Below are 230,686 nucleotides of genomic sequence, written 5' to 3' on the forward strand. Positions count from 1 at the left end.
TAAGCAGGTGGAGCCAAACCCCAATATGCGCTTTCTAAAATCTGGTAAAGGGTTGATCGGCGTCGATATTACCTCGGCGACCGTCAAACTGCTTGAGCTAAAACAGTGCCACGATAATTACCAAGTAGAAAGCTATGCCGTGCGGCCTCTGCGTGAAGGGGCGGTCGTTGAGCGGCGTATCCGTGATATTGATGATGTCGCCAGTGTGCTTAGTCGTGCCGTGGAACATGCCAAACCCTCTACCCGCAAAGCGGCGGTGGCTGTTCCCGCCAGCGCCGCGATCACCAAAACGCTGAGCTTCCCTGTCGGGCTAAGTGAAGAGGAGATCGAGGAGCGGATCGTGGCTGAATCCGACCGCCATATTCCGTTTCCGTTCAACGAAGTGGCGTTTGATTTTGAGTGCCTTGGTCCCGCGCCCTTTGACGATGATCAGCAGCAGGTGGTGCTGGTCGCCTGTCGGCAGCAGGATGTAACGCAGCTCACCGACACACTAGAGCGGGCAGGCTTAGAGCCCGCGGCAGTAGACGTGGAAACCTTTGCGATGGAGCGTTCGCTTGCCGAATTGCGCCGCCAGCTAAAGGTGGAGAATGATCCCACCGCCTGCGTTGGGCTGGTGGATATTGGCGCCAATATGAATGCCTTCCACGTCGTCCGTGGTGGGCATATTGTCTATACCCGCGATACGGTGTTTGGTGGCCGCCAGCTCACCGATGCGATTCGCGACCGCTACGACCTGAGCATGGAGGAGGCCGGTTTCGCTAAAAAGCGTGGCGGACTTCCCGATGATTACCATGAGCGTGTGCTCAACCCTTTTCTGGAAACCGTGGTGCAGCAGGTGGGGCGCTCTCTGCAGCTCTACTACACCGCCGGACGCCAGCAAGAAGTGCAACACATCGTATTAGCGGGCGGTTCGAGCGTGATTCCAGGGCTTGCTGAACGCATTGCTGAAGATAGCGGCATGTCGGTGACCATTGCCAACCCCTTTCAGCGCATGCGGGTCAACAAGCGCTTGAACCTTCAGGCGTTGACCAACGATGCCCCGGCGATGCTCACTGCGGGTGGCTTGGCGATGAGAGTTAGCCAATGAGAGTTAGCCAATGAGCATGACGATTAATCTTCTGCCCTGGCGGGAAGCGCAGCGTGAACGGCAAACCCGCAAATTCTATGCCGTAGTGGCGGGCATGCTGGTGCTTGGCGTCGTGCTTGGCCTGCTGATTTCACAATTTTACCAGCTCAAGCTGGCGGCCCAGCAGCAGCGTAATGCCTACATTAGTGACCACATTGAGCGTCTTGAGGCCGATATCGACGGCGTCTCACGCTACGCCAGCGACGCCGAACGCTTAGGCGAGCAGATCGCGGTGTTCCAGGCGCTGCAGGCCGAACGAACGGATGCTGTGCAGCTGTTTAATGACGTAGCGGAGAGCGTGGCCAATGGCGTCATTTATCAACGCTTGGCGAAAAACGGCAACAGCATCAGTGTCACTGCGGTGGCTGGCAGCGAGCGCCAGGTTTCCGAGCAGCTGCGCCGTATTGCCGCGCTGCCGGGGTTAGCTGTGCCCTCGCTCTCGGCGGTTGAGAGTGAGCAAAACGGCTCAGGCCGCGTATTTCGTTTTGATGTGGAGCAAACCACCGCAGCGCTGCCGCAAGAGATCGAGGAGGCGCTTCCATGACGCTTAATCGCGAGCAGTGGGCTATCGAGTGGCAGCGCCTGCGCGATGTTGACTGGCGAGACCTAGACGTTAAAGAGGCCGGCGGCTGGCCGTGGCTATTAAAAGTGTTGAGCTGCTGCTTGGCACTGATGGCGGCATTGTGTTTGATGATGTGGTTCGTGATTAGTGATCAACGCGGGGCCTTAATGGCCGCCCAGCGCCAAGAAGTCAGGCTGCTGAGTGAATACCGCAGTAAAGCCTCGGAAGCGGCTTTTTTGCCGGAAATGCGCGAGCAGTTAGCGACTCTGGAAGGGCAGTTGGGGCGTATGCGCACCATGCTCCCCACCGATGCGGAAATTCCCTCGCTGCTGGATAGCATTAGCGATGCCGCCGTCGATAACCGCCTGACCATTGAAACGATTCGGCTGCGTCCAACGCAAACCCAGGCCCACTATGTCGAGCAACCGCTGGATATCCAGGTGCGGGGCGGCTATCACCAATTGGCGCGCTTTAGTGCCGACATCGCCTCGCTGCCCCGCATGGTGACCCAGCATGACTTTAGCCTGGAGCCCGTTGACAGCCGCGGCGACACGCTGCGCCTTTCGCTGTTGGCCCGCACCTATCGCTATTTAGAGGCGAGCGACCAACCCTCCTCAGAGGGGGCAGATTCGCCATGAGCGCTAAACAAGCAACGCCTCTAGCGGTAAGGGTAACTTCGGCCATCACTCTGGCGCTCTCTGTGGCGGTGCTTGGGGGCTGTGCGGACGCCGATTTAGCGCAGCTTGAGGGCGCGCTGGCTAATATTCGTCAGTCCCCAGGCGGGCAGCCGCCGGTTATGGCTGTCGCGCTGCCCGAAAGCCAAGATTTGGCCTACTTGTATAGCGACGGACGTAGCCCCTTTTTACCTCCCGACGAGATTGCCCAGGGTGGCGCTGATCGAAGCGAAGGTGCGCTCGCCCCTGACCAGCAGCGCGAGCCAGAGCCGCTGGAGCGCTTCTCACTGCAAGAGCTGCGATTGGTCGGTACCATGCGTATGGCGGGGCGGCAGGTAGCGTTGATTGCATCACCAGATGGCAATGTGACCAGCGTGAAAGAGGGCAACTATATGGGCACCGATTATGGGCGTGTTGCCCAGATCAACGCGCAAGAAATAAGCGTTACCGAGCGGGTGTTCACCCAGCGTGAAGGGTGGCAGGAGCGGCAAGTGTCGCTAGTCATCAACGAAAACAACGAGTAAGCGGATAATAGCTCATGGCAGTTACAGCTTGGCGAATCACTCTCTACATGGCCATGGCCGCACTATTGTTACTATTGCCCTCATTGGCCGCCGCTTCGGTGTTGACCGATATTGAAGTCCAGCCTGCCGAAAACGGTGGCGCCCACCTTGATCTGCGCTTCACCGGCGGCGTGCCTGAGCTACGCAGCTATCGCCTGGACTCCCCGCCCCGAGTGACGCTGGATTTGGCAGCAACCCAGAGCGGTCTCGCTGATCGGCGCATCAACGTTAATCGCCACGGTATCGAGCAGATTACCGCTCTGGAGGGCAATGGTCGCACGCGCTTGGTGGTCAATCTCAGCGAGTTGCAGGCGTTTACGTCTAGCGTGCTGGATGATCGTCTGCGTATTAGCTTTGATGCCGACGCTAGCCGCTCTTCTACGCCATCGCCCGGCATCGCTTCAGCGGGGCTTGAAACCGACGAAGGGCCGCAGATTGAAAATATTGACTTCCGACGCGGCCCAGATGGTGCCGGACGGCTGATGGTCACCTTTGATCGCGATGGAGTCGAGGCAAACGTACGGGAAGGCGGCCCCGATCAAGTGATGGTGGATCTGCGCGATGTGGTGATCTCTGATTCGCTTAATCAAGTCTACGATGTCACCGACTTTGCAACTCCCATCACCCGGATTACGCCCCGCGCTAGCCAGGGCGACACCCAGCTAGCCATCGCCACGCAGGGCCCCTATGCGATGATCTCCTCGCAAAGTGGCCGCACGCTGACGGTGGAAGTTCAGCCCGCCAGTCAGGAGGCCCAGCCCTCTCAGGCGACCGGTGAACGCTTCACCGGCGAGCGCTTGAGCCTTGAATTTCAGGATATCGAAGTGCGCTCGGTGCTAGCAACGCTGGCCGAATTTACCGGACTAAATTTAGTCGCCAGCGATAGTGTGACGGGGCGCGTGACGCTCAACTTAAACGATGTGCCCTGGGATCAGGCGCTTGAGCTGATTCTGCAAAGCCAAGGGCTATCGAGTCGCGAGCAAGGCAATGTAATTGTGGTAGCGCCCGCCAGTGAACTGGCTGATTTAGAGCGCCAGGAGCTAGAGGCGCGCAACCAGCGTGAGACGCTATCGCCGTTGGTCACCGAGTTTATCGAGATCAAGTATGCCCGAGCCGAGGATTTGGCCCAGCTACTGCGCGGAGGCGACGGTGACGGTTTTGGGCTGCTCACCGAGCGGGGGCGCGTCAGTATTGATAACCGCACCAATACGCTGCTGGTGCAGGATACCGCCGATCAGGTGAGCGATATCGTACGTACCATAGACCGTTTGGATGTCGCCGTCCGCCAGGTGCAAATAGAGGCGCGTATTGTTATCGCCCGGGACACCGCTTCCCGTGAGCTAGGCATTAACTGGGGTATGTCGAGTACCCGCGGCTTTCAAGAAGGTGATAACGGCGCCTTCAGCCGACGCGATATCAACCCCGATGGCATCAATCGGGCCCAGGGTGGCTTGGCTGTGGATCTAGGCGCTGCCACAGGGCCGGGCACCGGCTTCAGTTTCGGCTACTTATCCGGCGATATTTTATTGGATTTGGAGCTGCGCGCGCTGGAGAGCGAAGGTAAAAGCCAAACCATTTCTCAGCCTAGAATTATTACCGCCAACCAGCGCACTGCCCGCATCAGCCAGGGTGAAGAGCGCGCCTTCCAAAGCGTGGATGGCAACGACAATCCGGATACCGAGTTCAAAGAAGCCGAGCTGTCGTTGGAAGTCACCCCGCAGATTACTCCGGATAACCGTATTATTATGGATCTGGTAATCAAGAATGACAGCTTCCGTGAATCGGAGTTTGGCGGTGAGCCGCCGATTGATACCAACCAGATCGAGACCCAAGTGCTGGTGGATAACGGCCAAACGGTGGTGTTAGGCGGTATTTTAACCACTGAAGAGCTGCGCCAAATCGCCAAAACACCGCTTTTGGGTGATATTCCTTTGCTTGGTAGACTGTTTCGCTATACCGAAGAGAGCAATGAAAAGGTAGAGTTGTTAGTCTTTATTACTCCACGACTTCTAGACGACGGCTTAACGGTTCGCTGATGCAGGATTTACCCAATTTATTTCTCATAGGTCCCATGGGGGCTGGCAAAAGCACCATCGGTCGCCTGTTGGCGGCAGAGCTCGCGCGTCCGTTTTATGACAGTGACCACGCCATTCAAGACCGCTGCGGGGCCGATATTCCGTGGATTTTTGATGTCGAGGGTGAGCAGGGCTTTCGCCTGCGGGAAATTCATATGATTGATGAGTTAACCCAGCTCTCTCCGGTGGTGGTCGCCACCGGTGGCGGTGCGGTGCTACGCGAAGAGAATCGACGCGCACTGCGCGAGCGCGGCACGGTGGTGTATCTGTTGACCACCGTCGACCAGCAGCTCAAACGGACAGCGAAAGATCGCAACCGGCCGCTTTTGCAGTGCGCCAACCGCGAACAGGTGCTCAACGATATGTTTGCCCAGCGCGACCCGCTTTATCGCGCCACCTCTGATATTGCCGTGCGCACCGACCGGCGCAGCCCGCGGGCGGTGGTCAATGAGATTCTACGCCGGGTGCACCGGCTGGTGGACCCCCTCGAGCCCTCATCACCGACGGCTGGAACGCTTAACCATAAGGTATCGCAATGATCTCGACAGCCAGCGCGCAACGCACGCTTCATGTTGCTTTAGGCGAGCGCAGCTACCCGATTCATATTGGCACCGGGCTGATTGAGAATGCCGATATGCTAACGCCTTACCTGGCCGGCCAGCAGGTGATGGTGGTGACCAACGAGACCATCGCGCCGCTCTACCTGGAAAAGCTCTGCGCTAACTTGCCGGATCATCTGGAGGTGCGCACGGTCGTGCTCCCCGATGGCGAGCAGTATAAAACCATCGAGCAGGTCAGCCGTATTTGGGACGCGCTGCTAGAGGCGGGTTTTAACCGCCGCTGCACCCTGATCGCCTTAGGCGGTGGGGTAATTGGCGATATGGTCGGCTACGCCGCCGCTTCCTATCAGCGCGGCGTGGCGTTTATCCAAGTGCCCACCACGCTGCTTTCCCAGGTGGATTCGTCGGTAGGCGGTAAAACCGGCGTTAACCATCCGCTGGGTAAAAACATGATTGGCGCTTTCTGGCAGCCCAAAGCCGTGCTGGTGGATATTGATACGCTTAAGAGCCTGCCGCGTCGCGAGCTCTCCGCTGGCCTCGCCGAGGTCATCAAGTACGGACTAATCCGCGACGAAGCGTTTTTAAGCTGGCTGGAAGCCAATATGCCCGCACTACTCAACGTGGACCCTGAGGTCGTCGCCGAAGCGATTGCGCAAAGCTGCCAAATCAAAGCGGATATTGTTGCCGAAGATGAAACCGAGCAGGGCGTGCGTGCGCTGCTCAACCTGGGCCACACCTTTGGCCACGCCATTGAGGCGCACCAGGGCTACGGCAACTGGCTACACGGGGAGGCAGTGGGTGCTGGTATGGCCATGGCGGCAACGCTTTCCCAGCGCTTGGGCTGGATCGACGACGCAGAGCTAGCACGTAGCCTAGCGGTGATTGAGAGCGCAGAACTGCCGTTGTCGGCACCGGCGAATATGTCCAGCGATGACTTTTTAACCCGTATGCGGCTGGACAAGAAAAACATCGATTCGCGGCTGCGGTTAGTGCTGCTTAACGCCCTGGGCGATGCCTGCGTTAGCGATGCAACGCCCGTTGATGTCCTCCGCACCCTGCTGGACGATTACCCGCGCTGCTGAGTGGCAACGTAATCCTTTCAAAAACCCAGTCATTTCATAACCTAGCCAGCTATAGCCGCCCAATGGATCGCTCCTTACATAGAGTGGTTTCACTGGGCGGTTTTGTATTCGCTTGGCTACGCCATAAGCCGATTAGTCGAACGCTGTTTTGTATAATCCGTATGCCTTATGCGCTATCGGCATGGGTATTTGGTCGCTATTTAGACTAAAGTTTAATGGAAAATAATAAGCGTTAAAATAGCGTTTTAACTGACTACAAGTGTTTGAAGTATATGTATTTTTTCCTTGGATGAGAATGCAAATACAGGATTTGAAAAGAGTTTCCCTAACGATGTGGGCGCCAAGAGATTGCGCACAACGTGTGCCAATCGCTATGCTGACCGGCCATTTTGTTGCGGCAGCGAATGTGGGAAATACACCATTCTGGCCAGGTTATAAGCACCATAAAAAAAGCAAAACCTGCCTTTATACCATAAGCACGCTGCTAAAAAAATACGCTGACTAGTAGAGGCACGCCCATGAATAGAGGTCTTCACCAGCCTGGCGAGTTCCGCGATAACTGTGGTTTTGGCCTGATTGCCCATATGGAAGGCCAGGCTAGCCACGATTTGCTGAAAACTGCCATTGAATCCCTGACCTGCATGACTCACCGGGGTGGTATCGCTGCCGACGGCAAAACCGGCGACGGCTGTGGTCTGCTGCTTAAAATGCCGACCCCCTTTATGCAGGCGCTGGCCAAAGAGGCGTTTGATGCTGAGCTGGGCGAACGCTTTGCCGTGGGCGTGGTATTTCTACCCGACGATGACGCTCGTGAAACGCATGCCCGTGACACCCTGACCTTTGAACTTGAAGCACGCGGGCTCAATGTAGTGGGTTGGCGCGATGTGCCGACTGACTCCAGCGTTTGCGGCCCCATGGCGCTAGACTGCCTGCCACGTATTCGTCAGCTGTTTGTGCAGCCAGGCCAGGGCGAGCACTTCGATGTCGATCTGTTTATGGCGCGCCGCCGCGCTGAACAAGTGCTGCGTGACGAAGAGGACTTCTACGTCGCATCGCTGTCGTCAGAAGTCATCTCCTATAAAGGCTTGATGATGCCGGAGGATCTACCGGCGTTTTATAAAGACTTGAATGACCCGCGCCTGGAAACCGCCATTTGCGTTTTCCACCAGCGCTTCTCGACTAACACCGCGCCGCGCTGGCCGCTGGCGCAGCCGTTCCGTCTATTGGCCCACAACGGTGAAATCAACACCATTGAGGCCAACCGCGGCTGGGCGAACTCGCGTAAAGCCAACTTCGTTAACGAGCGTCTGCCGGATATCGCCGAGCTGGACGAAATCGTCAATACTACCGGCTCCGACTCCTCCAGTATGGATAACATGCTGGAAGTGCTCCTGACCGGCGGGATGGAGCTGCATCGTGCGGTACGCATGATGGTGCCGCCCGCCTGGCAGAACGTCGAAACCATGGACGCCGAGCTGCGTGCCTTCTACGAATACAACTCCATGCACATGGAGCCGTGGGATGGCCCAGCAGGCGTGGTGATGACCGACGGCCGTCAAGCGGTGTGTATGCTTGACCGTAACGGCCTGCGCCCGGCGCGCTGGGTGATTACCAAGAATGGCTATATCACCCTGGCGTCGGAAATCGGCACCTACGGCTATAAGCCGGAAGACGTGGTCGCCAAGGGTCGCGTTGGTCCTGGGCAAATGCTCGCCGTGGATACCGAAACCGGCGAAGTACTGCACACCTCCGATATCGATGAGCGGTTGAAATCTGCCTACCCTTATAAGCGTTGGTTAAAGCAGGAAGCCAGCTATTTAGAGTCGGCGTTGACCGAGCTGGCGCGTTTCCAATCCATGGATACCGACGCGCTCAACGTTCAACAGAAGATGTTCCAGGTAAGTTTCGAAGAGCGCGACCAGGTGCTGCGCCCGCTAGCGGAGAGCGGCCAGGAAGCCGTTGGCTCAATGGGCGACGACACCCCCATGGCGGTGCTGTCGAGCCGTCCGCGTCTGCTGACCGACTACTTCCGCCAGAAGTTCGCCCAGGTCACTAACCCGGCGATTGACCCGCTGCGCGAAGCGATCGTGATGTCACTGGAAACCTGCTGTGGTGCGGAGCTGAACGTCTTTAAAGCGACGCCTGAGCACGCTCACCGCTTGATCTTGACTACCCCAGTGTTGTCGCCGCGCAAGTTTACCGCGCTGGTTAGCCAGGACGATCCGGCGTTTGCCAGCCACACCATGTCACTGGGTTACGACCCCGAACAGCAAAGCTTGCACCAAGCGCTTAAGGCCCTGTGTGAAGATGCCGAAGCGAAAGTGCGCGCCGGTAAAGTTATTCTGGTGCTCACCGATGCGGAGCTGTCGAAAGGGCTGATTCCCATTCAGGCCGCCCTGGCCGTGGGGGCCGTGCACTCTCACTTAGGTCGTTTAGCGCTACGCCCCAACGCCAACATCGTGGTGGAAACCGGCTATGCCCGGGATGCACACCAAATGGCGGTGCTGTTTGGTGTGGGTGCTACGGCGGTTTATCCGTGGCTCGCCTATCAGGTCATGGCGGATATGCACCGCACGGGCGAGCTGACTGGTAACCCGGCTGACGGCCGCGAAAACTACCGTAAAGGGCTGCAGAAAGGCCTGTTCAAGATACTGTCTAAAATGGGTATCTCGACGCTGGCTTCCTACCGTGGCTCGATGCTGTTCGAAGCCGTGGGTCTGGCGGACGAAGTGATGGATATGTGCTTTGTCGGCATGGCGTCGCGCATCCAAGGCACTGGCTTCGCCGAGCTGCAGATGCAGCAGGCGCTGCTGGCCAAAGATGCCTGGATTCCCCGCAAAGGCATCTCCCAGGGCGGCATGTTCAAGTATGTCCACGGCCACGAGTACCACGCCTATAACCCCGATGTAGTGATGTCGCTGCAGGCGGCGGTTCAGGAGGGCAGCTACACCAAGTGGAAGAAGTTCGCCCAGCTGGTGAACGAGCGCCCGGTAGCTACCATCCGTGATTTGCTCAAACTCAAGACTGTTGAAACGCCGATTGCGCTGGATGAAGTGGAGCCGGTTGAAGAACTGTTGCCGCGTTTTGATAGCGCCGGTATGTCGCTGGGCGCGCTCTCGCCGGAAGCCCACGAAGCGCTGGCACAGGCCATGAACGAAGCGGGCGGTCGTTCCAACTCTGGCGAAGGCGGCGAAGACCCGTCACGCTATGGCACTATCCGTAGCTCGAAAATCAAGCAGATCGCCTCTGGGCGTTTTGGTGTTACCCCGGCGTACCTGGTCAATGCGGAAGTGCTGCAGATTAAGGTTGCCCAGGGTGCTAAGCCCGGCGAAGGTGGTCAGCTGCCCGGCGGTAAGGTAAACCAGCTGATTGCTCGGCTGCGCTACGCGGTGCCTGGTGTGACGCTGATTTCACCCCCGCCGCACCACGATATTTACTCCATCGAGGATTTGGCCCAGCTGATTTTTGACCTTAAGCAGGTCAATCCAGATGCCCAGGTGTCGGTGAAACTGGTTTCCGAGCCGGGGATTGGCACGATCGCCACCGGTGTGGCCAAGGCCTACGCGGATCTGATTACCGTGTCTGGCTACGACGGCGGCACGGCGGCAAGCCCGCTGACCTCGATCAAGCATGCCGGTTCACCCTGGGAATTGGGGCTGCCGGAAGTGCATCAGGCACTGCGTATCAACGGCCTGCGCGACAAGATTCGCCTGCAGACCGACGGCGGTCTGAAAACCGGCCTGGATGTAGTGAAAGCGGCGATTCTCGGCGCCGAGAGCTTCGGCTTCGGTACCGCGCCCATGGTAGCGTTGGGCTGTAAATACCTGCGTATCTGTCACCTCAATAACTGTGCCACCGGTGTCGCCACCCAGGACGACTTCCTGCGCGGCGAGCATTTCCGCGGCACCGTGGACATGGTCAAAAACTACTTCCGCTTTATTGCCGAAGAAGTGCGTGAGCTGATGGCGGCGCTGGGCGTGCGCAAGCTCACTGACCTGATCGGGCGTACCGATCTGCTGGAAGTGCTGGAAGGCAATACGGCCTCCCAGCGTAAGCTCGATCTAACGCCGCTGCTGGCCAATGATTTTGTACCCAAAGACGCGCCGCAGTTCTGCACCGTTAGCCGTAACGTGCCTCACGATCCGGGTGCTAAAAACCAGGAAGTGCTGGCGGCGCTGAAAGACGCTATCGAAAGCCAGTCGGGCGGTGAGTTTGATTTCACCATCACCAACTGTGACCGCAGCGTGGGCGCGCTTAGTTCCGGTGCGATTGCCAAGCGCTACGGCGAAGAAGGGTTGGAAGCGGCACCGGTTACGGCTAATTTCGTCGGCGTGGCAGGGCAGAGCTTCGGGGTGTGGAACGCTCGTGGTCTGAACCTCTTCCTGGAAGGCGACGCCAACGACTACGTCGGCAAGGGCATGAACGGCGGCAGTATCGTGATTGTGCCGCCCAAAGTCAGCCAGTTTGAGAGCCATAAAACGGCCATTATCGGCAACACCTGCCTGTACGGCGCCACCGGCGGCACGCTGTTCGCGGCCGGTACTGCGGGAGAGCGCTTTGCCGTGCGTAACTCAGGCGCTTCCGCGGTGATTGAAGGCGCAGGGGATCATTGCTGCGAATACATGACCGGCGGTTTGGTCTGCGTACTCGGTGAGACCGGCGTGAACTTCGGTGCGGGCATGACCGGTGGGTTTGCCTATGTGCTGGATGAAGAGCGCACTTTCGTGGATAAGTACAACCACGAGCTGGTCGAAATTCACCGCGTTAACACAGAGGCGATGGAGGCGTATCGTCGTCACCTGCGTGAAATGATTGAAGCCTACGTGGCCGCGACGGGTTCCGCGCGTGGGGCGGCTATTTTGGAAGACTTCAGCGACTATGCGCGCCACTTCTGGCTGGTTAAGCCAAAAGCGGCAAGCCTTGGTAGTTTGCTGGATCAGTCTCGGCGTCAGCCGCAATAACTCGCTTATGCCCCTCACGCTGACAGGAGAGAGATCATGGCTAACCGTTTAAATAACGATTTTCAGTTTGTCGATGTGGGTCGTAAGGACCCACAAAAGAAAGATGCCCGCGCCCGTGCCAAAGAGTTCGCGGAAATTTACGAACCGTTCAAGCCCACCGATGCGGCGAGCCAAGCGCATCGCTGCCTGCACTGCGGTAACCCGTACTGCGAGTGGAAGTGCCCGGTGCACAACTACATTCCCAACTGGCTACAGCTGGTGGTGGAAGGCAACATCATTGAAGCTGCTGAGCTTTCGCACAAAACCAACTCGCTGCCCGAAGTATGTGGCCGCGTGTGCCCACAGGATCGCTTGTGCGAAGGCGACTGCACGCTGAACGACGGCTTTGGTGCGGTCACCATCGGCTCGGTGGAGAAGTACATCACCGATACGGCGTTTGCCATGGGCTGGCGTCCGGATATGTCCCACGTTACCTGGACCGACAAGAAAGTCGCCATTATTGGTGCGGGCCCTGCGGGCTTGGGCTGTGCCGATATTCTGGCGCGCAACGGCGTCAAGCCGGTGGTGTTCGACAAGTACCCGGAAATTGGTGGCCTGCTGACCTTTGGTATTCCTGAGTTCAAGTTGGAAAAAAGCGTGATGGAGCGCCGCCGCGCGGTCTTTGAGGAGATGGGCGTCGAGTTCCGTCTGAATACCGAAATCGGTACCGATATCGAGTTTGAAACCCTGATGCAGGAGTACGACGCGGTCTTCCTGGGCATGGGGACTTATAAGTACATGGAAGGCGGCTTCCCTGGCGAAGATCTGCCGGGCGTTTACAAAGCTCTCGACTTCCTGATTGCCAACGTCAATCGCTGCTTGGGTTTTGAAAAAGACCCCGACGACTATATCTCCATGGAAGGCAAGCGCGTGGTCGTGCTGGGCGGCGGTGATACGGCGATGGACTGTAACCGTACCTCGATTCGTCAAAATGCCACCAGCGTGACCTGTGCGTACCGTCGTGACGAAGGCAACATGCCAGGGTCGCGCCGTGAGGTCTCCAATGCCCGTGAAGAGGGCGTTGAGTTTCTGTTCAATCGTCAGCCGGTCGCGGTCGTCGGTGAAGAGAAGGTCGAAGGGGTGAAGGTTGTACGCACGCGTTTGGGCGAACCGGACGAAAACGGCCGTCAGCGCCCTGAAGTGGTGCCCGGCTCTGAAGAGATCATTGCGGCGGATGCCGTGGTTATCGCCTTCGGTTTCCAGGCAAGCCCGGCGCCCTGGTTCGATAGCTCTAATATCCAAGTTGACGAGCGCGACCGCGTCACCGCCCCGGAGCATGGTCAGTACGCTTTCCAAACCAGCAACGAAAAAATCTTTGCCGGTGGCGACATGGTGCGCGGCTCTGATTTGGTGGTCACGGCGATTTACGAAGGCCGTCAGGCAGCCGAAGGCATTCTGGACTACCTGGGCGTGTAAAAGCGCTGCCTTTATAGGCTTCATGTCATCGCGAGCGAAGCGTGGCGATCTGGGGTTAGATTGCCGCGTCGCTGCGCTCCTCGCAATGACAGGACGCGATGCTTCCGAATGTCAGCGCGTACTAAAGCAGTGCAGTTCAAATTGAGCCTTAGGTCGTAATCTGCTAGTCTGTCGACCCATCCTGGCGTGGCTTTCTGCCGTGCCTTCTGATCACGTTTCGACAGGTTATCCATGACACGATATATCTTCGTGACCGGCGGCGTTGTGTCCTCTCTTGGCAAGGGCATCGCCTCCGCCTCGCTTGCGGCGATTTTAGAGGCCCGCGGCCTTAAGGTCACCATGCTCAAGCTCGACCCGTACATCAACGTGGATCCGGGCACCATGAGCCCCTTCCAGCACGGTGAGGTGTTCGTCACAGAAGATGGCGCCGAAACCGATCTTGATCTCGGGCATTACGAGCGCTTTATTCGCACCAAGATGACCCAGCGCAACAACTTTACGACCGGGCGTGTTTATGAACACGTACTGCGTAAAGAGCGCCGTGGCGACTATCTAGGTGGCACCGTTCAGGTCATTCCGCATATCACCGACGAGATTAAAGAGCGTGTTTACGCGGGCGGTGAAGGGTTTGATGTGGCGCTGGTAGAGATCGGCGGCACGGTCGGTGATATCGAATCACTGCCGTTCCTGGAATCGATCCGCCAAATCCGTAGTGAGCAGGGCGCCAATCGCGCGCTGTTTATGCACCTGACTCTGGTGCCCTACATTAAAACGGCGGGTGAGACCAAAACCAAACCGACCCAGCACAGCGTTAAAGAGCTGCGCTCCATCGGTATCCAGCCGGATATTCTGATTTGCCGCAGCGAAGTTGAGCTGGAAGAGAGCGAGCGCCGCAAAATCGCCCTGTTCACCAACGTCGAAGAGCGTGCCGTGGTGCCGCTTCAGGATGCCGATACGATTTATCGCATTCCGCTAATGCTCCACGAACACGGCCTGGACGAGATCGTTTGCGATAAGCTGCGCCTGGAAGCGCCGGAAGCGGATTTGTCTGAATGGGTGAAGGTGCTCGACGCCAAGCTCAACCCGCTCAAATCCGTCAGCATCGCCATGGTTGGTAAATACATGGAGCTGCTGGATGCCTACAAGTCGCTCAACGAAGCGCTGATTCACGCCGGTATCCAGGGTCGCATTAAGGTCAACGTCGACTATATTGATTCCGAAGATATCGAGCGTCACGGCACCGAGCGCTTGGCGGGTAAAGACGCCATTCTGGTGCCCGGTGGCTTTGGCGAACGCGGCGTAGAAGGCAAGATTATGGCCGCTCAATTCGCCCGCGAAAACAGCGTACCGTATCTGGGTATTTGCCTGGGTATGCAGGTCGCGGTGATTGAGTTTGCCCGTAACGTGGCAGGCTGGAACGACGCCAACTCTACCGAGTTTACCCACGATACCCAGCACCCGGTAGTCGGTTTGATCACCGAGTGGCTAAGCCCAGAAGGCAAAGTCGAGCTGCGCGATGCGGCCTCTGATTTAGGCGGCACCATGCGTTTAGGTGGCCAGGTGTGTCATTTGACATCAGGCACCAAAGCGCGCGACGCCTACGGCTCGGATGAAATTGTCGAGCGCCACCGTCACCGCTTCGAGGTCAATAACCAGTTTATTGATGAACTTGAGAAGGCGGGGCTGGTTATTTCGGGTAAGAGCGTCGACCAATCACTGGTTGAAGTGATTGAGCTGGCTGACCACCCTTGGTATGTGGCCTGTCAGTTCCACCCGGAGTTCACCTCCACGCCGCGTGATGGCCATCCGCTCTTCTCAGGCTTTGTGAATGCCGCATTGGAGCACAAGACAGCGCGCAGCCGCGCCCATGCGAATGCGCAGGAATAAGAGGGCAAAAGCATGGCTTCTCAAGAACGATCTCAAGAGCGTCACATTAATGTTGTCGGCTTAACCGCCGGCAATTCATTGCCGCTAATGCTGCTGGGCGGCATGAACGTGCTGGAGTCTGCCGAGCTTGCCGACGAAGTCGCCCAAGCCTACGTCACGGTAACTCAAAAGCTGGGCATGCCTTACGTTTTCAAGGCCAGCTTTGATAAAGCCAACCGCAGTTCGATTCACTCCTACCGCGGCCCGGGACTTGAGAAAGGCCTGCAGATCCTGGCCGATATCAAAGCTCGCCACAACGTGCCGATCATCACCGACGTGCATGAGCCCTGGCAGGCGGAAGCGGCCGCTGAAGTCGCCGACATTATCCAGCTGCCGGCCTTTTTGGCTCGCCAAACCGATTTGGTGGTCGCCATGGCCAAAACCGGCGCGGTCATCAATATCAAGAAGCCGCAGTTTTTGGCGCCCCATGAAATGCGTCATATCCTCAGCAAATTCCAGGAAGCGGGTAACGATCAGCTGATGCTCTGCGAGCGCGGCTCAAGCTTTGGTTACAACAATCTGATTGTTGATATGCTGGGCTTTGGTGATATGAAGCAAACCGGCTACCCGGTGTTTTTCGATGTGACCCATGCGCTGCAGCGCCCCGGCGGGCGTGCCGACAGCGCGGACGGTCGTCGTGCCCAGGTGGCCGAATTGGCCCGAGCGGGGGTGGCTGTGGGCCTTGCAGGGCTGTTTTTAGAAGCCCACCCTGACCCTGATAACGCCAAGTGCGATGGGCCCTGTGCATTACCGCTGGATCAGCTAGAGCCGTTCTTAACTCAGCTTGCGCAGCTGGATGCGCTGGTTAAGGGGTTTGAGCCGCTAACGATTCGCTGATCAGGGCGTTATATTAATAATTTTATCTGACTAACAGGAAAGGATACTGCCATGACCAAAATTGTTGCTATCAGTGCGTTGGAAGTGCTCGATTCCCGTGGTAACCCGACCGTACAGGCGCACGTACGTCTTGCTAGTGGTGCTGTTGGTGAAGCTTGTGCTCCTAGCGGTGCTTCCACCGGTTCCCGGGAAGCGTTAGAGCTGCGCGATGGCGATAAGTCGCGCTACCTGGGTAAGGGCGTGCTGAAAGCAGTCGATGCGGTTAATGGCAAAATTCGTGATGCACTGCTGGGTATCGATGCACGTGATCAGCGCGGCCTGGACGATGCCATGCTGGCGCTGGACGGCACCGAGAACAAAGCCAACCTGGGCGCTAATGCCATTCTAGCGGTATCCCTGGCAGCCGCTAAAGCTGCTGCTAACGCCAAAGGTGTACCGCTGTACGCCCACATTGCCGAACTCTACGGTCAACCTGGCCAGTACAGCATGCCGGTACCCATGATGAACATCATCAACGGCGGCGAGCACGCGGATAACAACGTCGATATCCAAGAATTTATGGTGCAACCAGTGGGTGCGCCTAACTTCCGTGAAGGGCTGCGCATGGGCGCGGAAATTTTCCACGCGCTGAAGAAAGTGCTCTCAGCGAAAGGCCTTTCGACGTCAGTTGGCGACGAAGGCGGTTTTGCGCCTAACCTAGCGTCTAACGCTGATGCCTTGGCGGTGATCAAACAAGCCGTGGCTGATGCAGGTTACGCTCTGGGTAAAGACGTTACCCTGGCACTGGACTGTGCTTCTTCTGAATTCTATAAAGACGGTCAGTACAACCTTTCCGGTGAAGGCAAAAGCTACGACGCCCAAGGCTTTACTGATTACTTAGCAGGCCTATGCGCCGATTACCCGATCGTGTCTATCGAAGACGGCATGGACGAATCGGATTGGGCGGGCTGGAAAGCGCTAACCGACAAGCTGGGCGATAAAGTGCAGCTGGTGGGCGATGACCTGTTCGTGACCAATACCAAAATTCTCAAGCGCGGTATCGATGAGCAAATTGGTAACTCTATCCTGATCAAGTTCAACCAGATCGGCTCGCTCTCCGAGACTTTGGACGCGATTAAGATGGCGCAGGATGCAGGCTTTACGGCGGTGATTTCGCACCGTTCCGGTGAAACCGAAGACACCACCATTGCCGATTTGGCGGTGGGCACCTGTGCAGGTCAAATTAAAACAGGCTCACTGTGCCGCTCTGATCGGGTTGCCAAGTACAACCGTTTGCTGGTGATTGAAGCAGAACTAGGTGATGTGACCTACCCAGGCTTGAAAGCCATTAAAGGGCAGTAAAACGCCAATACCGAGCGAGCTTTTAGTCTGGCTTGTAAGAGATATCTCAAGATTTTGTAAGAGATGTCTTACAAATGCCGACGAGAATCGCTCGGGTTAAAGTAAAAATAGCGATTTCCATCACTAATTTAAATTTAAATAATTGTTTTTTAAGTGGTTTTTGTTAAAAGGCGAGTCATAGTGACTCGCCTTTTTGCATTTTGACCTTGTTGAGAAGCCGCCGTGATCTGACACAATGGACACAGGACAAGGGGAGGCAGGGACGCTTTAGTCAGGATGCAGCGGGATGTAAGGTCAGATGCGCCGGGTGATACAGTGAGGTGAGCCCCGGCAAGGAAGTCATCTGAGGAGGTTGATCCAGGGAGTGGTCAGAGGAAGTGCTTGGAGCGGGCGGCCTACGGGCCGCCTTTTTTTTTTGCCCGCGATTTGAGAACGCATTTTTGACGACGCACTTTCGACGACACAATAAAAAACCAGCGCTAATTTAAAAATAAGCGCTGGTTTTAAAGAGAGGCACTGATTAGCGCGATGTCTAGCGCTCTAGTTTCTCCAGCTTACCTGGCTTACCGTCCCACTCTTCGGCATCCGGCAGCGGCTCTTTTCGCTCGGCAATGTTAGGCCATACTTCGGCCATTTCAGCGTTAATCTCAATAAAGGCCTCCTGCCCATCCGGCAGCTCATCCTCGGAGAATATCGCCTCGGCGGGGCACTCGGGTTCACACAGCGCGCAGTCGATACACTCGTCAGGATGAATGACCAGGAAGTTTGGGCCCTCGTAAAAACAGTCGACCGGGCAGACTTCCACACAGTCGGTGTATTTGCACTGGATGCAGTTCTCGGTAACGACAAACGTCATCTTGCTATCCCTCTTGCAGGGCTGGGACACTCCCAGCCATGGTCAATCGTGAATGGTTATAAATCAGCCGTTTTTTATAAGCTAAAAGTTTGAGCGACATTCTAGAGGTGCGCCTACCTGGCGGCAAGCGCCATATGATTCCAGTTGGTAGCAATGCCAGTACAGGTTTCCGCGAGGGCGCTGTGAACCCGTCCGTGGGCGCTACTTTCGACATCCCTGTCGAAAGACCCTCGCTTCAACCTGTCCTGACACCTGAATCTCACTTATAGACTTTCATTCTATAAGCACCATTAGATCAGGTCTCGCCACTGATACAACAGCGATAGTGCTTCCCGCGGCGTTAAGTCATCCATATCGACGTTTTCCAATGCCTCGACCACTGGATGCGGTGCAGCGGCGAACAGGTCGTTTTGCTGGGGCGTGGTCCGCGGCGCCTGCGTCGTGTTATCCACATCGCGCTGCTCCAGGCTCATCAGCTTTTCACGAGCCCGCTTAATTACATGACTTGGGACACCCGCCAACTGCGCCACCTGTAAGCCGTAGCTTTGACTGGCCGGGCCCGCCTCAATGCGGTGCATAAACACAATGCTATCGCCATGTTCGGTCGCCGTGAGGTGGATATTGGCCACCCCTTCCATATGCTCAGGCAGCGCCGTCATTTCAAAGTAGTGGGTTGCAAACAGCGTTAGCGCGCGCCCTTTCGCCAAATACTCTGCGCTTGCCCAGGCGAGTGACAGACCGTCAAAGGTGCTGGTGCCGCGGCCAATTTCATCCATCAGGATCAAGCTTTGCTGGGTGGCATTGTGGAGAATGTTCGCGGTTTCAGTCATCTCGACCATAAAAGTAGAGCGCCCGCCAGCCAAATCATCCGATGAGCCAATGCGGGTAAAGATCCGATCCAGCGGGCCGATCTCGGCGGCATCGGCGGGCACAAAGCTGCCGCAGTGGGCGAGAAGGGCGATTAGCGCCGTCTGACGCATATAGGTCGATTTACCGCCCATATTAGGGCCGGTGATAATCAACATGTGCTGGTCAGGATTGAGCGTTACGTCGTTGGGTACAAAAGGTGTTTCGCTCACCTGCTCAACCACCGGATGCCGTCCAGCGTCAATTTGAATACCGGTGGTTTCGCTAAGCGTTGGGCGTACCCAGTTCAGCGCCTCGGCGCGCTCGGCAAAGGCGCAAAGCACATCCAGTTCCGCCAGCGCTTGCGAGGTGCTCTGCAGCGCGTGAAGACTTTCGTTGAGATCGCCTAGCAAGCGGTCGTAAAGCCATTTTTCACGAGTCAGCGCGCGAGATTTAGCAGAGAGCGCCTTATCTTCAAACTCTTTGAGCTCGGGAATAATAAACCGCTCGGCGTTTTTAAGCGTCTGGCGGCGGATATAGTCGGCGGGCGCCTGCTGGGCCTGGGAACGGGGCAGTTCGATAAAGTAGCCGTGCACCCGGTTGTAACCCACTTTGAGATTGGCAAGCCCCGTGCGCTCGCGCTCGCGAATCTCTAGCTGAATAAGATAGTCACCCGCATTTTCGGCCATGCCGCGGTGCTCATCGAGCTCTGAGTCAAAGCCGTCGGCAATTACGCCGCCGTCGCGGATAACCACCGGTGGGTTCTCGACCAGCGCGCGGCTGAGCATATCGGCCATTTCTGGGTAAGGTCGAATATGCGGGCGCAGGTTGTCCAAGGCGCTGCCGCTTTCTACTTCACTGAGTTGCTGCTCCAGTTCAGGGAGCGTTACCAGTGCATCGCGCAGGCGCGCCAAATCGCGCGGGCGTGCGCTATACAGCGCCACCCGGGCTAGAATGCGCTCCACGTCGCCCACTGCGCTCAACGTTTCGCGCAGTGGCATATAGGCAGCATCCAGGCTTAATAGCGCTACTCCCGCATGGCGGGCCTGGACAATCTCGCGTTGACGTAGCGGACGATTGAGCCAGCGCTTGAGCAGCCTTGAACCCATGGCGGTGGTACAGGTATCCAGCACGCTGGCCAGGGTGTTGTCGCTGCTGCCGCCAAGGTTGATATCAATTTCCAGATTACGGCGGCTGGCGGCATCGATGACCACCGCGTCGTCGCGGTTCTCAACGCTGATCGCGGTCACGTGGGGCAGGCGCGAGCGCTGGGTGTCCCGGGCGTAATCGATCAATACCCCCGCGGCAATTAGCGCGGTGGTTAAATGCGCGCAGCCAAAACCGCGTAAATCCTGCACTTCAAACTGGTCGCACAGGCTGCGGGTGGCGCTCTCCAGGTCAAACAGCCACTCGCCCTGGCGGCGCAGGCTACGTTTTTGCGACCAGGCATCGGGTAGCGTTAGGCTTTCAGGCACTAGTAATTCGGCCGGGGAGAGGCGCGTCAGCTCGGCGAGCATTTCGGCCTCGCTTTCTACTTCCAGTACGTTGAAGCGGCCGCTTGAGAGCTCTAGCCAGGCAAGGCCCCAGCTCTCTTTTCCGGGTGAAACGGATACCAGTACGTTGTCGCGGCGCGCATCGAGCAGCGCTTCATCGTGGAGCGTGCCGGGGGTGACGATGCGCACCACCTGGCGGTCAACGGGCCCTTTGCTGGTCGCGGGGTCGCCAATTTGTTCACAAATAGCCACCGACTCCCCACCGGCGACGAGGCGGGCCAGATAGCCTTCAGCACTATGATAAGGTACGCCCGCCATCGGGATCGGCTTGCCGCCTGACTGGCCGCGCTGGGTGAGGGTAATATCTAGCAGCGCGGCGGCGCGCTTGGCGTCGTCGAAGAACAGTTCGTAAAAATCCCCCATGCGGTAGAACAACAGTACCTCGGGGTGCTCACGTTTGATCTTTAGATACTGCGTGATCATTGGCGTGTTAGGGGGAATGGCCTGTGACATGGGCGTCCTGATTGAGCAATTTCTTTGAGAAAGCTAAACGCAGTATTCTACGCTGAACAGACGACTTACTTGAAGGAGCGACGATAGTGCCCAGCGAAACTAGTCTAAAGAATCTTGATTTAACCTTGTTGGCTCAGCGGCTGGGGCGACTGTGTAAGCAGTTGGATGTAGAGGTGACCGCCGCTGAATCATGTACGGGGGGCGGCATTGCCAGCGCAATTACCGGGGTGGCGGGGAGCTCTGACTACTTTACGACTGGCTATGTGACCTATGCGAATGCCGCTAAAACGCGCTTACTGGGGGTGCCGGAGGCCACGCTGGCCGAACACGGTGCAGTAAGCAAAGAGGTGGTTAATGCCATGGTGGTAGGCGCCTGCCGAGAAAGTGGTGCGGGTTTAGCCGTTGCCGTTAGCGGTGTGGCCGGGCCTGATGGTGGCAGTGATACGAAACCGGTGGGTACCGTTTGGTTGGCCTGGGGCGATACCGCTGACCAGGAGGCCGAATGCTTCCACTTTCCTGGTGACCGCCAAGCAGTGCGAGAGCAGGCCGTGCGTCAGGCCTTGGTGGGGCTGGTGGCGCGCCTGAATGAGCGCGAGAAGTTGAGCAAGACAAAACAGCCGTAAGAAAATAGTTGTGAGAAAGCGCGATCAATGATTTGTTTACGGCACAATCTTTGGCATACTACTGGCTAATTATACAGCTTGTTATGAGGAATCTCTGAATGGCTCAGGATGACAACCGCACTAAAGCGCTAAACGCAGCACTCACCCAAATCGACCGTCAGTTCGGCAAGGGCACCGTTATGCGTCTAGGCGACGCGCCGCGTGTAGTCATGCCGTCGGTTTCCACCGGTTCATTGGGTCTGGATATCGCTCTCGGCATCGGCGGCCTGCCGTTTGGTCGTGTGTGCGAAATCTTTGGCCCAGAATCGTCGGGTAAAACGACCCTGACCCTTTCGGTGATTGCTCAGGCGCAAAAGCAGGGCAAAGTGTGTGCCTTCGTAGATGCCGAGCACGCCCTTGACCCCAGCTACGCAGAAAAGCTGGGCGTTAACCTGGATGACCTGCTGGTTTCCCAGCCAGACACCGGCGAGCAGGCACTGGAAATTACCGACATGCTGGTACGCTCCGGCGGTGTTGATGTGATTGTTATTGACTCGGTCGCAGCTCTAACGCCCCGCGCTGAAATCGAAGGCGAAATGGGCGACTCTCACGTCGGCCTACAGGCGCGTTTGATGTCCCAGGCGCTGCGTAAAATCACCGGTAATATCAAAAACGCCAACTGTCTGGTGATCTTTATCAACCAGATCCGCATGAAGATCGGCGTCATGTTTGGTTCGCCAGAAACCACTACGGGCGGTAACGCGCTTAAGTTTTACGCGAGTGTGCGCCTGGATATTCGACGTACCGGCTCGGTTAAAGTCGGCGACGAAGTGACCGGTAACGAAACCCGCGTGAAAGTGGTCAAAAATAAGGTGGCACCGCCATTCCGTCAGGCTGAATTCCAGATTCTTTACGGCAAGGGTATCTACCACGCCGGTGAGGTCATCGACCTGGGCGTGCAGTGCAACCTGGTCGACAAAGCCGGTGCCTGGTACAGCTATAAAGGTAAGAAAATCGGCCAGGGTAAAGCCAATTCAGCGCTGTATCTGGAAGAGCACCCGGACATTATGCTCGAAATCGAAACGCAGATTCGTGAGCAGCTCCTGGCCAAGCCCGATCCTAAGAAGGAGAAGGATGACGCGCCTGCCGAGGCAGCAGCAGAGTTGGATGCGGGTGATGACGATCTGCTTTAAGACGATTTTAGCTAAGCCGATTCTGTCTAAGCTGATTTTGTCTAAAGCAAGCTGATGGCATTCACCTCCCAGCGTGATGCCACGCCCCGTGATATCGCCATTGGCTTGCTGGCTCGGCGCGAATACTCCCGCGCCGAGCTTGCCCAGCGACTGAAGAAAAAAGCCTTCGACGATGCCGCTATTGATGAGTGCTTGGACGCCTTGGTTGAACAAGGGCTGCAGTCCGACGCTCGCTTTGCGGCCAGTTTCGTGCGCTCGCGCATTCTGCGTGGCCAAGGCGTGATTCGTATTAAAGGCGAGTTGCGCCAACGCGGCGTTGACCAGGAAACCCTTAATACCGCTTTTGAAGAGGTGGAGGAGGGCGAGCAGGTCGACTGGTTTGAGCTAGCCCGGGAAACCCTGGCGCGGCGTTTTGATAGCCCCGGTGAGACACCCAAGGAGCGCGCTCGTCGCGAACGCTTTCTCGCCAGTCGCGGCTTCGATTTTGAACAAATTCGCTACGCGCTCTCTTGTCTTTGATGCTTTTTTTCCAACCTGTAAAACTCCCCCTCTTACATTTCTAATTGCGCTCTAATACGCTTGTTTATCTGGTTGTTCACATAGCGGTTTGCCTCTCTGCCACTAAGTGCGGCTTTAGTCGTTTGACAACTGCGCTATAATGGCTGCTTTGCGACCCCTGAGGGTAGCGGTGACAGCGCCCTGGGACATCACGCTTTCTTGTTACGGATACCCTATGAAAAGCGCAGAGATTAGACAGGCCTTTCTCTCTTTCTTCGAAGAGCAGGGGCATACCATTGTACCCACTAGCTCCTTAGTGCCGGGCAACGACCCGACGCTACTGTTTACCAATGCCGGCATGGTGCCGTTTAAAGATGTGTTTCTGGGCCGCGACCCGCGCCCTTACGTGCGCGCCACCTCTGCGCAGCGCTGCGTTCGTGCGGGCGGAAAGCATAACGACTTAGACAACGTCGGCTATACCGCACGTCACCACACTTTCTTTGAAATGCTGGGTAACTTCAGCTTTGGTGACTACTTCAAGCGCGACGCCATTCGCTTTGCCTGGGTGTTTTTAACTGAAACGCTGGGACTCCCCAAAGACAAGCTGTGGGTAACGGTTCATATCAGCGATGATGAAGCTGAGCGCATCTGGAAAGATGAAATCGGCATCGACCCTGAACGCTTCTCCAAGCTGGATGAAGATAACTTCTGGCAGATGGGCGACACAGGACCCTGTGGTCCCAGCTCGGAAATCTTCTTCGACCACGGTCCCGAGGTATGGGGTGGCCCGCCGGGCAGCCCGGAAGAGGATGGCGATCGCTATATCGAAATCTGGAATTTGGTGTTCATGCAGTTTGATCGCGATGCCCAGGGCACGCTCAATCCGCTGCCCAAGCCCTCCATCGATACCGGTATGGGGCTGGAGCGTGTCGCTGCCGTCATGCAGGGCGTGCACTCCAACTACGAAATCGACCTGTTCCAGAACCTGTTGCAAGCCGCTGCTAAAGCCACTGGTCACCCTGATACCGCCACGCCTTCGCTGCGCGTAATTGCCGACCATATCCGTTCCTGCGCCTTCCTGATTGCCGATGGCGTGCTGCCTTCCAACGAAGGGCGCGGCTATGTACTGCGTCGGATCATTCGCCGCGCGATTCGGCACGGCCATAAGCTGGGCGCAGTAGAGCCGTTCTTCCACAAGCTGGTTGAGGCGCTGGATGCAGAGATGGGCGATGCCTATGCGGAATTGCGTGAAGCGAGCGATCAAATCGCCCGTGTACTGCTGAAAGAAGAAGAGCAGTTCGCGCGCACCTTAGACCACGGTATGGGGCTCTTGAATGCGGCCCTGGCCGAACTCGATGGCAAGGTGCTGCCGGGTGAGACGGTGTTTAAGCTTTACGACACCTACGGCTTTCCCTTCGATCTCACCGCCGACGTCTGTCGTGAACGCGGCGTTACCCTGGACGAAGATGGCTTTCAGCAGGCGTTAGAGGCCCAGCGTGAACGCGCACGGGCGGCCAGCCAGTTCGGCGCCGACTACAGCGCCTCCATTGAATTGGAGGGTGAGACGGCCTTCACTGGCTACGACCGCTTGGAAGATCAGGCCAAGGTAACGGCGCTGGTCGACAGTGAAGGCAATGCACTGGCCGCGCTGGAAGCGGGGCAGAAGGGCGTCGTGGTACTAGACCGCACGCCGTTTTACGGCGAGTCGGGCGGCCAGGTGGGCGATACCGGTTACCTGTATGTCGACGGCGGCCGTTTCCAGGTCACCGATACCCAAAAGCAGAGCGGGCATCACCTTCACCAGGGCATGATGGTCGAAGGCTCGCTAAGCGTCGGTGCCAGCGTGCGCGGCGAAGTGGATGCCAGTCTACGCACAGCCACTATCCGCAATCACTCGGCCACCCACCTGCTGCATAAAGCGCTACGCATGGTGTTGGGTGATCACGTGCAGCAGAAAGGCTCGTTGGTTAACGCCGAGCGCCTGCGCTTCGACTTTAGCCACTTTGAGCCGATGACCGCCGAACAGCTGGCGGAAGTCGAGCGGCTGGTCAACGAACAGATTCTGGCTAATGCGCCGACCAAGATCGAGCAGATGAGCCTGGATCAAGCCAAGGCCAAGGGCGCAGCGGCGCTGTTTGAGGCCAAGTACGCCGAGAACGTGCGCGTGCTGACCATTGGTGCTGACGACTTCTCCATCGAGTTGTGTGGTGGTACCCACGTGGCACGCAGTGGCGATATTGGTTGCTGTCATGTGATGAGCGAAGTGGGCATTGCTTCCGGCGTGCGCCGTATCGAAGCGATCACCGGCGAAAATGCGCTGGCCTACTTCCGCGAGCAGGAAGCCCGCCTTGAGCGCTTGGGCGAGCGTTTGAAGACCAAGCCCGAGCAGGTCGAAGCACGGGTAGAATCACTGGTTGAGCGTAACCGTAGCCTGGAAAAAGAGCTTGAGCAGATGAAGGCTAAGCTGGCCAGCGCGGCGGGTAGCGATATGCTCAGTCAGGTGCAGGAGATTAACGGCGTTAAGCTGCTGGCGACGCAGCTGGATGGCGTGTCTGGCAAAGATCTGCGCGGCGTGCTTGATCAGCTTAAGAACAAGCTAAACTCTGGGGTGATTATCCTCGGCGTTGCCGACCAGGCGGCGGGCAAAGTGAGTCTGATCGCCGGGGTAACCCAAGATCTGACCGGCCGAGTGAAAGCCGGTGAACTGGTTAACCATGTTGCCTCCCAGGTGGGAGGGAAGGGCGGCGGCCGCCCCGATATGGCCCAGGCGGGAGGTAGTCAACCCGACGCCCTGCCGGATGCGTTGAACAGCGTCCCAGCATGGTTGGAAAACGCGCTTAGCTAAACCATAAGGCCGGTGGCATTATTGTCACCGGCCTTATTTGTGACAATTTCACCCTCCATTCCCGAACGCATAGGAAAAACGGCATATGGCACTATACGTACAGAAGTTCGGCGGCACTTCGGTGGGCTCTGTCGAGCGTATCAAGGCCGTAGCGGAAAAGGTTAAGGGCTTCCGCGATCAAGGCCACCAGGTAGTGGTCGTGGTCTCCGCCATGAGCGGCGAAACTAATCGACTTACCGATATGGCGCAGGCGCTTAACGAAGACCCCGCGCCGCGCGAGATGGATATGCTGCTGTCGACCGGTGAGCAGGTGACTATTTCACTGCTTGCTATGGCGCTTCAGCAAATCGGTGTGCCAGCCACTTCGCACACTGGCGCCCAGGTAGGCATCCACACCGATAGCGCCTATACCAAGGCGCGTATCCAGCGCATTGAAACCGAAGACCTGAAGGCCGACCTGGAAGCTGGGCAGGTAGTGGTCGTGGCCGGGTTCCAAGGGGTTGATGATGACGGCAATATCACTACCCTGGGCCGCGGCGGTTCCGACACCACGGGTGTGGCGCTAGCCGCCGCGCTGGGTGCCGATGAGTGCCAGATTTATACCGATGTTGACGGGGTATACACCACCGACCCCCGCGTATGCTCCAAAGCTCAGCGCTTAACGAGCATCACCGTCGAAGAGATGCTGGAACTGGCCAGTCTCGGCTCTAAAGTGCTGCAGATCCGCGCGGTAGAGTTTGCCGGTAAGTACAACGTACCCCTGCGGGTGCTGTCGAGCTTTGAAGATGGCCCCGGTACCCTAATTGTTGCAGAAGCCGACCAAGACGAGGACGCTATGGAAGAACCACTGATCTCCGGTATCGCCTTTACCAAGAATGAAGCAAAATTAACCCTGCTTAATACGCCGGATGTGCCGGGCGTGGCATCGCGTATTCTGGGCCCGATTGCCGATGCCAATATCGAAGTCGATATGATCGTGCAGAACGTGGCGCCAGCCGGTGACTATACCGACTTTACCTTTACGGTTGCCAAGGGCGATTACAAAGCTACTAAGAAACTGCTTGAAGAGACGGTGATCCCTGATCTGGGCGGCGGTGAGCTGCGTGGCGATGACAATATCGCTAAGGTTTCTTTAGTGGGTGTTGGCATGCGTTCTCACGCGGGTGTAGCGTCAAAAATGTTCCGCGTACTAGCCGATGAAAACGTCAATATCCGTATGGTTTCCACCTCTGAGATCAAAATTTCGGTCGTTATTGATGAGAAACATATGGAACTTGCCGTTAACGCATTACACAAAGCTTTTGGTTTAGATAAGGCAGATATCGAATCTGAATAACATTTATGCCTTAAACCTTCTACGCTGAGGGGGTACTTGCTGCCGTGTGGTGGTGAGCTTTCTTTCAACGGGAGGTATAAGGTGTCATGGAGCCGGAGTGATTGGTGACAGGCAGCACTATGCCGCATAATGGCTTGGTGTTGCCTCCGGCTGACATATCCCGTTGCATAAAACGACTGAAAAGGAGATCAGCCATGCTCATCCTAACTCGCCGTGTTGGCGAAACCCTGATGATCGGTGATGAAATCACCGTCACCGTGCTAGGTGTGAAAGGCAATCAAGTACGTATTGGCGTAAATGCGCCTAAAGACGTAGCAGTTCATCGTGAAGAGATTTACCAGCGTATTCAGCGTGAACGAAACAGTGAAAACGAAGTGGAATAAGACTTGCGGGCTCGCACGATGAAACGATGCTTAAAGCGTAAGCTTAGTTGTAAGATATGGCCGGTGCGAAAAAAAATCCGTAGAAGACTAGACACAAGAAGGCTAAATCGGTAATATTCGCGCCGTGCCGTTGAGGAGAGGTGGCCGAGTGGCTGAAGGCGCTCCCCTGCTAAGGGAGTATAGGGTTTATAGCCCTATCGAGGGTTCGAATCCCTCTCTCTCCGCCAATCGCATGGCCAGTACTTAGTTAGTAAGTATGCGGTCACAAGGTATGCGCCCGTAGCTCAGCTGGATAGAGTACCTGACTACGAATCAGGGGGTCGGAGGTTCGAATCCTCCCGGGCGCGCCACCTTCTTGATACTTGTTAGTAATCTAGTAGCAGCCGATGTGGTTGCAAAGTGTCAGGATCAGTAAAAGTTAGCCGCAACATCACGCGCCCGTAGCTCAGCTGGATAGAGTACCTGACTACGAATCAGGGGGTCGGAGGTTCGAATCCTCCCGGGCGCGCCAGATTCCAAAACCCGCTCTCTTATTTAGAGCGGGTTTTCTGTTTCCAGCCTGACCACCAGTTTCCAGCCTGACCGGAAGTAGCTCGCGCCCCGGTCTTGCGATCGTGTGTAGCGCCCCCGCTTTGCGGTAGGGCGCTTTTTTTTGCCTGTTAAATGGGTGGCTGCGACAGAGGGGTTAAACCAGTACGGCGTGCTGTTCGTCGACGACGAGGCTGTCGAGCAGTTGATCTAGCTCGGTGAGGCGCTTTACGCGCTGAAAATTCTGCTCAGCTTCACTGCTGCCTTGGCGCATTTGCGCGAGCCACTGCTTTACCAGCGAGACCACGACGCGGTCTGGTAGTTTTTGGCGCTGTAGAGCGGCGTACTCTTTGAGCACATTGGCGCGCATCGCCCAGTTGCTTTCAGGCAGCCGCTCGCCGGTTCGCAGCCAATGGCGAATGCGTGGTGCCAACCAAGGGTCGGCCAGTGCGCTGCGCCCCAGCATTACGTCGCGACATCCTGACAGGGTGCGGGCCTTCCAGTAATCTTCCAGCGTCCAGATATCGCCATTGGCGACAACCGGAATGCTCACCTGGCGGCGAATTTTGCCGATCCACTCCCAGTGCGCTGGAGGGCGGTAGCCCTCGTCTCGGGTGCGCGCATGCACCACCAGCTGTGCGGCACCACCTGCTTCGGTGGCTTGGGCGCAGGCCACCGCTAAGCGGCGGTTAGCGAAGCCCAGGCGAATCTTGGCGGTCACGGGGATTTCCCCGTCTAAAGCGTCGTGAACGGCTTTAACCGCGTTATAGACGCGATCAGGCTGGCGTAGCAAAGAAGCTCCGCCATCGTGCCGGTTAACAAGTTTGGCAGGGCAGCCGAAATTAAGGTCGACGCTTACCGCGCCTAAACTAAGCGCCTGGCGCGCGTTGGCCGCCAGGGCGGCTGGGTCAGAGCCCAGCAGCTGTAAATGCACCGGAATACCGCTCGGCGTGGCCACAGGCGGTTGCGTCAGTTCGGGGCAGTGCTTATAAAACACTCTGGGTGGCAGGCGGGCATCAACCACGCGGACAAACTCGGTGACCGTCCAGTCGAACCCGGCATGACGGGTTAACAGATCACGAGTCAGAGCGTCGATTACACCTTCCATCGGGGCTAGGCCGATTCTGCCGTTATGTAGTAAATTAACAACCATGACTTCCACTATCGCGCCATTGCATTCTATTCTAGGTGTGGCAGGTTAGTGTATTCCCCTTACTGCGCCAAGCGCCTTTCACCGTATTGGCCTAATCATGTGCGTATAAAAGTACTTGAACTGTAATTGAAAAGCAGGAGAGCGCCTTATGCAGGATCTAGGACTATTGCAAGATGGGTTGGCATTGATGGCGCTCGGCATGGGCGTAGTGTTTGTTTTTCTTACTATTTTGGTTATTAGCGTTACGCTGATGTCGAAGCTTATAGGGCGTTTTCAACCCGTTCCCGTCGCGGTTGATACGGGTAAGAAATCGTCGCAAGCTTCGGCCCCTTCTGCTCAAAGTGACGAGGTCATGGCAGTGATCAGTGCTGCAGTGCACCGTTACCGCTCAACGCGGCGTCGCTAACTTTCTCAATTTTTTTCATTTCAGCCCTCTTTTGGCTATTTTTTTGTTATTTTTACTACAAACTTACAACTCTACTACTGTGAGCCAAGACCATGAACGAAATAAAACGCCCTCTAGGCATTACTGATGTCGTGCTGCGCGATGCCCATCAATCGCTATTTGCCACGCGTATGCGCCTGGACGATATGCTGCCGATCGCAGAAAAGCTTGATCGCGTTGGCTACTGGTCACTGGAAACCTGGGGTGGGGCCACTTATGACGCCTGCATTCGTTATTTGGGCGAAGATCCGTGGGAGCGCATTCGTGCTTTAAAAGAGGCCATGCCCAATACGCCTCAAGCCATGCTGCTACGCGGCCAGAACCTGCTGGGTTACCGTCACTACGCCGATGACGTTGTCGATAAGTTCGTTGAGCGGGCGAAAACTAATGGCGTTGACGTCTTCCGTGTCTTTGATGCCATGAATGATCCACGCAATCTCGAACGCGCCATTCAGGCAGTGCGTAACGTGGAAGGCCATGCCCAGGGCACTATTTCTTACACTGTAAGCCCGGTACATACCCTGGATAGCTGGGTCGATCTCGCTAAAACCATTGCCGGTTTAGGCGCGGATTCATTGGCTATCAAGGATATGGCGGGGCTATTAACGCCCTATACGGCGTTCGACTTGGTCACGCGGCTCAAGAAAGAACTATCGATACCGGTGCACCTGCACTGCCACGCCACTACCGGCCTCTCTACATCGACTATTTTGAAAGCGGTAGAGGCGGGTATCGATAACGTCGATACCTCGATCTCATCCATGTCGATGACCTATGGCCACAGCCCCACCGAATCAGTGGTGGCGATGCTCAAAGACACCGGTCGCGATACAGGGTTGGATCTTGAGCTGCTGGAAGATATTGCCGGATACTTCCGCGAAGTACGTAAGAAGTACGCCGCCTTTGAAGGCTCGCTGCGTGGTATTGATTCGCGCATCCTGATTGCTCAGGTGCCTGGCGGCATGCTGACCAATATGGAAGGCCAGCTGAAAGAGCAGGGCGCGGGCGATAAGCTGGATGACGTACTAAGCGAAATTCCCCGCGTGCGCGAAGATCTTGGCTTTATTCCGCTGGTGACGCCGACCTCGCAAATCGTTGGCACCCAGGCGGTGATGAACGTGATGATGGGCGAGCGCTACAAGTCGATCTCTAAGGAAGTCCAGGCGCTACTCAAAGGCGAATATGGCGCTGCTCCTGCGCCCTTTAACGCCGAGCTCCAAAAGCGCGTGTTGGAAGGCGGTGAGCCAATTACCTGCCGCCCGGCGGATAACCTCTCACCGGAAATGGATAGACTGGCCACCGAGCTGAAAGAGAAAGCCAGCGATGAAGGCATCCGTTTGGCCGAAGGCAAGCGCGAAGTCGATGATGTGCTGACCTATGCGCTGTTTCCCCAGATTGGTTTGAAGTTTCTTAAGAACCGCGATAATCCCGACGCCTTTGAGCCCGTACCCCAGGCAGCAGAAGCCAACGCTGAAAAGGCGCCCGCCAAGGAGGAAAGCAAAGCACCGGTGGCTAGTAGTGGCCCGGAAACCTACACGGTTAAACTCAACGGCAAAGCTTTCGTGGTGGAAGTTTCTGAAGGCGGTGAGCTAGGGGAGGTGCAAGAGCAAACTGCTGCAGCCAGTGCTAACGCACCCGCAGAAGAAGCGCCTGCTCCCAGTGGAGAAAGCATTGATGCACCGCTGGCGGGCAATATTTTCAAGGTCAATGTGCGCCCCGGCGATAAAGTCGCTGAAGGTGATGTCGTCATCATCCTCGAAGCAATGAAAATGGAAACCGAAGTGCGTGCTAGCAGCGCAGGCACTGTGTCTAAGGTTAACGTCAGCGAGGGCGACAGCGTAGCCGTAGGCGACACGTTGATCGAGCTCTAAGGGCCCAGTAATGGATAAATTAGTAACGTTATGGGAAGGCTCTGGGCTGTATAACCTCGAACTGGGTCAAGCCGTTATGATCCTGGTCGGGCTTGGACTGCTCTACCTGGCCATTTATAAGAAGTTTGAGCCACTGCTGCTGGTGCCGATTGGCTTTGGCGGCATTCTGGCTAACATCCCTGAAGCGGGGCTAGCGATTTCAGCGCTAGACCAAGCGATTGAGGTGGCAAAGCCGGCGGTGCTGCAGCAGATGGCGGTAGCGTTGGGCGCTACCCTTGATCCATTGGCAAACGCAGAGGCATGGAGGGAATCGCTAAAAGTGATTGCCCAAGATCCCGCTGCGCCGGATCAGGTGCGAGCCGCGAAAGATATCGCCATGAATGTGGGTTACGGCGACGGCATGCTCTACAGCTTCTATAGCGTAGCGATTGCCTCGGGTATTGCCCCGCTGATTATCTTTATGGGCGTGGGCGCCATGACCGATTTCGGCCCCTTGCTGGCCAACCCACGCACGCTATTTTTAGGCGCGGCCGCTCAGTTTGGTATTTTTGCCACCCTGTTTGGCGCTGTAGTGCTCAGCTCGATGGGGATTATGGACTTCTCACTTAATCAGGCCGCCGCCATTGGTATTATTGGCGGTGCTGATGGCCCGACCTCCATCTATGTCGCCAGCGTGTTGGCGCCGGAGCTGCTGGGGGCTATCGCCGTGGCCGCCTACGCCTATATGGCGCTGGTACCGCTGATTCAGCCGCCGATTATGCGTCTTTTGACCACCCAAAAAGAGCGTCAAATCAAGATGACGCAGCTGCGGCCGGTCTCCAAGCTGGAAAAAGTGGTCTTCCCGCTGGTGCTGTTGATATTGGTCGCGCTGTTTCTACCCGATGCAGCACCGCTACTAGGCATGTTCTGTTTCGGTAATTTGATGCGCGAATGTGGCGTGGTCGAGCGCCTGTCGGATACTGCGCAGAATGCCCTGATCAATATCGTCACCATCATCCTCGGTCTGTCGGTGGGTTCCAAGCTGATGGCCGAGAGCTTCCTGTCGTTTGAGACGCTGGGGATCATAGGCTTGGGTATTGTCGCCTTCGGAATCGGCACGGCCGCGGGGGTGTTGATGGCCAAGCTGATGAACCTGATGAGCAAAATGCCCATCAACCCATTGATCGGTGCCGCAGGGGTTTCCGCAGTACCTATGGCAGCACGGGTGGCTAACAAGGTGGGGCTTGAATCCAACCCGCATAACTTCTTGCTGATGCACGCCATGGGCCCCAATGTGGCCGGGGTCATTGGTTCGGCAGTAGCCGCTGGGGTAATGATTAAATACTTGGGTTAACTAGTCCTCTGCCGTCAACGACATAGGGATGTCATTGCGAACGTAGTGAAGCAATCTGGGGTTGGTTCTCAGTGTAGGCTTGAGATTGCTTCGTCGCAGGCTCCTCGCAATGACCGGTGAGTGTCATCGCGAGCGAAGTGCGGCGATCTCGGTTTTGTTTGCCACCGCAGGACGAGATTGCCGCGTCGCAAGCTCCTCGCAATGACATATGGGGTCCTTTCGCTCTGCTGCGTCATGCCTTTGGTGCAGCGAGAACCTCAATAGCATTTTTTAAGCGGTTTTCTAGTGGGGCAAGGTCGAGCGGGCAGTCCCGTGGCCAGCCAATGGTCAGGCGCACGCCATCGCCATCGTAGTCGGCTTGCTCAATCGGAATGTCGCGTTCTTCGCACCAGGCGCGGGCAATCGCTTCGTTGGCAAAGGTGAGTCGCAGAGTATAGATATCGCGCTCAATCACTTCCCTGGTAGGCAGCGTCTCAAGGGAATGGCTAACTGCCTGGGCATAGGCGCGGGCTAATCCGCCGGTGCCAAGCTTGGTGCCGCCAAAATAACGAATGACCACACAGCCGATCTGGCCCAGTTGGCTACCCTGGAGAACCTGATACATGGGACGGCCAGCGGTGCCGCCAGGCTCGCCATCATCGGAAAAGCCAATCAAGTTTTGCTCGCCGGGTGGCCCGGCAATATAGGCAGTGCAGTGGTGGCTGGCATTAGGGTGCGCGGTTCTCGCCGCATTCAGCAGGTTAGTGAATGCGTTGATATCGGGGGCGTGGCAGACCCAGGTGATAAATTGGCTCTTTTCTACTTCAATGTCAGCCGTATGCCATGACGCAGGGGATAGCTCGGGAACCCAATAGCGCATTAATGCTCCGTGAAGGTATGCTTACTTTTCTGACAAGCTCTTGGATGTGGTTCGACACCCATTACCATACCGAGCACCTGAATATCCCGGTTGTGCAAAAATAGCGCTGGCTGCAATGCATCCTCTGGCCATAGCTCCACGCCGAAGCGGCTGATAGAGAGCTGTCTCAAGGCGACTGTTTGTTGGTTAATTTCGGCAACGGCAGTTTCTGTCTGGGTATCGTGTTGATAGCGACGGATAATAATGACATCGCCATCGAACAAGTTGCAATCACACAGTGCGTTGCCGCGCACTTTGAGCGCATAGGTGTTGTGTCGGGTTACGCTAGGCGCCATCGCGTATGGACGCGGTGCAGGTTGTCTACGGCCGAACGTAGCGCTAGGTGCTGCCATCGATAGGGTCATTAGGGAATCTCCATTGCATGTTCTTTCATACAGTGGTTTTCATTGTAGACCTGTTTTTGCATACAGTGCTAGAGATAATTAGTCTTACGCCATATTGATGGAGATCATGCTGCGACCCAGCGCCGCATTGTGTGAGTGGCGAGAAAGGGGCTTTACGTGTAGAGTTCGACGCGAAATCAATATGCCTGGAGAGACGCTTGAGCCTGTGTCTACAAGCCCGACAGCTTGCCTGTGAACGCGACGATCGTTGGCTGTTTCAAGGCTTGGATCTTGATATTCGCAGCGGCGAAATTGTGCGTATTGAAGGGCCCAATGGCAGTGGTAAAACCAGCCTGCTGAAGATTCTCTCCGGGCAGCTCAGCGACTATCAGGGCGAGCTGTTCTGGAATGGCGCTGCGATGAACGAGGCGCGTGAACATTTTCTGGCAAATTTGCTCTATTTAGGACACGCCCCAGGCATTAAATCAGGGCTTTCCCCGTTAGAAAATTTAGCCTGGTATCAGGCGTTAAGCGGTGAGAGCGGTAATGAAGAGCAGCGCCTGGATGCCCTTGAAGGGGTTGGTTTGGCAGGCTTTGAAGACGTACCCGCCGGGCAACTCTCGGCAGGTCAGCAGCGCCGTGTAGCGCTGGCGCGCTTAACGCTAACACCGCGCGCGCTCTGGGTGCTGGATGAACCTTTCACTGCGATTGATCGCTACGGCGTCGCCGATCTAGAAAAACAGCTTGTTGCCCACGCTCAGGCGGGCGGCTGCGTGCTAGTAACGACACATCACGAGTTAACCGCTTCACCGTTGTTGAGACGGATATCCCTAGGGTAGAAGGAGAAAGGGTTGCACAGCTCTTTACACGACGCTTCACAAAGCTCTTTACACGGTTCAGACACCACCCAACAGGTTTCAGCAGTGCTACTGCGTGAGCATAAGGGTGGGTTAATGACCGCTGTGAAAGCCACGCTAGAGCGTGACTTAACGCTGTTGCTGAGACGCCGTGGCGAAGTGCTCAACCCGCTGGTGTTTTTTGCCCTGGTGATCACTCTGTTTCCGATCGCTATTTCGCCTGACCCAGAGCTGTTAGCGGTGATTGCGCCAGGTTTGCTGTGGGTGGCAGCCTTGTTAGCTGCGCTGCTTTCACTGGATAGCCTGTTTCGTAGCGATTATGACGACGGCAGTCTGGAGCAACTGCTGTTGGCGCCGCAGCCGTTAGTCGCGCTTAGTTTGGCCAAAGTGGCCGTGCACTGGCTGCTGACGGGCTTACCGTTGGCGCTGATGGCGCCGATGTTGGGTATTATGCTGGCGCTGCCTGCGGGTAGCTACGCCATATTGGCGCTGTCGCTTGCCCTGGGTACGGCAAGCTTGAGTTTGATTGGCGCGATTGGCGCGGCGCTAACCGTCGGCTTGGCGCGGGGCGGGGTGCTGCTCTCGCTGCTGGTGCTGCCTCTGTATATTCCGGTACTTATTTTTGGCGCAGGTGCGGTGCAGGCGGCCATTTTCGGAGACGGTGTCTCCGCACATTTGGCTATCCTGGGCGCGCTGCTCGCCGCCTCACTTATGTTAGCGCCGTGGGCGATTGCCGCATCGCTGCGTATCAGTATTAACGGTTAAGGACAGGACACGCTATGTGGGCCTTTATACACAAACTGGGATCACCCAAGTGGTTCTACGCCATTAGTGCCAAATTACAGCCCTGGTTTTGGGCCGCGGCGGTGCTATTGCTGGTCACTGGCTCGCTATGGGGGCTGGCGTTTGCCCCGGCGGATTATCAGCAGGGCAACAGCTTCCGGATCATTTATGTTCACGTGCCGGCGGCATTTTTAGCCCAGTCCATTTTTATCGCCATGGCGGTGTCTGGGCTGGTGTTTATGGTCTGGAAAATTAAAGTCGCCGATATGGCGGCGGCGGTGATGGCACCTCTTGGTGCGGCCATGACCTTTGTCGCGCTGTTTTCCGGCGCAGTATGGGGCGTGCCCACCTGGGGAACCTGGTGGATGTGGGATGCACGGCTAACTTCCATGCTGATCCTGCTGTTTTTGTACTTGGGTGTCATTGCCTTGCGCGGCGCTTTTACCAGCCGTGATAGCGCCTCACGGGCAGCCTCGGTGTTGGCTATGGTGGGAGTGATCAATATTCCCATCATCAAATACTCGGTGGACTGGTGGTACACCCTTCACCAGCCGGCTTCATTTACGCTGACCTCGCGCCCGACCATGCCTACCGAAATGTGGCTGCCTCTGGTGATTATGGTGCTGGGTTTCTACAGCTTTTTTATTGCCTTGACGCTGATGCGCACACGCAGCGAAATTTTGCGCCGCGAAGCTAACAAACGCTGGGTACAGGATCTGGTTAAAGGCCAGGTAGTGAACGCACAGGCGGAGGAGGCCCGCTAATGGCATTTGACTCATTTTCCGAATTTCTCGCCATGGGTGGTCACGCGCCTTATGTATGGTCTGCCTGGGGTGTGACAGCGCTACTGCTGCTCGCCACCGTATGGCATGCGCGTGCTGAACAGCGACAACTGCTCAAAGGCTTGAAACGCCGCGCAAGACGCGCAAACAGCGCAAGGGGGAACGTCCAATGACGCCTAAACGTAAACAGAAGCTCTTTATTATTCTGGGCCTTGTGTCGCTGGCAGCGATTGCCGTGGGGCTAACCCTGTACGCGCTGCGCGCTAACATTAATCTGTTTTTTAGCCCGGTGCAGATCGCCCAGGGCGATGCACCCATGGAGCGGCAAATTCGCGCCGGTGGCATGGTTAAAGAGGGCTCTGTCTCCCGAGACCCCGAAAGCCTGGACGTCGAATTTACCGTCACCGATTACGTAGATGACCTGGAGGTCTACTACAGCGGCATCCTGCCCGACCTGTTCCGCGAAGGCCAAGGCGTGGTGGTAGTCGGTGAGCTTCAGGCCGATGGACGCTTGTATGCCGACAAGGTGCTTGCACGCCACGACGAGAACTATATGCCCCCCGAAGTCGCTCAGGCGCTCGAAGAAGCGGGCTACTCGCCCGCCGACTACCAGGCCAAAGCCGCCGAAGTGGGTAAACGCCTGGACGAAGAAGGCGTTCCCCAGGCAAGCGAATACTAGGGTAGAAAGCCCAATTTGGAGTACGCATGCTTATCAAACTGATTCCTGAAATTGGCCACTTTGCTCTTATTATCGCGCTGCTGATGGCGACGGTGCAGGCCGTAATGCCCCTGGCTGGTGCTGCCACCAGGCGCCCTCTGTGGATGGCCTACGGTCAGCCTATGGCGGTGGGGCAGTTTGTGTTTATTGCCATTGCCTACGCCTGTTTGACCGCCAGCTATATGCTGGACGACTTTAGTGTGGCGAACGTGGCCAACAACTCCAACTCGCTGCTGCCCTGGTATTACAAGTTCAGCGCGGTGTGGGGTAACCACGAAGGGTCGGTGCTGCTGTGGAGCTTTATGCTCGCGGGCTGGGGGTTTGCGGCCAGCCTATTCACCGGCAACCTACCGCGGGATATGGTCGCCCGGGTAATGGGCGTGATGGGCATGGTCTGCGTCGGCTTCTTACTGTTTATCTTGATGACATCGAACCCCTTCGAACGACTGCTGCCCGATATGCCCCAGGACGGCGCCGACCTTAACCCACTGCTGCAAGACTTCGGGTTGATCGTGCATCCGCCGATGCTCTACATGGGCTATGTGGGTTTTTCCGTGGTTTTTGCGTTTGCCATTGCGGCGCTGATGGGCGGGCGTTTAGACGCGGCCTGGACGCGCTGGGCAAGGCCTTGGACGAATCTGGCCTGGGCGTTTCTGACCGTAGGGATTGCGTTAGGTAGCTGGTGGGCTTATTACGAGCTTGGCTGGGGCGGCTGGTGGTTCTGGGATCCGGTCGAAAATGCTTCACTGCTGCCCTGGCTGACGGGAACCGCGCTGGTGCACTCGCTGGCGGTCACCGAGAAACGCGGCTCGTTTAAAAGCTGGACCGTGCTGCTGGCGATCTCGACCTTCTCGCTGTCGCTGATGGGCACTTTCCTGGTGCGCTCTGGGGTGCTGACCTCGGTGCATGCGTTTGCCAACGACCCGGCCCGCGGCTTCTTTATCCTGATGCTGCTGGCCATTACGGTAACGCTGTCGTTGCTGGTGTTTGCCCTACGCGCTCCGCGGGTGAGTCATAAAGTTGGTTTTAACTGGCTCTCCCGGGATGCGCTGCTGTTGGTCAATAATATCTTTCTGGTGATTATGACCGTCACCGTACTGCTGGGTACCGTCTATCCGCTGATTCTGGATTCTCTGGGGCTGGGGAAAATCAGCGTGGGCCCGCCTTACTTTAATGCCCTGTTTGTGCCGCTTACCGTGATGATGTGCATCTTTATGGGGTTAGGCTCGGTAACGCGCTGGAAAAGCATGGCGGCAAGGGATCTGACCCGTAAACTGTGGTTGGCAGGCGTTGCCGCGCTGGTGCTAGGCATATTAATGCCGCTGCTGTATCGCGGCGAGTGGAACCTGTTTGTCTCCCTGGGTATCGTCTCCGCACTCTGGATTGTGCTGCCGATGGTGCGCGATGTATTCGATAAAACCCGCCATGCCAGTTCGTTTGTAGCCGGTGTCCGCAAACTCTCCCTGGCTTACTGGGGCATGGTGCTGGGGCACGTAGGCGTTGCCGTTACCATTGTTGGTGTTGCGGTAGTCTCCAACTACAACATTGAGCGCAATGTACGCATGTCCCCGGGCACCACGGTCGAAGTAGCGGGCTATCAGTTCACCATGACCGAGCTAACCGAGCGTCGCGGGGCCAACTTCCTGGCGGACACTGCCATTCTGCAAGTGCAGCGCGGCGAATCGGGGAGCAGCTTTACCATGCGGCCCGAAAAGCGTCTCTATCTGGCCACCGGTATGCCGATGACCCAGGTGGCCCTACGCCCAGGGCTGTTCCGCGATCTCTATGTGGCCATGGGTGAAAACCTTGACGATGGCAGTTGGGCGATGAGGGTACAGTATAAGCCGTTCGTCCGCTGGCTCTGGCTAGGCGCACTGCTAATGGCGTTCGGCGGTTTATTGGCGGTGCTCGACAAGCGCTACCGCCGCACCGCAGCCACCCGTGAAGCGCCCAAAGTGGCCAGCCAAGGCGATGGTACTCAAAATAGCGCGCGGGAGGCCACGGCATGAAGCGACGGCTACTGCTCTTACTGCTGCCAGTGTGCTTTTTAGGTCTGGCGCTGTTCTTTTACCAAGGCCTCTCGTTGGATCCCTCCCAGCGCGATTCAGCGCTGATGGCGCGGGAGTTCCCGTCCTTTGAAGCCACCACGCTGCGTGATGTGAATCGGCAGGTCGACCAAACGCTGTTAGAGGGTGAAGTGACCCTGGTTAACGTTTGGGGCGAGTGGTGCCCCGCGTGTAAGCAGGAGATGCCGCAACTGCTGGAGCTGGCTGATAACGGCATTCGCATGGTCGGCGTCAACTACCGCGATACCCGCGAAAAAGGCATGCAGTTTCTCAGCGAATTTGGCGATCCGTTTGAAGTTAATATTTTTGATCCAGAAGGCGAGCTAGGTTTTGATCTCGGCGTTTACGGTGCTCCAGAAACCTTTCTAGTCGATGCTGACGGCGTCATTCGCTATCACCATAAAGGCTACGTATCACCGCAAGACGTGCGCGAGCGAATTCTGCCGGAGGTGGAAAAATGGCGCTAATGCGAACTATGGCAACGCTACTACTGCTGGTACTAGCGTTTGGCGCAGGGGCGGGTGGTATCGAACTGCGCGAATTTGACGACCCAGTCGTGGAGAAGCGCTATAACGATTTGACCGCCTCCATGCGCTGCCCGCTGTGTGAAAATCAGGCCATTGACGATTCCGATGCTCCCATTTCAGGAGACATGCGTGAGCGGGTTTATCAGCTGCTGCAAGATGGGCAGTCGGATATCGAAATTATCAACCATATGGTGCAGCGGTTTGGCGAATATATTCTCTACAACCCGCGTTTAGAGAGCCGTACTTACCTGCTTTGGGGCTTGCCCATCGCCCTGGTGTTGCTAGGCGTTATTGTGGTCGTACTTATGGTGCGCGCCCGCCGCAACGCCTCTGCTAAAGCGTTGAGCGCCGAAGAGCGCCAGCGTATAGACGCGCTGACTAACCGTAAGAGGTCTTCATGACGCTGCTCTGGATTGCAATTGCCGTTCTACTGCTCCCCGCGCTGTGGCTGCTGGTTTCGCCGCTAAGAAAGGCGCGTGCACTGCATGACCAGCAGCGTGATTTTGAAGCCAACGACACCTCCGCCGAGCAGAACGTGGCGATTTTCAAGCGCCGCTTGGCATCACTGGAAGCGGCGCGGGAGCGCGGCGATATTGATACCGCCCGCTTTGAGGAAGACCGCCTGGAGCTTGAGCGCAGCCTGCTGGAAGATACCGCTTTTCGCGAGCGTCGGCCGCTAAAGAGAGCCAATGCTGGTCGTATTGTTGTTCCAGTGATAATGCTGGCTGTGGTTGCTGTTAGCGTTATTTGGTACCAGCAAAAGGGCGCTGAGGGCGATCTGGTGCTGCTGGCCGTGCAGCAGGAAGTACAGAACGACCCTGAGGGATCGCTCACCATGTATATAGAACGCATGGAGGAGCAGGCCGAACGCCAGCCGGATAATCCCAATGTGTGGAGCGAGCTGTTTCCGCTCTACCGTGAAACCGGACAAATGTCCAAGGCCGTAGACGCCCTGGAGCGTCTGATCGAGATTGAAGGCCGCATTCCACCTCTGCTTGCTCAACTAGCGCAAATTCGTTTCTTTATGGCCGAGCGCGAGCTTACCGACGAAGTCCAGGCGTTGGTCGATGAGACGTTGGAGCAGGATCCCCGCCAGCCCACCGTGCTGGGCTTACTGGGCATTAATGCCTTTGACAGCGGCAATTACGAGCAGGCCATTGATCACTGGCGTCGGGCGATTGCTAATATCGAAGATCCCAATACCGTGTCTTCGCTGCGCGACGGTATCCGCGTGGCTCAGGAGCGCTTGGGCGTTGAACCTGAAGAAGTCGTCGCCGAGGGCACAGGCATTCGTGTAAGTGTCTCGCTGGATGAAGAGCTCGTCGGACGCGTAGATGGCGATGCCAGCGTCTTTATCACCGCCCGCGATATTGAGGGCGAGTTACCACCCCTGGCTGTGGTGCGTGCGCAGGTATCCGAGCTGCCCATGACCGTGACGCTAGATAACACTGCCGCGATGTCGCCCCAGGCGCAAATCTCCCAGGTACAGGAAGCCCGTTTAGTCGTGCGTGTTTCGCCCTCCGGCCAAGCAACGCCCCAGCCGGGGGATCTGTTCGGTGACCTTGAGAGCGTCAGCGTCGGGTCTATTGATGATGCGGAGGCGGTCGAAGTGGTGATTAACCGTGTCTTTGAATAATCGCAACGGGAACGCCGTCTAGGTATGCGCTTAACGTCGATTCGCTTAGTCGGGTTTAAGTCCTTTGTGGATCCCGTCACGGTGCCTTTCGATGGCAATATGACCGCCATCGTAGGCCCCAACGGCTGCGGTAAATCCAACATTATTGACGCCGTGCGCTGGGTGATGGGGGAGTCATCCGCCAAAACCCTGCGCGGCGAATCCATGGCCGACGTTATCTTTAACGGCTCCACCGGCCGTAAACCGATCAGCCAAGCGTCCATAGAACTCAAATTCGACAACCGCGACGGCGGCATGGGCGGCGTTTACGCCCAGTACGCGGAAATTGCCGTTAAGCGCTTAGTTACCCGCGATGGACAATCCAACTACTTCTTTAACGGCCAGAAGTGCCGTCGCCGCGATATCGCCGACCTGTTTATGGGTACCGGCCTGGGGCCGCGCTCCTACGCGATTATCGGCCAGGGCATGATTTCGCGGCTGATCGAAGCCCGCCCCGACGACCTGCGCTCGACGCTTGAAGAGGCCGCGGGTATCTCCAAGTACAAGGAGCGCCGCCGGGAAACCGAAAACCGCATGCGGCGAACCCAGGAGAACCTGGAGCGTCTGGACGATATTCGCGAAGAGCTGGATAAACAGCTCGAGCGTCTCAAGCGTCAGGCCGAAGCCGCCAAGCGCTACCAAGATCTGAAAGAGCAAGAGTACCGGCTCAAGGGCGAGCTGGCGCTGCTGCGGGGGCGCACCTTGCGTGCCGAGCAGTCGCATCAAGAGAGCCGTGTCCGCGAGTTGGAAATTGCGGTAGAAAAAGATGTCTTCGGCGTCCGCCAGTGTGAAACCCGCCTGGAACAGGCCCGGGAGCAGCACGACGAACTCTCTGAGGTGCTCGACCGCCACCAGCAGCAGTTCTTCGAAACCACCACGCGCATCGCACGTTTAGAGCAGGATCAGGCTCACCGACGCAGCCGTGAAACCCAGCTGGCCAGCGATATCGCCACGGCTCGGCGCGAGCTGGACGAACAGCGCCGCGTTAGCGAAGGCGATCATGAACGTTTAGCCGCGATTGACGAGCGCTTTGACGACCTGCTCCCCGAACACGAAGCGCTGGAGGAGCAGCTCGAAAGCCTGGAGCAGGCGTTAACCGACGCTTCGCCCGCGCTGGAAACCGCCGAGCAGCAGTGGGCCGATGCTGAAACCCGCTGGCGCGATGCCAGCCGCGATGCGGATCGCAGCCAAGATCAGTTGCGCGACCTTGAACAGCGTATCCAGCGCCTCCAGGCGGAAAATCAGCGCCGCCGTCAGCAGCGCAGAGAGGTGGCCGATCTCACTGTACTGCGCGAAGAGCACGCCGTGTGCCAGGCGCAGTTGACGGAAGCAGAGGAGCAGGCAGAAGGCTTTCAAACCCAGCGCGATCAATGGCAGCAGCGCTACGGCGATGCCAAAGCGGCCTACCAGCAGACCACGCAGGCGCGGGACAATCAGCGCGCTGAACTCAGTCAGTGCCAGGGTGAGTTGGCCTCACTTCAAGCATTGATTGACGCTGCCCTGGTGGATCACGATCCTGCTATTGGCACGACCTTAGAAAGGCATGGCTTGGCGGATGCCCCTCAACTGGGTGAAGTGCTGCAGGTCGAGCCCGGCTGGGAAACGCTGGTTTCCTGGCTGCTTGCACCCTGGCTCAATGCCCGCCTGGTGGATCGCCACCAGTTGGCCGCTCTACCTGAGGCCTTAGCCACGGAGTGGCGGTTGATTGATAAGACACCGCCAGCCGCTTCAATCTCTGGCCAACGATTAGACAGTTTGGTCAAAGGCGCCGGGGCGTTGGGCGAATGGTTAGCAAGCATTCACTATACGCAAACGGCAGAAGATGCGGAGGCGCAGGTCGCACACCTGGCGCCCGGTGAAAGCGTGGTAAGCCAGGATGGCGTTTGGCTGGGCCGCGGCTGGCTGAACCAGCAGGCCAACGGCGAAGGTATCGACGGGCTGCTATTAACGCGCCGCCGCTACGCCGAACTGACCGCCCAGCGCGAAAGTGAAGAAGAAGCGCTGGCGCTGGCCGAAGAGCAGTGTGAAGCAGCCAGTGAGAGTATTGAAACGCTGGAGCAGGCCCGTGAGCAGCAGGCCGAGCAGGAGCGTGCTCACGCCGCCACCCTGCAGCAGCTGGCGGTGAAAGAGCGCAGCCTGGCCCAGCGCTTGGAACATCTGGAGAGTCGCGCCACTGAACTCGACGAAGAGCTTGCCCAGTTGCAAGAGGATGAAGCGGAGTTAGCGCTCACCATCGACGAGCAGCGCGCCCGCTGGCATGTGGCGATGGAACAGCTTGAAAGTGCGGCGCAAACGCGGGAAGCCAGCGCCGAGCAGCGCAGTCGTCAGCGTGAAGCACGTGACCAGTTGACCCAGCAGCACGCCCCTCTCAAAGCGCAGCAACAGGCGTTGGCGCTGGAGCGCGAGCGCTTAAGTGCCGAGCGCGATAGCCTGCGCTCCCAGCAGGCGCGTTCAAGTGATTCTGAAGAGCGTCTCTCGCTGCGCATTGCCGAGCTGGAAGAGTCACGAGAAATGCTGATCGAGCCCGACGAGCTGGCCGGTGAAGAGCTTGAAGAACTGCTGCATCAGCGCGAGCAGCAGGAAGGGCGCTTAAACGCCACTCGTCAGCAGGCCCAGGCACTGGCAGAACAGCTGCGCAATGACGAACTTGCCCGCCAGCAGCACGAACGCAACCTGGAGCAGAGTCGCGAGCAGCTCCAACAGCGGCGTATGGACGTACAGGCGCTGGCGCTCAAAGCCGCTACTCAAGATGAGCAGCTAGCGGAGCTTGGCCATAACGTCGAAACCCTCGCCGAACAGTTGCCCGAGGAAGCGACCGAAACCCGTTGGCAGGAGCGCCTTGAAAGCACCACGGATAAAATTCGCCGCTTGGGGGCGATCAACCTCGCCGCCATTGAGGAGTACGACCAGCAGGCCGAGCGGCGAAATTATCTGGAGGCGCAGCACGCTGAACTGACCGAAGCGCTGGAAACCCTCGAAAGGGCGATTAAGCGTATTGACCAGGAAACCCGCGTGCGCTTCCGCGAGACCTTTGATCAAGTCAATGCCGGGTTACAGGCGCTATTCCCCCGTGTATTCGGCGGCGGTGCGGCATGGTTAACGCTAACCGGCGATGACCTGTTGGAAACCGGCGTGGCGATTATGGCCCGCCCGCCAGGTAAGAAGAACAGCACCATTCATCTGCTATCGGGCGGCGAGAAGGCGCTGACCGCGCTGTCGCTGGTATTTGCGATCTTTCAGCTCAATCCCGCGCCGTTTTGTATGCTGGATGAAGTGGATGCGCCGCTGGATGACGCCAACGTGGGCCGTTACGCCAGGTTAGTGAAAGAGATGTCTGAAAACGTTCAGTTTATCTATATCACTCACAACAAGATTGCCATGGAAGCCGCCGAGCGCTTGATGGGGGTTACCATGCAAGAGCCCGGCGTATCGCGGTTAGTCTCGGTGGGAATTGAAGAAGCGGCGGCGCTGGTTGATTAAGCGCCTTCGCCCTTAACCTTCACCCTTAACTTTCACCAAGTTCACGCATGACGGCATGAAGCTTCGATTTCGCCTCAAAGCCCACGCCGGGAATGTCCGGCAGCGCCACATAGCCATTTTCAACCTGGATACCGTCCGCAAAACCGCCAAATGGCTGGAAAACGTCTGGGTAGGATTCGTTGCCGCCTAGCTGTAACCCTGCGGCGATATTCAGCGACATCTGGTGGCCGCCATGGGGAACTACACGGCGCGATGACCAGCCCAGATCGTCCATTACTTTTAACGTGCGCATATACTCGACCAAACCATAGGAGAGCGCACAGTCAAACTGCAGATAGTCACGGTCGGCGCGCATTCCGCCATGGCGAAGCAAGTTTCTTGCATCCTGATGGGAGAACAGATTTTCGCCCGTGGCCATGGGTAGCTCATAGTGGTTGGCAAGTTCTGCTTGCAAAGCGTAGTCGAGCGGGTCGCCGGCCTCTTCATACCAGAATAAATTGTAAGGCTTCAGCGCTTCGGCATAGGCGATAGCCGTTTCCTGGTCAAAGCGACCATTGGCATCCACGGCTAAACGGCTGCCGTCACCAACGACTTTAATCACAGCTTCTATCCGGTGCAGGTCTTCATCTAACGGGGCCGCACCAATTTTCATTTTGACCACGTTATAGCCGCGGTCCAAATAGCTACGCATTTCATCTTGAAGCTTGCTGTGATCTTTACCGGGATAGTAGTAGCCACCCGCCGCATAGACCCAGACTTTATCGTCCGCCTGCCCGTTACGGTATCGATCGGCCAGCAGCCGGTAGAGTGGCTTGCCTTCGATTTTTGCCACAGCATCCCAAACGGCCATGTCGATTGTGCCTACCGCCACGGAGCGTTCGCCGTGGCCGCCGGGTTTTTCGTTGGTCATTAAGGTTTTCCAGATCGCAAAGGGATCAAGGTTGTTATGTTCTTGATCAATAAGGCTTTCGGGATCAGCTTCGTTAATACGGTCAAAAAAACGGTCGCGCATCAGCGCTCCCTGACCATAGCGGCCGTTAGAGTTAAACCCGTAACCGATCACAGGCTTACCGTCACGAACAACATCGGTGACCACAGCGACCACCGAACAAGTCATCTTGGAAAAGTCGATATAGGCATTGGCGATGGGGGACGCAATAGAAACGGTTTTCTCGCGAATTTCAACGATACGCATGGCGTGCTCCTTAGCAGTAGGTACCACTACATTAAGCGTGGTAATCCAGCGTCACCAATGCTATTACTTTGCCACCCCATGCTTAAACGGCATTGCTCATGGAACTTGTTTGGCTCGAAGACTTTATCGCTCTGGCAGAACACGGCAGTTTTGTGCGTGCAGCAGAAGCGCGTCACATCACCCAGCCGGCGTTTAGCCGCCGCATTCGCTCGCTCGAGCAGTGGATGGGCGTAACGCTGTTTGTACGCACGCCGCAAGGTACCAAGCTGACCGAAGCTGGCCGTCATATTCAAGCCAGGGCGTTTGAAGCGATTGGCCGACTTTATCGGCTGCGCGCGGAAGCGCGAGAGGTGGCAGGTAAAGCGGAAAAAACTCTCCAGTTTGCCGCTACTCATTCGCTCTCGTTTAACTTTTTTCCGCGTTGGATTCGCCACGTCGAGAACGGCGCGCCGATTGAAGCTATTCAGCTCCACTCAGACAGCATGCTCGGCTGCGAGAAGCTGTTAGTAAATGGTGAGGTGCCGTTCTTGCTCTGTCACCGTCACCCTGAGGTGCCTTCGCCGCTGACCCAGGAGCAGTTTATTAGTCAAAAAGTAGGGGGCGATACCCTTATAGTACTAGTGGCCAGCTCTCTACTGAATAGTAACTCGCCCAATCAGTTACCTTATTTGGCCTATACAGAAGCGTCGGGTCTTGGGCGTATTGTGGCGCACCGCTTATATGGCAGTAGAGAAGTTTTAGCGCTTAACGCTCAGTTTAGTAGCCACTTGGCAGCGGTGTTAATGTCGATGGCATTAGAGGGGAAAGGCGTAGCTTGGTTGCCAAAAAGCCTTGCAGAGCAAGAGATTAGCAATGGCCGTTTAGTGCGTGTGCTTGATTCCTGTTGGGATATTGACGTGCAAATACATCTTGTGCGGCCAATAGTTTCTTTAAGCGCAGCTGCCGAAAGCTTTTGGGCTCGCGTCTCGGATCAGAGTGCAGACGTTTAACAAGGAGCGATTAATGATAGGCTGAAGGCATAAAAAAATGTCCTATTGCGTACATCTTAACTATATTACCCCCTACTTATAGCGCGCTTGAGATGGTTAAACTGCTTATAGAGGGATGACGCTATGACGTGTCTCGGTTGTCAATATGGCTTTTCTTGCTTCTAGGAATCCTTTATAAAGCTATTTATAGTTGTTATATCTCATGATCGTGGCACTTTTGTTCCAAGTTAGGGTCAGACTTTTTCGGTTTAAAGAGTGGTGAAATTTTTGCCAAGGTGTGAAAAATGCGTTAAATGCAGCAAAAATTGGCCATTTTCATAGTAATCGCGCTATGCTTGGTCTCATTGAAAGCAGTTAATTATTCAATAGCCGTTACCCATATTCAGGCATGACTTTTAGACACCGTGCCTTAGCAACCGGCAAGACGACCATGGAACGTTCGACATGGAACTAAGAGAGTGGCTAATTATTTTAGGACTGGCGTTGGTATCGCTCATCGTTATTGACGGTGCGCGGAGGCTTCAACGTCAGCGTCGTGTACCCCGCCTGGATCAGGCGGAGAAAGATCTTTCTGGCAGTTCGCTAGATGATCCCGATGAGGCTGCTAAAGCCGCGGAGATCAATTGGGAACTTCCTAATGGCGGTGCTCGAGTTGTTAAGCCCGCTGACTATAGCGGCTTAGGCAATAAACCAAAATTAGAACGTCAAGAGCATCCTGGGCCCTCCAGGGTGCTTTCTGAGTTTAGGCGTTCAGTCTCTGCTAAAGCGGCCAAGCGCAAATCAGATAAGGCAAATAAAGAAGATAAAGCGGCATCAATTGCCAAACCATCGCCAAGCGTAGCGGTTAAGCCCGACTTAGAGGTCAAGAGTGCGCAGCCAGTTACTTCTGCCGCGGCTACTTCTACAAGCTATTTTACCAACAATGCGAATGCGCCGACTGAACATGAGCGCCGTGAGCCAAGTATCTCAATCGCCGACTCTCCGCAAACTGAGACCTCGCAGGTCACAGCAGCGCCTCAGCAGCCTGAAACATATACCGAGCAGCCAGCGTATTCTTCTGAGTTGCCCCGAGCATCGGTAGCTGAAACTGATGTTGAAACCACTCAGCCTGCTGCTTCTGATGCCATATCGCTTACTGCCAATGAAACAGTTGCCAGTGAAGCCGCTGCCAGTGAAAAAGATGGCGAAATGGCGGCACAGCCACGCACTCAGCAAGAACATACGCCAGAACGTGAGCCAGAACCGGTACTGCGGGCAGAGCCAGAAGACGCCGTATTTGCCAAACATGCCAATGAACACTCGCCGAAACGGCGTCAGTTACGTTCTGATACTGCGGGCGAATACGACGAGTTGGATGATGACGAAGTTGATGAGTATCGCTTAGTCGACTTTGAAGGCATGGGGCGCTCGCTGAAGCGTCGTTTGATCGCACGGCGTAAAGAGAAGCAGCGTAAAAAAGCTGAGAAGGCGGTGCGTGATAAAGCCTTGGCCAAGCAGAAGGCTGAGCGCAAAGCGCTAGAAGCAGAGCAACGGCGAGAAGCCAAAGAAGCCGCGGATGCTGAGCGTGCACGCATTGCTCAAGAGCAGGCCCAAGCTCGTGAAGAAGAAGCAGCGGCCCATGCGGCAGCCGCAGAAAGGCTTGCTGCTCAGCAGCGTGCTGCTGACGAAGAGTCGCGACGCTACGAAAGCACAGAGTATGCAGCTCACGAAGAGGGTTTTGAAGAAAGTTTCGAGGCTGACGCTTATGAAAGCGCAGCTGTCGACGAGCGTGGGGTGGATGAGCGAGTCCGTGTGCACCCAACGTTAGAAAAAGCCCTGCGCCACGATGTGAGCGGTGAACATGCCAAAGAAACGCTGACTAATGCCGAAGAAGTCGTGGTGATTAGCGTTCTCTCCAGGGACCCCGAAGGTTTCGATGGCACTAAGCTGCTTGATCTGATGATGGTATGCGGTTTGCGCTATAGCAGCGCGATGGGCGTTTTCCACCGCTTTGAAACCGAAAGTGACGATAGCGAGCTGCAGTTTTCGATGTTGAATGTGGTTAAGCCGGGTACTTTCCCCATCGAAGAGATGGGTGAGTTTATGACCCCCGGTATCACGCTGCTGATGCCGCTGCCTGGCGCCATCGATAGCGCCGCTGCCTTTGAGGCGATGGTAGAAACCGCTATGGTAGTGGTACGCCATATGGGCGGTGAGCTAAAAGATGAAAACCGCAGCGTGATGACCGCACAAACGATCGAATTTGCCCGTCAGCGGGTACGTGAGTTTGAGCGTCGCCACCGTTTGCATCGCCAACTGCAAGCACGCTAATCGTCGCCCACTAACCGTCGAAGCGGCACTTGCTGAAACACCCGCCTTCTTGCCAGAAGGCGGGTGTTTCTGTTCAATACGCTCTACTTTTAGACACGTTCACTTTTATTTTTTAGGCTCTGCATTTTCGCTGCCGCTTTTAGCTAGTACTGGAACCCACTCTAATGAGTCAACCTCTGGAAGAGATTACCCAACTGCGGGCCGCCCTGGACGAGGCCAACTACCGTTACTACGTGCTGGATGAACCGACGCTGACGGATGCCGACTACGATCGTAAATTTCAGCGCTTGCAGCAGTTGGAGAGCGAGCATCCGGAATTGATTACCCCCGATTCACCATCCCAACGCGTTGGTGCTGCCCCTGCGGATGGCTTTCCGTCGGTTGCTCACGCTATTCCCATGCTGTCGCTGGATAACGCCTTTAGCCGTGAAGATATCCACGCCTTCGCTGAACGGGTGGCCGAGCGCCTTGAATGCACAGCAGACGATATTGAGTTTACCTGCGAGCCAAAATTGGATGGCGCGGCCGTCTCGTTAGTCTATGAGCAGGGCATGCTGGTGAGCGGTGCGACTCGAGGCGATGGCCGCACCGGTGAAGGCATTACCTCTAACCTGCGCACGCTGCGCTCGGTGCCGCTCAAGCTGATGGGCAAAAACATGCCTGCGCTGTTGGAAGTGCGGGGCGAGGTAATAATGCGCCATGCAGGTTTTGAGGCGCTGAACGAGCGCGCACGTGAAGAGGGGAGCAAGGTATTTGCCAACCCGCGCAACGCGGCGGCAGGCAGCCTTCGCCAGTTGGATCCACGCATTACTGCAAAACGCCCGCTAGAGTTTCACGCCTATCAGGCTGCGCGCTTGGAGCCGGACCTAGGTGACACTGCTCACAGCGAATTAATGCAGCGTTTGTCCACGTTAGGTTTTCGCGCCAGTTCAGAGCTGAAAGTGGTCAAAGGCCCCCAGGCCGTTGCTGATTACTGTGAGCAGTTGGGCGAGAGGCGCGACGGCTTAGGTTTCGATATCGACGGCGTGGTCATCAAGGTAAACGATCTACGCCACCAGCGTGAACTTGGCTTTGTTGCCCGCGCGCCGCGCTGGGCGGTGGCGTTTAAGTATCCGGCTCAGGAAGAGGTCACCACCCTTAACGATGTGGAGTTCCAGGTTGGCCGTACCGGCGCCATTACCCCCGTGGCGCGTCTTGAACCAGTCACCGTGGCCGGAGTGACGGTTTCCAACGCGACGCTGCACAACGCCGATGAAATTACCCGTTTAGACGTAATGATCGGCGACACGGTGTCGATTCGTCGGGCCGGTGATGTGATCCCCCAAGTGGTGAGTGTGCATACCGAGCTGCGGCCAGTTGATGCAAGGGCGATCGTTTTCCCCGAACACTGCCCGGTGTGTGGTTCGGATATTGAGCGCCTTGAAGGCGAAGCGGTGGCGCGCTGTTCGGGTGGTCTTTACTGCGCGGCGCAGCGCAAAGAAGCGCTGAAGCACTTCGCCAGCCGCAAAGCGCTGGATATTGACGGCCTGGGCGAAAAGTTGATTGTGCAGTTAGTTGATTTGGACTGGGTGGAATCCCCTGCGGCGCTGTTTCATTTGACCGTCGAGCAGCTTAAAAGCCTGCCGCGTATGGGCGAGAAGTCAGCCACCAACTTGGTCAATGCGCTGGAAATCGCTAAGTCGACCACCCTGGCACGGTTTATTTACGCCTTAGGTATTCGCGAAGTTGGTGAAGCTACCGCCGCCAACCTTGCCAATCACTTTGGTACCCTCGAAGCTATTCAAGCCGCTGAGTTGGAGGCGCTGGAAGCCGTCAACGATGTCGGCCCGATTGTGGCGGCCCATGTGCATACCTTCTTCCGCCAACCGCACAACCAAGAAACCATTGCCGCACTCATTGAAGCCGGCCTTACCTGGCAAGAGGCGGAGGTTACTCAAGGCCCCACGCCGTTAGAAGGTCAGACCTGGGTACTCACCGGTTCGCTGGAGAGCATGACCCGCGATGAGGGCAAGGCGCGCTTGCAGGCGCTGGGCGCGAAAGTCGCGGGTAGCGTATCGAAGAAGACTACCTGCCTGGTCGCTGGCGAAGCGGCGGGCAGCAAACTTACCAAAGCCGAACAGATGGGCGTGGAAGTCGTGGACGAAGCCACCTTTATTGAACGTTTGGCAGAGTGGGAGCAGAGTTAATGAGCCGTTTTATTGAAGTGCCTGCCAGAATGCTGCCAGCGGAGACCCTCAATGCACTACTGGAGGCGTTTGTGACCCGCCAGGGCTACGACACCACCGATACCACCGGCGAGGGCATGCATGGCTGGGTAGCCGAGCTGAAAAAGCAGCTTGAGCGCAATGAGCTGATCATCGCCCACGACCTTGAGCTAGAAATGACCGAAGTGATGACCCTAGCCCAGTGGCGCTCGTTTGGTCGCGATGTCGCTGACGACGAAGAAGAGGGTGATATTTAGTTTCTTCGCGTTGTTATGTTTATGACTATTTTTGTCATTGCGAGGAGCCTGCGACGAAGCAATCTCTGTCTAGCGTGGCAGCCAAACCCAGATTGCTTCACTCCGTTCGCAATGGCACCTCATATGTCATTGCGAGGAGCCTGCGACGAAGCAATCTCTATCTAGCGTGGCAGCCAAACCCAGATTGCTTCACTCCGTTCGCAATGGCACCTCATATGTCATTGCGAGGAGCCTGCGACGAAGCAATCTCTATCTAGCGTGGCAGCCAAACCCAGATTGCTTCACTCCGTTCGCAATGACACCTCATATCTCATTGCAAGGAGCCTGCGACGAAGCAATCTCTGTCTAGCGTGGCAACCAAACCCAGATTGCTTCACTCCGTTCACAATGACACCTCATATCTCATTGCGAGGAGCCTGCGATGAAGCAATCTCTGTCTAGCGTGGCAGCCAAACCCAGATTGCTTCACTCCGTTCGCAATGACACCTCTGTCATTGCGAGGAGCCTGCGACGAAGCAATCTCTGTCTCGCGTGGCACCCACCCCAGATTGCTTCACTTCGTTCGCAATGACTCCCCATATAATGAGGCGGAGTACTTCGCAGTGACAAGAGAGAACCGTTGCCATTTTTTCTATTAAGCATTCTCGCCCCGAATAATCCCACTAATAATCCGTCGCCCTGGGTGTAAGTGGTCGACCAGCGGCGCTTCCAGCGGCATTGGTTCATCGCAGATCCGCGAGGCGATTACCTCGGCACAGAGCGGGGCGCTGGCGAATCCTCGCGAGCCGTGGGCGGTGGATATCCACAGACCGGGATAGTGCCTGCCAGGTATCTCCGCCACGCGGGTGGCATCCTTGCTCAGCAGCGAGTAGTCCGCCCGCCACGCTTCTGCTACCGGCACCGGCCCTGCGTAAGGGGTTTTGTCGGGGCTTGCAGCACGCACGGCGGCACGGCCCTGAAGGTTCTCAGGGCTCAGCTCAATCCCTGCCTGTTCTAATTCGGCTACCAACGCGGGCAGCGTCTGGCGCAGCTCATCGATATTGCGCTGGTGGTCGTCAGCCGTGACATCGGTCGTCGCGTTATTGGGTACAAAGCTAGCGCCGAAGGTCAGAACAGCATCTAAAGCAGGTGCCACATAGCCGCCAGCACATATAACGCGTTTAGGTCCTTCCACCTCATCGGGTAGCGTTAGCTCGCTAATCTGGCCACGCACCGACTGCAACGGTAATTCCGCCGTTTGCGCAAAGCGGTTAGCCAGATGCGCGCTGGCAATCACCACTTGATCCGCTTCCAGTGTGCTGCCATCGGCCAAATTGAGCTGCCAGCCGTTCTCTCGCTGGGTAAGGGAGCTAACCTCGCCTTGCTGCATGCTAACGCCTGGTTGGCTGAGCAAGTGCTCACACAACGCCTTAGGCCTTACCCAGCCCGCCTGTGGATAATAAAGCCCGTGGGAAGCGTTAATGGTGATTGCCGCCGTCTCGGTTAACGCCGGGTTCTCCATTGCCGTGACGACCTCGCCGGGCAGCGGGTGCTGCTCGATAAAGCGTTGCTGGCGGCGCGCCTCTTTATCGCTGCTCGCCAACTGCACAACGCCGCAGGGCTGCCATAAGCTTTGGTTAGCGTGTTGTTGCGCCAGCCAGCGCTGGCTATACAGCAGCCCAGCGAGATAAACCCGGCTTTGGTGGTTGGTCTCAGCGGCCAACTTTACATACAGAGCGCCCTGGCGGTTACCCGAACCGCCCGCGCCGGGCGCTTCTCGCTCAACGACTGTCACCTTGATGCCACGCCGCGAAAGCGCTGCCGCCACGCTACTGCCAGCCAACCCGGCGCCGACTATCACAACGTGCTTGGCCGGTGCCGCAGGCGGTGGGGTAAACCAGGGTGTGGCCTGACGACGCTGATCCGCTGGCGGGGTTTCGATACTGCCCGCGAGCATTTCCCGCTTGCGGCCATAGCCCGGCACTTTCTTCCAGTTAAAACCCGCGGCTTTCAAGCCGCGCTTAACGATACCTGCGCAGGTAAATGTGGCGAAAGTCGCGCCGGGGCGTGAACGGGCGGCCATGGCGTTAAACAGCTCGGGCTGCCACATATCGGGGTTTTTAGACGGCGCAAAACCGTCTAAAAACCAGGCATCGACCTGGCCATCCAACTGCTCCAGGCGCTCAGTGGTATCGCCAAAATGCAGATCAAGAGTGACCCGCTCGGTTAAGTGCAGGCGGTGAATGCCGCTAACGGCAGCGGGCCACTGGGCACACAGCGCCTGTGCATAAGTGGCCAGCGAGGGCCAGCTCGCTAATGCTTGTTCAAGGGCTCCTAGCGCAAGGGGAAACTTCTCTGTGGATAACAGATGCAGTCGCGCAGAAGAAGGGGCATGTTGTTCAAAACAGGCCCAGGCGCAGAGCATATTGAGTCCGGTGCCAAAGCCGGTTTCACCAATCAAAAAGGGCCGCGTGGCTTCCCAGGCGGCAAAGCGTTCGGGTAGGTGGTTGGCACCCAGAAAGACATGCTCGGTCTCTGCGCGCCCATCGCCACGGGTGAAATAGATGTCATCAAACGCTGTTGCGTGGGGGGCTCCATCGTTCCAGGTAAGGGTTGGCGTCGTTAGTGCCGCAAGCGGTGGCAAAGCGTTTGAACGTTGGGTCACGCAGGTATCCGTATTGATGAACAGGTGGTTAAAAAATGATCAATTTGTCGGCGCGGGCGTTATCTCTGGCTTAGCGCAAAGCGTCCGCCGGGTTTGCACAGAGTTTTCCACAGGCTCTGTGAAAAAGCCGACGGACCCTCCACACTCGCCTATTGGCGTCAAGGCATAACTTTCTTGAACGGCTTAACAATTACCTTGGCATAGACCCCGGCAATCATGTAGGGGTCGGCGTCCGCCCACGCCTTGGCGTCTTCCAAACTCTCGAATTCCGCCACTACCAAGCTGCCGGAAAAACCTGCATCGCCAGGATTTTCAGCGTCGATGGCAGGGTGCGGGCCCGCCAGTACCATGCGGCCTTCATCGCGCAGCGCTTCCAGGCGCGCCAAATGGTCGGGCCGAGCCGCTAAGCGACGCTCTAAGCTATTGGGTACGTCTTCACTCATAATGGCATACAGCATTTGGGTATAACTCCTTGATAAGACGAGGATGCAAAGTGACCGTTAATTGACCGCACTGGCATAAGCGCGCACCATATCTTACCCATTGCGAAGGGTTCATTCACAGCTGAAAAGCGCATTCTGACAAACTGGCCACACGGCGTCATGCTTATGCCTCGACTTCCTTATACCTTTGATGCCGATCAGCGCTACCCAGTTGATTTGCACATGCACTCAACCGCTTCCGATGGTGCGTTAACGCCCACCGAGCTGGTAACACTGTGTGCCGAACGCGGGCTGACGCACATGTCGCTCACTGATCACGATACCATGGACGGCATTGAAGAAGCGGGCCGCGCGGCGGAGCAAGCCGGGCTGTGTTTTATCCCCGGCTGTGAGTTATCCACACGCTGGCAGGGCGTCAATATCCATGTGGTGGCGCTAATGCCCGGCGGCTTACAAGGGCCAATGGTGGAAGGCCTGATTGAGCAGCGTGAAGCGCGGATTCAGCGTGCTGAAGTGATCGCCGAAAGGCTGGAAAAAGTCGGTTTATCCAACGCGCTGGAAAAAGCCCGCCTGCACGCAGGCAGCGACCGCCCGCTAGGCCGCCCGGATTTTGCCCGCGCGTTAGTGGCGGAAGGCGTGGTGCCTGACTGGGCCAGCGCCTTTAAGCGCTATTTAGGCAGCGGCAAAAAGGGCGATGTTAAAGCCCACTGGCCGGAAATCAGCGAAGCGGTGGGCTGGATTGTCGATTCCGGCGGGGTGGCCGTGATTGCCCATCCGCTGCGCCACGGCTTAACCCGGCGCAAGCGAGGCCTGTTGATGGATACCTTCCAGGCCGCGGGCGGCCAAGCGGTTGAACTGGTCAGCGGCCAGCAGAATCCGGATAGCACCCGCGACCTGGCGCGTCAGCTAGTGGAGCGTGAGTTGTACGCCTCCATGGGCAGCGATTTTCACTTCCCCGGCAGCCATGCGGCCCCCGGTAGCATGAGTTTAGTGCCGCGAACGGCAGCGCCGCCCATATGGCAGCACCCGCGATTGGTACACCTGCGCGATGCACCTGCAGGAAAGCTAGCTGCAGAGTAGCTCGCTAAGCGCTTACACTGTGTTTGTTATGTGAGTTATACGAGTGCTGTATGAGAAGAGTCTATGGATAGGAGTCACGTATGAGCCAATATTTTCAGATTCACCCGGAAAACCCCCAAAAGCGCCTCATCGATCAGGCGATTGCGATCATTCGGAAAGGTGGTGTGGTCGCGTACCCCACTGATTCGGGCTACGCCCTTGGCTGCCACTTGGGCGAGAAGAAAGCCATCGAGAAGATCAAATGGCTGCGTTCACTGGACGATAAACACAACTTCACCTTGGTGTGCTCCGATCTCTCGGAAATTGGCACCTACGCCAAGGTGGATAACGACGTATTTCGGCTGCTGAAAGCTCACACCCCAGGGCCTTACACCTATATTCTGGATGCCACCTCCGAGGTGCCGCGCCTGCTGCTGCACCCCAAACGTCGCTCCATTGGCGTGCGGGTGCCGGATCACCGCATTACCCACGCGTTACTGGCTGCACTAGGCGAACCGTTGATGAGCGTGACGCTAATCCCGGTAGGCGATGACCTGCCCATGAACGACCCGGAAGAGATTCGCGAGCGTTTTGGCGCCCACCTGGATGCGATTATCGACGGCGGTGCCTGCCATTTAGACCCCACCAGCGTCATCGACCTGCGCGAACTACCGCCCAAAATCATCCGCGAAGGGCGCGGCGATATTTCACCTTTCGTAGCCTAACAGCACTCTTCAAGGCAAATACAGCGCGCTAAATTAACGCTGCGCGCCCCTGGCTTAGCCTTCCTGGGGCGCGTTTGGGTCTTCTTCTTTCTTGCGCGGATCCTCGCTGTTTTCATCTAACCAGGTGCCGCAGCGCAGGCAGTAATTGGCACGCTTCTCATGGCGATCGTGTCCGCAGCCAGGGCAGGCTTCCTCTGAGTAGCGGTCCTCGCGTATCGAGCGAATTACCTGTGCAGAGAATACCCCGGTAGGCACAGCGATAATGGAGTAACCCAGCAGCATCAGGATCATGGTGATCGCTTTACCCAACGCAGTAGCGGGGACGATGTCGCCGTAGCCTACGGTGGTCATACTAACGATGGCCCAGTACATCGACATGGGAATACTGGTAAAGCCCGCTTCCGGTGACTCAATGGTATACATCAACGCCGCGAACAGCGTGACCACCATGAAAATGGCAGAGAAAAATAGCAGTATTTGACGCAGGCTGCGTTTTAACGCGTCGAGTAGCAGACTGGCTTCGCCGACAAACTCCATCAGGCGCAAAATACGGAAAATACGCAGCACTCGCAGCAAGCGAACAATCACCAGCCCATGAGCGCCAGGGACCAGTAGCACTAGCCAAGTGGGCAACACGGCAATCAAGTCGACGATCCCGTAAAAGCTTCTTAAATAGAGAGTCGGCTTCTCCAGGCAGTAAATGCGCACTAGCAACTCTAAGCTGAACAGTATCGTTAATGCCCACTCGATGTAGAAGAAAATGGGGCCGTAGCGTTCGGCGTAAATCTCGATACTACCCAACAGGATGACCGCGACGCTGATCAAAATAGCCACGATCAAGGCAATATCAAAGGCTTTAGCGCCCGGTGTGTCGGATTCGAAAATGATATGAAACAGTTGCGCGCGTAGGCCTTCCGCGCCAGGGGTTAAGTTTAAATTCATTGCATCATCCTGAAGTGGGCCTCAATACTGTCCTGGAATAGCGTTAAGACGCTAGCGTAGCGCGGTTTGGTACGCCAAGCGATGCGCGAGTGCCAACGCAGCTTGACCATAGGCCGTATTGGGCTGGCCGTTCTTATCGATTGCGCCGGGAAGCACCTGGGCATAGCGGCGAGCGGTGGTATCCAGTTCGGGGTGACCGGCGAGGGTGGCCAACGCCTGCTGGGCATCGCTTAGAAAGCTGGCTTGTTGGCTGTCGTGGTAGGCATCCAGCGCCAGTGTGGCACGGTGCAGCCACTCCGCCGGGGAGTGCGCTTCGGTTAGCGGCCAGTGTTGGGTGCTAAGCGCGTTGCCCCGGGACGCCTTGCTACTGTCCGAGGGCCGCAGCGGTACCAGCTCGGCAAGAGTTAATGCTAGCGCCCACAGTGCTTCCGGCTCGCCGCCTTTTAATTCCAGCTCGGCTTCACGAATTGGCGTGCGGTAGCCACCGCTAATAATTTCGCCCTCATCCAAAACCAGCTCGATATGACTCTCCTGGCCTTGTACGCCCTCCTTTAGCTGCCAGCTACGCCGCGTGAAATCGGTGCTAAGCTGCGGGGCGAGGGCGTCTAGTACACCGCTTAGCTCACCTTGAAAAGGGGGGAGCTTGGCGATGGAGGCGAGGTCCAACTCCGGACCGGAAACCTGCCATTCCCACTCTTCTCGTTGCGAGAGCCCGCCACCGCCCTGACCTGCGGTTTTCACCGTTTGCAGCACTTGGCCGTCTACCTGGCGTAGGCGCAGCGCAATGCGTGCCTTGGCCAGATCACCCTGGGGGGTATCAAAATAGGTGTTGGTCAGCGTTTGCTTACGCGGGGGGTGTGAAGCGAGATGCGGGTGTTGAGTAAGCGCCGCAGGCCCTGAAGGAGCAAGGGCCAGTTTAAGTTCCACTTCCATGGGGATTAGACTTTTCATGACGCTAGCCACCTCGTTATCATGACATTTAGATGAATATTTGATTACATTTGTGAACTTTTCATGACGGCGGCGGGCGCACTCTTTATACTGGCGCCGCCATTTCCCGGCTCCCCGAAAATAGGCTAAAAGGCATTATGGTTACCTCCAACCCTTTTTCTTCGATGTTTGGCCGCTCGCCATTCCAGCCGCTATTGGCCCATATCGTCAAGGCGAATGAGTGCGCCGATCAGCTGCTGCCGTTCTTTGAAGCAACCCTTGCCAATGACTGGGACAAAGCGGCTGAACTGCGCGAAAACGTCACCCGTTTAGAGCATGACGCCGATACGCTGAAAACAGAGCTGCGGCTGAACCTGCCCAACACCATGTTCCTACCGGTATCGCGTTCTGATCTGCTCGACCTGATCAGTGTGCAGGACAAAATCGCCAATAAGGTGCGCGACATTACCGGCATTATGCTGGGGCGTAAAATGCGCGTGCCGGACGAGTTGGCGGAGCCAATGCGTGATTACATCCTCACCAGCGTTGCTTGTGTTGCCCAGGCGCGTCAGGCACTGGAAGAGCTCAAGGATCTGCTCGAATCCGGCTTTGGAAAAAACGTCTCCGATGTCATGCAGAAGATGATCCGTGAACTGCACACCCTCGAGCACCAAGCTGACGATCAGCAGGTGACGATCCGTCGCCAGCTATTCGCGCTTGAGAGCCAACTGCCCCCGGTGGATGTGATCTTTCTCTACAAGATCATTGACTGGGTTGGTGAGCTATCTGACCGCGCCGAGCGTGTGGGTAGCCGCTTACAGATCCTGACAGCCCGCTAAGGGGAACTTCATGCAGATTATTGCCCAGCACGGTGAAATCTTCATTATTCTGGCCTGCTTATTCGGCTTTTTTATGGCCTGGGGCGTTGGTGCTAATGATGTAGCCAATGCTATGGGGACCTCGGTGGGGTCAAAAGCGATCACCATCAAACAAGCGATCATAATCGCCGTTGTTTTTGAATTTCTCGGCGCTTGGCTTGCCGGTGGCGAAGTTACCAACACGATCCGTAAAGGGATTATCGACCCTGAGTTGTTGCAGGACGACCCGCAACTGCTGGTATATGGCATGTTGGCAGCGCTGCTGGCTGCTGGTACATGGCTGCTGGTAGCGTCTATGAAAGGCTGGCCAGTTTCCACTACTCACTCGATTGTCGGCGCGATTGTCGGCTTCGCGGTCGCTGGACTAGGCCCCGCAATGGTCGACTGGGGTGCGGTGGGCACGATTGCCGCTAGCTGGGTAGTTTCTCCCTTATTGGCGGGTACGATCGGTTTTGTGCTGTTTAAATCGGTGCATCATTTGATTTTTGAAGATGCTAACCCATTTTCTGCCGCTAAACGCTACGTACCGGGCTATGTGTTTCTGGTGGGCTTTATCGTTTCGATGGTGACGCTGACCAAAGGGTTGACCCATGTGGGTCTTGAGTTGACCTTTAATCAAAGCCTGCTGCTATCGATTTTGCTGGGGCTGGTGATTATGGGAATCGGCTTGATTATGCAGCGTCGTATCAAGTTCGAGCACAACGTGAACGATCACTTTGGCTATGCCAATGTTGAGCGGGTGTTTGGCGTGCTGATGATCTTTACCGCCTGTGCCATGGCGTTTGCCCACGGCTCTAACGATGTAGCGAATGCGGTTGGCCCTCTGGCGGCAGTGATTAGCGTGGTACAAACCGGCGGTGAAATTGGCGGCTCTGCGCTGGTACCCTGGTGGGTGCTGGTACTCGGCGGCGGCGGCATTGTGGTAGGCCTTGTTACCTACGGCCATAAAGTAATCGCCACGGTAGGTACGGGCATTACCGAGCTTACGCCCAGTCGCGGCTTTGCAGCTACGCTAGCGGCGGCCACTACGGTAGTGCTGGCTTCGGGAACCGGCCTGCCTATTTCCACGACCCATACGCTGGTGGGGGCTATTTTAGGCGTTGGTCTCGCGCGCGGGATGGCTGCACTCAACCTGCGGGTTATCGGCACTATCGCGATGTCGTGGCTAATCACCTTGCCAGCAGGCGCAGGCCTTGCGATCCTGTTCTTCTTTATGTTCAAAGGCATGTTCGGCTCATAAATAAGCTAGCAACCAAGCAGTACGCCAACGCTCGAACGCATTAAGAACGACCCAAGCGATAAAATAACAGCGGCATCTTCATGTTTATCTGCATTAGATTGAGCAGATTTGCATTAGAAGGTGCCGCTGTTTTTGGTGCTCTGGTAAAGTAACCGGATTGGATACGATAAACGTCTGATGTTTCTTTCACCTGCTGCCGGAGAGCGGCCCTTGGATACGCGCTTCCCCTTTGTTGATTGGTTTCGTAATGCCTCCCCCTACATTAATGCTCACCGGGGGCGAACCTTTGTCATCTTAATTGAAGGCGAAGCCATGGCGTCTGGCCGCGGGGAACAGTTGATTCAGGATTTAGCCCTGCTGCATACGTTGGGTGTTCGCCTGGTGGTGGTCTTTGGCATTCGCCCCCAGGTGCATGAAGCGCTGACTTCTGCTGGCGTTGAACCTAAACGAGTCGATGGCCGTTGGGTGGCCGACCGCGCCGTGATGGCCCATGTAGAGCAGGTGGCCGCCCACCAGCGGCTGTGGCTGGAAGCGCGGCTCTCCCTTGGCCTGCCCAGCACGCCGTTGCATGGTGTAGAGCTAAGCGTGATCTCTGGCAATCTCGTCACCGCCAAGCCGCTGGGCGTGCGCGAAGGAGTTGATTTCGACCATAGCGGTGAAGTGCGCCGGGTACGCGCCAGCGCCATTGAAGGCCTGTTGGAGAAAGGCTCGCTAGTGTTGCTGCCACCGCTGGGCTTCTCCAGTACCGGCGAAGTGTTCGATCTGGATGCCTCTGAAGTCGCCCAGCACGCTGCCGTGGCGCTGAAAGCCGACAAGCTGATTCTGCTGGGTGAGTCGGAAGGGTTGGAAGATGAGCACGGTGCGCTGCTGCGCCAGCTCTCGCCAGCAGAAGCTGAGCCGCGTTTAAGCGCCGCAGTGCCAGGCAGTGAGTTAGCCCGCCACTTGCAGGCCGCCTGCACCGCGGCACGGGAAGGTGTAGCACGCACGCACCTGCTCTCCTGGCGCAACCATGATGCCCTGCTGGGTGAGCTGTTCACCCGGGACGGCGTTGGCACCATGATTACCCAGCACCGCTACGAACAGCTGCGCCCAGCCACGCTCAACGATGTAGCGGGCCTGCTGGAGCTGCTGGAACCGTTAGAGCGCCGGGGTATGCTGGTCGCGCGCTCCCGGGAGCGCCTGGAACACGAAATAGATGACTATATGGTGATCGAGCGCGACGGCATGGTGATAGGCTGCGCCGCGCTGCACGTATTCACCGATACTCGCATTGCCGAACTCGCCTGTGTGGCAGTTCACGACAGCTACCGTGGCGGCGAGCGCGGTGAGCGCTTGGTAGAAGCCATGGAACGCCGTGCCCGCCAGCGCGGTTTAAATGAAATGTTCGTGTTGACGACCCACACCGCACACTGGTTTGTCGAGCACGGCTTTCACACCGCCAGCTTGGAAGACCTACCTCCGCTGAAACGCGAAACCTACAACCACGCCCGTAAATCGAAGGTATTGGTCAAGCAATTGGGGTAATTCGCTTAGCTGGTTGAGCTAGGCACTAGCGAAAACAGCGACGGCTTTTTTTGCGCTTCTTGTTGAATAGCGTCGTCAATCGGTGTGTCATAGGTTTTGAGCAGATAGCCCAGCACCGAATAAAAACCCACCATGGCGATCAGGTCGATCACTGCCTTACGCCCGATCGCATCGGCAAGTTCTGCTTCCTGCTCCTTGCCCAGCATGCGCTCGTCGAATAACGCATCCACGGCGTTGACGATAAGACCGTCAATGCCTTCGGGAGTACCGCGAATAGCAGTGATCCGGTGTTCGGAGAATCCCAGCGCGAGTGCACGACTAACATGATGGGCCCACTCGTAGGCTGAGCCCATACGAAGACCCGCGCGTAAAATCACCACTTCGGTCAGCTCCGGGCCTAACGCATTCTCCTTAACAACGTGTTGGCGCAAGGGCGCCCACGCTCTAAGCAAGGCCGGGTGATGGGCCATGGTGCGATAAACGTTGAGTGCGCCAGCAAAGCTCTCGCGTAAATCAGTGATCTCCTCAGGCCAATCGGCGTCGGAAATAGGCGGGCAGGGAGAAGAGGGCATAGGTGGTCTCCTTTCAAATCATTGTTGAGTGTGTCATCACTCTGCGATGGCAGCGTCTACGGCTTCGGCAATACGCTCAATGATCAAATCGACTTCGCCAGGCTCAATGATATAGGGCGGTGCCAGCAAGATATGGTCACCGTTAATACCATCAATAGTGCCGCCCATCGGGTAGCTGATCAGGCCACGCGCCATGGCCTGCCGCTTGATCTTGGCGTAAATCTTTCTAGTCGGATCGAAAGGTGTTTTGCTTTCCCTGTCCGCGACAATCTCGATACCGCGAAACAACCCCCTGCCACGAATATCGCCCACATGGGGCGATGCGCCGAGCGCCGCTTCAAGGCCGCTTTGCAGTCTTTTCCCCATGGCATTAACGTTCGCCAGTGTCTCCGGCCGTGCAATGATCTCAACCACTTTGTTAGCGGCCGCGGCGGCCACAGGGTGGCCCAAATAGGTATGTCCATGCTGAAACAGCCCAGACCCATTGGCAAAACTGGCGTAGATGTTGGCCGACAGCATCACCGCGCCAATAGGCTGATAGCCGCCACCCAAACCCTTGGCGATCGTAACGATATCCGGCGTTACCCCATCTTGTTCGCAGGCGAAGACGGTGCCGGTTCTTCCCATGCCGCACATCACTTCGTCCAGAATCAGCAGTACGCCGTACTTATCGCAAATAGCCCGAACGCGTTTGAAGTAATCCGCCTCAGAGGCAACTGCCCCTAAGGTGGCGCCGACGACGGGCTCGGCAACGAAGGCCATGACTTCTTCAGGGCCAAGTTCCAGAATCTTTGCCTCAAGCTCCTCGGCAAGCCGTGCAGCATAGGCCTCAGGCGTCTCATCGGTGGCCTTGTCGCGATACGCATAGCAGGGCGATACGTGGTGGGTTTCGGGCAGGATGGGCTGAAACTGCTGGCGCCGCATGGCATTGCCACCGGTTGCCAACGCGCCAATGGTATTGCCGTGGTAGCTCTGGCGTCTGGCGATGATATGTCGCCGCTGGGGCTGATTAATCTCGACAAAGTACTGCCGGGCCATTTTCAGCGCCGCTTCAACGGCTTCTGAACCACCCGACACCAAGTAGACGTAATCCAGCCCCGCAGGGGCTAAATCCACGAGCTTTTCGGCAAGCGCTTCGGCGGCATCGGTAGTGAAAAATGAGGTGTGGGCGTAACAGAGGCTATCGATCTGCGAGCGCATGGCGGCCAGCACTTCCGGGTGGGCGTGCCCTACGCTGGTGACCGCAGCGCCACCCGACCCATCCAGATAGCGACGCCCGGTGGTATCCGTGATATAGACGCCCTGTGCCGACGCCGCATGAGGTAACTGCGCGCCGATACCGCGGTGAAGAATACGCGTCATAGCCTCTTATCCTCATTATTAAACGGTGAGCCATTCATATGACAATGAGATTGGCACACTCATAAAGATGTTTGCAACAAATAAATCATTTAAATATAGTGTGAAACATATAGATCATTTCTTCACCGAGCCAACCACTATGCAGCCAAGCGATTCGCTAAGAGAGCAGATTATTGCCCAGTACGATGCCATGTCTGCGCAGCTGCAACAGGCCGCTCGCTACGTGCTTGAGCATCCGGAGGAAGTGGCGCTGGTGTCCATGCGCGAGGTGGCGCGCCTAGCGGGTGTGCAACCCGCCACCATGACACGGCTTGCCAAGTTCTTGGGATTGCCAGGCTACGACGAACTTCGGGCGCAGCATGCGGCGGCGTTACGTCAGGGGAGCGATGGCTTTGCCGCCAAGGTTCGCCAGCGGGTAGATGAAGGTAGTGAAAGGGGAGTAAGCGATACCGCCTCGCACATGCTTCAAGGGCTGAGTGCCCAGCTTGCGAAGCTCTGTGAGCCCGATTCGCTGCGGCGACTGGAAGCCACCGCCACCAGGCTAAGGTCAGCGAGAAAGGTGTACGTGCTGGGGTTACGTTCCAGCCATGCCGTTGCCTGGCACTTCCATTATGTGATGACCCTACTGGGCGAGCGTTCGGTTCACCTGGATGGGCCTGGAGGAACCGGCGGAGACGCGTTAATTCGCGCTACCCCTGAGGATGTCATGCTCGTTATCTCCATCAAGCCTTATGCAACAGGAACGCTGGAACTTGCCCAGCTGGCAAAAGATAAGGGGGTAGGCATTGTTTCTATTACTGATAGTGAAGTGTCGCCACTGGTAGCGCTGTCAGAGCAGACTTTTTTTTGCCCCACGGAAAGCGATAGCTTTTTCCATACGCTAACCCCGGCATTAGCCGTCTCCGAAGTGTTGTGCAGCTTATTGGCGGAATTCGACCGGTCCAAGACGTTAGAAGCCTTACAGCAAGCGGATGAACACCTCTCACATCTCAATACCTATTCGACGGCTATCCCTCGGCGGGATTGAGAAGCGAGGCCAGTCAGTCATATTGATCTGAGTAGATCATTACTTAAGCCGACCAGCGTTTTGTCATTTTTTGGCAGTTTTGTTTAATGCGCCGAGACAGGCGCTCTAACAATAGATGCTCTGTACCTGGCGTTGCGACCTTCTGTAGGGCCTCTATCACAGCGGGTAAAACGCTGAGTATCTCATCGGCGAGACGTGCGCCTAAACTCATGAAGTAAGCAGGTTTAAATCCCAACGCCTGGGCGAGAGAAGCAAGGTGTGAGCGTTCGATACTGCCGGGTTGATCAATGCCTGACACTCGAAATGCAAAGCGGTTCGAGAGACCGCTATAGAGCGTCGTGCACATGAGATCGTAAAACGGGGCTAGTTGAATGCCCTGCGGCGTTTGCAATATAGAGAGGTTTTTGGCGTGGCTGTCATTGTTACCAATAAACAGGTTGAAAAAAAACCACTGCGAAAAACGCAACAGGTCTTTTGCGGGAACCCCCGCCGCCTGAAGTAACTGCCGACACTCAATGAGACCAGGCCCTCCGTCGCTTTCGTATTTGAGGGTGGAAGGTGTCCCTGCTAACTGGCAAATATCTAGCTGGTGATAACGCTGTAAGTTGCCGTGCTCATCATAAAAACGGTCATAGCGCTTAACTAAACAGGCGCGTGTTTGAGGCTGGAAGGTAGTTTCAGCTACCCCTAGCGCTAATGCGGCGGCTAGTTGCATACAGAGCGTTTCATTAAGCGCAGAACTCCAAACGCCTTTCAAACCACGGATATCCGGTTTCAAAATATGGCTTGAAGGAGCGGCCCCTTCAGGCAGCGCCGGGCTGCCATCAGCGAGTACCATTAGCAGCAGTTTATTTTGAGCGCCCGCTAATGAAATTCGCGCTTGGGGAGCAAGCTGCCCAGTTAATTCACCCTGGGTTTCATTATGCAGAAAGTCGTTTATAGCTTCCCAGTCCGTCTTGCGATAGCTGGCTGGTTGAGGCGTTTCACCTTGCGGGAGTAGGGTGTAGCCACTCGCCGTATCACCGCCAATCGACCTTAAAAGACCAAAAACAGTGGTTGTGTGGTGGCGTAGCTCAATATAGCGACGTAGTTCGCCCTCAGGCAGTAGGTTTTCGAAGTATGCCAGCACACTATCGCCGCAATGCCGTTGTTGAGTCAGCGGTAGCTGGGGCGAAAGACTATTCTCTTGGTTATTGGCTAGCCATTCCTGGGTATAGTCAAACCGCAACGGCTGAGTGTTATGCAAACGCCCGACATGCCGTTCCCCCCAGAACAGATCAAGCGCTTCGCTAAGGGCGACCATGGTGATTCCCTTTGCGCTGTATAATCACTTCCAATCCCATTAGATCCAAAACATCGAGTACTTTTTGTAGCTGCAGGGTTGGCTTGCCGCGCTCAAGATCGACGATAAAGCGGTTGCCTGTACCCGCAAGCCCGGCAATATCACTTTGCAGCAGTGATTGATCACGCCGGGTTTGTTGAACTAGTTTGCCCAGCTCTTCACTGCTGCGAATACGTTTTGCACTCTCTATTTGGGAGGTCATAGCGACTGTCCGATAAAATTACCGTACGGTAATGATAGACCATATTAGTGATCAAAGCGCTATGATTATTCCCGATCGGTAATTTACAGTGATTAGAGACGCTTTCTGGAAGGGGATATTCCCGAGCGGGAATATTTTAGTGGTGCAGTGCTTTTATGCACTGTGTTCTAACAAAAGGGTGGCTCAAAGCCACCCCGGGAATGCGCGCTATATCTTATATAAGAAGCGTTTAAGTATTTAAGATAACGCCGCCATTCAAGTGCAGCGTTTGGCCGCTCATGTAGGACGACTCCTCGCAGGCCAGGTAAACATAAGCAGGCCCCATCTCGCTTGGCTGCCCGGCGCGCTTCATAGGCACCTGGCCGCCAAATGATGCCACCTTCTCATCATCAAAACTGGCCGGAATCAGCGGCGTCCACACCGGCCCCGGTGCTACGGCGTTAACACGTATACCGCGATCCATCAGCGACATTGCCAGCGAACGCACCAAGCCCTGAATGGCGCCCTTGGTGGCGGTGTAATCGATCAGTGTGTCGTTGCCCTTAAAGGCATTGATCGATGAGGTGGCAATAATGGTGTCACCTGCACTGAGGTGCGGCAGGGCTGATTTGGTGAGATAGAAGTGGCTGAAGATATTGGTTTGGAAGGTGCGTAGCAGTTGATCATCGGGGATCTCGGTAATGTCGTCCCAATCATACTGTTCAGCGGCGTTATTAATCACAATATTGATTTTGCCTAAGTGATCCAGGGTGTGCTTAACAATATCGCGGCAAAACTCTGGTTCAGCCACATCGCCTTTTAACACTAAGCAGCGGCGGCCTTCTGCTTCTACTAATCGTTTGGTCTCTTCGGCATCTTTATCTTCTTCTAAATAGGCAATCGTGCAGTCCGCGCCCTCGCGGGCGTAATGAACTGCCACGGAACGGCCAATGCCGCTGTCGCCGCCGGTAATAATTGCGACTTTATCCAGCAACTTGTCAGTACCACGGTAGCTTTCGCGAATGTACTCAGGCTCCGGGCGCATCGCGTGTTCATCGCCTGGCTGCTTATCTTGATGCTGGGGAGGTTGCTTTTGATCACTCATGTGCGGTCACTCCTTTGTTTGCACAGAAATCGTTAGCACGTAAATATCGCCACACGCTGTGGCATTAAAACCGGGGATGCTGATTGAGGGCATCCGACGTGACCCCACTCCTCGGGCCAGCGTCACCCTTCAACGTAGACCAAAGGCGTATGAATAAGCAAACCCCATGCCGAGAGATATTTTTTCCGATAACTTTTCAGGTGTTTCGTTTTATTTCCATAACCAAGGCTATTTAATTAATTTAAAAATTTATTTTTTAACATATGTTAATAAAATAAATAACTGCTGAAAAATAAATAGCCATAAATTGACAATAAAGTAATGCCCGCTATGTTTTATGTGTGGCATATCTATTAAATAAAATAGCGCAATTAGCTAAGTATTAGTGCTTGTTTTCTTTAAGTTTATAATTGTACTAACTAATTGTCCCTAATAGATTTCCGCTGACGTTGATTTTGTTTCACCACGGATGCTGACAAGTGAGACGACAAGGAGGAAGTGACAGATGATCGATCAAGGAAAGCAGCCTAACTCAGGTGCTCCCAGCCAGAAGAATCCCTCAACGGAGTCGCTCAAGAAGCAAGGACGCGACACTGCCCATGAGGTAGGAGAAGCGGCCCAACATCAAGCTGAAGGCTATTTTAACCAACAGCGCGATAATGCTGCGGAACAGTCGCATAAACTAACCGGCGTTCTGCAAAAAATGGCCGACGAGTTTGATAACCAGCAGCAGCCCTTTTTCTCAAAACAAGCGAGAAAGTTTGCTGATACTACCGAGCGGTTTTCGCATAACTTGCGTGATAAAGATTTACGCAGCGTTTGCGATGAAGCGCAAAGTTTTAGTCGCCGCGAACCTGCCCTGTTTGTTGGTGGCGTGATTGCCGCTGGCTTCCTGGTCTCTCGTTTTCTGCGTAGCTCTGCACAGCACAGTCCTGCACAACATAGCTCTGCACAAAACAGTCCTGCACAACACAGCTCTGCACCGCACAGCTCAAACCAGCAACCCCCAGGCGCTGGTAACCACACCAGTCCTTTAACCAGTTCCGCAGCGGGAAGCATGGATAGACGTTCAACACCAGGTAGTGAACCGCTCTAACTTGAGAGCAGGGAGGCAAATAATGGATTCGGAAAACAAACCTACGTCGCAAAGCTCATCGGTCGGGTCGCTACTTTCAACAGTGATGCAAGAAATTAGCTCACTGGTGCGTAACGAAGCTGAGCTCGCCAAGACAGAGATGTCAGAAAAAACCCACGAGGCCATGGCGGGCATCGCTTCGATCGCCATTGCCGGTGCGGTGCTGTTAGGCGGGTTTTTAACTCTGCTCGCCGCGATGGTTTTTCTGCTTAATGAAGTGCTTCCGCCCGAGACCACGCCTTGGCTGTCGGCATTGATTGTCGGTGGTGTGGTGACGGTTATCGGCATCGTTATGCTCAAAGCGGGCCAAAAGAAACTGCAGGCACGCAACCTGATGCCTAATCGCACGATGAATAGTCTGCAAAGTGACAAGGCGGTTGCGCAGAAGCATCAGCACAACATCAAGGAGGAGTTGAAATGACGGACCATGATAAGACTGACCATGATAAACAGCGCAATTCCGAAGAGATTGAGAAGGATATCCATCAGTCGCGCGAGCGCCTCGATTCCACGCTGAACGAGATCGAAGAGCGCTTCTCCCCCCAGCAGCTGCTGAATACATCCTACGAGTATCTGCGCCATGGCGGTGCCAACGAGTTTATGGCTAATTTGGGCACCACTATTAAGCAAAACCCACTGCCGTTTCTGGTTACCACGGCGGGATTGGGCTGGATGATGCTGTCACAGCGTCAGCCTAATCGAGGCCAGCATCAGTACGCTTCTGATACTGACCAGCGTTTTTACACCGGTGGGCAGTATTCATCGAACACCAGTAATACCCACGGTTCGACGGGTATTCCTGTTCATGAGGGCACCCACCCCAATGCCGCTATGCATGCACAGCCAGCTGGCATGGCCGGTGGAAATGAGCACTCAAGCGATGGCCAAGGCCGTATGAGCGAGATGTCCCATAAAGCCAAAGACTCAGCTCAACACCTGGGCCAGAAAGCCAAGCAAACGGCGCAGCAGTGGGGCGATAAGGCTCACCACCTGGGGGATAATATGCGAGATTCCACATCTCACCTGCAGCATGGCGCTCACGACAGCCTGCACAATATGGGACATCGCGCTCGCCAGGCAGAGAGCCAGGCCTCCGATTTTATTCAGGAGCACCCGCTGGTAGTCGGCGCGCTGGGGTTTGCGCTTGGCGCCGCTTTAGGCGGTATTTTCCCCGCCACCAAGAAAGAAGACGAGTATATGGGCGAGTATCGTGACCGCGTTCTCCATAAAGCCGCTGAAACAGGGCAAGAGCAAATGGATAAAGCTCAGCACTCTATTCACGAAAAAGCCGAGTCGTACAAGGACGAATCGCAGAAGGGTAAAGACACGCAGACAGCCGACAGTAGTGTCAGCGGCACTAATGTAAACACGCCGCAGGATAGGGAGACGGGGCTTAAGGGCTCACCCACTCCTTTTGCTGAAGGTACAGGGGCGAAGCAGCCCGATTCTGAGAAAAATAGCCCTGAAAGGCATAGCCCAGGGTTAACGGGTTCGAGTACCCCCTCTGGCAACACACAAGGGTCGGGCACTAACCGCACGCCTTAGCAATGCACAGTGGCCGCCCAAGTGCGGCCACTGTTTTATTGGCCTATTAAACTGAGAAATACCAAGCTCATAGCGGCAGACCATTGGCGGTATTGTTATTGCTAATATACCTCTTCACACCTAATGTTTGCCCTTCAACTAAATGTTTTTATTGGCTTTTATTGAAATTCTACTGTTTTTGTAAGCGACTGTGGTGGATTGAAAATAGCAAGAGAAGGGCTACAGTAAAGGCAGCTTAAAGAACGAGTGGTGTGCATTCACTCGCTCTCACGCTCACTGCGCTATTCAGGGAATCCAAGTGGCCGTTGCGCCACGGGATTGAAGAAATCAAGACCACCTACTGAAAGGAAGAAGCGATGACTCAAGTTCCTGATAAAGACAAGAAAGCCCCTAAAGATCGTGACGATCACCACGACGATGCCAACCCGATGCCGGATACCCATCATGTGAACCCAGAGTCCGATGACGATAAAAAGTCAGGCAAAGATTCCAAGAAATAATGGTTATGCAACATTGCTTAGACTTGGTCTAAACAGATAAGGCGCTACTACTTGTAGCGCCTTTTCACTTCCACACTCAGCCTACCTTCGCCTAATTGCAGCTTGAGCTTCTGACCTGGCTGGGTATCTTCCGCGCGGCGAATCACCTGACCCTGCTCATCCTGAGCAATCGCATAGCCCCGCCCTAAAACCGCCAGCGGGCTGACCGCATTGAGCTCCCGCGCTGCGGCTTTCAAGCGTGCCTGTCGGCTCTCTAGCTGGCGTTGCATGGCAGAAGCCAAGCGACGCTGTAACTGGCTCACGCGTTCACTTTCCGTACGATGCAACCGCCCCATATCCTGGCTGGCTAAACGCCTGTTCAGCTGCGCCACCTGGGCTTTTTGCTGGGTGAGGGTGTGCTGCATGGCGCGATTCAAGCGTTGGTCGAGAGCGGTTAAGTGCTGGCGCTGGCGGTTGAGCTGTTCGCCGGGGTGGCGCAGCTTGGCACGCAGGGTATCCAGCCGCTGGCTGTCGCGCTCAAGGCGCGCCTGCATGGACCGCTGCATGCGGCTGTGTTGATGCTCAAGCTGGCGCTTGAGCGTGTTTTGGTCGGGTACCAAGCGCTCGGCGGCAGCAGAAGGCGTAGGCGCGCGCATATCCGCGGCAAAATCCGCCAGGGTAAAATCCACCTCATGACCCACTGCCGACATCACCGGTAGCCGGGAGTGAAAAATCGCCCGAGCCAAGTGTTCATTATTAAACGCCCAGAGGTCTTCCAGGCTACCGCCGCCGCGGGTGATCAAAATCACATCGCGCTCCGGGTCTAGTCGTGCCTGACGGTTGAGCAACGCCAGCGCCGATATCATCGCAGATGCCGCCTCGGCGCCTTGAACGGGCACGGGAATCAGCGTCACATCCGCCAGTGGCCAGCGGGCTTCCAACACCGCCAGCACATCGCGAATCGCTGCCCCGGTGGCGGAGCTCAAAATCAACAGCTTGCGGGGCGGGAAGGGTAGCGGCCGGGCGTTGGCAAACACGCCTTCGCCCTCTAACTGCGCTTTTAAGCGCTCAAACGCTGCCAACAGTTCACCCAGGCCCGCCGCTTGAACGGCGTCGGCAATTAGCTGGTAATCGCCGCGGGGTTCGAACAGCGACACCCGCCCGCGCAGCTTGACCTGATCGCCATCGCGCATAGGGGCGGAGACAAACCGCGCCCGCTGACGAAACAGCGCACAGCGAATCTGCGCACGGTCATCCTTCAACGTGAAATAAACATGCCCAGAGGCCGGGCGGGAAACGTTAGAGAGTTCGCCCTCCACCCACACTTCGCCCATATCGCGCTCAAGGGTTTGCTTGGCGCGCTGGTTAAGTTGGCTGACAGAAAGCGTTTGAGGAGTGGGGGAGGCCATAAGGTTAAGCCCGCTCGATTAGAAAACGTTTGAGGGCTGCAGGGTCGGGTACGCCCTGAATCACTTCGCCATCGATGACCAAGGTAGGCACCGACTGAATCATCGCCTCTTCTACCGCATGCCGCTGGGCTGCCTGATGCTGCTCGCGGTAGCTGCCCTGGGCCAGCGCATCGAGTACCGCCTGGCGCTCCAGACCCACCGACTCGCCAATATCCGCCAACACCTCTGGGTCGCCAATATCGCGCTCCTGCTGGAAAAACGCTTTTAAAGCTGCCATGGAGTAGGCGTGGCCCAAGCCCTGCTCTTCGGCCATGGCGAATACTTCAAAGGCTTTATCGGTACGCGGCTGGGGAGAAACATTGGGCAGCTTAATCGGCACACCGAGCTTTTCCGCCATGGGATAAACCGCTTCACGCCATATTTTAGGCAAATAAGGGTCTTCCACTTTCAGAGTGGGCACCGGGGCTGGGCGCAGCTCAAAGGGTCGCCAGCGGATTTCGACGTCTAGGCCCTTGGTCGCCTGGGCAATGGCCTCTTCAGCCAGCAGGCAGAAGGGGCAAACGTAATCGGTATATACAATGATTTGCTGAGGCAAGCGAACGCCCTCCACGCCGTAAAATGTCTAATCCTCAGCCTATCATTAAACGTCATTAGCATTTGGTATAAGCACAACAGCGTGACTGCATTGCTGGGATGGCCCTCAAAACGCTATAATAGGCGATTAACCTTTCACGCCCCACTTCCTCTCAATCAGGGTGTTGCCGCTATGCTACGTATGGCCCAAGAAGCACTAACGTTCGATGACGTACTCCTCGTTCCCGGCTTCTCCGATGTCCTTCCCAAGGATGTCAGCCTCAAAACCCGCCTGACTCGCACTCTTTCGCTCAACATTCCGCTACTTTCTGCTGCGATGGACACCGTTACCGAAGCGCGTCTAGCGATTGCGATGGCCCAGGAAGGCGGCATCGGCATCATCCATAAGAGCATGGCCATGACCCAGCAAGCCGCTGAGGTGCGCAAGGTCAAAAAACACGAGAGCGTGATCGTCAAAGACCCGGTCACCGTTAGCCCTAAAGCCAAGCTCGAAGACCTGCTCGCCATGGCCCGTGAATACGGCTTCTCCGGTTTCCCCGTGGTAGAAGGCGAGACCCTGGTGGGTATCGTGACTGAACGCGACATGCGCTTCCAGCCTAACCACGGTGACAGCGTTGAAGCGATCATGACTCCCCGCGAGCGGCTGATTACCGTTAAAGAAGGCACCGATTTAGAAACCAGCAAAGCCAAGATGCGCGAACACCGCATCGAGAAAATGCTGATTGTGGATGACGAGTTCCATCTGCGCGGTCTGGTCACCTTCCAGGATATCGAAAAAGCCCGCACCTACCCGATGGCCGCCAAAGACAGCGACGGCCGTTTGTTAGTCGGCGCGGCGGTAGGTACCGGCCCGGAAACCCCGGACCGCGTCGCGGCGCTAGCTGAAGCAGGCGTGGACGTGATCATTGTCGATACCGCTCACGGTCACTCTCAGGGCGTTCTCGACCGCGTTCGCTGGATCAAAGAAAACTTCCCCAACATTCAGGTGATTGGCGGCAACATCGCCACCGCCGGTGCTGCCCGGGCGCTGGCCGAAGCGGGTGCGGATGCCGTTAAAGTCGGTATCGGCCCTGGCTCGATCTGTACCACGCGTATTGTAGCCGGCGTTGGCGTACCGCAAATTACTGCGGTTTCCAACGTGGCCGAAGCGCTCAAAGAGTACGACATTCCGCTGATTGCCGACGGTGGCATTCGCTACTCTGGTGATTTGGCCAAGGCGATTGCCGCTGGCGCCAGTGCCGTGATGGTCGGTGGCCTGCTGGCAGGTACCGAAGAAGCGCCGGGCGAAGTCGAGCTTTACCAGGGCCGTACCTACAAAGCCTACCGGGGCATGGGCTCCATGGGCGCCATGTCGCAAAACCAGGGCAGCGCCGACCGCTACTTCCAGGATAAGAGCGAAGGCGCTGAGAAGCTGGTGCCGGAAGGCATTGAAGGCCGCGTTCCCTATAAAGGCATGATGGGCGCTATCGTCCACCAGCTGATGGGCGGGCTGCGCGCTTCCATGGGCTACACCGGCTGCCGCGATATTCAGGAAATGCGCACCAAGCCGGAGTTTGTACAAATTACCGGCGCTGGCTTTAACGAATCCCACGTCCACAACGTGCAGATCACTAAAGAAGCTCCCAACTATCGGGTGAGCTAACCAGCGTATTTAGTTAAAACGGCGGCGGGCACAACAGCTCGCCGCTTGCTTTTTGGCCTTACCAGCGGCACCCACACCGCTTAACCGAGACCCCGCCATGAGTGACATTCACGCCCATAAGATTTTGATTCTCGACTTCGGCTCGCAGTACACCCAACTGATCGCCCGCCGCGTACGCGAGATCGGCGTTTATTCCGAAGTCCGCGCGTTTGATATCACCGAAGAAGAGATCCGCGAGTACAACCCCAACGGCATTATCATGGCCGGTGGCCCGGAATCCGTGACGGAACTGGACTCCCCGCGTGCGCCCCAGTGTGTGTTTGAAATGGGCCTGCCGGTGTTTGGTATCTGCTACGGCATGCAAACCATGGCCGAGCAGTTGGGCGGTAAGGTAGAGGGCTCCAACCAGCGTGAATTCGGCTACGCGCAGATTCAGATCGACGAAGATAACGCGCTGTTCAAAGACATCAAAGACCATGTGGATGCTAAAAGCGGCAAGGCCCTGCTGGACGTATGGATGAGCCACGGCGACAAGGTGGCCGAAGCGCCCGCCGAATTCACCGTGACCGCTTCCACACCGAGCTGCCCGATTGCCGCCATGGCCTGGGAAGAGAAGCAGTTTTACGGCGTTCAGTTCCACCCGGAAGTCACCCACACCCTGCAGGGCCAGCGCATTCTCGAGCACTTCGTGCTGGATATCTGTAAAGCCGAAAAACTCTGGACGCCCGCACAAATCATCGAAGACCAGGTTCAGCGCGTACGCGAGCAAGTGGGCGACCGTCACGTCCTGCTCGGCCTTTCCGGCGGTGTGGATTCCTCTGTGGTTGCTGCGTTGCTGCACAAAGCGATTGGCACCCAGCTGACTTGCGTCTTCGTTGACAACGGCCTGCTGCGTAAAGCGGAAGGCGACCAGGTAATGGAAACCTTCGCCAAGCACATGGGTGTGAAGGTGATCCGCGTAGATGCCGAAGACCTGTTCCTCGGCAAGCTGAAGGGAGAGAAAGACCCGGAAGCCAAACGCAAAATCATCGGTAACACCTTCATCGACGTATTCGATGACGAAGCCAGCAAAATCGACGGCGTCGAGTTCCTGGCCCAGGGCACCATCTACCCGGACGTGATCGAATCCGCCGCCTCCAAGACCGGCAAAGCGCACGTGATCAAATCCCACCACAACGTAGGTGGCCTGCCGGAAACCATGAAGCTCAAGCTGGTCGAGCCGCTGCGCGAACTGTTCAAGGACGAAGTGCGCAAACTCGGCCTGGAACTCGGCTTGCCCTACGATATGGTCTACCGCCACCCGTTCCCCGGCCCCGGCCTGGGCGTGCGTATTCTGGGCGAAGTGAAGAAGGACTACGCCGACATCCTCCGCGATGCCGACGCCATCTTCATTGAAGAGCTACGCGCCTCTGGCTGGTACGAAAAAACCAGCCAGGCATTCGCCGTGTTCCTGCCGGTGAAATCCGTAGGCGTAGTAGGCGACGGCCGCCGCTATGAATGGGTCATCGCGCTACGCGCGGTAGAAACCATCGACTTCATGACCGCCCGCTGGGCGCACCTTCCCTATGAGCTGCTGGAGAAGGTTTCCAACCGGATTATCAATGAGTTGGAAGGGGTTTCGCGGGTTACTTATGATGTCTCCAGCAAGCCGCCTGCTACTATTGAGTGGGAGTAGTTATTATATAGTAAGCCATTGATTTAATTGAATTTAAAAGTTGCACAAAAGTGGCGCGCAAGGAATTCACTCATTGATTTCCTTGCGTTTTTTTTATAGCGTTGCACAAAATGTCGCACAGAACTGTGACTACTGCGGACAGTAGTACTTCGAGACTTGGCAATGACTATAAAGAAGAAGAACTTTTCAGAAGACGAAATAAAGATTTTTGACGAAGCCATAATATATAAGCGAGGCGAATACTGGCATTTTCGCATGTGGCTGGAGAATGAGAAAAAGTATGCTAGGAAAAGCTTGCGTACTCGCAGCCAATCGACTGCTATGGAGAAGGGGAAAGAGCTCTACTTAGAGTTGTATGCTAATCAAAGAATGGGCAAGACATACTTTTCCCTAACCACTAAAGGTGGCGTAAGCAAGTATCTTGCCCAGCGCCAGAAAGACGTAGAGAGCAAGTTGATAGTAAGTGGCAGGTTCGTGACTATTAAAACGCATCTCCAGCACTGGCTAGACTTCATAGGTAAAGAAACTAGGCTTAAAGAACTATCGCGGACTGATTGTGAAGGATACTTCCATCATAGAATGAAAGCGTCTAAGGGTAATGTAAAGCAGGTTACGCTTAAAAACGAGCAAAGCACTATCAATGGCTGCATGCGCTATCTATTCAAGCAGCATGATACACACATAGACTCGTTTGATTTTCCAAAGCTCCCCAAAGTAGACGGGAATAACGAGGCTGTGAGAAGGGCGACTTTTACAAGCGAAGAATACGATAAGCTTGTTAAGGTGATGAGAGCATACTGCGCCAAGTCCAATAAGAAAATCGATGCTGATGAACTGATTATGCGACAGCTTGTAAGGCACTATATTTTGATTGCCGCAAATAGCGGATTGAGGGTTGGTGAGCAACGTCAGCTTAGATGGAATGATGTTGAAATCGATATTGTAAAAAGCCAAGGCATAGAAAAAAAGCTGGCGAAAATCAGAGTTCGTGCAGAGACTAGTAAAGTTAGAACCAGCAGAATTATATATTGCCGAGGTGGGCAGTACTTTGAAAGGTTGAAGAAGATTGCAAAGCCATTGTCAACTAATTCCCTAGTGTTTAGTGTTGATGGAGAAAACGAGATAAGTAAGCGTGCACTGCTCTACCACTTTCATAAGATTGTAGAATTGGCAGAGATTGAAGACAAAGAGAACAGAAACCTGGTTCCCTACAGTCTTCGTCATTTTATGATAACGCAGCGAATTATGAGTGGGTTGAGCTTCAGGCAGATTGCCGACATGTGTGGTACTAGTGTTGCTCAAATAGAGAAAACATACTATCATCTGAACGATGAAATTCGCTTGACAAACGCGTTAGCAGACTATCGCCGAAATGAAGATGGCACTATTGTAACGATTTAAGAGATAATAAAAATGCAAAAGTATTTGATTCGTGAGTCCTGTACTGGTGGACTAATATTCTATGACTCATATGAAAGAATTGTGGGCGGGGAAAAAGTTGTTGCCAGGAGGGAAGAAAATACTGGCGGTGCTGAAATCACTATTGTCTTTCCGAGCTCGAACGCCCTTCCGGACGATGACGAAGAACTAAACCTCAATGACTACAAGTATGATATTGTCAGCATAACCGGCGATATACAAGTTTGGTGGTATATTGAAGGTGATTTAAGCGAGCGAAAAGAAGACGAACTACTAGAAGAGCTTTATGAAGGTGGCAATGAAGAAGAGAAGTGGAGTAATATTGAAGGCTGCCATGTAGCATTTCTCCAAGGTGGCTATGATATAATTAAAAAGCTCTGATATTATATTGACTCAATAGCCTTCCTCAGCATGTTATCGTTAACATCAATATAGCGTTGAGTGGTTTGTATGCTCTGGTGTCCTGCCAGCTCAGCAAGTACCCTAACGCTTACACCCTTGCCAGCTAGCTCCGTAATGAACGTGCGCCGTCCGCTGTGACTAGTAGCGCCCTCGATGCCCGCGCGTGCGTACAAGCGCTGTAGGAGCTGCGTAGCAGTATTCGCAGTGAACCGCTGGCTCTTTTGCGTGTTGAATAGGTAAACGCTGCTACAGCGCGTCGTTGAGCGCTGTAGATACCGCAGTAGCTCCTTGCGCATGCGGGATGGAACGTATACGACGCGCGTGCGCTTGCCTTTCGTCTGGGACGCTGTCAGGCGTATCTCTGAACGTATGTCGCCGTCCTCGCTGACGACATCGCTCACGCGTAAGCTCGCAACCTCTCCAATGCGCATACCGCACCAGTGCGTAAGCAGCAGCATTGCTCTGTTTCGCTCGCTGTAGCGTTCGCAAGCATCCACGTGCTGGAGTACGCGCTTGAGTTCTGCTTTGCTGAGTGTCTTTGCCTGCGCCATTGCTTTGTCCCCAAAATCTAATGTTTTCGTGCAAGTAGTGTATTTTCTGATGTTTTAATTGGACAAGTCCTTTTGGCTGAGTTGAAGACGTAATCATTTCAACAGTTTAAGTGGTAATGTAAGATATTATGTATTTTCTTACATTTTATATGTGATGTGTTTTAGCTGTACTGTTGTGCCGTTTAGTCAATACGATAACAAGCCACTCTATGAGAATGAGTAGCTAGGTGTCTCGCTGGCAGTCGTAAGTCAACTATAGGCATCGCCTTTCTTAGACTAAATTAACTGTCAGTGTTTTTTTAAATAGCAACACTCTATTAAAAGAACATCGCCCTCACGCTCTGTAAGCTCTTTCCAGCAGTATTCACTACGTGTATCGTCGGCGCTTATGTTGTTTTTCATAAGCATACTATGCCCTTTTTGTATTCGTGATTCCCAAATATCGATGCTGTTGTGATAAATTTGCCTGTAGTGCTTCAGATGATTGCCTTTTATAAAGAAGTGGATGTGTGTGTTTGCACGTAATTTACCATGCTCCAAAAAAACTAGCCTTTCTAATCTTATGCCTTCACTAAGTTCTCTTCTTGTGAGTAGCTTTCTGTCCAGTATATTGAAAAAATGTGTTGCATCAGCTATTGCTTGCTCATCGCTTGTCTGACTACCATCTTTGAATGTTGCAGTGCCAAATAGCCAAAAATTTTGCTGTCGTACCCACGTTGCTCCATCAATTTTAGTTTTTTCCAAATAATGCACGTTTTTTATACTCCTAATACGCTGAGCTAAATACACAGAGAGCAAGCTTTGCGTAATGTTATTTATCAACAAGGAGGCAGTGCTTTAATAATATGGTAATCAATGAGGTTTATGAGCTTTTACGCCAGCTTGGTGCTGTGAGGAGTGAGAGTGAGTTCAGTAGGGATTGGCTATGTAGAAGCGAGTGTTACATGCGGACTCTGCGTTTTAAGCGTGTGAAACCCAGCCTGGACGTATTAGCCATATGTGCTAGTAAGCTCCAGCACTATGCAAACGTGATGTCACAAATAGATGAGCACAAGGAAATTTCAAATAAATTTTATGAGTTGAGTGAACGTTGCCATAAAGAGATTAATGTGCAGAGCAAGTCAATATGGGCTAGCTCTTGAAATTGGTTCTGTAAGATAGAATAAAACTGGATACCAAATCTCATAGGGAAGTACTTACAGATTCGAGGTGGTGATTTTGACTCACTCCATTCTTAAAAGGACTATTAATGAGTAAAGAAACAATAGATGCTATACAGAAATCATTACTGGTGATTAGAAATCAGCTTGATAAAGAAGACGCAGAGACAAAATTAGCTGCGCTTCAGCTTCTCATGGGTACAAGTCAAAGTGTCGTGGCAATGGCGAAGAAGCTAACAAAGCCGAAGGTGGTGACAAAAAAACAAAAAATAGCAATTCCACAAAGAAAAATCGTTAAGCAACCGCCAATAAAGCAGCCACCAAATTCAATATCAAACGATAAGGAGAGAAGAAGCACGCAACCAATTCGTCCTCAGCCACCGTTATCAAACCAACGCAATTAATAAAGTCCCGCCTAAAAACCATTAAAAAGTGAACGGTTTTATGCGCTATGTCTTTACAGTTGGCAGAACGGCTGACTGGTATAGTTATACGTATTAAAAATACTCATGGCACTATCCTTGAACTATCAGACGTAAAAAAACGTGCTTTCCAAGGCTCGGTAAAATCTGTATAATAATAACTATAACCCAGAAAACTATCTGCTAAGTTCTTATAATTAAGCGTAGCGTAAGAGGTAGAAGCTTAATGAAGTTATGGTGTATTTAATTATTATAGTCGTGAAGGTGTCTTTCATTAAAGTGGAAGAGTTTAATATTAGGTTTTCTTTTCCGCAAAATAAATTATAGTTTTTGGCTAAAGGATGAAGAAGCAATGATAGATGTAAAGAACTTTAAGATGACGCACGAGATTTTCCGTAAAGCAAACAATCCTCTTACGAATAAAGATGAATTACTGGAGATTGCGAAATTAAATGATAATATATTGAGCGCAGCTATAGCTTTTAATGTAAATGCTGATAGAGAGATTTTGTCAACTCTAGAGAAAATTAATTCTCCGGAAGTCCGGCGAAATCTAGCCACCCGTTATGGCAACTACCCTAATCTTTACACAATCGAAGTGCGAGAGGTTACAGAAGGCGACTCATCATACGTATATTCATTGAGAACTGATATTTCGTATAGTAAATACATCTCAAAAGTCAGTAGCGAGCCAGAGCAGCAGCGTTCGTATATCAATAACTATATAAAAGAAAATCAGCTTGTGCGTTCATCTTTTTATTTTATCATTAAAAATATCGAAAATAATAAGCGATGCGGTACAGTTAGGCTGTATAACTTCAGAGATGACAGCTTTGAATGGGGAAGTTGGATATTAGATTCGAATAAAACAAGATTCGCAGCAATGGAAACTGCTATCTTTGTATACGAGTTTGCCTTTAATAACCTTGGGTTTTCGAAAAGCGAGTTTGAAGTTAATAAAGAAAATGAGAAAGTTGTAAGTTATCACCTTAAGAGCGGGGCAAAAGTGATTTCTGAAGATAGCGAAAATCTTTATTTTAGAATAACTAAAGATGAAGCACTTTCTTTTACTGCAACGCTTAGAAATAGACTTGAGTCCAAGATGCACTGAAGCACTTTTTGATTTTGGTGTTGTTATGAGTGAATGGTACGACAATCAGAAAAAACCGTCGTCTACTTGGCGAGAAAGGCTCAATGCTTCATCAGAAATAAGCGGAGCTAAGCGGGATAATCTTAGTGCGAACGAGCAACGAAAGCTCGCCAAGCTCGAGAGTATGGCAGAGCAGCTTAGGCGTGGAAAAAACGTGCAAAACCGTCAACTGCAAACTTGGCTTAGTGAAGACGAGTTCGAACAGATAGAAGCAGAGTGGCAAGAGCAACTTGAGCTGCGTAAAGAACTCAAAGAAATACCTGATGAACTTAGATGCTACGAAGAAAAGCTAAAGCAAGCCACGTTTCAATTCAACCGTGCTGAAGGCTACAGTAACAAAGGCAAGCACTCGATAGCGAAGAAGTTCTACGACAAGAGTGAAAGCTTGTGTGAGGATGCGCTGGAGATACTGCAAGAAATTTTGCACTATGACGCACATCTTCGAATTTGGTTTGATAGAGACATAAGCTTTGAAGCAGGCAGTGACTTGGGTGCAGATTTGGTTTCTTTGCCGCGTTTAGTTACGTCACGTAGTATTGAGAAAAAGGGTTCTGACTGCCGCTTACAGACAAAGCTTCAAGTTAAATTGGGTGTGGTTGGGCGGGCTATCAATACTTTAAAATGCAGTGGTAATAAAGATAATGCCAAAGAGTTTGATGAAGTGAAATCCAATGAGCTTGCGGCGTTTCTGAAAATTGAATAGTTGGATTCTATTTTTCGGATGACAGCCTTCTGAGTCTGAAGCTACATTGTAGTTATAAAGAACAGGAGGCTATTTTTATGTCTATTTTTGATTCGCTCAAGCTTGTCCAGCACACTCCGCAGTCCGCAAATAATCCGGTTGTTAATCGTAGGAACAAGCTAGTTGACAAAATTGACGAGCAAATTTCTCTCGCAACTGACGCTGGGTTTGCACCTACTAAAACGAAGTGGGTGACAGACGAGGATGGCACGCAAAGGAAAGTTGAGTATGCTAAGCGTGTTAAGCGTTGGTGGACTCATGGGGCAGGCGGCAGTGTTCTACTAACGGTTCGTTATGGAAGCAAGCCGTTAGAGTTTGCCAAAGGAAAGCAGGCTATTGAACTTGCTAACGTCGAGGAAGTGGAACCGACTTTGCAAAAAATAAAAGAGGCTGTACTTGCAGGCGAACTCGATGAGATTGTGGAAAAACAGGCTACATACGCGAGGAGCGTGCCTAAAGCTAAGCGCTAGTTGTTCGTGTTAACACGACTTGTCGATGTCTTGCTGCTGCTTAACGCTTAGGGTTCGCTTTGAGCAGTTGCAAAGCGTGTAACGATTTTGCGTAACTGATTGATTTTACAGCGTCCGTTGGCATTGTATAGATTTCGCCTAGATGCACAAAAGTTACACGCTATTATTGAGAAGTTTTTAACCCACTGAAATAAAACGCTATTATTTTAGAGTTGCTATGGAGTGGGAGTGAGTTTTACTTGCTAGCTCTGTCCGCAAAAACCCGCCGAAAGGTGGGTTTTTGGCGAATTAGAAGGGTCGAGTTACACAGTTCTCCTGGCTAATCGGTTCGCAACTATTTACATAGTTGCGTTTTCGTCAATCTGTTAGCTCCGCAGTGGCCAGTCAGAAGGAATAAGCTTCACCCCCGATGCCTTCGTCCACCGTCCCTTAACCGCCGCAACATACTCCGGGTCATTCTCGATGTAGGCATGCTCAATAAGGATAACTTGTAACCCAGCTTGGCGGGCAGTTTCTTCAAATAAAAACCGAACAATCTGTTGCATAGCCAACTGATCGTCATCTTTCTCCATTTCTTGTAGCCTTTTTTCGTCGCCACCTTTGGGATAATAAGGACGGCTGATTTGATCAATGACTAGAAGACCAGGGACGGGGGCTTTGACTGTTTCAAAAAGTTTCTGAAGTGAAAAGGCAAGTGCTAGATGGATTGCTAGGTAGTTTTGGTCGGAACCGATCTCAGCCATCGTGAGAACTGCTCGTCGAGAAGGTTCGACAATAGAAAGGCCCGGCGTAGAGGAGAACACGACTCGTGAGTCTGTTGCAGGTAGCTCAGTAGGAAGGTCGGCGAGCATCTCAGTTGCGAAAGAACTCACCATGTTTTCCGCATCACGGAGGCGCTCTCTGCGCGCTTGAGGATCAACCTGGTCTCTGAGTTCCTCAATCCTAGATACAAGTGATGTAGAGTCTGCCAGATTGGTCTGGAAGTCTTTTGCTGTTGTCTCAAGGAACTGATCAATTCGCCCAATAACCCTCGCCCTATCATGAAAAAGTGGTCTGTTATCATCTGCTGCTTCCTCAAGCCGAACAAGTCCACTAAGCTGGGATTCAAGTTCGTTTAGACGCTCATATTTGCAACTAATTAAACTTTCTATGTGTTCACAGTGACTATCGAGGCGATGGCCTACTCCGTCGAACGCAAGAACTTCGCTTGAGACTAGATTTAGAGAGTTTTGAATTTGTTCGGCCATACTCTGACCCACTGAATCGCCCCAGGTTTCGTAGACACCTCTAGGCCTTATACTAAAGGTATCTAGGAGGATCCATGAGCCGTCCCCGTTACACTGAAGAATTCAAAATCGAAGCCGTTAAACAGGTGGTAGAGCGTGGCCATCGAGTTGCCGAGGTCGCTGAGCGTTTAGGCGTGTCAGGCCACAGCTTGTACCACTGGATCAAACGCTACGATAAGCCGGTAGAACAACGGCAAGAAGATGATGATCTCCAAGCTGAAAACCGTCGTTTGAAGGCTGAACTAAAACGTGTGTCAGAAGAGCGAGATATATTAAAAAAGGCCACCGCGTACTTCGCCAGGGAGTCCGACTGAGGTACGCGTTTATTCAAAAGCATGCGGGCCAATATCCGGTACGTCGCTTGTGCCGCATGATGGCCGTGCACCCTAGCGGCTACTACGCATGGTGCAAAAAAGCACTGTCTAATCGAGACCGGGTTGATCAGCGCCTCTTGGGATTGATCAAGCATGCGTGGCTTGAAAGCGGCGGTGTTTATGGATATCGCAAGGTCTACCAGGATTTGCGTGAGGCTGGCGAAGCCTGCGGTAAGCACCGAGTGGCCCGCCTGATGCGTAGAGAAGGTTTACGCTCTCAGACCGGCTATCGACGACGCCCTGGCTGCTATGGCGGTGGAAAGCCGGCCATCGTATCACCCAACCATTTAGACCGTCAGTTTGAAGTAACAGCGCCAAATATGGCTTGGGTGACGGATATTACGTACATCCGAACGTACGAAGGCTGGCTTTACTTAGCGGTGGTTATCGACCTGTTTTCTCGTCAAGTGGTTGGCTGGTCGATGAAGTCACGTATGACCACGGAGTTAGTGCTGGATGCTTTATTGTCGGCAGTTTGGCGACGCAAGCCACAAGGAACTGTGATGGTGCATTCGGATCAAGGAAGCCAGTTTAGCAGTGGAGACTGGCAAAGCTTTTTGAAAGCTAATCACCTGGTGGGCAGCATGAGCCGACGTGGTAACTGTCATGACAACGCCGTTGCTGAAAGCTTCTTTCAACTCCTCAAGCGAGAGCGGATCAAGCGACAGATTTATTCGACACGGGAAGCGGCTAGACGCGACGTGTTCAATTACATTGAAATGTTCTACAACCCAAAGCGCCGACACGGCACAAGTGATAACTTGTCACCGGTTGAGTATGAAAGGCGTTACTTTAAGAGCCTAACGGGTGTCTAGAATATCCGGGGCGATTCAGTATTAGTTTATAAAAAGTGTATTTTAATCACTATGAGTGATCAAAATGAGAGTAAATTAAACCGCCTGCTGACTGGGCTAAGCGATACCGGCGTCGTTTCCAGCCGGTGGTTAAGAGCGCATGGCTATTACAGTAGCTTGTTGGCCCGCTATGTCGCTAGTGGTTGGCTGGTCTCCCCGGCGCGTGGCGTATACATGCGAAAAGGAGGCTCCCTTGAGTGGGAAGGAGTGGTGAGCACGCTGCAACGGACGGAGGGATTGTCCCTGCATGTAGGCGGGCGCTTTGCTTTGGCTTGGCTGGGATATGAGCACTACCTTCGGCTGGGCGAAGCCGCAGTGGTCACACTCTATGGGCCGGATCGTATGCCGGGGTGGGTGTACAAGTTGCCGTTGGTGGAGCGTATCGAACACTGCGGCAAAGGGCCCTTTGATCTGCCAGTTATTCCATTTACTGATGAGACAACGGATCAGGCGTTGTTGGACCAAGCTCTGGAACGGCGTGAAGCTGTGCAGAGCGGGGTGCTGGTGTGTTCGACCCCGGAGCGGGCCATGCTGGAGTTGTGTGATCAGGCGTCGGATGCTGGTGGGGTCTACGAGGTAGATGCATTGATGCAGGGCATGGCCACCCTGCGTCCACAGCGGCTTGAAATGTTGTTGCGCCATTGCCACAGCATCAAGGCTAAGCGCCTGTTTCTGGCGCTGGCCGAACGTCATGGGCACGCTTGGTTTTCGCACCTATCGGTCAAGGGTGTGAATCTCGGTCGTGGCAAGCGATCGCTGGTTCCTGGGGGCCGTTTGCATTCCAAGTATCAAATTGTCCTACCGGGAGATCTTGATGAGCAGTTGGGATAAACGCTACAGCGACCGGGTGCAGTTGCTGGTAGATATTCTGCCGGTGCTGGCAAAAGAAACCCGGTTTGCACTGAAGGGTGGAACCGCCATCAACTTGTTTGAGCATGATCTCCCCAGGCTATCAGTGGATATCGACCTGACCTGGCTGCCTGTGCAGGACTTTGAGACAGGTGTAGCGGCAATTTCAGCGGCATTGGAGCAGTTGGCGGAGACACTACGTGCCCGCCCTTTGCAATTACAGGTGCAGACATCGGGTGGCGCGAACACTGGGGGCATCACGCGATTGATTTGCAGCCGCGGCCGTGCACGTGTGCAGATCGAAACAACCCCGGTGATGCGAGGCACAGTACACCCGGTTCGAACGATGGTGGTCCAACCGGAAGTCGAACAGGCCTTCGGCTTTGCTTCAACACAGGTGCTCGATTTTGCCGATCTCTACGCTGGGAAATTGGCGGCGGCCTTGTCTCGTCAACATCCCAGGGATCTGTTCGACATAGGCTTGCTGCTGGAAGATGAACGCGCCGATGCGACATTGTGGCGAACCTTTCTGGTGTATCTGACGTGTAGCCCCAAACCGGCCTGGGAACTTCTGGCTCCCCGTGAACCGATGGATTTTGAGGCGATCTTCGATGCTCATTTCAAGGGAATGACCGCCAAGCCAGTGACGGCGGCGCAACTGCTGGAGAACAGAGCACGGTTACTGCTATGGATATCCGGAAAGCTGGATAAGCCGTCATGTGACTTTCTATGGTCCGTCGAAGATGAGCAGCCTGATTTTGAATTGATCAATCTTGAGGGGGCAGCAGCATTGCCGGGGGTAGGACGAAAGTTGCAAAATCTTGCTCGTCGCTCAAAGGCCAAGCGCCAGGCGGATCGCCATCAACTTGAACAGGTCCTGGCACGGATAGCATCTGATACGTGAACAATGGCACCCCTGCTGAACTCATGAATGATCAGCAAATAGAGATATTCACCAGCGAAGATGGGAAGCGTTTGGCCCCATTCTAAGTGCCTTGCCCCCACAGCGTTTCTAGTGAACCACCTACCGGTGCGTTCTTGGGTAAAACCACGGAAGCCACCCGCGCTTGTGCTTCCGCAAGCTGTGTTGGGTCGCCGCGTTCTATTTCAGGGTCTTGCCCTGGTGGGTAAGCGCCTACCATGCAGAAGTCATCGTCCGCCTCCAGGCTGGCATGCCCAACGCCCGCTGGCAGCACCAGCACATCGCCTGCGTAAAGCATCAACTCCTGGCCGTTAGGGCCACCCAGCCGTGCCCGGGCCTGCCCGCGGAAGATGCCCAGTGATTCATGGGCAGTGGAGTGAAAGTGGTCAAAGTCATATAGGTGGTAGCGCCATGCAGGGGGCCAGCCGTGGCGTTTGAACATGGCTTCAAAAGTATCGGCCCGCTTCTCTGCATCGCTGATGTCGAGAACCTGGCGGTAAATCAGCACCGGCAGTGGGGAGTTGGGAAAGCCGTTCGTTTCATCGCTGTCGAAATAGAGCGTTTCGGGCTGTGGGAGCTGCACAATGATCTCCTACTTCTGAGCTGCGGATTTTGCGAATACCAGATTGAGCCTAGCAGCGCTTTTTTCATATTGCCGCTATTTCCGTGTCACAGGGCTACCAGGTTGCATCCCGCGATACGGTGCCATTTGAGGCAGCCCACTTGAAGGTAATTAACCCTTGGAAACCGCATCGTTCCCTAGGAGAATAACAACGATATGGTCACGCTTTTTAGAAGTGCCGTGCTGACCGAAGGCAGGGATAGTTTTCAGCCGATATAAACGTTTAAGGCGCCAATTACGTAGCTGGAAGATTTTTTTGAGTTGAGTTTTTATCAAGCGAGTAACTTTTAAAAGTAAGAACATAATAGAGATAGAAGGACGTATGGAAAAAATAGCAGCAGCCGATTCGGAAGCCCAGTCAGCCGACCTAGTCGCTCAAAACATAGAGCAATTGAAAGCATTATTTCCTGAATTGGTCACTGAAGGCGCCAATGGCGTGTCCGTCAACGTCGACGTACTTAAGTCACTGGTGGGCGATGTCGCTATCACTGATGCCGATGAAAAATACGGACTCAACTGGCACGGTAAGCGTAGTGCGCGTCAATTAGCCTTAACGCCTAGCATGGGAACGCTGCGGCCCTTCAAGGAAAAAAGTCTCGATTGGGAAACTACCCGGAATTTGATGATCGAGGGTGACAATCTCGAAGTGCTCAAACAGCTGCAGAAGAGTTACGCCGGAAAAGTAAAGCTTATCTATATCGATCCTCCTTATAACACGGGAAAGGACTTCGTTTATCCGGATAACTTTCAGGATAATATTAAAAACTATCTTAAAATGACCGGCCAGATAGACGGCGGGGAGAGGATAAGCAGCAATTTTGAAACTAGCGGTCGGTTTCATACAGACTGGCTAAATATGATCTATCCAAGGCTGAAGTTAGCCCGTAACTTACTTTGCGAAGATGGCGTGATTTTTATGTCCATTGATGATGGTGAGGTAGCCAATCTTCGTAAAGTGAGTGACGAGATATTCGGTGAGGAAAATTTCATTGCCAACGTTGTATGGCAAAAAAAATACACACGTTCCAACGATGCCAAGTGGTTTTCAGACAATCATGACCATATTCTGGTCTACGGTAAAAATAAAAGCCTAGTAACGTTTAATGGGCAAGAGCGGAATGCCGATCAGATTCGCGCCTATAAAAATCCCGATGACCACTTTAAGGGACCTTGGAAGGCCACGCCGCTCCATGCGAAAAGCGGCACGAATACCAAACCTTACACCTTTAATAATGGGATCGTATGGGCGCCCCCTAAAGGCACCTATCGCCGGTTCAATGATGCCTCAATGCGGCAGATGGATGAATCCAATGAAATCTGGTTTGGCGAGAAGGGTGACCAGACGCCTCAAAAAAAATCATTCTTAAGTGAAGTGAAACAAGGGGTTACTCCCGTTACGTTGTGGCCATACCAAGAAGTTGGCCACAATCATGAGGCCAATAGTGATCTTAAAGCTTTAGGGCTTGGCGGTATTTTTGATAACCCCAAGCCGGTTAGGCTTGTGCAACGAATGATTAATCTGGCAACGAGCACTGATAAAGAGCACATTGTGCTAGATTTTTTCGCTGGTTCAGGCACAACGGCACATGCTGTTCTTGATGCAAATGCTCAAGATCAAGGGAACAGGCGTTTCATTTGTGTTCAGCTCCCAGAGCCTTTAGGCAATATTAATCATGATGAAGCGCTAAAGCTGGATAATATCGCTGAAATAACCGCTGAGCGGATTCGTCGGTCAATTAATCGGATCAGTGAAAATCAGCCGGAATATGCCGGCGATCTTGGCTTTCGTGTTCTCGGCTTGAGCACTTCTAATGTACGTGCTTGGAATCCCCAGCCTGCCAATCTAGAGCAATCTCTTCTAGAGAACGTCAATCATCTGGTCGATGAGCGTAGTGAAGAAGATATCCTTTGTGAATTGTTATTAAAATTAGGACACGATATTTGTGTACCTATCGAGTCTCGCACTATTGCTGACCATCATGTTTATTCTATTAGTGGTGGCACATTAATAGCTTGCTTCGCACGTTCAATTCCAACTTCCGATGTAGAAGCGTTGGCTTCGGGAATCGTTCAGTGGTACCAAGAGCACGCATCAGCCGCCGAGGTCACCTGTGTCTTTCTTGATGAGGCTTTTGCCGATGATGTTGCCAAGTTGAATATGTCAGCCATTCTGCAGCAGTCTGGCATTAAAAATTTGCGCAGCTTATAGACGTTAATATGTTCATTACTCCTCTTCAGCAAGCATCATGCGCAGACAGGAATTCTGTGAGCTGTGGCCCTGACCCGAGTGATTGGATTGCACCCTCGCTACCCGTCGGTTGGCGCTTGTTGAGCTTTCACTTTTTCGTCGACTGGATGCAGTCGCCGCCTCACTTAGCCAATAGAGTGTGGCTGGCTCGTCAGGTGCGATTTGAACACGAGAGTGAAATGGCGAAAGAGCTAGAAAGCAATCTTTTGAATATGTTTAATCAAAGTGATGATCGAAATTGCTTTGATGGGCTTGAGGATGTGTGCCGGAAATATAGCCATGATTTGTCAGCCATGATTCTTCCCGATATTCCTGTGTCTGTTATTACTGAGCAAACGCCCATATGGGTAATAAGAAGAACAGAAAATGCCGATTTAGGGATAGGAAAGTATTCGGTTAACAGCCTCAAAAAGGCGATACAGTTCCATTCTGGCGGCCCTGTAAAAGTAGGAACGAAGGGCCTGACATATGGGACAAGCGCCGTTGAATGCTTTCTTTCTGGCTCCGACGCAGCCTTTCCCGGCGATGCTGATGGGGTCGTGGTGGATGATCAGAATCAGGTTCGGTGTGTTATAGAGTATAAAAAACACACGATTGGGGATGCGTTAGATAACCATCTTATAAACAGGTACTACCCTAGTCCCGATGGTCGAAAATATAAGCGCCTTGAGGCGCTAAGGTTACATTATGAACGTGTGAACCAATCCCCTACGCCGTTGGTTATTGTGTATTTTTCGACGAGAGAGCCAGTGATACGGCTGCAAGAAATAGATCGGCTGAATGATGATTCCGTTGATATTCGTCGTGACTCGGGAAATATAAATATTGATGGAAAGCATTCCAACGATATTTCTAAACAAGTCATTCAATGGCTGGGCATACAGATATGAAACTGAATTTTGATCCGAATCTCGACTATCAGATGCAGGCCATTGAAGCCGTTTGTGATTTATTCCGTGGACAAGAAGTGTGCCGCACCGAATTCACGGTTTCGATGAAGCAGCCGGAACGCCAGTTGGCACTGGGTATGGCAGAGACCGATTTAGGCCTTGGCAATCAACTAACGTTATTGGACGACCAGCTGTTAGAAAATCTGCGCGAGGTACAATTGCGCAACGGTCTAGCGCCTTCCAACATGCTGACCTCGGGCGACTTTACCGTCGAGATGGAGACGGGCACGGGTAAAACCTACGTCTACCTGCGCACAATTTTCGAGCTGAATAAGCGCTACGGATTCACCAAATTTGTCATCGTCGTCCCTTCAATCGCCATTAAAGAAGGTGTTTATAAATCGCTGGAAATCACTAAAGAGCACTTTAATGGGATTTATGCCGGGACACCGGTGGATTTCTTCTTATATGACGCTAAGAAATTGGGCCAGGTGCGCAATTTCGCCACCAGCGCCACCATACAGATAATGGTGGCCACGGTGGGGGCCATCAATAAGAAGGACATCAACAACCTCTATAAGCAAAGCGAGAAAACGGGTGGCGAGAAGCCCATTGATCTCATAAAAGCTGCCCAGCCCATCGTCATTGTGGACGAGCCTCAGAGCGTGGATGGTGGCCTAAAAGGCGCTGGCAGAACCGCATTGGATGCGATGAATCCACTATGCACGCTGCGCTACTCGGCGACCCATGTAGACAAGCATCATATGGTGTATCGCCTGGATGCGCTTGATGCTTATGAGCGCAAGCTGGTTAAGCAAATCGAGGTTGCGGCCGCCACGGTCGAAGATGCTCATAACAGAGCCTTTGTGCGACTGGTATCGGTGAGTAATAAGCGCGGCAACATCACTGCCAAGGTCGAGCTGAGCGTAAAAACCGCTACAGGGGTTAAGCGCCAAGAGGTGACGGTTAGTGACGGAGACGAACTGCAGCCTCTTGCGAAGCGTGATATCTATGCTGACTTCCGCGTGGGTGAGATCAATACATCCAAGGGTGAGGAGTTTCTGGAGCTGCGCTACCCCGGCGGTGAAGAGTTCCTTCAATTGGGGCAGGCCCATGGTGACGTGGACCGGCTTGCCGTCCAGCGTGAGATGATACGTCGCACCATTCGCGAACATCTTGATAAGGAAAAGGTGCTGCGGCCGCAGGGCATTAAAGTCTTGTCCCTTTTCTTCATCGATTCGGTAGAGCTTTACCGCCAATATGATGGCGAGGGTAATCCTGTTAAAGGCGCCTATGCGCGTATTTTCGAGGAAGAGTATCGGCGAGCGGCTAAGCTACCCGCCTACCAAAGCCTGTTTAACGACGTGGATTGGGGTTACGCCGCTGAAGAGGCGCACGACGGCTACTTCTCCGTTGATAGAAAAGGGGGGTGGTTAGATACCGCGGAAAACAATGCCAGCGGCCGTGAGAATGCGGAGCGGGCATACAACTTAATTATGAAGGATAAAGAGAAGCTGCTCTCCTTCGCGACTCCCCTCAAGTTTATTTTTTCGCACTCAGCGCTTAAGGAAGGTTGGGACAGCCCCAACGTTTTCCAGATTTGTACCTTGCGGGAAATGGGCTCAGAGCGTGAGCGGCGGCAGTCCATCGGCAGGGGCTTAAGGCTGTGTGTGAACCAGGAGGGTGAGCGTGTTCATGGCTTCGACATTAATCGCCTCACCGTCATTGCCACGGAGTCTTACGAACAGTTTGCCGAAAATCTGCAAAGTGAAATTGAGGCCGAAACGGGCATCCGCTTCGGTGTGCTGGAGCAACACCAGTTCGCCGGCATTACCGTTACGTCTGCCGATGAAACTCTCTCTGCCTTAGGGTTAGATGAGTCTAAAAAGCTGTGGGATTACCTTAAGACGGCGGGTTACATTGACGCCAACGGCGTTGTACAGGATTCACTCAAGCAGGTCTTGAAAAGTGGCACCTTGGAATTGCCAGAAACCTTTAACACGGCGCATCGCGACCAGATTATCGAGGTGCTACGTAAGGTCTCTGGGCGGCTGGAAGTAAAAAATGCCGACGAGCGCAAGCCCGTGCCGCTGCGCAAAGACAAGGCGGGCAAAGCCGTTTATCTATCAGATGAGTTCAAGGCGCTGTGGGATCGTATCAAGTATAAAACGACCTATCGTGTGCAGTTCGACAATGACCAATTGCTGGATGACTGCATCGACGCCTTAAAGGCAGCCCCGGCCATTTCGAAAGCACGGCTACAGTGGCGCAAGGTTGATATTGCGATTGGAAAAGGCGGCGTTCAGGCGACGGAAAAGGACGGCGCCAGTACAGTTGTGCTTAATGAAGCTGACCTTGAGCTGCCGGACTTATTGACCGAGCTGCAGGACCGTACACACCTAACGCGGCGGAGTATCGTCACTATTCTGACTAAAAGCGGCCGTCTGGATGACTTCAAGTGCAACCCCCAGCAATTTATTGAACAGGCTGGCGAAATTATCAATCGCTGCAAGCGCTTAGCGTTAGACGATGGCATTAAATACCATAAAATAGGTGAGGATCACTTCTACGCCCAGGAGCTGTTCGCTAAGGATGAGCTGACCGGCTATCTACGCAACATGCTACTGGATACTCAACGCTCTATTTACGAACACGTCATATTTGATTCGAACACCGAAAGAGACTTCGCCGACGCATTAGAGAAAAATGACGGCGTGGAGCTTTATACTAAGTTGCCCAGCTGGTTTAAAGTGCCAACCCCATTGGGGTCGTACAATCCTGATTGGGCGATTGTCTTCGACAAAGAAGGCGAGCAACGGCTCTATTTTGTTGTGGAGACCAAGAACAGTCTTTTCGGGGATGATCGCCGAAGTAACGAAAACGCCAAAATAAAGTGCGGTATGGCGCACTTTTCAGCGCTAGAGGAAAGTGAAAACCCAGCCCGTTATCTCGTGGCTACATCGTTAGAGGATGTGCTGAAGACGACGCAGTAGTAGCGACTTCATAGCGGGGAAGTCGCTAGCTTTTGTGTTGTCAGTGCTGGTTTTGCTCAACAAGCGCTGGGCTGGATATTAACCATCTATGGTGTTGGACGAGCCCCATATCGCCCGAGCGGTATCATCATCGGTTTGCCGGTGACGGGGTCTTCAATGACGCGGCTTTCCAGTCCAAACACTTCTCGTACCATCTGCTCGGTCAGAATCTTTTCGGGTGGGCCTGCTGCGTAGACTTTCCCGTTGGCCATGGCCAACAGTTTGTCGGCGTAGCGGGCGGCCAGATTGAGTTCGTGGAGCACCATGACAATAGTGGTGCCACGCTGCTGGTTGAGGTCGGTTAAAAGGTCGAGTACCTCGATTTGGTGGTTGATATCCAGAAAGGTGGTGGGCTCATCAAGCAGCAGCACGTCGGTTTGCTGGGCAAGTGCCATGGCGATCCAGGCGCGTTGCCGCTGTCCACCGGAAAGCTCCTCCACGTTGTATTCGGCCAATTCCACCATGTGTGTGGCTGCCAACGCTTCAGCCACGGCGGTTTCGTCAGCGCTGCTCCAGCGATTGAAAAGACCTTGATGCGGGTGGCGGCCACGGCTAACCAGCTCAAGCACGGTAATACCTTCCGGCGCGATGGGGGATTGCGGCAGAAAACCTAACTGCTGAGCCAGGCGGCGGGTGGGCAATTGATGAATGGCGTTGCCATTCAGTAATACGCTGCCTTGCTCGGGGGTTAATAGCCGCGAAAGTACACGCAAAAGCGTCGATTTTCCGCAGGCGTTGGCGCCTACAATGGCGGTGGTATGGCCAGCGGGCACCGTTAGGCTAACGTTATCGAGTATGCTGCGTTCCGCATAGCCTGCCACCAGGCCGTGGGCGAGAAGTGAGGAAGCGTTCATAGGGTGCCTCTGGTTTTTTTGTCGCGGATAAGCAGATAAACAAGATAGGGCGCGCCTAATACACCGGTCACGATACCCACCGGATGGCGGGCGGGTAGCAGAAACTGCCCCGCATAATCGCCTAACAGCACCAGCAGGGCGCCCACCAGTGCAGAAGGCATTAGCAGTGAGCCGCTTCGGCCCATCAGACGCGCCGCAATGGGGCCGGAAAGAAATGCCACAAACGCTACGGGTCCGGAAACGGCGGCCGCGAAGGCGACCAGCGCGACGGCTGACACCACCACGATAATGCGCGTAGCAGCCAATCCAACGCCTAGCCCTGCGGCAACATCATCGCCCATGCGCAGGGTTTCGAGGTCGCGACGGCGGCTTAACAGCAGCCCGCCGAACAGCAGCAAAGCAATCAACAGCGGCAGCGCCTGGCCAAGCTGAACACCATTCACGCTGCCGGTGATCCAGCGCAGGGCTTCTTGCAGCGTCCAGCTTGGCGCGCGCATCAGCAGGTAGGCAGTAACGCTTTGCAGCATTGCGGCCAAGCCAATGCCGATCAGGATAAGCCGCCCGCCGGTAACGCCCTGCCGCCAGGAGAGCGTATAGATCAGCAGCGCGACGCCCAATCCCGATGCAATTGCTACCACTGAAACCGCCGGGCCACTTAGCGAGAGCACCACAATGGCAAACACTGCCCCCGTGCTCGCGCCGGTGCTGATGCCAATAATATCCGGGCTTGCCAGCGGGTTGCGCAGCATGGTTTGAAAGGCGATACCCCCCAAGCCAAAGCAAGCGCCCACGAGCACTGAAACCACTGCTCTTGGCAGGCGTAGTTCGCGCACGGTGAAGCCAATCCCCGGCACCTCGGCCCCGCCAAGTACCCGTAGCACTGTGGTAAGCGGGGTGAATGACTGCCCCAACATCAGGGTTAACGCCACGCCCGAGAGCAGGCAGGCGGTGAGTATTGTGAGCATACGAAAGCGACGCTTTGCGTTCGCCCTGCGTATTTGGCTAAAGTGGCTGATCGCGATGAGGGGCGGCGGGTTCATAGCGAACCTACTTTGCGGTTGCGGACAATCCAGATAAATACCGGCGCGCCGATAAAGGCGGTCACTATGCCTACGTCCAGCTCCGAAGGGTGAGCCACCAGCCGCCCGAATACGTCTGAAAAGGTCAGCAATACGGCACCACCCAGGGCGGAGAAGGGCAACAGCCAGCGGTAATCGCCACCCACTAGCAGGCGGCAGGCGTGGGGCACCACCAGTCCGACAAAACCAATCGGGCCACACACCGCGGTAATCGGACCGCATAGCAGTACCGCACCCACCGCCGACATGGCCCTGGCAACGGCCACCTTCTCACCCAGCCCAGCGGCGGTATCGTCGCCCAGCGCCAGCATATTGAGCTTTCGGGCGGCGAGCAGGGTGATTACAAACCCCGTGAACAGAAAGGGCAGCACCGGCAGGAGCTGGCTATAAGTGGCGCCGCCGACCCCGCCCACTAACCAGGATTGCACCAGCCCCCCAATATCGCCTCGCGGTAGTACCACTGCGGTGGCAAGCGAGCTAAGCGCGGCGGTAATGGCAGCGCCTGCCAGTGCCAGCCGGAGCGGCGTGGCACCGCCTTGGCCTAGGCTGGCTATTGCATAAACCGCGACGGCGGTTAACCCAGCCCCCAAAATTGCTGTCCAGATATAGTGGGAGGTTTCTTCAATACCAAACCAAGCGATGCCAATCACTACCGCCAGCGCTGCCCCGGCGTTTACGCCCAGCAAGCCGGGGTCGGCGAGGGGATTGCGGGTCAGGCCCTGCATGACGCCACCGGATACGCCCAGCGCGGCTCCGGAAAGCATGGCCAATAGGGTGCGCGGTAGTCTGCTTGCCACGGCGGCATCGCCAATGGTCTCGACCTGCCCACTCAGCGCGGCGGTTATTTCCTGCCAACCAACCTCGCGGGCGCCGAAGGCGACGGAGAGCATGACAGCGAGGATCAGCAAAACAAGTAATACCACGCCACCCGCAAAACGCAGGGCGGCTTTTTTGTTGATGCTGACAGCGGCTAAACCCGTAAAACCTGAGCCAGGCAGCGTGCCGCTACGGTCGTTACTTACGTGCGGCTTCTGAGAGTAGGTCTGCATAATCGTCCAGCAACCATGAAATCGACATTGGGGTGGGGTTAGCCGCCGTGCCCAGTGGGGTATTGCCGAGCAATACAATGGCGCCGCGCTCCACCACCGGCAGTCGGGATGTCAGTGGGTGAGCCACAAGTTGATCAATCAGCGGTTGGCCGCCGTAGGTAACGAGAATATCCACATCATTAAGCTCGTCGATCAGTTCAGAGCTGATTTCACCAGCGAATTTGCCGGGCGTAGAGTTCTGCTTTACTACCTCGGGCGAGGCCAGCCCAAGGTCGTGGAAAAACTGCACCCGCGCGTCGTTGTCGGTGTAGAACGAGATGCTCCCTAGATTAGTGGGGTCAAGGTGGGTCACGAACATGGCCGTTTTGCCCGCAAGGTCAGGGTGGCTAGCGGCGGTAGCGGTAATCTGCGCCTCAATTTGCTCAACAAGAGCTTGGCCTTCCTCCACCATTCCCATGCCCGCGCTGTTGAGCCTCACCATCTCGCGGCAGTCGGTCGCCCAGGGACCATGGGAGTAGGCCACCACGGGGGCAATCTGGCTCAAGGTGTCATAGTCCACTTTGCTAAGCCCTGAGTAGGCGGCAAGAATCACATCGGGCTGGCTGGCAGCGACGGCTTCAAAATCAATCCCGTCACCTTCATCGAACAGGGCAGGGGGCTTGGCATCAAGCGCTTCAAGCCGGGCTTCCACCCAGGGCAGCAGCCCATTGCCGTTGTCATCGCCAAAGTTGGCGGCGGCAAATCCAACTGGCAAAACGCCCAGAGCAAGCGGTACTTCGTGATTAGCCCAGGCAACGGTCGCCACCCGCTCGGGTTTTTCCGCCAGCACCGTGGTGCCCAGGGCGTGCTCGATCTCAAGGGGGTATTGTTGGGCGCCAACCGGTGCAGCGCTGAGGCTGCACGCAGCGAGAAGCGTCACGCAAACGGCCAGACTTCTATGGAACAGTGCCATAGCCTTCTCCAAAAGCTTAAGACTTTGATAATGGATAGCCCTAACGGAGTGGTCAGGGCGCAGTGTTTGGGTTTATGCCAGATAGGCCGGGTAGTGCTTGGCGTCAACGTGTATTGCGATCATGGTCAATAGTTCAATATAAATGATTATGATTGACATTATCACTCTTGACTACGCGATGCTAGGTTTGGATACTCTCACGGCCTTTCAAAAGAAAATCACAAGGCGCGCAGGGTAGGTTTAATCATTTCAAGGGATCTTCAACATGACTGATAGCAAAGGCACCGTCCGGCGTAACGCAAGCCGCTTGCGGTGGCAGAAGGCCACTAACGCCATTCTGTGCGGCACGACGCTGGTGACTATTCCCATGATCGGGAACGCGCAGGAGACAGGCGACGGCAGTGACAATAATGAGGGGTATCGCCTCACCCCCATTATCGTCAACGCCCAGGCCTACGCTGATGATGATGCCAACTCGATAGTTGCCCAAGAGCTGTGGGTGGGCGGCAAGGTCGCAACCAGTCTTCTTGATACTCCCGCCTCCGTATCGGTCATCACAGAGAAGGAGATAGAGCAGCGAAATGCCTCTACCACCGAGGAAGTCCTGCAATATACGCCAGGGGTCCTTACCGATTTCTACGGCTCAGATGACCGTAACGACTATTTCAACATCCGGGGATTCCAGGCCACCACCTACCGTGACGGGCTGACATTAGGCTCAATGCGCGGTGTTCGCGAGGAACCCTACGCCTATGAACGCGTCGAGGTGTTGCGGGGGGCCAACTCCACCCTGTTTGGCCCGGCCGATCCGGGTGGTTCGGTCAACTTCGTAAGCAAACGGCCACGGTTTGAGCGTTTTGGCGAAGGCTATCTCTCCTACGGTTCATTTGACGAAAAAGAGGCTGGTATTGATGTTGGTGACACGCTAAACGCTGACGAGACAGTGGCCTACCGTTTCACCGGCACCATCAGGGATAGCGATCGCGAATACGATCACTCCAAAGACAACAATGGCTTCTTGATGGGCGGCCTGACCTGGGAGCCAACGGATTACACCTCAGCGAGCGTCATCTTCGACTACTTGAAGCGTGACGACACTCCTAATAGCGGTGGTTATCCACTTGATCGGGAATATGATCGCAGTGACTTCTTTGGTGAGGCTGATTTCAACTTTCACGATGTCGAGCGTACCAGCCTCACCGGACAGCTCACTCATGATTTCAACAACGGGCTGACCCTGCGGGGTAACCTGCGTTACAGCGACCTGACGGATGACTTCGGTTACGTTTACATCTCTGACTCTGCGGCGCGAGTAGGCAGCGTGGTGAATCGCGACTATTTTGGCACCGACAGCGAAGCCCAGGAGTTGATTGGCAACGCTATCCTGCAATACGACGCCCGTTTTGACCGGGTTGATAGCAGCACGCTCGTGGGGGTCGAATATCGCGATGCCTCAACCGAAGACAGCTCTGTATACGGAAATACGCAGCCAATCGACCTGGCGAACCCCGTCTTTAGCGGCGCCCCGAGTAGCCTTAACGTTTTCAGCAGCAACGAGCAGGACTTCACCACCGAGTCGGTGTTCCTGACACAGAATTTGTCCTTCTATGATCGATTCATTGTGACAGCGGGTGTACGCAACGACGCTCTGGATATCTCCAGCACCAACATCGCCGGTGTCACCGATTCCGATGACTTCTCAGAAACCTCCGTTCGCGGGGCGCTGACCTATAGAATCACCGACGAAATTTCCACCTATGTCAGCATGGTGGAATCGGTTGCACCACCCACGATCGGCGTTAAGCCCGAACGAGGCGAACAGTATGAGATTGGCGCGAAATACGCCCCTTTTGGCATGAATGCGCTGTTCTCGGCGGCAATCTATGACCTAACCAAGAATGACGTCACTATCTCGGTCGTGCAGGACAATGGCGTCATCGAGCAGGAAACCGTTGGCGAGTCTCGCGTGCGGGGCCTTGATCTGGAAGCCAAGACAGAGTTGACCGAAAATCTTAGCCTTATCGGTGGTTACTCCTATATGGAGTCGGAAGTGGTTCGCGATGACAATGCCTCCAGGGAAGGCAATGAATTTACCACTGCACCAAACCATACGGCTTCGCTCTGGGGTTACTATACCGTGCCAGGCAGGGAAATGAGCTTTGGCCTCGGCGCCCGCTACATCAGCTCCTACTACTTTGATGTCGCCAATACGTCCAAGAGCGATGCGGCAACGCTCTTTGATGCGGCCTTCAGCTATCAGTTCGTCAAAGACACCGACTTTACCGTTAACGTCAGCAACGTGTTCGACGAGCAGCACGTGGTCGGGTCAGCCACGGCAGACTACTATAATCCGGGTCGCGAAATTACCGCAAAAGTAAGATATCGCTGGTGATGTCCTAGCTATGGCTGGGCTGGGTGACTAGCCGATGCATTTGGCTATCAAGGCAGCCAACGCAAACCCCCGCGGAAGGCGGGGGTTTTGTGCTTTACGCTTCTTCAACGCCATCAACGATAAAGACGCGGTAGTCGGCACCTTGGAAGCGGTGCTTGCGAGCTTCCTGGTAGGCGGGGCTTTGGTACCAGGCGCGGGCGGCGGCCATGTCGGGAAAGCGCAGAATCACGGCCCCTTCCATGGCGCTGCCTTCCAGCACTTCAAAATCCCCGTAGAAGGCGAGCGGTTGTGGGTCGTGGCCTTCGCGAGCGGCTTTCGCCTTCTCGCCGTAGCGCTCCATCTCCTGGGAATCGTGGGTGTGTTCTCGAGTCAGCACGACATAAGCGGGCATTCAATTCTCCTGATGTAACCGTTAAAAAAACAGCTAGAGCATATCACCGCCCACCAGCGGAGCCACATTAGAAAGAGTGTTATTTAGCTTTACCGCGAATATCTTGAGTAGGCACTTCGTACTCTGGTTCTAGCTCTGGCTCAATCAAGATGGCTTTTTCAAACTTCTCATTTTCCAGAGCCGCCAAGGCGATCTCATAACAATCGTCGATATGGCTGTTACCCATATATTTCATGGCGGTAAAGCTAATGCTGCCTGCCACGGCGCTGCCGACGAAGGGCACGAACTTGGCAACACCTTTTGCAGCTACTTTGCCTGCCATCTTATTTAGCAGCATCACGATAAGCTTTCTGGTGATGTATTTACCGGCCATTTTACTGCCCGTATTTGAAATGGCGGTCATCACGAATAGCTTGGATTGGGTATCCAGGCTGTCGATTTGATCAGGCGATAAACCAAACTTTTCATTAATTTTGGGAATTAACCGCATCAATATGGCGACATCAGAACCAATATCCACACCGGGTAGTGGAATAATAGCCGCGCCAGCAGAAAGGCTTGAACTCTTTGTTACCATTGAGCGGCATGATTTTTTAATGGCTTCGAGCTCTTCGAGTGACTCGATCATATAAGGGCCTTTTTAGTTCAAACGTAAAAGGCAGCAGTCCAAGCGGCTGCCGCCTTCTTCACGCTATAGGTTAAGCGTCTTATTCATCACCTTCATAGGTGACACGCCAAACGGCGTTCGTCAGGTCATCGGCGATGATAAGGGCGCCTTCGGGGTCGATGGTGACGCCGACCGGTCGACCGCGGGTTTGACCATCTTCAGTGAGAAACCCGGAAACGAAGTCGATAGGATCGCCGGAAGGGCTGCCGTCGCTGAAGGGCACAAACACGACCTTATAGCCAACGGGGTCGGCGCGGTTCCAACTGCCGTGCTCGCCGATAAATACACCTTCCGCGAACTCATCGCCCATTTCGGGAATAGAGAAGGCGAGGCCAAGCGGCGCCACATGCGAACCCAGGCTGTAATCGGGCGCAATCGCCGACTCCACCTTTTCGGGGTTCTGCGGGCGAACGCGTGGGTCGACATTCTGACCCCAGTAGCTATACGGCCAGCCGTAGAAACCGCCTTCCTGAACAGTCGTGAGGTAATCGGGAACCAGGTCGGGGCCTAACTCATCACGCTCGTTGACCACTGCCCATAGCTGGTCGGTCTCGGGCTGAATAGTCAGCGCTGTGGGGTTACGCAGGCCGGTGGCGTAGGGTCTATGCATGCCGGTTTCGGCGTCAATCTCCCATACCTCCGCGCGGTTGACTTCCGCTTCCATGCCGCGCTCGGTGATGTTGCTGTTAGAGCCGATACCGACGTAGAGAAATTGTCCATCCGCACTGGCGGTCATTGCTTTGGTCCAGTGGTGATTGATCGCTGAGGGTAGCTCGGCAATCACTTCCGGAGGCCCATCAGCCTCGGTTTGACCTTCCTCGTAATCAAAGCGTACTAACGCGTCCTGGTTAGCCACGTATAGGTTGTTATCAACCAGTGCCAGCCCGTAAGGGGCATTAAGGTCTTCGGCAAATACTGATTGCTCGTAATTGCCATCGCCATTTTCATCGCGCAAAAGAGTTAAGCGGTTGCCGCTCTCTACAGTGGTATTACCCTGATCTTTGATATAGCCAGCGATAAAGTCTTTTGGCTTCAGTTGCGGTGCGTTGCCGCCACTACCCGCAGCAACCAGGATATCGCCATTAGGTAGCACCAGCGTTTGCCGCGGTATCTGAAGGTCGGTGGCGATAGCGGTAATGGTGTAGCCATTTGGCACGGTGGGTAGCTGGTCACCCCATTCGACTGGCTCTGGCACCTTCATGTCAGGCAAGAGCCCGCGTTCTGGTTCTGGCACAGTGGGGTTGGCCCCATACTGTTGTGCCTCTTGAGCGCTGGCAACGCCTGCGATTAGAAGTAGCGAGAGTGGCGCGGCGTAGATACTTAAACACTTCATGGCTTAACTCCAGCGCTAATACGGGAAAAACCAATCCACGTGGCCGCGCAAGCCAGCACGGTAACGACAATCGAAAGAACAAATCCGGTGGGCATCATCGCCCATGCATCCCGGGCATGGACCAGGGCATTGATAAAGCCAACGATCCAGGTGACAAGCAGAAGGCATAAATAAACCAGGGCGATCCCGCGACGCCGATCTGCCCGAAACAGCCCGATAATGGAGGCTAATAGCGCGAAACCAGTAAAAACAAGACCGCCAACAATAAGCCAGGAAGAGAAGGTGCTCCACTGGATATGGTAGCTCGTCGAGTAGGCGTAATCGCTTAATGCGGCGCCAAGAAAGAGAGGAATAGTCCCTGCAAGCAGTACTGCATGAAGCGGATGTAGCCCGCTTCGAACAGTGCGTTCGACAGTGGCTGTCACGGCAAACTCCTTATGCTGATCAAGCTAATTGATTTACCTAAACTGGGTGACGTATGCGCCCAACCAGCCCAGGTAACGACATCATGTTCGTTAGGACGGAGTATAGTTGACCCGTGAAATGTTGCCCAAAGCGAGGAGGATTAGATGAGGGAGTGCTGCCATCAGCATCGAGTCATGGGCACTCCTTTTCACCCCAGTTGTCACTGTAGATCGCTCGTTTGTGCCGAGAACGACCATTATCACCACTGGCTGATGACTTTCCCCGAAGCTTACTCGTCATCCCAGGGGTGTAAAGCTACGGGGATAAGGATGCTCATCGGTTCAACAACTAATTGAACAGCCGCCGAGCCAGTTCGCACGAACGGCATTAGCGATTCCCTCGAACATCATGGTAGCCAGGCGGTAGGTGCTGAGCGCCGGTACGGCCTGCGTGTGTGACGCTAGAATCAGGCAAATATGAATCCAATTGGCCTGTCGAATATCAATGGCTGAAAGGGCGCCATTACCGATGGCGGATGTACTTGAGAAAGGCCCGCATCGCCGCACTGGTGTGCCGTCTGCTCGGATAGTACAGATACCAACTCGGCAGCTTCTTCTTCCAGTCGCTGAGCAATTCAATAACTCTGCCCTGTTCGAGATCGGCGTGAACATATTCCTCAAACAGATGAGCGATTCCCGCTCCCGCAATCGCAGCCTGGAGTTCATGGTGCGCCGAACTCAGCGTCAACCGGCCTTGCGGCGTGATCTCAACTTCGTCTCCCGCCTTCTCGAATGTCCACGTTTCCATGGTGCCGCCGGGGAAGCGGCGGCGAATACAGTCATGCTGCAAGAGATCGCTCGGTGAGTCGGGCCGTCCGCGCTCGCGAAGATAGTCGGGCGAGGCCACGATGGCATATCGCAAGGTGGGGCCTAGGGGCATGGCGATCATGTCTTGAGCGAGTTGATTCCCGAAGCGCACGCCAGCGTCGAAGCCCTGTTCCACAATATCGATGATCGCCGCATCACTGACGATCTCAACGTCTACATCGGGATATATTTTCATAAACTCAAAGGCCAGCGGGCACAGCACGTGGTCGGCGGCCGGCCCTGGTGCATTGATCCGCACGCTGCCTGATGGGCGCTCTCGAAGCTGATTTAGATCGTCAATCGCGATTCGGATATCGTGAAGGGCGGGCCCGAGACGCTCGAGAAGACGCTTGCCTGCTTCAGTAGGCGCAACGCTACGTGTCGTTCGGTTCAAAAGCCGAATACCTAGGGCTTCCTCGAGCACGCTGATCGACTGGCTGATGGCCGAGGATGACACGCCCCTATCAAGCGCGGCAGCCCTAAAGCCTCCGCAGCGCACGACGTCATCAAATATTTCCAAGCTGTCAAGGCGTAGTGATCGCATTGCAAAGTCCTGCTTAATAAGCTGATCTGCTTTCGTTAGCTTATCCGCACGCCCGTTCTGCGTCATCCTTTGAAAGCACGTCATAAAGACTCGGGAGTGGCCACCCCCCCTAACTTGGATGGCGCTCGCTGAGAACAGGTACGGCTCCTGCAATCAAAGACTCGGACGGGATGGACAATATGAGCGGAATAACAATGAATCGTAGGAAGGTGATACTGACAGCAGCCTCGGTAGCGGCGGGAGTGATCTTGCCGACCGGCGGCACGGCTTTTGGGCAGGCAGTTTCCGCTGCAACCTCAATGAGCCAGGGTGGCAATGTAGGGGGAAATGTCGGCTATTACCGCTTAAACGTCGGCGACATCTCTGCAACTGTGTTGAGCGACGGACTGATAGGCGGCTCTCCGCGGATCTACGCCAGCAATGCACCAGAGGTGGAACTGGAGGAAGTTTTGAGGCAAGCCTTCCTGCCGAGCGACCACCTGACGCTAAATCTCAACACACTTCTCATCGAGACGAATGGCAGGCGAATTCTTCTCGAAGCAGGGGCAGGGCAGACGATGGGGCCGCAAGGTGGGCGCCTCTTCGATAATTTGGCCGCTATCGGTTTAAGGCCCGAGGACATTGATGTGGTGGTTGTTTCGCACACGCACCCGGACCATGTCGGCAATCTTCGAACAGTCGACGGTGGTAAGGCATTTCCGCGGGCGACTGTTTTTGTGCCTCGTGACGATTGGAACTTCTTCATTCTTAGCGAACCTGACCTTTCCTACATGCCTGTACCAGAGGATTTCCGTCGCAATTTCGCTGCAGCCATCCGGCGAAGTGTCGAGCCGGTCATGAACGAGATCGAGTTTTACGAAGCGGGTGCAGAGATCGTCCCTGGACTGACAACGCTTCCGGCGTTGGGTCACACTCCGGGCATGGTGAACTTCCTTGTTCATTCTGGGAACGATCAGCTTTTGTTGACGGCCGATCTTGCCTATCATCCCATCGTCAATATTGATCACTCATGGCTACCAGGTCCGGATCGTGACAAGGACAAGGCGCTTGCTTCCCGTCGCCGAATTTTCGATATGGCGGCGGCAGACCGAATCCCTGTTCTCGGCTTCCACTTTCCATTCCCGGGCCTTGGCCGAATGCTCAAGACGGACACCGGCTATGCCTGGGTCCCGGCCAATTGGCAGTTTTAATCCTGTGCAACACAGAGGGTCCGTGTGAAGGCATCATGGCGTGCACTATCATCGGGGTTCCAATGCTGCTAGTGCCGCTGGCTGGACCCTCAGCAGGCTACGTTCAAGTAGAATGCGGGAGGAAAATACATGCCGTCGCTAACGCCGGGTCAATACCAGCAGCGGCTTCGCTTGTTCGAAGCGCGCCGCTTAATGCTCGACGAAGGTTATTCCGCGAGCAATGCCGCCTTCGAGGTAGGTCACGAAAGTGTCTCGCAGTTTACTCGCAAATATGGTCGCCTTTTCCAGGCGCCACCAGAAGCGCTGCTAGGTAGCAGCGCTTAGGATTTTGAGAAGTGTCCGTGCTTACTCGGGTAGTTTGGCAATGACCTTGATTTCAAAGTCGAAGCCTGCCAGCCAAGTCACTCCGACCGCTGTCCAGTTCGGGTAGGGTTTTTCTGGAAACGCGCGCGCCTTAGCTTCCAACCAGATGGGGAATTGGGCTTCGGGGTCGGTATGGAAGCTCGTCACATCGACGATATCGTCGAAGCTTGCGCCTGCGGCTTCCAGGACTCGCTGCAGGTTGTCGAAAGCAAGCTGCACCTGGGCGGCAAAATCCGGCTCGGGTGAGCCATCTTCACGGCTACCGACCTGGCCCGACACAAACAGAAAGTCGCCCGAGCGGACGGCAGCGGAATAGGTGTTTTGTTCATAAAGCGCCTGGCGGCCTTGGGGGAAAACAACGTCACGCTTAGCCATGGGTATCTCCATCAGTAGGTCGAAACTGACCTTTTGTTTACGATGAAGTTACTTTAAGCCTGCATTCGCGGTGGATAAACGGCGAATTCTGTTCAACATTGTTTGTATATTTCAAACAATCACAAGGTGTTTGGCACAGCCATGGATCGTTTTAACGCAATGCAGGCATTTGCTCGAGTGGTGGAGACGGGCAGCTTTACCAAGGCAGCTGAAACACTTCACATGAGCAAGACCAGCGTGACGCAACTCGTGCAACAGCTAGAGGCACGGCTGCGTGTCAAGCTGCTCAACCGCACCACCCGCAAGGTTAACGTCACGGCGGACGGCGCCGCCTATTACGAGCGCGTTATAAAGCTTTTGGCCGATATGGATGATGCCGAAACCAGCCTCTCCAACGCCTCAGTGTTGCCTCGCGGCCGACTAAGAGTGGACGTACCCAGTCCTTTTGCTCGCATGATCCTGATTCCTGCCTTGCCTGCATTTCACGCTCACTATCCCGATATTCAAATCGATATGGGCGTGAGTGATCGCATGGTGGACCTGATCGGTGAAAGCGTGGACTGTGTGGTGCGCGGCGGAGAGCCCACAGATTTATCGTTGGTGGCGCGCCATGTGGGCGACCTAAGAAGCGGTATTTACGCCGCACCGAGCTACCTGGAAAGGGCGGGTTTGCCTTCGCACCCGCAAGAACTCTCAGCGCCCCCTCATTACATTGTAGCCTTCCGATGGGCACGGGCTGGCGCGGCCTTTCCCTACGCCATGCACCGCAGCGGAGAGCGCGTCAGCGTACAGGGCCGCTACGTGATCTCGGTTGACGACGGCAATGCTGGCCTTGCGGCGGGCCTCGCGGGGCTCGGCGTAGTATGGCTTCCTGACTACATGACCTGTGAGCACGTTTCGCGCGGCGAGCTGGTTCGCTTATTTGATGATTGGCACCTCGACCCAATGCCGATGTATGTCGCATTTCCACCGAACCGGCATGTCAGCGCTAAGCTGCGCGTATTCATTGATTGGGTCGTGGAATTGATGGCTCAGCATGCGCCTGTCGTTGATCGGCAGATGCATAAACGCTAACGGTGAAGCCCACCAGTGATAGCGGTTTCTCTGTTTTGGTTGTGCTGTCACTTGAGAGAATGTCGCCAGCCCCTCACCCTTGCAAATACCTCCCCGGCAGCTGTTCGGCCAGAAAGTCCATGAACAGCCGGGTGCGTTGGGAAAGCGTGGTTTGGCGGTAGTACACGGCATTGACGGCTTGGGTTTGCAGTTCAATGTGATCCGGCAGTACATCAACCAGTGCACCTTTCTGGCGGGGAAGAATGGTCATAAAGTCGGCCAGGCAAACAATGCCTTGTCCTGCGATGGCCAGTTCTATCAGCGTGCTACCGCTTGAAGCGGCGAGTGCTGGCGTAATATGTAGGCGCTTGCCGTCGGTGCAGGTAAGCGGCCACTGGTTAAGGTGGTCGAGTTGGCTGAAGCCTAGCAGGCTGTGCTTTTGAAGGTCGTGGACGCTTTGTGGTGTGCAGTGGCGTTCAAGGTAGGCGGGGCTGGCCAGAAGGCGCAGCGGGCTGTAGCCGAGGAGGCGGGCGTGAAGCGATGAGTCTTCCAGCTTGCCGATGCGGATGGCCAGATCAACTCGCTGTTCGAGCAGGTCGACAAAACGGTCATGGGTATCGAGTTCCAGCGTAATACCCGGGTAGCGGGCGCGGAACTCGCCAATTATCGGCACAATAACGAACTGCATAAAACTGGGGGCGGCGTTGACTCGCAACCGACCTTGGGGTTGGTTGTGGCGATCCAGCATTGCCTCTTCGGCCTCATCCACGGCGGCCAGGATACGGCGGCAATGGTTTAGGAATGTTTCGCCCTCTTCGGTCAGCTCTAAGCGGCGCGTCGTTCGACGTAGCAGGGTGGCGCCGAGCTTTTGCTCCAGGCGATTGAGCGCGCGGCTAACCCCTGAAACGGTAATGCCAAGCCGTTCGGCAGCGCCGGTGATTGAGCCGCTATCGACCACCGTCACAAATGCTTGCTGTTCTTCAAGGGTGCTTTTCATGGCGTGCTTTCCATAACGTTATCGCCTGCCTTAATGGTAAATACCGCAACTGTTGATTTTAAATCAAAAGTGTCTTGATTAAATGTCGCTATTTTTTCGTATGCATTGAATCCACAATACCGCTCATTAAACGCCATGCAAGCGCTTTAAAGCATGGGTGTACTGACTATCGTGAGAGGTTTTTGATGAAAGTTCTTTTGATTAACGGCGGTAAAGCGTTTGCCCACTCTGGCGGAAAACTCAATAATACGCTACACGGCGTGGCAGTGAGCACTCTGCAGGAAATGGGTTACGAGGTGCGCGAGACGGTGATTGACCAGGGATATGACCTGGAAGCTGAAGTGCAGAACTACCTGTGGGCAGACGCCATTGTTTATCAGATGCCTGGCTGGTGGATGGGCGCACCGTGGATCGTTAAGCGTTACATCGATGAGGTGTTTACAGAAGGCCACGGTTCGCTATACGCCAGCGATGGCCGCAGTCGCCAAGACCCGACGAGGCAGTACGGCAGCGGTGGCCTGTTGCAGGGCCGCCGCTACATGCTGTCGTTAACCTGGAATGCGCCCCTGGAGGCGTTCGATGAACCGGACAACTTCTTCGAAGGACGCGGTGTGGATGGTGTCTACTTCCCGTTCCATAAGTCACAAGAGTTTATCGGCCTAGAGGCACTACCCACCTTTATCGCCAATGATGTGATGAAGGCGCCAGATGTAGAGCGCGACAAAGCCGCTTATCGTACCCATCTGCGCCGTGCACTCGGCTAGGTTTCGTACGTTGAAGCGCTAAGTACGACTCAGTCGATGGCGTAGTTTAGGCAGTGTCCGCGCAATTGGCGGTAGGCGAGTGGCCATGATTAGCGCCGCAATAGCGGCATACATCGCCCACTCTTGCATGTCGGCGCGGACTACCCAAAAGAAGTGCAGCAGCACCAAACCTAAAATGGCGTAGGATAATTTGTGTAGCGGCTTCCAGCGTTTGCCTAGCCGCTTCATCGCCCAACGGTTGGAGGTGGCGCCCAGCACCGCAAGGCCAATTAGCGCGAGTATGCCCACAATGATGTAAGGCCGTTTGACCAGTTCGCTACCCAGCAGTGCCCAGTTAAGGCCCAGGATAAACAGCGCGTAGCTGAGCATATGCAGGGTGGCGTAGGCGAGAGCCCAGAGACCCAGCTGGCGCCGAATCAGGGCAAAGCCTTTCCAGCGGGTTAGCTTGGTCAGCGGGGTAAGGCTCAAGGTCAGTAACAGCATCCATAGCGCGCCGATGCCGATATTCAGCAATAAGTAGCGCCCCGGCTCCGGGCCAGCGGCGTTATTCGCCACCTGCCACCCCCAGAATACCAACGGCACTAGCGCTGCGAGGAACACCCCCACGCGCCAGAGTAGCCATACGCGCTGTGCTGCCATTAGTAGTTAGTCCTTAAATCTAACCCCGCATACATCTCGGCGACTTCGTCGGCGTAGCCGTTAAACATCAGAGTATCGATGGCATTGGGGCTGAACAGGCTGTTGGGCAGCCGCCGCTCGGTGGCCTGACTCCAGCGGGGGTGGTCGACCTCTGGATTAACGTTGGCATAGAAGCCGTACTCATCAGCGGCGATTTGCTGCCAGGAGTTAACCGGCTGCTCTTCCACCAGCGAGATACGCACAATCGACTTGATGCTCTTAAAGCCATACTTCCAGGGCACGACTAGCCGTAAGGGCGCGCCGTTTTGGTTGGGCAGTTCGCGGCCGTACATCCCCATGGCAAGCAGCGTTAGCGGATGCATGGCTTCGTCTAAGCGCAGACCTTCCACGTAGGGCCAATCGATTATCGAGAACGAGGAGCGCTGCCCGCGCATTTGTTCCGGATCCACCAGGGTTTCAAAACGCACGTACTTGGCTTTACTGGTGGGATCGGCGCGTTTGATCACCTCGGCCAACGGGATGCCTAGCCAGGGAATCACCATCGACCACGCCTCTACGCAGCGCAGGCGGTAAATGCGCTCTTCAAACTGCGAGGGCTTTGCAAAGTCTTCTAGGGCAAAACGCCCACCGTTATTGACTTCGCCATCCACCACCACGCTCCATGGTTCGGTCTGCAGACTGCCTGCATGGCGGGCAGGGTCGCCCTTGTCGGTGCCGAACTCGAAAAAGTTGTTGTAGCCACTGGCGTCATCAAAGGGGGCTATTTTATCTTTGTCAGGGTCGCTTGGGGTGATAGCTCGCCACTGGGTGTCGCTGATTTTCTCTTTTAACCACGTGGGTGCATCGCCTTCAGGAACATCCGAATAATCGGCATTTGCGCGTGCTTGGCCGGAAAGGGCGAGCCCCGCGCCTAGACCTGCCATACCGCCCATAAAGCGCCGCCGAGAGAGGTAGATGGACTCAGGCGTTACATCGGATTCGTGTAAGTCACTCGGTTTGGCAATCTTTATCAACATGGAATATCTCCTGCTAGGTTAAGCCGACGTCAGCGTTAATGTGAGCCACCGTTTATTCAAAGTGTAGGTTCGACGCATTAAGGAGTAATAAAGTTCTACATAACTTGTAGGTATTGGGTCTTAAAAACAAGTAATGGATGAGTTGATTTGCTTGGTGCAGAAGCCTACCGCTTGAATGACATGAATGGCAGGCTTAATAAGCCTACTATAGACCGTCGGCTAAGCCTTATGTCCCTCACCTAATTTGCAAGGAATCCCATGGCTTCTACACGCCGTGAAGTGGTGGCACTGATTGAGCAGGGCGCGATACCGCCTGAGCAGGTGGCGCGGGCTATCCAGGTTTCCGGGGTTCGCCCTTCGCCCCGTGCCTGGGCCGTGTTTATTGATCGAATGCTGCTGTGGCTAGGTGGTCTGGCGCTGGCCTTCGCGGTACTGTTTTTTATTACCTACAACTGGGCGGAGATGAGCCATTGGGCACGTTTTGGCGTGGTGCAAGCCGCGACGGTGCTGGCGGTAGGTATCGCCATTTGGCCCAAGGTCAGCTCGATAGTTCAGCGTGTGGCGCTAACGTCGGCCACATTGTTGGTGGGCGTTCTGTTGGCGCTGTTCGGGCAGGTGTACCAAACCGGCGCCGACCCCTGGCAGCTGTTTTTTAGCTGGGCGGTAATGACGCTGCCCTGGGTCTGGGTGGCGCGTTTTGAGCTGCTCTGGGTGCTGTGGCTGGGGTTAATAAATCTGGCCATCGGACTCTATTTTCATACCTGGGGCGTGCCGTTTGGCATTTTGACCAGTAGCGACACTGTGCTGTGGGGGCTGTTTTTACTCAACACCCTGGCATTGGCAACCTGGGAATGGTGTGCCCGTTACCGGGGCTGGCCACGGCAGTGGGCGGTGCGTTTGCTGGCGGTGGGCAGCGGGGTGCCGGTGACGCTGTTAATGATGACGTTGATAGTCGATGTAGGCCTCGTCGGGTCGCCAGTGCTGGCGATTTATCCATTCTGGTTGGCGGCGCTGTATGGCGTTTATCGCTACTGGTGGCCTGACCTGTTTATGATCGCGGGCGGCTGTGTCTCATTGATAACGGTGACCACGCTGCTACTTGCCAGAGTTTTGCTGTGGGAGGGCGATTGGCAGGAGGGAAGCCTGATGCTGATCTCCATCGCGGTGCTGGCGATGGGCACCGGGGCAGTGGTATGGCTAAAGCGGCTACATCGGGACCTTGCCCAGTGACGAACAACGTTAATGACTTTAAAGCCAGGCTTGCCCAAGCGGGCATTACGTTAAACGAGCCTATCACCCCTGCGCAGTTGCAAACGCCCTGGTTTGTGCGCGCGCTGCAGGCATTTTCCGGCTGGTTGGCGGCGCTATTCTTGCTCGGCTTTATCGCCATGGGCGTGGTGTTTGTGGCGGAGAGTCCCGCGGCGTCGTTGGGCTTGGGGCTGGTGATGATCGGCGCGGCTTATGGGCTATTTCGCAAAGCTCGCAGTGATGTGCTCGAACACTTGGCGCTGGCGGTTAGCTTAGCCGGGCAGCTGCTAATTGCTTGGGCAGCGGTAGCGTTTTGGAATGAATCTGCCTATCCATTTTGGTCACTGCTGGGGTGGTCGCTGCTGGGCTTGCAGAGCGTACTGGCGCTGGTAATGCCGAGCCAGGTTCACCGTACGTTTTCAGCGTTTGCCGCCAGCTTGGCGCTCTATATGGCTTTGACAGCGAATGCTATGGCACCGGTGGCAAGTGGGATAGTGCTGCTGGCGCTAACAATGCTCTGGTTAAACGAATTTCGCTGGCCCAGCCGTATTCGGGACGTACACGCTTGGGGCTATGGCTTGCTGATAGGCCTACTGGTGATGCAGGGATTAGCGCATAGTGGCCAGTCGTTCGCCTTCTGGTTTGACGCACAGAGCACTACCGCTTTTGCATGGTCGGTGCCTGGGTTAAACGCCGTATTAGTGGCGTTCTCTTTGGTGCTACTGCTCTATACAATCCCTCATTTCAAAACCCATTGGGGATTATATCTAAGCCCTATCGCGATGCTGCTGATCTCATTTTATGCACCGGGAGTAGGCCAAGGCTGGGTGGTCTTACTGTTAGGTTTCGCGATAGGGCACCGCCTAGTGATGGGGCTCGGGGTGCTTTTGCTGTTAATGGGCATTGGCAGTTTTTACTACTGGCTGGACGTGCCACTGTTAACCAAGGCGCTAACACTGCTGATTATTGGCGGGCTTATCCTGGCAATGCGCTTCGCGCTAAAGCACTGGTGGTGGAACATAAAGAGGCAAGACGATGAATAAAATCATCGTGGCGGTAACCCTACTGGTGATCCTGGCCGCGGTTAATTGGGCCATCTGGGACAAGGAGGGACACTTAGCCGAAGGCGAGGTTATGTACTTTGAGCTGGCACCGGTAGATCCGCGATCGCTGATGCAGGGCGATTATATGGCACTGAATTTCGCACTCAGCAACCGAATTCAAAGTACGCTTCATCAGTCTAGGGCGGGTGGGGATATCCTGAAAGCACGCAATGGCTATGTCGTTGTGCGACTCGATGAAAAGCGTATTGCTCACTTTCAGCGTCTGGACAATGGCGATCCACTAAGCGAAAACGAAAGACGTTTGGGCTATCGGCTTCGCAATGGTCAAGTACGCTTTGCTACCAACGCTTTCTTCTTTCAGGAAGAAGAGGCCGAACGCTATGAGTCCGCGCGCTATGGTCAATTTCGCGTCAACACTGACGGTGAGCCGCTGTTGGTTTCGTTACACAATGAAGCGCTAAAGAGCCTAAGCCCCTAGCGGTGAGAGCTACGAGCCGATAAATAAATAACGGAGGCTCCCACCTGAAGGGGACGGGAGCCTCCGCTTTCGCGTCTTAGGCAAACTGACGTTCACCGACCTCCTGGCCGATGATGGGCAGCCACCATAGCAGCATTGAGGCGTCGATCATTTCCAGTACCACGGCGCTGCGCTCCTGGCGGATTGGCCCGTTATAAAGGACCAATACTTCTCATGTATGTCCGAGGTCGAGGTGGCAGAGAGCGAGGTGCCTCCAGTTGTGCACCTCGACAGGCAACCTGACGTTCGGCTACGGCCGGGGCGGTGGCCCGGCGCAGGAAGTCGCGGTTGATGGGGCTATGAGGCTTGAGCACCAAGCGTTCGTTGGCCATTCCCTCAGCAAGCTCGCGATTGCCTCCACGTATGGCGGCCTCAGTCAGCGTCCAGTCGATGATGTCGCGCTGGGCATGACTACCGCCGAAGGCGTTGGCAATAAAACGTACCGAGTGTAGACGCTCGGCCGCGGTGGCGTAATGGCCGCGCCAAAAGGCTACAAATCCTTCCGCCAGGGGCAGACCGATGCGTCGAGCCCAGTCCGCTGTCTCGGAGTTGCGGCGGGTATTGCGTAGCGTCTTTAGCAGTGCTTCCACTCGGTCGTCGCGACCAGCACCCAGGTAGGCCATCACCGCATGCCAATCGTTGAAGGGGTAGAGCTGACCGTCCGCGTGCTGATCCCAGGCGATTGCCAGTTCCTGCCAACGCTCTCCGACGTCCTGTCCGGTGAGAGTCAGCCGCCATAGCAGCGCCGAGGCATCGATCATATCCAGCACCACGGTGCTGCGCTCTTGACGGATTGGGCCGTCGTAGAGGGCCAACACTTCTTTGGTCTGCCCGAGATCGAGATGGCAGAGGGCGAGGTGCCACCAATTATGCACCTTGAACAGATTGTCGTCGCCCGACCAGTAAGGCTCGCGTTCGGTCATCCAGCCAATGCCGTCCTGGGCACGGCCCTGCATCTCCATGACATGGGCTACGGCGTGGTGCGCCCAGCAGTCGAGCGGTTGCAGGTCCAGCGCTTGTCGGCCGACTTGCTCGGCGCGGGCGTAGTCGCCAGTCTCCTCCAGCCCGAAGGAGTACATGCCCATGGCGATTGAATGGCCTGGGATTTCGGATGACCATCGGGGCAGGACGCGAGCGAGTCGATCACGTAGGTTGCGGGCGTTAGCGCGGTAGAAGTCGACTAGGTGACCGGCCTGCAGGGCCAACAGGTCGTGTGGGTAGTGCAGGTTGTGGTAATCCAGGGCGAGCCCTGCTGCGCTCCACTCGCCGGCAAGCAGCTGCGCGAGGATGGCGACATGGGAGGCTTCCCGGTCATTCAAGCGTAAGCCCTTAACGGCTGCCAGTTCGGCCCTGGCAGCGGCTACCGCGGCGGGCTCTGTGGCCAGAGCAAACAGGTAGATCTTGGCGATGCGTGCCATAATGAAGCTTGGGGCGGCTTCAATAGCCTGCTCCAACGGGGTGACGGGGTCGCCGCGGTAGAGATTGAAGGCGTCGATGGCGCGGTGGTAAAGCACCAAAGTTTCGGAAGTGGCGCCGGAAAGGGCGTTGCCTTGGCGGTCGTTCAGCATAGCAGGGCTCCAGTTATTCGTTGTAATTGTTGGCGGTGACAATATTTTGCCACCTGGCGGCGGCCAGTCCGCTCACCAGGCTGCTAGACTACGATGAGGTACGGTAGACTATAATGGTCGAGGCGCCGGTATTGTTGTCCGATCCGCCGCGATAGAGACACAGACCCATGGATGCTGCACTCGATGTGCTGCGCATGATTCGTTTTACCGGTGGCATCTTTCTTGATGCTGAGTTCTCCGCGCCCTGGTGTGTGGTGGCACAAGTCACTCCGGAGGATTGTCGGCCTTTCACCCCAGTGTCTCAGAGCATTCTTGCTTACCACTATGTCAGCGCCGGGCAGCTGTTATTGCAGGTAGATCACGGATTGCCGGTGGCCGTATCGGCAGGGCATATCGTATTGCTGCCGCGCAACGACCCGCACCTGCTTGGCAGTGAACTGAGTACCCGGCCCATCAGCGTGGATCATCTACTGCAGCCTACAAAGGAAGGGGGGCTGGCACAGATTGTCTATGGAGGTGGCGGCGAAACCACCCGCCTGTTGTGTGGCTTTCTGCACAGCGAGACGCCCTGTGATGCGCTGATTGGCGTGCTGCCTAAGGTGATGACGCTGGACGTGGTGGAGGGCGCGGCCAGGGCCTGGATCGAGAGCTCCTTCCGCTTTGCCGCCTCGGAACTAGCTGCCGGGTCAGTGCGCTCACCGGCGCTGCTCGCCAGGCTCGCTGAATTGCTGTTTATCGAGGCTGCGCAACTCTATCTCACCCACCTGCCGCCCGAGCAACGTGCTTGGGCTGGAGGGCTGGGCGACCCCTTCGTTAGTCGGGCGCTGGCTCAATTGCATGACTTTCCCGAACGTCAATGGACAACGCAAATGCTGGCGCGCCAAGTGGGACTCTCGCGTTCTGCCTTTGCCGGGCGTTTCACCGATTTGGTAGGTATGCCGCCGATGCGCTATCTGGCCAGGCTGCGTATGCAGGTCGCCGCCCGTCGCCTGGGCGAGTCGCTTACCCCCATCGCGCGTATCGCGTTGGAAGCGGGCTACGAGTCGGAGGCTTCTTTTAGCAAAGCGTTCAAGCGCACATTTGGAGTGCCACCCGCGGCTTGGCGACGGGAACAGCGCGCACTGGAAGAACCCGAGAACTGAACTGTATGCTCCGGCCTCCAGTCCGATTCTAGTAACCAAGTCCCAACGAGCTACGTGATGAGCGAATGGCTTGTCAGTAACGTGGCCATCGCTTCGCATCGCCTTGTCTCATTAAGCAAGGTAGTCTGTACCTATCAAACTGCTGACATGGATGATCCAGTGTTCAATGCTGGCCGTCAGGGGTAGTCAAATAGGCCCACTTAAATGAATAAGGCATATATGAAAGCAAACGGCTCGTGGCTCGCATGGGGTGTGTTGGTAATGTTACTGACCTTTTCCAGCCTATGCGTGGCACAAACTCAAGGAGGAGAGAGCGAAAACGAACGATGGTTTACCGTCGATTCGTTAAATACTGGGCTTGGTGAACCCCCTGAAGAAGCGAGCCGGGTAACACCACGGGAGTCGATCAGGAGTTTTCTGCAACTGACAGATCAGGGCGAGTATGAGGCCGCTGCCCATATGCTCAACCTTACCGAGTTCTCAGAAGATGAGCAACGCGAGCAAGGTGGTGAGATAGCCCGGCAACTGGCGGAAATTTTCCAGCGCGGTGAGTGGCTTAGCGTTTCTGATCTGCCAGGTCGAGAAGACGCGGTGATTGAAGATCCCACAGGCCAGAACCCTCGCGTCGGCGAGACGCGTCGAAATGTTGAGGTCTCTTCTTTGCAAGCCGATGGGGAAACCTACGATATTCGCCTGGGCCGGTATCGGGTGGGTGATCAGGAGCCGGTTTGGCTGATTATGCCGATTAGCGTGTCTTATATTCCGGCGCTCTATGAGCAATACGGCCCCTCTACGTTGGAAAGTCATATCCCCGAACGTTTTCAGGCATCGTTTGGCATTCTAAGAATATGGGAGTGGATCGCCATTCCAGTTTTCTTAGTGTTCGTTGGAATGGTCGGGTGGGGTGTTCACCGCTTGGTTGGGTTGATGTCGAAATGGCTCCCTTCCGGGGTTTCGAGCATTTTTGCCAGTCAAATTGGCATGCCAGCAGCGCTGATTGCGATGTCGCTGGTCACTCAAATGGTGTTGGATTATGTGGTGTCGTTTTCGGCGGTCGCCACCACGACCTTCCGGGTTTTGCTCATCAGTATTTTGGCATGGGGTGTCGGCACCATTGCGTTGCGCTTAGTGGATACCATTATGCTGCGTTTAACGCGGCGTATTGTGGGCGAAATCGATGATACCAAGCCCAGGGACGAGCGCAGGCTGCTGACCTCGCTCTACGCGTTGCGCCGGATCATTATACTGATCACCGTGACCGGTGTATCGGTTTACATATTGGGTCAGGTTCAGCTCTTCGAGACCCTCGGCTTGTCCATTCTGGCTTCTGCCAGCGTACTGGCCGTATTAGTGGGTGTGGCGGGCCAAACGGTACTTGGCAATATCCTCTCCTCATTTCAGCTGTCGTTTGCTAAACCTATTCGCATTGGCGATTTGGTAATCTTTGAAGGCGAGTGGTGCTATGTCGAAGGCATCTTTTATACCTTTATTCGGCTGAGGTCTTGGGACGAGCGACGTTTGATTGTGCCCGTCACCTATTTTACGTCTAAGCCTTTCGATAATTTGTCGGTAAAAAGTACCAAGATGTATCGGTCTTTGACGCTGACGCTTCACCTAAGTGCCGATATAAAACTGTTAAGAGATAAGTTCCTCGAAATCGCCAAAGAGGAAGAGAGCATTATCGAACACCACAAGCTGCTGTGTTACGTGACGGCACAAACAGGAACGGCGCAAACCATTACCTGTTATCTCATGACGTCAGACCCTTTGGCGGGATGGACGGCGGAGATGAATGTACGCGAGCAGCTGTTGGCGTTTATCCGCGATAACCATCCAGAGTGGTGGCCACGTGAAATTGTGGTTATCAGTCACAACGATATCGCCCGCGGGGCGCAAGGCAAAAGCTCGGGGGAAGAGGATAGTGTTGAGGTCAAGCCATCGGAGTAGAGGGTGAGGATCATTCTCCCATCCCAAAAGCCCATCTCGGTAGCAAAAGGTGGGCTGATTTCTTAACTGGTTTATTAAGACCTCATTGAAACATCGCCTTTTAATGCTTCAGTTCCTCCTCTATCGTTCCTTGAGCCAAACGTTTCGCCTCTGCAAAATCTGCTTTTCCAGAGCCAAGATGCGGAATAGTTTCCACACTAAACCTGTGGCTGGAGATCATCATGAGTGGCGTACCGTTGGCGAGCATAGCGGTCGATCAGGGTTAAGAAGCCGTCTTCGTCGATAAAGCCTTTATCCCCGGTTATGTACCAGCGGTGGCCATCGAGCACGTGGAGCGCCTTGGCTGTGCGGTCGGGGTCATTGAGATAGCCCTGCATAATTTGTGGGCCGCTAATCAATATCATGCCCGCCTCGCCGGTAGGTAGCTCTTCAAAGCTATCAGGGTCGACAATCTTGAAGCTGGTGCCGGGCAGCGGCATACCGACGGTGCCTACTTTGCTGCCTCGCTGTACCTGCTGATAGTGAACGCCCATGGCGTCGGGCAGATTCACCGACGCGACTGGAGCGATTTCAGTGGCGCCGTAGCCTTCGTACACAGGCTTGTGGAATTTCAACGCAAAGCTTTCGCGCACGTTTTCGTCGAGTTTCTCTGCCCCGGCAACCACCACCCTCAAGCTTTCCAGCATCAGCGGGTGTACCTTTGAGCTGCGTACGAACAGCCTTAAAAAGCTGGAGGTGCCAAACATGATAGTGGCTTTGTGCTTGGCAATAGCGCCCGCAATGCCTGGGGCATCGGTGGGGTCGGCGTGGCACACCAGCGGCAGCCCTTCAATCAGCGGTAACAGCTGGGTAACCGTGAGGCCAAAGGCGTGGAACAGCGGCAGTGAACCCATTACAACGTCGTTGCTCTGAGTGTTGAGTACATCGGAGGTCTGCTTGATATTGGCCATCAGGTTGCGGTGGCTCAGCATCACACCCTTGGGTTCGCCTTCGCTTCCGCTTGAGAACAGGATGGCGGCAGTGGCGTCGGCATCGTGGCCGTGGCAGAAGCAACGTTGTATTAGCCACGTCGGCAATATCCTCACCGCAAGCCAAGTGCTCAAACGTTCAGCACGGCCAATCGTGGCCTGCAGGTCTTCTAAAAAGACCATCTGCTTCCCGCCAAGTAATTGGCGAACGTCGAGCTCGCGCTGTTCAAGCTTCTCCACAAAGCGCTGCGAGGTGAAGACGGTGGTAATTTCTGCCTGGGAAAGGGCAGAGGTCAGCGCTTCGTGGTCGGCGGTGTAATTAAGATTCACCACCGTTTTACCCGCTAGCAGCGTCGCCATATTGGCGATAACACCGGCGCTGCTGGTAGGTAGCAGCAGGCCAACATTCTGCCCGGGGTTGAGTTTGCGAATACGTTTTGCCATCAGCAGGCTGGCGGTGAGCGCTTGGCTTGCGTTGAGTGGGCGGCCCAGCGTATCGGCCAGGGCCAGATCGCTAGGGCGGCGCTTAACGCTCTGAATCCAGGCTTTAGGCAGGGTGGGTAGCTCGCCCATGGCCCGTTGCCAAGAGCGGGTAGCCTGCTCAAAAATGCGCCGTTTAAGCACATCGGCAGAAGTGTCCTTGGGCAGCGGCTTGCCAAAAGCGACCACTACCGAGCGGTGGAATGGCGAATTGCGCAACTCTTTAAGCTTGCTGGATGAGCGAGAGAACTGGCTGCCCCATAGGCCACGCAGGTAGAAAGGGACAATTTTGACATCAGGGTTTGCCATGTCACAGGCGCGCTCGTAACCACGACGGAATTCGCCTAGTTGACCAGTGCGGCTGATCGCCCCTTCAGGAAAGATGCACACCACCTCGCCTGCATTGAGCTGTTCAGCGACATCGGCCAAGGCCTTTTCGGCACCGCTGCCGCGCTCAATGGGAATACACCCCAGGGCTTTGAAGAACCAGCGTAGATACCAGCGCTGATAAACCGATCTGAGCATTACAAAGCGCACTGGTCGAGGGCTGGCGATCTGGACCATGGCCCAATCCACCCAGCTGATATGGTTGCCCAATAGCAGCACACCGCCCTGAGCGGGCAGGTTCTGCAAGCCATGGACGTCTACACGATAGCGGCGTGTCAGCAGGAAACTCAACAGAAAGCGCACCAAGCTTTGGGGTAGCTTAACAATGGTGTAACCGCCGCCCACCATGGCCACGGTAGCGATCAGTAGCAGCAGATAGTGGCTATTAACGCCCGCCAACGCGAATAGCGCCGTGAGCACCAAAAAGCCCAGCATGGCGATGTTTTGAATCCAGTTATTGGCGGCCAGCACGGTGCCTAGCTCGTTGTCGGCGGCGTGAAACTGAATCAGCGCGTTAAGCGGCACGATGAAAAGCCCACCCATGATGCCGATAAACACAAAGTTCAGCGCTTGGCTAACGGGCGTGGTTAACAGCGGCAAGCACCATAAACCAATCGCCACACCAACAGCGCCGACGGGGATTAAGCCGGTTTCAATACGGTTGTGGGAAAGCCTACTGGCCAATAGGGAGCCAAGCGCAATCCCGATGCCACTCGCGGCGAGAATACTCTGGAGCACTAAGGTGTTATCGATACTTAGTGCATCTTTGGCATAAGCGGGAAAGGCGGCCAGCAGCACTTGGCCCACTGACCAAAAGGTGGCAAGGCCGATAATGGAGAGCCTGATGACAGGCTGACGAGCGATAATCCGCAGGTTATCTTTCAGGGCGGCGCCCTTAATGTAGCGCTGCCAGGTCAGCGGCGACGCTGATCGAGTGGATGCATCAAGCGGAAGGCGGTAAAGCGTCACCACCTGGAGAACGCTATTGAGTACCAACAGCCAGCCCAGAGGGGCTATTTGGCGCAACAGCTGCGCTGGGGTTTGATCTTCCGGTGAGACCCAGGTCTCAAATAGCGCGGTAAACGCCACGGTGCCCGCTAGAATGGCGCCAATCGTAACGGCCTGGATCAGCCCGTTGGCTTCCGCCAAACGCGGCTTGCCGAACAACCCTTTTACCAAGCCGTATTTGGCAGGGGAGTAAAAGGCCGATTGAATCGCCAGCAGTAGCGTCATGGCGAACGCCAGCCAAAACCACCCTTGGTAGTAGGCGGCGGTGATGCCCAGTGAAACCGCCACGGCGGCCCAGGCCGATATACGCAGAACGCGTACCTTGGGGTGGCTGTCAGCCACATGTCCCGCCGGGCTAAACAGTAAAATAAACGGCAGCAGGATAAGCCCGTTGACCAGTGCGGTGAGTACGACCTGTGCTTCGCCATCGTAACTTTTGAAGATCGTGTTCTGAATGACGATCTTGTGGCCTAGATCCACAAAGGCATTGAGAAAAATAGCGATCAAGTAGGGCCAAGCGCCCTTCAAGTGCAGCAGTCGATGCATGGTGTGTTAGCCTCTAGCGTGTTTGAGCGTCATCGCATTCTCTAAGCAGTACTTTCTTGGCCACTTTTTATCCACTATCTCTTAATTAATGATAAAACGCCTATGAGCATAAGCCCTTTTCAATCACTGGCCTGCCCGCTGGACGGCGAGCCGCTTTACTTGGAAGGCAGTACCTGGCGCTGTACCGCTGGGCATAATCCATCAAAACACAGCTTTGATATCGCTAAGCAGGGCTACGTTAACCTGTTGCCTGTGCAGCAAAAGCGCTCCCACGACCCAGGTGATAGCAAGGCGATGGTCGCTGCCCGGCAGCGCTTTCTTAACGCTGGGCATTACCAACCCATTGCGGAGGCGGTTAGTAATGCGGTGTTGAGCCATGCCGTAGTTCAATCGGCAGGCCACCCGCCGTTTAGCTGCCTGGATGCGGGCTGCGGTGAAGGTTACTACCTTCGCCAATTAGCTCACGCGGCGTCTTCCTCACCGTCACTTTCGCTGATGGGGCTAGATATTTCTAAATGGGCGGTATTGGCCGCAGCAAAGCAAGATGCTAAACAGACACCGCTAAGCAGCTGGGTCGTAGGCAGTAATGCGCACTTGCCGGTGCAGTCAGGAACGCTGGATAGCGTGCTGTGTATGTTTGGCTTTCCGGTGGTTAGCGAGTTTGCCCGTGTACTGAAAGCCCATGGCGTCTTGCTGCAAGTTGAGGCTGGGCCTAATCACTTGCGGGAACTGCGGGAGATTATCTATCCCACGTTAAAAGCCGAGCGTTCGAGTGAGACGGAAGTACCCGAAGGCTTTACTCACCATAGCAGCGAGAGAGTAAGCTACTCACTTGCACTCAATGGAAGTGACGAAATTGCCGATCTATTGGCGATGACCCCGCATCTATACCGGGCTAGCGCCGAAGGGCGTGCTCGCGCAGCGGCGCTTGAGACGCTGGTAGTGACGGTGGATGCACGAATAGTCATGTATACGCGAATATAACAGGATGGCGCAAACGCAACTTTAGCAAGTTCCAGACACAACAAAGCCCGCATAAGCGGGCCTTGTTATTCGAACCTCGAAAGGTTCGAGCAAATTCTAAAGTGCTATGTCTTAAAAGACTTAGGCTTAGGAGATTTGCTTGATGTTTGAAGCCTGAAGGCCTTTCTTACCCTGGGTAACGTCAAAAGAAACGTTAGCGCCTTCTTGCAGGGTTTTGAAGCCGTCTGCTTGAATTTCAGAGAAATGGGCAAATAGGTCATCGCCGCCGTCAGAAGGAGCAATGAAACCGAAGCCTTTAGTATCGTTGAACCACTTAACTGTGCCAGTAGACATAATAAAATCCTTTCGCGCAAAGCGCTTAGTAAAGTTCCTGGTATCACCCAGATTAATAGCGGATAAAACAAGGAATACAATTACAGGCTTGCCGAAAGATCTCGTACACGTCTATCTCGTACATTTCTAAATCTTTTTCGTACACTTCTGAAACCATGCTTGCTTGCTAACCAACTGGCGCCACAGTGTCATGAAATGTAGCGCGTGTCAAAACCTTTCATGTTTATTTGCCTCTATCCCTTTTGCCTCTGACCTCTTGAGCATGCATTTAGTGTGTGGTGTACGCTTACCAAATTAGACCTACCAACTTCTTTAAACCTGTAGGGGTTCAAATGACTCGTATATGGAAGGCCTATGCTCAGGCATCGTTGATTTTACGCGTCACTGTTGCGCTGGTGCTGGGTGTTGTCGTCGGGCTTATGGGCGGTGAAACAGTGGCTGCTTGGCTGGCACCGCTGGGTGACCTGCTGCTACGGCTGCTTACTTTTCTGATTGTACCCATTGTGCTGTTTACGCTAATGGTGGGGGTGAATCAGTCCCGCGAGGGCAGTGCTGGTCGCGTGGGCGGTAAGGTGTTCGGCTATTATCTCGTCTCTTCAGCGCTGGCGATTATGGTGGGCTTAGCTGTTGCCACGCTGTTTAGCCCCGGTAGCGGTATGACGTTGGATGAGAGCGCCAGTTTCTCAGTGCCTGAGAATCCAGGTGTTGTCGATACGCTGCTGAATATAGTGCCGGATAATATTATCGGTGCGTTTGCCGAACTCAATATGCTTGGCATTATTTTTACGGCGCTGGTGTTTGGCATCGCGCTGCTAAAAATGCGCCAATCGGAGCGACAGCATGCCATGGGTGAACGCCTTTATGGAGTGATTGAATCGCTAAATGAGGTCACTCTAAAAGTGATGTCGGGGGTATTGCACTACGTGCCCATCGGCGTGTTTGCGATTGTTGCCGAAACGGTGAACCAACAGGGTTTGGAAACGCTGCTCTCACTGGGCGATATGGTGGTTGTACTGTATATCGCTCTGGCAACCCAGCTGCTGATTTATTGCGGCATCATGCGGCTGTTTAGCGTTAAGCTGCGCACCTTTTTCCGCGAGGCCCGTACACCGATGGCGACGGCGTTTGCCACCCAAAGCAGCTCGGGTACGTTACCGCTGACGGTTAATGCTGCCCACCGCTTAGGAATTCCCAAAAGCATCTATGGTTTTAGTCTGCCGTTAGGGGCTACTTTAAATATGGATGGGGCGGCGATTCGTATCGCCATCTCGGCGGTATTTGCCGCCAACGTGATTGGTGCACCGCTGGACTTTATCAGCATGGTGCAAATAGTGCTGATCGGCACGTTAGTGTCAGTGGGCACGGCGGGGGTGCCGGGGGCCGGTATCATAATGATTGCCACTGTATTTGCTCAAGTGGGTCTGCCAATTGAAACCGTCGCGCTACTCACCGCGATTGATGCACTGGTGGGGATGGGGTGCACGGCGCTGAACGTGACAGGCGACTTGGTAGGCACCTCCGTGATAGCCCGTAGTGAAGGAGAGGAGTTGCAAGAAGAGTTTGTCGAAGAAGCCGCAGTGGTAAAGGGGTAAATGCAGTAGGCGAATCACGACTATAAGGAGCGCCCATGTTAGATGATCGAGAGCTCGCTTACTTAACGCGAGCCGTTGAGCTAGCCGAAGAGGCCCTTAACGCGGGTGATGAGCCCTTTGGCAGCGTGCTGGTAAGTGCAGAAGGTGGCGTGTTGGCAGAAGACCGTAACCGAATAGCCGATGGGGATGCGACTCAGCACCCGGAGTTCTTCCTGGCGCGCTGGGCTGCTCAAAATATGACACCAGAGGCGCGATCAAAGGCGACCGTTTATACTTCAGGTGAGCACTGCCCCATGTGCGCCGCTGCCCACGGTTGGGTAGGGCTTGGGCGAATTGTCTACGCCAGTTCGTCTGAACAGTTGGGCCGCTGGCTAGCGGATTTAGGCGTGGCCCCGTCGCCAGTGGCAACCCTGCCTATTCAACAGGTTGTGCCAGGGCTCAAGGTAGAAGGCCCAATAGTTGAGCTGGATGAACGCGTTCACACTTTGCATAAACGGCGCCATGCCAGCCCTACTTTTAAGACATAAAAAACCGCCTAAGCGTTAGTTTAGGCGGCGTTGTATTCACTAGAACTAGCTATTAAACCTAGTTATTAAAACCTGGCTATTAAAACCTAGTGTTTCAAGATCACATAAAACGCATGAATAATGCCTGGTATGAAGCCAAATAGCGTTAAAATAATGTTCAGCCAGAAATGTCCTTTAAAACCGACCTCAAAGAACACCCCGAGTGGGGGAAGTATGACGGCAAAAATCATCTTGATTGGATCAGTCGCGGTAAACGCCATGAAGCCTCCTTTGCTTTCATTGGTGTAACTTGCACAAGTGTAGGCACGATCAACCTATTTATCCATGCCTTGGCGAATCCTCTAAGACTAGTCGAGTAGACAATCGTTCAATTCCGCCATTTATTTCCGCTCTACGCTATTTGGGAGTGTCCCCGTGTTCAAAGTGCCGCTGAAAATAACCGCCACGTCTTTTTGTTTATTAAGCTGTCTTGGCGCCGGCCAGAGCTGGGCGCAAGAAAGTCCGACAGCCGACAACACACTGGCCACGCTGGAAGTGACAGCGCCACGTCTGTCGCGAGAGCTTTATGCCACTCCTGCTGCGGTAACAACACTTGACCGCGAAGCCATTGCCCAGGGGCAGCAGCGTACGCGGCTGGATGAAGCGCTGGTTCGCGTGCCGGGGATGTTCCTGCAGAACCGCGACAATTTTGCCCAAGGCCAGCGCATCTCTATTCGTGGTTTTGGCGCTCGGGCGCCGTTTGGGGTGCGCGGTATTACCGTGATGGTGGATGGCATTCCTTATACGCTTCCCGACGGCCAAGCGCAGCTGGATGCCATTGACCTGGACAGCGCTGAGCGCATCGAAGTTATCCGCGGGCCCTCTTCTGTGTTGTACGGCAACGCGGCGGGTGGGGTGATTGATATCACCACCGCCGATGGACGCGATAATCCTGGCTCAAGCGTACGCACCGAGGTGGGAAGCGATGGCTACCGTAAGGCAGTCGTGCAAACAGGCGGTGCTCAAGAGGATTGGTCGCACCATGTGAGCTTCTCGGCGCTCAATGTGGATGGTTACCGGGGGCAGAGCTCTACAGAGAAGTACCTGTTGAACGCCAAACTGCGCCGCGAATTGGGCAGTAACCGCGCGTTAACTGCGATTATCAACCTGCTAGACAATCCCCGTTCTGAAGACCCTGGCGCGCTGAACGCGGGCGAGGTGGCTAGTGGCCGTGATCAAGCGGCGCCGAACTCATTGGCATTGGACGCAGGGCAGAACGTAGACCAACAGCTTCTGGGCTTACAGTACGAAGATTTGTCCGCAGGCCCTGGCGAGTTCTACCTAAAAGGCTTCGTTGCACAACGCGATTTTGAGCAGCAGTTGCCCTATGTGGGCGATAGCCGCATCGGTTATCAGCGTGATTACCTGGGCGCGAGTGCCGAGTATCACCATGAAATCAGCCTGGGTAGCCTGCCGCTAAGCTACATCACCGGTGTTGATGTGGCTCGCCAGGACGACGAGCGCTTTCGAAACGATGTAAATGGCCAAGGCGTTGTTGGCGAGCAGTTGGCGGAAGAAACCCAGACGGCAACTTCCACTGGGGTGTTTGCCCAGGGCGATTTAGCACTGACCGAGCAGGTAACGCTCTCGTTGGGTGCACGCTTTGACCGAGTAGAGCTAGAAGTAGACGATCGCTATCAGGACGATGGCGACCAGAGCGGTGAGCAAACCTTCAATGAGTGGAGCGGTTCGGCAGGCTTAAGCTATCGTTATCGCCCCCAGCACCAGGCCTATATCAACACCGGCACGGCGTTTGAAACCCCGACGTTCTCCGAATTTGCCAATCCGGCTGGCGGCGGTTTTAACCCCTCGGTGTCGCCGCAAAAAGCCTGGAACCGTGAAGTGGGGCTGCGGGGCTACGTTGAACCGTTGGCCATGGATTACGATCTGGCGCTGTTTTCGGTGCGCGTGCGCGATGAGCTGGTGCCTTATGATGATGGCGGCCGTACCTTCTACGAGAACGCAGGCGACACCGACCGGGACGGCATCGAGCTGGCGCTGGGTTGGCAGTTAGCCGATCAGTGGCGGCTGGATAGCGCCCTGACGCTGGCTAGCTATGAGTTTGATCAATTTGCTACGCCAACTGAAAACTTTGGTGGGAATCGTATTCCTGGCCTGCCGGAGCAAACCTGGGTCAACCAGCTAACTTGGCAGGGGTTGGATGAACGCTTTGCCACGCTGGAAACCCAGTACGTAGGCGATATGGTGGCGGACAACGCCAATGAGACAGAGGTCGATAGCTACTGGCTGGTGAACCTGCGGGTAGGCGACGGTTGGCAGTTGGGAAGCGATACCCGGCTGAACGCATATGTCGGTGTACGCAATCTCTTAGATGAAGAGCATTACGCCAACGTGCGCTTGAACGGCACCTTTGGCCGCTTCTATGAACCTGCGCCAGGGCGCAGTGTTTATGGCGGTTTAGAAGTACGCTTCTAAGTCGAAATGCTTTAAGTAAATAAAAAACGGGCGGTGCTCATTTATTATCACTGAGGCCGCCCGTTTGTTTGCTAGCTTCGCTAACCGGTTACTCCGGTAGCGCGTAGCCAATCACGTAATCGCCCATCTTGGTGCCGAAGGTGCCGTGGCCCCCCGCCGTGACGACCACATACTGACGGCCGTCTTCGCCGGTGTAGGTCATCGGCGTGGCTTGGCCTCCTGCAGGCAGACGCGCTTTATACAGCTCCTCGCCAGTGGTGATGTCGTAACCACGCAGATACTGATCCAGCGTGCCGCTCAAGAACGATACACCGCCCGCGGTAGTCAACGGGCCGCCCAGCGCCGGAACGCCGACGTTCAAACCAATCGGCAGGCCGAAGGGCATGCTGTCTCGTGTGGTGCCATTGCGGTGCTTCCACACCACCTCGTTACTTTGCAGGTCGATACCGGCCACATCGCCCCAGGAGGGGGCTTGGCAGGGCAGGCCGAGCACCGAAAGTAGCGGTCCCAGCTCGACGGCATAAGGTGCGCCTTCATTGGCTTGCAGCCCCTGTTCGCTGGCAGAGCCTTGGCCCTCTTCTACCTCATCACGCGGAATTAACGTAGACACAAACGCCAAGTATTTAGCGCCGGTAAACAGCGCTTGGCGTTCGGGATCAACGGCAACACCGCCCCAGTTCATTACGCCGACATTGCCCGGATAAACAATGCTGCCTTCCAGCGAAGGCGGCGTGTACTGGCCCTCGTAGCGTAAAGAGTTGAATTGAATGCGGCACATCATTTGATCAAACGGTGAGGCGCCCCACATGTCGCGCTCGGTGAGCGGCGGTGGCAGCAGGTTAAGCGCTGAACGCGGCTGCGTCTCCGCTGTCCAGTCGCCTTCCACGGCGCCTTGCGGTGCAGGCACCTCTTCGATGGGCACAATCGGCTCGCCGGTTTCCCTGTTTAGTACGTACAGGCTGCCCTGCTTGGTCGGCTGAATAACCGCGGGCTGGGTGCCATCACTTGTAGCCAGATCGATCAGCACCGGCTGTGCGGGTGTATCCATATCCCACAGGTCGTGGTGAACGAACTGGTAAACCCACTCAACTTGGCCATCGTCCAGGTTAAGGGCCACTAGGCCTGCGCTGTAGGTTTCATCATTCTCAGTGCGGTCAGCGCCATACTGGTCAGGCGTGGCGTTACCCATGGGCAGGTAAACTATGCCCAGCTCTTCATCGACGCTGATCGGTGCCCACACGTTAGGGGAGCCGCGAGTGTAGGTTTCGCCTTCGGGTAACGGGTCGGTGTCGTCAGGGTTGCCGCTATCCCAGTTCCACACCAGCTCGCCGGTATGTACATCAAAGGCGCGAATCACGCCGGAGGGTTCGTCAATGGAGCTGTTGTCAGTAACATGCCCGCCCAGAATGACCAAATTTTCGGTCACCGTAGCAGGTGAGGTGGAGTAGTAACCGCCCGGTGAGAAATCGCCAATATTATTAGTGAGGTCAATTTCACCGTTATCGCCAAAGCTGGCGCACCGTTCACCCGTGTCGGCATTCAGCGCAATCAGTCGTGCATCCGCGGTGGGCAGGTAGAGCCTGCGTGGGCACATAACGTCGGTTTCGCTTAGCATGGGTTGGGGGCTGCTCTCTTCTTCCTCGCCAAACAGCAGTGAGAGGAAAGAGAGATCCAGGCTGAAAATATCGTTGCTATCGAAGATGTCAAAAGAGAGCGCTGTAGCACTACTCGGCGCAGCATTGTTGCTCGCCGCTTCGTCACTAGGTGTGCTTTCAGCACCTGAGTAGCTGGCCGCATCGTAATAGGCGAGGCCACGACAGGTCATGTGCGCCCAGCCGGAGAAGTCATCTGCACCCATCGTGCTGATTTCAGGGTCAAACGCCCACCGGGTTTCGCCGGTTTCAGGGGAGAGCGCCATTGCCCGGCTATGCGACGTACAGATATATAGGCTGTCGTTCACTTTTAGCGGCGTATTCTGATTGGTGATCTCCGGGGGCGCATTGGGGCCCGCCTCATCACCGGTTTGAATGCGCCAAACCTCTTCAAGCTCGCCGATGTTGTCCGGCGTGATCTGATCGAGTGAGGAGTAGTGGGTGCCCGCATTGGTGCCGCCATAGGCAGGCCAGTCATCGCCTGCCACTTGGGCAGGGTTAACGCTATCGGTCGTTGATTGGCTGCTGTTTGCCAGCGAGCCTTCAATAGTGCCGGGGTCGTTAAACTGGCTGGCAATGGCCACGATAACAGCGGCAGCAATGCTGCCAATAAGCGCCAGGCTGCCGCCTTTAGAGTGCAGCGGCTTACGCCACCAGGGCAAGAGTAGCAAAATACCGATTAAGCAGAGGATGGCGACGCGCGGGACTAGCTGCCACCAATCAAGGCCTACTTCCCATAGCGCCCACACTAAGGTGGCAAAAAGAATCAGCGCGTAGAGCCACAGAGCGGCACCTTTGCGCAGGGCAAATAAAATGCCGCAAGCAATAATGCTAAGCCCGGCAATTAAGTAGTAGGCGCTGCCGCCCAAGCTGAGCAGTTTGCCGCCGCCAACGGCCAGCGCCAAGCCGATAATAGCTAGTAGCAGGCCAACGGTTATCGCTGGCCATTTACCATGATCGCGCGTGCTTTCTTCCATGAGATGTCCCCTAGTGAAGCGTACTTAATACGTTAATGCATGCCGCTTAAGCCCTAAATTCAAGCAATAAGTGCCAAGTGACGAAGCAGCAACGCGCTCTAACCCATCGGCGGCGCCGATGGGTTAGAGCACATCGCTATAATGAATGATTTTAATAATCAATTCGCTATTGGTCTAACGATTTGATGATTTTTCTGCGTTGGGCACCCTACCGCTGGACATCTTTATGGCGGTAGGAGGGGGCGGTAGGGTGGATTAGTCAGTAAGCGTTATAGTTTGACCAGCATTTTACCGGTGTTACCGCCGTCAAACAGGGCAAGAAACGCGTCGGGTGTGCTTTCCAGGCCCTCTTTCACGGTTTCTTTATATACCAGCTTACCTTCCGCTACTTGGGGAGCTACTTCGTTCAGGAAATAGGGGTAGCTAGCCCAATGGTCAGCCACAATAAAACCCTGCATCTTGGCTTTGCGCACTACCAGCTGAGCGAGATTGCTCGGCCCGGGGGTAGGCTCTTTGGCATTGTAGCTGTCGATCATGCCGCATACCGCGATCCGCGCGCCTTCATTTAGCTGGCTCAATGCCGCTTCTAGGCAGATGCCGCCGACGTTTTCGTAATACACATCGATGCCGTTGGGGCTGGCGAGCTTAATGGCGTCGCTTAACTCCTGTGCAGAGCGGTCGCGATAGCTAACCGGTTCGACGCCCAATGACTCAAGCCAGGCCAGCTTATGCGCAGCACCGGCAATACCGACCACATGGCAGCCCTTGGCTTTGGCCAGCTGTACTGCCAGGGAGCCAACCGCACCGCTGGCTGCGCTAACCAACACATTGTCACCCGGCTTGCACTCGGCAATCAGGTTGAGGCCAGTCCAGGCGGTCATGCCAGGCATGCCCAGCACACCCAGATAGGCCTGCTCAGGAACATCAATATCGGGTAGCGGCGTGACGCCTTGTGCAGGCAGTTGGGCAATATCCCGCCAGCCGCCCATATGGCTGACTTTGGCACCCACTTTTAAGCTTGAATCATTGGACTCAATCACCTCGCCAATGGCGCCACCTTCCATCGGCTTGCCGAGTTCAAACGGCTCCACATAAGTACGAATACCGCTCATGCGGCCACGCATGTAGGGGTCGACGGAAAGCCAGTGATTACGAATGCGTACTTCACCCTCGGCTAAGTCAGGTAGGGTTTGTGTTTCCAGCTTGAACAGCGCGCGGTCGGGCAGGCCGTTGGGGTAATCGGCAAGCGTGTAAAATTGTGATTGCATAAATACCTCCTACAAATACTTAGCGTTTTGAGCTATCTGCTTCAGCTACGTGTGTCGAACTCCTTGCAGCATAGAGACCATTAGCTTGCTTGCAAGTTCGTTAATATATTGGGCGCTAGGGCACAAAAAGAAACAGGGCGATCCGTAATGGATCGCCCTGTCTGTTGACTGTCTTGTGTTAATGATGTGCTTTGTGTGCTGTCGCATTGATTAGGCTAAGGGGTATCACACAACTATCAAGGATGTGTTATCCGTTAATCCAACAGCGTTACCATCACTGGAGCTGTACCGCGGCGGATCATGCCAAGCTTCGCTGCCGCGCTTTTAGATAAATCAATAATGCGTCCTTGAATGAAAGGGCCGCGGTCATTGATCAGTACTTCTACTGCTTGTCCCGTGTCAGGGCGTGTCACCAACACCTTAGTGCCAAACGGCAAACTTTTGTGGGCGGCGGTCAATTCCTGTTGGTCAAAGGGCTCTCCGCTGGCAGTGGTCGCTCCTTGGAAGCGGTCACTGTAAAAGGAGGCGACGCCTTGCTGTGTTTCTGTTTCGTGTGCAAAAGCACTATTGGCAGCGCTACTGACTACTATCGCTGCCAAACAAATCGTTCGGATCAATCGTTTTTGGGCTCCCATAGGAGTACCTCGGCTTTGCGTGTTGCGAATATCGCACTCTTGTTGAGGTGCCTGATAGGCTTCTCGATACTACCCTTGTCGCATCGAGTCAGCAAGCTTTAAGAAGATCGATGCAAATAGGTTCAATTTCAAGAATTTTTAATCTCTACTGATGTGGCCTTGGGTTTCAGTGACTTATCAGCCCAGGTATGAAATGAATAAAAAAAGAATTTTGTGCAATGCAGCGTTTTTCATGAAACGCTCACTTTAATTGAGTAAGCTTCTTATAATCATGAATGCTTATCTAATTAATAATTGTCGTTGTGACTCAATAAGGAACCGCTCATGGCTAAATCTTCTTCGTTTGCGTTTGTATTGGTGGCGGTCGGTGGTGCAGCCGTAGGCTTCCTCGCCGCTCAAATTATTCCTTTGCCGGGGCAAACCGTCGATGAAGTGCCTGCTGAAAGCGCTGAGACAACTGATCAATCGTCTGTTGCCGAGGCTATTGTTGGTCTTGAAAAGCTCACACTTGATGAGCGCCTGCGTGGCGAAATAACCTCGGCCAGCGAACTGAACGGTAACGACGGTAGCCGTTTCATGCGCTATGCAATCGCACTGGAAGAGAATGAGATTGTTGAGATTTCTCTCAACGGAGCCTTGCAAGGTGTTGTGGCGCTTTATGATGATGAACTACAGCTGATCAATAATGCGCCCATCGTTCGTCACCGTATTGAGGAGAGCGGTGACTATGTAGTGGTGGTTAGCGGTGCCGACGCCCATAGCTATGGCCCGTTTACTGTTGAAAGCCGCACCGTGGAATTGACGGATGCCGACACTGTGGCAGTGGGTGAGCCAATCGATAGCTGGCTGCAAGGGGATGCCCGTGAAATCACCTTGAACATAGAAGAGGCGGGCCTCTACCAGCTGGAAATGCGTTCTGACGACTTTGATGCTTACTTAGAGATTGAAGGGCCGAATGGCTACGCTCGTGAAGACGACGACAGTGCCGGTGATTTAAACGCGCGTATCGCCGACTTCCTTGAACCCGGTGAGTACACCCTTACTGCACGCAGCGCCTACGATGATGGCAATGGCGTTTATACGCTTTCAGTAGAGCCTCACGATTTACCGGGTGATGGCGAGCTGCGTAATGATGGGGCGCTCACTCCCGATGACTCCCTCAACGGCTGGTACAGCGGTCAGGAGCTTATTTACCAAGTAGAGGTAGAAGAAGCCGACATGTACCAAATTGAGATGCGCTCCAGCGACATCGATTCCTACCTGGTGCTTGAGGGGCCTAACGGTTACTACCGCGAAGATGATGATAGTGCCGGCAACCTGGACGCTAGCATCGCTGATTTTCTTGCTCCCGGTGAGTATCAGTTAACGGCACGCACTGCCTATGGCGATAGCAGCGGCATGTTTACGCTCTCTATGGAACCGCGTGATATGCCAGACGCTGATCTGCGTAATGAAGGCACGCTTACCACGGGTGAAGCGCTTAACGGTTGGTATAGCGGTGAACCGCTGACGTATCAGTTGGAAGTAGAAGAGAGCTCATTAGTGACATTGGAAATGCGCTCCGACGATTTTGATACCTTTATCGAGATCAGTGGCCAAGGCTTTGTCGCCAGCGATGACGACGGCGCAGGCGGTACCGACGCACGGCTTCAAGAGCCGTTGCTGCCCGGCACTTACACGGTGAGCGCACGCGGCTTTAGCGCTACCGGTAGCGGTATGTTCGAACTAAGCTTGAACATGGAGCCGGCGGATATTTCTCCAGAACTTTAATTGTTAGCGCCAATCAATAATAACGCCCTTGTAGCTATCAGCGGCAAGGGCGTTTATGTTTGGTTTGTGTTTAGAGACGCTTTGTGACGGATATTAACGGCCAGCTTTGAGGCAACCTACCACCACCAGCACTGCCGCGGCGGGTAAACGCCAGTCGAGTACGCTCATGCCTGCCAACACCAGCAGCAGGGCGGCCAGAATCGGCACGCCATACGCCAAACTGCCCACAAGGCTTGCGTGCCCCCAGCGCAACGCTTTATCCCACGCCACCATAGCCACTCCGTAAGGCCCTAAGCCCAGCGCGATTCCGGCGAGTAACGCTTCCCCGTTGGGGAGGGCGAGGTTGCCTTCCAGTATTAAGCTGGCGGCCACGGCAATAGCGCAGGCAATGAGCAATAGCCGTGGCAGTAGCGGCGTTAAGGCCACCGGCGCTGCTTGGCTTAACCATGAATAGATTGCCCAGCAGCATGCGGCTAGCAGTGCTAGCGCGTAGCCCGTGGTGGCGACACCCAGGCCGCCGCTGATAGCTTGAGGTACCAGCAGCAGTGCCGCACCTGAAAACGCAATCAGGGCGCCAACCACCCCCGCGATGCGCAGGCGGCCAAAACGGCTCCATTGGCTGAGTAGCACGAATAGCACGGGCCATGTGTAGGTAATGAGCGCCGCTTCTGCGGCGGGCGCTAACCGCATACCAATAAAGTAGGTACTTACGGCGCCAAAGATGAGAAGCGGGATACCCACCCAAACGCTGAGCTGCCAACCCTTACCGCAGGCGGCGACGTTTACGCGGCGGCTTAACGGTAGCGTCGCCAATGATCCCGCTAGCAGAGTAACGGCGGTAAGCTGCAAGGGCGGTGACGCTTTGGCAAATTCAGCCAGCAGCGGTGCCGCACTCCAAAGCATCACGGCCACCAGCGCCGCACCAACACTGTACCAACGTGGGAATAACGCGGGGGAGTGAACGGGATGCATAAGAGATCTCCTTGATTTGAGCATATGCCGAGCAGCATACTCATCATCAATGCATCACAATATCGATCTTTTATGATCAGTTTCATCAAGTTTGGTGATATATGCGTGCACCCACCTTAGACCTAACCCTGCTGCGCACCCTGGTGGCAATTGCGGACACCGGCAGTGTGACCGCAGCCGCTAAACGGTTGGCGTACACCCAGTCCACCGTGAGCATGCAGCTGCAGCGATTAGAAGCACAGCTATCGCTTACGCTGCATGAGCGGGAAGGGCGACGAATACGCTTTACCTCAGAAGGGGAGCGCTTACTTAATCATGCCCGGCGGCTATTAGCGCTTAACGATGAAGCGTGGAGCGATATGCAGGCGCGACAGGTAACAGGGGATCTGACCCTCGGCATTCCTGAAGATTACGCCTCGCTACTACCCTCGGTATTCGCATACTTTCATCAGCTCTACCCCGCCGTGGGGCTTAAGGTTATCTGTGGCACCAGCACCCATCTCGTTGAGCAGGTTAAGGCCAAAGAGTTGGACCTCGCCCTGGTGACCCGGCAGCGTAACTCGCCGGGCGGCGATGTGATTCGTCGGGAACCGCTGCTGTGGGCAGTCGGTATGAACCAGCAACCGCTGCTTAGTGACCCGCTCCCACTGGCACTCTATTCACCGGGGGCAGATGTATTTCGTGAAGTAGCCGAGCAGGCGTTGCAATCAGCCGGGCGTAGCTGGCGTGTGGCCTATACCAGCCAATCCATGGCCGGACTGGCGCCGATTGTTACCGCTGGTTTGGCCATCGTGGTGGTGACTCGCAGCATGCTAACCCCTGCGCTGAGGCCGCTGGATGAGAGCAGCGGGCTGCCTGCACTGCCGATGATTGAATTGGCGCTTCACCGAGCGCCTCACCGACCTTCGGAACCTGCGCGCCGTTTAGGCGAGTTAATACGCGAGCAATTAGCAGCACCCGAACAAGCGCTATAACATGGCTTTTTAATCCAGTAGAGTCTAAGTAATGCTTACCGTTGATGGTCATGTAGTGCTTTAATCAGCGTAATGGCGCGTTACTGACTAGAATGAAAAGCAAATGAATTAGTTGTTAGGAGCACTACATGCACGAACTGGATCGCTATATCTACCCGCATCGGGTGCTGCACTGGCTGGTGGCTGGGGCGGTGTTGCTCTCCTTGGCCCGCGGTTTAACGTTAGGTTTTTTGGGCTATGAGCGCACTGTCGCTTTAGTCGGCAATATGCTTACGAACTTGCTGTATACCAGCCATAAGACGCTGGGTGTGCTGATCCTGTTGTTAATGACGCTACGTATTATTACCCGCTTGGCCTTTTTGGTGCCTGACCATGAACCGCCCTTAAATGCCTTCGAGCGGATTGTTAGCACCAGTGTCCACCATTTGCTCTACATAGCGCTGGTGGTTATGCCCTTACTGGGTTGGGCCGCCACAGCAAGCGGCGGCTTTCCTGTGGAGTTTTTCCATTGGCATTTGCCAGGCTTGATTGGCGAGCGTGAGCAGCTGTCTGAACAACTCTTTATGTGGCATGGGCGCCTGGGGTGGGTCATTTTAGGCTTGGTGGTGCTGCACGTCGCTGGCGCTATATTCCATTGGAAAATCAAGCGCGATAACGTTATGAGAAGGATGAGCCTGTTTGATTAACGGCCAATGAATTGGTTAAAGACTAACTCGCCGAGCCGTAGCGATAGCACTCTGCTGCTTGGCGAGATTTGACAGCGTACATATGGCTATCGGCTTCACGCAGTAAGCTCTCGAGAGTGGCGTCATCTGCACCCTGGGCAGTGCTTACCCCGATGCTCACGCTAACACTGACCCGCTCGCCGCAGGGGAGTTTGATCGGTGAGCGAATAGCTTCGTTGATACGGGCCTGTATATTCTCAAGGGTATCTTCGGGTTCAATATTTTCCATGATGATAATGAATTCATCGCCTCCAAAGCGTGCGCAGTGGTCACACGTCCGCGCCAGGTGGGCGATGCGTTTAGCTATTTGTTGTAATACAAAATCTCCTGCCTCATGGCCGTAGCAGTCGTTAATAGGTTTGAAGCGGTCAAGATCGAGCATTAGTAACGCTAGGCGCTGGCCATGTTGACGATTACGCTCCAAAGCCTCTGCGGCGCAGCACGCTAAGCCGTGGCGATTTAATAAACCTGTCAGCATATCGCAGTTGGCTAAATGCTCCAGCGCTTTAGTGCGGGCGGCAACTTTTTGTTCCAGCGCGGCTTCCTGCTTTTTAAGCGCAGTTAATATATCGGCTTGAGCCCGTTCTTTTTGCCGTTTGAGTTTGTTAAAGCGTGATGCCAGCGCAAACGAGAGCAGTAACATTTCTAGCGCAGAGCCAATTTGAATACCATGTAGGGTAATAAAATTAGCCGGCAGTATGCCCAGGTTGCGTAGCGCAAAGACACCTGCACCTAACAGGAATATCGACCACGCAAACACGAATATTCGAGCGCTGGGTATGCGTCGAAAACTGCAGTAGCTGCCGCATATCAGGAGCAGCAAAGCCGCCATAAAACCCGTCACATCCATTAGGTGAAGGGCCGCAGGAATGGGTAGCAGCAGCGAGGCAATGACGGCCAGCCAACAGTAGTTGCGGAAGGTGTTTAATACTTGATGCCAGCGTGGACAGTAGGTCTCTGTGTTAAGAAAACTCTGCGCAAACAGCGTGGCCATGGTAGAGGCAAAGGTGAAACCAAGCGCTACTAAGCGGGACGTGTTTTCACCCAAAAAACTCCAAAACATGAGTGTGCCAATGCCGTTGAATGCCAGAATGGCAAGCCCAAAGCCAGCGACAAATAGCGAGTAGTGAAGAAATACACGCTCTTTTAAGCCAAAAAATAGCAGTAAATTATATAAACCCATCGCCAGCAGCATGCCAAAGTAAGTGGCCAGCCAAAAATTATGACGATCGTTCTGGGAATAAAATGCCTCTGGCGATAATAAGTTATAGCTCAGCATTTTGCTGCCTGAGGCAGCCACATGGGTATATAGCGTGACGGTTTCGTGGGCGGCCAGCTCAAGCGGAAAAACCGCCTGACGGTGAGGGAGCGCGCGCTGTTCAACGGGAACCGCACTGCCGCTTTGCTGCTCATCAAGAAGCTGTTGGCGAAGCGTGTAAAGAGTAACGTAATCCAGAAACGGATATTCAAATGTCACCATCCACCGCTGGGGATCCGGCGAATCATTGCGCACCTGGGTTCGCAGCCATACGTCACCTCGGGTGTAGCCGAAATTTAAATCTTCGGCTTGGTGCGTTCGCTGAAATGTAAGCTGTTGGTTGAGCAAATCGTTAATCGTTATAGACTGTTCATCGTCGTGCCAGAACTCGCTATAAGGGGCAAATGAGTAACTCGCCTGGCTTGGCGATGCAGATAAAAGAGTGTTTGCCTGGGCCCACGGCGTACAATAAACCGCAAGCAGCAACATGATGCCGGTGTAAACACCCGCTGTTAAACGTCGTGCATGCATAGGGTATCGCTTTTTTTTTGGTTTTTTTACCCCGATCACTGTTCCCTGGGTTCCCTTACCCGCCGGGGGCCGCTAGTTCGTAGACATAGCGCTCATACTGGCTTGCATGCCACTTCGCACGAAAGCAACTCAAATTTCCCTGTGCCTACGATAAGCCTCTTGAGTGTAGTCGGCTTTGGAAAAATATTGTGTTTAAAACCCTCATGCTTAAGTCATCACTTTGCTTAAGTGTTTTGTAAGTTGTTGAATTAGTTGGCCGCTGTGGCGCCAAAAATGCCAATAGAGAGGCACTGTCAAAAAGTGACCGGGAGCAACGCTGGCCAGTTGGCCACTCGCTAGTAATTCTTCAACCTGTAGTTGCGGCATCATGCCGTACCCGATCCCCGCTGCTGCTAAGCGCACAAAGCCTTCTGAAGATGGGCAGAGGTGGTAAGGAAAGTGGCCGTGGTAATCGCACTGAGCAAGAAAGCGATGCTGTAATTGATCGTGAGGGCCGAACACGATGGCTGGCGCACGCTGAAAGCTCTCCTCCGAAGGACCTTCTGGAAAGTAGCGCTCGATATACGCCGGTGTCGCCAACGGGTGGTAGCGCATTTCTCCCAGCGCAACGCAACGTGCCCCGGCAATCGGCTGCGGTGTAGCGCACAGGCAGGCCGCTACATCACCATCACGCAGGCGCTTGAGCCCGACATCCTGGTCTTCAATCACCAAATCTAGCAGTACGCCCTCCTGTTGGCAGATAGTTGCGATGGCCTCAGCCCACCAAGTGACCAAACTATCCGCATTGATAGCGATACGCAGGCGCGCTGCCTGGTCATCCAGGGTGGGTAGGGAGCCGCGCAAGTCTCGCTCTAGTAGCTGTACTTGCTGGTAGTGGGTCAATAGTCGTTGGCCCGCAGGAGTGGGGGCTAGATGAGGGTGGCGTATAAGCACCGGCTGGCCAAGGCGAACTTCCAGCGCTTTGATGCGTTGTGAGACAGCCGACTGCGAAAGCCCCAGTACATCGCCTGCGCGCTCAAAGCCGTCGCATTCCACTACGGTCGCTAAGGCGTGAAGCAGTTTGTAATCCAACATGGCGGTGTTCCAAGCCCATAAGAGTAGTGACGTTAATTAAAAAGTGATGATTTAACAAATGCACACTAAAGCAAATGAAAATCAATTCATTATTGACTTGGCCCAGCAGTGCGGCACAATTCGGCGCTTATACAACCATGGTGGAAGGTAATAATGGAACTGCTGCGCTTAGTATTTCATCACTACCGCTGGCCCTTTTTAGGCGCCATTGCTCTGAGTCTATTGAGCGCTGGCTTAGGGGGTGGGGTGATTGCCTTTATCAACCAGCGGCTTATTGAGGTAGGCAGTATGGCAGCGCTGCCGCAATTTCTTGGTCTGCTGGCAGTGCTGCTGGCAGTCACACTCAGTACCCAGTTGGCGCTGACCGTGCTGGGTCACCACTTTGTGTTTGACCTACGCTCGCGGCTGGTGAAGCGGATTCTCGACACCGATATTGAGCGCTTGGAGCAACTGGGCAACGCCACCTTGCTTGCCAGTCTGTCCAGCGATGTGCGTAACATCACCATTGGTTTTGTGCGCCTACCGGAGCTGATTCAGGGCGTGGTGCTTACGCTGGCTTCGGTGGCCTATTTGGCATGGCTCTCGCCGCAAATGGTGGTCATCACCGTGCTATGGATCGCCTTCACCATGGGCGTGGGCTGGTGGTTGGTCTCTAAGGTATATCGCCATTTTCACCTCGTACGTGAAAGCGAAGACAGTCTGTATAAAGATTTCCAGGCGGCCATTGAAGGGCGCAAAGAGCTGGCGCTCAACCGCGACCGCGCCCGGCGCTTTTATGATGAGCGCTATACCGCCAATGCACGCGACTACCGTCACCACATTATCCGTGCCGATACCTACCATTTAAGTGCCAATAACTGGTCTAACATTATGATGTTAGGCGCCATCGGGGTGGTGTTTTTCCTCTCTAATGGGTTGGGTTGGGCAAATACCACCGTGGCTTCCACCTTTGCGCTGACGCTGCTATTCCTGCGTACACCGCTGATTCAGGCGGTGGGCGCTTGGCCGACCTTGATTAGCGCTCAGGTCGCATTTGATAAACTGAGCAGCCTGGAATTGGCCGAGTACCAGTCAAGCTTTGCCGTCGACGATACGCTGGCCGACTGGCAGCGCCTTGAGCTGGAGGAAGTCACTTACCACTACCCGGACACTGCACAAAGCGAGGGCTTCCAGGTGGGGCCTCTCAATATGACCCTTGAGCGCGGTGAACAGGTGTTTCTGATCGGCGGCAACGGCAGCGGTAAGTCGACCCTGGCAAGGCTGCTCTCTGGGTTATACCGTCCCCAAAGCGGCACTATTAAGATTGATGGACAGGTGGTTAATGCTGCTCAATGGCAAGCGTTCCGCGCTCGCTTTGCCAGCGTGTTTACCGATTTCCACCAGTTTGATCAGGCCATGGGCCCTGAAGGATTACCTGCTGACCAGAAGGTCGTTGATACCTGGCTTGAGCGACTACAGATGCAGCACAAATTGCAGTGGGAGGGCGATCGCGTCATTAACACCCAGCTCTCACAAGGGCAGCGCAAGCGCCTGGCGCTGTTGCTGGCGATTGCCGAAAAACGCGATATCTTGCTGCTCGACGAGTGGGCGGCGGATCAAGACCCGCAGTTCCGGCGGCTGTTCTACCGCGAGCTGTTACCGCACTTAAAAGCGATGGGTAAAACCGTGTTTGCCATCAGCCATGACGACAGCTACTTCGTCCACGCTGATCGATTGCTGGAGATGTCGAAGGGGCAGCTTAGCGAGCTGAAAGGCGAGCAGCGTACGCGAGCAAGCGAAGATGCAGTTGCTCAAATAAACATTTAAATCGCTAGAATTTTAACCGGCGGCCTGTTTAGCGCGCTTACGCGCTTCCAGGTCGCAGCCCTCTAGCGGGCAGGTGCCGCAGGTATCAAACTCATCCAGTAAATAGCGCAGGCAGCAGAGCTTGCGCACCCGCTTAACCTCCTCACCACCCTTGGGCGTAAAGTAACGCACCGGCTGAAATAGCGGGTTGCGCTTGCCGTTGGGCAGGTTGCGCGCTTCCAGCAACGCTTTGGCGGCCTCAAGCGCCCCGCCATTAACAAGTGGATGCTCGGCTAACGCGCTTACGTAGTAATCCACGTAGCCACCGGCATTGCTCCAGAATACTCGCTGCGCAGCACCGGAGATGGCCGCAAGCTGCTCAATCAACGGTGCCCAGTGCTGCTCAATCAGGGTGGCAAAACGCTCAAAGGGATCTTGAGTGGTTAACGGCGTGCCTTCGTGGGACAACCACAGCCGCGAGGTGGCGCCCTTGTCGTTAAAGATAACTTGCATGTCGTCCAGACCCACCGGGAGGTCACGGTTAAGCAGCAGGTTGGCTGTCAACGTAGGAACGGTTAGCGCACTGAAGTGCCATTTCGACCACAGCGATACCACTGCCCGCTGGTCACCGCCTGGGTACTGTGCAGCGAAATGGGCGAGATCCGCTTTGAGCCAATCGGTATTCCGCCAGCGGGCTGTTTTGAAGGCTTCCAGCGGTGGCGCTCCACCTATTAACGGCGGCGTAAAGTTCGCCAACGGCCCGGTGTAGCAAGCAGCCAACGAGGGCTCGAACAGTTGTGGCTGACGCAGAGCGGAGGGCATCGCGGGGCTCCATCACAGGGCTTTCATACGGGGCGCTGGGAAATAATATATTCAGCTTAATCGATAATGCGTATCAGTTGAAGCATTTAGTTGCGAATGAGTGCTTTTAAAAGTCTCCGGCCACTAAGAATAACGTTATTGAGCAACGGCGATATTGTGCTCTCCGTTAGGGTGCTTCATGACCTGCATCGGCAATCCATAAATTGCTTCTAAGGTATTACCACACATCATATCGCCTGGCGTGCCGTGGGCCAGTAAGCGGCCGCTGTGCAACGCCATCAGCTCGTCGCAGTAGCGCGAGGCCATATTGATATCGTGCAGCACAATAATGACCCCCAAGTTCAGCTCGTCGCATAGCTTACGGATCAGCGCCAGCACTTCTATTTGGTGGGCGATATCCAGCGCCGCTAGCGGTTCATCCAACAGCAGGAATCGGCTGCCCTGGGCGAGTAGCATCGCTAGCCACACCCGCTGGCGCTCGCCGCCGGAAAGCGTATCGACCAAGCGGTCGGCAAAGGCTTCGGTGTGGGTTAACTCAATGGCTCGCTCTACAGCGTCTTTATCTGTTTGGGTGTGGCGGCCCAGCAACCCATGCCATGGGTAGCGGCCAAAGGCGACGAGCTCACGCCCGGTAAGACTCTCAGCACTGGGCAAATGCTGGGGTAGGTAAGCCACCTGGCGGGCGAACTCGCGATTTCCCCAATCACGGAGCGGGCGCTGATCAAAGTGAATCTCGCCTTGGCTTACCGGCTGCTGCTGGGCCATCAGCTTGATCAGCGTCGACTTGCCCGAGCCGTTATGGCCAATCAAACCGTAAACCTTGCCCTCATGAAAGCTGTGGTCAATGGAATTTAAAATCGGCTTGCCATTGATTTCAAAGGTGGCACCTTTGACCTCGAACATGAATGACTCCTGGGGATAGGGGTGATGATAATGCCCCCATTCTAGTGCTAATGGTTCTCATTTTTAACAAAAAAATGAAAAGATTTACGTTATAGATGGCAAACGTCGCTTGGGGAAAGCAGGCAACGAGAAGCTATCTATCAGCTAGCCTCCGCTTGATTGGCTAGCTGATGAGAGTAGAGATGAATGGGATCATTTGTCAGGCAGAAGTTAAACACACTAGCAGTTGGCTAGGCCGCTCATGGGGCGCCCCGCTGGGCACAGTTGTCATAGAAAGCAACCGTGGCGGGCCAATCGCTGAACACGCCGATAACGCCAACGTCATTGACAAGGGCATCTAAGGTAATCAGTTTGTCGCCATCACGCTGGATAACATCGTCAGTGGTACTGTGGTACCACTGGCCGCCTTCCTCCAGCGGCCCCGAGCGCTCCAGTGTCCAGGTAATCATGGCCAGGCCTGCTTCCCGGGCCCGGCGGGCATAAAGCGAAGGTTGCAGGCGCCTTTCCTGATCGTCACTGCCGAACTCTGGATTCGTTTCTACCAGCATCCAGGTGGGGGGAGCGATAATCTGAACACCGCTGTCTACCAGCGACTGCATACTTGGCTGCCACGTATCGGGGTTAGTATGATCAAAGGAGTCATCGCTGTAGCGGCCATCCAGGTAAACTGCCTGATTTCCATATTCAGGCTCATGTTCAATCCAGTAAAGCACATCATCCAGATTGAAAGACTGTGGGAATACATCGCTGGGGGATATGCCTGCCGCTTTATACTCATCTATCATTTTTTGTGCGTACGCCTGCTGCGTAAAGCCTTCTGAATGACCCGTAAACGGCATCTCTACCTCTGGCTCTTTCAGCTCGGGGGTCATCTGTACGCCAAGCTGTTGAAACAGCGTAATACTGTCAGCATGGCTCATCAGTGTGCCGCGGGTAGCATAAAGCTCGGTGCGCCATTCGGGTGTGCCTGCCAGGTACTCTTCCAGGGTGGCGGCCTCGGTGTTGACTCCCTCCATGGTGCCTTGCAGGCTACGAAATTCGGCTAACGTAATATCGCTGGTACAGCAGCGAATGTCTGCCGCATTGTTCAGCTCGCCGCTGGCTTCATCAAATGCGGGAGGCACGCTGCATTTTTCAGCTAAGTCTGTCTCGACGATATTGGTGGTGTAGTGTAAATCGCACTGGGAGTGACGACAGACGAGCTCTTCATCGGCGGTAAAGGCGACGTCGCACTCAAGAATGCCTGCACCGCCTTGAGCGCCGGCAATATAAGATTCAAGGGTATGTTCAGGAAACTGTAACGGTGCGCCACGATGTCCAATCGTCAATGGAGAACGGTGCCACTGGGTTTGTTCAGCCGCGCAGCTCAATAAAGAGGCTTTCAGTTCGCGCTCGTGATCGTTATCCGCGCTCATGTCGTTTACTAAGAACAGCGGACGCGGCCCCAGCGTTACCTGCTGTGCCGCGTTAACCAAGGCATCTTCCCACAGCTTTGTGTCAGTCTCTTCTTGAGCATGAGCGGTGTTAGCGGCCAGCAGGCCACCCAATATAAGCGTGGTGGTTAGAAAATCGGAATATGTCATCAACGAAATTCTCTGTGCCGCGGAGGAAGAGGGTGTCTTGAGTGTAGACAGGTTTCACGCCAGCTTCTAACTTAGCTTTACCTAACCATTGGCCTTGCCCTGGCGCCAGTAGCCCATACTGGTAATGTACTGCTTGGGTAGCCCACATTCGTTGACCAAGTAGCGGCGCAGCTGCATGGCGACCTTGGTTTCAGCGGCGATCCAGGCGTAAAAGGGCGCGCTGTCGTCCAGGGTGGCGGGGTCCCAGAGCGGGGCGTTTTCATCCTGGCCTGGTTCATCATGGCTAGGCTCATCCTCTCTACCATGGGCCACGGCCGAAGGGTTACCCCTTAGCGCGACAATCTCTTGTTGCAAATCGATATCGCGCAGCGCTCTCAGCAGCAGCTCACCGTGTTGGCAGCCGGGCTCAGCGTCGCGCGCCAGCCAACTCAGATTGGCGGCCTGGGGCAGCGGCTGAACATCGTCGCTGCGAGGCACTTCAAGCAGCGCTTCGACCTTGGGTTTGAGAGGTAGGCCATCAAGGGTTTCCATAATCCTTGCGGCGGCGGGGAGGGCGGTTTCATCGGCGATGATCAGAATACGGCGCACGCCTTGGGGCGGCTTCCACTCATAGCCCAACTTTGGGCCTTCCGCGTTAGCGGTTGGGGCCGTCATGGCTAGCCGGTCACCTGGGCGGGCATGCATTGCCCAGCGCGACGCGGGGCCATTGTCACCATGAAGCACGAATTCTACGTCTACCTCAGCATGTTCCGGGCGCAGGGCGCGAATGGTGTAGGTGCGCGCAGAGGGGCGCTGGGCATCCGGCAATGCACGGTAGGCGCTGTACCAGTCGTGCTCTTCTAGCTTGGCAATCTCAAACAGTGTGTCGAGAGTGCCTCCACCTTCGGGGAAGAATAGCTTGACGCGCTGATCCGGTGCGTAGGTCGCCATTTGGCTGACTTCTGGGCCAGTAAAGGTGAACCTGACTAATGAGGCGCTGACTTGGGTGCACCGAGCGAGGGTGATATCGAAAAGTCGGTAGCTCTGCTTGGCCGCCATAGTAATTAACCCCATTAACAAAGGGGTCAATTGTAGTGCTAATCGTTATCATTTAGAATCGTTGTTAATAATTCAATCACTAACTCCCAGAAAAGATTAAGGCTAAGACAATGACGCTGCTGCCTATCACGCCCCGCGTGGCGAAATGCTCGGCTACTAAAAAAGAGTGTTCGCTATGCTAGGCGCCGCGCAATTTGCCCAACGAATGGGGGGGATGTCGCCCGCGAAAGTCTGCCTGTTGCTTAGCCTGCCGTTGGTGGTGTTGTTTTGGGTGGGCCTACAGGGCCAAGGCGGCTTTGCGCTGGGCCTGCAGGCGTTAGTGGCTCCCTCTTTTGAGAACGTTGACGAGCTGCTGCTTCACTACGCTTGGTGGCCGCGTCTCTCGGTCGCGCTACTAGCCGGGGGCGGCTTGGGGTTGGCAGGCGTGCTCATGCAGCAGGTGCTGCGCAACCCATTGGCCTCGCCCACCACCTTGGGGGTGGCATCGGGCGCTAACTTGGCGCTGATGGCCGCCACCTTGCTGGCACCCGGACTGCTTGTCGCCGGGCGCGAGTGGGTCGCCTTGGCCGGTGGTGCGCTGGCCGTTGGGCTAGTTTTCCTGCTCTCGTGGCGGCGCGGGCTGGCACCGATCGTAGTGGTGCTTGCGGGCCTGGTGGTCAATCTGTACTTGGGTGCACTCTCCACGGCGCTGCTGTTGTTCAACCACGAGGCGCTCTCAGGGCTGCTGATCTGGGGGGCGGGCTCGCTGGCGCAAAACGGCTGGGACGGGGTTGCAATCCTCTGGCCACGGCTGGCGATTAGCTGTGTGGCCGCGTGGTTTTTGCTGCGCCCCCTGGCGGTGCTGGAGTTGGACGACGCCAGCGCCAAGAGTCTGGGGGTCTCGCTGACCTATTTGCGCTTTGCGGGGATGGGGCTGGCGGTGTTTATTACTGGCAGCATTGTTAGCGTGGTGGGCATCATCGGTTTTATCGGCTTGGCAGCGCCCAATATTGTGCGCATGGCCGGTGCGCGTCGCCTAGGACCTAGGCTAATCTGGTCGACGCTATTGGGGGCGGTGCTGTTGGCCACCACTGATCTGTTGTTACAGCAGTTTTCAGGTATGGCGGCGGCCTTTATTCCTACCGGGGCGATTACCGGTGCCCTGGGAGCACCGCTATTAATGTGGCTGATCCCACGCCTGAAGCTGCAGGGCGATCAGCCGCCGAAAGGGGCGGGTGTTTTCGCCCGTCGTCACCCAGCGCCTTCACGTTTAGCCGCCGGGTTACTGCTTGCGTTACTGGGGGCGACGGTTCTCGGCTTGCTATTTGGCCAGGGGGTAGATGGCTGGTATTGGCTGGCACCCAATAACTGGAATGTCATGCAGTGGCGCATGCCCAGGGTGATGGCGGCCGCCGCCAGCGGGTTGATGTTGGCGATTGCCGGGACGATACTCCAGCGCCTTTCCGCCAACCCCATGGCCAGCCCCGAAGTACTGGGAATCAGCGGTGGCTGTGCCATTGCGCTGATTCTGGGGATTTTCCTACTGCCTGCGCCCACCAATATGATGCTGATTGGTGTGGGGACGTTAGGGGCTTTCGCGACGCTGCTGGTGCTGGTGGGTATCAACCGCAAGAGCGGTTATCTCCCCGAGCGTTTGCTGCTCACTGGCGTGGCAATCAGTGCTCTATTTGACGCGGTGCGTAGCGTGATGCTGGCTGGCGGCGACCCGCGTGGCCAGCAGGTGATTGCCTGGCTGGCGGGCTCTACCTATTACGTGGATGTCACCAATGCGGTGGTGGTCGGGGGGATTGCCGCCGTGCTGGCGCTGGTTACGCTGCCCTTCACTCGCTGGCTGGATATCTTGCCTTTAGGCGCACCGACTGCCAAAGCCCTTGGGGTAACTCTCAACCGTGCCCGTTTGGCGTTGCTGCTACTGGTGGCGCTGTTAACCGCCTGCGCCACCCTGGTGGTGGGGCCGCTTTCGTTTATTGGCCTGCTGGCGCCGCATATGGCGCGCCTGGTGGGCTTCTCGCGGGCGGGTCAGCATCTGCTGGGTGCTGCGTTGATCGGTGTGCTATTGATGGTGCTGGCGGATTGGGTAGGCCGTCAGATTATTTTCCCCTACGAGATACCTGCGGGCTTGGTTGCCTCCTTGATTGGCGGTGCCTACTTTATGTGGGGGCTACGGCGGTTATGAGTGAGTATAAGCAAAACTAATACCCCATTAGCAGGATGATTTTTAGTTATCCAGCTTGCCCGTTATCTTAGTGCCACGATTGTTTAACACGATACTTATTCTGGCACTGGGAGCTAGGCGATGTGGGAAAGCTACTTAACGGGCTTAGTGGTGTGCGGCGGTATTATTATGGCGATTGGAGCGCAGAACGCCTACATTCTGGGGCTGGCTATTCGTCGTGAGTACCACTGGTGGTCGGCAGGGTTATGCATGAGTGCGGATATTATCCTGCTCACGGCGGGTATGTTTGGGGTGAGTGCTTTTCTGCTGACGATGCCCAGCGCGTTGGAGGCAATGCGCTGGGTGGGCGTGGTATTTTTAAGCTGGCTAGCGGCTCAGGCGTTATTTAGAGCCCTTAACGGGCGGCAAGGGTTAAGCGCCGAAGCGGGCAAAGCGCGCAGCTTAAGCAAAGTTATTTTCGCCACCCTTGCCGTCACCGTGCTCAATCCCCAGGTGTATCTGGATACGCTGCTACTGATACCCACCATTGGCGCCCAGCAAGAGAGTGCCGGTGTTTTTGTGGCGGGAGCATCTACTGCTTCCATACTCTGGTTTAGCCTATTGGCCTGGGGTGGTGCCGCGCTGTCACCTTGGCTTTCAAAACCCATCGCATGGCGCATTATCGATGGTCTGATTGGCTTGATGATGGCCGGGATTGCCGTGCATCTTGCCTTGGGGGCATCATCGTTTAGCTAAACCGCTCACCGGCTAATGCCTACCCGTTTTTAATGGCGACTTGTTTTTAATGTCGACTAAAGTAAGCCTCCATCACCGCAATTACTTTGTCGATATCTGCGTCATCAACATCGCGGTGGGTAACGAAGCGCGTGGCGTAAAGCAGCTCAATCAAAATGCCGTGCTCTTTTAGCCAGGTGGCTAGTGGTTTTACATGTTCGTCGGGGAAGTGGGCGAACACCATATTGGTTGCCTGGGCGGTGATCGCGACCCCTGGCAGCTTTGCCAAGCCTTCTGCCAAGCGTGCTGCACGGCGGTGGTCATCGGCTAAGCCCGCCACGTGATTATCTAGAGCATACTGGCAGGCGGCGGCGATAATCCCTGATTGTCGCATGCCACCACCCACCACTTTACGCCAGCGCCGTGCACGCTCGATCAATGCTTGCGATCCCACCAGTGCCGAGCCGATGGGGGTGCCCAGGCCTTTTGAGAAGCATAGTGATACGCTATCAAACGGCAGGCACAGTTGTTTGATCGAGGTATCCGTGGCGACCGCTGCATTAAACAGTCGCGCGCCGTCTAAGTGTGTTGCCAACCCACGTTCGCGAGCCAGTTCGGTAGCTTTTAATACGTAGTCTGTGGGCAGCACTTTGCCGCCAATGGTATTTTCCAATGCCAACAACTTAGTACGCGCAAAGTGAAAATCATCGGCTTTTATCGAGGCGATGATTTTTTCCAGCGGCAGCGTGCCATCAGCGGCGTTCTCAATGGGCTGGGGCTGGATACTACCTAACACCGCTGCACCACCGCCTTCATAACGATAAGTGTGGGCTGACTGCCCAACAATGTATTCATCGCCCCGTTCGCAGTGGGCCATGAGCGCTACTAGGTTGCTTTGTGTACCGCTAGGAAACAGTAGCGCCGCCTCTTTGCCTGTCTGCTCCGCCAGGTTTGCTTGGAATGCATTCACTGTTGGATCATCGCCCCACACATCATCGCCAACCGGCGCGGCCATCATGGCATCTTTCATGGCGGGGGAGGGGCGGGTCACCGTGTCACTGCGTAAATCAATCATGGAAACTCCTTTTTGAGGCTGAATTCAACTAACAAGGGCAGCCACTTAGGGACGCTTTATCGAGCAAGTTGTCTGGAACCATCTATGGTTAACAGCATACTGCAAGTCTCTCAAACAAAGGAAAACAGATGGATCTGAAAAGTGGTTATCCCTTTTGGGCGGTCAAAAATGGCCTGTTGAAAACCTTTCCTCAACTGACTCGTGATCACCAATGCGAGGTGGTGGTGATTGGCGGCGGGATTACAGGTGCGTTAATTGCTGATGAGTTAAGCCGCAATGGCCACCATGTGGTGGTGCTTGAACGGCGGGATGTAGGCTGGGGAAGCTCAGCCGCCAGCACGGCTTTGTTGCAATACGAAATTGATACCCATATGACAGAGTTAGCCGAGCGCTACGGTGAGGCTGATGCAGTTCTCGCTTACCGCGCTTGTGCAGATGCCATTGGTGAGCTTGAAACCTTAGCAGCAGGCATGGGTGATGTGGATTTTGAACGTCAGCAAAGCCTTTACTACGCCAGTAACGAAGAGGATGTGGCGCCTCTCAAAGAGGAGCTAGCATTGCGCCAAAAACACGGTTTTGAAGCCAAATGGCTTGAGCGCGAGGTCATTTTGGCGGAGTACGGTTTTGAGGCACCTGGCGCTATTCTTACCCAGCTTGCTGCCAGTATTGACCCCTATCGTATGGCGTATCAGCTGTTCTCTCAGGTGGTCGAGCGTGGGGGAGAAGTATATGACCGCACGCAAATGGAGACGATGGCGCCGGATGATCAAGGCGTCACGCTCACACTAGTCAATGGTGCCAAGTTGCGTTGCCAGAATGTAGTGATGGCGGCGGGGTATGAGTCGCAGTCTTGGTTGCCAGAAAAGGTGGCTATCAATCGCAGTAGCTACGCGCTGATCACCGACCCCCTGCCGCCAGAGGCTTTGGGTAAACTACGCCACACCATGATGTGGGAATCGGCGCGCCCCTACCTCTATATGCGCACTACCTGTGATGGTCGCCTGCTCGTGGGTGGCGACGATGATGACGAAGATATTCCCAAGCGCCGTGATGCGCGGGTAGAGGAGAAGGCAGAAGGGCTGGCAGCTAAAATAGAAGCGCTATGGCCTAAGCTCGATATCAACCCTACATTTTCTTGGGGCGGCACCTTTGCTGAAACCGACGACGGCCTACCTTTTTTCGGCCCCCATGACGCTCTGGGCCCACGCGTTCATTTTGCCATGGCCTACGGCGGCAACGGGATCAGCTATAGCATGATAGGTGCCAAACTGCTTCGAGCGCTTATTGAGGGTAGAGAACACCCCTTGGCGGAGCTATTTTCATTTAGACGCTTGGCCAAAATGTCCTAACCTAAATGCAAAAACCGAGTAACGAGCAAGTTTAAAACGGGTATTCTTCACGGATATTCATAAGGATAGCGGGCGATGGGCCACACACTTTATTTGCGTGCACTGGAGCGTAACGACCTGCGCTTTGTTCATGAGCTAAATAATAACCAGAGCATTATGTCGTACTGGTTTGAAGAGCCTTACGAGTCATTTGATGAGCTGGAGGAGCTGTATAACAAGCACATCCATGACAACGCCGAACGGCGCTTTGTCGCCGAAGATAGCCATGGTAATGCGATTGGTCTGGTAGAGCTGATTGAGATCGACTACATCCACCGCAGCGGCGAGTTTCAAATCATTATTACCCCGGAGCATCAGGGCAAAGGATTTGCCCGCTCCTTAATCCGCCAAGCGCTGCACTACTCGTTCACCATTCTAAACCTGCACAAGGTATATCTCATTGTGGCGGTAGAAAATGTCAAAGCGATTCATCTTTATGAGGAGAGTGGTTTTATTGAAGAGGGGCACTTGGTGCAGGAGTTCTTTATCAATGGCAAGTACCGCGATGTAAAGCGGATGTATATCTTGCAGGATACCTATCTTGGCCAGCTAAACACTGCCGAAGACCCCGAAACCAACTGGTTGTAAAACTCCCTAAAAAACGCCTCGGTGAGATGAGGCGTTGGATAGGCAGAAACCAAGTCGGCTCGATACTTAACCCAGGTAAGCCTTGATAGCGTCAAGTGCCGCACGCTGCTGGCGGGCACGCTGCGCCCATACTTCCATAACATCTACTTCCAACGCTTGGGTTGGGGTGACTAAGTGTTGCATGGCATCTACTCCTCTTTCAGGGGGTCAGGGTATTCGTTGAGGCCTGGTCGGAAATACTAATGTTTTAAAAGCTTATATTGTAAAAGCTGATGTTGTACACAGCCTGTGTTGTGCTAAGCAGCAATTTAGCTGTTGTGAGATATTAAGAGCTTTCGACGGCCAGGGCTAGTACTAACGATGTAGGTGATTCGCTACGTTGTGTAAGCATAAGATTACATATTGAGAGCTGCTGCTATTACGCCTTTGAATGGAAAAGGGTTTTATAAAATAAAAAAAGCCGGAAATTATTCCGGCTTTGGTGATTCGCTTTTGGTCTTGAGGGTACAAAAGCACCTGAATTAGCCTAAATAGGCTTTCAGTGCTTCGACTGCGGCACGATGCCATTGAGCATTTAAGCTCCAGAATTCTAGAACTTCATTATCGCGTGCAGGGGGAGTTGTTAAAAAAGTCATTATGCGGTCCTCCTATTGGGACTACAAAGTCATTATAGTCTATTTTTGTTGCAGTGCAGCATGATTGTATTGAACAGCCTCGAATTGGGGGCGGGGTCAGCGCACACTTGGCATTAACCAGCTAGGCTACAGGGTGACTAATCACTTTTTACGCAGTTGCGAAAGGAGTCGCTAATGAGCACCAATGTTGCTGAAATTATGGTAGAAACCCTACAGAACGCTGGCGCAAAGCGTTGTTACGGCGTGGTGGGAGATACGCTGAACCACTTTACCGATGCCCTGCGACAAAGTGACCTAGAGTGGATAGGCGTTCGACATGAGGAAGTCGGTGGGTTTGCGGCCGGAGGAGAGGCCTATATTACCCAGGAGTTAGCGTTGTGTGCTGGTTCCTGTGGGCCTGGCAGCCTGCACTTTGTGAATGGACTGTTCGATGCCCATCGCAACGGCTCGCCGGTGGTCTTCATTGCGACGCAAGTACCCCTTGGCGAAACGGGGAGCAGTTTCCCCCAAGAAGTGGATCAATCCCGCGTATTCGAGCAGTACAGTGTGTTCTGCGAAACCCTCAACTCTCCCGAACAGGCGCGCCGCATGACTGCGCTTGCGGCGCAAACCGCGCTAGCCAAGCGTGGCGTTGCGGTTTTGATTGTACCCGGTGATATTTTTACTCAAACACCGCGTAGTCAGCTTGCCTATCGTGCCCACCGCTTTAACTACTCGCTGCGCCCCTCGGCTGAAGCGTTGGTGCCCGCCGTGCATCAGCTCAATAAGGGCGGCCATATCACCATTTTTGCTGGCGCTGGGTGCGAAGATGCCCGCGAACAGGTCATTGCATTGGCAGAAAAACTCCAGGCGCCCATCGCCTGGACATCACGCGCCAAAGACTTTATTGAGCATGACAACCCGCATCAAGTAGGCATGACCGGCGTTTACGGCCTTGAGGGCGGATACCATGCGGTAGCCGAATGTGACACGCTGTTATTACTTGGCTGTAATTTCGCGTTTAGCCAGTTTTATCCTGAGAGCGCCGCGATTATTCAGGTAGATCACGACCCAGCGCAGATAGGTAAGCGTTACCCTGTCGATGTGGGGATTGTTGGCAGCGTGCGTGATACCTGTGAGGCGTTGTCCCAAGTTGTCGAAGCAAATTCGAGTAAGCGCTGGCTGGAGAAGTGTCGCAAGCGCTACCTGAAATCACTGGAAAAATCGGCTCACAAAAGTAACGACGATGGGCTTATTCACCCGCAGGAGCTAACGCTGGCAATTGACCGCTTGGCCAATGATGATGCGTTTTTTACTGCGGATACCGGCAGTGTGAACGTATGGATGTTGCGGCACATTCGCTCTCTGGGTCAGCGCCGTACCCTAGCAAGTTTGCAGCATGGCACCATGGCGAACGCCTACCCCCAGGCAATGGGGATTCAACTGGCTTATCCCGAACGCCAGGTCATTGCTATGTGCGGTGACGGTGGCCTCACCATGTTAATGGGCGACTTGCTAACCCTGGTGCAGCGGCGTATTCCGCTTAAAATTGTGGTGTATAACAATAGCTCATTGAGCTTTGTAGAGCTGGAACAGAAAGTAGAAGGGCTACTGGATGCCTACACAGAGTTGGAAAATCCTGATTTTGGCCGTGTGGCTCAAGCCATGGGGCTATGGGGAAAGCGAGTAGAACGCGAAGATCAGCTTGAAGATGCTATTGACGACTGGCTGGCCTACCCCGGCCCAGCGCTTTTGGATGTTGTGGTCAACCCAATGGAATTAGTGATGCCGCCTAAAGTGGCGGCGGGGCAAGTATCTTCTACTGCGCTCTACTCAGCGAAAGCGGTGTTGAGCGGCCGTATGGATGAGGTAGTGCATCTAGTCAAAAGTAATTTTCTGAAGCGTTGACCGCCCCTTGCTTGGGTTTGACGTTGCGCCGGGGTTTGATTTGATCGCATTTTAGTAATGTCTCTGATTAGGAGCTCTATGCGTCTGCGTATTTTGTCTGATCTACATCTGGAGTTTTTTGACGGGCACCGTGAGCTGCCTGAGAAAGATGCCGATGTAGTAGTTCTGGCGGGTGATATACACCGTAAGTGTGAAGGCCTTGCCTGGGCGCGTCGCCGCTTCCCGGACACGCCGATTATCTATGTGCCTGGCAACCATGAATTCTACGGTACCTGCATGCCGCTGCTACGTGATGAGCTGGCGCTCGAAGCCGAGCGGCTCGACATTGAGCTTTTGGATAATCGTGCCGTGACCCTCAATGGCGTACGTTTTTACGGCACTACGCTTTGGACTGACTTTGCGCTGTACGCCGGTGACCCGACCCAAAACCCCGCCGATACTGAGTCTAAGGCGCTGCGTTACATGCCCGATTTTCAAATCGTCCAAACCTCGCCTGGGATAACGTTCACACCACAGGCGAGTCAGCAGGTGCACGCTGAAGCGCTTGCTTGGCTTGAAAACGAGCTGTCCCAGCCGTTTGATGGCCCTAAGGTGGTGGTTAGCCACCATGCTCCGCTACACGACTGTATTCCTGGCCAATACCTGGGCGACGCGTTATCTCCCGCATTTGCCTCACACTTGCCTCATTTAATGGGCAAGATGAATGTATGGGTGCATGGGCATGTCCATGAACCCGTGGATATTCTGCGCGACGGCACCCGTATCATCGCCAACCCCGGTGGTTACCCCTATGAATTCAGTCTGCCGCTGTTTAAGCCAGATTGGGTGGTTGAGGTGTAACAAAAGCTAGTTTGTTCAAAAACATGGGGTTATTTCCATTCCATTAAAATGCTATTAATAATAATTTTTGGCCTGCTACTTTGGTTTAAATTTTAATAGCTATGCTTGTGCCATACGGGCACGATACGTATTTTTTGTATGATGTATTACCTATGCGGATCCCCCCCAATTACTCGATTGGGGTCGACAATAAAAAGGTATGCCTCATATGTTTCCGAAGATTAAAACAATGAAAGTGGTTCCTGTTGCTGGCTATGACGGCTTTTTGCTTAACCTTAGTGGCGGTCATGCACCCTGGTTTATCCGCTGTGTGGTCATCCTTGAAGATGACGCCGGCAACCAGGGAGTTGGTGAGATTCCTTCCAGTGGAGGCATCCTTAAGGGGCTGGAGCAGTGCCGCGCGCTGGTAGAAGGCACGCAGATCAATAATATTAAGCACACCCTTAATCAGGTTCGGCTGCAATTGGCGCAGAACGGACGCGAAGAGCGGGGCCGTCAGACGTTTGATTTGCGCGTAGCGGTGCATGTAATCACGGGGATTGAATCGGCCTTATTAGACCTCTATGGGCAGGCACTGCAGCTGCCCGTCGCCGATCTGCTGGGTCAGTATGGTCGTCAGCGTGATGAAGTAGAGGTATTGGGCTACCTGTTTTTATTGGGTGACCCTGGCAAGACAGACCTACCGTATCCTCAAGCGCAGAACCCTCAGGACGCCTGGGACGAAATACGCTACCAAGAGGCACTGACACCCGACGCCGTGGCTAATTTAGCCAAGGCCGCCTATGAGCGTTATGGGTTTAAAGACTTCAAGCTAAAGGGCGGTGTCTTGCGTGGGGAAGAGGAGGCTGATTGTATACGAGCGCTCCATGAAGCGTTCCCAGAGGCGCGACTAACGCTTGACCCCAACGGGGCCTGGACGCTTGATGAAGCGGTGCGAGTACTTGAGCCGATCAAGCACCTGCTTAGCTACGCCGAAGATCCCTGTGGCCAGGAAGAGAGTTACTCAGGGCGCGAGACCATGGCCGAGTTTAAGAAGCGCACCGGCTTACCTACGGCTACCAATATGATCGCGACAGATTTTAAACAGCTGCAGTACGCCGTTCAGCTCAATTCGGTGGATATACCTTTGGCAGACTGTCATTTCTGGACCATGCAAGGTGCGGTAAAAGTGGGTGAACTTTGTAACGAGTGGGGCATGACCTGGGGTTCCCACAGCAATAACCACTTCGATATTTCGCTTGCCATGATGACCCATGTTGCCGCTGCGTGCCCGGGCGACATCACTGCAATCGATACTCACTGGATCTGGCAAGATGGACAGCGAATCACTAAAAATCCTTTGCTTATCCGCGATGGCAAACTCAAAGTGCCCACTACGCCTGGGTTAGGTGTTGAGTTGGATGAAGAGAAACTTATGGAGGCTTACAATCTCTATAAGTCGCTTGATACCACGCAGCGAAATGACGCCATGGCCATGCAGTTCCTGATTCCTGGTTGGGAGTTTGATCCGAAGCGACCTGCACTTGCTCGCTAATCATTTATTAATTCATCTATATAATGAAGTTGGCAGCAGAGTGTTTGAACAAATACTGTTGAAAACCTGCCTGCTACTATCATGTATTTTACTGATAGCAGGCAGGACGATTAACAATAGGCTTCGATTCAATACCTATAAACTTTAGTCTTAAGCTGATTGTTGCTTATTAGCTCGATAATGCTACTTTGGTTTAAATTTTGATAGTTCTGCTTGCGCCATGCTTCGTAGATACTTATCTTTCTTGTTGTATGATGTATTACATAAGATGTTGGTCGACTGATGATGCCTGCTCAATCAATGGTCAACGCATTCACAAAGAGGGCGCAACGTGACGTTTTCAAAAGAAGCAGTAACCAATGCCATCGGCGATGGCTTGCTATCGTTCCCCATTACGGACTTTGATAGCCAGGGCCGTTTTGATGAAGCGAGCTATCGCAAGCGGCTCGAGTGGTTTATTAGCCACGAGATTTCCGCGGTCTTTGTAGCGGGTGGTACGGGGGAGTTTTTCAGTCTTTCGCTAGAAGAGTATCGAGAGATTGTTCGCGTGGCAGTCGAGGTGATTGACGGACGTTTGCCGGTTATTGCCAGTGCTGGCTTAAGCGTTGAGACAGGCAAAGCCTTTGCAAAAGCGGCTGAAGAGGCGGGCGCCGATGGCATTCTGTTGATGCCGCCTTACCTTACCGAGTGCCCGCAGGATGGCTTAGTTGAGTATGCCCGCCAAATTTGTGATGCCACCTCAATCAACGTGATTTATTACAACCGCGGCAATGGCATTTTGAATGCCTCGTCGGTTCAGAAACTCGCCGACCACTGCCCTAACTTGGTGGGGCTAAAAGATGGCAAAGGCGACATCCAGGCGCTCAACAAGATCGTCAAAACTGTTGGCGACCGATTGGTGTATATCGGGGGCGTGCCCACGGCGGAAATTTTTGCTGAAGCCTACGTATCTATTGGGGTGAATACTTACTCTTCTGCCGTTTTCAACTTCGTACCGGAAATGGCCGTAACGTTTTACAAGGAGTTACGCAAAGGCAATAAAGAGGTCGTGAAGCAGATCACCAATGACTTCTTTATTCCTTTCGTGGATCTCAGGGATCGAAAAGCAGGCTATGCCGTAAGCCTCATCAAAGCAGGTGCTGAAATAGTAGGTAGGCCTGCAGGCAGTGTCCGCGCCCCGCTGGCAATGCCTAACAGTGAAGAGTGCAAGCAGCTTGAAGCGCTTATCGATGTAGCAAAGAAGTATTAACTCACTACTGACTATTACTAGAAGTTAGTAAGCAATTACCAATAATAAGAGGACGTTAGACATGCGCACACACAATAACTGCACGAGCGCCAAGCCTATGAAAAAAAGCTCTGTAAAAGCATTGCTGCCAACCGCTGGCGTAATGGCGCTTATTGCCTTTGCACTGCCTGCTCAAGCAGATAACTGGCGAGGTTGGAACATTCATCCCGACGGCTATCCTAATACAGTGGCGTTAGAAGAGTTTGCTGAAGCTGTGGCCGAGCAAACGGAAGGCCGCGTTACTCCACGTGTTTATAACAACGCCGTGCTGGGTGATCAGTCAGACGCCATTGAGCAGACCCGTAACGGGGCGCTGGACTTTGCCAATTTTAACATGGGACCGATGGGCCCCATCGTGCCAGAAACCAACGTGTTTTCGTTACCCTTCCTGTTCAATGACGTTGAACATATGCATACGGTAATGGACGGTGAAATTGGCGAGCGCTTTGCCGATGCCTTAGAAGATAAAGGCTTGGTGGTGCTTTCGTGGTTCGATTCAGGCGCACGCAGCATTTATAACACCCAACGCCCCATTAGAACCCCTGAAGATGTTGAAGGCTTAAAGATTCGGGTAATGAATAACGATCTTTACGTCGACATGATTGCTGCTATGGGCGGTAACGCCACACCGATGTCTTACGGTGAGGTGTATCAAAGTTTAACCACCGGCGTGCTTGATGGCGCTGAAAACAACTACCCCTCTTTTGAGTCCAGCAACCACTATGAAGCAACGGGTTACTACTCGTTAACTGAGCACTTGATTATCCCAGAGTGCTTATGTGTGGCTAAATCCAGCTGGGAAGAACTCTCGCAAGAAGATCAGGAAATTGTACGCGAAGTAGCCGAAGAGGCTTCCAAACGTCAGCGTGAACTATGGGTGGAAAGCTCTGAAGAGAGCCGTCAGATCGTTCTGGACCACGGCGTAGAGATTAACGAAGTAGACGATAAAGCCGCCTTTCAGGCGCTTATGGAACCCATGTATGAAGAGTTCATCGCTAGTAATCCTGGCACAGGTGAGCTGATCGAGGAAATTCGCGCCACCGAGTAATATTTGTCATCCACACGCTTCCGGCAGCTAATCGCTGCCGGAAGTTGAAAAGGAAATGTGCCGTGAGTATCGAACTTGAATCGCAGGTCGATAAGGAAGACGCGGAAGAAAGCGGCTCGCTGAATCGAATCTTAGATGGTATTGCCAGCTTATGTATTCTTGTTGCGGGGATCTTATTAGTCACCCTTATTCTAATATTTGGGTGGTTAGTTTTCGGCCGGTACGTGCTTAACAATACCCCTACTTGGGTTGAGCAAGCCTCGTTAGTACTGGTTGTGTATATCACCTGCTTAGGCGCAGCGGCAGGGGTCAGGCACCATAGCCATCTAAATATTGATTTTATTCGTGAAAGCTTCGCTGGCCCATTGCGCAGTTTAATGCATCACCTTTCTGATCTTTTTATCTTATCTTTTGGCGGTTTTATGGCTTTCCAAGGCTGGACATTAGTGATTTCAAACTTGGAAAGAGCTATACCCATGATAGGTCTATCGGAGAGTTGGCGGGCGGCTCCCCTGGTGATTTGTGGTGTGTTAATCATGCTTTTTGCAGCCGCTGATATAGCGCAGCGCTTAATGTCTCGAAAAGTTAAGAGGGTATAAACGATGGGTCTGATTATTCTTTTCGGGATCTTTTTCTTAGGCCTTATAGTCGGCGCGCCGGTTGCTTTTGCTGTCGGATTGGCCGCCGTTGTGACCTTCCTTTATGAAGGCTTGCCGCTATTTGTAGCCTTTCAACGTATCCTATCCGGTATTTCCGTTTTTTCACTGCTTGCGATTCCCTTCTTTATCTTTGCTGGTGAGTTAATGATGCACGGCGGTATCTCCACTCGCCTTGTGCGCTTGGCTTCAGCGATGGTGGGTAAGGTGCGCGGCGGTTTGGGAATGGTGAACATTAGCTCTTCAATGCTGTTCGGGGGGATCTCCGGTTCTGCAGTGGCGGACACCTCGGCGTTAGGTTCTATCCTAATCCCGGTGATGAAAGAGAAGGGGTATGACGCTGACTATGCCGTCAACGTGACCGTGACCTCATCAATCGCGGGCGTAGTGATTCCCCCTAGCCATAATATGATTCTTTATGCAGTTGCGGCGGGTGGTGGTATCTCCGTTACCCAACTGTTTATCGCCGGTATTGTCCCAGGCATTTTGATGTGTATCAGCTTAGCCGTTGCAGCCTATATCGTGGCGGTGAAGCGTGGCTATAAAGGCGAAACCTTTCCTGGTTGGAATGCGCTAATTATCAGCTTTTTTGCCTCTCTGCCTGGCCTGATGACCGCAGTGATTATCGTCGGCGGGGTGCTCTCGGGCATTCTAACCGTGACTGAGTCAGGTGCCTTCGGGGCTATCTACGCGATTGTGGTGACCGGTCTGGTTTACCGTGAATTGACCTGGGCCTCTTTCAAAGCCGCTGTTGTTCAGTCGGTAAAAACCACCTCGCTGGTGATGATTTTAGTTGGGTGTGCATCGGCATTCTCTTACCTGTTGGCGCTCTACAATGTTCCGGAAATGCTGACGACAGGGCTGATGGCTATTTCCGATAAGCCGCTGGTTATTTTCCTTATGCTTAATATCATCCTATTGATTTTAGGCATGATCATGGACATGGCGGCGTTAATCCTTATTTGCACGCCTATTTTTCTGCCGGTAGCTATGCAGTTCGGCATGGATCCGATCCAGTTCGGCATTATTTTGATGATGAACCTGGGGCTAGGGCTGTGTACGCCACCCGTAGGTGCTTGTCTGTTTGTCGGCTGTGTAATTGGCAAAATTAAAATCGAGGAGGCGGTTCGCACGATCTGGCCGTTCTTCTTAGCGCTGTTTGTGGCCCTGATGCTGGTGACTTATGTACCCGCTATCTCTTTGACGCTGCCCAGCTTTTTCCAATAAGGGCGCTTTGAATAAAGCCGCGAAAAGGATATATCAATTATGAAAGTCGTCGCCGTAAACACCCATATACTCGATTACCAACTTGAGACAGCGTTTGAGAGTGCTTCCATGCACTTTTCGCGGCGCCAGCACTGCCTAGTCGAAATCGTCTGCGATGATGGCACTATCGGCTGGGGTGAGTGCTTAGGGCCGGCTAAGCCTAACGCAGCGATTGTGGAGGTCTACGCGCAATCGCTAGTCGGTGAAGACCCGCTGCAAACTGAAAAAACTTGGCTAACCCTTTATAACCGTTTGCGCGACCAAGGCCAGCGCGGCTTAACTGTGACGGCCTTGAGCGGTATTGATATTGCGCTGTGGGATATCAAAGGAAAGCACTTTGGCGTGCCGATCTCAACGCTGCTAGGCGGGCGCTTTCGCAAGAGCGTGCGCGCTTACGCAACCGGTTCGTTCGCTCGGGCAGGGGTTGATCGGGTAACCGATATCGCCGCGGAAGTGGCAGGCTACCGCCGCGAAGGCTTTCACGCCGTCAAGATTAAAATCGGCTTCGACGTCGAAGAGGATCTGGAAGTGATTGCCGCCGTGCGCGATGCCATTGGGCCGGATATGCGCATGATGATCGATGCCAATCATGGTTACGATTACCTGGAGGCGATCGAACTGGGGCAGCGCGCAGCACCGTTTGGCATTGATTGGTTTGAAGAGCCTGTGTTGCCAGAGCAAATTTCTACCTACGAAGCCGTTCGCGCTGGTCAGCCGATCCCCGTTGCCAGTGGTGAAAACTGGCACGGTCGCTATGCCATGCAGGAGCCGTTGTCCCGTCGTGCGGTAGATATTGTGCAACCGGATATTTGTGGCGTAGGTGGTTTTAGCGAAATGCGTCGGGTCGCTGATATGGCGGCCATGCACGGCGTGCGTTTGGTGCCCCACGTATGGGGGACCGCGGTATGTTTGGCAGCCAGCTTGCAGTTTATGGCAGCGCTGCCGCCCAACCCGCCGCGCCGCAGGCCTATCGAGCCCATTATGGAATTCGACCGCACCGAGAACCCCTTCCGACAGGCTATTGTTCAAACGCCCCTCGAACATAACCAGGGCGTGATGACGATCCCTGATGGCCCAGGGTTGGGTATTGAAATTAACCGTGATGCGCTATCCACCTACGCTCTTAGGGAGAAATAACCTTGTCTATCCCCGCCAATACACGTCCATTAACAGGTTCGCCGCCACGCTTGAAGGCGCCCGCGGGGGCAACCGATTGCCACGTTCACTTGTACATACCCGGCTATGAAGCGCAGCCAGGCGGCCCCAAGATTCCTGAACTGGCAACGGTTGCCGATTACCAAGCCCTTCAAAAGTGGCTCTCGCTAGAGCGTGTTGTGGTGACCCAACCCAATGCCTACCAGTTTGATAACCGCGCGATTTTACAAGGCGTGTCGGAAATCGGACAGGATCGCGCACGGGCGATTGTGGCGGTAGCGCCGGATGCCTCTGAATCAGAGATTGAAGCAATGCACAGCCAAGGCGCTCGTGGCGCCAGGATCATGCAACTACCCGGCGGCGCCGTGGGAATAGACGGGCTGTCTGCGGTTGAGGAGCGTATACGTGCGTTTGGCTGGCACTTAATGGTGCAGTTCAATGGCCGTGAGATAGACGATTACATGGCCACGCTGAAATCAATCAAAACCGATTACATCATCGACCACATTGGCAAGTTTATGCCGCCTGTGGCTGCCGATGATCCCCGCGTTGATCAAATACTCAGCCTGCTGGATAACGGTAATGCATGGATAAAAATTTGCGCTGGTTATGAAAGCAGCCTAAGCGGCGGGCCTGAATATGGCGATGTCGGCCCCATCGCTAAGCGGTTAATCCAGCACGCTCCTGAGCGTGTGATCTGGGGCTCAAACTGGCCGCATGTCGGCGTACCCAGAGAGCAGTATCCTGACGATGCCGAACAGCTCGATGTATTGCTGCATTGGGCAGACGAGAGCACCCGTCAAAAGATTCTGGTGGATAACCCTGCCGCGCTATACGGCTTCTAAGTCAGTTCGTCATTTTATAAAATAGTAAGGAGTTTATATGTTAAATCGAATTTTAGTTACCGGCGCGGCCGGGGGGCTGGGGAAAAGCCTGCGGCCTCATCTATCTAAACTCGCCAAGCATGTTCGGCTCTCCGATATTGCTGATTTAGGCACCGCAGGTGAAGGCGAGGAGTTAGTTCAAGCCGATCTTAGCGATGTGCAAGCCGTGGCGGATCTAGTGCGCGATTGCGACGGTATCGTTCACCTAGGCGGGATGTCGGTAGAGAGCCCCTGGGAATCGATTTTGCAGGCCAATATCATGGGGACTTACCACCTCTATGAGGCGGCCCGGAAACAGGGTAAGCCGCGAATAGTGTTTGCCAGCTCCAACCACACCATCGGTTTTTATGAGCGTAATCAACTGATAGACAATCAGGTAGTGCAAAAACCCGACTCATTGTATGGCGTGTCAAAATGCTTTGGTGAAAACCTCGCTAGCCTGTATCACGACAAATTTGGAGTAGAGACCCTGAGCGTTAGAATTGGCTCCTGCTTCGATAAGCCAGCCGATACCCGTATGATGGCCACGTGGCTGAGTCTGGCGGATTTCGTCAGTCTATTGCAGCGTGCTTTTGTAACACCGCGTTTAGGGTATACGGTGATCTACGGTGCGTCGGATAATGCTGAAAAGTGGTGGGACAATTCCCATGCCAGCTTCTTAGGCTGGGTACCTAAAGACAGCTCTGAGCCTTGGCGGGAAGAGACCGAACAGCATGATCGCGATATTGATGGCAATGATTTAGCAGTGCGTTATCAGGGCGGTAAATTCACCAAATCAGGCCACCCTGACGACGCGTGATGGTACTTAAAAGAGCTAGGTTGTACGATATAATACAACCTGGACTTTAACGAAGGATAGCTTTCATGGCCAAACCTAGCGCAACGGCATCTGCCCTAAAACCGCTTCAAGTAAGTAAAGTGACGCAGCAGGGAAGCTTGTCCGTGCACGTGGCTGACCAATTGGAAGCGTTGATTACTCAAGGAAAAGTCGCGGTGGGGGAGAAACTGCCCACTGAGAACAGCCTGTGTGACTCCTTTGGCGTTAGCCGCACGGTGATCCGTGAGGCGATTACCCACCTTAAATCCCTAGGGCTGGTGGAGACCCGGCGTGGCGTAGGCACCTCAGTGCTGCGCTCTTCTACGGTAGAGGCGCGGCCTGCAGAGCGCATAAATCCCACTACCGTAGAAGATATCTTGCACCTGCTGGAACTGCGGCTAACCTTAGAACCAGCGGCGGCTGAACTGGCTGCCTTACGCTATGACGATGAAGATCGTCAGCGGCTCGAGGCGCAGCACCTTGCCTTTAGCAATGCATATACTGCGAAAACTCAAGCTCGTGAAGAGGATTATCTGTTTCACTTTGCCATTGCCACGGCGACCAAAAATCCCTTCTTCCAATCTTTTTACAAGCAGTGGAGCCAGAGCGTGATTCCCCGTGCAAAGCTGCTGAGTATTGATATTAATCCGATCTCTTCTGAACGCTATTTAGAGCGAGTTCAGGAAGAGCACAGCTATATTCTCGAAGCTATTCTTTCCCGCGATGCGCAAGCTGCCCGCGAAACGATGTTTCAGCACCTTAACCGGGCGCGCAACACGTATGCCCAGTATCTGGAAAAGTAGTATCGCGGACAGTAGCAACGTGACAAGTGATATTGCGACCAGTGATATCACTGACCATATGAGGAGCGACGTATGACAATGCGAGGCGAAATGCTGATTGGTCAACAATCAGTGACCGGCACTCAAGCCAACATTCAAGCGGTTAACCCTGCCACCGGCGAAAAGCTAGAACCTAGCTATATTGGCGGCAGCCGGGCACACGTTGAGCAAGCCTGCGAACTGGCTGAAACGGCCTATGCCACCTACCGCGAAACGTCGCCCGAAGAGCGCGCTACGTTTCTTGAAACCATCGCCAGCGAAATAGAAGCCATCGGCAGCGAGCTGGTTGAGCGCGCCATGGCTGAAACGGGTCTGCCTCAAGCACGCATTGAGGGCGAGCGGGGCAGAACCTGCGGGCAGCTGCGGTTGTTCGCTTCAGTCGTACGTGCCGGTGAATGGCTTGATGTACGTATTGATCCGGCGATGCCTGATCGTCAGCCGCTGCCGCGTGCTGATTTGCGTCAGCGCCATATCGCCCTGGGGCCTGTCGCTGTATTCGGGGCCAGCAACTTTCCGCTGGCGTTCTCAGTCGCGGGGGGCGATACCGCTTCGGCCCTAGCAGCTGGCTGCCCGGTAGTGGTTAAAGGCCACTCAGCGCACCCTGGTACTTCTGAGCTGGTAGGACAGGCGATCCAAAAAGCCGTGAAAGCCTGCAACTTACATGAAGGCGTGTTCTCGCTGCTGTTTGGTGCCGGTAACGAAATCGGCCAGGCGCTGGTCGATGATCCGCGCATCCAAGCCGTTGGTTTCACCGGCTCGCGCAGTGGTGGTATGGCGCTAATGAAAACGGCGCAAGCACGGCCCCAGCCGATCCCGGTTTACGCTGAGATGAGCAGCATTAACCCGGTTTTCTTGCTACCGGCAGCGCTAAAAGCGCGCGGTAAAGACTTGGGCGAGGCTTTTGTCGGTTCGCTCAATATGGGCGCGGGCCAGTTCTGCACCAACCCCGGTTTGGTTATCGCGGTAAAAGGCCCGGAGCTGGACGCCTTCATCGAGGCGGCACGTAGTGCAGTGGAAGCAAGCGGCGCGCAGACCATGCTAACGCCGGGTATCCACCGGGCCTATCAAGAGGGCGTATCCAGCTTAAGCGGCGAAGCCAAAGTGCGTGAAATTGCCCGTGGCCAAACCGGTAGCGACTATCAGTGCCAGACAGGTCTGTTTGCTGCCTCCGCAAGCGATTTCCTCGCATCAGAAGCGCTGCAGGCGGAAGTGTTCGGCGCCACCTCGCTGGTTGTTGAGTGCGACGATGCGGCGGATGTAAAACGTGTTGCTGAACAGCTAGAAGGCCAGCTCACCGCCACGCTGCATATGGACGACGCCGACCTGGATGCCGCTAAAGCGCTGCTGCCCACCCTTGAGCGTAAAGCAGGACGTATCCTCGCCAATGGTTGGCCCACCGGTGTCGAGGTGTGTCATGCCATGGTACACGGCGGACCGTTCCCGGCTACGTCTGATTCGCGCACGACCTCTGTCGGTTCGGCGGCTATTCACCGCTTCTTACGTCCGGTCTGTTACCAGTCCCTGCCCGAAGGCTTGTTGCCCGAGGCGCTTAAAGAGGGCAACCCGCTGAAGGTATCGCGGTTAGTTGACGGTAAACGCGAACTTTAAAAGATAACTGCCACTATTGCGGTTCAAAAGCAGGCATTGATTGCCTGCTTTTTTAGTTCGTTTTTAAATACGTTTGTTAAATATAAGTAATAACGAGAGTTGGGAAGGTAATTTAATGAGTGATGATATTACTATTTCTCTACAAGAAGCCGAGGCGCTGAGTAACCAAGTGCTCACCCATAATGGCTTTAGTCAGCCCCACGCCGACGCGATTACGCGCAGCGTCATGGCGGCTCAGCGTGATGAGTGCCATTCCCACGGTTTATACCGGCTCATTGGGTGTGTCCAAACCGCTTTGAACGGCGGTGTTGATACCCAAGCCGAGCCAACTATCACTGACCAGGCAGCAAGTGTCGTTAAAGTTAATGCTAATAAGGGCTGCTCGTTGTTGTCGTTTGAAATGGGTAAGCCGCATTTGATCGAGAAAGCCAAACGCAGCGGGATTGCTGCGCTTGCCATTAATAACAGCTTCCACTTTTCTGCGCTGTGGCCCGAGGTTGAAGCGCTTTCAGCCGAAGGACTGGTAGCGTTAGCGATGACCCCTAGCCACGCCTTTGTTGCGCCAGCGGGCGGTACTTCGCCCCTTTTCGGCACCAACCCCATCGCTTTCTCTTGGCCACGCCCTGGGAATACGCCCTATACGTTTGATTTTGCCACCAGCGTGGTCGCCCGTGGCGAGATAGAGCTGCATCGGCGAGCGGGTAAAACGATCCCCGAAGGGTGGGCGATTGATAATAAAGGGAACTCGACGACTGACCCTGTGGCAGCACTCGCTGGCGCTATGTTGCCCTTTGGCAGCTATAAAGGCTCTGCGCTTTCCACCATGGTAGAGCTGCTGGCGGGCCCGCTGATTGGCGACCTGCTGGGCCATGAAACCCAAGCAGCGAATGCTGAGAAAACCGGCAAGCCGTTTCATGGCGAGCTAATTATTGCGATGTCGCCCGAGGCTTTTCTAGGTAACGACGCAGAAAGCCATCTCAAGCACGCTGAAGTCCTTTTCGAAGGCATTCTGGGCCAAGGTGCGCGCTTGCCTTCCCAGCGCCGCTTTGAGGCAAGGGAAAGAAGCCAAGTAAACGGCATTACTTTCCCTAAAGCGCTTTATGACGAGCTCGACGCACTTACTGTCCAATAACCGCGTTACCCATAATGCGATCCAGGCATTGTTGGTGAAATTGTTGATGAGATTGTTGGTGAGAGTAGGGGTAAGAGGGAACAATCATGCTTGAAATATTAGCCATCACCACACCGATATTTTTAATTATCGGTATGGGTTATGTGGCTATGCTCTTGAAGATCGTTAGCCGGGAGCAGATGCAGGGTGTCGGAAGCTTCGTGATGTACTTTGCGCTACCTGCCTTAGTGATTCGTGCCCTGACGCAAAATCCGCTCGAGGAAGTGTTTAACGTAGACTATTTGTTGGCCTATGGATTAGGGTCGGTGATCATCTTCTCACTGGCCTTATGGCTAGCCGTTTCTATAAAGAAAAAATCCCTGCAAAACGGGGCTATGTTTGCCCTGGGGATGTCTGCCTCCAATAGCGCTTTCACCGGCTATCCCGTCGCTGCAATGGTGTTAGGGCCGCCAGCGGTCACCTTTCTGACATTAAGTATGATTGTTGAGAACCTGCTGATCATACCCGCCGCGTTGATACTGGCGGAGATGGGGCGACAGTCGGGTGGCGGACTGTCTCGCACTCTTAAACAAACGGCTAGCCGGCTGATAAAAAATCCTGTCTTAATGGCCATTTTCATCGGCGTAGTGATCGCTATGTCGGGGGTTAGCTTGCCGGGCCCAGTGTCCAAGGCGATTGATATGGTGGCTAACGCGGCAGGGCCTGCGGCACTCTTTGTTATAGGGGGGGCGATCTACGGCCTTCATGTACGCGGCGTGGTTATGGATGTCAGCCAAATTGTGGTGGGTAAACTCATTCTTCATCCGTTGGCTATCGTGTTGGCTTTTTTAATCATGCCCACGTCAGACCCGCTGCTTCTTGCGGGAGCGATACTCTTCGCTGCTGCACCCATGGCGAGTATCTATCCGCTGTTAGGCCAGCGTTACGGCATGGCAGACGTTGCCGCAGGCGCTTTAATGGCCGCCACCCTGGCGTCTTTTGTGACGTTCAGTGTGGTGATTGGGCTGATGAGCTATTTCGGGGTGCTCGCTTAGTAGTCGCTTTTTACCCCTTTGTTTGGGGGCTGGTTAAAAAACTGTCTAGACTCGTTAAGTGAGCTTCGCAATTGCAAGCCAACGCAGTACATCGGGCTAGAGTACTTTCTGGCTTTTTCTAGCAGCCCGGGTGTGGACAAAAAACAAACTGGAGAGCATTTCCATGGAGACCCTTGAAGTACTCATTGCCCCGCTGCGCGATGGTCTCTATACCATCATGATGCCGGTCAGTAACTTTATCTGGAGCTACATTCTTGTCTATCTGCTGCTAGGCGCAGGCCTGCTGTTTACCATTATGACTCGAGGTATGCAGTTTCGTCTGTTCAGGCATATGGCCTATGTGACGTTCACCGCACGCGGTGCCGGGGATGGCATTAGCGGCTTTCAGGCATTTGCCACCTCTATGGCGGCACGGGTCGGCACCGGTAATCTAGCCGGAGTGGCTCTGGCGCTATGGATTGGCGGACCGGGGGCTATTTTCTGGATGTGGGTCACTGCGCTACTGGGTTTCGCCACGGCGTTTATCGAATCGACCCTGGCCCAGGTATATAAGCATCGCAATGAGGATGGCGTATTTCGCGGCGGACCTGCCTACTACATCGAACGCTGCCTGGGATGGCGCTGGCTCGGTGCGCTGTTCGCGGTGTTTCTGATCATTGCTTACGGCTTAGCCTTTAACGCCGCCCAATCCAATACCATTGCGCAAGGTATGAACGGCGCCTTTGGCATACCCAATTGGCTCACCGGCGTGGTGATTGCCATCTTGGCAGGCTTGGTTATTTATGGCGGCCTCAAATCGGTGGCGCGCACCGCCGAGAAGATTGTCCCGGCAATGGCGATTGCGTACCTGCTAGTGGCGCTATGGATTTTGTTGACTAATCTGCCAGCAGTCCCCGATATGCTTTCGCTGATAGTGATGAGTGCCTTTGGCCTTGGCCCTGCGGTGGGTGGTGCTGCGGGCTACGCGATTAAAGCGGCGATGGAAAATGGCGTCAAGCGCGGCCTGTTTTCCAATGAAGCGGGCATGGGTTCCACCCCTAATGCGGCGGCCCAAGCGACGGTCAAGCACCCTGCGGCCCAGGGCTTAGTGCAATCCTTTGGGGTGTTCGTCGATACTATCGTTATCTGTAGCTGCACGGCGGTGGTGATCCTGCTCTCCGGCGTTTATGAGCGACTGATGTCGGAGTCTCCTGGAGACAGCATCGAAGGCATTCAGCTTACTCAGGATGCCATGGTCGACCACTTAGGCGGCTTTGGGGAAATATTTATCGCTTTGGCGATTCTGTTTTTTGCTTTCACTTCCATTTTGGCCAACTTCTCGTTCTCATCGGTGAATATCGAATTTCTATTCCGCCGTCACGCCGCAAAGGCAGTGAGCGTATTCAAGGTGATTATTATCGCTATGGTGCTGCTGGGTTCCGTCGCTGAGCTGAGCGTGGTCTGGGACTTTGCCGACCTAGCCATGGGGCTAATGGCAACCACCAACCTGTTTGCCATTCTGATAATGGGGCCGATTGCCGTAGCGGTGTTGAAAGATTACGAGCGCCAGCGCCGCGACGGTATTAAAGAGCCAATATTTGACCCGGCCATTCTTAAACGCCCAGAACTGGTGGATGCGGATGTATGGCCAGTGAAAGAGGCAAAAGAAGTAAAAGAAGGGTAGGTATTTAACGCACTACTTCAATAAACGCCTTCGCCCTAGGATCCTGCATATAGGCAACGTTGAGCCGCAGCCAGGGCGTCGGTTGATGATCAGCGAAGCATAAATGCCCCGGCGATAGCGTGATTTCCCACCGTTTAGCCAGTTCAATGTTTCAGGTATGGGACTTTTCTACCAGGAGCCCACAGGAGGGCGCTGCCCAGCGTGTGTCGGCAGTAAACACCACGTCACATACTACGGGAGAGTAGTAGCGGCGCACCTCATCATCGACCCGTGCCCTGAGTAAATCCTGGGTGGAGACCGAAACATCGGATGTGTCGGGCAGTACCACATGCACCATCACATACAGCAGGCGCCCGGGGCGAACCATGCGCACCCGAACCTCTTGGGTGTTGGTAGCCGCCAGGGCACTCGCCACGGCTTGGCGAACGGGCACCGCGATAGCTTCTTCCGGCGTTTTGTTGAGCAGCTCATTCAGTGCTTGGGAGGCCATCCGCACCGGTACACCCAGGCAGAGCACCACCACCGCAATGACTAACACCGAATCCACATAGGGCAGAATAGTCTGCCAGCCTAGGCGCTCAAACAGCATCACCAGGCAGAAAGCGGCGAGTACAGCGGCAGAGATAACACTGTTAACTAACCAGTTGAGTTTATCCGCCGCCACCAGTGGGCTGTTTATATGGCGCTGGCTGCGATGCATCACCCAGGCGGTGAGCGAACAGGCTGCGGTGGCGAATAGCGCATATAGCACCGCCAAGCCCGCCGCGATTTCACGACCGCCGGTGAGCAGAGCGGCAATGGCATCGACCAAGGCAAAAATAGACACGCCTAAAATAAGCAGCCCTTTGCACAGATTCACCAGCGACTCAAAGTAGCTATAGCCGAACGGGTAGGATTCGCTATCGGGGCGGCTGGCTAACTTGCTCACCTTGATGGTCACCAGAGCAACGCTGAAATAGATCAGATTGAACAGCCCATCCAGCAGGATCGCTTGGGAGTTGGAGGCGAGTGTGGCCACGATGCCTGCACAACCAATCAGCAGCGCCATAAAGGCTGAAAACGCTAAAGTGCTCGATTCTGTCTTCACGAAGATTTCTTCCGGTGTACATAGTCAAAATAGCCAATAAGCATAGCAACTTTGTTCGCGAATTATCGAATGCCGACGTATTACGCACTTTGGAAAGCATCCTAAGTTCTACTAACCTAATGGAGCGTTTGTTTGATTCACGTTAAGCCAAATAGGAGGGTGAGACGATGCCAATGCTGAGCGTAGGAACGGAACAGGGCACGCCGGTTGAGCTTTATTACGAAGTGCGCGGGGCGGGCAAGCCCGTGGTGCTGATTCACGGCTGGCCGCTAAGTGGCCGCTCGTGGGAACAGCAGGTGCCTGCGTTAGTCGAGGCGGGATATAAGGTGATTACCTATGACCGCCGGGGCTTTGGCGGGTCAACCCAGGCCGATGGCGGCTACGACTACGACACCCTAGCGTCAGACCTCAAGAAACTGATTGAGGCGCTGGATTTGCACGATGCCACCCTGGTGGGCTTTTCCATGGGCGGCGGTGAAGTGGCGCGCTACCTCTCCAGCTACGGCACCAGTCGTGTTCATAAAGCCGTTTTTGCCGCGGCGGTGCCGCCTTACCTGTATAAAGCCGATGACAACCCTGAAGGTGGTCTTGATGATGCCACCATCAATCAGTTTCTTGAGGGCGTAAAAGACGATCGCCTTGCCTTCCTGGAAGAGTTTACCAAGAGCTTCTTTACGGCGGGTGAACGCAGCGACTTGGTTAGCGAGCCGAACCGCCAGTATCATCGCGATATTGCCGCCTTTGCGTCACCCCAAGCGACCTACGACTGCATCAAGGCGTTTAGCTATACCGATTTCCGCAAAGATCTACCCAGCATCGATATCCCTACGCTAGTCCTCCACGGTGATGCAGATGGTATTGTGCCCTTCGAAGTCAGTGGGAAGCGGGCCCAGGAGTTACTACCCAATGCGCAAACACAAGTGATCAAGGGCGGGCCCCATGGACTCAATGCTACCCATCCTGATGAGTTTAATCAGGCGCTGATTAGCTTTCTGGATGAATAACGTTTGAGAGTGACTGCCTGCTAACAACAACGCCGCCCTAATGGCGGCGTTGTCGATTTATCAAAGCTAATTAACGTCTTTATCCCTCAACCCACACCTCATCACCTTTAAATTCAACCTTCCAGGTACGTAGCTTAACGTCCTCATCCTCTAAACACTGGCCGTCTTCAAGGCGGAAGTGCTGCTTGTAGATAGGCGAGGCGACTACCGCCGCACCTTTAAGGTCACCGACGATGCCTCGAGCGATCACGTTAGCATTTGAAAAGGGGTCATGATGATCGAGAGCATAGAGCTCATCGCCCTTTCCTCGCAGCCCGGGCAAGTAGAAAATAGCGACCTGGGCGGGACCGTCGGCGGTTTCCAGCCAGGCGGCGATGCCAGAGAACGCGACTAAATCAGCTTTGGTACAGACTTTTTGCCACGCTTGACTGTCTTGAATATCTGCCATATCCATCTCTTTTTTCAGTGCCGTTGCGGTCATTGGGTGCCTCTTTTATAGCTATTCAAAAGCGTTAGTGAGAAGTCGTCTGGGCAGGCCGGGGTTGGCCGCGTTCGGAGGTCATAATGATCGAGGGATCCGGGCGGTCGTCGTTAACGAAGCTGCGGAAGCGCTTGAGTTTCTCCGGGTCGCTGATGGCATCGGCCCATTCGCACTGGTAGGTATCCACCACGGTCTGCATCTGACGCTCTAACTCGTCGTTGATGCCTAGGCTGTCTTCCAGAATCACCTCTTTGAGGTACTCCAGGCCGCCGTCTAGGTTTTCACGCCATACCGAGGTGCGCTGCAAGCGATCGGCAGTGCGCACGTAAAACATCAAGAAGCGGTCAATGGTGCGGTAGAGCTGCTCGTCGTCCAGGTCAGTGGCGAACAGTTCGGCGTGGCGGGGGCGCATGCCGCCGTTACCGCAAACGTAGAGGTTCCAGCCGTTTTCGGTAGCGATAATGCCGATGTCTTTGCTCTGGGCTTCGGCGCACTCGCGGGTGCAGCCGGAAACGCCAAACTTGATCTTGTGGGGTGAGCGCAGGCCCTTGTAGCGGTTCTCTAACTGAATCGCCATGCCGACGCTGTCCTGCACCCCGTAGCGGCACCAGGTGCTGCCCACGCAGGATTTCACCGTGCGCAGCGATTTACCGTAAGCGTGGCCGGTCTCGAAGCCCGCCGCAATCAACTCGCCCCAGATATCCGGCAGGTCTTCCAGGCGGGCGCCGAACAGATCGATACGCTGGCCGCCGGTGACCTTGGAGTAGAGGCTGTATTTTTTGGCCACTTCACCCAGTACGATCAGTTTGTCTGGGGTGATTTCGCCACCGGCAACACGCGGCACTACCGAGTAGGTGCCGTTTTTCTGCATGTTGGCCATAAAGGTGTCGTTGGTGTCCTGCAATGGAATATGCGCCGCGTCGGTGATCGGCTCATTGAAGCAGGAGGCCAGAATGGACGCCACGGCGGGTTTGCAGATATCGCAACCCAGGCGGTGGGTGTCGGCGTTGCCATGTTTTTCAATCAAGTCAGTGAAGGTTTTAATACCTTCCACGCGCACAATGTCGTAAAGCTCCTGGCGGGTATGAGCGAAGTGCTCACAGATCGATTTATCGACTTCGACGCCGCGGGCTTCCAGTTCATGGTCAACTACGCTTTTGAGCAGCGCGGTACAGCCGCCGCAGCCGGTGCTGGCTTTGGTGGCCGCTTTGACACCACCTAGATCTACCGCGCCAGCGTCAATAGTGGCGCAAATGTCGCCTTTGGAGACGTTATGGCAAGAGCAGATAGTGGCGGTTTCCGGCAGCGCACCGGGGCCGAGAGTGGGGGCAGCCCCGCTGCTTTGGGGCAGAATCAATGAGGCGGGCTCGTCGGGCAACTCAATACCGTTGGAGTAGTACTGCAGCAGCGTGTCGTAGACGCCATTATTGCCCACCAGCATGGCACCGAGTAGCTTTTTACCATCACTGGAGACCACTAGCTTGCGATACTCCTGCTTGATGGGATCAAGGTAACGGAACATGCGTGCGCTGGGGTTTTGATTGCCATGGGCGTCACCAATCGAGCCCACATCCACGCCCAGCAGCTTGAGCTTGGTGCTCATATCCGCGCCGCCAAACTGGGTATCGCCTTCAGTTAGCGTCGAAAATGCTGCTTTGGCCATTTGATAACCGGGAGCGACCAGACCAAAAATGCTCTGGTTCCACAGCGCCACTTCACCAATCGCCAGAATGGCCGGGTCGCTGGTGAGGCACTGGTTATCCACTACCACGCCGCCGCGCTCACCAATCTCCAGGCCGCAGTCCCTGGCCAACTGGTCGCGGGGGCGGATGCCTGCTGAGAACACAATCAGGTCGGTTTCCAACACTTTGTCGTCTTGGAAGACCATGCGGTGGCGGCTCGCCTCGCCATCTTCAATGCGCTGAGTCGCTCGCTCGGTGAGCACTTGTACGCCCAGCGCTTCAATTTTTTCGCGCAGCAACTCGCCGCCTTCGTTATCCACCTGCATGGGCATTAATCGTGCGGCGAATTCCACCACAGCGGTATCCAGGTTCAGGCCACGCAGGGCATTAGCGGCTTCTAAACCTAGTAAACCACCACCTACCACCACGCCGGTGGTGGCGTTTTCGGCAGCGGCCCGTATGGCGTCTAGGTCGTCCAGAGTGCGGTACACCAAGCAGCCATCGCGGTCGTTACCAGGAATCGGCGGCACAAAGGGAAAGGAGCCGGTGGACAGTACTACGCGGTCGTACGGGTAGCGGCCTTGATCGGTGATCACTTCTTGCGCGCTACGGTCGATCTCAATCACGGCCTCGCCAGTGCGCAGTTCCACGCCGCTGGTGGCGTAGTAATCTGCCTCGCAAAGCGCCAACGAATTGGCATCGCGGCCGCTGAAGTATTCAGACAGATGCACCCGGTCGTAGGCGCGGTGGCGCTCTTCGCCAAACACGGTGACTTGGTAGCGCCCAAGGGCGCCGTTATCGACTAGCTGCTCGACCAGATGGTGGCCGACCATGCCGTTACCAATAATAATAAGCTGTGCGGGAGTTGCCGATTGTTTGGTAGACATCATGCCACCTCTGCGGTCGATAAATGGGGAGTATCGTTCTGTTGGTCAGCCATGCCCGCCTGGAGCACTTCGACATCAGCCGCGCCAAACAGTAGGGCTTGGCGGCAGTCGTGAAGGTTATTGCCAGCAAGCGCTTGCTCGAAGTACCAGGGGCCTTGGCTGGTGTCGCCGTAAAGCACCGCGCCTTCAATCTGGCCGTCGCGCAGCAGCAGGCGGCGGTAGTCACCGCGCTCAAGGTCGTGGTAATTCAGCACTTCATGCTCGGCGCTGGCCTCGGTGGGGCCAAAAGCGTAGAGCGCTACACCACTGATTTTGAGTTTGGTGGCGCTGGGGGCATCGGCGTAGCCTTGGGTAGGCGCGCCGCACAGCGTCGCGGCGATCACCTCTACCTGTCGCCAGATCGGTTCCACCAGGCCGTAGGTGGTGCCATCGAACTGGCAGCACTCGCCCAGCGCTGAGACCGCCGGGTCGCTGGTGGTGAGCCATTCGTCCACCACAATAGCTCGATCCGTGTGCAGGTCTGCCTGGTTGCCAAGTTCCGCATTAGGCGTAATACCCGCGGCAACGATCACGCTGGAGGCGTTTATCTGGCGGCCATCGGCAAGATGCACCTTGGCGACCCGGCCCTGGGCGTCACTCTCTAGCCGCGCTAACTGCGCGCCAGTGATGATCTGTAAACCGCGCTGAGTGAGGGTGTCTTTAAGTAGGTGTGCGGCGGTAGCATCCAACTGGCGGTTCATCAGCCGCTCGCTGCGCTGGAGCACGCTCACCTTGATATCACTGCCACGTTTACGCAGTCCTTCAGCCGCTTCAAGACCCAGCAGGCCGCCGCCAATCACGACAGCGTCACCGCCCTTTTGAGCAATGGCTTCTAGTGATTCGGCGTCCTGCAGATCGCGAAAGCCATGTACGCCCTCAAGCTCAATACCGGGAACGTCGGGCAGCGCTGGTCGCGAGCCAGTGGCGATTACCAAATGATCGTAATCAAGCGGTCGGCCGCTATCGGTGGTCAACGTTTGGCGTAAGCGATCAAGCGTCTCGACCTTTTCACCCAGTATCAGCGTGACGCCCTGTTCGGCGTACCACTCGGTGTCGCGCAGCGTAAGCGCGTCCTGTTGCATTTCACCGGCCAGCAGTGGCGAGAGCAGAATACGGTTGTAGGCAGGGGTTGGCTCTGCGCCAATTACCGTGATGCGCTGGGGGCGTGTGGGCTGTTTTACCAACGCCTCAATTAGGCGGTGGCTTGCCATACCATTGCCAATGATTACCAGATGGTAGTTTTGATAATCGTTGGGCGAGCACCGGGAAGTGGTTTCCATGGGTGGCTCCTCTATGTCTCTGCGGCTGCTTGAGCACCAAACAAAAAACGCCCCTGTCTCGCACCTCTTTGCAAAGAATCGCAAAAGCGTGCGTAACAGGGGCGTCGTTGCCCGATAGCGTTTTTTTAAACGCGCGACAACCGCCATTGGCTGCCAGCTGATTAAAAACCTTACTCTGTGACAAGCAAGGAACTAGCCAACTTGCCGCTTAGCATATTTTTTTAAATAACTTCAGATGCTTAGATATGAATGATAGATAAGGGCAGGTACGGCACTTCGGATAGGCTGCACAGAGGTGGTGCAAAAAGGATGGTGGTGTGCACTCTCACACACCATTTAGCGAGTGCCAGGTGCTAAAACAAGTCTAAAAAGAGCGCTGCGTCGCTATCTCTTTGTTTCTAAGTTTATGTTCATAAAGAGTAAGTTTTCAAAAAATCGGTTTTAGGCTTGGCTTTTGCAAATATCTAGGCAACAAGTTAGTTAATAAGGGATAAGCGCTCATTGCTTGGCGATGGCAGCGAACAACTCCAAAGCCGTTAGAAAAATAAGTAGCCGAATGTGTAGCTGTAGAAGGTGTAAATTTTTTTGATATGTAAAAGCTAGTTTGCACCGATGAAGGTGCGCTGTGGCAACGACGTCCAGCCCTCTTCTCTCAATGCGTTTATATAGCGCATTAGAGAAAGGGACTGGGCGTTTTTTTATGCCCGGCATTTATATACGTATATACGGCGTTCAGGTAAGACCCGAGGAGTAGTTATGCGAGGGGCAAAAGCAGGGCAGCAGACCAAAACGACGCAGCAAGCCAAAACCACATGCCCGTACTGTGGCGTTGGCTGTGGCGTAACGGCAACCGTTGAAGCGGGCACGCTGAGCGCTGTCGAGGGCGACCGCGAGCATCCGGCGAACTACGGGCGGCTGTGTGTTAAAGGTTCTGCGCTACATGAAACCTTGGGTGAGCAGGGCCGTCTCACGCACCCGCGGGTGGATGGCATTGACGTTTCATGGGATGCCGCGCTAAGCGCCACCGCTGATCGTTTAAACACCCTACGGGCCGAGTATGGCAACCACAGCGTGGCTGCGTACCTCTCCGGTCAGCTGCTGACTGAAGACTATTATGTCGCCAATAAGCTGTTTAAAGGCTTTTTGGGCACACCCCATTTAGATACCAATTCGCGGCTCTGCATGGCCTCGGCGGTGGTTGGCTACAAGCGCGCCTTCGGAGCCGATGCGGTGCCGTGTAACTATGAGGATTTGGAAGAGGCGGAACTGATTGTACTGGTGGGTTCCAACCTGGCCTGGAATCACCCGGTGCTCTATCAGCGCATTAAAGTGGCTAAAGAGCGCAATCCGCTGATGCGTTTGGTGGTGATCGACCCGCGCGTCACCGACAGCTGCGAAATCGCCGACCTCTATCTAGGGATTAAGCCAGGCAGCGATGCTTACCTGTTTAACGGCCTGCTGGCATGGATGGCGAAGCGACGCAGGCTCGATACCCTCTACCTTGAGCGCCACACCGAAGGGTTTGACGATGCCCTAGCGGCGGCCCAGCAAACAGCGGGCTCGGTGGCGGAGGTAGCGGCGGCTTGCGATGTCGACCCCGAGCGCCTGGAAACCTTCTACTACTGGTTCGCCAGTCAACTGCATGTGGTCACGCTCTATTCCCAGGGCGTTAATCAATCCGCCAGCGGTACCGATAAGTGTAACGCGATTATTAACTGCCACTTGGCTGGGGGCAAAATTGGTTTGCCGGGGGCAGGGCCGTTCTCGATTACTGGCCAGCCCAACGCCATGGGTGGGCGCGAAGTGGGCGGGCTGGCTAACCAGTTAGCCGCGCATATGGATTACCATACCCCCGGAGCCCTTGATCTGGTCAGCCGCTTCTGGGCTACCGATAGCCTGACGCCAACCCTGCCGGAAGGGCCGGGTTACAAAGCGGTGGAGCTGTTTGAGGCCATCGAGCGTGGCGAGATAAAAGCACTGTGGGTGATGGCCACCAATCCTGCGATTAGCCTGCCCGATGCTGCGCGGGTGCGTGCTGCGTTGGAAAAGTGTCCACTGGTGATTGTTTCCGAGTGCGCTGCCCATACCGACCTGCTGCCTTATGCCGACATTGTGCTGCCTGCCTCGGGGTGGTCGGAAAAAGATGGCACCGTGACTAACTCCGAGCGGCGTATTTCTCGCCAGCGGGGCATGCTGCCGCCCCCAGGTGAAGCCCGCCACGACTGGTGGATAATGTGTGAGGTGGCGAAACGCCTGGGATTTGCCGAAGCGTTTAACTACGCGCATCCCTGGGAGATTTTCGATGAGCACGCTCGATTTTCAGGGTTCGAAAACGGTTTTGATAACAGCTCTCTGCCCGGCAGCCCGCAGCGGTTGTTTGATATATCTGGATTGGTGGGCCTGGGCCGGGATGGCTACGACGCCTTAGCACCTATTCAATGGCCGGTCACAAAGGTGGCCCCCCATGGAACTGCTCGGTTGTTTGAAGATGGCAAATTTGCCACCGCCAACGGCCGCGCCAAGCTGTTGGCGATTCACCCTCAAGGGCCTGAACAGACACTGACTAAAGCCTACCCGCTGCGTCTGAACACCGGTCGAATTCGTGATCAGTGGCACACCATGACCCGCACCGCTCGCTCACCGCGGTTAATGAATCACCGCGCCGAACCCTTTATGGATGTGCACCCAGAGGATGCCCACACCGCCGGTGTTATGGATCAAGGGCTGGCAGTGTTAACCGCCGAGAAAGGTGAATTTCGCGCCCGGGTGCGGGTCTCCAATGCCCAACGCCGTGGTGAGGTCTTCGTACCCATCCACTGGACTGACTGCTTCACCCAGCAGGCCAGAAGCAGCGCGCTGATCGACAGCATTACCGATCCGCTCTCTGGGCAGCCGGAATCGAAGCACGGCGCCGTGGCGCTGGCACCTCTGGCTACTGATTGGCAGGCCACCCTATTAGTCGCCGATGGGGCAACGCAATTAACCCCTTGGTGCACCAGTGCCTACTGGACACGTATTCCCATGCGTGGCTGCCAGCGCTGGCAGCTTGCTGATACGCAGCCGATCAATGACTGGTTGGCGCAGTTGAAAACGTGGCTGCCTGGAGAAGTATCGGTCGTCAGCCAAGACCCCACTAACGAACGTCTGCGTGCCGCCTGCGTGGAAAACGGTCAGTTGCGCTGGTGGCTGATGGTCGGCCCGCCCAAAGAGTTGCCAGGGTTAGCGTGGCTGGAAGCGCGTTTTAACGAGGCGGCGCTGAGCGATACCCACCGCCGCCGACTATTGGCAGGCTGTGACGACGGTGCTGCGGATACCGGCCCGGTGGTATGCAGTTGCCACCAAGTAGGCCAAACCATCATCGTCAATGCTATCCGCGAGGGCGACACCAGCGTAGAAGCGTTGGGCGCCAGACTCGCCTGCGGCACCCAGTGCGGTAGCTGTATCCCCGAATTGAAATCACTCATTGAAGAGGAGCGGCCCAATGCCCGCACTAAGCAACCCCTTACTACAGAAGTGGTTTAACGCCTTTATGCGGTTGTCGCACCGCGCGCTAACGCCGTGGGTTCAGCATGCGTCTGACATACGTTTGCCACTACGTGGCGAGTGCCGCGCCGGGCAGGTTTACTTGGTCGGCGCAGGCAGCGGCGATGCAGAGCTGTTAACCCTCAAGGCTGCACGCTTACTTATGCAGGCGGACGCCGTGGTGTATGACCGTTTGGTGGGCGATGACGTGCTGGCGCTGATACCTAGCGGCAGCGAGCGCTACTACGTGGGCAAAGCCCGCGGCCATCACAGCGTACCCCAAGCTGAGATCGGCGAGCTGATGGTAAAACTTGCCCGGGAAGGTAAATCGGTGGTGCGTCTGAAGGGCGGCGACCCAGCGGTGTTTGCGCGGATGGGCGAAGAGCTGGATGTCCTGGCTGCGGCCGAGATCCCCGCTGCCATTGTGCCGGGAATTACCGCGGCCTCTGCCGCCGCGGCCTGCATGGGTATTCCGCTCACTGATCGCGGCCATGCGCAGCAGCTGCGCTTTGTGACTGCCCAGCTATGCCGCGAAGACGGCACCCCAGATTGGTCATCGCTAGCGCGTAAGGATGAAACCCTGGTGTTTTATATGGGGCTTTCAAAAGTGAGCGCAATTTGCCATGGCTTGCGCCAGGCAGGCCTGCCGGATGAGTGGCCGATCATGCTGGTGGCTAATGCCAGTCAGCGTGAGCAGCAGTCGTTGGTGGGCTCGCTGGCGGATATGCCCGAGAGGCTCGCCGCAACCCCTTTGCCGTCTCCCTGCTTGATTGTGGTGGGCAGCGTCGTGCAAAGAGTCGCCACGACGCCCGCTTCCCTAGCCACCAATTTCAGCTCTGCACAGCAAACCACGCCTTAACGGCAGGGTTTGGGGTGCTCGTTTGACTCTTCTGACCCTTCTGTCCCTTAAAACCCACAACAAAGGAAAAGCTCTCTATGTCCTACTTATTGCCTGCCGAATTTGCCACCAAGATGGTCGATGCTGGCGAAGCCAAGCTGCATATGTCCACTCGCGATGCGCTGATTCGCGCCTTTATGGCGGGGGCTATATTGTCGATCGCCGCAGTGTTTGCAGTGACCGTAGGGGTGCAAACTGGCTACCCGATTATTGGTGCCATTCTGTTCCCGGTGGGTTTTTCGATTCTCTACCTGATGGGCTTTGATCTACTCACTGGGGTGTTTGTTTTAACACCGCTGGCGTGGCTGGATAAACGGCCCGGCGTCACCATCAATCGTATCCTTAAGCATTGGGGCATTGTGTTTGTGGGTAATTTCGCTGGGGCGTTGACGGTCGCCTTTATGATGGCGGTCGTGTTCACTTACGGTTTCACTACCGAACCTAGCGAAGTGGGAAGGGTGATCGGCGAAGTGGGGGAGGGACGTACAGTCGGTTATAAAGAGTATGGCGCTGGCGGCATGGCGACGATTTTTATCCGTGGCGTGCTGTGTAACTGGATGGTCTCGCTAGGGGTAGTGGGCGCGATGATTTCAACCACGGTCAGCGGCAAGGTGATTGCCATGTGGATGCCGATTATGCTGTTCTTCGGCATGGGTTTTGAGCACTCGGTGGTGAATATGTTTCTGTTCCCTTCGGGCCTGATCATGGGCGGTAACTTCTCACTCATGGACTACCTGATCTGGAATGAAATTCCGGTGGTCATTGGGAATTTAATCGGTGGTCTGGCATTAACGGGGCTCACGCTCTACACCACTCACGTGCGTACCGCGCCCCAAAAAGCTTTATAAGATGAATAGTAGTGACAGGAATTAAATGCCAAGCTTTCGCTACTGTGAAGCCCTAGGTTGATGATAAACATCGGAGCTATTTTAAACGAGGTCGGAATCAATCCGTAGCGGGGGTCTTTCGCCATGGATGGCGAAAGTAGCGCCCATGGATGGGTCTACAGCGCCCCCGCGTAGGGTTGTTCCGACCGTTTGCAATGTTCGCTCCGGCGGAGGCTTTTTTTAGGGGAAGCATAATGGCAGCGCTGACCATTTCGCTCGGCCAGCACTCTGATAAAGGGCGCAAGCCAAGTAATCAGGATTTTTACGGCGCTTATCTACCCAGCGAACCCTTGCGCGCCACCAAAGGCATTGCGATCGCGTTGGCAGATGGGATTAGTAGCAGCGAGGTAAGCCGCGAGGCGAGCGAAGCAGCGGTGGGTGGTTTTTTGACAGACTACTTCGCCACCCCGGCCACCTGGGCGGTTAAAACCTCGGCCCAGCGGGTGCTGCAGGCTACCAATGCATGGCTTTACGCCCAAACCCGGCAAAGCCAGTACCGCTACAACCTGGATCGCGGCTATGTGTGTACCTTGAGCGCGATGGTATTTAAATCCACCACTGCGCACCTGTTTCACGTTGGCGATAGCCGTATCTATCAGCTCTCTGGCAACACGCTGGAGCCACTGACCGAGGATCATCGCTTCTGGGCCTCCCGGGAAGTCAGTCATTTAAGCCGCGCCATGGGGGCCAGCCAGCACCTGGAGCTGGATTACTGCGCCGTATCGCTTAGTGTGGGCGATGTGTTTGTACTTACTACCGACGGTGTTTATGAGTGGCTAACCGGCGCTGAAATGGCCGCGCTGATTCACGCCCATTGGGGCGATCTCGATGCGGCGGCTGAGGCGCTAATCGCTGCTGCCCTCGATAACGGCAGCGATGACAACCTCACCGTACAGATTGTGCGCATTGATAGCCTGCCTGAACATCACTCCAATGAGCTTTACGCAGCGCTAAGCGCGTTACCGCAGCCGCCTGAGTTGCGTGAGGGAAGCGAGCTAGATGGCTACCGCATTGCGCGCCAGCTGCATGCCAGCAGCCGCAGCCATGTGTTTCTGGCAGAAGAGGTAGAGAGTGGTGAAAAAGTCGCGCTAAAAACGCTTTCGACTGAGCTAAGCCAAGATCCGGCAAGCATTGAGCGGTTTGTGCGCGAGGAGTGGATTGCCCGGCGTATCAATAATGTGCACGTGCTTAAAGCGCCTGTCCAACAGCGGCCACGCCACTACCTGTATACCGTGCTGGCGTATATCGAAGGGCAAACCCTGACCCAGTGGATGCGCGACCATCCGGATGCCGATTTGGCCAGTGTGCGCCCCCTCGTCGAGCAGATCGCCAAGGGGTTGCGCGCCTTTCATCGCCTGGAAATGCTGCATCAGGATTTACGCCCTGACAACGTTATGATCGACAGCCAAGGTACGGTAAAGCTGATCGATTTTGGCGCTGCCAAGGTGGCGGGGATCGCTGAAGAGGGCAGTGCGGCTAGCGACGATATCCTTGGCACCGCCCAGTACACCGCGCCAGAGTACTTTCTGGGCGAAGGTGGCTCGACCCTTTCGGATCAATACTCCCTGGCGGTGATCACCTATCAAATGCTAACCGGCACGCTGCCCTATGGCACCGAGGTGGCTAAAACCCGCACCCGGGCGGCGCAGCATAAGCTTGCCTACCAATCGGCGCTTAGCGAAAACCGTGAACTGCCCGCCTGGGTGGATGAGGTGCTCAAAAAGGCATTACATCCCACTCCCCACAAACGCTTTCCGGCGCTTTCGGAGTTTATCTTCGAGCTACGCTCGCCAAGCCCAGACATGCTTAAGCGCGCCCAGTTACCGCTGCTGGAACGTGATCCGGTGCTGTTCTGGAAGGGCGTTTCACTAGTATTGGCGCTAGTGGTAATAGCCCTGTTGGTGCGTTGACACACTTCCGTTGATCAGGGAGCTGGGGTTGAAGTGGGGTGGCTTCCGCCCCATGTTAGTTAACACGCTATCAATAGAAAAGGATGTTAATGATGCAAAATGTGATGCCTAACCCCGGTTTTGGTACCTTTCGCCTGGAGGGCGATACGCTCAAGCAGAGCATTCATGCGGCGCTTGAAGCGGGGTATCGGCACATCGATACGGCGCAGTTTTATGGCAATGAAAAAGAGGTAGGGGAGGCGATACGCGACAGCAGCGTGCCACGCAGCGATATTTTTCTAACCACTAAGGTGTGGTTCGATAATCTTGAGCCTGCAACGCTTAAAGTCAGCGTGGACGAAAGTCTGCAAAAACTAGGCACCGATTATGTCGACTTGCTTTTAATCCACTGGCCGTCGCCAGACAATGAAGTGCCGATGGTCGATTATTTAACGGCGTTAAAAGAGGTCAAAGCCGAAGGTAAAGCGCGCAATATTGGTATTTCCAACTTTACTTGTGAGCAGGTGGATGAAGCGGTAAGCATTTTGGGCAAAGGTGAAATTCTCACTAATCAGATAGAGGTTCATCCTTTCTTACAGAACCGCAAGCTAGTCGATCACTGTGAGCAACATGGGATTCAAGTGACTGCCTTTATGCCCCTGGCCGTGGGCAAGGTAATGGAAGACCCGACCCTTAAGCAGATTGCCGACGCGCATAGTGTAACGCCCGCGCAAATTGCCCTTGCTTGGGTAAAACAGCGCAATATGATTACGATTCCTTCATCGACCAAGGCGCGTAATATTCAAAGCAACATTGCCGCCTTTGATTTGATGTTAAGCGACAGCGAAATGGCGGAAATCGCCAAGTTGGATCGTAAAGAGCGTATTGCCAACCCTGACTTTGCGCCTGCCTGGGATGAGTAAGGGTACTCACAAGCAGGGCTTGAAACGCTAAGCGGTGAACGCTAATTGATGAACCTCAATAATTAGTTAGTGTCGTAGTGGATGCCTGCCCCGGCAGGCATCTTTAAAAGAACGGAGAAAACGATGAAACAACGCAAGATTAAAGACAACGCGTTAAAAGCGCAGCTGCGAACACCAATGTTTAAAATGCAGCAGCAAACGCCGAAAAAAGGCAAAGGCAGCTATTCCCGTAAAGGGCGTATCACTAAGCAAGAAGCTAACCTTGGAAATAAGCAGGGATATAGCCAAGCCGCTTGAAACACGTTTTGTGCTCGACTGCTTGGCTATATCTCTGTTGCGCGACAATAATAGGCCTACTCCGTATTATTAATAATGCCTATAGAAAAGTTAACCTATTTAACCGCTTCCTCTGGCGTGGTGATTTGGCAGGTCTCCATTCGATATCCAGACTGGTACACGCTACGCAAGCGCAGGCCATGCCGCCCATCCAGTTCCAACTTACGGCGTAGGCGGCTTACGTGGGTATCCACGGTACGTGTCGAAACATCCCCTTTAATGCCCCATACCAGTTCGAGTAGATGCGCGCGGGTTATTACCTCGCCAATTTTTGAGAAAAACAGCGCGGCTAACCGATACTCACGTTCGGTTAAATCAACGGCGTTACCCGCCACGCTGATGTAGTGCTCCTCAGTATGCATAGTAAAGGTGTTGGGGCAGGCTGGCGCAGCGCGCGGCGTGGCATAGCCAGAGCGCCTACCTAACGCGCTCACTCTGGCAATAAGTTCACTGGGGCGAAGGGGTTTGGCGAGAAAATCGTCGGCGCCCTGCTCCAGGGCTTTAACGACGTCGTCTTCGCCCTGGCTGGCGGTAATAAACAGGATTGGGCCGCGCCAATTGTCGTGCTGGCGTAGATGAGCAACCACATCCATGCCATCGCTGTCGGGCAGACGCCAATCGATAATAAGCAGGTCAAAGGTGTGCTGCTGTGTTGCGCGGCGAAGCTCGCTGGAGCGACTAAACAGTGAAACTTGATGTTCTGCCGTTAGTAGACACTGCTCAATAAAAGCTTGCTGGTCGAGGTCATCTTCAAGTACGCCAATATGCATGATGAACTTCCTTATTGTCGTCTTATGAACGTCACCCGCGTAGACGCGGCAAACTCATGCATAAAGCTTAGTTGATGTTGATACGTTGACACAAAGGTTCACAGTTAACCCGCCGATGGCCGATATACAATGCCTGCATTCTCAACGATGAGCACCGAGGTGCAGCATGGTACGTCGTCCTATGATGGTTAACTTTGTGGTTTGCATCGTCGCGGCGGGACTAGCCTTGCTTTCGACCCATGCTATCGCTCTGGAGCCGCCTAAAGGCACGGTGATATTGGTGGTAAGTGGCAAGGTGGGGCAGACAAATGTGGGTGATGAGGCGCATTTCGACAAAGCGATGTTGGAGGCCTTGGAGCAGCACGAAACCATTACGCACACGCCCTGGTACGACGGCGAAGTAAGCTTCTCCGGCCCATTGGGACGGGCCATATTGGAGGCCGCTGGTGCTGAAGGTGAAAGTATGCGCGTAGTGGCACTCAATGAGTACGCGTCAACGATACCCGTCAGTGATTTTGAGAATTACGATATGATTTTTGCTATGCAGGCGAACGGCCAAGCATTGCGTGTTCGGGATCAGGGGCCGCTATTTGTTATTTACCCTTTTGACCAGCACCCTGAACTTTTGAACGAAGAGATTCTTATGCGCTCGGTGTGGCAGGTGGCGCGCATCGACGTTGAATAAAATAACCGGATAATTGCCATGCTGGCCTTATTGAAGTTTTATTTTTCCCGCAGCACCAGGGTCGCTACATTTTCAGCGATCCTTTTTTTTCTTTCAGCGCTCACCACCGGTGGGGTTATTTATAACCGTCAACATGCGCTGGAGAATCGACTGCTCGAAAACCTGCTTTGGGCCGGTTATCAGTTTGATCGTGAGGTACGCGAGTTTCGGTTAACGCTGCTTGAAGCAAAATCTGATAACGCCACAGTTGACGACGTACTACTGCGTTATGAAATTCTATTCAGTCGGCAATCACTTTTTTTTCAAGGTGAAATCGGCAAAGTCGTGGCTAATCTCGAAGGCGTTGAGGAAGTCACTCGACAGAGCGAAGTATTGATTTTAGAAATGGAAGAGCTGCTTGAACCGCTCTGGGACGACCCGACTGAATTAAATAGTGCCTTAATTGCCACCCTCTTGGAGAGGGCGACAAGCCTCCAGCAGTTCACCGGTACCATCCTGATTGAAACCAACGCTCACGTATCCCGCATGCGTAGCTCAGAGCGCCGAATACTGACGAACTTATACGGTCTGGTACTGCTACTGATTACGCTGCTCATGTTGTCAGGTGGTATGTTGGTTCGCGCGTTGATTCTGGAAGGCCGCTCGAGCGATCGTAAAGCCCTGGCGTTAGAAGCCAAGGGCCAAGAGCTGAACGAGGCTGCCAAGCAAGCAGAGAAAGCCAGCCTGGCAAAATCTGAGTTTATGGCGGTGATGAGCCATGAAATCCGTACGCCGCTCAATGGGGTTGTAGGTATGACAGACTTATTAAGTGAAGAGGTGAAAACCTCAAATGCGCAGACCTATTTAGCGGCGCTTAAGCGCAGTGCGGAGAGCCTACGCGCGGTAATTAACGATATTCTCGACTATACCAAAATTGAGTCGGGACGCCTCGACCTGGATATTCAACCGTTTGATCTTCACCAATGCATCGACCAGCTCTGTGAAAGCTATAGCCTCCGCGAACCCAAGGCGAAGGTCACCTTTAGTTACGCTATCGACCCGGCGCTACCCCGTTATGTGATAGGCGATATCGCACGGCTACGCCAAGTCATGATGAACTTAATCAATAATGCCTTGAAGTTCACGGAAGAGGGTTTCGTCAAATGCCAGGTAAAACCTCTTGGGGATGATAATGTTCTCGTGGAGGTACACGATACTGGCTGTGGTATCGCAGTAGCGGATCAAGCGCAGCTCTTCTCGGCGTTCTCGCAAGTGGACACCTCTATGGCACGCCGCCATGAAGGTACAGGGCTTGGGCTCGCAATCTGTAAGCGGTTGGTCGAGGCCATGCAGGGCGAGATAGGCGTTAACAGCCAGCAGGGGCTCGGCAGTCGATTTTGGTTCACTGTCAGTCTGCCGGAAGCCGAACCTTTGGCCATTTATCAAAGCGGTGAACATCAACGAGCAATGACCTCCCACCATCATATCTTGGTGGTAGAGGATAACCCGCTAAATCAAACGGTGGCACGCGTCATGCTTGAGCGTCTTGGCCAGCAGGTAACCGTCGCTGAGAACGGCCAGGAAGCGCTCGATCAATTAAAAGCAGACCATGGCCGGTTTGATTTGGTGTTAATGGATATGCAGATGCCTAAGTTGGATGGCACAGAAACTACCCAACGTTGGCGCGATTATGAAGCTGTGCATCTACTGCCTAAGCTACCGATCGTGGCGATTACCGCCAATGTGATGCCAGAGCACCGCGAGCGCTGCATGCAAAGCGGCATGGACGATATGATCCATAAACCTTTTACGCGCGATGAGTTGCATCAGGTGATTTGCCGCTATCTCTCAAACGACGTAGGCGTTGAGTCTGTCAGCATTCACGCTACCGCTCCTAATAAAAGCCTCGAATCGCTGGGCGATAGTACTGGGGCGGTGCAAGTGCTCGATAAGCGTCTTTGCGAAGAGCTGCTAAGCACCTTTGAGCCCAAGGCTCTGGATGCGCTGCTGTCCACGTTTTTAACGCGGCTTGATGAGCGTATCGCTCGCCTTAACGCCTACTGGCAGTCAGAGAACCGCCAAGCCATGGGCCAGGAGGCGCATTCACTGAAGGGGGCTGCGGCTTCTCTAGGCTGCGCTGCGATTGCAGAGCAAGCCAGCCATTTGGAGCAAGCAGCGTTAGAAGCGCCGCTGAATGAGCTGGCCATTTATGTGGAGCGGTTAGTGGCGCTGCAAACCTCTACACAGCATGCGTTACAGCGAGCAAGCATGCTCTCGTCATGAGCAGCCATTACCTGGGCCTGTGATTGCTCACACATCCAAGCGTTAAAGGCAGCTGCGGTGAGTGGCCGAGAAATAAAGTAACCCTGACCCACCGCACAACCTGCTTCGACCAACATAGGGCTGGCTTTCGCGCGAGCTCCGCTAGGCTGCTCGTTCATATCCCTGCTGACGCAGTAACATCTTCCCCAGCAATTGCACATCAAGATCATCATCAATAATTAAAGCATTAGACAGCATAGTGATTCCTTTGATGACCCCATACTCTTAGCTATTCGTTATCGGGTGGCGCGGTAGTTCGAAAGGAAAATGCTTAAAGCTAATTGGTTAAATTCCTTGGGCCTATGAAAGCCCAAGGAAGGAAAAGGTACAGACTGCTTAGAACGATTCCCACTCGGGTTGCGGGGGGCTCACCACACGTCGTTGAGCCACAGGCGTCGTCGCAGGCCTGCGTGCTGTCGAGGTGAGTGCTGCTTTGCCAAGGGCTTGTTGCTCGTTAGCATTGCTGAGTTTGAAGGCTCCCACTAGCACGCCCAATCGCTCGGCTTGTTCTCTTAGCTCCGCCGCAGCAGCGCTGGACTCTTCCACCATGGAGGCGTTGTGTTGGGTCATGCTATCCAGCTCGTTGACCGCATCGTTGACTTGCCCGATACCCACACTCTGTTCTTTCGCACCGGCGCTAATTTCGGCAATCACGTCGGCCACACGCTCGATGCTTTTTACCATCTCCTGCATGGTTACGCCGGTTTGTTTGACTTGGTTAACGCCTGATTTTGTGCGGCTTAACGACGTATTGATCAAATCGGCAATATTTTTGGATGCATCACTGGAACGGCTGGCCAATATACGCACCTCTTGGGCAACTACCGCAAAGCCCCGCCCATGCTCTCCTGCGCGGGCGGCCTCTACCGACGCATTCAGCGCCAGGATATTGGTTTGAAAAGCGATGCTATCAATCAGATTGACGATGTTACTGATTTCAGATGAAGAGTCGTTAATCGTATCCATGGTTTGCTCAACGCTGTGCATGGAGTTTAAGCCTTGTTGAGCGAGGTCTCGGGTTGAAAGCGCCAGTTGATCAGCCTGCTGGGCTGAGTCAGAGGCGTTGTTGACCACCGCCGCGATTTGCTCCATAGAAGCTGAGGTTTGCTGCAAGTTCGCCGCGGCTTGTTCTGTACGTGCTGCAAGTTCTTGACTGCCTTTAGCAATTTCACTTGAGGCATGTTGAAGACTAACCGTACTACTACTAACTGACTGAAGCGTATCGTCAATGCGTTTAATAAAGGCATTAAACTGTTGTGCCAATTCACCAATTTCATCACGGCGTTGGCTCTCAATGCGCGCGGTTAAATCGCCATCGCCTTCTGTGATCTCTTTAATACGCCCACTAATTTGACGAATGGCGCGGGACATCATTAGCGGACCCAATAGAGCGACAAGCACTGCCGCAATAAAAACGATGAGGGCAAAAATAATAGTTGAAGTTTGTTGTAGCTTGATTCTTGACAAAGCTTCTGATTGTGCTTGCTGGGTTGCGGTGTCAATACTTTGTCCGGATATATCATATACCTCACGTAATGCTTCAAAATTATCTTTCGATGAAATAGATAGAACTTCTAGCGCCTCTTCAGTTTCTCCAGATCTGTGTAAATAAATTACATGCTCAGCTCCTTGCCGCCAATTACTATATAGAAATTCGAAGTTTTCTAAATGAGTAGTTAGCTCTGGGTGTTTCTGCATCAGTTCGGCATATTGTTCCAGTTTATCGTAGGCCTGCTGGGCATTCTCTTCAAAATCGGTTGCTAATATTGTTGCTTGTTCTGTATTAGGGTCTGACATTACATATCTAATCTCAGCAACACGAGCTTGATAAAGATCCCGGTCGCCGTTAAGTGTGGCTGAAGTAGCCGGAATATAGTTAGTGATAAACGTATCTAAGCGACTTTTTACCGTGTTAACCAGTAGTGCATCGGCTACCACAATTAACAATAGCGCTAAAGCGACGCTAATAAAGGCAAGTGCATACTTAACTTTTATCTGATGGAGGCGGTTCATATGTGCCACTCCGGTAGTGGAAAAAGATGAGAGCACATTACCTTTAAAGCATTACTTTGGTCGATAGCTTTATGATGCTTGTCACTTTTGTTCACGTTCTATGCTTAAGTAACTTTATAACAAGAAAGTTAGTTTTATAATAAGAACGATTTATATTTGAGAGGTTATTTGTACCCAGCCGCTTGCAGTTGAAAAAGCTTCGCATAGCGGCCATTTTCAGCAAGCAACTCTTCATGGGTGCCACGCTCGATAATATGTCCCTGATTGATAACAAGAATGAGATCAGCACTGCGTACTGTGGAAAAACGGTGGGAGATCAGAATGGCCATCTTGTCGCGGCTGTGTTCGCGAAAGCGGGTGAATATCTCGGCTTCTGCGGCGGCATCCATGGCGGCAGTGGGCTCATCCAGGACCAAAATATCTGCGTTCTCTCGCATATAGGCCCTTGAGAGGGCAATTTTCTGCCACTGGCCGCCGGAGAGCTCTTGGCCATTTTTAAACCAGCGGCCCAACTGGGTTTGATAGCCGCTGGCCATGCGTGAAATAAACTCATCCGCCATCCCGTGCCGTGCGGCTTGCTGCCAGCGCTGTTCATCGTCAAAGGCATGGGTATCGCCAACGCCAAGGTTCTCACCCACCTGTAGCTGATAGCGCACGAAGTCCTGAAAGATGACGCCGGTGCGCTCACGCAGTGCTTGGGTGCTCCAATCCCGCAGGTCGCTGCCATCTAGCAGAATACGCCCCTGGGTCGGGTGGTAGAGCCGCGTGAGCAGTTTGATAAGGGTAGTCTTTCCCGAGCCGTTTTCGCCCACCAAGGCAAGGCTTTGCCCAGGGGCGAGGTGCAACGAGATATCGTGGAGAACCGGATTTTGGAGAGAATCGCCGCCGCCAGGGTAGGAGAAGCTAACGTGCTCAAAGCGTAGCCCGTCCCCGGGCACAACACCCTGGGTTAGCGTCCCGTTTTCACCCTCTACCGGCTGCTCCAGATACTCGTAAAGATTGGATAGGTAAAGGTTATCTTCGTACATGCCGCTGATCGCGGTAAGGCTGGCGGAGAGCGCCGCCTGGCCCTGCTTGAAAACCATTAAATACATGGTCATTTGACCCAGGGTCAGTGCCCCGGCAATTGTTTCAATCACCACCCAGCCGTAGGCAGCGTAAAACGTTAAGGTGCCGAGCAGGCCGAGCAGAAATCCCCAACTTTCCCGGCGAAGGGTTAAACGACGATCTTCTGCAAACAACTGGGTAAAAATATCGCGGTAGCGTTTAAGAAACAGCCCTTCAAGCCCGAATAGCTTGACCTCTTTAATGCTGTCTTCCCGTGCAAGCACCGTCTCTAAATAGATTTGCATACGGGTTTGCGGCGAGCGCCAGCGAAACAACCGAAAAGCATCGCCCGAGAATTTGGCTTCCGAGATAAATACCGGCAGGGCGCCCGCCACCAAGATCAACAGTGCCCAGGGGGAAAACTGCACTAGCAGTACCCCAAAGCTACCTAGCGAGATCGCATTTTGCAGCAGTCCAAAGGTTTTGTTCACCAGCGCAAGTGGGCGTGTAGACGCTTCACGCCGCGCCCGGGTGAGCTGGTCGTAAAGTTCTGAGTCCTCAAACTGGCTAAGTGATAGCTGGCCGGCTTTCTCCAGAATCATCACATTGACCTTCTGCCCCAATAGCGCTCTTAACAACGACTGCTGGGCAGAAAGGCCGCGCTGAGCTAGGGCAATCAGCGCAATAATGACGGCTTCAATCCCCACCAGCTTTAGTACCGGTGCAATGGACACTAGCAGGTTGGGATCAGTGGTTGCTTGATGATCGTCCATGGCACTTACCACGCCATCCACAATCAATTGGCCGACCCAGGCAGCCACGGCGGGAAGCACACCCGCGACCAAGGTACACAGCGCTAAGCCCAGCATCATCCAGCGGGAGGTGTCCCACACCAAGCCAAGGGCGCGGCGGCTATAACGGAACACGCCAAAAAAGCCGCTTAGCGGTGAGGAGGAAGTAGATCCAGAAGGTGGTGGTGACATAGTTGGACAGACAGGTATCTAACAAAAAAGGAGTGCCATGATGCGGTGGTTAAGCGTGGATAGCCAGCTCAACCGCCGGTTGCCTTCAACGGCAACGCGGCGGAGAGAGAATTACCTGTATAGGTATTTACCAGGGTAGCACTGCCCCGTCGGTGCGCGGCTCGGTGCCGCCTTGCAATACGCCCGTTTTAGTGTTGCGCAGAATGATTTGCCCACGGCCAAAGCTGATGGAATCGGCAACTTTGACGATGTCGTGGCCACGGCGGGCCAGCGCAAGCGCTAAGTGATTAGGGAAGTCGGCTTCCACTTCGATGGTCTTGCCTTTGGTCCACTTCCAACGTGGCATATCGAGGGCCGCTTGGGGGTTAAGCTGATCTTCTAGCATCGCCGTTACCACCTGCACATGACCTTGGGGCTGCATATAGCCACCCATCACGCCAAACGGTCCAACGGCTTGGTTATCTTTGGTGATAAAGCCGGGGATGATGGTGTGATAGGTGCGTTTGCCTGGCGCCAAAGCATTGGGATGCTGGGGGTCGAGTGAGAACGACCAGCCGCGGTTCTGCAGGCTGATGCCAGTGCCGGGAACGACCATGCCCGAGCCAAAGCCTTTAAAGTTACTTTGAATCAGTGACACCATATTGCCATCGCTGTCAGCTGTTGCCAGATACACCGTGCCGCCCTGAATCGGGTTGCCGTGTACTGGGTCAACCGCCTGTTCGCCAATCAGTGCAGCACGCGACTTCAAATAGTCGTCGGCAAGCATCTGATCAACAGTGGGGCGCATAGCATCCAGATCGGTAACGTGCGCAAAGCCATCGACGTAAGCCAGTTTGGTGGCTTCAATGCGACGGTGGAGCGTTTCGACCGGGTCTCGCCCTTCGTCGCCTAAGTGCTCCAGCATACCCAGCGCTTGCAGCACAATCATGCCGCTGCCATTGGGCGGTATCTCCCAAATATCATGGCCTTTGTAGCGAACGCTAATCGGGTCGACCCACTCCGGCTGGTAAGCCGCCAGGTCTTCTTTGCGCAACAGGCCGCCGTGTTCGCGGGAAAAGGCGTCGATAGCCTCGGCCAGTTCGCCCTCATAAAATGCCTTGCCGTGGGTATCGGCAATCGCTTTTAGGCTTTTAGCATGGCCTTCCGAGCGCCACAGTTCACCCGCTTCCGGTGCTCGACCTTCGGGGGCAAACGTATCAAACCAAGGTTTGAAAGAAGCCTCGCTATAGGCCGAATAGTTGGTGAAGGCGTCCTTCCACATTTGATGAATGACGGGAGAGACAGGGAAACCTTCTTCTGCCAGCGCAATGGCAGGGGCTAGCAACTCTGCAAACGGCAGCTTGCCAAAGCGCTCAGACAGTGCCGCCCATGCAGCAGGAGCGCCGGGTACCGTAACAGGCAGCATGCCGTGGTTTGGCACGGTGTCGTGGCCGAGTGCTTTCAGCGCTTCAATGGTAGCCGCTTGCGGTGCAGGGCCGCTGGCATTAAGGCCATGCAGTTTGCCGTCGACCCAGACAATAGCAAAGGCATCGCTTCCTATCCCATTCGACGTGGGTTCCACTACCGTTAATGCAGCGGCGGCGGCAATCGCGGCATCAATCGCATTGCCCCCTTGCTGCAGTATGTTAATACCCACCTGCGCCGCTAATGGTTGAGAAGTAGCGACCATGCCACGTTTACCGAATGTGGCCATTCGGCGTGAGGCACTGGGGTAGTAGAGTGCATCGTGTTGCATGTGAATCCTTACATTTTGGTCAGCGGTTTAAGTCTTGGCCTATATTGACGTTCAACTAATAAAAAGTGCGCCATAAACCAGGGCGCCCATGACCACAAAAGCCGGGTGCGTTTTGAAGCGCATCAGTGCAATAGCCGCGACTACCCCGATGATAAGCGTGTGAATTGTGCCGCTAGAGTTGAGGCTTTCGAGCAGGAACCCCAGCGTTAGCCAAGCCATCATCATGGCAATGACCGGACGAACCCATTGGCTCATGCGCTTAACCCGGGGAGAGTCGCGGTGACGATACAGCAGCCCTAGTGCGCCAAGCATCAAAAGCAACGTTGGTATAACCGTGGCGGCTACTGCGATGAACGCACCGCCAATGCCCGCGACTTCATAACCCACATAGCCAGCCATTTTGGTGGCGATAGGGCTAGGCAGCGCGTTGCCCAAGGCGAGGGTTTCAGCGAAGGTTTGCGCGGTCATCCAGCCATAACGGCCAACTACTTCGGCCTCAATCAGTGGAATAATGGCGGGGCCACCGCCGTAGCCGATAATGTTGGGGATGAAAAAGGCTAAGAAGAGGTCCCAATAAATCATGCTGCCCCCTCCGCTTTTTGCTTACCGACAGGTCGTAGGAGAGCGGCAACGAGAATGGCGCCAATCACCCAACCAGGGTGAATGCCAAGCCAGTAGATCAACCCTGCGGCAATAATGGCCATGGCAATACTGATCAGCCAGCCAAGGGCGGCCTGTGATTTATCAAAAAAATCCCAGGTGAGTTGTGCCATCATCACCATTACCACAGGCATGACCGCTTGGCCCATACCGCGAATCCATGCCACATCGCGGTATCGGCTGAAAATGCCTAACATGACAATCATTGTCACAATCATCGGGACGATAATGGCAATGACGGCGGCGATACAGCCGGTTATGCCGGCCACACGGTAGCCAATATAGCCGGGCATTTTGGTGGCAATTGGACCGGGTAAGGTATTGCCAATCGCCAAGACGTCAGCAAACTCTTCGTCGGTTAGCCAGTGGTGGCGGGTGACGACCTCGGCGCGCACTAAGGGAATCATCGCGGGGCCTCCACCGAAACCAAAGATGCCGACGCGGAAAAAGGCCCAGAAGAGTTGCCAGGAGGCGGCGGGAGGATTCATGGACGCGCATCCCGCAGAGCCAACGAGGAGATCAGAAGCATATCCAGACCTTATTTATCGTTTGTAGGTTAAAAAATCGATTATCTTGTCTAAAATAGAATATAGGTAGTGCTCGATCCGGCGTCAACCGTGAAAAATAGAATGGGCATCGGGAGCTGAGATGAATAAAGGACATCGTCATGAATAATTCTTTACCTACGTCGGCAACGCCAGCAGGAACTGCATCAAGTCGTGTGTTTGATCATTTACGTAAAGATTTGGTGGGTGGGCGTTTTGTTGCCGGTGAAAAGCTTGCTATCAATGCGCTAAAGGATCGCTACCAAGTCGGATTGAGCCCGCTACGGGAAGCGCTCAATAGGTTGGCTGCTTATGGGTTGCTAGTGCAGGAAAATCAGCGCGGTTTTCGCGTGCCGAAGCTGTCACGGGATGAGCTGGATGATATTTCCCAGATGCGCTTGGAGATGGAAGGGATGGCCTTAGAGCGGGCTATTGCTAACGGTGACTCGCTTTGGGAAGCCGATTTGTTGGCCGCCGCGCACCGCCTGAAACGAGCTGATATTAGCTTGGATAAAGGCGAGGAGTGGGAGCATCTGCATACTCAGTTTCACCGTACATTGGTGGCACCGTGTGGGTCAGTCTGGCTCCTACGTTTCATTGAGCAGTTGCATGACCATTTTGATCGCTACCGTCGCCTGGGGCCAAAAATGCCGACGATTCGCCAAGAGCTGGATGAACAGCATCATCAACTCGTGGAGCTGGCACTGCAGCGGGATGCCAAAGCAGCGCGCGAATTAATGGACGACCATATTCACAAATCTTATGAAGTCGCCCTGAAGCGCTATCAAGACCACGTGTAGTTTGTAACAAACATTAGCAACCAACAGTTGGTAAACTGCCGCGCATAGGGTGTCGGTCATCGCCGACCAGATAAGTAAAGAGGGTGCTATGCACACAGATAACCAAATAGTTGCGCAAACGCTGAAATGGGTGCGTACCTTCATTGTGGCGCACGATATTTGCCCATTCGCTCAACGGGAGCTAGCGCGTGAAACCATCCGTGTTGAGGTAGTGCGCTCCAAGAAAATCGAAGTGGCGCTTGAGGAGTTGATGGTCGAAGTACAGTGGCTGGATGAGCATCCGGAAACAGAAACGACGCTGCTGGTATTCCCAACGCTTTTCAAAAGCTTTGATCACTACCTGGATTTTGTTGAGCTTGCTGAAAGCATTCTTGTGGATCAGGGTTATGAAGGGATCTATCAGCTCGCCACCTTTCATCCCGATTACTGCTTCGACGGTACTGAGCCCGATGATGCCTCTAACTATACCAATCGCTCACCCTACGCCATGGTGCATCTGCTGCGCGAAGAGAGCGTCGAAAAGGCGATTGAGTTTTACGGCGATACTGACGCTATCCCAGAGCGCAATATCGCTAAGTTAACGGCAATGGGCAGTGCCGTCGCTGAGCAACAGCTGCAAGACTGTTTTGACGTGAATGATTAGGGTTTGAGCTGAATGGCTGGGATTTGAAATTAACAGCTAAGGTCTGTGAATCACTAGCTGGTGTTTACCTTTGCTTTTAGCCGCATACAGGGCGCTATCTGCCAGCTGTAGCACGGTATCAATATGCAGGCCGTGGTGCGGCCACCAAGCGGAGCCCAAACTACAGCCCACGTGGGCGCGCTTATTTTCGGGTAATAAAATAGGTTGGGCGATAGCGGTAAGTAAACGCCTGCTAACCTCATGGGTAAGCATTTCCAGGTGCTCTTGTTTGGTTTTAAGCACCATTACGAACTCGTCGCCACCCAGGCGCGCCACTACATCGCCACTGCGCAGGGCGTTTTTCAGGCGCTGGGTGATCTCAATGAGCAGCAGATCCCCCGCATGGTGGCCCAGTTCATCATTGACCTGTTTAAAGCCATCCAGATCGATGTACATCACTGCCATGCTCTGTTTGTTCCTTTCAGCTTCTGGAATGGCGAGCTGCAGGTATTGGTTTAGAAACGCGCGATTGGGTAGGCCCGTGAGCGGGTCGGTATTGGCTAAACCCTCCAAGCGGTTGATCGTTTGGCGTTGATCCCATAGCCGACTGACCATGTTACGCATAGAGGTAGATAGGCGCTTCATTTCTGGAGAGCCACTTTCCTCAGGAATACGGTCGGCGTGTTCGCCATCCTGTATCTGATCGGCAGCACGGGCTAAGCGGGTGAGAGGAGCCACCATGCGTGATGCAATCATCCAACCAATCATTGCAAAGATCAGCGCCAGTAGAATGCCTATGCCCATAATGGCTGCCTGAAGCTGCTCCACGGGGGCAAAGGCAGACGCGATGGGGTTACGGGTAATCGCTATCCACCCCAACCCAGGGAAGTCTTCAAAGCCGCTGCTCCGGGCGTAGCCGGTGACATATTGTTCGCCATTGGGCCAGGTTTCAATGGCCCATTGTGGCGATGTATTGGTGGGGGTAGGTAGGTGTTCAAGGCTGTCTAACGATTTCCCCATTAGCGCCTCTGGCCCTAACAGCACGGTGCCATTGGCTGAAAGCAGAAGTATCTCGTTATCTTGTCGTTGCTTGGCGGGTGAAAACATGGATTGCTGAATATATTCGGCCCACTCCCAGCTCAGGTGTACCGCCAGAACGCCCTGTAATTCCTCATTGCGGTCATACACCGGGGTCGCTATATCGACAAACTTAAGCTCTTCGCCGCTGGGGTTAGGCAATAGCTGTGCGAGTAGCACTGCCTCGTGGACATCGCCTACCCAGAGCGCCTCGCGTCCTTCAATAAATACCGGGCGTTGTGCTATTGAAACGCCTTCTAAAATTCCTCCAGTAGCGGCTTGAACAGTTCCTTCTGGGTCGGTAAAGCCAATCCACGACACAACGTTGTAGTTGTCTTGCAAGTGCTCTAACTGTTCCCGTAGAACACTAGTGCTCGTGTCATTAGTAAGCGCCTGCATACCTAGCAGCAGCTTTACCTCTTTAATGCGTGCGTCCATGCTCCGATCCAGCTTATCTACCATTTGGTAGGCTGCTTCTGAGGCGGTATTTCCGATGCTGGCTTCCATTTGCTGCGCTGATTCTCGCGACGCCACCCAGCCAAGTAGCAGGGTCGTGGCAAACACCAGCGCGGCAATCAAAGCGATAAAGCGCGAGCGTAGCGAGAAGCGAGAGAACATCCAGGCTTGAACAGACATAATTAGCCATCACCGAGCAGGGGAGTTACTTAATTGTCATTAGGTGGGAAAAGTACCTTATTCTGAAGGCTTTTGCATTTAACTAGTTGTTAATTTTGATTAACTGTAGCGGAAATTCAATAGAAAAAGGCCAGCTTAGCTGGCCCGAAAGTATGCGTTAAAATTCTTCCCAATCTGGTGTGGCGCTGGGCAGTTTTTTAGATGGATAAGAGTGAATCGCTGTTAAAGCGCTTTATACATGACATAAGTATCGACAAAACCCAGGCGCGCGTGGCGGTAAGCGTTAGGAACGGTACCCACAATACTAAACCCCAGCTTCTGCCATAACGCGACGGCCACTTCATTGGTGGACACCACGGCGTTGTACTGCATGGCTAGGAACCCAAGTTCCCGTGCTCGCTGTTGGGAATGCTCGCACATGGCACGCGCTACGCCTTTACCCCGTGCGGCAGGGCTCACCATATAACCACAGTTACATATATGGTCTCCGGGGCCTGCCGCATTGGTTTTTAGGTAGTAAGCGCCCAGCACTTGGCCATTTTCATCTTTGGCAACCACACTGGCGTTGGGCGCTTTACACCATAGCTGACGGGCAGCTTCAAAACGGATATCTGGATCAAACGCATAGGTCTCTTGCGCTGCGACAATGGCTTGGAAAGTGGGCCAGAAAGCAGCAAAGTCGTCATCCATCATCAAAGAGAAAGCGAGTGTGGTCATAAGTATCCTGTAATGAGATGCGCTTACCGAGCAACCTCTGCCACAATCTCGTAGCTGCGCAGACGGTCAGCATGATTATAAAAATCGCTATTAATCATAAGCTCATCGGCACCAGTGCGGGCTTGGAACTCTTCAAGCTCCGCTTTCACCGTCTCTGGCCCGCCAATAATCGCCGCGCCTAAAAACTGGCTGACTTGGGCCTGTTCAACCGGCGACCAATCGAGCTGCTCAACCGGTGGCTGTGACTGAGTCGGTTTACCTCGAATCAGATTTAAAAATTTCTGCTGCGCGGTCGTGGCCAGGTAGTGGGCCATCGCATCGCTCTCTGCGGCCATCACGGGTAATCCAACCATGGCATGGGGCTTATCAAGGTGTTCCGAGGGGCGGAAATTGTCACGATATAAGCGCAGGGCCTCGAATAAATAGCCCGGTGCAAACTGCGCGGCAAACGCAAACGGCAAGCCCAGTTTGGCCGCCAGCTGAGCGCTGTAGCCGCTGGAACCCAGCAACCAGATAGGTACATGGGTGCCTTGGCCAGGAACCGCTTTGACACGCTGCTGGGGCTCTGCATCGGCTAAGTAGCTGCGCAGCTCGTTAAGTAGTTGCGGAAAATCATCGACCCCTGCATGGGCGTTGCGACGCATTGCCTGCATGGTGGCGCCATCCGAGCCTGGTGCGCGACCTAGGCCTAGGTCAATGCGGCCAGGGTAAAGCGTTTCCAGGGTGCCGAACTGTTCGGCAATCACCAGCGGTGGATGGTTAGGTAGCATAATCCCACCGCTGCCCACGCGGATGGTGGACGTTTGCCCGGCTATGTGGCCAATCAGAACAGCGGTTGCCGCGCTGGCAATGCCAGCAATATTGTGGTGCTCGGCTAGCCAGTAACGGGTATAGCCGAGACGTTCGGTTAATTGCGCCAGCGCGACGCTATCGTTAAAGGTCTCTGCGGCACTGCCGCCCTGGCGAATAGGCGCCAAGTCGAGAACGGAAAGTGCCGTGGAAGCGAGTTGGCTCATGGGTCACCTGCAAAAAAAGCGTGGGCGCGTAGAGTGAAAAATTACTTAGCGCGCTTGGTAATTACACGTTATGCGGCCAGTGCAGATGAATTGCAAGGTGTTACCTGCTTAGGTTTTTATCGAGGTAATGCTAAGCCTCACTCAAGCGGCGGTGTGGGGCGAATAAGAATTTCATTCACATCTACATGGGCAGGCTGCGCAAGGGCATAAATCACCGCATTGGCGATATCGCGATCTTCTAAGGCATGCGTTGGCGGTTCATCAAAAAAGGGTGTGTCGACCATTCCAGGTTCAATTAGGGTCACACGCATGCCGGTGCCGCGTAACTCTTCACGTAAGTTGTAGCCAATGCCGGTGACCGCCCACTTGGTCGCGCTATACATTGACCCAGGGATAGTCGTACGGCCTGCCGCAGAGCCGGTTAACAGTACGTGGCCTTTGCTTCGTTTAAGGGCGGGCAAGCAGGCTTGAATGGTGAGGCCCACGCCATAGACATTGGTCAGAATCATTTCACGCCATGCGTCGTGGTCAGCCTCGCTAAAGCCACCGGGGGAACCACCACGACCAGCGTTGGCAAAGACGCCATCCAAACGGCCAAAGGTTTCCAGCGCCTGCTCAACCATAGCCTGCTGCTGCTCCATGTTGGTCACGTCCAGCTCGCAGGTCAGCACATTTTCCGGCCCTAACTCTTGCGCCAGTGCGGTGAGCTTGTCACTAGAACGGGCGGCCAGTACCAGTTTATAACCTTCACGTGAGGCTGCTCGGGCGGTGGCTGCACCGATGCCGCTAGATGCGCCGGTAATTAATAGCACGCCAGTTTGCATGTGTTGCGCTCCTTGCTTGGTTAGTCAAGTAAGCTTTTAGCATGGCTAAGGTGACGGCATCCTGCAAATAATTGTCTAACCAGCCCGCTATGGCTTTGCTAATTTACCAATAGGGGATAGCCCACCTGCTTTACGTTTTAGCATCATCTTTACGCTTTAGCATCGCGGAGAGATCAAGAATAGCTTGGGCCATATCTGCCATACTCTTGCTTTGATCCATCGAGGTTTTACGCAGAAAGCGGTAGGCCTCTTCTTCACTCATCTCCTGGTGCGCCATGATCAGTCCCTTGGCGCGTTCGATCAGTTTTCGTTCACGTAGTGCTTTGCGGGTATTTTCAAGCTCATCGCTAAGCCCCTGTAAGCGGCTGGCCTGGGCTTGAGTGAGTTCAATCAGCGAGCGACCTAATGGGGAGGTGAGGGCGTTGGCCGTCAGGTCGCCTAATGGTTGCGAACCATTCAGCGCCAAAAGCTGTTCGCAAGGGGCGGGCGCAGGGCGACAGGGCTCCGCCTTGGTTTTTTCTAAAGCGTCCTCTGCCTGGGCGATTTTGCGGTGGCAAAGCACGCTCAGCTGTGAGATCAGCGCATCTTCCACCATTTTCATGGAGTCGATACGCAGAGTGGTCAATTCGTACCAGGTTTCACCCAGCGTATCCGGTGTATCTTTTTGCGGTGACTGCGTTGCCGACGAGCGCTGGCAGGCGATATCGCGCAGGTGGCAAATACCCGACAGCGTGCGTGGTGAAAGCTCCTTTTGCCATGCCTGCTGCGCTTCGGGTGTCGCAAACTCTACAAAGGTGTCGAAGCAGCGCTGTTGATCCGTCATTAGCTGGTTGAGCAGGGCGCGGTGGGGCTCATCGAAGTGGCCATGGGTAAAGCCAAAGGCGCCACAGGCGCGTTCCTGGCCAGCCAGCTCTTTGCCCTGCATCAAGTGGAAAATCGCCACTAACGTGCGGGTAATATCGGGGTCAATAGAGGTGTCGGCGGCCTCAAACACAATGGCCAGAAGCCCACTGGTCAACTGGTTAAACGCCTGGGTCGCTGCATCGGGCGTGATGGCAAAGGTATCAATGGCTTCGCGAAGTGCGCCAAGTTCGTCCAGCGCGTACCAAACGGCGGCAATCCGGCGCAGTAAACGCGCAGCAGCTTGAGGGCGGGCCTCCTCGCTGAGTGCCTCCAGCCGATGGCGCATTAGTATTTCGGCCTGTTGGCTGTGCTGCCGGTAGGTGTCGCGGCGTGTTTTGAAGCGCTGTCCCTGGGAAACCAGGTAAATCGTCGATGCGCCTCGTTCACGCTGGAGCATATGAATAAAGCGGCTAATGTCGCCAACAATATCGGCGGTGGTCGCAAGGTGGGAAAGATTGTCGATATCGCAACGGATGGCGGTTAAGAGCAGTTGCTGCGCTGAAGACATAGAAATTTCCTTGGTGACTCGCCGCCTAAATGTAAACACTCCCATACCGTTTTCTCCCATACCCAGATGAGGCGTATGGGAGTGAAAAGGAAAGTATGGGAGTTTGAGTTTACGTATGAATGTAAAAGTGTACTGGAAAGCGCTTAGCGTAACGACAGAGCGCCTGCGCCTACGTCATCACCTACTGCATCGCTATACGCTTTGGCCTCTTCAGCTTCAGTAGCATCGCTAAAGCGTACCAGCAACACACAGGAGGCCAGAACCAGTACAGTGAGGCCTAAATAGAATAGGCCTTGCTGATAGGTCAGGCTTTCGCTACGGAACAAAAACGCTGCGCCTACCGCGCCCACGTTACCGCCAGCGCCGACAATGCCCGCGACGGCTCCCAAGGCTTTTTTGTTGATGAACGGAACAACACCGTAGGTAGCACCTTCCGCCATTTGCACAAACAGGCTGAACACGAGCATGATGCCAATCGCGAGGCTTAATACGTGCATCTGCGAGAACGCTACTAGTGCAATACCTTCGCAAACCAAGGCAATAAACAGCCAGCGAACGCGGCCTTTCAAACCCCCTTGCTTGGCGAAAAGGTCTGAGAAAACGCCCCCCAGGGTACGCGCAAAAATATTCATCAAACCAAACAGACCGGCAATCAGACCCGCGGTAGCCAGGGTAAGATCAAACTTATCGAAGAAGTAGATAGCGGCGATATTGTTGATCGTCAGTTCCACACCAAAACAGAGACCGTAAACAACGAATAGCGCCCAAACACGAATATCCTTGGCGGCGGCTAGAAAGCTTTGTGCGGCACCATTTTCGCCTGAAGCTTCAGGCAATTCACCGCGTGCTCGCAGATCGCTGAAATTGCCGTTGGGTGCATCCTGGGTGAAGAACCAGTAGCCAATACCGGTAAAGAACATTACTACGCCAGGCACCATCATCGCCAAACGCCAGCCAAAGGCTTCGTTAACGCCCAGCATCAGCATGCCCGAAAAGATCAGCGGCATTAGAATTTGCGTCGTACCGCCGCCCAAGTTGCCCCAGCCTGCGCTGGTAGCATTGGCGGTGCCGACCACATTGGGGGCAAACATCATAGAGGTGTGGTACTGGGTAATAACGAAGGAGGCGCCAATCGCCCCAATGGCTAAGCGCGCCAATAGAAAGGTTTCAAAGCTATCGGCTAAGCCAATGCCCATTACCGGAATAGCACCTAACAAGAGCAGCCCGGTATAGGTTTTACGCGGGCCGATACGATCGCACAGTACGCCAATCGCAAGACGCACAATCACGGTGATCGCTACTGACGCAATAATCGTATTGCCGATTTGTGTTTGCGTCAGGGAAAGGTCTTCACGAACAATCGCCATAAGAGGGGCGATGCCGAACCAGCCGAAAAAGCAGATATGAAACGCGAACCATGAAAAGTGGAAAGCGCGCATCTGGGGGGTCGAGAAGTTAAATAACCGAATGCGGTTGGCTTTGTTGCGTATGTCCATGGGATGGCCTCACGGGGCATAAAACGAGTTGGTCGTTACGCAACGCAAACGATTTAGCGCGTTACGCAAACAATTGACGAGAACATGCCTTCATCGTTGAAGGTCAGGTTCGACGCACTCGTACCCAGTTGGGCCTGGTCCACGCCTACCACCACTGATAGGAGTTATGCAGGTAGTTTGCCAGTTGGTTATTTGTTGATAAAAATCAGTTTCTTAGTTTATTTTTGCTGTGCATGCGAGCGATGAGAGGAGAGGGCTATGCTGCATGATTGGGCATGCATAGCCAATTTTGCAGCATCTTGGTGCTAGCAGGGCTTAATGCGCGGGTTGTTCATTTAGCCCATTATTCATGTAAGTAGACGGCATCTATATCAAGGGTGGAGCGGTTGCCGATAGCATCAAAGTGTTCGCTTAACCAGCGTTCAGCGGCCGCTTGGCCCTGGTCACACAGATGGCATAGAAAAGCCCACTCGGAATTGGATTTGCTGGAGACAGAGAGCCCCTCTAGCGCCTGTTCACCGCTGATGCGGTGGAACAAAGCCTGTTGGTAGCAGTTTTCAATGCCTTGCTCGTCCAGCGCGTGCTTAAGCAAGGCGATCATGCGGATCTCTTTAATCAGTGCTGAGTTAAAGGTGATCTCGTTGAGACGGTTCATAATGGCCGACGCCGTGGTGGGAACCTCATTGCGGCTGATTGGGTTGATTTGTATCAGCAGAATATCCCGCGCGCTGCACTCCTCCATGAGCGGGAACAGCGCCGGATTACCCATATAGCCGCCATCCCAATACGCTTCGCCGTCGATCTCTACCGCTTGGAACATAAAGGGTAAGCAGGCAGAGGCCATCACAGCGTCAACGCTCATCTCTTCACGATGAAAAACGCGCTGTTTTCCCGTGCGTACGTTAGTGGCCGCCACAAACAGCTTGAGCTGATGGCATTTTCTCACCCGATCGAAATCAATGTGTTCTGCCACTATATCGCGTAATGGATTAATGTTGAGCGGGTTGAGTTGATAGGGAGAGGCCACACGGCTTAACAGATCCATCGCCATAAAACCGGGCGAGTGATCCAGGCTCCAGTTGCCGGTCAATATATCCATAGGGGAGCGGCGGATGGGGCTGGCCATACCCGCGCGGCTTACCGCCTGCCAAAAATTGTGTAACGCTTGCCGCGCGGTCTCTTTATCGCCTCTTGTTAGCGCATCGGCCATCACAACGCCATTCATCGCCCCGGCGCTGGTGCCGCTGATACCCTCGATTTCAATGCGATCATCTGCCAGAAGGCGGTCAATGACGCCCCATGTATAAGCCCCGTGAGCGCCGCCGCCTTGTAACGCGAGGTCTAGTTTTTTGACCTTTGCCATATGCTTGTTCCCGTTGCTCACTGATAAGGAGTGTGATTACAGTGAAAACAGCATGGCATAGGCAGCTAGAGAAGACGAAAGGCTATTTAGCGGGCAGCTCCACGAAAAGCACTCAAAGTGCTGGCTAACCTACAGGTTGGCTTCAACAAAGAGGCGGGACGTTTTCTTTTTCTAAGGTGCCCCCGCTAGCGGTGAATGGTGGCTAGGTGAGTATGGCGCCTCAAATATGGCGTGCTCCATGAGGTTGTCCAGTTGAAGGGCGAGCTGCTGGCTGGCTTCTTCCATCACGCCTAAGGCGGCCAGTTGCCCATTGCGGTCGCCCAAGCGGGCAAATTTAAGCGCTTCAGCGCCGCTTTCGTGCATGCGGCGATGCGGTGCCGCCAGCGCTCGATAAGCCTCGGTGCAAACATAGCGTTGGTAGCCTTCACCCTGCTGATGCCAGCGGCCTAAACGACATTGGTGATGGTCTTCTAGCGGGGTATCTGTGTTGGCAGATAATAGCTGCTTATAAAGCCGACATTTCCACACCGCATGATCAAGCTTAGCGGAGTGTAAAAATGCCGCAGTGGCGCTGTGATGAATCACTTTGTGCATATGCAGGGTTTGATCAGTAAGTTGATGCAATGCCTGCTTGGCTGTTTGCGCCGAATGGGCAATCTCGTCGTCGGCCAAACGCTTTTTCACCACGGCTTGGGAGTGTTCTCTTACTTGGCTATTAACCTGATCCATCAGCAAGCTGAGCTGGTGGCTAAATTGGTGCATATTTAGCGCTAAGCGGTGCACATCATCGGCAATGGCTGCCAGCCCTGGAGACTGCTGGCTAGAGGATTCAGCGCTGCCAAGTAGGCCTTGGCTATGGGCTGTTTCAAGCGCCGTGCTAACCGCTAACGCTTGGGCATGGCCCGCATTCCGCGAGAGGGCGACCTGCAATTGGTTTAGGGCGTGTAAGGTTTTGGCTAGCACTAACGGGGGCAACGCTTCGGCATGCTCTGTGTCGAGGCAGCACTGATCAAGGGTATTGACGGCTTGTTCAGCTGCGGCGATTAAATTAGCCGTTTCCGTTAATGTGGAGCGCTCACCGGCAAGCTGGTCGGCGTATTCCTGAATGCCGCTATTTAGAGCAGCCAGCATATCTGCCCCCCTCGCTTGTAGCATGCCGATAGATTGTGCCGGTTTCATCAGGCTTAACAAGCGGCAACTGGGAGAAGGCGTAGCAGCGTCAAGCTGAGCGCGTAAATCGGCGACTTCCTGTTCCAGGCGGCGAATTTTTTGATACGGGTGCATAAAGGTGAACATGGCAAAGGCACCTACGGCAGATAGCAATACCTTGTGTTGATTTGTCACAAAGTATTGCTGAAGGTTCCTCCGTGCGCCTGATTTAATTGCCGTAAATGAAGAAATTGATCCGCTGACTAGCTGCAAGACTGAAATTGTTCACGCTTACCGTGACTAAATGTCCCGAAATTAGCGCCGTGCAAGCTGCGCGGCGTCCGCTGTGCAGCCTAGAAATGCTGAGGTGGCAAGCCACTCAGCATCGGGATAATAAGCGAAGACATACTGATCCTCTTTTAGGCTGTCGATCAGCGGGTAAGTAACGTCTTCACTTACCGCCGGACAGCCATGACTGCGTCCGAGTCTCCCAGTTTGGGTGATGAAAGCGTCGCTGACATAGTCAGCGCCGTGGATCACAATAGCGCGCTCAAACGCCAAGTCGTTGACGTTGGGTTCAAGGCCCTCCAGGCGCAGTGAATAGCCGTTGCGCCCATAGTAGCTGTTCATAGTGCGAAACAGGCCAATACTGGATTGATGGCTATCGGGGGTATTGGAAAACGTTTCTGCTTGGGCGTCGCCGGAACCTTGGCCGTGAGAGACAAGCTCTTCGAAGAGCAGTTTATGCTGGCGCAAATCAAATACCCACAGGCGTGGTTCGGTAGACGGCAAGGAGTAATCGATCACCGCAAGGCGCTCGGCATTGGGTTCGGCGCAGTTAAGCGCTTGAGCGGCTAAACGCAGCGCATCGGGTGAAGCCTGGGGAGCGAGCTGCTGCAACTGATGGTGTAACGGCAGCACGCCGCGAGGGGGCGTTGAATCAACTTGGGCGAAGAAACTGGCAGCGTGTAGCGGTAATGTAAATAATGTAAAAGGTAGCGAAAATAATAACGTGGCAACATTTAAACGAAGAGCCATAAAAGTCGATCCTACGAGCAATATCAGTCATTATGAAGATTAGCCGACTAATATAAAAAAACAGGGTCGGCGATGTGGAAGACCATAGTAACGCAAGGAGAGGGCGATGAACGAGATACAGCCACTAAGACAATGGGCGATAGGGGTCGCTCTATGTCTCACGCTTACCCACAGCCCTTTAGGCATTAGCTATGCGCATGCGGACTCAGCGCCGTTACAACAGGCACTAGCCCAGCAATTAAGCAGCGTGGAAGCGCAGCGGCTACCCGTTGCTGAGTTTTATCAACTGCGCGATGGTCAACCCGCCTGGCAGTCAGCGAGGGCGGTTGAGTCATTGGTCGCTGCACTCAATAGCTTGGAAACCGACGGCTTAGCACCCGAAGATTACCACGCTGACACGCTGATTGATGAGTTTCAGCGCAGCCAGGCAAGCGATCAAGTCGCTCAGGCATCGTTTGATATTAAAGCGACTCAGTCGCTGCTGCTGGCGCTGGATCATGTAGAGCGCGGCAAGGTAAATCCGCGTGATGTCGAACCCCAGTGGGATGCGCAACGCCCAGAGCGTCGCTACTCACTGCTACGCGTTGTGCATGCCGTCGATGACCGTACGCTTGATAACGCTATCGCGTTGGCCCGACCCTCATCAGCCGAATATCAACAGTTGCGCAATGCCCTGAAGCAGCATTATCAGTTGGCTAACTTAGGTAGCGCGCCCTACCTAGCGGCGCGGGATGAGTCGCTTCGCCCAGGCGATGAGGCCGACGATGTGAGCGTGCTGCGTCAACGTCTAGCGCTGTGGGGAGAGGCTGATTTGCAGGTGGCTGACAGCAGTGCTTATCCAATGATAAGAGTGCAGGCGGCGGCTAATCGGCGCACCTTTGATGCACCGCTAGAAGCCGCTGTGAGGCGTTTCCAGCGCCGCCATTTGCTGCAGGAGGATGGCGTGGTGGGCGAACAAACTCGCCTGGCGTTGAATACCTCGGTGGCGTCGCGAATCGATCAGCTGCGGGTCAATTTAGAGCGTGCCCGGTGGATCCGTCCGATGCAGTCTGCTGAGCCACGGGTATGGGTCGATATTGCGGGCTACCGGATGCACTACGTGCGCCCGAACGGCCAGCACTGGGATGCCCGTGTGGTGGTAGGGACGCCGCATCGCGAGACGCCGATTATCCACTCCACGATCAGCCATTTAACCATTAACCCCTCCTGGACAATCCCTCCGACGATTATGCGCGAGGATGTGTTGCCCCAGGTGCGTGCCGATATCGACTACTTGGCGCGTAAAAATATCCAGGTGATTAGCACCATGGGCGAACTGCTTGCTGCAGAGGAGATCGACTGGCAGCGCCCCGGCAGCGTTATGTTGCGCCAAGTGGCGGGTGCGGGTAATCCGCTAGGTCGCGTCGTGGTGCGGTTTCCCAACGATGACATGATCTATTTGCACGACACCCCCGCACAGGGTTTATTCCAGCGCGATCAGCGTGCACTCAGTTCAGGCTGTATTCGGGTTGAAGGTGTGGCTGAGCTGGCGCAAATGCTGCTGCAAGATACCGGCAGTCGTTACCAAATGAGTTCGCTGTTAAATGGGGGGAGTGATCGCAATGTGAGCTTGTCCCAGCGTATTCCGATTGCGCTGCATTATTTAACCGCATGGCCGAATGCCGATGGTGAAGTGGAGTTTAGGCCTGATATCTACCGCCGTGATGCAACGCTACTGGCGGCATTGCGTCGTTCGGTCTAGGTATTGAGATAGCGCAAGCCAACGCAAAACACCGCCAAAATGGCGGTGTTTTGCGTTAAGCATCGAATTGAACCGAATCGTTAGTCGTCGCTTTCCTGTTGGTAGTTAGCCACGCTAACCGGCCCTGTTTCGCCGCTTTCCAGTGTCGCCAGTATCGGTGCTGCCTGGGTTTGGAACGCAATAAGCGTGTCGCCGCTCAAGCTGGTGTTTTCAGGCAGGGGAACCGTCATCGCATTGACCGGTGAGTTGTTGACGATGACTTCATAGTGCAGGTGAGGCCCAGTGCTACGGCCTGTATTGCCTGATAGTGCAATACGCTCGCCCATCGTTACCCGTTCACCTTGCTTAACCAGCGGGCGGGAGAGGTGCAGGTAGCGAGTACGGTAGCCATTGTCGTGACGGACGACAATATAGCGTCCTGCGGCGTGATGGTTACTCACGCGCTCGACAACACCATTGGCGGGAGCCGTTACCGGCGTGCCAATGGGCATGGCAAAGTCGGTACCGTTATGCGGGCTAACACGGCCAGTGACCGGGTGCTTACGCCGCGGGTTAAAGTTGGAGCTTAAGCGGTAGCTGCCTTCAAACGGGTGGCGGGCAAAGGCGGGGTCCAAACTGCCGCCCTCAGGCGTGTAGAAATTATCGTCGCTGGCATTTCGTACAACGGTTAAGTCCATGCGTTCGCCGTCGTAATGAACCGCTAATACGCGAGAATCGAGTGTTTCCCCATCGATCATGTCTGACTCAACCAGTACCTGAAAGCGGTCACCGCGGCGGCTATCGCGCCGAAAATCAAGCTTCTTTTCAAGTAGCTTCGTCAGTTCCGTTACCGAGCCGCTGTTTAAGCCTGTTGCCTGGGCGGAGCGCGCAAAACTACCGCTGACGCTACCTGCATAGAGGCGCTGAACAGGTTCGCCCTGGCGCTCTATAGTGGTAATGGCGAAGTGGTCTGCATCCTTCTCCAACAATATGCCATTGCGGGTATTTTTCATCATCCGCAGCGATAACAAGCGCCCATCTTCATCCAACTGGTAATCAAAGCTGTGACCAGCGCGCCAATTCGTTAGCATGCGCTGATCGGGTAAATCTTCAAGCAGGGCCATCACTTCGCTGTAGCCAAGGCCTAGTTCATTCTGGGCCAATACGGCAAAAGTTTCGCCGGATTCGACAATATGCGTTTCCCATTCAGGCACGAACGGCTCTTCTGCTGCCAGCTCTAACTCCAGGAACGAGATATCGTCAAATAGATCAACGCCGTAATCCTCATAAGAGGTGGCGTCGGCTATTTCAACAGAGGAAGTGTTATCTGCATCCAGCATGCCACTGGCCAGGGTGCCCAGCACAATCGCCATATGCAGTGCGCCATCATCAAGGGCGTCGCTGCCCAGCGCTGGAGTATTCAGCATTGGTGCTTCGAGTGACGCGGCATTCAACACCGTGATATTACTACCTAACACTGGTTGATTTGTCATGCCAGCTTCTGCGCTGGCGATGACGTCAAGATCAATGATCTCGGTTACGGTGAGTTCACTAAGGGGAATATTTTCGCGAGTGGCGTCGAGGGCGCGTGAGGCGCGATCGATCGCATCTGCCACGGGGGTTCGTTCTTGACGCAGGGAAGGAACGCCCGGAGCAGAGTCACTCGGAAGCGGAACCAGCACGCTTTCGAGTGGGGTATGTGATTGATTTAAATCTTGATATGTCGTCAGTAATTTTTGTGTGCCCAGCACAGTGACCATTGTGGCCACGGGTAACAGTAATAATTTATGCGTGCGGGGCAGCGAATGAAGGATTCGCAACATGGGAAAATGGACCGCCGAGTTCGTGATTAATAATAACTATAAAGTGAATAAACTCAGAAACCATACCCCATGAAAGCATGAGTGCATAGACTGTATATCTATACATAAAACGTAATTTAATACAAAAAAGACAATAATAGCTAAAGATTACTATTTATAAACACCGTTTGCTAACAAATGTAACCAATAAAGTGAGTTAACTAAATAACCTGAGTTAAGCATAGACAAAAATTAACTTTTTTAAAGTCGAAATATAATAAATGTGGAGCGTTTAGCTGTTCGGCAAGCACTGAACACTTTTTTTACCTGCCGTTAGCGGCTATTTTTCAGTCCTTTCACAAGCATAAGCGGAAGTATTGGCTGTTTCCTGGCATTCTAGCCATGTTTTCGAACACATGTTTTTTCGAACATTAAGCGCATTGTATCGCTGTATTGCGTTGAGGAAATCGAAATGTCCCGGGTAACACTTTCACAATGGCAAATGTTGGCCGCCGTGGTTGACCATGGTGGATTTGCGCGTGCGGCAGAAGCTGTACATAAAAGTCCTTCCACGCTGAATCATGCCGTGCATAAGTTAGAAGAGCAGTTAGGCGTCCAGGTGCTAGAGCCTATTGGTCGACAAGTGCGGTTAACCGAAGCTGGCGAGCTGCTGCTTCGGCGTGCGCGTCAATTAATAGAGAGTGCGGCTTCACTTGAGGATGTCGCCACCCGGCTAGCCGCTGGTTTAGAAGCGGAAGTAGTGGTCGCCATCGATCAGGTATTTCCTGCTGCCGCTCAAGCCAAAGCGTTAGAACGCTTCTCGGAAACGTATCCCCAGGTGCGCGTTCAGCTACACGAGAGTGTGCTCAATGGCGGCATTGAAATGCTCTACGATGGCCGCGCAGACTTGGTGGTCTCCGGCATTGAGGCGCAGGGCTTCTTGGGCGAACCGCTGGTAACCGTGCGTTTTGTTGCGGTGGCGCATCCCCAGCATGCGCTGCACCAGTTGGGTCGCTCGTTGGATCTTCGCGATTTGGCCCAGCATCGGCAGTTGGTGGTGCGTGATTCAGCACTGCGCCAATCAACCAACGCTGGCTGGTTGAAAGCTGAGCAGCGCTGGACCGTCAGCCACCTTAATACCTCACTGGATATGCTAAGACGAGGCCTGGGCTTTGCCTGGATGCCGGAGACACGTATTGTTGAGGAGTTAAACAGCGGTCAATTAAAGCCGCTGCCACTCCCCGCGGGCGGTATTCGTGAAGTGCCGATTCAGATGATTTTTCGCGACCGGGATCGGGCAGGGCCTGCGGCTCACGCAATGGCCGCTGCACTGAAACAGGCCGTGGTAAGCGAGTGTGCGCTGCATGATTCGACTTACTCGAATGAAAGGCCGTAAAACATCCGCTTGAGCCTCCCTGAAGCGGGCGTATGCTGAAAAAAAGTAACGCGATAGCTAAGACTCCAAAAAACTTTTCAGGAGACGCCTCATGGGACTACTTGTAAACGGCGAATGGCAAGATCAGTGGTATGACACTAAAAAACACGGCGGCGAGTTTGTTCGCGAATCTGCTCAGTTGCGCGACTGGGTGGGTGACCAGCCGGAAACAGACGGTGACTGCTACCCAGCGGAAAAAGAGCGTTACCATTTATATGTCTCCCTCGCCTGCCCCTGGGCGCATCGCACGCTGATTATGCGTAAGCTGAAAGGGCTGGAGCCGTTGATCGGCACATCCCATGTTAGCCCATTAATGCTCGACCAAGGCTGGACGTACCGCCAGGACGAAGGCGCCAGTGGCGACCCCATTAACGGCGTCGACTTTCATCACCAGCTGTATACCATGACCGACCCAAACTATACCGGTCGTGTCACCGTGCCCGTGCTATGGGACAAACAGCGCAGTGCCATTGTTAATAATGAATCTGCGGATCTGCTGCGTATGTTTAACCAAGCGTTTGATGAGTTGACCGGCAACGACTTGGATTTTTACCCAGAAGACCTGCGTGGGGTCATTGATGACGTAAACGCCGATGTCTATGACCATATCAATAACGGTGTTTATAAATCAGGCTTTGCCACCGAGCAGGCGGTTTATGAGAAGCACGTGAAGGCACTGTTTGACGCCCTAGAGCGTATGGAAGCACGTTTGGCCGAACATCGTTACCTAGCAGGAGAGTGGTTAACCGAAGCAGATATCCGTCTGTTTACGACGCTGATCCGATTTGATGCGGTTTACTACGGGCATTTTAAATGCAATTTTAAACGCATTGAGGATTATCCCAACCTCTCCAATTACGTGAGGGAAATCTATCAGTGGCCGGGGGTGGCAGAGACCGTCAATATGGACCATATCAAACGCCACTACTATTATAGTCATGACACGATCAACCCTACGCGTATCGTACCTACCGGGCCGTTGCTCGACTTTGAGCAGCCTCATGACCGCGAGCGTTTGCCGGGGCAGGGCGTACGACGTAAATAGCTCACCACATGTAGCTAGCATCAAAAAGGGCCGCCTATATAGGCGGCCCTTTAAACTGCGCTCTTCAGTCAATCTAACGATAGCGTTTAGCCATTAATCGTCAGCATTTACTGCTTCGCGGGTACGCTGCCAGGCGCTTTCAGCACCTTCTTGGGTGGTTTCCCAAGCATCACGGGCATTGGCTTTGGTCTGCTCCCACCAATCGTTGTTGTAGGCGGGGAAGGCTTCGACTTCTTCCTGGCTGGCTTCGACCATAATGCGGTGCTCGGTGTCACCGTCATCTTCCGTCTCGGTTTCGAGAGTGAAGTAATCAGTGCCGACAACAATTTCGCGGCCACCTAGGCCAAGCACTGAACCACTTTCGATCACAATCGCATTAATACGCATCTCTTCATCAAACAGGATGTCTTCAACATCGCCGATCTCTTCACCGGAACCGCCGGAAAAATAGACCTCTGCATCAAGAATGTCGTCGGCAGAATACATACCCTGGGGCTCATTGGATGCATGAGCGCCCATGGCAAAGCTTCCCAGTAGGGCTGTACCGATTGCGGTTGTCAGAAGTGTCTTACGCATAGCATCTCTCCATGTGGCTACGATAGATAGTAAGTCGATACGGCTGCAGATAGTGAAGGGATAACGTAACCAGAACCTTCACTACATTATGTTGCTAAGAAAACCGACCTACCAAAACGGAAATGGTGTAATTAGAGGGTGCAGTAACAGTATTACTGCTTATCAGCCCAGTCATCGGCTTGGCGCTCTGCTTCTTCGCGCTCAAGACCGTACTTCTGCTGAAGCTTGCCCACTAGCTGATCTTTCTTACCGCCGATCTGATCCAGTTCGTCGTCAGTAATCTCGCCCCAGCTAGAGCGGGCCTTACCCTTCATCTCTTTCCATCTGCCTTCAATTTGATCCCAGTTCATTGCATCGCTCCTTGAGAATAGTGAACTTAATTAGGCATTTCCTAGGTTAGACCATATTTGCATGAGTGCAAGTCCTTGATCCAATGTGGTGTAAGTTAAAAGCACTGGTAAAAGCTGAAATGCAGTGGTAGGATGCGCCTTCCTCGCATGTGTTGACCCCTCCATCATGACGATAAGCGTCTTTCTACGTAGTTATTCGTAGTAGCGCTTGCGGGAACATCTCGCCATTTGCTAGATGTTCATTGCTGTGAAGATGGCGCGCCTCCAGTATTTCACCACACGGGTGAAATCGGCGCAGAAGGTCGCCACAACGGTTGGCCCGCTAACGCGGTGTTTGCTAACCGGATGCTAGGTGCGACCGGCGTCTCCGACTCCATTGATGGCTTTGACCGCTACGGCGGTGCCTGTTATCGATAACGACCACACTCTATGTCGTTATGCGCTGACTGAGTCAGAGACGCTTATGATGTTTTTTGCCGGTGCTTACCGGCCTACCAAGGTGTGATTAATGACCTCGACTTCTGTCGCCTCGCCGAGCTTCGGCGATCTGGCTCTTTTGCCTGCCGTTCTGTCTGCTGTTGAATCACAGGGCTACCTAGTTCCCTCGCCGATTCAAGCGCAAACCATCCCTGCGCTGCTTGAAGGCCGCGATATGCTGGGCCAGGCCCAGACGGGTACCGGCAAAACTGCAGCGTTTGCATTACCGTTACTGTCACGTTTAGAACTGACTCGCCGCGAGCCGCAAGTTTTGGTGATGGCGCCAACCCGCGAATTGGCTCAGCAGGTAGCTGCCTCGTTTAGTAAGTATGGCCAAAACCTCAAAGGGCTCGAAGTTGCGACCCTATGTGGTGGCCAAGAGTACCGTGAACAGCTGGGCGCCCTTAAGCGTGGCGCACAAGTGGTTGTTGGTACCCCAGGCCGGATTATCGACCACCTGGATCGCGGTAGCCTTAAGCTTGACGGCCTCTCCGCCCTAGTGCTGGACGAAGCTGATGAAATGCTGCGCATGGGCTTTATCGACGACGTAAAACGCGTGGTTGCCGATACCCCGAAAGATGCTCAGCGTGTGTTCTTCTCGGCGACTCTGCCGACTGAAATTGAGCGCATCGTTAACCGCTACTTGGTTAACCCGGTGAAAGTCGCGATTGAGTCGGGCACTACGACCGGCGAAAACATCGAACAGCGCATTGTGCGCGTTGATGGTGGCGCTAAGCTTGAAGCCGTTGCACGTATTCTCGAAGTCGAGCCGGTCGATGGTGCCATCGTCTTTGTGCGTACCCGTGCCGCTTGTACCACGCTCGTTGAGCAGTTGACTGCGCGTGGCGTTAACGCCGCTGGCCTGTCGGGTGATCTCGACCAGAGCCTGCGTGAGCGCACCATTACGCGCTTGAAGCGTGGCAAAGTCGACGTGCTGATCGCTACTGACGTGGCAGCTCGCGGTCTTGACGTGTCGCGTATCACACACGTAATCAACTACGACCTGCCCCAAGATGCCGAAGCTTACACGCACCGTATCGGCCGTACTGGTCGTGCGGGTCGTAGTGGCATCGCGATTACCTTTGCTGGCTTCCGTGAAGCGCGTAAAGTGGGCTGGATGGAGCAGGCAACCGGTCAGAAAATGACCGAAATGCCGCTGCCTGACGAAGCCGCTATTCGCGCCCATCGCGATGAAGTCTTCCATCAGCGTGTTATTGCCTCCTTGACGAAAGGCGCCGAAGAGCAGCGTGCTCTGATTGAGCGCCTGGTTGAAGAAGGCCATGACCCGATCGAGCTAACCTGTGCGTTTGCCGCTATGGCGCGCGCTGACGAGCCGCCGATTGGTCGCCTACAGGCGCCGCGCAAAGAGAAGCCCTCGCGTGATGGTGCGGCTGGCGGTAAGCCGGGTGCACGCCGCGAACGCACTGGCGCGCCGACTGAAGGCATGACGCGCTACCGTGTATCGGTTGGTCATAAAGATGGCGTCAAGCCTGGCCAACTCGTCGGTGCCCTCGCTAACGAAGGCGGCATTGAAGGCGCGCGTATCGGTCGTATCGATATTCGCAACGCTTTCTCTGTGGTCGAACTGCCGAGCGGCTTGCCCTCGACGATTCTGACCAAGATGGCCCGTGCTCGTGTAGCCGGTCGTCCGCTGGAAATCAGCGAAGACAGCGCACCGGCAGAGCGCGCTCCGCGCCGTCGTCGTGACGAAGGCGATGCGCCGGTTCGTCGTCGCGAACGTGCATAAGGATTAATCAGCAGCCGCCAAGCGGCAGTTGAGAAAATCTCAACGCCCCCGCACCTTTACTGGTGCGGGGGCGTTTTTTTGCTACCTTATTCATCATCCACAGGATTGTTTACGTTCAGGGAGGAAGCCATGACCGTAACGCTACACGAATGGAATTTGGCTCCGCGAGAGGCCAGGGCACTGCAGTCGCAACTGGCAAAGCGCTTGGAGCTTACAGATCGCCTAGCGCCGATAACGCATATCGCCGGGGTGGATATCGGTTTTGAAGAGGGCGGCGAAATCACCCGGGCAGCGGTGGTGGTATTGAAGTGGGACTCTGCCACCGCGCCCGATCTAACGGTGGTGGAGCAGGTGGTTCATCGCGAGCCCACCCGCATGCCCTACATTCCAGGTCTGCTGTCGTTTCGTGAAATTCCCGCCGCGCTGGGGGCATTTGAAAAACTAAGCGTGATGCCTGAACTGGTGATGGTCGATGGCCAGGGAATTGCACACCCACGGCGGTTAGGTGTGGCAGCTCACTTAGGATTATGGCTGGATTTGCCCACCATCGGCATTGCCAAGTCACGCTTATATGGCCAACACGCTGCGGTGAGCGAGCAGCGCGGGGACTGGGTGCCGCTCTACGCAGGGCAAGAGACCATTGGTGCCGTTTTGCGCTCCCGCACCAAGGTCAAGCCCGTGTATATATCGCCTGGGCACCGTATCACTTTAGAGACCTCGCTGACCTGGGTGTTGCGCTGTTTAGGGCGTACCAAACTGCCTGAACCAACGCGGCTGGCGGATCGATTGGCTTCACGGCGTGATCAGCGGAGGTAGTCGGCTACACAAACGCCAAAAAGCGCCGCAGCAGGCTGGAAGCATCGAGGCAGTCAGTAATGTTCGCTAACAGGGTGTCGGGCTCTTCGCCCTGGTCGCGTAGGGCGGCGCGTTGGCGTTCGAGGTAGGCACGCATCACTGGCGCCGTAAACTCGGGGTGAAACTGCACGCTCCACTGGCGCGGCCCGTAGCGCAGCGCCTGGTGGGCGTCGTGGCTGTTATGGGCTAACACCGTGCAACCGAGAGGCGCTTGCATCACCGACTGGGTATGAGTCAGGTGGGCGGCAAAGCTCGCCGGTAGCTGGCTAAACAGCGGGTCTTGCTGGCCTGCTTGGGTTAGTCGCACGGTGCGTGTGCCGGATTCGCGGCCCGCGGGATGGTAGTCGCTCACGCCACCAAAAGCGGCGGCCATTAACTGGTGACCATAGCAAACGCCAAGCATCGGCGTGTCGTTTGCCAGTGCCTCTTGCAGCCACGGCTTAAGCGCTTCGCTCCAGGGTTCGGCCTCGCTGACCATACTGTGTGAGCCAGTAATCACAATACCTGCGAGTGCATCAAGGTCAGGGGCAATGGGTTGGCGTGTTGCGTCCCAAACCTGTAGCTCTAAATGTGCCGGCAGGGCAGTGCTGAGCTGCTTTAAAAATAGCGTTTCAAAATCACCGTGCTGGTCGACAACTTCCGGAAAAGCGTCGCCGGTTTTAACGATCAATACACAGGCCATATGACTCTCTCGGTATGATGAAATGCTAACGTTGAACAAAGGCCTTTCAGGAAGCGCGTAAAGGCGTGAAGATAGCCTACCATGGCTTCTTAAATGGTAAGAATGCATTAATTATTAACGTCATAAGGAGTAGATAATGCAACAGATTACCCGTGCAGGCGAACCGCTGGATGTGGCTGGTACACTGCCCGCAGAAGGGCAGGCGGCACCTGCGATGACGCTGACCAACACCGATCTGCAAGACGTTACGCTCGATACGTATGCAGGCAAGCGTAAAGTGCTCAATATCATTCCCAGTGTGGATACACCCACCTGCGCTATGTCTACGCGTCGCTTTAACGAGCTGGCGTCAAACCTTGTGGACACCGTGGTATTGGTCGTTTCAGCGGATTTACCCTTTGCGGCCAAACGCTTTTGTGGCGCGGAAGGACTGGATAACGTCGAAACGCTATCTACTTTCCGCCACCCCGAGTTTCGCGAAGCCTGGGGCGTGGCGCTGTGCAACAACCCCATGGAAGGCCTATGCGCTCGTGCAGTCGTGGTACTGGATGCCGATAACCGCGTGCTGCATAGCGAGCTGGTGAGCGAGTTGAAAAATGAGCCGGATTACGAAGCTGCCTTAGCGGTTTTGAACTGATTTTCTAGCATGACGTTTTGAAGCCGTCACCAGCGCGCGAATCAAGCGCTGCTGGGGGCGGTTGAAAATCAGCCACTCCGGGTGCCACTGCACGCCAATCAAGAAGTCGTGCTCCCGCGACTCAATGCCCTGCACCAACCCATCCCTGTCACGTGCAACGATTTCAATCCCTCTGCCCGCCTGATAAACAGCTTGATGATGCAGGCTGTTAACCCGGCACCAGGTGACCCCTAGCAGGCGATGCAGCTTACTTGCTCCGACAATATCAACGGTTTTGCGCGGCAGTACGGTGCGGCGCCGTTTTAACCCTTCATGGGTGGTGTAGATATCGGGATCCAGGGTGCCGCCAAGATGCACGTTGATTAACTGTGCCCCACGGCAAATACCCAGCACCGGTGTGTGCAGCGGAATAAAACGTTCAAGTAGGGCTAGTTCCAGCTCATCCCGTGCAGGGTCAAGTCGCACATCCAGTTGGACTTCGCCACCGTAAAGATGGGCCTGAATATCGTCGCCGCCGCCAATAATTAAGCCATCAAGGCTTTCAGGTTGCGGCCGAGAAGGCGATAACCGCAGCGGTTTGCCGCCATGCCGCCAGACGGCAAACCAATCAAACCACCACGCTAGGTGGCTTTTTTGGTCTGAGGTAGTAATTCCGATAAGCGGCCGAGTCATGCGGGTAGTTACTCACTGTGACAGGAAATGAAAAATACAAAATGGGGCGCTGTAAAAACGCTAGCGCTCACGACGAAGCCAACGAACCAGCTTCTCTTTTATGCGGGTCAGCATCGGTCGGTTATGGTCGGCAATATACTCAGCGCAGCGAGCGAGCAAAACCTCAGAATTGGCGGCAAGTTTCTCAACTTCCACCCAGCGATTCCACTCGACCGCCGAGCCCCACCCTGGATGGGAAAGCTGGGCGTTAGGTAGGCGATAGTGAAAGGTAGGGCGCGGCTTGGTAAGCTGGGTATGCAGCAATTCATGGGAGTGGTCGGGGCGCAGGTAGGCAAATAGCGGTAGTAAATCCAGCTCGCGGTTGCGCGTTGGATTGTAGTGCAGGTAGTCGTCAATTAGCGTGTCGAGATCAGGCGCATAGCGGCTATCAAGTACTTTTAGCGCGTAGGCTTTGTGAAATGGATTGGCGTGGGGCAGCATCTCGCGGGTAATATCGACTTTGATTTCGTCGCGCAGCCAGCCAGCCAGCAGTAGGTAAGCGCGTAGCATGGCGAGCAAGTAGTCAACGTCGAAACGCTCCGCTTCAGGGTTTAGGTGTAAGCCGAACCCATACAGCAGGCTGGCATCGGTGCCCTTGGCGCCGTGCTCACGCAGAGCCTCGAACAGCGCGTCTAAATCTTCCAATTCATTCCAAGGTACTGGTGGGCAAACGATTTCAGTAGGCACCAGGCCGGTGACCATATCACCAATCAATTCGCGGGTTTTTTGATGGAACTCGACTCGCCGCTGATGCTGATGGCGCGCCCATTCGCTGTCTTCAGCATGAGGGTCGTCGACCAGTGATTTGTCGGGATGCGCATACTGGGTGTCGAGCTCGATACCAAATTCACCCCAACGGGTATTCTCTACTAGTAGCCGATGGGGGCTTACCACGTTAAGCTCCCCGCCAAACAGCTCACGTACGATCATCGCCGTGTCTCGGGGCGGCAGGCCAGCGAATTCAATTTCGACGCCAACTTGCCGGATTTCCCCGTGGCTGTTTATGCGATTAGGTGGAGCTTGTAGCGTCATCTCGGCATCCTTGAGGTGAACGTTTGAGTCTCCAGCCTATCATAGTCACGCATTGAGACTGAGCGTATTACTGGGTTCAGTAAGCCATAGCGGCGGCACACGATAAGCAGGGCGCCATCAAAGCTAATTTTCAGGAGTAGGGCGTGCGACAGCACTGGTTAATCAATTCGGTAATAGGCTTTTTCTTGTTTGTGTTGGCAAGCCTAGCAGTGACAAGCATGGCAATAACCCAGGCCGAGGCGCAAACGGTGTCGCTGCCTGGGCTGAGCAGCAGTTCCGAAGAGCAAACGGCCGAAGTTAGCAACGAAGAGTTTCAGAATTCGCTAACCGACGTCATCACCATGCTCGAAAATGAAGAGCGGCGCACCGAGCTGCTCAAATCGCTACGCGAGCTGCAGGTCGCTTCAGACGCTGCCGGTGAGGACGATGGTGTGGTGCACCAAGGGCTACTGGGTGCACTCGCCGACACCTTAAGCGACCTTGGCGATCAGGCCCAATCGGGCGACTCGCCGGTTGATCAATGGTCACGCCAGCTCGTTCAAGGCGCGGAGGATTTGCGCGCGCTTAATGATGATGCCGACCAGGGCGAGGCGATTCGAGCCGTCGTTGAAGGAACCGTGCTCGCCCTGATATGGATCGTGCTGCTGGTGATGATGATTGCCTTTGGGCGCCTGCTGGCAACCCGCCGTGAGTGGCCGCTGGATCTACCCCGGGATCCGAAGGGCTGGCTGCTAGCAGTGCACTTTTTACGCCGCATGCTGCCTTGGGCGCTGTCGTTTGCCATTACCTTAGGGATCGGTCAGGTGCTGCCCGATAGCCCCGGGCGAACGCTGGTACTGGTGGTGGCCTATATCTGCTTATGTGGCCGCGCGCTCTCGGTGGTGTTTGAGACGGTCATCGCGTTCTTTAGCCGTGGCCACCGTTTTACCGCGGTTCAACTGCTTCAGCAGCATGCCTTGCGCGGCCTGTTTGTAATTGGTGCCTTGATTGCGCTTGGCGATGCAGTTAACTCCTCTCGTCTAGTTGAAATGCTGGGTAACGAACTGTCGAGCCTTGTCTCTGTTCTCTCTAATATGCTCGCGGCGTTACTCGCAGCGCGATTTATTCTTAAATTCAAGCGCCCCGTGCGCCACTTGATTTGCAACCGGCCCTTCAAGCAGCGCCGGGATGCAAATACGGCTGTCGAGATGATTCGCTCCTTGGGCGGGTTATGGCACATACCCGCGCTACTGCTGGTGAGTGGTTCGCTGCTGGCGATTTTTATCACCGTCGGCGATGTGGGGACTGCCCTGGCGCGCTCGATTATTTCCGCCAGTCTGTTGGTACTCACGCTGGTGGTCACTGGGCTGTTGCGCAGGCAAGCGGAGCGGATGGGCAAGCGTCGTCATCGGCACCGCCAGAGCCAGTACCGTAAACGGTTAGAGCGCTTCGGCTTTGTGTTGGCGCATATCTGTGCGTGGATGGTGTTTGCTGAACTCTCGATGCAGGTGTGGGGCGGTTCGTTCTTTGGTCTGGGCCAGCAGGCTGTAGCCAGTGCACGGATTGGTCAAGCGCTGGTGAGCCTGGGCGCCACAGTGCTGCTGGCATGGTTGGTGTGGATATTTGCCGACACTGCCATTCAGCGGGCGCTAACGTCGTCGGCGCGCTCGCGGGGGCGGCGGGTCAATCAGGCCCGGGCGCAAACCATCACGCCAATGATTCGCAACGTCATTTTCGTGACCATCTTGATTATTGCCGTGATCGCCGGGTTGGCCAATTTGGGCGTCAACGTGACTCCACTGCTGGCCGGTGCTGGTGTGATCGGTCTGGCGATTGGTTTTGGTGCTCAAACCTTGGTACAGGATTTAATTACCGGCATTTTTATCTTGATCGAAGATTCGTTAGCGGTCGATGACTTCGTGCAGATCAATAACCATATGGGCACGGTCGAGGGGCTGACGCTGCGCACCGTGCGGCTGCGCGATCTGGATGGGATCGTGCACATCATCACCTTCAGCCGCATTGAGTCGATTCATAACATGTCCCGCCAGTTCGGTATCGCGCTGATGCGTATCCGCATTCCGTTTGATATGAAAATCGACGATGCGATTACCCTGATGCAGGAGACCGCCCAAGAGCTGCGCCGTGACCCGATGATGCGCCACTACATCTGGTCGCCGCTGGAGATGCAGGGCGTCCAGGGCTTTGAGGATGGCTGTCCTATTTTACGCATGCGTTTTCGCACCGCGCCGGAGATGCAATGGGATGTCTCACGGGCGTTTAATCTACTGCTGAAACAGCGTATGGAAGCCGAAGAAATTGACCTGGGCGTGCCGCGTCTCAGTATCAGTATGGAAGGGCGCTCCGAAGACCGCATGGAGGCCGCCGCGGGTACTTCGTTCTCATTAGAACAGGGCTCGCAAGAAAAAGACTCGCCAGAAAACGGCTCGCCTGAGAGTCAGCAGGGCAAGGATGAAGCGGGGCAAGAAAGCGAATCAAACACAGAGGAACATAAGAAACCGGCACCACCGAAGCCCGCGCCACGCCCGACAAAAGCCGAAATTCGCAAGGATGAGCAGGAGCGCAAGCACGATGAAACAGCTAATCGGGCAGCGTCACATCGGCAAAAGCCCCAGGCACAGGGCGAGCCCCAGAGCGATACCTATGCCACCCCCGGTGGCGAACACGGCGATGAGTAGCCACGGCCCGCGCCAGCGGCGCCAGCGGTTATACAGCGAGACCGCGTGGCTAACGCGGTCAACCAGCTCGTCGTGACGCGAAATGGCGAAGTCAGGCGGCAGCGAAAAATCGTTGGCGACATCGCCCTGCCAGTGGGCGCCGTGGCTGAGCCCCAGGCGCGCTCGCAGCTTGCCAATATCGCTCACGGTATGGTGCAGCGTGTCGTAGGTATCACGGCGTTCGGCAACGGCGAACACCGCCTCGGCATCCTGGCGTAGCGCGCTATGCAAGCAGCTAGCGACGGCTTGGCTGATTTCTTGGTCGTTGGCCTCGGGGGAAACCGCGAGGCGCTGGTACAAATCGCGCATAGGGGGCTATTGTTTCTCTTCGGACTCGATTCTCGTGGGCCAGCGCATAGTGCGAAACCTCTAGCGTTACATGGTCTTAGTAAGTTTGCATCAAATAATCATAGGCGTTTTTAATACGCTGAAAACGCGCCGAAGCCAAAGCGACCTGGTGTTCGCTTTCTGAATAGAAGCGATCTGGGTGGTGGAGCTGCGCCATCCGCCGATAGGCGTGGCGAACTTCTATACGGGTGGCTCCCGGGGTAAGACCCAGCACTGAAAGCGCTCGCGTGGTCCGGTCGGGTGGCGGCGGTGAGGGACGCTGCTGGCGATTGCTATGCTCTTGTTGGCGATAGTCTTGCTGACGAGAATCATGCTGGCGAGAGCGGCGCTGTTCGCGTTCGGCCTGTTCGCGCTGCTGTTGCTGCCTTTGCCGCTCCTGTTCCTGTTGACGTTCCCGCTGGCGCTGCTGTTCCTGTTCCCGGGCTTGTCGAGCCTGCTCCTGACGCTGCTGCTTCTCCTGCTGTTTTTGCTGCTTCTGTTGGTAGCGCTGATCTTTCTTTCGTTGCTGTTGTTCGGCCCGGGCGTTGGCCTGTTGGTGCTGCTGCTCGGCGGCCTCAGCCTCGCGTGCTTTTCGAGCATGGTAATCTGGATCGTGAGTTTGCCAGTAGACATCACGGCTGGGGTCTTCGGGGGTGGCCAGCGGGCAGCCGGTGAGTTCCTTAAACAGAGTGTTTAAGGTCATCGGAGCAACGGTTAGTAAATCGGCCAAAAAGCGTAAAATATAGTGGTTGGCCAGCGACAGTTCGCCGTCATCGGTGGCGACGGTTATCGCTTGATGAATAACGCTGAGGCTGCGCTCAGAGCCGCACTCTTTGCGAACCACCTCCGCGGCTAGTTGGATCGCTTGCAGGTCTTGGCTATGGGCAATACTCATCACCGGACCCAGCTCATGCCCGTGGCGAAACTGCGCGGTCACCTGGGCCAAGCGGCGGCGCCGCTGACCTTCCGAGACGTGTTGACGGTGCACCAGCACCCAAGCCAACAGCAGCAGGGTTGCCGTATCCACTTGGCTGCGGCTCTTTAATAGCAGCAGCTCAAAGGGTGAAAAACGGGCAATGGACATTTCCTAGCTCCACAGATGAAAAGGTGAACAGAGGGCGGTGGTTTTATACGGCACCATGATCATTTTAGCCATGGTATATCATCACGTTAGGCAAAGGAGTAGGAGATTGATGAGTTGATCAACGTTGAGCGTAAAAACAGCTTTCAGCTGCGTCTTACCCGGCGGCTCAAGGAAGAGACATCGCATAACCTCGACGTCTATCTTTTTGTGCCTGGCGAACTGGGCTTAAGCACCCAGCTTATCTCAGAAGAAGCCTTTTATCATGCCGCCATCAATGTCTCGCGCACCTACTACAGTGATGAGTATCTCCTGCCCCTGGTGCACAGTCGGTTGGCCAGCCGTAATCGGCTCGGCAGCGACTCGTACCGATTGAGCCTAAGCCTTTACGCCTACCAGTACGTAGAAGCGATGGAGCGTACTACTCGATCGATGCTAGTGAGTGCCAACAAGCTGCGTCATGCCCGCCAAGAGGAGCGGGAAGAGAACAGTGAGGTACAAGAGAGCGCTGTCGCCCTACGCGATCAGCTGCATGAAATGATCGACCTAAGCGACGGTATTCTCAAGCGGCTGCGTCGCCACCAGCCCGATGATGAAAGCCTCAACAAGTACTTTGCCAATATTGATAACTACCTCTCCTGGTTTACCGAACAGCAGTTGCTGGCGCTGGTGGCGCACATGCCCCGCGGCGGTGAGTTTACCGATATTCGTCGACGTTTTATTAGCGTGTGCCATCGCGAGGGGGAGTATCGCCGCGAGCAGCAGTACAACGCCGAGCGGGTGATGGCCGACCCCACGCGAATGTCGAATAAAATGCGCTTGCTACGGCGCCTGATTGAACACCCGATTACCCTGAAACAAGAGGCGTTGGAGCTGGGAGGTGGTGAGCAGAAAGCGGTTAAAGCCGTGGTGACGGCAGTGGTAATGGGATTTGTTACCTTAGGTATAATGCATTTACGCAGCGTGCTGGGAGATATCACCGCGCTGTTTGTATTGGCGATGGCGATGCTTTACGCCATGCGCGAAGTGTTTAAGGATGATCTGCGCAATACCGTTTGGCGCTGGTTGCGTAAGGGCCGCCCCAAGTGGCGCCGCCAGTATTTAGACCCCACGCGCAATGCCGTGGTGGGTCGCCAATTGGAGTGGTTTGACTATAAGCGCTTTGCTTCGCTGGGCGATGACATTCAGCAGATGCGTCGCCGTACGGTAGCCCAGCGTGAAGAAGTGGTGCTGCACTACCGTTCAAGCTCCCGGATGTCGCCCACGCGCTTTTTAAGCGGCTACGAGCACACCCGTGAAACGCTCAATCTGGATATCTCCATGCTGACGAGGCTAATGAGTAAGGGCAAGCATCACATCTACCGTCTTAAAGATGGCCAGGCAGTGCGCGAGGGCGTCGAGCGCCGCCATCTGTTCAACTTGGTAATCCGTGAGACCGGCAGTGAAGATACGCCCTATCTCGCCCGTTGGAAGGTCGTCGTTAGCCGCTCGGGGATTGTCGATGTTGAGAAAGTCGAAGAGAGCAGTGTGGTGAAGGAGGGCAAGTAAGAAAGGGGCAATAAACTGCGCCAGGTCAACGCAGCCTAAATGCGTTCTCTGATATCGCTAGCGAGCATGGGCAAATTTTCCGCAGCGAACTAGGCTCAAAGAACAGGCAGGGTAACCTGCATCTGCGGCTCAGTCTTTAAGCGTGTTTTAAGGGCTGGCGCAAGGAGGAGAGCCATGCAAGCTATCGATATTATGACGCCCAGAGTGGTGAGTGTAGGGCCCGATGCTGAAGTACGAGAAATTGCGCAACTGATGCTCAATCACCGTATCAGTGCCGTTCCTGTGGTGGATGACGCACACCGGGTGATCGGGATTGTCAGCGAAGGCGATTTAATGCGCCGGGTAAAAGATGAGAGTGGCCACAGAGACTCTTGGTGGTTATCGCTGTTTTCCGGCGGCAAGGATGCTGGTGACTACGTTAAGTCCCATGGCCGTAAAGCCCACGAGGTCATGACTCCGAACCCGATGACCGTCGAAGAGAACACGCCGCTACATACCATTGCGCGGATGTTGGAAAAGCACCATATCAAGCGGGTACCTGTGTTGCGTGATGGCAAGTTAGTGGGCATTGTCAGCCGCGCTAATCTGCTGCAAGGCATTGCCAATGCCGCGGTGGCGCCAACCCAGTCACCCACGGATGATCGACAAATTCGTGAGGCTATTCTCAAAGAGGTTGAGAATAATACCGGCGTACGCGTTGAAGGCATTAGCGTGATTGTGGATGGCGGTGCTGTAGAGGTCTGGGGGCTGGTCGAATCGCTTGAGCAGAAGCAGGCGGTAACTGTTGCTGCGGAAAACGTGCCAGGGGTTACCCAAGTCGAAAATCATCTGGGCATGATGCCGCGAGGCGTGGGGTATATGTGACTTTAAGCCCGCTACGAAAATAGCGGGCTTTTCCTTCCTTGCTCTCTTAAGCACGCTCTTAAACCACTGCTTTAATCGCCTGCTCCAAGCTGTTTACGCTGCGCTCTGTATGGTGCAGCTTATCGAGGCCAAACAGGCCTATGCGGAAGGTTTGGAAGTTATCGCCTTCATCGCACATTAGCGGCACACCGCCCGCTACTTGAACGCCCGCCTGGGCAAGTTTGCCTACTAAGCCGCTATCGTCGCTATAGCACACCACAACACCCGGCGCCTCAAAGCCTTCCGCAGCGACGCTGACAAAACCGTGGCGTTTAAGCATGGCACGGACTTCACGGCCAATCGCCTGCTGCTCCTCTTTTACCTTGGCAAAGCCGTATGCACGAGTTTCCTGCATGATATCCCGCAACTGCCGCAGTGCATCGGTCGGCATCGTGGCGTGGTAGGCGTGCCCGCCGTTTTCATAGGCCTGCATAATGCTGTGCCACTTACCCAGGTCGCAGGCAAAGCTGTTGCTCTGGGTGTTGCTCAAGCGCTGCGTAGCCCGCTCGGAGAGCATTACCATGGCGCAGCAGGGCGAGCCGCTCCAACCTTTTTGCGGCGCGCTTACCACCACATCAATGCCGAGCGCCTGCATATCCACCCACAGGGTGCCCGCGGCGATGGCGTCTAACACAAACAGGCCGCCTACCTCGTGAGTGGCCTCGGCGAGCGCATGAATATAGTCATCTGGAAGCAGCAAGCCAGCAGAGGTTTCGACTTGCGGGGCAAACACCACGGCGGGTTTTTCGCTATGAATCTGCGCGACGGCCTCATCAATGGGCACCGGTTGAAAAGGCGAGCGTGGGTCATCGGCATTCAGGCGCCGCGCTTTAAGCACCGTGTGCTGATCGGTTAAACGGCCCATCTCGATAATTTGCGTCCAGCGGTAGCTGAACCAGCCGTTGCGGATCACCAGGGTTTTCTGGTCAACGGCAAACTGTCGCGCCACCGCTTCCATACCGAAGGTGCCACTACCGGGCACAATCACCGCTGCGTGGGCGTGATACACCTCTTTGAGAGTCGCAGAAATATCGCGCATCACCGCCTGAAACTGCTGTGACATATGGTTCAGCGAGCGGTCCGTGTAGACCACAGAGTACTCAAGCAAGCCGTCGGGGTCGACGTTGGGCAGTAAACCAGCCATGGCGTTCTCCTAAATAGGTGCTGTGCTCTATTCGGCACATTGCGTCGTAAGCAACAAGTTGTTTCTAAGAGTACGAGCAATAAAAGCACAAAACCAGCCCGCGATGGAGCTGGTTTTGAAAGCCAAGCGGGCTGTCTTAGCGTGGCGGCAACTGCTCTGGCCCAAAGGCGTCGGGCAGCAGCGTTTCCATAGTGTAGGTTTTCATCAATTCACCGCTGCCGGAGAGTACCTTGATCTGCGTCTCTGGCGTGGCGAATTCGCGAATCCGCTGACGGCAGTCGCCGCAGGGTGTGCAAAGGTGATCACCAGGGCCCATCACGTAGACGGTCGCCAATTGGCGCTGCCCGGCAGTGATCATGGCGGAAATGGCCGATGCTTCGGCGCAGAGGCCTTTGTAGTGCGCCACTTCGACGTTGGTGCCCGCAAACTGATGACCGTCAGGAGTTACCATAACTGACGCCACCGGGTGAGCGGAATAGGGCACATAAGCGTTAGCCCGTGCGCTCAACAACGTTTGAACGATCTCTTCTGATACCTGTTCCATCATGTTTCCTTTTGGGCGCTTCAACGTGCTCTTTTCAAAGTTCTCTTTTCAACGTGCTAGGCGCGGGCAGCGTCGTCGCGAAGAACGGTGTCCAAAGCAATCAGCATCATGTCGTCAAACGTGGTTTGGCGATCGGCGCTGGAGAGCGAGTCGCCTTTCAGGATGTGATCCGACACGGTACAGATGGTCATGGCGCGGGCGCCAAACTCGGCGGCGACGCCGTAAAGGCCAGCGGCTTCCATCTCGACGCCGACAATGCCGTAGCGCTTGAGCATTTCAGCCATTTCGGTTTGCGGGTTGTAGAACAGGTCCGCTGAGAAGATGTTGCCCACTTTAACCGGCACGTTCTTGGCCTTGGCGGCGGCAACCGCGTGCTGGGTCAGTTCAAAATCCGCAATCGCGGCGAAGTCGTGGTCGTTAAAGCGCATACGGTTGACTTTGGAGTCGGTGCTGGCGCCCATGCCGATCACCACATCGCGCACGTTGACATCGTCGCGCACCGCGCCGCAGGAGCCCACACGAATCAGCGATTTAACGCCGTAGTCGGTGATCAGCTCTTTGGCGTAGATGGAGACCGACGGAATGCCCATGCCGTGGCCCATCACGGAAATCTCGCGGCCTTTGTAGGTGCCGGTGTAGCCAAACATATTGCGCACATCGTTGACCTGGCGCACGTTCTCCAGGTAGGTGTCAGCGATGTACTTGGCGCGCAGTGGGTCACCGGGCATCAGTACGGTATCAGCGAAATCACCGGGGGCAGCGTTAATATGCGGGGTTGCCATCAAAGGTCTCCTTTAAGCGGCTTCAGGAAGAAAACTTTTGCCGTCGGCCATGGCCGGTAGCAGGAAAAAGTCGGCCAGGGTTTGGCCAATATCGGCAAAGGTGCCGCGCTCGCCCAGCGGACCGGGGGTAAAGCCGGGGCCGTGTACCAGAATGGGGATGTACTCGCGGGTGTGCTCTGTGCCGTGCCAGCTGGGGTCACAGCCGTGATCGGCGGTGAGTATCAGCAGATCATCTTCGCTTAGCGCAGCCAACAGCTTAGGCAGCTTGGCGTCGAAATCTTCCAGCGCGGCGGCGTAGCCCGGCACGTCGCGGCGGTGGCCATAGACCGAGTCAAAATCGACAAAGTTGGTCATGATCATGGCGCGCTCGCCTTCGTCGCGTTGACTAGTGCGCTCGATCTCTTTGAGCGTGGCGTCCATCAGCGCGTCGTGGCCGCTGGCTTTTACCTTGTGAGTAATGCCGCAATGGGCGTAGATATCGGCAATTTTACCAATCGAGACCACTTCGCCACCGGCATCATCAAGCTTTTGCAGTACCGTGGGTGCCGGTGGCTCAACGCTGTAGTCGCGGCGGTTGCCGGTGCGGGCGAAGGTGTTGCTGTCTTCGCCGATAAACGGACGCGCAATGACGCGGCCAATGTTATAAGGCTCCAGCAGCTCGCGGACGGTTTCGCACAGCTTATAAAGCCGTTCAAGGCCGAAATGCTCTTCGTGGGCGGCGATCTGAAACACCGAATCCGCCGAGGTATAAACGATAGGTTTGCCGGTAGCGATGTGCTCTTCACCCAGGCGCGCGATGATCTCGGTGCCCGAAGCGTGGCAGTTGCCAATCACCCCAGTGAGGTCGGCTTCTTGCACGATGGCGTCG

The 230,686-nt window shown here is 54.7% G+C and carries 201 protein-coding genes and 3 tRNA genes (1 of these 204 only partly in view); 123 read left to right on the forward strand and 81 right to left on the reverse strand.

Features of this window, described 5'->3' with window-relative positions; translation table 11 throughout:
* Positions 1 to 25 precede the first annotated feature (25 nt).
* The 13 genes from pilM (at position 26) to eno (ending at position 17,162) form a co-directional block, all read left to right on the forward strand.
* Positions 26 to 1,087, forward strand: coding sequence for a type IV pilus assembly protein PilM (gene pilM, locus QHL1GM_RS16415; protein ID WP_071695427.1), 1,062 nt, complete (start codon positions 26 to 28; stop codon positions 1,085 to 1,087).
* Between the two features lie 10 nt (positions 1,088 to 1,097).
* On the forward strand, positions 1,098 to 1,670 hold the full coding sequence (locus tag QHL1GM_RS16420; protein WP_071695428.1) for a PilN domain-containing protein: 573 nt from the start codon (positions 1,098 to 1,100) through the stop codon (positions 1,668 to 1,670).
* Positions 1,667 to 2,326, forward strand: coding sequence for a type 4a pilus biogenesis protein PilO (locus tag QHL1GM_RS16425; RefSeq protein WP_071695429.1), 660 nt, complete (start codon positions 1,667 to 1,669; stop codon positions 2,324 to 2,326). The genes QHL1GM_RS16420 and QHL1GM_RS16425 overlap by 4 nt, the downstream gene beginning before the upstream one ends.
* Positions 2,323 to 2,886 (forward strand): pilus assembly protein PilP, encoded by a 564-nt coding sequence (locus QHL1GM_RS16430; protein WP_071695430.1) that lies wholly within the window; start codon positions 2,323 to 2,325, stop codon positions 2,884 to 2,886. Before QHL1GM_RS16425 ends, QHL1GM_RS16430 begins: the two co-directional genes overlap by 4 nt.
* A gap of 14 nt (positions 2,887 to 2,900) precedes the next feature.
* Positions 2,901 to 4,961 (forward strand): type IV pilus secretin PilQ, encoded by a 2,061-nt coding sequence (gene pilQ / locus QHL1GM_RS16435; protein ID WP_071695431.1) that lies wholly within the window; start codon positions 2,901 to 2,903, stop codon positions 4,959 to 4,961.
* A complete protein-coding gene (gene aroK / locus QHL1GM_RS16440; protein ID WP_071695432.1) occupies positions 4,961 to 5,539 on the forward strand; it encodes a shikimate kinase AroK in 579 nt (192 codons plus the stop codon). Before pilQ ends, aroK begins: the two co-directional genes overlap by 1 nt.
* A complete protein-coding gene (aroB, locus tag QHL1GM_RS16445) occupies positions 5,536 to 6,642 on the forward strand; it encodes a 3-dehydroquinate synthase (protein ID WP_071695433.1) in 1,107 nt (368 codons plus the stop codon). Before aroK ends, aroB begins: the two co-directional genes overlap by 4 nt.
* A gap of 62 nt (positions 6,643 to 6,704) precedes the next feature.
* Positions 6,705 to 6,851, forward strand: a complete 147-nt coding sequence (locus QHL1GM_RS19425; protein ID WP_175540393.1) for a hypothetical protein — start codon at positions 6,705 to 6,707, stop codon at positions 6,849 to 6,851.
* A gap of 309 nt (positions 6,852 to 7,160) precedes the next feature.
* Positions 7,161 to 11,603 (forward strand): glutamate synthase large subunit, encoded by a 4,443-nt coding sequence (gene gltB / locus QHL1GM_RS16450; RefSeq protein WP_071695434.1) that lies wholly within the window; start codon positions 7,161 to 7,163, stop codon positions 11,601 to 11,603.
* Between the two features lie 36 nt (positions 11,604 to 11,639).
* Positions 11,640 to 13,058, forward strand: coding sequence for an FAD-dependent oxidoreductase (locus tag QHL1GM_RS16455; RefSeq protein WP_071695435.1), 1,419 nt, complete (start codon positions 11,640 to 11,642; stop codon positions 13,056 to 13,058).
* A gap of 231 nt (positions 13,059 to 13,289) precedes the next feature.
* Positions 13,290 to 14,945, forward strand: a complete 1,656-nt coding sequence (locus QHL1GM_RS16460) for a CTP synthase (RefSeq protein ID WP_071695436.1) — start codon at positions 13,290 to 13,292, stop codon at positions 14,943 to 14,945.
* 12 nt (positions 14,946 to 14,957) lie between these two features.
* Positions 14,958 to 15,821, forward strand: a complete 864-nt coding sequence (gene kdsA, locus QHL1GM_RS16465) for a 3-deoxy-8-phosphooctulonate synthase (RefSeq protein ID WP_071695437.1) — start codon at positions 14,958 to 14,960, stop codon at positions 15,819 to 15,821.
* A gap of 51 nt (positions 15,822 to 15,872) precedes the next feature.
* Entirely contained in the window at positions 15,873 to 17,162 is a 1,290-nt protein-coding gene (gene eno, locus QHL1GM_RS16470) for a phosphopyruvate hydratase (protein WP_071695438.1), read from the forward strand.
* A 532-nt stretch (positions 17,163 to 17,694) separates the two neighbouring features.
* Here the strand turns inward: eno and fdxA are convergent.
* Both fdxA and mutS read right to left on the reverse strand, forming a co-directional pair.
* Positions 17,695 to 18,018 (reverse strand): ferredoxin FdxA, encoded by a 324-nt coding sequence (gene fdxA, locus QHL1GM_RS16475; RefSeq protein WP_071695439.1) that lies wholly within the window; start codon positions 18,016 to 18,018, stop codon positions 17,695 to 17,697.
* A 290-nt stretch (positions 18,019 to 18,308) separates the two neighbouring features.
* Entirely contained in the window at positions 18,309 to 20,870 is a 2,562-nt protein-coding gene (mutS, locus tag QHL1GM_RS16480; RefSeq protein WP_071695440.1) for a DNA mismatch repair protein MutS, read from the reverse strand.
* Between the two features lie 83 nt (positions 20,871 to 20,953).
* On the opposite strand from mutS, the gene QHL1GM_RS16485 reads away from it, so the two are divergent.
* The 9 genes from QHL1GM_RS16485 (at position 20,954) to QHL1GM_RS16525 (ending at position 28,238) form a co-directional block, all read left to right on the forward strand.
* On the forward strand, positions 20,954 to 21,493 hold the full coding sequence (locus QHL1GM_RS16485; RefSeq protein ID WP_071695441.1) for a CinA family protein: 540 nt from the start codon (positions 20,954 to 20,956) through the stop codon (positions 21,491 to 21,493).
* Between the two features lie 98 nt (positions 21,494 to 21,591).
* The gene (gene recA, locus QHL1GM_RS16490) at positions 21,592 to 22,665 is read left to right on the forward strand and encodes a recombinase RecA (RefSeq protein ID WP_071695442.1); all 1,074 of its coding nucleotides are present in this window, start codon (positions 21,592 to 21,594) and stop codon (positions 22,663 to 22,665) included.
* A 54-nt stretch (positions 22,666 to 22,719) separates the two neighbouring features.
* Positions 22,720 to 23,184: a regulatory protein RecX gene (locus QHL1GM_RS16495; protein WP_071695443.1), complete on the forward strand. Its 465-nt coding sequence runs from the start codon at positions 22,720 to 22,722 to the stop codon at positions 23,182 to 23,184.
* Between the two features lie 214 nt (positions 23,185 to 23,398).
* Positions 23,399 to 26,008, forward strand: coding sequence for an alanine--tRNA ligase (alaS, locus tag QHL1GM_RS16500; protein ID WP_071695444.1), 2,610 nt, complete (start codon positions 23,399 to 23,401; stop codon positions 26,006 to 26,008).
* An 85-nt stretch (positions 26,009 to 26,093) separates the two neighbouring features.
* Positions 26,094 to 27,344: an aspartate kinase gene (locus QHL1GM_RS16505; RefSeq protein ID WP_071695445.1), complete on the forward strand. Its 1,251-nt coding sequence runs from the start codon at positions 26,094 to 26,096 to the stop codon at positions 27,342 to 27,344.
* Between the two features lie 194 nt (positions 27,345 to 27,538).
* A complete protein-coding gene (gene csrA / locus QHL1GM_RS16510; RefSeq protein ID WP_007111501.1) occupies positions 27,539 to 27,727 on the forward strand; it encodes a carbon storage regulator CsrA in 189 nt (62 codons plus the stop codon).
* 134 nt (positions 27,728 to 27,861) lie between these two features.
* A tRNA-Ser gene (locus QHL1GM_RS16515) sits at positions 27,862 to 27,954 on the forward strand.
* A gap of 46 nt (positions 27,955 to 28,000) precedes the next feature.
* Positions 28,001 to 28,077 (forward strand) — tRNA-Arg (locus QHL1GM_RS16520).
* 84 nt (positions 28,078 to 28,161) lie between these two features.
* Positions 28,162 to 28,238, forward strand: a tRNA-Arg gene (locus tag QHL1GM_RS16525).
* Between the two features lie 174 nt (positions 28,239 to 28,412).
* Here the strand turns inward: QHL1GM_RS16525 and QHL1GM_RS16530 are convergent.
* Entirely contained in the window at positions 28,413 to 29,408 is a 996-nt protein-coding gene (locus QHL1GM_RS16530) for a tRNA-dihydrouridine synthase (RefSeq protein ID WP_254795322.1), read from the reverse strand.
* A gap of 148 nt (positions 29,409 to 29,556) precedes the next feature.
* On the opposite strand from QHL1GM_RS16530, the gene QHL1GM_RS16535 reads away from it, so the two are divergent.
* The 3 genes from QHL1GM_RS16535 (at position 29,557) to QHL1GM_RS16545 (ending at position 33,057) form a co-directional block, all read left to right on the forward strand.
* Entirely contained in the window at positions 29,557 to 29,814 is a 258-nt protein-coding gene (locus QHL1GM_RS16535) for an oxaloacetate decarboxylase subunit gamma (RefSeq protein WP_071695446.1), read from the forward strand.
* 92 nt (positions 29,815 to 29,906) lie between these two features.
* Entirely contained in the window at positions 29,907 to 31,724 is a 1,818-nt protein-coding gene (gene oadA / locus QHL1GM_RS16540; protein ID WP_071695447.1) for a sodium-extruding oxaloacetate decarboxylase subunit alpha, read from the forward strand.
* 10 nt (positions 31,725 to 31,734) lie between these two features.
* A complete protein-coding gene (locus QHL1GM_RS16545; protein WP_071695448.1) occupies positions 31,735 to 33,057 on the forward strand; it encodes a sodium ion-translocating decarboxylase subunit beta in 1,323 nt (440 codons plus the stop codon).
* A gap of 232 nt (positions 33,058 to 33,289) precedes the next feature.
* Here QHL1GM_RS16545 and QHL1GM_RS16550 read toward each other — a convergent pair whose 3' ends face one another.
* Positions 33,290 to 33,916 carry a YigZ family protein gene (locus tag QHL1GM_RS16550; protein WP_071695449.1) on the reverse strand — a complete coding sequence of 209 codons (627 nt, stop codon included), beginning with the start codon at positions 33,914 to 33,916 and terminating at the stop codon, positions 33,290 to 33,292.
* Positions 33,916 to 34,320, reverse strand: coding sequence for a LexA family transcriptional regulator (locus QHL1GM_RS16555; RefSeq protein WP_071695450.1), 405 nt, complete (start codon positions 34,318 to 34,320; stop codon positions 33,916 to 33,918). The genes QHL1GM_RS16550 and QHL1GM_RS16555 overlap by 1 nt, the downstream gene beginning before the upstream one ends.
* Positions 34,321 to 34,517: 197 nt before the next feature.
* Between QHL1GM_RS16555 and ccmA the strand changes: the two genes are divergently transcribed.
* From ccmA to smc, 10 genes are all read left to right on the forward strand, one after another.
* Positions 34,518 to 35,138 (forward strand): cytochrome c biogenesis heme-transporting ATPase CcmA, encoded by a 621-nt coding sequence (ccmA, locus tag QHL1GM_RS16560; protein ID WP_071695451.1) that lies wholly within the window; start codon positions 34,518 to 34,520, stop codon positions 35,136 to 35,138.
* 114 nt (positions 35,139 to 35,252) lie between these two features.
* Positions 35,253 to 35,921: a heme exporter protein CcmB gene (gene ccmB, locus QHL1GM_RS16565; RefSeq protein WP_254795364.1), complete on the forward strand. Its 669-nt coding sequence runs from the start codon at positions 35,253 to 35,255 to the stop codon at positions 35,919 to 35,921.
* 14 nt (positions 35,922 to 35,935) lie between these two features.
* The gene (locus QHL1GM_RS16570) at positions 35,936 to 36,703 is read left to right on the forward strand and encodes a heme ABC transporter permease (RefSeq protein ID WP_071695452.1); all 768 of its coding nucleotides are present in this window, start codon (positions 35,936 to 35,938) and stop codon (positions 36,701 to 36,703) included.
* A complete protein-coding gene (gene ccmD / locus QHL1GM_RS16575) occupies positions 36,703 to 36,894 on the forward strand; it encodes a heme exporter protein CcmD (RefSeq protein WP_071695453.1) in 192 nt (63 codons plus the stop codon). Before QHL1GM_RS16570 ends, ccmD begins: the two co-directional genes overlap by 1 nt.
* Positions 36,891 to 37,400, forward strand: a complete 510-nt coding sequence (gene ccmE / locus QHL1GM_RS16580) for a cytochrome c maturation protein CcmE (RefSeq protein WP_071695454.1) — start codon at positions 36,891 to 36,893, stop codon at positions 37,398 to 37,400. Before ccmD ends, ccmE begins: the two co-directional genes overlap by 4 nt.
* A gap of 26 nt (positions 37,401 to 37,426) precedes the next feature.
* Positions 37,427 to 39,448 (forward strand): heme lyase CcmF/NrfE family subunit, encoded by a 2,022-nt coding sequence (locus QHL1GM_RS16585; RefSeq protein ID WP_071695455.1) that lies wholly within the window; start codon positions 37,427 to 37,429, stop codon positions 39,446 to 39,448.
* Complete coding sequence (locus QHL1GM_RS16590) at positions 39,445 to 39,972, forward strand: DsbE family thiol:disulfide interchange protein (protein WP_071695456.1); 528 nt, start codon at positions 39,445 to 39,447, stop codon at positions 39,970 to 39,972. Before QHL1GM_RS16585 ends, QHL1GM_RS16590 begins: the two co-directional genes overlap by 4 nt.
* The gene (locus QHL1GM_RS16595; RefSeq protein WP_071695457.1) at positions 39,963 to 40,433 is read left to right on the forward strand and encodes a cytochrome c-type biogenesis protein; all 471 of its coding nucleotides are present in this window, start codon (positions 39,963 to 39,965) and stop codon (positions 40,431 to 40,433) included. Before QHL1GM_RS16590 ends, QHL1GM_RS16595 begins: the two co-directional genes overlap by 10 nt.
* Positions 40,430 to 41,668 (forward strand): c-type cytochrome biogenesis protein CcmI, encoded by a 1,239-nt coding sequence (ccmI, locus tag QHL1GM_RS16600; protein ID WP_071695458.1) that lies wholly within the window; start codon positions 40,430 to 40,432, stop codon positions 41,666 to 41,668. Before QHL1GM_RS16595 ends, ccmI begins: the two co-directional genes overlap by 4 nt.
* A 24-nt stretch (positions 41,669 to 41,692) precedes the next feature.
* Positions 41,693 to 45,187 carry a chromosome segregation protein SMC gene (gene smc / locus QHL1GM_RS16605; protein ID WP_071695459.1) on the forward strand — a complete coding sequence of 1,165 codons (3,495 nt, stop codon included), beginning with the start codon at positions 41,693 to 41,695 and terminating at the stop codon, positions 45,185 to 45,187.
* Between the two features lie 25 nt (positions 45,188 to 45,212).
* On the opposite strand, the gene QHL1GM_RS16610 is transcribed toward smc, so the two are convergent.
* A complete protein-coding gene (locus QHL1GM_RS16610; protein ID WP_071695460.1) occupies positions 45,213 to 46,382 on the reverse strand; it encodes a mandelate racemase/muconate lactonizing enzyme family protein in 1,170 nt (389 codons plus the stop codon).
* A 98-nt stretch (positions 46,383 to 46,480) separates the two neighbouring features.
* On the opposite strand from QHL1GM_RS16610, the gene QHL1GM_RS16615 reads away from it, so the two are divergent.
* The 4 genes from QHL1GM_RS16615 (at position 46,481) to QHL1GM_RS16630 (ending at position 52,142) form a co-directional block, all read left to right on the forward strand.
* A complete protein-coding gene (locus QHL1GM_RS16615) occupies positions 46,481 to 47,371 on the forward strand; it encodes a LysR family transcriptional regulator (protein ID WP_071695461.1) in 891 nt (296 codons plus the stop codon).
* Positions 47,372 to 47,815: 444 nt separating this feature from the next.
* Positions 47,816 to 49,681, forward strand: a complete 1,866-nt coding sequence (gene zipA, locus QHL1GM_RS16620; RefSeq protein WP_071695462.1) for a cell division protein ZipA — start codon at positions 47,816 to 47,818, stop codon at positions 49,679 to 49,681.
* 164 nt (positions 49,682 to 49,845) lie between these two features.
* Positions 49,846 to 51,867, forward strand: coding sequence for an NAD-dependent DNA ligase LigA (gene ligA, locus QHL1GM_RS16625; protein WP_071695463.1), 2,022 nt, complete (start codon positions 49,846 to 49,848; stop codon positions 51,865 to 51,867).
* Complete coding sequence (locus QHL1GM_RS16630) at positions 51,867 to 52,142, forward strand: YheU family protein (RefSeq protein WP_071695464.1); 276 nt, start codon at positions 51,867 to 51,869, stop codon at positions 52,140 to 52,142. The genes ligA and QHL1GM_RS16630 overlap by 1 nt, the downstream gene beginning before the upstream one ends.
* A gap of 634 nt (positions 52,143 to 52,776) precedes the next feature.
* On the opposite strand, the gene mnmC is transcribed toward QHL1GM_RS16630, so the two are convergent.
* Together mnmC and QHL1GM_RS16640 are read right to left on the reverse strand one after the other, a co-directional pair.
* Positions 52,777 to 54,786, reverse strand: coding sequence for a bifunctional tRNA (5-methylaminomethyl-2-thiouridine)(34)-methyltransferase MnmD/FAD-dependent 5-carboxymethylaminomethyl-2-thiouridine(34) oxidoreductase MnmC (mnmC, locus tag QHL1GM_RS16635; RefSeq protein ID WP_071695465.1), 2,010 nt, complete (start codon positions 54,784 to 54,786; stop codon positions 52,777 to 52,779).
* A gap of 158 nt (positions 54,787 to 54,944) precedes the next feature.
* The gene (locus QHL1GM_RS16640) at positions 54,945 to 55,244 is read right to left on the reverse strand and encodes a YciI family protein (RefSeq protein WP_071695466.1); all 300 of its coding nucleotides are present in this window, start codon (positions 55,242 to 55,244) and stop codon (positions 54,945 to 54,947) included.
* A gap of 144 nt (positions 55,245 to 55,388) precedes the next feature.
* Between QHL1GM_RS16640 and QHL1GM_RS16645 the strand changes: the two genes are divergently transcribed.
* The gene (locus QHL1GM_RS16645; protein WP_071695467.1) at positions 55,389 to 56,309 is read left to right on the forward strand and encodes a PHP domain-containing protein; all 921 of its coding nucleotides are present in this window, start codon (positions 55,389 to 55,391) and stop codon (positions 56,307 to 56,309) included.
* An 80-nt stretch (positions 56,310 to 56,389) separates the two neighbouring features.
* Positions 56,390 to 57,013, forward strand: a complete 624-nt coding sequence (locus QHL1GM_RS16650) for an L-threonylcarbamoyladenylate synthase (RefSeq protein ID WP_071695468.1) — start codon at positions 56,390 to 56,392, stop codon at positions 57,011 to 57,013.
* Positions 57,014 to 57,067: 54 nt separating this feature from the next.
* On the opposite strand, the gene QHL1GM_RS16655 is transcribed toward QHL1GM_RS16650, so the two are convergent.
* A complete protein-coding gene (locus tag QHL1GM_RS16655) occupies positions 57,068 to 57,955 on the reverse strand; it encodes an ion transporter (RefSeq protein WP_071695469.1) in 888 nt (295 codons plus the stop codon).
* A 51-nt stretch (positions 57,956 to 58,006) separates the two neighbouring features.
* On the reverse strand, positions 58,007 to 58,906 hold the full coding sequence (locus QHL1GM_RS16660) for a CYTH domain-containing protein (protein WP_071695470.1): 900 nt from the start codon (positions 58,904 to 58,906) through the stop codon (positions 58,007 to 58,009).
* A gap of 137 nt (positions 58,907 to 59,043) precedes the next feature.
* Here QHL1GM_RS16660 and QHL1GM_RS16665 point away from each other — a divergent pair, with 137 nt between their 5' ends.
* From QHL1GM_RS16665 to argA, 3 genes are all read left to right on the forward strand, one after another.
* On the forward strand, positions 59,044 to 59,724 hold the full coding sequence (locus tag QHL1GM_RS16665; protein WP_071695471.1) for a TIGR00153 family protein: 681 nt from the start codon (positions 59,044 to 59,046) through the stop codon (positions 59,722 to 59,724).
* 10 nt (positions 59,725 to 59,734) lie between these two features.
* Positions 59,735 to 61,003 (forward strand): inorganic phosphate transporter, encoded by a 1,269-nt coding sequence (locus QHL1GM_RS16670; protein ID WP_071695472.1) that lies wholly within the window; start codon positions 59,735 to 59,737, stop codon positions 61,001 to 61,003.
* A gap of 210 nt (positions 61,004 to 61,213) precedes the next feature.
* Positions 61,214 to 62,527 (forward strand): amino-acid N-acetyltransferase, encoded by a 1,314-nt coding sequence (gene argA, locus QHL1GM_RS16675; RefSeq protein ID WP_071696029.1) that lies wholly within the window; start codon positions 61,214 to 61,216, stop codon positions 62,525 to 62,527.
* Between the two features lie 5 nt (positions 62,528 to 62,532).
* On the opposite strand, the gene QHL1GM_RS16680 is transcribed toward argA, so the two are convergent.
* A complete protein-coding gene (locus QHL1GM_RS16680) occupies positions 62,533 to 63,099 on the reverse strand; it encodes a carboxymuconolactone decarboxylase family protein (protein ID WP_071695473.1) in 567 nt (188 codons plus the stop codon).
* A gap of 36 nt (positions 63,100 to 63,135) precedes the next feature.
* Complete coding sequence (locus QHL1GM_RS16685) at positions 63,136 to 64,461, reverse strand: aspartate aminotransferase family protein (RefSeq protein WP_071695474.1); 1,326 nt, start codon at positions 64,459 to 64,461, stop codon at positions 63,136 to 63,138.
* A 139-nt stretch (positions 64,462 to 64,600) separates the two neighbouring features.
* On the opposite strand from QHL1GM_RS16685, the gene QHL1GM_RS16690 reads away from it, so the two are divergent.
* The gene (locus QHL1GM_RS16690; RefSeq protein ID WP_071696030.1) at positions 64,601 to 65,488 is read left to right on the forward strand and encodes a MurR/RpiR family transcriptional regulator; all 888 of its coding nucleotides are present in this window, start codon (positions 64,601 to 64,603) and stop codon (positions 65,486 to 65,488) included.
* A 43-nt stretch (positions 65,489 to 65,531) separates the two neighbouring features.
* On the opposite strand, the gene QHL1GM_RS16695 is transcribed toward QHL1GM_RS16690, so the two are convergent.
* From QHL1GM_RS16695 to QHL1GM_RS16705, 3 genes are all read right to left on the reverse strand, one after another.
* On the reverse strand, positions 65,532 to 66,791 hold the full coding sequence (locus QHL1GM_RS16695; RefSeq protein ID WP_071695475.1) for a type II toxin-antitoxin system HipA family toxin: 1,260 nt from the start codon (positions 66,789 to 66,791) through the stop codon (positions 65,532 to 65,534).
* Entirely contained in the window at positions 66,778 to 67,032 is a 255-nt protein-coding gene (locus tag QHL1GM_RS16700; protein WP_008959029.1) for a helix-turn-helix transcriptional regulator, read from the reverse strand. Before QHL1GM_RS16700 ends, QHL1GM_RS16695 begins: the two co-directional genes overlap by 14 nt.
* 229 nt (positions 67,033 to 67,261) lie before the next feature.
* Positions 67,262 to 68,116 (reverse strand): SDR family oxidoreductase, encoded by an 855-nt coding sequence (locus QHL1GM_RS16705; protein WP_071695476.1) that lies wholly within the window; start codon positions 68,114 to 68,116, stop codon positions 67,262 to 67,264.
* Between the two features lie 505 nt (positions 68,117 to 68,621).
* On the opposite strand from QHL1GM_RS16705, the gene QHL1GM_RS16710 reads away from it, so the two are divergent.
* The 4 genes from QHL1GM_RS16710 to QHL1GM_RS19430 all read left to right on the forward strand — a co-directional run bounded on the left by QHL1GM_RS16710 (position 68,622) and on the right by QHL1GM_RS19430 (position 71,296).
* Positions 68,622 to 69,212, forward strand: coding sequence for a hypothetical protein (locus QHL1GM_RS16710; protein ID WP_071695477.1), 591 nt, complete (start codon positions 68,622 to 68,624; stop codon positions 69,210 to 69,212).
* A gap of 22 nt (positions 69,213 to 69,234) precedes the next feature.
* Positions 69,235 to 69,672 (forward strand): phage holin family protein, encoded by a 438-nt coding sequence (locus QHL1GM_RS16715; protein WP_071695478.1) that lies wholly within the window; start codon positions 69,235 to 69,237, stop codon positions 69,670 to 69,672.
* Positions 69,669 to 70,796 carry a DUF3618 domain-containing protein gene (locus QHL1GM_RS16720; protein WP_071695479.1) on the forward strand — a complete coding sequence of 376 codons (1,128 nt, stop codon included), beginning with the start codon at positions 69,669 to 69,671 and terminating at the stop codon, positions 70,794 to 70,796. The genes QHL1GM_RS16715 and QHL1GM_RS16720 overlap by 4 nt, the downstream gene beginning before the upstream one ends.
* A gap of 356 nt (positions 70,797 to 71,152) precedes the next feature.
* A complete protein-coding gene (locus QHL1GM_RS19430) occupies positions 71,153 to 71,296 on the forward strand; it encodes a hypothetical protein (RefSeq protein WP_175540394.1) in 144 nt (47 codons plus the stop codon).
* Positions 71,297 to 71,343: 47 nt separating this feature from the next.
* On the opposite strand, the gene xseA is transcribed toward QHL1GM_RS19430, so the two are convergent.
* Positions 71,344 to 72,684, reverse strand: a complete 1,341-nt coding sequence (xseA, locus tag QHL1GM_RS16725; RefSeq protein WP_071695480.1) for an exodeoxyribonuclease VII large subunit — start codon at positions 72,682 to 72,684, stop codon at positions 71,344 to 71,346.
* A gap of 4 nt (positions 72,685 to 72,688) precedes the next feature.
* Complete coding sequence (locus QHL1GM_RS16730; protein ID WP_071696031.1) at positions 72,689 to 73,279, reverse strand: DsbA family protein; 591 nt, start codon at positions 73,277 to 73,279, stop codon at positions 72,689 to 72,691.
* A gap of 171 nt (positions 73,280 to 73,450) precedes the next feature.
* Here QHL1GM_RS16730 and guaB point away from each other — a divergent pair, with 171 nt between their 5' ends.
* The 4 genes from guaB (at position 73,451) to QHL1GM_RS16750 (ending at position 78,395) form a co-directional block, all read left to right on the forward strand.
* Positions 73,451 to 74,920 (forward strand): IMP dehydrogenase, encoded by a 1,470-nt coding sequence (gene guaB / locus QHL1GM_RS16735; protein ID WP_071695481.1) that lies wholly within the window; start codon positions 73,451 to 73,453, stop codon positions 74,918 to 74,920.
* A gap of 97 nt (positions 74,921 to 75,017) precedes the next feature.
* On the forward strand, positions 75,018 to 76,595 hold the full coding sequence (gene guaA / locus QHL1GM_RS16740; RefSeq protein ID WP_071695482.1) for a glutamine-hydrolyzing GMP synthase: 1,578 nt from the start codon (positions 75,018 to 75,020) through the stop codon (positions 76,593 to 76,595).
* A 162-nt stretch (positions 76,596 to 76,757) separates the two neighbouring features.
* Positions 76,758 to 77,996 (forward strand): tyrosine-type recombinase/integrase, encoded by a 1,239-nt coding sequence (locus tag QHL1GM_RS16745; RefSeq protein ID WP_071695483.1) that lies wholly within the window; start codon positions 76,758 to 76,760, stop codon positions 77,994 to 77,996.
* Positions 77,997 to 78,008: 12 nt separating this feature from the next.
* Positions 78,009 to 78,395: a hypothetical protein gene (locus tag QHL1GM_RS16750; protein WP_071695484.1), complete on the forward strand. Its 387-nt coding sequence runs from the start codon at positions 78,009 to 78,011 to the stop codon at positions 78,393 to 78,395.
* Positions 78,396 to 78,397: 2 nt separating this feature from the next.
* On the opposite strand, the gene QHL1GM_RS16755 is transcribed toward QHL1GM_RS16750, so the two are convergent.
* Positions 78,398 to 78,967, reverse strand: coding sequence for a site-specific integrase (locus QHL1GM_RS16755; protein WP_071695485.1), 570 nt, complete (start codon positions 78,965 to 78,967; stop codon positions 78,398 to 78,400).
* Positions 78,968 to 79,255: 288 nt separating this feature from the next.
* Positions 79,256 to 79,720, reverse strand: coding sequence for a hypothetical protein (locus QHL1GM_RS16760; protein WP_071695486.1), 465 nt, complete (start codon positions 79,718 to 79,720; stop codon positions 79,256 to 79,258).
* A gap of 92 nt (positions 79,721 to 79,812) precedes the next feature.
* On the opposite strand from QHL1GM_RS16760, the gene QHL1GM_RS19940 reads away from it, so the two are divergent.
* The 5 genes from QHL1GM_RS19940 (at position 79,813) to QHL1GM_RS16785 (ending at position 82,911) form a co-directional block, all read left to right on the forward strand.
* Positions 79,813 to 80,109, forward strand: coding sequence for a DUF6626 family protein (locus QHL1GM_RS19940; protein WP_071695487.1), 297 nt, complete (start codon positions 79,813 to 79,815; stop codon positions 80,107 to 80,109).
* 107 nt (positions 80,110 to 80,216) lie between these two features.
* A complete protein-coding gene (locus tag QHL1GM_RS16770; protein WP_071695488.1) occupies positions 80,217 to 80,531 on the forward strand; it encodes a hypothetical protein in 315 nt (104 codons plus the stop codon).
* A gap of 394 nt (positions 80,532 to 80,925) precedes the next feature.
* Entirely contained in the window at positions 80,926 to 81,660 is a 735-nt protein-coding gene (locus QHL1GM_RS16775) for a GNAT family N-acetyltransferase (RefSeq protein WP_175540395.1), read from the forward strand.
* The gene (locus QHL1GM_RS16780; protein ID WP_217648551.1) at positions 81,602 to 82,402 is read left to right on the forward strand and encodes a hypothetical protein; all 801 of its coding nucleotides are present in this window, start codon (positions 81,602 to 81,604) and stop codon (positions 82,400 to 82,402) included. The genes QHL1GM_RS16775 and QHL1GM_RS16780 overlap by 59 nt, the downstream gene beginning before the upstream one ends.
* A 77-nt stretch (positions 82,403 to 82,479) precedes the next feature.
* Positions 82,480 to 82,911, forward strand: a complete 432-nt coding sequence (locus tag QHL1GM_RS16785) for a DUF6641 family protein (protein ID WP_071695490.1) — start codon at positions 82,480 to 82,482, stop codon at positions 82,909 to 82,911.
* 365 nt (positions 82,912 to 83,276) lie between these two features.
* Here QHL1GM_RS16785 and QHL1GM_RS16790 read toward each other — a convergent pair whose 3' ends face one another.
* Positions 83,277 to 84,158 carry a DUF3732 domain-containing protein gene (locus tag QHL1GM_RS16790; protein WP_071695491.1) on the reverse strand — a complete coding sequence of 294 codons (882 nt, stop codon included), beginning with the start codon at positions 84,156 to 84,158 and terminating at the stop codon, positions 83,277 to 83,279.
* Positions 84,159 to 84,232: 74 nt separating this feature from the next.
* On the opposite strand from QHL1GM_RS16790, the gene QHL1GM_RS16800 reads away from it, so the two are divergent.
* The 3 genes from QHL1GM_RS16800 (at position 84,233) to QHL1GM_RS16810 (ending at position 87,178) form a co-directional block, all read left to right on the forward strand.
* Positions 84,233 to 85,386 (forward strand): IS3 family transposase gene (locus tag QHL1GM_RS16800; RefSeq protein WP_139245614.1). Its coding sequence is split into 2 segments (ribosomal slippage): positions 84,233 to 84,476 and positions 84,476 to 85,386, totalling 1,155 coding nucleotides; the frame shifts between segments, so codons are not numbered across the junction.
* Positions 85,387 to 85,437: 51 nt separating this feature from the next.
* Positions 85,438 to 86,256: a type IV toxin-antitoxin system AbiEi family antitoxin domain-containing protein gene (locus QHL1GM_RS16805; RefSeq protein ID WP_071695492.1), complete on the forward strand. Its 819-nt coding sequence runs from the start codon at positions 85,438 to 85,440 to the stop codon at positions 86,254 to 86,256.
* Positions 86,240 to 87,178, forward strand: a complete 939-nt coding sequence (locus tag QHL1GM_RS16810; RefSeq protein WP_071695493.1) for a nucleotidyl transferase AbiEii/AbiGii toxin family protein — start codon at positions 86,240 to 86,242, stop codon at positions 87,176 to 87,178. The genes QHL1GM_RS16805 and QHL1GM_RS16810 overlap by 17 nt, the downstream gene beginning before the upstream one ends.
* A gap of 82 nt (positions 87,179 to 87,260) precedes the next feature.
* On the opposite strand, the gene QHL1GM_RS16815 is transcribed toward QHL1GM_RS16810, so the two are convergent.
* On the reverse strand, positions 87,261 to 87,779 hold the full coding sequence (locus tag QHL1GM_RS16815) for a cupin (protein ID WP_071695494.1): 519 nt from the start codon (positions 87,777 to 87,779) through the stop codon (positions 87,261 to 87,263).
* A 361-nt stretch (positions 87,780 to 88,140) separates the two neighbouring features.
* Here QHL1GM_RS16815 and QHL1GM_RS16820 point away from each other — a divergent pair, with 361 nt between their 5' ends.
* The 3 genes from QHL1GM_RS16820 to QHL1GM_RS16830 are packed head-to-tail and all read left to right on the forward strand — an operon-like array spanning position 88,141 to position 93,949.
* Positions 88,141 to 90,027, forward strand: coding sequence for a site-specific DNA-methyltransferase (locus tag QHL1GM_RS16820; protein ID WP_071695495.1), 1,887 nt, complete (start codon positions 88,141 to 88,143; stop codon positions 90,025 to 90,027).
* Between the two features lie 8 nt (positions 90,028 to 90,035).
* A complete protein-coding gene (locus QHL1GM_RS16825; RefSeq protein WP_175540396.1) occupies positions 90,036 to 90,956 on the forward strand; it encodes a hypothetical protein in 921 nt (306 codons plus the stop codon).
* On the forward strand, positions 90,953 to 93,949 hold the full coding sequence (locus QHL1GM_RS16830; RefSeq protein ID WP_071695497.1) for a type III restriction-modification system endonuclease: 2,997 nt from the start codon (positions 90,953 to 90,955) through the stop codon (positions 93,947 to 93,949). The genes QHL1GM_RS16825 and QHL1GM_RS16830 overlap by 4 nt, the downstream gene beginning before the upstream one ends.
* Before the next feature lie 86 nt (positions 93,950 to 94,035).
* Here QHL1GM_RS16830 and QHL1GM_RS16835 read toward each other — a convergent pair whose 3' ends face one another.
* Genes QHL1GM_RS16835 through QHL1GM_RS16850 form a run of 4 tightly spaced genes read right to left on the reverse strand, consistent with a single transcriptional unit; the run spans position 94,036 to position 97,922 of the window.
* The gene (locus tag QHL1GM_RS16835) at positions 94,036 to 94,842 is read right to left on the reverse strand and encodes an ABC transporter ATP-binding protein (RefSeq protein WP_071695498.1); all 807 of its coding nucleotides are present in this window, start codon (positions 94,840 to 94,842) and stop codon (positions 94,036 to 94,038) included.
* Positions 94,839 to 95,882, reverse strand: a complete 1,044-nt coding sequence (locus QHL1GM_RS16840; protein ID WP_071695499.1) for an iron chelate uptake ABC transporter family permease subunit — start codon at positions 95,880 to 95,882, stop codon at positions 94,839 to 94,841. Before QHL1GM_RS16840 ends, QHL1GM_RS16835 begins: the two co-directional genes overlap by 4 nt.
* A complete protein-coding gene (locus QHL1GM_RS16845; protein ID WP_254795323.1) occupies positions 95,879 to 96,970 on the reverse strand; it encodes an iron ABC transporter permease in 1,092 nt (363 codons plus the stop codon). Before QHL1GM_RS16845 ends, QHL1GM_RS16840 begins: the two co-directional genes overlap by 4 nt.
* On the reverse strand, positions 96,936 to 97,922 hold the full coding sequence (locus QHL1GM_RS16850) for an iron-siderophore ABC transporter substrate-binding protein (RefSeq protein WP_071695500.1): 987 nt from the start codon (positions 97,920 to 97,922) through the stop codon (positions 96,936 to 96,938). The genes QHL1GM_RS16845 and QHL1GM_RS16850 overlap by 35 nt, the downstream gene beginning before the upstream one ends.
* 265 nt (positions 97,923 to 98,187) lie before the next feature.
* On the opposite strand from QHL1GM_RS16850, the gene QHL1GM_RS16855 reads away from it, so the two are divergent.
* Positions 98,188 to 100,314 carry a TonB-dependent siderophore receptor gene (locus QHL1GM_RS16855; protein ID WP_071695501.1) on the forward strand — a complete coding sequence of 709 codons (2,127 nt, stop codon included), beginning with the start codon at positions 98,188 to 98,190 and terminating at the stop codon, positions 100,312 to 100,314.
* A gap of 94 nt (positions 100,315 to 100,408) precedes the next feature.
* Here QHL1GM_RS16855 and QHL1GM_RS16860 read toward each other — a convergent pair whose 3' ends face one another.
* The 5 genes from QHL1GM_RS16860 to QHL1GM_RS16880 all read right to left on the reverse strand — a co-directional run bounded on the left by QHL1GM_RS16860 (position 100,409) and on the right by QHL1GM_RS16880 (position 104,586).
* Positions 100,409 to 100,705, reverse strand: a complete 297-nt coding sequence (locus tag QHL1GM_RS16860) for a DUF1330 domain-containing protein (protein WP_071695502.1) — start codon at positions 100,703 to 100,705, stop codon at positions 100,409 to 100,411.
* 79 nt (positions 100,706 to 100,784) lie between these two features.
* Positions 100,785 to 101,333: a hypothetical protein gene (locus tag QHL1GM_RS16865; RefSeq protein ID WP_071695503.1), complete on the reverse strand. Its 549-nt coding sequence runs from the start codon at positions 101,331 to 101,333 to the stop codon at positions 100,785 to 100,787.
* A 79-nt stretch (positions 101,334 to 101,412) separates the two neighbouring features.
* Positions 101,413 to 102,705 (reverse strand): sorbosone dehydrogenase family protein, encoded by a 1,293-nt coding sequence (locus tag QHL1GM_RS16870; RefSeq protein ID WP_071695504.1) that lies wholly within the window; start codon positions 102,703 to 102,705, stop codon positions 101,413 to 101,415.
* Entirely contained in the window at positions 102,702 to 103,130 is a 429-nt protein-coding gene (locus tag QHL1GM_RS16875; protein ID WP_071695505.1) for a DUF2231 domain-containing protein, read from the reverse strand. The genes QHL1GM_RS16870 and QHL1GM_RS16875 overlap by 4 nt, the downstream gene beginning before the upstream one ends.
* 502 nt (positions 103,131 to 103,632) lie before the next feature.
* On the reverse strand, positions 103,633 to 104,586 hold the full coding sequence (locus tag QHL1GM_RS16880) for a LysR family transcriptional regulator (RefSeq protein WP_071696034.1): 954 nt from the start codon (positions 104,584 to 104,586) through the stop codon (positions 103,633 to 103,635).
* Positions 104,587 to 104,699: 113 nt separating this feature from the next.
* On the opposite strand from QHL1GM_RS16880, the gene QHL1GM_RS16885 reads away from it, so the two are divergent.
* Positions 104,700 to 105,710 (forward strand): MBL fold metallo-hydrolase, encoded by a 1,011-nt coding sequence (locus tag QHL1GM_RS16885; protein WP_083571097.1) that lies wholly within the window; start codon positions 104,700 to 104,702, stop codon positions 105,708 to 105,710.
* A gap of 129 nt (positions 105,711 to 105,839) precedes the next feature.
* Positions 105,840 to 106,034, forward strand: coding sequence for a helix-turn-helix domain-containing protein (locus tag QHL1GM_RS16890; protein ID WP_071695506.1), 195 nt, complete (start codon positions 105,840 to 105,842; stop codon positions 106,032 to 106,034).
* Between the two features lie 21 nt (positions 106,035 to 106,055).
* Here QHL1GM_RS16890 and QHL1GM_RS16895 read toward each other — a convergent pair whose 3' ends face one another.
* On the reverse strand, positions 106,056 to 106,448 hold the full coding sequence (locus QHL1GM_RS16895) for a RidA family protein (RefSeq protein ID WP_071695507.1): 393 nt from the start codon (positions 106,446 to 106,448) through the stop codon (positions 106,056 to 106,058).
* Positions 106,449 to 106,589: 141 nt separating this feature from the next.
* Between QHL1GM_RS16895 and QHL1GM_RS16900 the strand changes: the two genes are divergently transcribed.
* Positions 106,590 to 107,522, forward strand: coding sequence for a LysR family transcriptional regulator (locus QHL1GM_RS16900; RefSeq protein ID WP_071695508.1), 933 nt, complete (start codon positions 106,590 to 106,592; stop codon positions 107,520 to 107,522).
* A 73-nt stretch (positions 107,523 to 107,595) separates the two neighbouring features.
* Here the strand turns inward: QHL1GM_RS16900 and QHL1GM_RS16905 are convergent, their stop codons facing one another.
* Entirely contained in the window at positions 107,596 to 108,498 is a 903-nt protein-coding gene (locus tag QHL1GM_RS16905; protein ID WP_071695509.1) for a LysR substrate-binding domain-containing protein, read from the reverse strand.
* Between the two features lie 185 nt (positions 108,499 to 108,683).
* Here QHL1GM_RS16905 and QHL1GM_RS16910 point away from each other — a divergent pair, with 185 nt between their 5' ends.
* A complete protein-coding gene (locus QHL1GM_RS16910; protein WP_071695510.1) occupies positions 108,684 to 109,262 on the forward strand; it encodes an NAD(P)H-dependent oxidoreductase in 579 nt (192 codons plus the stop codon).
* An 18-nt stretch (positions 109,263 to 109,280) separates the two neighbouring features.
* Here the strand turns inward: QHL1GM_RS16910 and msrQ are convergent, their stop codons facing one another.
* Together msrQ and msrP are read right to left on the reverse strand one after the other, a co-directional pair.
* Complete coding sequence (msrQ, locus tag QHL1GM_RS16915; RefSeq protein ID WP_071695511.1) at positions 109,281 to 109,901, reverse strand: protein-methionine-sulfoxide reductase heme-binding subunit MsrQ; 621 nt, start codon at positions 109,899 to 109,901, stop codon at positions 109,281 to 109,283.
* A complete protein-coding gene (gene msrP / locus QHL1GM_RS16920) occupies positions 109,901 to 110,917 on the reverse strand; it encodes a protein-methionine-sulfoxide reductase catalytic subunit MsrP (protein ID WP_071695512.1) in 1,017 nt (338 codons plus the stop codon). Before msrP ends, msrQ begins: the two co-directional genes overlap by 1 nt.
* Before the next feature lie 258 nt (positions 110,918 to 111,175).
* Between msrP and QHL1GM_RS16925 the strand changes: the two genes are divergently transcribed.
* The 3 genes from QHL1GM_RS16925 to QHL1GM_RS16935 are packed head-to-tail and all read left to right on the forward strand — an operon-like array spanning position 111,176 to position 113,707.
* Complete coding sequence (locus QHL1GM_RS16925; protein ID WP_071695513.1) at positions 111,176 to 112,147, forward strand: DUF2157 domain-containing protein; 972 nt, start codon at positions 111,176 to 111,178, stop codon at positions 112,145 to 112,147.
* On the forward strand, positions 112,144 to 113,208 hold the full coding sequence (locus tag QHL1GM_RS16930; protein ID WP_071695514.1) for a DUF4401 domain-containing protein: 1,065 nt from the start codon (positions 112,144 to 112,146) through the stop codon (positions 113,206 to 113,208). The genes QHL1GM_RS16925 and QHL1GM_RS16930 overlap by 4 nt, the downstream gene beginning before the upstream one ends.
* Positions 113,201 to 113,707: a GDYXXLXY domain-containing protein gene (locus QHL1GM_RS16935; RefSeq protein ID WP_071695515.1), complete on the forward strand. Its 507-nt coding sequence runs from the start codon at positions 113,201 to 113,203 to the stop codon at positions 113,705 to 113,707. Before QHL1GM_RS16930 ends, QHL1GM_RS16935 begins: the two co-directional genes overlap by 8 nt.
* 76 nt (positions 113,708 to 113,783) lie before the next feature.
* Here the strand turns inward: QHL1GM_RS16935 and QHL1GM_RS19845 are convergent, their stop codons facing one another.
* Complete coding sequence (locus QHL1GM_RS19845; protein ID WP_302847877.1) at positions 113,784 to 113,912, reverse strand: hypothetical protein; 129 nt, start codon at positions 113,910 to 113,912, stop codon at positions 113,784 to 113,786.
* Complete coding sequence (locus QHL1GM_RS16940; RefSeq protein WP_254795325.1) at positions 113,899 to 115,314, reverse strand: tetratricopeptide repeat protein; 1,416 nt, start codon at positions 115,312 to 115,314, stop codon at positions 113,899 to 113,901. The genes QHL1GM_RS19845 and QHL1GM_RS16940 overlap by 14 nt, the downstream gene beginning before the upstream one ends.
* 167 nt (positions 115,315 to 115,481) lie before the next feature.
* Between QHL1GM_RS16940 and QHL1GM_RS16945 the strand changes: the two genes are divergently transcribed.
* Genes QHL1GM_RS16945 through QHL1GM_RS16950 form a run of 3 tightly spaced genes read left to right on the forward strand, consistent with a single transcriptional unit; the run spans position 115,482 to position 118,403 of the window.
* The gene (locus tag QHL1GM_RS16945; protein WP_071695516.1) at positions 115,482 to 116,456 is read left to right on the forward strand and encodes an AraC family transcriptional regulator; all 975 of its coding nucleotides are present in this window, start codon (positions 115,482 to 115,484) and stop codon (positions 116,454 to 116,456) included.
* Between the two features lie 57 nt (positions 116,457 to 116,513).
* Complete coding sequence (locus tag QHL1GM_RS19850) at positions 116,514 to 116,642, forward strand: hypothetical protein (protein ID WP_302847878.1); 129 nt, start codon at positions 116,514 to 116,516, stop codon at positions 116,640 to 116,642.
* A gap of 33 nt (positions 116,643 to 116,675) precedes the next feature.
* Entirely contained in the window at positions 116,676 to 118,403 is a 1,728-nt protein-coding gene (locus QHL1GM_RS16950) for a mechanosensitive ion channel family protein (RefSeq protein ID WP_071695517.1), read from the forward strand.
* A 197-nt stretch (positions 118,404 to 118,600) separates the two neighbouring features.
* Here the strand turns inward: QHL1GM_RS16950 and QHL1GM_RS16955 are convergent, their stop codons facing one another.
* Positions 118,601 to 121,792, reverse strand: a complete 3,192-nt coding sequence (locus tag QHL1GM_RS16955) for an acyl-[ACP]--phospholipid O-acyltransferase (protein WP_071695518.1) — start codon at positions 121,790 to 121,792, stop codon at positions 118,601 to 118,603.
* Positions 121,793 to 121,894: 102 nt separating this feature from the next.
* Between QHL1GM_RS16955 and QHL1GM_RS16960 the strand changes: the two genes are divergently transcribed.
* Entirely contained in the window at positions 121,895 to 122,776 is an 882-nt protein-coding gene (locus QHL1GM_RS16960) for a putative RNA methyltransferase (protein ID WP_071695519.1), read from the forward strand.
* Positions 122,777 to 122,902: 126 nt separating this feature from the next.
* Here the strand turns inward: QHL1GM_RS16960 and QHL1GM_RS16965 are convergent, their stop codons facing one another.
* A complete protein-coding gene (locus QHL1GM_RS16965) occupies positions 122,903 to 123,109 on the reverse strand; it encodes a cold-shock protein (RefSeq protein ID WP_007111402.1) in 207 nt (68 codons plus the stop codon).
* Between the two features lie 332 nt (positions 123,110 to 123,441).
* On the opposite strand from QHL1GM_RS16965, the gene QHL1GM_RS16970 reads away from it, so the two are divergent.
* Both QHL1GM_RS16970 and QHL1GM_RS16975 read left to right on the forward strand, forming a co-directional pair.
* Positions 123,442 to 124,701, forward strand: coding sequence for a dicarboxylate/amino acid:cation symporter (locus QHL1GM_RS16970; RefSeq protein WP_071695520.1), 1,260 nt, complete (start codon positions 123,442 to 123,444; stop codon positions 124,699 to 124,701).
* Between the two features lie 35 nt (positions 124,702 to 124,736).
* The gene (locus QHL1GM_RS16975) at positions 124,737 to 125,228 is read left to right on the forward strand and encodes a nucleoside deaminase (RefSeq protein ID WP_071695521.1); all 492 of its coding nucleotides are present in this window, start codon (positions 124,737 to 124,739) and stop codon (positions 125,226 to 125,228) included.
* Positions 125,229 to 125,314: 86 nt separating this feature from the next.
* On the opposite strand, the gene QHL1GM_RS16980 is transcribed toward QHL1GM_RS16975, so the two are convergent.
* Positions 125,315 to 125,488 (reverse strand): YqaE/Pmp3 family membrane protein, encoded by a 174-nt coding sequence (locus tag QHL1GM_RS16980; RefSeq protein ID WP_035538925.1) that lies wholly within the window; start codon positions 125,486 to 125,488, stop codon positions 125,315 to 125,317.
* Positions 125,489 to 125,642: 154 nt separating this feature from the next.
* Here QHL1GM_RS16980 and QHL1GM_RS16985 point away from each other — a divergent pair, with 154 nt between their 5' ends.
* A complete protein-coding gene (locus QHL1GM_RS16985; protein WP_139245626.1) occupies positions 125,643 to 127,703 on the forward strand; it encodes a TonB-dependent receptor in 2,061 nt (686 codons plus the stop codon).
* 88 nt (positions 127,704 to 127,791) lie between these two features.
* On the opposite strand, the gene QHL1GM_RS16990 is transcribed toward QHL1GM_RS16985, so the two are convergent.
* From QHL1GM_RS16990 to QHL1GM_RS17000, 3 genes are all read right to left on the reverse strand, one after another.
* The gene (locus QHL1GM_RS16990) at positions 127,792 to 130,332 is read right to left on the reverse strand and encodes a glucose/quinate/shikimate family membrane-bound PQQ-dependent dehydrogenase (RefSeq protein WP_071695522.1); all 2,541 of its coding nucleotides are present in this window, start codon (positions 130,330 to 130,332) and stop codon (positions 127,792 to 127,794) included.
* Between the two features lie 269 nt (positions 130,333 to 130,601).
* A complete protein-coding gene (locus tag QHL1GM_RS16995) occupies positions 130,602 to 131,600 on the reverse strand; it encodes an NADP-dependent oxidoreductase (protein ID WP_071695523.1) in 999 nt (332 codons plus the stop codon).
* 254 nt (positions 131,601 to 131,854) lie between these two features.
* Complete coding sequence (locus QHL1GM_RS17000) at positions 131,855 to 132,235, reverse strand: septal ring lytic transglycosylase RlpA family protein (protein WP_071695524.1); 381 nt, start codon at positions 132,233 to 132,235, stop codon at positions 131,855 to 131,857.
* A gap of 324 nt (positions 132,236 to 132,559) precedes the next feature.
* Between QHL1GM_RS17000 and QHL1GM_RS17005 the strand changes: the two genes are divergently transcribed.
* Positions 132,560 to 134,005: a hypothetical protein gene (locus tag QHL1GM_RS17005; RefSeq protein ID WP_071695525.1), complete on the forward strand. Its 1,446-nt coding sequence runs from the start codon at positions 132,560 to 132,562 to the stop codon at positions 134,003 to 134,005.
* Between the two features lie 93 nt (positions 134,006 to 134,098).
* Here the strand turns inward: QHL1GM_RS17005 and QHL1GM_RS17010 are convergent, their stop codons facing one another.
* Positions 134,099 to 134,977 (reverse strand): DMT family transporter, encoded by an 879-nt coding sequence (locus tag QHL1GM_RS17010; protein WP_071695526.1) that lies wholly within the window; start codon positions 134,975 to 134,977, stop codon positions 134,099 to 134,101.
* Between the two features lie 101 nt (positions 134,978 to 135,078).
* Here QHL1GM_RS17010 and QHL1GM_RS17015 point away from each other — a divergent pair, with 101 nt between their 5' ends.
* Together QHL1GM_RS17015 and QHL1GM_RS17020 are read left to right on the forward strand one after the other, a co-directional pair.
* On the forward strand, positions 135,079 to 135,951 hold the full coding sequence (locus QHL1GM_RS17015; protein WP_071695527.1) for a LysR substrate-binding domain-containing protein: 873 nt from the start codon (positions 135,079 to 135,081) through the stop codon (positions 135,949 to 135,951).
* Between the two features lie 128 nt (positions 135,952 to 136,079).
* Positions 136,080 to 136,637, forward strand: a complete 558-nt coding sequence (locus tag QHL1GM_RS17020; protein WP_071695528.1) for a cytochrome b — start codon at positions 136,080 to 136,082, stop codon at positions 136,635 to 136,637.
* A gap of 22 nt (positions 136,638 to 136,659) precedes the next feature.
* Here the strand turns inward: QHL1GM_RS17020 and QHL1GM_RS17025 are convergent, their stop codons facing one another.
* Positions 136,660 to 138,465 carry a diguanylate cyclase gene (locus QHL1GM_RS17025; RefSeq protein ID WP_071695529.1) on the reverse strand — a complete coding sequence of 602 codons (1,806 nt, stop codon included), beginning with the start codon at positions 138,463 to 138,465 and terminating at the stop codon, positions 136,660 to 136,662.
* A gap of 207 nt (positions 138,466 to 138,672) precedes the next feature.
* Positions 138,673 to 139,539 (reverse strand): LysR family transcriptional regulator ArgP, encoded by an 867-nt coding sequence (locus QHL1GM_RS17030; protein ID WP_071695530.1) that lies wholly within the window; start codon positions 139,537 to 139,539, stop codon positions 138,673 to 138,675.
* 153 nt (positions 139,540 to 139,692) lie between these two features.
* On the opposite strand from QHL1GM_RS17030, the gene QHL1GM_RS17035 reads away from it, so the two are divergent.
* On the forward strand, positions 139,693 to 141,345 hold the full coding sequence (locus tag QHL1GM_RS17035; RefSeq protein ID WP_071695531.1) for a multidrug ABC transporter permease/ATP-binding protein: 1,653 nt from the start codon (positions 139,693 to 139,695) through the stop codon (positions 141,343 to 141,345).
* A 12-nt stretch (positions 141,346 to 141,357) separates the two neighbouring features.
* Here the strand turns inward: QHL1GM_RS17035 and fhuF are convergent, their stop codons facing one another.
* From fhuF to QHL1GM_RS17055, 4 genes are all read right to left on the reverse strand, one after another.
* Positions 141,358 to 142,146 carry a siderophore-iron reductase FhuF gene (gene fhuF / locus QHL1GM_RS17040; RefSeq protein ID WP_071695532.1) on the reverse strand — a complete coding sequence of 263 codons (789 nt, stop codon included), beginning with the start codon at positions 142,144 to 142,146 and terminating at the stop codon, positions 141,358 to 141,360.
* Between the two features lie 135 nt (positions 142,147 to 142,281).
* Complete coding sequence (locus QHL1GM_RS17045) at positions 142,282 to 143,049, reverse strand: ABC transporter ATP-binding protein (RefSeq protein WP_071695533.1); 768 nt, start codon at positions 143,047 to 143,049, stop codon at positions 142,282 to 142,284.
* A 239-nt stretch (positions 143,050 to 143,288) separates the two neighbouring features.
* The gene (locus QHL1GM_RS17050) at positions 143,289 to 144,632 is read right to left on the reverse strand and encodes a glycerophosphodiester phosphodiesterase family protein (RefSeq protein ID WP_071695534.1); all 1,344 of its coding nucleotides are present in this window, start codon (positions 144,630 to 144,632) and stop codon (positions 143,289 to 143,291) included.
* Positions 144,633 to 144,713: 81 nt separating this feature from the next.
* A complete protein-coding gene (locus QHL1GM_RS17055) occupies positions 144,714 to 145,670 on the reverse strand; it encodes a siderophore-interacting protein (protein ID WP_071695535.1) in 957 nt (318 codons plus the stop codon).
* A gap of 175 nt (positions 145,671 to 145,845) precedes the next feature.
* On the opposite strand from QHL1GM_RS17055, the gene fhuB reads away from it, so the two are divergent.
* Positions 145,846 to 147,846, forward strand: a complete 2,001-nt coding sequence (fhuB, locus tag QHL1GM_RS17060; protein ID WP_071695536.1) for a Fe(3+)-hydroxamate ABC transporter permease FhuB — start codon at positions 145,846 to 145,848, stop codon at positions 147,844 to 147,846.
* Positions 147,847 to 147,966: 120 nt separating this feature from the next.
* Entirely contained in the window at positions 147,967 to 148,581 is a 615-nt protein-coding gene (locus QHL1GM_RS17065) for a LysE/ArgO family amino acid transporter (RefSeq protein ID WP_071695537.1), read from the forward strand.
* 46 nt (positions 148,582 to 148,627) lie between these two features.
* On the opposite strand, the gene ltaE is transcribed toward QHL1GM_RS17065, so the two are convergent.
* Positions 148,628 to 149,635 (reverse strand): low-specificity L-threonine aldolase, encoded by a 1,008-nt coding sequence (ltaE, locus tag QHL1GM_RS17070; RefSeq protein WP_071695538.1) that lies wholly within the window; start codon positions 149,633 to 149,635, stop codon positions 148,628 to 148,630.
* 128 nt (positions 149,636 to 149,763) lie between these two features.
* On the opposite strand from ltaE, the gene QHL1GM_RS17075 reads away from it, so the two are divergent.
* The 17 genes from QHL1GM_RS17075 (at position 149,764) to QHL1GM_RS17155 (ending at position 169,900) form a co-directional block, all read left to right on the forward strand.
* On the forward strand, positions 149,764 to 150,984 hold the full coding sequence (locus QHL1GM_RS17075) for an FAD-binding oxidoreductase (protein ID WP_071695539.1): 1,221 nt from the start codon (positions 149,764 to 149,766) through the stop codon (positions 150,982 to 150,984).
* A gap of 75 nt (positions 150,985 to 151,059) precedes the next feature.
* Positions 151,060 to 151,611 (forward strand): spermidine N1-acetyltransferase, encoded by a 552-nt coding sequence (gene speG, locus QHL1GM_RS17080; RefSeq protein WP_071695540.1) that lies wholly within the window; start codon positions 151,060 to 151,062, stop codon positions 151,609 to 151,611.
* A gap of 809 nt (positions 151,612 to 152,420) precedes the next feature.
* Positions 152,421 to 154,133, forward strand: a complete 1,713-nt coding sequence (locus QHL1GM_RS17085; RefSeq protein ID WP_071695541.1) for a thiamine pyrophosphate-dependent enzyme — start codon at positions 152,421 to 152,423, stop codon at positions 154,131 to 154,133.
* Between the two features lie 78 nt (positions 154,134 to 154,211).
* Complete coding sequence (locus QHL1GM_RS17090; protein WP_071695542.1) at positions 154,212 to 154,973, forward strand: metallophosphoesterase; 762 nt, start codon at positions 154,212 to 154,214, stop codon at positions 154,971 to 154,973.
* A 208-nt stretch (positions 154,974 to 155,181) separates the two neighbouring features.
* On the forward strand, positions 155,182 to 156,507 hold the full coding sequence (locus QHL1GM_RS17095; RefSeq protein ID WP_071695543.1) for an enolase C-terminal domain-like protein: 1,326 nt from the start codon (positions 155,182 to 155,184) through the stop codon (positions 156,505 to 156,507).
* A 331-nt stretch (positions 156,508 to 156,838) separates the two neighbouring features.
* The gene (kdgD, locus tag QHL1GM_RS17100; RefSeq protein ID WP_071695544.1) at positions 156,839 to 157,756 is read left to right on the forward strand and encodes a 5-dehydro-4-deoxyglucarate dehydratase; all 918 of its coding nucleotides are present in this window, start codon (positions 156,839 to 156,841) and stop codon (positions 157,754 to 157,756) included.
* Between the two features lie 97 nt (positions 157,757 to 157,853).
* A complete protein-coding gene (locus tag QHL1GM_RS17105; protein ID WP_071696037.1) occupies positions 157,854 to 158,843 on the forward strand; it encodes a TRAP transporter substrate-binding protein in 990 nt (329 codons plus the stop codon).
* Between the two features lie 62 nt (positions 158,844 to 158,905).
* Entirely contained in the window at positions 158,906 to 159,442 is a 537-nt protein-coding gene (locus tag QHL1GM_RS17110) for a TRAP transporter small permease (protein WP_071695545.1), read from the forward strand.
* A 3-nt stretch (positions 159,443 to 159,445) separates the two neighbouring features.
* Positions 159,446 to 160,726: a TRAP transporter large permease gene (locus tag QHL1GM_RS17115; RefSeq protein ID WP_071695546.1), complete on the forward strand. Its 1,281-nt coding sequence runs from the start codon at positions 159,446 to 159,448 to the stop codon at positions 160,724 to 160,726.
* 39 nt (positions 160,727 to 160,765) lie between these two features.
* The gene (locus QHL1GM_RS17120) at positions 160,766 to 161,902 is read left to right on the forward strand and encodes a mandelate racemase/muconate lactonizing enzyme family protein (protein ID WP_071695547.1); all 1,137 of its coding nucleotides are present in this window, start codon (positions 160,766 to 160,768) and stop codon (positions 161,900 to 161,902) included.
* 2 nt (positions 161,903 to 161,904) lie between these two features.
* A complete protein-coding gene (locus tag QHL1GM_RS17125; RefSeq protein WP_254795326.1) occupies positions 161,905 to 162,765 on the forward strand; it encodes an amidohydrolase family protein in 861 nt (286 codons plus the stop codon).
* A 37-nt stretch (positions 162,766 to 162,802) separates the two neighbouring features.
* Positions 162,803 to 163,603 (forward strand): NAD(P)-dependent oxidoreductase, encoded by an 801-nt coding sequence (locus QHL1GM_RS17130; protein ID WP_071695549.1) that lies wholly within the window; start codon positions 162,803 to 162,805, stop codon positions 163,601 to 163,603.
* 65 nt (positions 163,604 to 163,668) lie between these two features.
* Entirely contained in the window at positions 163,669 to 164,424 is a 756-nt protein-coding gene (locus QHL1GM_RS17135) for a FadR/GntR family transcriptional regulator (protein WP_071695550.1), read from the forward strand.
* Positions 164,425 to 164,496: 72 nt separating this feature from the next.
* Positions 164,497 to 166,071: an aldehyde dehydrogenase (NADP(+)) gene (locus QHL1GM_RS17140; protein WP_071695551.1), complete on the forward strand. Its 1,575-nt coding sequence runs from the start codon at positions 164,497 to 164,499 to the stop codon at positions 166,069 to 166,071.
* Positions 166,072 to 166,186: 115 nt separating this feature from the next.
* Positions 166,187 to 167,203 carry an Ldh family oxidoreductase gene (locus QHL1GM_RS17145; RefSeq protein ID WP_071695552.1) on the forward strand — a complete coding sequence of 339 codons (1,017 nt, stop codon included), beginning with the start codon at positions 166,187 to 166,189 and terminating at the stop codon, positions 167,201 to 167,203.
* 86 nt (positions 167,204 to 167,289) lie between these two features.
* Positions 167,290 to 168,237, forward strand: a complete 948-nt coding sequence (locus tag QHL1GM_RS17150) for an AEC family transporter (RefSeq protein WP_071695553.1) — start codon at positions 167,290 to 167,292, stop codon at positions 168,235 to 168,237.
* Positions 168,238 to 168,400: 163 nt separating this feature from the next.
* Entirely contained in the window at positions 168,401 to 169,900 is a 1,500-nt protein-coding gene (locus QHL1GM_RS17155) for a sodium:alanine symporter family protein (protein WP_071695554.1), read from the forward strand.
* Positions 169,901 to 170,051: 151 nt separating this feature from the next.
* Here QHL1GM_RS17155 and QHL1GM_RS17160 read toward each other — a convergent pair whose 3' ends face one another.
* Complete coding sequence (locus tag QHL1GM_RS17160) at positions 170,052 to 170,987, reverse strand: cation diffusion facilitator family transporter (RefSeq protein WP_071695555.1); 936 nt, start codon at positions 170,985 to 170,987, stop codon at positions 170,052 to 170,054.
* Between the two features lie 167 nt (positions 170,988 to 171,154).
* On the opposite strand from QHL1GM_RS17160, the gene QHL1GM_RS17165 reads away from it, so the two are divergent.
* A complete protein-coding gene (locus QHL1GM_RS17165) occupies positions 171,155 to 171,991 on the forward strand; it encodes an alpha/beta fold hydrolase (RefSeq protein WP_071695556.1) in 837 nt (278 codons plus the stop codon).
* 79 nt (positions 171,992 to 172,070) lie between these two features.
* Here the strand turns inward: QHL1GM_RS17165 and nirD are convergent, their stop codons facing one another.
* From nirD to QHL1GM_RS17180, 3 genes are read right to left on the reverse strand one after another with little or no spacing between them, the layout of a single operon-like run.
* A complete protein-coding gene (gene nirD / locus QHL1GM_RS17170; RefSeq protein ID WP_071695557.1) occupies positions 172,071 to 172,472 on the reverse strand; it encodes a nitrite reductase small subunit NirD in 402 nt (133 codons plus the stop codon).
* Between the two features lie 31 nt (positions 172,473 to 172,503).
* Positions 172,504 to 175,041, reverse strand: a complete 2,538-nt coding sequence (gene nirB / locus QHL1GM_RS17175) for a nitrite reductase large subunit NirB (protein ID WP_071695558.1) — start codon at positions 175,039 to 175,041, stop codon at positions 172,504 to 172,506.
* On the reverse strand, positions 175,041 to 176,360 hold the full coding sequence (locus tag QHL1GM_RS17180) for an NAD(P)/FAD-dependent oxidoreductase (protein ID WP_071695559.1): 1,320 nt from the start codon (positions 176,358 to 176,360) through the stop codon (positions 175,041 to 175,043). The genes nirB and QHL1GM_RS17180 overlap by 1 nt, the downstream gene beginning before the upstream one ends.
* 756 nt (positions 176,361 to 177,116) lie before the next feature.
* On the opposite strand from QHL1GM_RS17180, the gene QHL1GM_RS17185 reads away from it, so the two are divergent.
* The 6 genes from QHL1GM_RS17185 (at position 177,117) to arfA (ending at position 184,776) form a co-directional block, all read left to right on the forward strand.
* Positions 177,117 to 179,882, forward strand: a complete 2,766-nt coding sequence (locus QHL1GM_RS17185; RefSeq protein ID WP_071695560.1) for a nitrate reductase — start codon at positions 177,117 to 177,119, stop codon at positions 179,880 to 179,882.
* Positions 179,842 to 180,741: a uroporphyrinogen-III C-methyltransferase gene (gene cobA / locus QHL1GM_RS17190; RefSeq protein WP_071695561.1), complete on the forward strand. Its 900-nt coding sequence runs from the start codon at positions 179,842 to 179,844 to the stop codon at positions 180,739 to 180,741. Before QHL1GM_RS17185 ends, cobA begins: the two co-directional genes overlap by 41 nt.
* Positions 180,742 to 180,818: 77 nt before the next feature.
* Positions 180,819 to 181,628: a formate/nitrite transporter family protein gene (locus QHL1GM_RS17195; RefSeq protein WP_071695562.1), complete on the forward strand. Its 810-nt coding sequence runs from the start codon at positions 180,819 to 180,821 to the stop codon at positions 181,626 to 181,628.
* 233 nt (positions 181,629 to 181,861) lie between these two features.
* Positions 181,862 to 183,577, forward strand: a complete 1,716-nt coding sequence (locus QHL1GM_RS17200) for a bifunctional protein-serine/threonine kinase/phosphatase (RefSeq protein WP_083571050.1) — start codon at positions 181,862 to 181,864, stop codon at positions 183,575 to 183,577.
* 83 nt (positions 183,578 to 183,660) lie between these two features.
* Positions 183,661 to 184,479: a 2,5-didehydrogluconate reductase DkgB gene (dkgB, locus tag QHL1GM_RS17205; protein ID WP_071695563.1), complete on the forward strand. Its 819-nt coding sequence runs from the start codon at positions 183,661 to 183,663 to the stop codon at positions 184,477 to 184,479.
* A 123-nt stretch (positions 184,480 to 184,602) separates the two neighbouring features.
* Positions 184,603 to 184,776, forward strand: a complete 174-nt coding sequence (gene arfA, locus QHL1GM_RS17210) for an alternative ribosome rescue factor ArfA (RefSeq protein ID WP_071695564.1) — start codon at positions 184,603 to 184,605, stop codon at positions 184,774 to 184,776.
* Positions 184,777 to 184,871: 95 nt separating this feature from the next.
* On the opposite strand, the gene QHL1GM_RS17215 is transcribed toward arfA, so the two are convergent.
* Positions 184,872 to 185,585, reverse strand: a complete 714-nt coding sequence (locus QHL1GM_RS17215) for a response regulator transcription factor (protein WP_071695565.1) — start codon at positions 185,583 to 185,585, stop codon at positions 184,872 to 184,874.
* A gap of 166 nt (positions 185,586 to 185,751) precedes the next feature.
* On the opposite strand from QHL1GM_RS17215, the gene QHL1GM_RS17220 reads away from it, so the two are divergent.
* Together QHL1GM_RS17220 and QHL1GM_RS17225 are read left to right on the forward strand one after the other, a co-directional pair.
* A complete protein-coding gene (locus QHL1GM_RS17220; RefSeq protein WP_254795327.1) occupies positions 185,752 to 186,270 on the forward strand; it encodes an oxidoreductase in 519 nt (172 codons plus the stop codon).
* An 18-nt stretch (positions 186,271 to 186,288) separates the two neighbouring features.
* On the forward strand, positions 186,289 to 188,532 hold the full coding sequence (locus tag QHL1GM_RS17225) for an ATP-binding protein (protein ID WP_071695566.1): 2,244 nt from the start codon (positions 186,289 to 186,291) through the stop codon (positions 188,530 to 188,532).
* Between the two features lie 375 nt (positions 188,533 to 188,907).
* Here the strand turns inward: QHL1GM_RS17225 and QHL1GM_RS17230 are convergent, their stop codons facing one another.
* From QHL1GM_RS17230 to QHL1GM_RS17250, 5 genes are all read right to left on the reverse strand, one after another.
* A complete protein-coding gene (locus tag QHL1GM_RS17230) occupies positions 188,908 to 190,584 on the reverse strand; it encodes a methyl-accepting chemotaxis protein (protein ID WP_071695567.1) in 1,677 nt (558 codons plus the stop codon).
* A 164-nt stretch (positions 190,585 to 190,748) separates the two neighbouring features.
* A complete protein-coding gene (locus QHL1GM_RS17235) occupies positions 190,749 to 192,614 on the reverse strand; it encodes an ABC transporter ATP-binding protein (RefSeq protein ID WP_071695568.1) in 1,866 nt (621 codons plus the stop codon).
* 127 nt (positions 192,615 to 192,741) lie between these two features.
* Complete coding sequence (locus QHL1GM_RS17240; protein WP_071695569.1) at positions 192,742 to 194,349, reverse strand: gamma-glutamyltransferase family protein; 1,608 nt, start codon at positions 194,347 to 194,349, stop codon at positions 192,742 to 192,744.
* A gap of 51 nt (positions 194,350 to 194,400) precedes the next feature.
* Positions 194,401 to 194,931, reverse strand: a complete 531-nt coding sequence (locus QHL1GM_RS17245) for a chromate transporter (RefSeq protein ID WP_071695570.1) — start codon at positions 194,929 to 194,931, stop codon at positions 194,401 to 194,403.
* On the reverse strand, positions 194,928 to 195,497 hold the full coding sequence (locus QHL1GM_RS17250; protein ID WP_071695571.1) for a chromate transporter: 570 nt from the start codon (positions 195,495 to 195,497) through the stop codon (positions 194,928 to 194,930). Before QHL1GM_RS17250 ends, QHL1GM_RS17245 begins: the two co-directional genes overlap by 4 nt.
* Positions 195,498 to 195,676: 179 nt before the next feature.
* On the opposite strand from QHL1GM_RS17250, the gene QHL1GM_RS17255 reads away from it, so the two are divergent.
* On the forward strand, positions 195,677 to 196,354 hold the full coding sequence (locus QHL1GM_RS17255) for a GntR family transcriptional regulator (RefSeq protein WP_071695572.1): 678 nt from the start codon (positions 195,677 to 195,679) through the stop codon (positions 196,352 to 196,354).
* A gap of 88 nt (positions 196,355 to 196,442) precedes the next feature.
* Entirely contained in the window at positions 196,443 to 196,997 is a 555-nt protein-coding gene (locus tag QHL1GM_RS17260) for a DUF1415 domain-containing protein (protein WP_071695573.1), read from the forward strand.
* Between the two features lie 36 nt (positions 196,998 to 197,033).
* Here QHL1GM_RS17260 and QHL1GM_RS17265 read toward each other — a convergent pair whose 3' ends face one another.
* The 9 genes from QHL1GM_RS17265 to QHL1GM_RS17305 form a co-directional block, all read right to left on the reverse strand.
* Positions 197,034 to 198,689 carry a diguanylate cyclase gene (locus QHL1GM_RS17265; protein WP_083571051.1) on the reverse strand — a complete coding sequence of 552 codons (1,656 nt, stop codon included), beginning with the start codon at positions 198,687 to 198,689 and terminating at the stop codon, positions 197,034 to 197,036.
* 222 nt (positions 198,690 to 198,911) lie between these two features.
* Positions 198,912 to 199,406, reverse strand: coding sequence for a GNAT family N-acetyltransferase (locus QHL1GM_RS17270; RefSeq protein WP_071695574.1), 495 nt, complete (start codon positions 199,404 to 199,406; stop codon positions 198,912 to 198,914).
* A 23-nt stretch (positions 199,407 to 199,429) separates the two neighbouring features.
* Positions 199,430 to 200,422: an LLM class flavin-dependent oxidoreductase gene (locus QHL1GM_RS17275; protein ID WP_071695575.1), complete on the reverse strand. Its 993-nt coding sequence runs from the start codon at positions 200,420 to 200,422 to the stop codon at positions 199,430 to 199,432.
* 137 nt (positions 200,423 to 200,559) lie between these two features.
* Positions 200,560 to 201,246 carry an SDR family oxidoreductase gene (locus QHL1GM_RS17280; RefSeq protein WP_071695576.1) on the reverse strand — a complete coding sequence of 229 codons (687 nt, stop codon included), beginning with the start codon at positions 201,244 to 201,246 and terminating at the stop codon, positions 200,560 to 200,562.
* 130 nt (positions 201,247 to 201,376) lie between these two features.
* Positions 201,377 to 202,657 (reverse strand): nitrate regulatory protein, encoded by a 1,281-nt coding sequence (locus tag QHL1GM_RS17285; protein WP_071695577.1) that lies wholly within the window; start codon positions 202,655 to 202,657, stop codon positions 201,377 to 201,379.
* A gap of 143 nt (positions 202,658 to 202,800) precedes the next feature.
* Complete coding sequence (locus QHL1GM_RS17290; protein WP_071695578.1) at positions 202,801 to 204,153, reverse strand: NarK family nitrate/nitrite MFS transporter; 1,353 nt, start codon at positions 204,151 to 204,153, stop codon at positions 202,801 to 202,803.
* A 343-nt stretch (positions 204,154 to 204,496) separates the two neighbouring features.
* Positions 204,497 to 205,516: a patatin-like phospholipase family protein gene (locus QHL1GM_RS17295; RefSeq protein ID WP_071695579.1), complete on the reverse strand. Its 1,020-nt coding sequence runs from the start codon at positions 205,514 to 205,516 to the stop codon at positions 204,497 to 204,499.
* 171 nt (positions 205,517 to 205,687) lie between these two features.
* Positions 205,688 to 206,860, reverse strand: coding sequence for a CZB domain-containing protein (locus QHL1GM_RS17300; protein ID WP_254795328.1), 1,173 nt, complete (start codon positions 206,858 to 206,860; stop codon positions 205,688 to 205,690).
* A 120-nt stretch (positions 206,861 to 206,980) separates the two neighbouring features.
* Positions 206,981 to 207,703, reverse strand: a complete 723-nt coding sequence (locus QHL1GM_RS17305) for a murein L,D-transpeptidase catalytic domain family protein (protein WP_071695581.1) — start codon at positions 207,701 to 207,703, stop codon at positions 206,981 to 206,983.
* Between the two features lie 106 nt (positions 207,704 to 207,809).
* On the opposite strand from QHL1GM_RS17305, the gene QHL1GM_RS17310 reads away from it, so the two are divergent.
* On the forward strand, positions 207,810 to 209,444 hold the full coding sequence (locus QHL1GM_RS17310) for a murein L,D-transpeptidase (RefSeq protein ID WP_071695582.1): 1,635 nt from the start codon (positions 207,810 to 207,812) through the stop codon (positions 209,442 to 209,444).
* Positions 209,445 to 209,524: 80 nt separating this feature from the next.
* Here QHL1GM_RS17310 and QHL1GM_RS17315 read toward each other — a convergent pair whose 3' ends face one another.
* On the reverse strand, positions 209,525 to 211,246 hold the full coding sequence (locus tag QHL1GM_RS17315; RefSeq protein WP_071695583.1) for a peptidoglycan DD-metalloendopeptidase family protein: 1,722 nt from the start codon (positions 211,244 to 211,246) through the stop codon (positions 209,525 to 209,527).
* Positions 211,247 to 211,697: 451 nt separating this feature from the next.
* Between QHL1GM_RS17315 and QHL1GM_RS17320 the strand changes: the two genes are divergently transcribed.
* Together QHL1GM_RS17320 and QHL1GM_RS17325 are read left to right on the forward strand one after the other, a co-directional pair.
* Positions 211,698 to 212,621 carry a LysR family transcriptional regulator gene (locus QHL1GM_RS17320; RefSeq protein WP_071695584.1) on the forward strand — a complete coding sequence of 308 codons (924 nt, stop codon included), beginning with the start codon at positions 211,698 to 211,700 and terminating at the stop codon, positions 212,619 to 212,621.
* Between the two features lie 91 nt (positions 212,622 to 212,712).
* Positions 212,713 to 213,705, forward strand: coding sequence for a glutathione S-transferase family protein (locus tag QHL1GM_RS17325; RefSeq protein WP_071695585.1), 993 nt, complete (start codon positions 212,713 to 212,715; stop codon positions 213,703 to 213,705).
* A 93-nt stretch (positions 213,706 to 213,798) separates the two neighbouring features.
* Here QHL1GM_RS17325 and QHL1GM_RS17330 read toward each other — a convergent pair whose 3' ends face one another.
* Together QHL1GM_RS17330 and QHL1GM_RS17335 are read right to left on the reverse strand one after the other, a co-directional pair.
* On the reverse strand, positions 213,799 to 214,281 hold the full coding sequence (locus QHL1GM_RS17330; RefSeq protein ID WP_071695586.1) for a PRC-barrel domain-containing protein: 483 nt from the start codon (positions 214,279 to 214,281) through the stop codon (positions 213,799 to 213,801).
* Positions 214,282 to 214,433: 152 nt separating this feature from the next.
* On the reverse strand, positions 214,434 to 214,631 hold the full coding sequence (locus QHL1GM_RS17335; protein ID WP_071695587.1) for a CsbD family protein: 198 nt from the start codon (positions 214,629 to 214,631) through the stop codon (positions 214,434 to 214,436).
* 228 nt (positions 214,632 to 214,859) lie between these two features.
* Between QHL1GM_RS17335 and QHL1GM_RS17340 the strand changes: the two genes are divergently transcribed.
* The 3 genes from QHL1GM_RS17340 (at position 214,860) to nfi (ending at position 217,671) form a co-directional block, all read left to right on the forward strand.
* Positions 214,860 to 215,048 (forward strand): hypothetical protein, encoded by a 189-nt coding sequence (locus QHL1GM_RS17340; protein ID WP_071695588.1) that lies wholly within the window; start codon positions 214,860 to 214,862, stop codon positions 215,046 to 215,048.
* A 91-nt stretch (positions 215,049 to 215,139) separates the two neighbouring features.
* A complete protein-coding gene (locus tag QHL1GM_RS17345) occupies positions 215,140 to 216,855 on the forward strand; it encodes a DEAD/DEAH box helicase (RefSeq protein ID WP_071695589.1) in 1,716 nt (571 codons plus the stop codon).
* A gap of 129 nt (positions 216,856 to 216,984) precedes the next feature.
* Positions 216,985 to 217,671 (forward strand): deoxyribonuclease V, encoded by a 687-nt coding sequence (gene nfi / locus QHL1GM_RS17350; protein WP_071695590.1) that lies wholly within the window; start codon positions 216,985 to 216,987, stop codon positions 217,669 to 217,671.
* A gap of 4 nt (positions 217,672 to 217,675) precedes the next feature.
* Here the strand turns inward: nfi and QHL1GM_RS17355 are convergent, their stop codons facing one another.
* Positions 217,676 to 218,392, reverse strand: coding sequence for a glutamine amidotransferase (locus QHL1GM_RS17355; RefSeq protein WP_071695591.1), 717 nt, complete (start codon positions 218,390 to 218,392; stop codon positions 217,676 to 217,678).
* A 136-nt stretch (positions 218,393 to 218,528) separates the two neighbouring features.
* Between QHL1GM_RS17355 and tpx the strand changes: the two genes are divergently transcribed.
* Positions 218,529 to 219,029 carry a thiol peroxidase gene (gene tpx / locus QHL1GM_RS17360; protein WP_071695592.1) on the forward strand — a complete coding sequence of 167 codons (501 nt, stop codon included), beginning with the start codon at positions 218,529 to 218,531 and terminating at the stop codon, positions 219,027 to 219,029.
* Here the strand turns inward: tpx and QHL1GM_RS17365 are convergent.
* Together QHL1GM_RS17365 and QHL1GM_RS17370 are read right to left on the reverse strand one after the other, a co-directional pair.
* A complete protein-coding gene (locus QHL1GM_RS17365) occupies positions 219,012 to 219,701 on the reverse strand; it encodes a gamma-glutamyl-gamma-aminobutyrate hydrolase family protein (protein ID WP_071695593.1) in 690 nt (229 codons plus the stop codon). The two genes, tpx and QHL1GM_RS17365, sit on opposite strands and share 18 nt — an antisense overlap.
* A gap of 60 nt (positions 219,702 to 219,761) precedes the next feature.
* The gene (locus QHL1GM_RS17370) at positions 219,762 to 220,772 is read right to left on the reverse strand and encodes an amidoligase family protein (protein WP_071695594.1); all 1,011 of its coding nucleotides are present in this window, start codon (positions 220,770 to 220,772) and stop codon (positions 219,762 to 219,764) included.
* Between the two features lie 143 nt (positions 220,773 to 220,915).
* Here QHL1GM_RS17370 and QHL1GM_RS17375 point away from each other — a divergent pair, with 143 nt between their 5' ends.
* Positions 220,916 to 223,450, forward strand: a complete 2,535-nt coding sequence (locus QHL1GM_RS17375) for a mechanosensitive ion channel family protein (RefSeq protein ID WP_071695595.1) — start codon at positions 220,916 to 220,918, stop codon at positions 223,448 to 223,450.
* Here QHL1GM_RS17375 and QHL1GM_RS17380 read toward each other — a convergent pair.
* Both QHL1GM_RS17380 and QHL1GM_RS17385 read right to left on the reverse strand, forming a co-directional pair.
* Positions 223,367 to 223,798, reverse strand: coding sequence for a hypothetical protein (locus QHL1GM_RS17380; protein WP_071695596.1), 432 nt, complete (start codon positions 223,796 to 223,798; stop codon positions 223,367 to 223,369). The two genes, QHL1GM_RS17375 and QHL1GM_RS17380, sit on opposite strands and share 84 nt — an antisense overlap.
* 76 nt (positions 223,799 to 223,874) lie before the next feature.
* On the reverse strand, positions 223,875 to 224,900 hold the full coding sequence (locus QHL1GM_RS17385; protein ID WP_071695597.1) for a DnaJ domain-containing protein: 1,026 nt from the start codon (positions 224,898 to 224,900) through the stop codon (positions 223,875 to 223,877).
* A 114-nt stretch (positions 224,901 to 225,014) separates the two neighbouring features.
* On the opposite strand from QHL1GM_RS17385, the gene QHL1GM_RS17390 reads away from it, so the two are divergent.
* Both QHL1GM_RS17390 and QHL1GM_RS17395 read left to right on the forward strand, forming a co-directional pair.
* Positions 225,015 to 226,445 carry a hypothetical protein gene (locus QHL1GM_RS17390; protein ID WP_071695598.1) on the forward strand — a complete coding sequence of 477 codons (1,431 nt, stop codon included), beginning with the start codon at positions 225,015 to 225,017 and terminating at the stop codon, positions 226,443 to 226,445.
* Between the two features lie 174 nt (positions 226,446 to 226,619).
* Positions 226,620 to 227,309, forward strand: a complete 690-nt coding sequence (locus tag QHL1GM_RS17395) for a CBS domain-containing protein (protein ID WP_071695599.1) — start codon at positions 226,620 to 226,622, stop codon at positions 227,307 to 227,309.
* Positions 227,310 to 227,367: 58 nt separating this feature from the next.
* Here the strand turns inward: QHL1GM_RS17395 and QHL1GM_RS17400 are convergent, their stop codons facing one another.
* The 4 genes from QHL1GM_RS17400 to QHL1GM_RS17415 form a co-directional block, all read right to left on the reverse strand.
* Positions 227,368 to 228,492: an aminotransferase class V-fold PLP-dependent enzyme gene (locus QHL1GM_RS17400; protein WP_071695600.1), complete on the reverse strand. Its 1,125-nt coding sequence runs from the start codon at positions 228,490 to 228,492 to the stop codon at positions 227,368 to 227,370.
* Positions 228,493 to 228,628: 136 nt separating this feature from the next.
* The gene (cdd, locus tag QHL1GM_RS17405; RefSeq protein WP_071695601.1) at positions 228,629 to 229,036 is read right to left on the reverse strand and encodes a cytidine deaminase; all 408 of its coding nucleotides are present in this window, start codon (positions 229,034 to 229,036) and stop codon (positions 228,629 to 228,631) included.
* A 56-nt stretch (positions 229,037 to 229,092) separates the two neighbouring features.
* A complete protein-coding gene (deoD, locus tag QHL1GM_RS17410; RefSeq protein WP_008957683.1) occupies positions 229,093 to 229,818 on the reverse strand; it encodes a purine-nucleoside phosphorylase in 726 nt (241 codons plus the stop codon).
* Positions 229,819 to 229,830: 12 nt separating this feature from the next.
* Positions 229,831 to 230,686: the 3' portion of a phosphopentomutase gene (locus tag QHL1GM_RS17415; protein WP_071695602.1), read on the reverse strand. The gene runs 389 nt beyond the window's last position; the window shows 856 of its 1,245 coding nt (coding positions 390-1,245); the start codon falls outside the window, past its right edge; the stop codon is at positions 229,831 to 229,833.

Source organism: Halomonas sp. QHL1 (genome assembly GCF_001882345.1).
Lineage (GTDB): Bacteria > Pseudomonadota > Gammaproteobacteria > Pseudomonadales > Halomonadaceae > Vreelandella.

Bases quoted from the DNA above. Each gene is read 5' to 3' on its own strand.
- pilM (WP_071695427.1), top strand. From the start codon at position 26: ATGCGCTTTCTAAAATCTGGTAAAGGGTTGATCGGCGTCGATATTACC.
- QHL1GM_RS16420 (WP_071695428.1), top strand. From the start codon at position 1,098: ATGAGCATGACGATTAATCTTCTGCCCTGGCGGGAAGCGCAGCGTGAA.
- QHL1GM_RS16425 (WP_071695429.1), top strand. From the start codon at position 1,667: ATGACGCTTAATCGCGAGCAGTGGGCTATCGAGTGGCAGCGCCTGCGC.
- QHL1GM_RS16430 (WP_071695430.1), top strand. From the start codon at position 2,323: ATGAGCGCTAAACAAGCAACGCCTCTAGCGGTAAGGGTAACTTCGGCC.
- pilQ (WP_071695431.1), top strand. From the start codon at position 2,901: ATGGCAGTTACAGCTTGGCGAATCACTCTCTACATGGCCATGGCCGCA.
- aroK (WP_071695432.1), top strand. From the start codon at position 4,961: ATGCAGGATTTACCCAATTTATTTCTCATAGGTCCCATGGGGGCTGGC.
- aroB (WP_071695433.1), top strand. From the start codon at position 5,536: ATGATCTCGACAGCCAGCGCGCAACGCACGCTTCATGTTGCTTTAGGC.
- QHL1GM_RS19425 (WP_175540393.1), top strand. From the start codon at position 6,705: ATGGATCGCTCCTTACATAGAGTGGTTTCACTGGGCGGTTTTGTATTC.
- gltB (WP_071695434.1), top strand. From the start codon at position 7,161: ATGAATAGAGGTCTTCACCAGCCTGGCGAGTTCCGCGATAACTGTGGT.
- QHL1GM_RS16455 (WP_071695435.1), top strand. From the start codon at position 11,640: ATGGCTAACCGTTTAAATAACGATTTTCAGTTTGTCGATGTGGGTCGT.
- QHL1GM_RS16460 (WP_071695436.1), top strand. From the start codon at position 13,290: ATGACACGATATATCTTCGTGACCGGCGGCGTTGTGTCCTCTCTTGGC.
- kdsA (WP_071695437.1), top strand. From the start codon at position 14,958: ATGGCTTCTCAAGAACGATCTCAAGAGCGTCACATTAATGTTGTCGGC.
- eno (WP_071695438.1), top strand. From the start codon at position 15,873: ATGACCAAAATTGTTGCTATCAGTGCGTTGGAAGTGCTCGATTCCCGT.
- fdxA (WP_071695439.1), bottom strand. From the start codon at position 18,018: ATGACGTTTGTCGTTACCGAGAACTGCATCCAGTGCAAATACACCGAC.
- mutS (WP_071695440.1), bottom strand. From the start codon at position 20,870: ATGTCACAGGCCATTCCCCCTAACACGCCAATGATCACGCAGTATCTA.
- recA (WP_071695442.1), top strand. From the start codon at position 21,592: ATGGCTCAGGATGACAACCGCACTAAAGCGCTAAACGCAGCACTCACC.
- QHL1GM_RS16495 (WP_071695443.1), top strand. From the start codon at position 22,720: ATGGCATTCACCTCCCAGCGTGATGCCACGCCCCGTGATATCGCCATT.
- alaS (WP_071695444.1), top strand. From the start codon at position 23,399: ATGAAAAGCGCAGAGATTAGACAGGCCTTTCTCTCTTTCTTCGAAGAG.
- QHL1GM_RS16505 (WP_071695445.1), top strand. From the start codon at position 26,094: ATGGCACTATACGTACAGAAGTTCGGCGGCACTTCGGTGGGCTCTGTC.
- csrA (WP_007111501.1), top strand. From the start codon at position 27,539: ATGCTCATCCTAACTCGCCGTGTTGGCGAAACCCTGATGATCGGTGAT.
- QHL1GM_RS16530 (WP_254795322.1), bottom strand. From the start codon at position 29,408: ATGGTTGTTAATTTACTACATAACGGCAGAATCGGCCTAGCCCCGATG.
- QHL1GM_RS16535 (WP_071695446.1), top strand. From the start codon at position 29,557: ATGCAGGATCTAGGACTATTGCAAGATGGGTTGGCATTGATGGCGCTC.
- oadA (WP_071695447.1), top strand. From the start codon at position 29,907: ATGAACGAAATAAAACGCCCTCTAGGCATTACTGATGTCGTGCTGCGC.
- QHL1GM_RS16545 (WP_071695448.1), top strand. From the start codon at position 31,735: ATGGATAAATTAGTAACGTTATGGGAAGGCTCTGGGCTGTATAACCTC.
- QHL1GM_RS16550 (WP_071695449.1), bottom strand. From the start codon at position 33,916: ATGCGCTATTGGGTTCCCGAGCTATCCCCTGCGTCATGGCATACGGCT.
- QHL1GM_RS16555 (WP_071695450.1), bottom strand. From the start codon at position 34,320: ATGACCCTATCGATGGCAGCACCTAGCGCTACGTTCGGCCGTAGACAA.
- ccmB (WP_254795364.1), top strand. From the start codon at position 35,253: ATGACCGCTGTGAAAGCCACGCTAGAGCGTGACTTAACGCTGTTGCTG.
- QHL1GM_RS16570 (WP_071695452.1), top strand. From the start codon at position 35,936: ATGTGGGCCTTTATACACAAACTGGGATCACCCAAGTGGTTCTACGCC.
- ccmD (WP_071695453.1), top strand. From the start codon at position 36,703: ATGGCATTTGACTCATTTTCCGAATTTCTCGCCATGGGTGGTCACGCG.
- ccmE (WP_071695454.1), top strand. From the start codon at position 36,891: ATGACGCCTAAACGTAAACAGAAGCTCTTTATTATTCTGGGCCTTGTG.
- QHL1GM_RS16585 (WP_071695455.1), top strand. From the start codon at position 37,427: ATGCTTATCAAACTGATTCCTGAAATTGGCCACTTTGCTCTTATTATC.
- QHL1GM_RS16590 (WP_071695456.1), top strand. From the start codon at position 39,445: ATGAAGCGACGGCTACTGCTCTTACTGCTGCCAGTGTGCTTTTTAGGT.
- QHL1GM_RS16595 (WP_071695457.1), top strand. From the start codon at position 39,963: ATGGCGCTAATGCGAACTATGGCAACGCTACTACTGCTGGTACTAGCG.
- ccmI (WP_071695458.1), top strand. From the start codon at position 40,430: ATGACGCTGCTCTGGATTGCAATTGCCGTTCTACTGCTCCCCGCGCTG.
- smc (WP_071695459.1), top strand. From the start codon at position 41,693: ATGCGCTTAACGTCGATTCGCTTAGTCGGGTTTAAGTCCTTTGTGGAT.
- QHL1GM_RS16610 (WP_071695460.1), bottom strand. From the start codon at position 46,382: ATGCGTATCGTTGAAATTCGCGAGAAAACCGTTTCTATTGCGTCCCCC.
- QHL1GM_RS16615 (WP_071695461.1), top strand. From the start codon at position 46,481: ATGGAACTTGTTTGGCTCGAAGACTTTATCGCTCTGGCAGAACACGGC.
- zipA (WP_071695462.1), top strand. From the start codon at position 47,816: ATGGAACTAAGAGAGTGGCTAATTATTTTAGGACTGGCGTTGGTATCG.
- ligA (WP_071695463.1), top strand. From the start codon at position 49,846: ATGAGTCAACCTCTGGAAGAGATTACCCAACTGCGGGCCGCCCTGGAC.
- QHL1GM_RS16630 (WP_071695464.1), top strand. From the start codon at position 51,867: ATGAGCCGTTTTATTGAAGTGCCTGCCAGAATGCTGCCAGCGGAGACC.
- QHL1GM_RS16640 (WP_071695466.1), bottom strand. From the start codon at position 55,244: ATGCTGTATGCCATTATGAGTGAAGACGTACCCAATAGCTTAGAGCGT.
- QHL1GM_RS16645 (WP_071695467.1), top strand. From the start codon at position 55,389: ATGCTTATGCCTCGACTTCCTTATACCTTTGATGCCGATCAGCGCTAC.
- QHL1GM_RS16650 (WP_071695468.1), top strand. From the start codon at position 56,390: ATGAGCCAATATTTTCAGATTCACCCGGAAAACCCCCAAAAGCGCCTC.
- QHL1GM_RS16655 (WP_071695469.1), bottom strand. From the start codon at position 57,955: ATGAATTTAAACTTAACCCCTGGCGCGGAAGGCCTACGCGCGCAACTG.
- QHL1GM_RS16660 (WP_071695470.1), bottom strand. From the start codon at position 58,906: ATGAAAAGTCTAATCCCCATGGAAGTGGAACTTAAACTGGCCCTTGCT.
- QHL1GM_RS16665 (WP_071695471.1), top strand. From the start codon at position 59,044: ATGGTTACCTCCAACCCTTTTTCTTCGATGTTTGGCCGCTCGCCATTC.
- QHL1GM_RS16670 (WP_071695472.1), top strand. From the start codon at position 59,735: ATGCAGATTATTGCCCAGCACGGTGAAATCTTCATTATTCTGGCCTGC.
- QHL1GM_RS16680 (WP_071695473.1), bottom strand. From the start codon at position 63,099: ATGCCCTCTTCTCCCTGCCCGCCTATTTCCGACGCCGATTGGCCTGAG.
- QHL1GM_RS16685 (WP_071695474.1), bottom strand. From the start codon at position 64,461: ATGACGCGTATTCTTCACCGCGGTATCGGCGCGCAGTTACCTCATGCG.
- QHL1GM_RS16690 (WP_071696030.1), top strand. From the start codon at position 64,601: ATGCAGCCAAGCGATTCGCTAAGAGAGCAGATTATTGCCCAGTACGAT.
- QHL1GM_RS16695 (WP_071695475.1), bottom strand. From the start codon at position 66,791: ATGGTCGCCCTTAGCGAAGCGCTTGATCTGTTCTGGGGGGAACGGCAT.
- QHL1GM_RS16700 (WP_008959029.1), bottom strand. From the start codon at position 67,032: ATGACCTCCCAAATAGAGAGTGCAAAACGTATTCGCAGCAGTGAAGAG.
- QHL1GM_RS16705 (WP_071695476.1), bottom strand. From the start codon at position 68,116: ATGAGTGATCAAAAGCAACCTCCCCAGCATCAAGATAAGCAGCCAGGC.
- QHL1GM_RS16710 (WP_071695477.1), top strand. From the start codon at position 68,622: ATGATCGATCAAGGAAAGCAGCCTAACTCAGGTGCTCCCAGCCAGAAG.
- QHL1GM_RS16715 (WP_071695478.1), top strand. From the start codon at position 69,235: ATGGATTCGGAAAACAAACCTACGTCGCAAAGCTCATCGGTCGGGTCG.
- QHL1GM_RS16720 (WP_071695479.1), top strand. From the start codon at position 69,669: ATGACGGACCATGATAAGACTGACCATGATAAACAGCGCAATTCCGAA.
- QHL1GM_RS19430 (WP_175540394.1), top strand. From the start codon at position 71,153: ATGACTCAAGTTCCTGATAAAGACAAGAAAGCCCCTAAAGATCGTGAC.
- xseA (WP_071695480.1), bottom strand. From the start codon at position 72,684: ATGGCCTCCCCCACTCCTCAAACGCTTTCTGTCAGCCAACTTAACCAG.
- guaB (WP_071695481.1), top strand. From the start codon at position 73,451: ATGCTACGTATGGCCCAAGAAGCACTAACGTTCGATGACGTACTCCTC.
- guaA (WP_071695482.1), top strand. From the start codon at position 75,018: ATGAGTGACATTCACGCCCATAAGATTTTGATTCTCGACTTCGGCTCG.
- QHL1GM_RS16745 (WP_071695483.1), top strand. From the start codon at position 76,758: ATGACTATAAAGAAGAAGAACTTTTCAGAAGACGAAATAAAGATTTTT.
- QHL1GM_RS16750 (WP_071695484.1), top strand. From the start codon at position 78,009: ATGCAAAAGTATTTGATTCGTGAGTCCTGTACTGGTGGACTAATATTC.
- QHL1GM_RS16755 (WP_071695485.1), bottom strand. From the start codon at position 78,967: ATGGCGCAGGCAAAGACACTCAGCAAAGCAGAACTCAAGCGCGTACTC.
- QHL1GM_RS19940 (WP_071695487.1), top strand. From the start codon at position 79,813: ATGGTAATCAATGAGGTTTATGAGCTTTTACGCCAGCTTGGTGCTGTG.
- QHL1GM_RS16770 (WP_071695488.1), top strand. From the start codon at position 80,217: ATGAGTAAAGAAACAATAGATGCTATACAGAAATCATTACTGGTGATT.
- QHL1GM_RS16775 (WP_175540395.1), top strand. From the start codon at position 80,926: ATGACGCACGAGATTTTCCGTAAAGCAAACAATCCTCTTACGAATAAA.
- QHL1GM_RS16780 (WP_217648551.1), top strand. From the start codon at position 81,602: ATGAAGCACTTTCTTTTACTGCAACGCTTAGAAATAGACTTGAGTCCA.
- QHL1GM_RS16785 (WP_071695490.1), top strand. From the start codon at position 82,480: ATGTCTATTTTTGATTCGCTCAAGCTTGTCCAGCACACTCCGCAGTCC.
- QHL1GM_RS16790 (WP_071695491.1), bottom strand. From the start codon at position 84,158: ATGGCCGAACAAATTCAAAACTCTCTAAATCTAGTCTCAAGCGAAGTT.
- QHL1GM_RS16805 (WP_071695492.1), top strand. From the start codon at position 85,438: ATGAGTGATCAAAATGAGAGTAAATTAAACCGCCTGCTGACTGGGCTA.
- QHL1GM_RS16810 (WP_071695493.1), top strand. From the start codon at position 86,240: ATGAGCAGTTGGGATAAACGCTACAGCGACCGGGTGCAGTTGCTGGTA.
- QHL1GM_RS16820 (WP_071695495.1), top strand. From the start codon at position 88,141: ATGGAAAAAATAGCAGCAGCCGATTCGGAAGCCCAGTCAGCCGACCTA.
- QHL1GM_RS16825 (WP_175540396.1), top strand. From the start codon at position 90,036: ATGTTCATTACTCCTCTTCAGCAAGCATCATGCGCAGACAGGAATTCT.
- QHL1GM_RS16830 (WP_071695497.1), top strand. From the start codon at position 90,953: ATGAAACTGAATTTTGATCCGAATCTCGACTATCAGATGCAGGCCATT.
- QHL1GM_RS16835 (WP_071695498.1), bottom strand. From the start codon at position 94,842: ATGAACGCTTCCTCACTTCTCGCCCACGGCCTGGTGGCAGGCTATGCG.
- QHL1GM_RS16840 (WP_071695499.1), bottom strand. From the start codon at position 95,882: ATGAACCCGCCGCCCCTCATCGCGATCAGCCACTTTAGCCAAATACGC.
- QHL1GM_RS16845 (WP_254795323.1), bottom strand. From the start codon at position 96,970: ATGCAGACCTACTCTCAGAAGCCGCACGTAAGTAACGACCGTAGCGGC.
- QHL1GM_RS16850 (WP_071695500.1), bottom strand. From the start codon at position 97,922: ATGGCACTGTTCCATAGAAGTCTGGCCGTTTGCGTGACGCTTCTCGCT.
- QHL1GM_RS16855 (WP_071695501.1), top strand. From the start codon at position 98,188: ATGACTGATAGCAAAGGCACCGTCCGGCGTAACGCAAGCCGCTTGCGG.
- QHL1GM_RS16860 (WP_071695502.1), bottom strand. From the start codon at position 100,705: ATGCCCGCTTATGTCGTGCTGACTCGAGAACACACCCACGATTCCCAG.
- QHL1GM_RS16865 (WP_071695503.1), bottom strand. From the start codon at position 101,333: ATGATCGAGTCACTCGAAGAGCTCGAAGCCATTAAAAAATCATGCCGC.
- QHL1GM_RS16870 (WP_071695504.1), bottom strand. From the start codon at position 102,705: ATGAAGTGTTTAAGTATCTACGCCGCGCCACTCTCGCTACTTCTAATC.
- QHL1GM_RS16880 (WP_071696034.1), bottom strand. From the start codon at position 104,586: ATGACGCAGAACGGGCGTGCGGATAAGCTAACGAAAGCAGATCAGCTT.
- QHL1GM_RS16885 (WP_083571097.1), top strand. From the start codon at position 104,700: ATGAGCGGAATAACAATGAATCGTAGGAAGGTGATACTGACAGCAGCC.
- QHL1GM_RS16890 (WP_071695506.1), top strand. From the start codon at position 105,840: ATGCCGTCGCTAACGCCGGGTCAATACCAGCAGCGGCTTCGCTTGTTC.
- QHL1GM_RS16895 (WP_071695507.1), bottom strand. From the start codon at position 106,448: ATGGCTAAGCGTGACGTTGTTTTCCCCCAAGGCCGCCAGGCGCTTTAT.
- QHL1GM_RS16900 (WP_071695508.1), top strand. From the start codon at position 106,590: ATGGATCGTTTTAACGCAATGCAGGCATTTGCTCGAGTGGTGGAGACG.
- QHL1GM_RS16905 (WP_071695509.1), bottom strand. From the start codon at position 108,498: ATGAAAAGCACCCTTGAAGAACAGCAAGCATTTGTGACGGTGGTCGAT.
- QHL1GM_RS16910 (WP_071695510.1), top strand. From the start codon at position 108,684: ATGAAAGTTCTTTTGATTAACGGCGGTAAAGCGTTTGCCCACTCTGGC.
- msrQ (WP_071695511.1), bottom strand. From the start codon at position 109,901: ATGGCAGCACAGCGCGTATGGCTACTCTGGCGCGTGGGGGTGTTCCTC.
- msrP (WP_071695512.1), bottom strand. From the start codon at position 110,917: ATGTTGATAAAGATTGCCAAACCGAGTGACTTACACGAATCCGATGTA.
- QHL1GM_RS16925 (WP_071695513.1), top strand. From the start codon at position 111,176: ATGGCTTCTACACGCCGTGAAGTGGTGGCACTGATTGAGCAGGGCGCG.
- QHL1GM_RS16935 (WP_071695515.1), top strand. From the start codon at position 113,201: ATGAATAAAATCATCGTGGCGGTAACCCTACTGGTGATCCTGGCCGCG.
- QHL1GM_RS16940 (WP_254795325.1), bottom strand. From the start codon at position 115,314: ATGCTGAACGACCGCCAAGGCAACGCCCTTTCCGGCGCCACTTCCGAA.
- QHL1GM_RS16945 (WP_071695516.1), top strand. From the start codon at position 115,482: ATGGATGCTGCACTCGATGTGCTGCGCATGATTCGTTTTACCGGTGGC.
- QHL1GM_RS19850 (WP_302847878.1), top strand. From the start codon at position 116,514: ATGAGCGAATGGCTTGTCAGTAACGTGGCCATCGCTTCGCATCGCCTT.
- QHL1GM_RS16950 (WP_071695517.1), top strand. From the start codon at position 116,676: ATGAAAGCAAACGGCTCGTGGCTCGCATGGGGTGTGTTGGTAATGTTA.
- QHL1GM_RS16955 (WP_071695518.1), bottom strand. From the start codon at position 121,792: ATGCATCGACTGCTGCACTTGAAGGGCGCTTGGCCCTACTTGATCGCT.
- QHL1GM_RS16960 (WP_071695519.1), top strand. From the start codon at position 121,895: ATGAGCATAAGCCCTTTTCAATCACTGGCCTGCCCGCTGGACGGCGAG.
- QHL1GM_RS16965 (WP_007111402.1), bottom strand. From the start codon at position 123,109: ATGTCTACTGGCACAGTTAAGTGGTTCAACGATACTAAAGGCTTCGGT.
- QHL1GM_RS16970 (WP_071695520.1), top strand. From the start codon at position 123,442: ATGACTCGTATATGGAAGGCCTATGCTCAGGCATCGTTGATTTTACGC.
- QHL1GM_RS16975 (WP_071695521.1), top strand. From the start codon at position 124,737: ATGTTAGATGATCGAGAGCTCGCTTACTTAACGCGAGCCGTTGAGCTA.
- QHL1GM_RS16980 (WP_035538925.1), bottom strand. From the start codon at position 125,488: ATGGCGTTTACCGCGACTGATCCAATCAAGATGATTTTTGCCGTCATA.
- QHL1GM_RS16990 (WP_071695522.1), bottom strand. From the start codon at position 130,332: ATGGAAGAAAGCACGCGCGATCATGGTAAATGGCCAGCGATAACCGTT.
- QHL1GM_RS16995 (WP_071695523.1), bottom strand. From the start codon at position 131,600: ATGCAATCACAATTTTACACGCTTGCCGATTACCCCAACGGCCTGCCC.
- QHL1GM_RS17000 (WP_071695524.1), bottom strand. From the start codon at position 132,235: ATGGGAGCCCAAAAACGATTGATCCGAACGATTTGTTTGGCAGCGATA.
- QHL1GM_RS17005 (WP_071695525.1), top strand. From the start codon at position 132,560: ATGGCTAAATCTTCTTCGTTTGCGTTTGTATTGGTGGCGGTCGGTGGT.
- QHL1GM_RS17010 (WP_071695526.1), bottom strand. From the start codon at position 134,977: ATGCATCCCGTTCACTCCCCCGCGTTATTCCCACGTTGGTACAGTGTT.
- QHL1GM_RS17015 (WP_071695527.1), top strand. From the start codon at position 135,079: ATGCGTGCACCCACCTTAGACCTAACCCTGCTGCGCACCCTGGTGGCA.
- QHL1GM_RS17020 (WP_071695528.1), top strand. From the start codon at position 136,080: ATGCACGAACTGGATCGCTATATCTACCCGCATCGGGTGCTGCACTGG.
- QHL1GM_RS17025 (WP_071695529.1), bottom strand. From the start codon at position 138,465: ATGCATGCACGACGTTTAACAGCGGGTGTTTACACCGGCATCATGTTG.
- QHL1GM_RS17030 (WP_071695530.1), bottom strand. From the start codon at position 139,539: ATGTTGGATTACAAACTGCTTCACGCCTTAGCGACCGTAGTGGAATGC.
- QHL1GM_RS17035 (WP_071695531.1), top strand. From the start codon at position 139,693: ATGGAACTGCTGCGCTTAGTATTTCATCACTACCGCTGGCCCTTTTTA.
- fhuF (WP_071695532.1), bottom strand. From the start codon at position 142,146: ATGCCCTCCGCTCTGCGTCAGCCACAACTGTTCGAGCCCTCGTTGGCT.
- QHL1GM_RS17045 (WP_071695533.1), bottom strand. From the start codon at position 143,049: ATGTTCGAGGTCAAAGGTGCCACCTTTGAAATCAATGGCAAGCCGATT.
- QHL1GM_RS17050 (WP_071695534.1), bottom strand. From the start codon at position 144,632: ATGACATATTCCGATTTTCTAACCACCACGCTTATATTGGGTGGCCTG.
- QHL1GM_RS17055 (WP_071695535.1), bottom strand. From the start codon at position 145,670: ATGGCGGCCAAGCAGAGCTACCGACTTTTCGATATCACCCTCGCTCGG.
- fhuB (WP_071695536.1), top strand. From the start codon at position 145,846: ATGCTAGGCGCCGCGCAATTTGCCCAACGAATGGGGGGGATGTCGCCC.
- QHL1GM_RS17065 (WP_071695537.1), top strand. From the start codon at position 147,967: ATGTGGGAAAGCTACTTAACGGGCTTAGTGGTGTGCGGCGGTATTATT.
- ltaE (WP_071695538.1), bottom strand. From the start codon at position 149,635: ATGATTGATTTACGCAGTGACACGGTGACCCGCCCCTCCCCCGCCATG.
- QHL1GM_RS17075 (WP_071695539.1), top strand. From the start codon at position 149,764: ATGGATCTGAAAAGTGGTTATCCCTTTTGGGCGGTCAAAAATGGCCTG.
- speG (WP_071695540.1), top strand. From the start codon at position 151,060: ATGGGCCACACACTTTATTTGCGTGCACTGGAGCGTAACGACCTGCGC.
- QHL1GM_RS17085 (WP_071695541.1), top strand. From the start codon at position 152,421: ATGAGCACCAATGTTGCTGAAATTATGGTAGAAACCCTACAGAACGCT.
- QHL1GM_RS17090 (WP_071695542.1), top strand. From the start codon at position 154,212: ATGCGTCTGCGTATTTTGTCTGATCTACATCTGGAGTTTTTTGACGGG.
- QHL1GM_RS17095 (WP_071695543.1), top strand. From the start codon at position 155,182: ATGTTTCCGAAGATTAAAACAATGAAAGTGGTTCCTGTTGCTGGCTAT.
- QHL1GM_RS17105 (WP_071696037.1), top strand. From the start codon at position 157,854: ATGAAAAAAAGCTCTGTAAAAGCATTGCTGCCAACCGCTGGCGTAATG.
- QHL1GM_RS17115 (WP_071695546.1), top strand. From the start codon at position 159,446: ATGGGTCTGATTATTCTTTTCGGGATCTTTTTCTTAGGCCTTATAGTC.
- QHL1GM_RS17120 (WP_071695547.1), top strand. From the start codon at position 160,766: ATGAAAGTCGTCGCCGTAAACACCCATATACTCGATTACCAACTTGAG.
- QHL1GM_RS17130 (WP_071695549.1), top strand. From the start codon at position 162,803: ATGTTAAATCGAATTTTAGTTACCGGCGCGGCCGGGGGGCTGGGGAAA.
- QHL1GM_RS17135 (WP_071695550.1), top strand. From the start codon at position 163,669: ATGGCCAAACCTAGCGCAACGGCATCTGCCCTAAAACCGCTTCAAGTA.
- QHL1GM_RS17140 (WP_071695551.1), top strand. From the start codon at position 164,497: ATGACAATGCGAGGCGAAATGCTGATTGGTCAACAATCAGTGACCGGC.
- QHL1GM_RS17145 (WP_071695552.1), top strand. From the start codon at position 166,187: ATGAGTGATGATATTACTATTTCTCTACAAGAAGCCGAGGCGCTGAGT.
- QHL1GM_RS17150 (WP_071695553.1), top strand. From the start codon at position 167,290: ATGCTTGAAATATTAGCCATCACCACACCGATATTTTTAATTATCGGT.
- QHL1GM_RS17155 (WP_071695554.1), top strand. From the start codon at position 168,401: ATGGAGACCCTTGAAGTACTCATTGCCCCGCTGCGCGATGGTCTCTAT.
- QHL1GM_RS17165 (WP_071695556.1), top strand. From the start codon at position 171,155: ATGCCAATGCTGAGCGTAGGAACGGAACAGGGCACGCCGGTTGAGCTT.
- nirD (WP_071695557.1), bottom strand. From the start codon at position 172,472: ATGACCGCAACGGCACTGAAAAAAGAGATGGATATGGCAGATATTCAA.
- nirB (WP_071695558.1), bottom strand. From the start codon at position 175,041: ATGTCTACCAAACAATCGGCAACTCCCGCACAGCTTATTATTATTGGT.
- QHL1GM_RS17180 (WP_071695559.1), bottom strand. From the start codon at position 176,360: ATGGAAACCACTTCCCGGTGCTCGCCCAACGATTATCAAAACTACCAT.
- QHL1GM_RS17185 (WP_071695560.1), top strand. From the start codon at position 177,117: ATGCGAGGGGCAAAAGCAGGGCAGCAGACCAAAACGACGCAGCAAGCC.
- cobA (WP_071695561.1), top strand. From the start codon at position 179,842: ATGCCCGCACTAAGCAACCCCTTACTACAGAAGTGGTTTAACGCCTTT.
- QHL1GM_RS17195 (WP_071695562.1), top strand. From the start codon at position 180,819: ATGTCCTACTTATTGCCTGCCGAATTTGCCACCAAGATGGTCGATGCT.
- QHL1GM_RS17200 (WP_083571050.1), top strand. From the start codon at position 181,862: ATGGCAGCGCTGACCATTTCGCTCGGCCAGCACTCTGATAAAGGGCGC.
- dkgB (WP_071695563.1), top strand. From the start codon at position 183,661: ATGTTAATGATGCAAAATGTGATGCCTAACCCCGGTTTTGGTACCTTT.
- arfA (WP_071695564.1), top strand. From the start codon at position 184,603: ATGAAACAACGCAAGATTAAAGACAACGCGTTAAAAGCGCAGCTGCGA.
- QHL1GM_RS17215 (WP_071695565.1), bottom strand. From the start codon at position 185,585: ATGCATATTGGCGTACTTGAAGATGACCTCGACCAGCAAGCTTTTATT.
- QHL1GM_RS17220 (WP_254795327.1), top strand. From the start codon at position 185,752: ATGGTACGTCGTCCTATGATGGTTAACTTTGTGGTTTGCATCGTCGCG.
- QHL1GM_RS17225 (WP_071695566.1), top strand. From the start codon at position 186,289: ATGCTGGCCTTATTGAAGTTTTATTTTTCCCGCAGCACCAGGGTCGCT.
- QHL1GM_RS17230 (WP_071695567.1), bottom strand. From the start codon at position 190,584: ATGAACCGCCTCCATCAGATAAAAGTTAAGTATGCACTTGCCTTTATT.
- QHL1GM_RS17235 (WP_071695568.1), bottom strand. From the start codon at position 192,614: ATGTCACCACCACCTTCTGGATCTACTTCCTCCTCACCGCTAAGCGGC.
- QHL1GM_RS17240 (WP_071695569.1), bottom strand. From the start codon at position 194,349: ATGCAACACGATGCACTCTACTACCCCAGTGCCTCACGCCGAATGGCC.
- QHL1GM_RS17245 (WP_071695570.1), bottom strand. From the start codon at position 194,931: ATGATTTATTGGGACCTCTTCTTAGCCTTTTTCATCCCCAACATTATC.
- QHL1GM_RS17250 (WP_071695571.1), bottom strand. From the start codon at position 195,497: ATGAATCCTCCCGCCGCCTCCTGGCAACTCTTCTGGGCCTTTTTCCGC.
- QHL1GM_RS17255 (WP_071695572.1), top strand. From the start codon at position 195,677: ATGAATAATTCTTTACCTACGTCGGCAACGCCAGCAGGAACTGCATCA.
- QHL1GM_RS17260 (WP_071695573.1), top strand. From the start codon at position 196,443: ATGCACACAGATAACCAAATAGTTGCGCAAACGCTGAAATGGGTGCGT.
- QHL1GM_RS17265 (WP_083571051.1), bottom strand. From the start codon at position 198,689: ATGTCTGTTCAAGCCTGGATGTTCTCTCGCTTCTCGCTACGCTCGCGC.
- QHL1GM_RS17270 (WP_071695574.1), bottom strand. From the start codon at position 199,406: ATGACCACACTCGCTTTCTCTTTGATGATGGATGACGACTTTGCTGCT.
- QHL1GM_RS17275 (WP_071695575.1), bottom strand. From the start codon at position 200,422: ATGAGCCAACTCGCTTCCACGGCACTTTCCGTTCTCGACTTGGCGCCT.
- QHL1GM_RS17280 (WP_071695576.1), bottom strand. From the start codon at position 201,246: ATGCAAACTGGCGTGCTATTAATTACCGGCGCATCTAGCGGCATCGGT.
- QHL1GM_RS17285 (WP_071695577.1), bottom strand. From the start codon at position 202,657: ATGTCTTCAGCGCAGCAACTGCTCTTAACCGCCATCCGTTGCGATATC.
- QHL1GM_RS17290 (WP_071695578.1), bottom strand. From the start codon at position 204,153: ATGGACATACGCAACAAAGCCAACCGCATTCGGTTATTTAACTTCTCG.
- QHL1GM_RS17295 (WP_071695579.1), bottom strand. From the start codon at position 205,516: ATGGCAAAGGTCAAAAAACTAGACCTCGCGTTACAAGGCGGCGGCGCT.
- QHL1GM_RS17305 (WP_071695581.1), bottom strand. From the start codon at position 207,703: ATGGCTCTTCGTTTAAATGTTGCCACGTTATTATTTTCGCTACCTTTT.
- QHL1GM_RS17310 (WP_071695582.1), top strand. From the start codon at position 207,810: ATGAACGAGATACAGCCACTAAGACAATGGGCGATAGGGGTCGCTCTA.
- QHL1GM_RS17315 (WP_071695583.1), bottom strand. From the start codon at position 211,246: ATGTTGCGAATCCTTCATTCGCTGCCCCGCACGCATAAATTATTACTG.
- QHL1GM_RS17320 (WP_071695584.1), top strand. From the start codon at position 211,698: ATGTCCCGGGTAACACTTTCACAATGGCAAATGTTGGCCGCCGTGGTT.
- QHL1GM_RS17325 (WP_071695585.1), top strand. From the start codon at position 212,713: ATGGGACTACTTGTAAACGGCGAATGGCAAGATCAGTGGTATGACACT.
- QHL1GM_RS17330 (WP_071695586.1), bottom strand. From the start codon at position 214,281: ATGCGTAAGACACTTCTGACAACCGCAATCGGTACAGCCCTACTGGGA.
- QHL1GM_RS17335 (WP_071695587.1), bottom strand. From the start codon at position 214,631: ATGAACTGGGATCAAATTGAAGGCAGATGGAAAGAGATGAAGGGTAAG.
- QHL1GM_RS17345 (WP_071695589.1), top strand. From the start codon at position 215,140: ATGACCTCGACTTCTGTCGCCTCGCCGAGCTTCGGCGATCTGGCTCTT.
- nfi (WP_071695590.1), top strand. From the start codon at position 216,985: ATGACCGTAACGCTACACGAATGGAATTTGGCTCCGCGAGAGGCCAGG.
- QHL1GM_RS17355 (WP_071695591.1), bottom strand. From the start codon at position 218,392: ATGGCCTGTGTATTGATCGTTAAAACCGGCGACGCTTTTCCGGAAGTT.
- tpx (WP_071695592.1), top strand. From the start codon at position 218,529: ATGCAACAGATTACCCGTGCAGGCGAACCGCTGGATGTGGCTGGTACA.
- QHL1GM_RS17365 (WP_071695593.1), bottom strand. From the start codon at position 219,701: ATGACTCGGCCGCTTATCGGAATTACTACCTCAGACCAAAAAAGCCAC.
- QHL1GM_RS17370 (WP_071695594.1), bottom strand. From the start codon at position 220,772: ATGACGCTACAAGCTCCACCTAATCGCATAAACAGCCACGGGGAAATC.
- QHL1GM_RS17380 (WP_071695596.1), bottom strand. From the start codon at position 223,798: ATGCGCGATTTGTACCAGCGCCTCGCGGTTTCCCCCGAGGCCAACGAC.
- QHL1GM_RS17385 (WP_071695597.1), bottom strand. From the start codon at position 224,900: ATGTCCATTGCCCGTTTTTCACCCTTTGAGCTGCTGCTATTAAAGAGC.
- QHL1GM_RS17395 (WP_071695599.1), top strand. From the start codon at position 226,620: ATGCAAGCTATCGATATTATGACGCCCAGAGTGGTGAGTGTAGGGCCC.
- QHL1GM_RS17400 (WP_071695600.1), bottom strand. From the start codon at position 228,492: ATGGCTGGTTTACTGCCCAACGTCGACCCCGACGGCTTGCTTGAGTAC.
- cdd (WP_071695601.1), bottom strand. From the start codon at position 229,036: ATGGAACAGGTATCAGAAGAGATCGTTCAAACGTTGTTGAGCGCACGG.
- deoD (WP_008957683.1), bottom strand. From the start codon at position 229,818: ATGGCAACCCCGCATATTAACGCTGCCCCCGGTGATTTCGCTGATACC.